This window comes from Microbacterium deminutum, from assembly GCF_039530205.1.
Taxonomy (GTDB): domain Bacteria; phylum Actinomycetota; class Actinomycetes; order Actinomycetales; family Microbacteriaceae; genus Microbacterium; species Microbacterium deminutum.
Genome location: NZ_BAAAOG010000006.1, coordinates 1 through 181,363, shown reverse-complemented (window position 1 = coordinate 181,363; position 181,363 = coordinate 1). Strand labels below are relative to the sequence as shown.

Sequence of the window (181,363 nt, the reverse complement as noted above, 5' to 3'; positions counted from 1 at the left end):
CGCCGGCTCCGTCGGCTCCCTGAACCAATGATGCTCGTGATGACCGACCGTCTTGCTCGCCGACGTCATACCCGACGGCATCCCCGCAGCCGAACCGCTGACTGACGACATACCTGCCTCCTTTGGCGAAGATCCATGGCGATGGGGCGAGACGATCTCCGACCGCCGGCGGTGACCACCCTTGTTCTCGAAAACTTTGCCCTATAAAGTTTCCAGGCACAAGGTCCTGCGCCGCTCGATCGCGAAGACGCGGGCCGTCGGTCTGACGAAGGAGTCGCCCCCATGACCGAAGCTGCCGCCGCAACCGTGAGCGCCACGGATCTCACCCTCGAAGAGAAGGCTTCGCTGGCGAGCGGCGCGGACTTCTGGACCACGAAATCCGTCAACCGTCTCGGCATCCCGTCGATCATGATGACGGACGGCCCGCACGGGCTGCGCAAGCAGAGCGGCGAGACCGACCACCTCGGTCTCGCGGGCAGCGTGCCGGCGACCTGCTTCCCTCCCGCCGTCGGGCTGAGCGCATCTTTCGACCCCGAGCTCGCGGAGCGCGTGGGCGTGGCGCTCGGCGTCGAGTCGGCCATCGAGGACGTCGCCATCATCCTCGGACCGGGAATCAACATCAAGCGGTCGCCGCTGTGCGGCCGCAATTTCGAGTACATGTCCGAAGACCCCATCGTGTCGGGTGTGATGGGGACGGGCCTGGTGCGCGGCATCGAGTCCCAGGGCGTGGGGTCGTCGCTGAAGCACTTCGCCGCGAACAACCAGGAGACCGACCGACTGCGAGTGTCCGCCGACGTCGACCCTCGGCCGCTGCGCGAGATCTATCTGCGTGGTTTTCAGCGTGTCGTCGAGGACGCCCAGCCATGGACAGTGATGTGCTCCTACAACCGGCTGAACGGCATCCACACGTCCGAGGACCCCTGGCTGCTCACGCACGTGCTGCGCGAAGAGTGGGGGTTCGAGGGCATCGTCGTCTCGGACTGGGGCGCTGTGAACAACCGCGTCGCTGGCGTCGCCGCCGGCCTCGACCTCGAGATGCCATCCAGCAGCGGACGCACCGATGCCGAGGTCATCGCCGCAGTGCGCGAGGGGCGCCTCGATGAGGCCGCGCTCGACGTCGTGACCGGGCGCCTGCTGGAACTGGTCCGAAAGGCGCAGGCGCGCCCCGCGGCCGATGGGCCGCTTGACATCGACGCTCACCACGCCCTCGCGCGAGAGGTCGCCGGACGCTCGATCGTGCTCCTGAAGAACGACCGTGCCACCCTGCCGCTCACCGCATCGCAGTCTGTCGCGGTCATCGGCGCCTTCGCAGAGGAGCCGCGCTTCCAGGGGGCCGGCTCCTCGCAGATCAACCCGACGCGGCTCGACAAGGCGCTCGATACGATGGTCGGCTACGGCGGGCAGGACAACGTCTTCTTCGCGCCGGGCTTCACGATCCACGCTTCGGGAGACGCCGAAGCGCTCCGTCAGGATGCCGCAGCGCTCGCGGCGGAGAAGGACGTCGTGGTGGTATTCCTGGGCGTGCCGGCGGCCGAAGAGTCGGAGGGTTTCGACCGGGAGCACATCGACCTGCCCGCCGTGCAGCTGGAGCTCCTCGACGCGGTGCTGAACGCGAATCCGAAGGTCGTCGTGGTGCTCTCGAACGGCGGTGTCGTGGCGCTCCCGTTCGCCGACCGCGTGCCGGCGATCCTCGAGACATGGCTGCTCGGCCAGGCGGGCGGAAGCGCTGTCGCCGACGTGCTCTACGGTGCCGTCAACCCCTCGGGCAAGCTCGCCGAGACGATTCCGCTGCGGCTGGAGGACACCCCGGCGTTCGGCAACTTCCCGGGTGAGTTCGGACACGTCCGCTACGGTGAGGGCCTGCTCGTGGGCTATCGCTGGTATGACGCGAAAGGCCTCGACGTCCGCTACCCGTTCGGGCACGGGCTGTCCTACACGACGTTCGAGATCGGCGATGCCAGAGCATCCGTAGACGCTGTCGGCGACGTCATCGTGACCGTCCCCGTGACGAACACCGGGTCTGTCGCGGGACGAGAGGTCGTGCAGGTGTATACGTCCCTTCCGGGATCGGCGGTGCAGCGGCCGCCGCGTGAGCTGAAGGCGTTCGCAAGCGTGCCTCTGGAGCCCGGCGAGACGACCGAGGTGTCTCTCACCCTTCGTCGCGCAGATCTGGCCTACTGGGATGTGCGCGTGGACGGTTGGGTGGTCGAAGGCGGCCGCTACGTCGTGGAAGTGGGGGCATCGAGCCGCGACCTGCGCGCGTCGACCGTCGTAGACGTCGAGGGCGACGCGGTGTCGTTCCCGATCTCGCTGGAGTCGTCCTTCGAGGAGGTGCTGGCGGATCCGATCGTCGGCCCCGAACTCGCGGCAGTCGTCGAGGCCAAGTACGGCGACCAGGAGGACTTCGTCAAGATGCTCGCGAACTTCCCCGTCGGCCGATTGGACGGTTTCCCCCTCCCCCGCGCCGATATCGTGGCGTTGGTCGAAAAGGCTCGCAAGCACTGAACTATCGCACTGCGGATCCTCCCCGGAAACACGGATGTCGATGCCCTCCCCTGGCAGCAGGGTATCCAGTGTGCGATCCGTGACGGCAGGCGGTGCAATGCGATCCGCCAGCAATGTGAGCTCGCGCACGAGAGTGTCGGCGCATGCCGATACCATCCAGCGGACCAACCGGCACTAAACCGCCACAGCGTAAGCCGTCCCGCAATCGGACTCCGCGGCTCGAGCTCGTTCCGTCAGCTGATGGACGTCGAGAGATCACTGGCGGGTGGGGACGGATGCGCCGAGGCCGCAGAGGTCGGCACCAGCTCGAGGACGCCGAGGCGCCTGGCCTGCTGGTACGTGCTCAGCGCCGCCAGGGTCGACTCCGCGCCGCGGTTCTCGTTGCGCCCGCCGGCCTCGAGCCCGTCGAAGCCGGCGCCCGACTCGGGATCGAACATGGGACTGGAAGCGTCGTTCTCGCCTGTGAACCATGCCCAGGCGGCGGCGACGCCATCGCGCCACGCGGGCTCGGCGGTGATGTCGAACGCGCGCGCGCAGGCATCCGCGATCGCCGCGACTTCGATCGGCTGCTGATCGAACTGGGCCGATCTCTGTGCGGGGCCGCGTCCGTCCGTACCAGTGACGGACAGGTGCCCACGGTTTGTCTCGACATCCAGGAGGAATCGCAGCATTGCAAGTCCGCGGCCGACGATGCCGGGGTTGTCTACGGCTGTCCCACCGGCCAGAAGGGCCTCCGGGAGCGCGGCATTTGCATAGCGCAGGCGCTGTTCCGGCCATTGCCAGTGATCGTCCATCGGTATCGCGATCGATGAGATCCCGTCGAACACCAGGGCGCGAGCGGAGAGATCCTTGGAGTTCCCGCTCAGCACGTCCGCTGCTCCGAGCGTTGCGAACACCATCGCCCTTCCGTGCGGCGATCGCACGGAAGCCGCACGATGGAACGCGGTGAGCGCTCGCGTGCGTGCCTGTTCAGTTCGGGATTTGAGGGCTGCAGCGCCGAGAGCGCGCACCGCTCGTCCCCACCAATCGCCGAGTGCGGGCGCGTCCGTCCAGCCACCGCCGGCTGCCATGCGGTTATGCGTCCGGCCGTCGACGGCGACGGCATCCTCCAGGAATCGGAGGCACGTGTCCGTGAGCCGGCCAAGCTCCGGAGTCGGTTCAGGTTCGTTCAGGAGGACGACGAGCGCACGAGCCACATCGTCGACGCAATAGCCGTGGTCGGTGCGCGGCACATCGAAGAGGGCATGTTCGAAGACTCCGTGGTCGTCGGACATCGCCAGGAGATGAGAGAACGAGAGCCTGTCCGCTGAACGCGGGCGGTTTGCGTGTTCCGTCACGCGGCGACAGCCGTCATGCGATCTGCGATCGCCCGGTATTGGTCGGCAACTGCGGGCCACGACGAATCGTGTGTGTCACGCAGCGCCGCGTCATGCATCTGCCTGGCGGTCGTCTCTGCTCCGACGATCGCACGGATGGCCTCGGCCATCGACTGGGGGTCCTGGTGTCGCGCAATGAGGCCCGCGCCCCGGCCCAGCAACTCGACTGCGTGTGGAAATCCGGTCGCAACCACGGGGATGCCCGCGGCTACAGCCTCGATCAGCACACCGGAGGTCGCTTGATCCCGCGAGTCATACGGCAACAGCACAACGTCCGCATCCGCGACCAGGTCCGCGAGCTGTGCGGCGTCGAGATAGCGGTCATCGAGCGTCACGACGTCGGCGACGTCGAGGTCGACGATGAGCTTCTGCAGCCCGTCCCGGTACTGCTCGCCCTCGTGTGCGAGCACTTTGGGGTGGGTCTCGCCGGCGATGACGTACTCGAGCGAGGGGATGTCCTGACGCAGTTGTGCGATCGCACGGATCCCCCACTCCAGACCCTTCCCCGGCGAGATGAGCCCCCAGGTCAGGATCCGCTTCGAGCCGGTGTGCTTCCCCGTCGAGGCGGTGCGCGGCACCGGCACTCCGTGGGGGATGACGCGCACTTTGGACGTCTTGACGGTGTACGACCGGCTCAGGATGTCGCGAGCGTTGTCGGTCATCACGACCACGGTATCGGCGAGCTTGCACACCGTCTCGAGGACTGCTCGCTGGTGGGGGCTCGGCGCCTTGAGAACAGTGTGGAGCACGACGATCGCCGGAGTCGCCAGCGATCTGAGGAGGGGGATGATTTCGTCGCCGTCCGGCCCGCCGTAGATGCCGTACTCGTGCTGCACGATTGCGACATCGCACCGTTCGAGCGCACGGACGGCCGCACGCAGGCTCACCCGGTTGCCCGCTATGAGCTCCGTGTCGACAGGGATCCGGCCGATCACATGCGGGGTGGGTGCGCCATCGCGGATATCGAGAGCACGCACGATTGTGGGCTCGCGCGCATCGCCGGATGCGAGTGCACCGGCGAGCGACTCCGTGAAGGTGGCGAGCCCGCACCTCGTCGGCGGATAGGTGGACAAAAAGCCGAAGTGGGTCATGGCGACCGATCTCTGTCGGCCCGGAGTCGTGGACGCCGAGTTTCTTCGAGACGTCTGCCAACGGCATCCCTCGTGGAACAACGACAACGCCGCCGCGGTCCGGTTTACGCGTCGGGACGAAGCCGCCGCGCTCTGTTGCGCACACTACACCATGCTCATGCAAGCCTTCCGCGCCGCCCGATCGTCGACCTGTACACCCCGAGACAGCCGTCGGGCATTCGCTCAGCCTCGAAGCGGCACGGTCATAGCGCAGACCGAGATCTGACACTCCCCCGATCACCACTCGACGAGGAGTACGAAATGGCACGAGAAGGACGCGTCGTCGTCATGGGCGCAGGGCGGGCCGGAATGGCGGCCGCGCTGTCGATCGCCCAGATCGAGCACGACGTCATCATGGTCGAGCGGTACCCCGCCGCTCGACCCGCGGGCAACATCCTGAACCTCTGGCCACCGCCCATCAAGGACCTCGGGCTGCTCGGGGTCGACACCGTCGACCTCGGCGCGCCCTGCCAGTCGGAGTTCCGCAGCGCTTCCGGCAAAGTGCGTGCCGTCGTCCACCTTCCGCAGGACGTCGTCGATCAGTACGGCGGCGGATTCATCGGGATGCTGCGCCCCCAGCTCCACAGCCGGATGCTGGCCAGCATCCCCGACGGCATCCCGCGCACCAACACCCGGGTCACCTCCTTCGAACAGGACGAGACCGCAGTGCGCCTCAGCCTTGCGGACGGCAGCACCCTCGACGCCGACCTGCTCGTCGGCGCGGACGGGATCGACTCGCTGGTCCGGCGCACGTTGTGGGGCGACGCTCCCAAGCGCGAGCACAACCTGCACATCATCGGCGGATTCACGTTCGACGACACCCCCGACGCCACGAAGCACCCCGCCGAGCACACACCGCATTACAGGTCGACATCGCCTACAAGCTCGGCAAGATCTTCCATCACATCCCCGCCCCCGTCCGGCCGATCCGAGACCTGTTCTTCGACCACAGCCGATTCCTGCAGAAGATGATCGGCGACGGAACCCCCGGGGAGATCCTGGAACAGCTCGACGAGATCGATGTCGCCGAGTCCTACTTCCGGACGAAACGGGGCGCGTCGACATCCTCCTGATGGTCTGTTCAGTCCGTTCGTTGGTGTTGCGACAACCCGCGCGTCATTCCGACACCCCTAGCCGCCTACGCCGTTCCCGGCACCCACCCAGGGCAGGCGTCTACGATCACGCTGTGATCCCGCGCACCACCCGGCAGACCGAACGCGCGCGCAAAGCCCTTGGCGGCGCTCGCGGCTGGCCCACTGCATCAAAGCCTCATCGCGCCCTGCTCGAGGAGCGCACTCGGTTTTCTCTCGAGAACGGGTATCGCCAGTGTCTCGCCGAGGCGGACTCGCGGCACAGTCGATACGGCAAGGCGCTGTACTCGGGCCGTCCAGCGGCGGGGCGCAACCATCTCATGTGTCGTTCGTGCGGCGTCGCCGTCGAGATCGCGGCGACGGAAGCCGCTCAGTGGATGCGACGCACCGCCTCGCCGCAGCGCTTGGCCGCAACGGAGCACGTGGCGGACCGCTTTAGGCTATCCGCCGCCTGCACCAGTTGGCATGCGGCGGAGGACGAGCTCAGGAGCGGCCTGCGTGGCGACTGAGACTCGCGCGTCCGCGCGTCCCTCGTCGCGTTGGGGGGCCCGCACGAAAGGCGTCGGCGTCGGCGTCGCGGCCGTCGCGGTGCTGTTCGCCGTCGTCGCGGTTGTGCCCGGATGGTTGCCGTCGCTGCCCACCAGGGCGCAGGACGGTCTCACGCTCGCGATCAGCGTGCTCATCGAGTCGCTGCCGTTTGTCGCGCTCGGCGTTGTGCTGTCCATCATCGTGCAGGTCTGGATTCCGCCGGGCGCGATCGAGCGATGGATGCCGCGGCGGGCTTGGGCGCGGCGGGCGGTGATGTCGCTGCTCGGCATGGTGGTCCCGGTCTGCGAGTGCGGCAACGTGCCCTTCGCCCGCGGCCTGCTCATGCGCGGATTCAGCGTGCCGGAGACGTTGACATTCCTGATCGCGGCGCCGATCGTGAATCCGATCGTCATCATCACCACTCACCAGGCGTTCGGTTTCAGCGACGGCATCCTGATCGCGCGTCTGGTGGGCGGGTACGCCATCGCCAACCTGATCGGCTGGCTCTACAGTCGGCATCCCGATCCGGATGGCCTCCTCGCCGACCGCTTCCGGGAGACCTGCGAACTCGTTGTGGATGAGCCGGGCGGGCGCGGGCGCCGCAGCCTCGTGCAGTTCGTCATCGAACTGCGCGCGGTGATGCCGGCTCTCGTGATCGGCTCGGCGCTCGCCGGCGCTGTCCAGGTGCTCGTGCCACGCGACACGCTGCTCGCGATCGGGTCGAGCCCAGTGCTCTCGATCGTCGCCATGATCGCACTCGCGATGATCGTCTCGATCTGCTCGAACGTCGACGCGTTCTTCGCGCTGTCGTTCGCATCGACCTTCACCCCGGGGTCGATCGTGGCGTTCCTGCTCGTCGGCCCGCTCGTGGACGTGAAGATGCTCGCCTTGCTGCGAACGACCTTTACTACCCGGGTGCTCGTAGGGATCGTCGTCACGGTCATCCTTTCCGCCTTCACGATCGGCGTGGGGGTGAATCTCCTTGCGTAGCTCGCTCGCCACACGCTGGCTCGGGGTGGGACTGGCCTCCTGCCTCGCCGTCGTGACCCTTGCCCTGGCGCTGACCGGCCGACTCGCGCTGTACATCGCACCCTCGTCGAACTGGTTCGCGGTCTCGATGGCGGTGCTGCTGCTGGTCGGAGCCGTCGCGAGTTTCGCGCTGCCACTCGGCGCGGAGGAGGACCACGGGCACGACCACGACCACGACCACGAAGACCGTCGGCACCCCGTCGCCGGCGCGGCCTCCGTAGCCGGTGGCGTCATCGCGTCGGGCGTCGCGCTGACGATTCTGCTGGTGCCGCCGGCATCCCTCTCCGCTGAGATCGCCACCACCCGCGACGTGGGCTCGGCTCCGCTGTTCGCCGGAGCCGACCTGGTAAGCCTGGCCACGCACGGCGATACGACGCAGTTCGGCGTGGGCGACTGGGCGAGCGTTTTCGCGACCGCCACCAATCCCGATGCGTTCGAGGGCGACGCCGTGACACTCACCGGGTTCGTCACTCCCGCGAAGAGCTCGGGATCGTTCGAGCTGACCCGGCTCGTCATCACCCACTGCGTGATCGACGCCCAGGTGGCGACCCTGCCGGTGACGACGACGACCGGGTTCCCGGGCAACGGCAGGTGGGTGTCGATCACCGGAACGGTCCGCACCGCATCCGACGGCACGCTGGAGATCGACGCGACCCACGTGAAGGCGATCCCCGAGCCGAGAGACCCGTATGAGTACTGAGCCGACGCGACGCGAGCACGTGCGTCAGCGCCGTACACGAGCATTCGTCGGGGCGTTCGCCGCCGTGCTCGCCGTGCTCGGCGTCACCGGGCTCGCGGGTGCCGCGGCCAGTTCGGCCCAGGGACCACGCGTGACGCACGTGCAAATCGATCCCGGCGCGGGCGTCGCCGTGTCCGGCTCGCGTCTGATCGTCACGACGAACCAGTCGCTCGAGAAAGTCGACCCCGCGCAGGTGCGGGTGACCCCGGCCACCCCCTTCACGATCGACACCTCCGGTCGCAGTGTTGGGCTCCGGTTCACGCTGCCGCTGCGCGACGACGCTCGGTACACCGTGCGCATCACGGACGTTGCCGGACGCGGCGGCGGACCCGCCACGACGATCGCCGAGCACTTCCGCACCCCGCCGCTGTCGGCATTTCTGCTGCGGCGTTCGCCCGCGGGGGACGTCATCGTGCGCACCGGACTGACGACAGGAACCACGACGACGGTCTTTCGTTCCCGGCACATCGAGGATTTCCGCGCCACATCCGGGCACCTCGTCGTCTCGACGCTCGACAACGCCGGACACGCGGTGCTGCTGGTGACCGACCTCGAGGGCCGGCATCAGCGGGAACTGCCAGTGCCAGGACCGGGGACGATCATGTCGCTGCAGGCGGCCGATCGCGGTGAGCTCATCGGGTACACCTTCTTCGACGCCGATCTCGGAAGCGGCGGCACCCGGGAGAGTGCCCTGTATGTCGCTTCGGCGAAGGACGAGGCGGCGACCAAGAAGCCGACCGCCGTCGACGTGCCTGGGAAAGAGAAACGCGTCGCCGACTGGCGGTTCGTACCCGACACCGACAGCATTCTCGTCCTGACCTACAACGGCACGATGCTGCTGAGCGCCGCCGACGGCGCCGGCGCGACCGATCTAGGGAAAGGCCTCGCGATCGACGGCATAGCACGGGGAGCGTCGGTGGCCGTCATCCAGAAGGCTGACGGGATGGCGCAGATCGACCTCACCGACGGCAAGCAACAGCCGCTCGTGGCCGCGAAGGAGGTCGCCGGCGTGAACGGGATCGTCACGCCGCTCCCCGGCGCACACGCCGGCACCGTACGTCCCACCTTCGTCTTCGACGACGCCAACCCGGACGCCGGCGTCACGAACCTCTACCGCGTCGCGGTCGACGGCACAGCGACCAAGCTGTACACAGTCGGCGCCGGCGACGTGCTGATGCATACGTGCCTATCGCCGAGCGGCCGCTACGCCGCGGTACTGGTCGCTCCGCACGTCGTCGACAACCCCTACGACAGGTACCTGTTGCCCATACCGCGCACCGTGGAGACGCGCATCATCGAACTGGCCGACGGCCACGAGGTCACCAATCTCGAAGGCTTCGACCTATCGTGGTGCCAGGTGCCACCCCCGCTCGTGCAGTGAGCCCCACCACCTTCGGAGCCGTCTGATGATGGGTCGATCATCGGGCGTCCCGCACAAGTGACATCGCCGCGTCGCGTCGGTGTCTATCCGGGAGTATCGTCGAACCCTTGCCTTCGGCGGGGACGACGGAGGAGAGATGGCACGGCGACCCGAATTGACAGTGTGGCGGATGCAGTTGCGGCGATGTTCGGCGGCCGGAACAGCGACTTTCGCTGCGCGTGGCTTCCCGGCGTGCTCTGCCACCGGATGCTGACGGCCGGAATGCGCTCCGCCGCGATCGATCTTCTTAGCGCGTCATCGGACGAGATCGACTCGCTCGTCGCTGTGCGAGCGCGTGACCACATCGCACATCAGTGCGAACGATTTGGGTTGGCGGCGACCAGTGTGCGGTCGGCTGTGATTCGGGCAGACCTGGAACAGCGTGAACCCGGCCTGTCGCGGACCGACCAGCACGTCCCGGTCACGTCCGCGCAACCTGCGGCGACCGCATCGGGGCTCCCCGCACTTCGCTTGGTCGCGATTGGCGACTCGATCCCGTACAACTCAACCCGACGATTGTCCGGGATGCACGTGGTTCGTCGATCGGTACGCGGCGGCGCTGAAAGACGCGACCGGCCGTAAAGTCGATGTCGAACTTGTCGCAGCACAACGGGCTGACCCTTCCGATGCTGATGGACGAACTCAGCAGTTTGAGGATGGGGTCACCGTCACGGCTCGGCCGCAGATCCGTGCGGGCGAGGTGGGAAAGATAGCCCCCCACACCCGGCTGCGTACCGGCGAGTACCGGGCCGGGGGTTTCAACGCACGAGCGAACGCAGACGCCTGACCGCCACAGAGAGGGTGGCAAGCCCTGAGCCGTCCTCGGCGTGTGCGGCCTCGAGCGCCTCTTCCAGCGTGCGCCGGGCCAATGGACCGCCCTGGTCGAGCCATGCGTCGATGCGCGCCGCAGCTTCGATCGGTGCGGTCTGCTGGGCGATCGTCGAAGTGAGTTCGATCATCACGGCATAGAGGTCGTCGCGCATGGTCGCACGGGCCATCGACCCCCATCGGTCGCTCTGCGGCAGCGCGGTCGTCTTCGTCAGGATCTGCTCGAGCCGCAGTCGGGCCGACAGCGCGAAGTAGAGGGCGGCCAGTTCCCGCATGTCCCACCCGCGCAGGCGCGCGCACTCGACGACGTCGAGCAGCGAGAACGCGTCGAGCACGCCCGCTCCGTGTCGCGCGAGGTCTGCGGGAACGCGGGCCTCCTGAAGCTCGAGCATCCGCCCCTCGAAGCGTCGCAGATCGCCGCCCTGCAGCAGGTCGCCGAGATCCGCCCAGAGCGACATGATCGGACGTCGGAAGTCCTCGACCTGCCTCCCGATGTCGAACCCGTCGGGGCGGTGCTGGACGAACCAGCGCGTGGCGCGATCGAGCAGCCGCCGGAACGTGAGGTAGAGATCGGTCTGCACCGCGGTGGGCACCGCGTTGTCGGTGGCCTCGACGGCGATGGAGAAACCGCGCAGGTCGAAGATCTCCCGCACCGCAACGTACGCGCGGGCGATCTGCTCGCTCGACGCACCCGTCTCATCCGCTGCCCGGGATGCGAAAGTGATGCCGCCCCGGTTGACCATCGAGTTGACGACCGAGTTCACGATGATCTCGGTGCGCAGCGGATGCGCGGCAAGGTCTCCCGCATACCCGTCCCGGATCGGCTCGGGGAAGTACTCGGCGAGCGTACCCGCGAACCAGCGGTCATCGGCGAGGTCGGTTGCGGTGAGGTCGGTCTTGAGCGCGAGCTTCGCGTAGGCAACGAGCACGGCGAACTCGGGTCGGGTGAGGCCGCGCTCGTCGGCCACGCGCACCTGCACCTCAGCGGGACTCGGAAGGAATTCGAGCTCTCGGTCGAGTTCGTCGCGCTCTTCGAGCACCTCCATCAGGCGTTCATGCACGGGCAGCATCACGGCTGCGCTGGCGCGCGAGTTTCCGAGCAGCACGTTCTGCTCGTAGTTGTCGCGCAGCACCTGCACGGCGACCTCTTCGGTCATGGAGCGGAGGAGTTCGTTGCGGGCGTCCCGGTCGAGCCGTCCGGCGCGTTCGACGGCGCCGAGCAGGATCTTGATATTCACTTCGCGGTCCGATGTGCCCACTCCCGCCGAGTTGTCGATCGCGTCCGTGTTGATGCTGACGCCGGACTGGGCAGCCTCGATGCGACCGCGCTGGCTCACGCCGAGATTGCCGCCCTCGCCGACCACCCGCACCCGCAGCTGGTTGCCCTTCACACGGATCGCGTCGTTGCCGCGGTCGCCGATCTCAGCGTCGGTTTCGTCGCTCGCCTTGATGTACGTGCCGATGCCGCCATTCCAGAAGAGGTCGACGGGGGCCAGCAGGACGGACTTCTTGAGCTCGAGCGGCGTGAGGGTCGTCACCGCGGGGTCGAGGCCGAGCGCCTCGGCCATCTGGGCCGTGACGGCGATCGACTTCAGTGTGAGCGGAAACACCCCGCCACCAGCGGAGATGAGCGCGCGATCGTAGTCGTCCCAGGAGGACCCGGGCAGGTTGAAAAGGCGCTGACGTTCCGCGAAGGATGCCGCGGCATCCGGGTGCGGGTCGACGAACACGTGGCGGTGGTCGAACGCCGCGACCAGTCGGATGTGGGGCGACCGCAGCATCCCGTTGCCGAACACGTCGCCCGACATGTCGCCGACGCCCACGACCGTGAACTCCTCCGTCTGGGTGTCCACACCAAGTTCGCGGAAGTGCCGTTTGACAGACTCCCACGCACCGCGGGCCGTTATCCCCATTGCCTTGTGGTCGTATCCTGCCGATCCGCCGGACGCGAATGCGTCAGCAAGCCAGAAGCCGTATCCCTCTGAGATCGCGTTGGCGATGTCGGAGAAGGAGGCGGTGCCCTTGTCGGCCGCGACCACCAGATAGGAATCGTCGCCGTCATGCCGCACCACGTTTCGGGGCGGCACGATGTCGGTTCCCACGCGGTTGTCCGTGACGTCGAGCAGACCGCGGATGAAGGTGCGGTAGGCGGCCTTGCCGGCTTCGAGCCATGCCGTCCCGCCGCTGGGCGCCGGGAGACGCTTCGCGAAGAACCCGCCCTTGGATCCGGTGGGCACGATGACGGCGTTCTTCACCATCTGCGCCTTGACGAGGCCGAGGACCTCGGTCCGGAAGTCCTCGCGGCGGTCGCTCCACCGTAGCCCGCCCCGCGCGACTTTTCCGAAGCGCAGGTGGACGCCCTCGACCTCGGGCGAGTAGACCCAGATCTCGGCCATCGGGTGCGGCTTCGGCAGGCCCGGAACGCGGGCGCAGTCGAGCTTCATCGACACCCACGGCTTTGGCGAGCCGTCGGATGCCGGCTGGTAGAAGTTCGTGCGCCAGGTCGCGGCGATCACCCCGATGAAGGAACGGAGGATGCGGTCGTCGTCGAGACTCGAGACACCGTCGAGCGCACGCAGCAGCTCGGCCTCCGCCGCATCCGTCTTCGCCGTCCGGTCTCGTTCGAGAGCCGGATCGAAGCGGAGCTCGAACAGACGGACCAAGTCGCCCGCGAGGACGGGGTTCGCGACCAGTGCCTCCTCGATGTATTCGACGGAGAAGGCGGACCCGATCTGCCGCAGGTACATCGCGATTGACCGCAGGATGACGATCCGGCGCCAGTCGAGGCCGGCGAGCAACACGAGGGAATTGAGGCGATCGCTCTCGGCAGCAGCGGTCCAGGACGCGCCGAACGAGTCCTCGAAGTCCCGACCCCATGCCGGGTCGTTCCACCGCTCGGCGCTACCGCCGTCCACACTCGGCGCGGTCAGCCCGAAGTCGGAGATGTGGCGTACGTCGCCGCCGGGGAGGGTAACGACGTACGGGTGCTCGTCGACGACATCGGTGCCGAGGTCGGTGAGGATCGGGAGCACCTGCGTGAGCGGGTACTCACGGTGCGAGACGACGGTGAGCACGCGCTGGCCGGGGTCGTCGTGCTCCGGGACGTTGAGGTGCACCGCGAACTCTGTGGCCTCGAGGCTCTCGAGCAGCGCGATGTCGTCAAGCGCCTCCTCCGGCGTGACGGCCTCCTTGTACGCCAGCGGGAACGCCTCGCCATAGCGGCCAAGCAGGCGGGCCGCCTCATCTTCGCCGTGGGCATGGTGGAGCGCGTCGACGAGCGCCTCATCCCAGCCCCGCACGGCATTCGTCAGGTCCCTCTGCAATGCGGCTTCGTCGACGTCTGGCAGCGACGAGCCGCGCGGCACGCGCACCACGAAGTGCAGCTGCGCCAGTGGAGCATCGCCGACCCACGTGGCGTGATCGACGCTCTCGGCGGCGAACACCGACCGCAGCAATGTTTCGATACGGAGCCGCACGGTGGTGTTGTAACGGTCCTTCGGCAGATACACGAGTGCAGACACGAACCTGCCGAACTCATCGCGGCGCAGGAACGCGCGCGCGCGGCGGCGGTCGCGTAGGCGGCCCACTTCGGTGGCCACCTCGAGCAGGTGCTCCGGAGTGTCCTGGAAGAGTTCGTCACGAGGATACTGCTCGAGGATCTGCAGGAGATCCTTGCCGGAGTGGGACAGGGGCGGGAATCCGGATGCCTCGAGCACCGCCTCCACCTTGGTCGAGGCGATGGGGAGCGTGGACACGGAGGCGGCGTAGGCCGCCGAGGTGAACATGCCGAGGAAGCGCCGCTCGCCCGTGACGTTGCCGACCTCGTCGAATGTGCGCGCGCCGATGTAGTCCAGATAGACGTCGCGGTGCACCGTGGCGCGGGAGTTCGCCTTGGTGATCGTGAGCAGGCGCGGATCGCGCGCGGTCCGCTGCGCCTCGGGCCGCAGGCGCGCGATCGCGGTGGTGGGCTTGCGAAGGACGCCGAGGCCCGTGTCCGACAACGGAACGAGCACGTCCTCACCGTCTTCGCCGGTCTCGAGCCGGTACTCGCGGTAGCCGAGGAACGTGAAATTGTCGTCGGCGAGCCAGCTGAAGAAGTCGATGGCCGGGCGGACCGTGGCGGGGTCGGCCGTCGCCGGCGGCGCGGTGCGCAGGTCGGTGACGACGTCGAGGCAGGCCCGGCGCATCGCCTGCCAGTCGTCGAAGGCCGCGTGCACATCACCCAGTACCGACCGCAGACGTTGTTCCAACTGGTGTCGGCCCTCGCTGGTCGGAACGCGATCGACCTCCAGGTGGATCCACGACTCGAGTTCACCACCGGGGGCACCCATCTCGAGCAGTTCGCCGTTCGCGCTTCGGCGCACCTCGACGATGGGATGCACGAGCAGGTCCACCGCAAGGCCCTGCCGAGCGACCGCCGCGATGACCGAATCCACGAGGAAGGGCGAATCATCGGTGCAAATGTTCACGATCGTGCGCCGCGACGTCCATCCATCCTCGCTGAGCGTCGGTGTGAAGACGGCGATCCGGGTCTGCCCGCGGTCGCGACGCGCGGCGAGGGAGCGCATCGAGAGCGCGGCGCCGACCACGTCACGAGGTTCGCGTTCCGCCAGATCCTCGGGGTGGAGGCCGCCGATGATGCGCGTCAAACCCGACGCGAGCTCTGGGTCGAGAGCGGCGATCGCGTCGTCGATCGCACGGGATCCGGTTGTGCTGCTCATGAACCTCATCGTCCGATCTGGCGATCGCATGTCGCGTCGATCCCCTCACGAAATTTACTCCGGTGCGGCGCCTCGGGTTACGCCTTCACCGTCGGCGCTGACCCGGCTGGCTGCAGATCAGGCGAATAGTTCGTCGAACGCGTCGGTGCGCACGCGCGGCGCCGCGACGGCCCGGTTGACCGCGGGCTCGGGGGAGACGGCGGCGGTGATGACCGACTCCATGAGAGCGCGTGCGGGCTCGGTCAGGAACCTGCTGGGCTTGGCGGTGACGTGCTTGGCGGTGAACGCTGTGGGATGGGTGGGCAGCTGCGAGGGCACGTACACGTCGAGGGTGTCGCGCGCGCGGGTGAGCGCGACGTAGAACAGGCGCTCCTCCTCGGCGAGGCCGACGGGCGAGCTGAGGGCCATGTCGGAAGGCATCGCGCCGTCGTTCGCGCGCAGCAGGTGCACCGTGTCCCATTCCAGGCCCTTCGCGGAGTGGATCGTGGACAGGGTCAGCCAGTCCTCGTCGAGATGTGGTGGCTTCGCCCAGTCACCGGCGACGTTCACCGGGTCGATCGCCTGCTCGCTGACGAACGTGCGGAGATCGGTCTGCCCAGCGGCGGCCTGCGCGATGCCGTCGAGGTCGGTCACCCGACGGTGCCAATCCGGGTAGTTCGCGCGCAGCAGCGGATCCACCGCGTTCCGGCATGCCTCGACCAGCTGCGGAACGGCGGTCGTGGCGTCGACGGCGCCGAGCAGCGACAGGGTCGACGCGAGCCCGGTGCGCGCCTTCGCCGGTGCCGCCGCGACCGCGTCGGTGGTGCGATCGACGCCCCCGTCCGCGAGGATCCTGGCGAGTGCGCGGGCACTCGTTTTGCCGACCGCGCGGTGCCGGGTGAGCAGCCGGTACCAGGACACCTCGTCTGCCGGGTTGAGGATCACTCGGAAGCTCGCCAGCAGGTCGCGGACATGCGACGTCTGCAGGTAGCCGATCCCGCCGAACTTGTGGAACGGGATCCCCCGCACCTTGAGCTCGACCTCCAGCTGCGCGCTGTGGGATCCGGTGCGCATCAGCACGGCCTGCGAGTGCAGGGGCGTGCCATCGACGTGCGCGGCGAGGATGCGGTCCGCGATGGTGCGGGCCTCGTCGTCGGCGTTGCGGCAGCTGACCAGCGTCGGCCGGGCGCCCGGCTGCGGACGGTCGGCGACGAGCCGCAGCCGCAGTGCGCCGGGGCGCACCTGGTTCGCGAGGTCGAGGATCGGCTGCGTGGAACGGAAGTTGCGTTCCAGGCGCACCAGCGTGGCGTCGGGGTACGCGTCGATGAGCTCGAGCAGGTGCCCGGCGCTCGCCCCCCGGAACGCGTAGATCGCCTGCGCGTCGTCGCCGACGACCGTGAGCCCGCGGCCGTCGGGACTGAGACCCCGCACGATGTCGACCTGAAGCTGGTTTACGTCCTGATACTCGTCGACGAGCACCCAGTCCCAACGCGCCCGCAGCCGGGCTCCGACATCGGGGTCAGCGACCAGCGCCCGGCACGCGATGAGCAGATCATCCAGGTCCAGCAGGCCGCGCTCGCGCTTGCGGTCGCGGTAATGGCGCAACAGGCCGGCGACCTGGTCGGCCTGCTCCAGCGCCCAGGGAAACTGCTCTTCGATAACGACGCGGGCCGGCGTCACGGTGTTGATCGCGCGGGAGGCGATCTCGGCGATGGTGCGTGTCGTGGGCAGCCGCACCTCGGTGCCATCGAGCCCGTGCTCTCCGCGCAGCAGGTCGATCAGGTCGATCACGTCATCGGGATCGATGACCGTCACATCCGCCAGCCCCAGATGCTGCGCGTGCTCCGCGACGATGCGGTGCGCGACGGCATGGAACGTGCCGCCGGCGATGCGCTGCGCCGCCCGCGCGTCGCCGCACATCACCGCAGCGCGAGAGAGCATCGCGGATGCCGCGCGCCGAGTGAACGTCAACAGCAGGATCCGTTCCGGCATCACCCCCGCCTCCAGCAGCCGCGCAACCCGCGCGGTCAGCACACGCGTCTTCCCGGTGCCCGCCCCCGCCGCGACCACCAGCGGTCCATCACCGTGCTCCACCGCCTCAAGCTGCGCCGGATCCAGCCCGGCCAGCGCATCACAAACTGCCACGCACGTGACGGTAACGAGACCCCCGGACACTCAGCCATCACGGCGAGATCGCGGAGATGCCAACGCGGGCCCGTATGACCGGGCTCGAGCGGTATGCGACGTGCGGCGGCACCCGCCCCCGAGGGTCCCTCTGCGAACGCCGGCCGCCGATGGTTCGAGTGCGACCCGGGAGCGGTGTTCTGAGCGCGGCAGGCGATACTCACGCGTGAGAACATGTCGACGACCCAGACCTCCCATGTCCGATCGGGGGTTGCCCGGATCGCTCGGGTCGGCGATGCGGTGCTGCTGGATGATGGTGCCGAGGCTGAGGATGTCGACGCGCGGGGTTCTGAACTGCTCCTGGTTCGACGCGTAGGTGAAGCGACATCCGCTGGTCAGGATCGACTGCGCCAGCCGGCGAATCTCCTCAAGCGTCACTGCGTTGATGGGGGCGCTGCGCATGCAGATATCGCTGGCGGCTCCGCTGGCCACTGTCGAGGTCAGTGGCCGACCGAGGGCGCTCTGCACGTCGGTGGTGAAATCGGCGAAGCGGAGATAGTCGGTTTCACCTTCGCCGAGGATGTTGATCCGCATCGCATTGCCGATCGGATTGATCGGGGTGGCGGCGTGCTGGGCGCGCGTGTCCGCTCGCGGTCCGGAGACCCGCGGTGGGGAGGGGCCCTGGGAGTGATCATGCGGGCTTCCTGCCTCACTAGGCGAGACCAGGCCGACGCTCGGCGGCGTCGAATTCTCGAATGCGAGGACCTCGCCGTAAAGGCTCCCGTTCGTGAGTTTGCCACGATGCGGTCGGCAGTCACCTGGCCCGGACCCGGAAGCTGTTGCGCTTGGTTTTGAAGAATCGACGTCCCAGTGAACGTGTCGCCGTTCGACTACTCGCCACCGTTGATTACCGAACGCTGCCGCAGGCGTGCGTATTCAGGCTCGATCGCGAGGCCGAAAGCCGGAACAGAGCAGATGCGCGCGTTCAATGACGCCGCCGGCAAGGATGCAGAAGAGGTGCTGCTCGACGACGTAGGGCTCCTGATCTTCGACGCCTTCGAACCTGTACGCGATGTGGAGCCGGTCGCTGACTTCCTCTGTCCTCGACTCGACGAGGTGAAGCTCCGTCGAGTCCGCGAACCAGCCGGCGACCAGCGCCGCTGCCTCTTCGGCTCCCGTGCGCTCGCGGGGGCCGGGCGGGATGAGCGCCTGAAACGTGACACCAGGGGTGAAACAAGACGCGACCGCCGATGCGTCCTGAGCGGCAACCTGTCGCTCGCTACAAGCGTCGTATTGGCGGTAGCGGCAATGGGGAGCTCGGTCCCGACGAAGGAGCTTCGTCACGATCTCACCGCGGTGTGGACGACGGTGTTCGAAACACCGAGCGCCGAGAACCCGTTCGGCAGCGGTGGCCCCGCGTTCGCGTGCATAGAACTTCGCGGAGCTGTTGCGCCGTTCGCACCCGACGGTGTCGAGTCCTGCACCGTGAAGCCGGGGACGAAGATCTTCGTGATGGCGTCATCGTTCGAGTGCAGCACGTTCGAAGCAAACGGGACGACGGAATCCGAACTCCGGGCGTGCGCGAGGGCGGGCGACCCGGCTGTCGCCCCCACGGTGACCGTCGATGGGAAGCGAGTGCGAGTTGTCGATTCCGAAACCCCGCTTCTCAATGTCGTGCTGCCCGATGACAACATTTTCGGGCTGCCGGGCGGATCGGAAGGACTGTCTGTCGCGCATGGCTGGGTCGCGCTCCTGCACCCGTTCACGCCGGGAAGGCACACGATTCTGATCGGCGACTCGATCAGCACCACCATCATCGTTCGTCACAGGTGATCCGGCGGCGGCACGCGACTCTCTCAGCTTCCGCCCGGGTAGGCGCCGGCACGTCGCGGACCGTAGCGCCGCGGAGTGTCGGAGTCACGCGATCGGCTTATGCGCGCGCATCTGGACCAGGTGCTGCGCGACTGATGTGATGCCAGTCGAGGCGGCGCCGGCCGCCCCACCCGCTGGTCCGATACGTCGCGGCCGACGATGCGTGACAACCACGGCGCCTTTGCGGTCGTCGTAAGCCGCCCGATCGCGGGTCCGCGTGCGGGCGCACCGGAACGCAAGAGGATGATGGATCCATGCCCGCCGCCCACCGTCCCGGTCTTCGGGTCAACTCGGGAATCACGATCCCCGACTCCGAGCTGTCCTGGCGGTTCTCGCGCTCTTCCGGCGCCGGCGGGCAAGGCGTGAACACCGCCGACTCTCGGGCGGAACTGGTATGGGACGCGGCAGGCTCGGCAGTCCTCTCGCCGCTCCAGCGAGAGCGACTCCTCGAGCGTCTGCGCGGCCGCCTCGTCGACGGAGTGCTGACGATCAGCGCGTCCGAGCACCGCGCACAGCTGCGCAACAGGAACGCGGCGCGCGTTCGACTGGCCGCCCTAGTGGCCGACGCCCTGCGGCCGCCCGCCCCGTCGCGACGACCGACTACTGCGGGTCGGGGCGCCAAGGAACGGCGACTGAAAGCGAAGAAGCGGCGCACGGACGTCAAACGGCTGCGTCGACCACCCCACGACTGAGCACGCGAGGCGAACCCTCGGACGGCGGGACACTGAACACGGCGTTCCTCCGATACGCACGAGGAACGCCGTCCCCGCGCACACCCGAGCCCCTGTGTTCGCTGGGGGGATCCCTATGAGGAAAGGCCGGAATGGATCGTTCTGTGCGCGGGAACCGCATCATGAAGATCGAGTGGATAACGTGACGCGCACACACCCAAACGAGCGTCGTCCAGATCGTCTTGAGGTCGATCCCGATCACCCGGGAACCTCGCTCGACGCACGGAGGACGGGACGACCTGCCGGGAATTTCCGGCGAGTGAACTAGGTTGAAGCCTCGTTCAACACCTCGCGGAGTTTGGCGGCGAAGGCCTCGGGCTGGCCGGCGTAGCCGAACTCGCCACCCATGAAGCCGCCATGGTGGCTGGGGAAGACCGTCGCCTGCTGGCCGAGCCGTTCGGCCAATGCGATCGCGGTCCGACCGGTGTAGACCTTCATCGACTCCTCCCCGACCGCGACCACGATCCGGGTCGGCGCTGCCTTCAGGGCCTCGAGATCTGGCTGGTAGTGGACAACCGCCCAGGATCGGTCTGACAGCAGGGGGTCCTCCCGCGTGCCGTCGTCCGCGGTCGGCATCCCGAACGCGGCCGGGTCCGGCGCCGGCTGGGAGAGGTACTCATCGGTGACCTCGCCCTCCCACGAGGTCATCGCGATGAACGCGGCCATGCCGGCACCCCAGCCCTTGTCCTGGTACACCTGGGTGTAGGCCGCCCGGGCCCGCTGGACAGCCTCCGCATCCGGCAGCACGCAGTCGATGGGCGGCTCATGTGCGACCAGGGTCGACACGTCGTCCGGGTATGCGGTGACCAACGCGAGCGCGGTCACCGCGCCGCCGCTGCTGGCGAGCATTTCCACCGGGCCGGCCTCGAGCGCCACGATGATCGCGTGGACGTCGTCAGCCTGGGTCTCGGGCTCGTTCGTGACGCCGCCGTCCTTGCGTTTGCTCCGGCCGAGGCCGCGCGGGTCGTAGGTCACGACGGTGCGGTCCTCGAACAGCTTCACCTGCGCCTGGAACCCGCTGGCGTCCATCGGCTGGCCGATCATGACCAGCGGCGGCTGGCCATCCGCTGGCGGCAAAGGACCGTGGACGTCGAAGACCAGGTCGACCTCGGGTAGCTCGAGGGTGTGTTGCGTCACTGACGGGCCTCCTCCATGGCAAACAACTCACCGGATGCTACGACGCGGAATCTGCACTACGCCAGAGGGTCTCTGACCGAAACGCTCGGGGGCGGCGGACTGGCCCGATTTCGGAGTGGTGGGGCGGACGCTCGCGAGATAGGTTGCGGTCGTGGCGAGACAAACGAGCCATCGACGATCGCGCACGCTCCGGGCGAGCCGTCGCGGCGGTCGTCGCTCTCCTGGGCCTCGTCGTTTCGCTGGTGTTCGTGAAGCTCGCTCTCGACGGTCGGACTCTCTTCCGACGACGGCGCCGCGACCGAGGCGCGCTACATCCTCTTCATGCTTGTAGCGGCGGCACTTCGTCGCCGCGGGCGTGGTAACGGGTGTCATGCTTCGGATCCGCGCGGGGCGTCGCTGGAGGGTCCCCCCGCGCACATCTCGAATGGTGCGGCCACCGGTCAGCGGGAAGCTCGTCCATGGTGGCAGCAGAGACCGGCGTCGGAGTCAGTCGTTGAATGGCCCGCCGATGAGCGGGCCGAGATCCAGTTCGAACGCGAGGGGGTCCGCGGCCGCGCGTTCCCGGATGGCTTCTCGGCGGTCCGGGTCGGCATCGGCGATCACGGCGGGCAGTGCACGGACGGTTTCGGCGATCTCGTGGGCGGGGACGAGCGTGTGTCGGTTGAGCTGGTGTTTCGTGGTGGCGAGCGCGACCCGGTCGAACCTGGCGAGGCGGTGCGCGAGCTGGTCGACGAATCGGTCGAGCTCGTCGTCTGGAAGGGCACGGTTCACCCACCCATATCGTTCCGCGGTGGGCCCGTCGTAGTCGTTGCCGGAGGCGATCACTTCGAGGGCGCGTGATCGTCCGATGAGCCGGCCGAGCCGTTCGATGCCGCCGCCGGCAGGGATCAGCCCTAAGGGGACCTCGGGCTGGGCGAGGATCGTGTTTTCGAGGGAGCCGTAGCGGAGGTCGCAGGCCAGGGCGACCTCGTTTCCGCCGCCCCGTGCCCGCCCCCGGATTGTGGCGATCGAGATGACAGGCGCCCGGGCGAGGCGGTCGGTGATGTCGGCGAAGCGGTGCAGCCGTGCCAGCGGGTCCCCCGCCGCTGCACTACCCACGTCGTAGCGGGCCATGAAGAAGTGCGGGTTCGCGCTCCGGATGACGACGACGCGTAGGTGGGCATCCTGTTCGAGGATGCTCACCAGCTCGTCGAGCTCCGCGACGGTGTCGTCGTCGAGGAGGTTCACCGGCGGATTGTCGTACTCGGCGTACAGCAGTCCTGGGTCCGGCCGGTTCAGGATGAAGCGGCTCACGTGGAGTCCTCAGACTTGAGCGGCCTGGCGGCGGGCGACTTCGGCGCGTGCGGAGATCCAGAGGGTGTGGTTCTGGTCGCGTTCGCCGTGGAGTTCCAGCATCCCGTTGACGAGATCCTCGACGCTGCCGCCGCGGCGGGCGACCGTGCTGAAGTCGCGGATGTACTGCCGGGACTTGGCGAGGTTGTCCGGTGCATCGGCGGCGCCGACGGACTTGTGTCCGGCGACGACGATCTTCGGGTTCAGGGCGACGATCTTGTCGATTGATTCGATCCAGGCGTCGCGCCCGGGCTCGTCGGCTTCGAAGAACATCATGTGCACGTTGTTGTAGACGACGTCTCCGGCGACGATCGCATCGATCGACGGCACGGAGAAGGCGACCGACCCGTCGATGTCGCCCTGCCCGATGTGGACGATGTTCACCGGCTTCCCGTCGACGAGGATCTCGTTGCTCGGATACACCGTGGGTACGACCAGGGGGTCTGTCAGCTGACCCGGGAATCGAGAGCTCCAGTACCTGGACTTCTTGTTCGCGTCAGCCTCCCACGCGGCGCGGGCTGCGACCTCCGGAGCCGCGTACAGCCTGGCGTCGGGGAAGTGGGTGAGCAGTCGGCCGCCGCCTCCCCAGTGGTCGGTGTGCCCGTGGGTGATGTAGATGCCGGTGATCTTCTTGTCGAAGGTCTTCGCCCAGGCGGCGATCGCATCGGCGTGGTGGGTGGTGAGCATCGCGTCGATGAGGATCGCTTCGGTCGGTCCGGAGATCAGGGTGGAGCTCATCGGCGCCCAGGTCACGATCTCACCGGCGCCCGAGGCATCGGGGCTGTTGTAGGGCTCCATCGGGTAGACGAAGACGTCCACGTTCAGGGAAGTCACTGCTCTTGCTCTTAGTTTCCGTGGGCTGCGGCCTTGGCCTGCAGCTCGGCGATCTCCGCACGCGCCGCGGTGACGAGCTCCTCGTTGGTCTGCGCGTGACCCCACAGTCCCCACCCGCCCGGGACGGCCTGGGTCAGCAGCACCCAGGTGCGGTCACGGAGGCCCTCGTTTCCCGAAGCGGTGACGATGAGGTCGGTGAGCTGAGCGACGACGGCGAGCTGCTTGTCCCGGTCGAGCGCGCCGTCATTGGTGAGCACCTGCACCCGGACGTGGTCACCGGCGCCGTCCGCGTCGGAGATCGCCCCGGCCGGGAGCTCGTGCACGAACCCCGCGGTGTTCTGCCGGAACATCGGGATGTCGGGCACGGCCTCGACGGTCTTCACGATGGTGGCCGCGTCCTGGGCGACCTGGTGCGGGTCGGCGAACGTGCCGGCAACTGCGTAGATGTCGATCATCGGCATGGCAAAGCTCCTCCGGTCTCGGGGCCGAGCTGACCCCCACGGGACAGTATGCGCTATGCCAATCCTCATATTCAAGGCACTGTCGTTCGCCATCGGCGCATTGGATAGGGGACCCATCATACCAAGGGAAGCGAAGACGCAACGGGATGGCGGCCTTCTCGAGGTCAGCAGGAGCGGACATCTATGGTGGATCGGGTGACAAACCGCACTGCACGTCATATTTGTTATGATGTAGATCATAGGAGGACCTGCGGCTTGAGAGGAGCTGATGTATGGCCGGCAAGACGCGCGAGCAGATGATCGAGGGTGCGATGGACCTTCTCGCAACGAGTGGCCTGCAGGGTACGTCGCTGTCGGAGGTCATCGAGGCCACTGGCGCGCCGCGCGGCTCGATCTACCACCACTTCCCGGGTGGCAAAGATGAACTGATCGTCGCAGCGGTGGACCTGACGGGCCAGCGGTACACGGAGTGGATGGACCGGTTCTTGGGATCGTCGCCGGAGATGATCGTCGGCGGCTTCATTCAGATCTGGCGGTACACGCTGCTCCGCTCGGAGATGAAGGCCGGATGCCCCGTGCTCGCGGTGACGGTCTCGACGAACGTCGAGGCGATCGTCGACCACGCCCGGGACGTGTTCCGCTCATCCCGCCGACAGCTGTCCATGATGCTCGCCGACGCCGGGATCCGGGCCGATGCAGCGGCGGCCTTCGCCACGATCGCCGTCGCTTCTGCCGAGGGCGCGGTCGTGCTGGCGCGTGCGGAACGTGACATCGAGCCGTTCGAGACGGTCGCGGCCAACCTCGTCGCTCAGGCCGCCGAGCTGCCGGCAGCGTAGTCAGCTCGGGGCTCGGAAGCACCCTGCGAGGTGGTCGTTGACGACCCCGACGTTCTGCATGAACGCGTAGACGCTCGTGGGCCCGACGAAGCGGAACGCCCGGGACTTCAATTCCCGCGTCAGCCGCTCGGCCGCCGGCGTCGAGGTCGGGATGTCGGCGAGCGTCTGCGGTGCGGCATGGTCGGTGCGTGCATTGTCGAGCAGGTCGAGGAAGCCGGGCCATGCACCATGCAGCGCGTGCGCGTTGGCGATCGTGGCGGTGATCTTGGCGCGGTTGCGGATGATCGCCGGATCGCGCATCAGCTCATCGATCTCGGCGTCCGTCATGGCTGTCGTCGTCACTACATCGAAACCATGGAAGGCACGGCGGAAGCCGTCACGCTTGCCGAACACGATCGACCAGCTGAGCCCTGCTTGGAAGACGCCAAGAGTGAGGGACTCGAAGATCGCGCTCTGGTCGATCGTCCGAGTACCCCAGACGTCGTCGTGATAGTCGCGGATGCCGGACTGACCCGTCTCGGCCCACGTGCAGCGTCCGCGCCCGTCAGCTCCGACGATGACATCCGCACCCATGACTGGTGTCCTGCGCTCACGACTCCGCAGCCACGCGGATGATCGCGGCTGCGCGGTCGAAACGCGGGATGAACGCGGTGTGTGATCCGTCGACGTGCTCGACGGTCGCGCCCATCCGCTCGGCCATGAACTGCTCGGCCTCGGGTGCGATTGCGTTGTCCTGATCGGACACGAGGAACCAGCTCGGGATGCCGTGCCACCCCGCCGCGGTCGCGTTCTCCGTCAATGCCGCCGCGGCGAGGGGGCGCTGTGTGGCGTACATCACGGCCGCGGCTTCGGGAGAGGAGTCGCCGCAGAAGACCTCACGGAAACGCGCCTTCTTGACGTAGAGGTCGGGGCCGCCCGGGCCTCCGGGAGCGTCGTACGGCGTGGGTGTGTTCTCGGTTGCCAGCAGCGGGGCAGGGAACGGGCCCTGCACGCTCGCGCAGCTCTCGCCGACGTCGATCCCAAAGGCGGCGAGATAGACCAGGGCGTCGACGTTGCTCAGGCTCGCCGAGGCCTGGGTGATGACGGCTCCGCCGTAGGAGTGACCGACCAGGACCACCGGCCCGTCGATGGCGCCGACGACGTCGGCGACCGCGGCGGCATCCGTCGCGAGGCTCCGCAGCGGGTTCGGCGGTGCCACCACCCCGTAACCCGATGACTCCAGTTCACCGATGACCCCGGCGAACCCGGACGCATCAGCGAAAGCACCATGGACGAGCACGATCGTGCGCTCAGCGGACATGACATAGACCTCCTCACGAATCATTTCGAATGAATATGACGATTGCCCTTGTGGCTAGGTCAATCGGCATACCCAGTGATCATGGAACCAACAAGCCCTTGCGTCAAGGGCCCTTCTGATCCGCTGCGGCCTGCTCGCAGCTGCCGCTGGTGCTTCCCGCAGCGACGGACCCGCGCACAACTGCGACTCTTCCAAGCTACGAGCCTGGCAGACCTAGTCCGCGCCGCCCGGCGCCGGCTCGACGTCGACCGAGGACTGAAGAGCCAGTGCCGCGCCGCGCGCTCGGCGTCGAGAGTTCATTGAGTCGGCCTTCTCCGCCCGACAGCCGGTCGCTCAACGTCCGTGTTCGGCGAGGATCTGGTCTACGTCGATCCGACTCAGCAGGTCGTCCCAATCGATCGCCCGCGCGGCATCCGCTGCGTCTTCGTTCGCGTACACCGTCCCGTTTCGATGCACGGTTACCCCCGCCGGCACCACCTCATTGAGGCGTGCGAGGATGGCGTCGTCGGCTGCTTCGACATCGAAGTCGGCGCCGACGGTCGCGAGATAGTCGGCCGAAAGCGTGTAGGAGACGACAGCGATCTCGACTTGGCTCATGACCGACAGCATAGGTCGGCACGTTCTCGACGCGCAGTTGAGTGCGGTGGGGGTTGCGGTGCGCGACAGGGCACGACGTCCCTGAGGGCTGCTTTTTGTCTTCCGACTAGACATTCGGGCTGCGCCGACCCCTCGATGGTCTTGCCGCATTCGGTGACGATTGCGCAGTGGCGCTGTCCACCCCGGATGCTGGTTCCAGATGGCCCGTGCTCACGCTCGCTTGTGACGGCCCTGGTCGCGGGAGACGAACCCGGCCCTCAACGTTCAGCCGAATGCGATCCCCTTCCTGGAAGCGGGAGCGACCACGAGCAACGCATAGCAACCGCCATCTGGTTAGGAACCCGTCCGCTCTCGAAGCGTACCGATGAGCGGGGCGCGGCCGGCCAACGCGGCTGCCCTTCGAAGGCCGCGTTGCGAGGTGGCGAACCGGTCGATCATGCCACGCAGCTCGCGGGCATCGACATCAGCGCCGAAGGCTTCCGTACCGGGTTCCAGCTTGATTCCGTCGGCGAGCGATCCGACGATGACGGGGTCGAAGCCGAGATCATCCACCAGACCGACGACGAGATCGAGATCGCCCGCGTCGTCGCCCGCGATGCCGACAGCTTTGCGTCCGGTGAGGCCGGCGGCTCGTGCCTCGTCCTCGAGATCGTGGTAGCCCATGTGGTTGAAGGCCTTCACCACACGGGATGTCGGGAGGAAGTCCCGCACCAGCTCACTGCTCGAGGTCAGTGGGTCGGTGAGTTCGTCGGGGAATCCGTCGACTTCCCACCAGTAGTTCATGGCGTCGATCACCAGCTTGTCAGCGAGGGCGCCCGCCGCAATCGTGCGGTACTTGCCGAGTGGGAGAGCCAGGATGACGATGTCGGCCCGCTCCGCGGCATCCGCCGCTCTCACAGCTGTCGCCCCCGGCGCGAAGACGTCGATCGTCAATGCGATCCGCTTCGGATCACCGGATCCCGCAATGAGGACCTGATAGCCAGCCCTCGCGGCAAGCCGCGCGAGGACCGTGCCGAGCTTGCCGGCACCGAGGATCCCGATCACCGGCTTGATACCCGTCATGCGTGCACGGCCTTCCCATCCGCGGTGATACGTGCGGGCGCCATCCCGCTCGGGATCCACTCATCATGGTCTTCGGCGAGCAGTTCGCGAACGCGAGGAGCGACCTCTTCGCCGAGCAGACGGATGCTGCGTTCTCGCACAGCGCGAGGGAGGTTCATCAGGTCGTACTTCAGGTCGAAGCGGCTGAGGTGGTTGGCGCGCGCGACGAATGCTATCTTGCGGGCGACCGTCTCGGGCGAGCCGACGAACAGCGAGCCGGTCTCGACCTCTAGCCTGTAGCGCTCGGGTGTGGGCGGATAGAACCCGCGCTCGACGCTAGCCTGCTCGATGACCGGCTGCCAGTAGTTCCAGTACAGCTCGATGGCATCGTCGTCGGAGTCGGCGACCATGCCGATCGAGTGCTGGCCGATCGGCACCTCGGGCTGGCCGAACTGCTGCAGTGCCCGCAGGTACAGCTCCGCGTGTCCCGCGAAACGCTCGGGACGCCCGCCGATGATCGCCATCATGAGCGGCAGCCCGTAGCGGGCCGCGCGGATGACGGAGTCCGGGCTTCCGCCGATGCCGATCCAAGTGGGGATGCCGCCCTCCGGCATCCGCGGATGAAGCCTCTGGTCTGTCAGCGGGCTGCGGAAGCGGCCCGACCAGGTCACGGCTTCCTCGCGCTGCAGCCTCATGAACAGGTCGAGCTTCTCGTCGAACAGGTCCTCGTACTCGGCGATGTCGTACCCGAACAATGGGAACGACTCGATCGCCGACGCCCGGCCCAGCACGAGTTGGGCGCGCCCGTTGGACAGCGCGTCGACTGTCGCGAACTCCTGGTAAAGGCGCACCGGGTCCTGCGTCGACAGCACGGTCACCGAGGTGCCGAGCCCGATCGTGGTGGTCGCCTGCGCGGCAGCCGCCAGGACGACGGGAGTGGCCGAGTCGTTGTGGCCCTCGCGGTAGTGCTCGCCGACGCTGAACACGTCGAGCCCGACCGCTTCGGCCAGCTGCGCCTCTTGAACGAGCAGACGGATGGTCTCGGCATCCGTCATCACACGGTGTCCGTCGGTGGCATTCTCACCGAAAGAGTTCAGGCCGAACTCGAAACGCTCAGGGTCCAGCTGGTCGCGGTCAAGCGGGGTTGTCATCATCTCTCCTGTCATCGGTGCACTTCGGTCACGGCCTGGCCGTCGTCTGCGGGGGTGTCGGCTCCAGCATCAGCCGGCACAGGTCGCGCAGCTGCTGCAGCTGTTGGCTGTCGAGCCGGCAGGTCATCTCAGCGGTCACGTGCCGCGCGTGCGCTGCGCCCACTCGTCGTTGAAGCCCCGCACCCTTGTCGGTGAGCCGGATGCGGCACGCTCGGCCGTCGTCCGGGTCGTCCTCCCGCATGACAAGGCCCCGCTCCTCCATGCGTCCGATGAGGCGCGACAGGCCTGGCTGAGAGATCAGCACGTCGCCCGCCAGGTCAACCAACCGCAATCCCGCAGGTGCAGTCGACATCGCGTACAGGACGCCGTACTCGCTCTCCAGCAGGTCTTCCCAGACGTCGCCGGCCTTGAGTTCGCGCGCAATCGTCATCATCGAGCGGTACAACGCCTCCCACGCCTCGTTCGCGAGACGGACGTCCTTGGTCGTCATCGGTCGCCCCCACTTTCCCGTCGACTGCGCGCACGAATACCTGAACATACATGCGTACGCAACTATTCCGGCACGCCTGCACACACGCACCGACGGGATGCGCGGCAGGCGAGGACTCTCGTGAGCAGCCGTCTCGTGACTCGCTGTCCTGTCGGTCGTGGAATCTCACGCCGGGCGGAGGATGAGCGTGTAAGTGCCGTGAAGCGTGTGCCGCCATCCACGTCGCAGCGCCCAAACGATCGGCGAACTCTGGCGAACTCGCAACAAGGACCTCATCCGGGCCATGTCCGAATGCGGCGCCCTTGCGGGCATGATCGTCTGATGACGCGCTTCATGCCCTACGAGGGCTTAGAGGTTGCGCTCGGGCGATGCGCGACCGAGAGTGAGGATTCCTCCTACGCCAATGTGCGATTCGGCTCATCGAGCAGAGCCTCCGAGTCCCCGGCTCGCAATACCGGCCCGCCATCGGTTGTGAAGACCGGAATGCGGTTGAGCGGCGCGTCGATGCTGACGACTTGTCCGCCGTCCATCGCCTGCCCCGTCCATGCGTCCGTCCACGTTCTACCCGCAGGCAGATAGACAGGACGTGCCCGCTGACCGGGGTGAAGCACCGGAGCAACCAGGATGTCGGGGCCGAACATGAACTGATCGTCCACGTCCCACGTTGCCGCGTCGTCGGGGAAGTCGACGAAGAGAGGGCGCATTGGCGGAAGCCCGGTCTGCGAGGCGATTGCCATCTGCCGGTGGATGTAGGGCCGCAGCCGTTCACGGAGCCGGATCGTGGCGGCGATGATCTCGTAGGCATGGTCGCCGAAGGACCATGGCTCGTTCGGGCCGCCGCTGGCGGCGTAGCCATCCGAGTTACGTGGATCGCGGTCACCGTGGAGGCGGAAGATCGGACAGAACACGCCGAACTGGAACCAGCGCACCATCAGCTCCTGGTAGGCGGGGTCCGACGCATCACCACCGTGGAAGCCGCCGATATCCGTGGTCCACCACGGGATCCCGGAGATGGCGATATTCAGACCCGCGCGGACCTGTGTCGCGAGCGATTCCCATGTCGCCGGAATGTCGCCTGACCAGACCGCGGTGCCGTACTTCTGAGCCCCCGCCCAAGCGGAGCGCGAGAACAGCACTGTTTGCGGCAGCCCGTCGGCGGCCATACCCTCGGCGAAGAGCCGCGCGTTCTCCCGCGGGTAGATGTTGGCGACTTGCGCGCCTGGCCCAGCGTAGAACGTCAGGTTCTCCGGGTGGGCGGGGTTCAGTTCGGGCTCCGACGCATCGAGCCACCAGATCCCGATGCCGTGCGACACGTAGTTCCGTCGGATCAGATCCCATACGAATTCGCGTGTCCGGGGGTTGGTCGGGTCATAGAGGCTGACCGGCATCGCCAACGGCATTCCCTTGTCGCGAGCCGACTGGTGCACCTCGAGGCCCTGGTCGGTGGCCACAAGTAGGCCCTCGTCGCGGAACCGCGGATAGTTCTCCGACAGCGGCGATACGGTTGGCCAGACCGAGACCATGAGTTCCACACCGTGCTCGCGGAGCTCTTCGACCATGGCGGAGGGGTCCGGCCATTCCTCCGCGTCGAAGCGGTAGTCGCCCATTGCGGACCAGTGGAAGTAGTCGGCGACGATCACCGAGAGTGGAAGGTCGCGGCGTGCGAACTCGCGGGCGACCTCGAGCAACTCGTCTTGGGTGCGGTAGCGCAGTTTCGACTGCCAGAACCCGCTCGCCCACCTCGGGAACTCGGGGACATGACCGGTCGCATCGGCGTATGCGGCGAGGATCTCGGCGGGCGAACCCCCGGCTGTGATCCAGTAGTCGATCTGGCGTGCCTGCGCAACCTGCCAGCGGGTCGCGTTATCGGCGAATTCGACCCGGCCGACCGCGGGATTGTTCCACAGCAAGCCGTAGCCCCGATCGGACAGCACGAACGGTATGTTGACCTCCCCGTTGCGCTGTACCAGATCGAGCGCGAGTCCCTTCACGTTCAGTCGGCCGTGCGTGCGCTGCCCCATCCCGTACAGCCGCTCGCCGTCGTAGGCGGTGAACTCCTGCTGCAGTTCGAACGCCCCGGATCGGTTCCCGAGGTAGACGCGAGGCCCGGGCGTCCAGAAGTGTTCGCGCTGTTCGCTGAGCAACTCGCGTCCGCTGACGGTGTCCGAAAACGCGAGGTGCACCTCGGGAATCGCCTCTGAGCGATCGAGAAACGCCGTGACACGGATCCGCCCACGCACGACTTCCGCGCGGTCCCCTTCGATCACGATGATGGGCTCGCCCGCTTCCATCGCATCGCCAAGGGCCCCATGATCATTCACGTCGATGGAGTGCAGAGACGCCCGTACACGGAGGCTGTGGCTCCCCCAGGCCTGGATGCGGATGACTTCGTGGCGATTGCGGATCTCGAGTCCGTCGGGGAGGCGCTGGAACAGCGTCATAGCGTGGGTGTCCTTCGAGGGGTTGATGTGCATGTTGTGTCTGCGGATGTATCCGTCATTTGAGCGCCCCGCCCAGGGCTCCGGCTGAGATGTACCGCTGGGCGAAGACGAGGAAGATGATCGCTGGGATGGATGCGAGCGTCGCGGTCGCCATGACGGGTGCCCAGCTCTGCACGTTGGCGGCGAGATAGTTGTAGATGCCGAGCGTGACGGGCCGCACGGTGTCGGACGTCGTCAGTGTCAGCGCGAACACGAAGTCGCTCCATGCGAAGAGGAAACTGAACAGCCCCGCGGTGATGATCGCATTCCTGCTGAGCGGGACGACGATGGACCAGAAGGCGCGCCACGGCCCAGCGCCGTCGACCCGGGCGGCTTCGACCAGCGAGGGTGGGATGGCTTCCATGAACGCGCGCAGAATGAGGATCGCGAACGGGATGGATGTAGTGGAGTCCGCGAGGATCAGTCCGGGAATGGTGTTGAGCAGACCGATGTCGTTGTAGATCGTGTACAGCGCGTTCGCGATGACAATGCCCGGGATCATCTGCGAGATCAGGAGCGCAAGCAGGACGGTGCCGGCCCACGGCAGCCGAAACTTGGCCATCGCGTACGCCGCAGGTGTGGCCACCAGCAGCGTGAAGATCACGGTCCCGACGGCGATCATGAGGCTCGTCCCCATGTTCGCGAGCTGTTCACTGATCGCCTGTTGGTATGCGGCGAAGGTCGGATGCGTCGGGAAGAAGGTCGCGTTCACTGCCGCCGCCCCAGACTGCAGTGACGTGTTCGCCATCCAGTAGACCGGAAACAGCATGATGGCCAAGAAGACGATCGCGAGGATCGTGTATGGAAGTCTCCGAGGAGATCTGCGCTCCATGGCAGGGCCCTATTCGTCGATCGGGCGCCGGTTCAGGCGCAGATAGATGGCCGTGAAGATCAGCGATATGACGATCAGAATGTTGCTGATCGCGGCTCCGATCCCGAACTGGAAGAGGACGAATGACGCGTGGTAGGAGTTCGTCGCCAGCGTCTGCGTGGCATTCGCCGGTCCACCGCCGGTCAGGCCCAGGATCACGTCCAGAACCTTGAGGGTGTAGACAACCCCGAGCACCAACACGACGGTCACGACGGGGCGCAGGTTCGGCCAGGTGATGAACCGGAATGCTTTCCAGCCGGTGGCGCCATCCAGCGAAGCCGCCTCATACAGCTCGCCAGGGATGCCCTGCAGGCCTCCGTAGAGGATGGTGACGTTGAACGGGATCCCGAGCCAGACGTTGACCATGATCACGGAGACCAGCGCGACGTCGGGACTGCTCAACCACGGGATGGGGTGTGAGGTGACGTGAAGGAACAGCAAGGTCTGGTTGAGCACCCCACTGTCCTGATCGAGAATCCACTTCCACACCGCGGTGGATGCTATGAGAGGCAGCAGCCACGGCAGCAGGAGAAGTGCGCGCAGCACCCCGCTCAGCGGAAACCGATGGTTGAAGAAGACCGCCAGCGCCATCCCGATCACGAACTGACCGATGATCGATCCGATCGTGAACAGCACGGTGTTGATCATCGTCGTCGAGAAGAGCGGACTCGTCACAACGGTGACGTAGTTCGCCAGGCCCACCCAGGGCGCCTCCCCGGTGTAGAACGTCTTGGTCGTGTACTCCTGGAAGCTCATGACCACGTTCTGGACGATCGGATAGCCGAAGAAGAGCGCGATGTATGCCACCGCCGGGAGAATGAACATCCACTGAGCCACTCGCTCCGCCCCGAATCGGCGGCGGCGTGTCTGCGGCGGTCGGCCGTTTGACGGGGTCGGCGGCGGCGCGGACGTCTCGACGTGAGCCAACGTCATGTCCTCTGTCCTTTCGTGCCGCCTCGTGGCGCCCTAGGAGGGGCGTCACGAGGCGGCCTTTCGGAGCCTGAGCCCGGGTGGCGGGCCCTCCCGTGTTGCTACTTGCCAGCCGTCGCCTGGGCGAGGGCGTCCTGAGGCGTCGCCTTGCCGGTGAGCACGAGCTGCTCGGCGGTGTAGATCTGCGTCGCGATGTCGGGCCATGTCACGCCCAGCTCTGCGGTGCGTGAGCGGGCGTCCGCGACGATCTGCACGAAGCCGGAGAGGTCGGCGTTGCTCTCACCGAACTTCTTCGCAGCCTCGACGTTCGATGGCACGTAGTTGTTCTGGTCGGCGATCAGGGCCTCATTCTCGGCGGTGTTCAGGCAGCCGACGAACTTGCCGGCGGCCGCCATCTTCGCGTTGTCACCCGTATTCGGCACGGTGAACGTCTCGCCGCCGAGCGGGGTCTGGGACTTCTTCCCCTCAGCCTGGGGCGGAATCGGCACGTACCCGAAGTTGATCTTCGCCTGCTTGAGCGCGGGGATCTGCCAGGGGCCGTTCTCCATCATGGCCGCCTTTCCTGCGATGAACTGGTTGTTCACGTCGCCCTGCGACCAGTTCACGACGCTCTGCGACACCGAGCCGTCCTTGATGAGGTCGGCGAGGAACTGCAGCGCCTGGGCATTCTCCGGCGACTTCAGGTCCTTCTCGTCGCCCCCATTGCTCCACATCCACGGCATGAACTGCCACGTGCCTTCATAATTGTTCACGCCGCTGAACGCGAACCCGTAGCGGCCGGAGGCGGTGAGCTTCTTCGCAGCTGCGCGCAGCTCGTCCCACGTGGTCGGCGGCTGGATGCCGGCTGCCGTGAGCATGTCCTTGTTGTAGAACAGGCCGAGGGAGTTCACCCCCGGCGCGAGCCCGTAGAGCTCGCCCTTGTACGTGCCTGCGTCCACCACGCCTTGGGTCATCCCGTCGGAGCTGAGGCCGTAGTCCTTCAGCGGGGTCAGCGCACCGGAGTCCGCGATCTGCTGCACATCCGGGTTGTCGAGCATGAGGACATCGGGCAGGGTCTTGGATGAGATCTGCTGCAGGACCTTCGGAATCAGACCGCCGTTCGGAACGTGGTTCGCCGTGACCGTATTGCCGGCCTTCGCCGCGCACGACTGGTAGATCTTGTCGTAGTTCGCGGCCTGCGGCCCGGCGTAGTAGTCCTCGACGAGCAGCTTCTGTCCTCCGGCGGCCGTGGATGACACGCCGCCGGAGCCGCCCGCGCATCCGGCCAGCGCCGTCGACAGGCCGACGACGATCACCGCGGCTGCGACAAGCCCCTTTTTGTTCATGATTAGCTCCCTTGCTGATGCGATTGTTTGGATTCTTGATTGGCAGTCCGTGGATCCCGGTGTGGATCCGCGGACAATACCTCTTGTGATCGCCGAAGGCGATCTGGCTCTGGAAAGTTAGTCAAACCGGTTTGATAGTGTCCCAAAAAAAATACCGCCCCGCCTTCGTCAGACTTCACGAGTGCTCCCCCTGTCCACCATCAGCGGCGCGAGCAGTTCCTGGACCACCGGGCGGGATGGGTCTTCGATCCGCTCCGCGACCAAGTGCACCGCACGGGAGACAACCACCTCCGGAGATGGCTCGACGGCGGTGTACGGGAGTGCGAACATTGCGCCGAACTCATCCCCGAACAGACCCACCACGGACAAGTCGCGCGGAACGGAGATGCGACGCTGGCTGAGAAGCACGGGCAGGTCTATGAGGGCACCTACGCTGTGCACCAGGAGCGCCGTCGCATCGGGAGTCGCGTCCAGCGCCCCGGCGAGAACGCGCATGCGGTCCTTGGGGTCCGCCGCATCGTGGACGACAGTCAGCGCCAGGCCCGCAGTCTGTGCCTCGTCGATCACACTTTCGTGCAGCCGCCACACGTACCCGAGATCCTGCAGGAACATCTCAGTCGGGAGCGTGACGAAGATCACCCGACGATGACCCCGCTCGGCGAGGTGTCGCACCATGCTTCGTCCGGCAGCTGCGAAATCGAGGTCGACACTGTCCAGTGCCGCGTTGTCGTCTGCGAGACCGATCAGAACACCCGGCTTCGCAGCAGCCAGAACACTTCCGATGCGCTCATCGTGACGCGTGACGTTGAGCAAGATCACGCCGTCCACGCGACTGCTATCGGTCACGCGCTTGATGCCCGCCCTCCCATCGAAGTCCGTCACCATAAGGACGTCGAAGCCGAGCTCGCGCGCCGTTTCGGAGACGATCATCACGTACTGCATTCGCGCCGGAGCGAACTCAGCGGGCGTATACGGAACGATGAGACCCAGCGTCGAGGTCTTCGAGGTTGCCAGCGCCTTGGCGCCAGCGTTCGCGGTGTACTGCAGGGCAACGATCGCCTCGCTGATCCGCTGACGGGTCTCTAACGAGATCGGCCGCTTGCCCGACAGCGCGTGCGAAACGGTGCTTCGAGACACGCCGGCGTACTTCGCCACGTCCCCGATCGTCGCCATCGCACGCTCCATCACTCCGAGACCGGTGAATCAAACCGGTTTGACGACTGTACCAGGCCACGTGCACAAACGGAAGATCCATGACTTGGATCACCGGCGATGTCGACCCGAGTACTCAGAACGTTAGCAATCCGACGTGTCGATGTGATCGACTCCGGACTCCACCGCATCCCGCGGCAGCCGCACTGCGCCCGCAGCGTCTGTCGGCGGGCCGAACACACCCGGCCCGGCCAGCTGCATCGCTCCGTATCCCGTGCGGCTCATGAGGTGATTGCCAAGAGTGGACGTTGGGACCGTTCATGCGCTCATCCGTTCGTCCAGGCAGGGATCAGTCGAAGCGGTCCTGTGAGCGGAGGATCTCGGCGAAGTCGCTCAGCAGGCGCCCGAGCTGGTCGACCTCGCCCGGCGTCAGCTGATCAAAGAGGGTCCGCCGCGCGCCTTCGGCCTGCACCTCGTACGCCTTGTCCGCCTGGTCGAGGCCGCTCGCGGTCAGGATCACCGCCGTGACGCGCCGGCCCGAGGGTCCTGGATCTTCTCAACCCACCCGTGCATGCGCACGGCCTCGACGACGCGCGTCGCGGCTCGGCGAGATCGGACATCCGGAGAGTGCCGCGCGCGGACTCGGCGAGGTGCAGGAGAAGACCGAACTCGGAGAGCGAGACGTGCCGGGCATCCATCAGCTGATCGTTCAAGTGGCGGGGCAGGATCGTCGCGATGCGGCCGATGGCACGCCAGGCGCGGGTCTCCGCCGCATTCGGGCGCTCCACGCCGGCCATGTCAATCGAATCGGTCTTCGCGGGAGAGCGTGATCGAGAGTCGACGGAGGATGCGGGCGAGCTGTTCGGCATCCTCGCGTGTGATGTGGTCGAAAAGGATGCGCCGGGCGCCCCTGACCTGAACGTCGTACGCGGGCCCGACCTGTTCGCGGCCCTTGTCGGTGATCGCGACGGTCGTGGCGCGACCGTCCGTTGCATCCGGTGTCTTCTCCACCCAGCCGCGCCGCCGCAAGGTCTCGACGACGCGCGTCGTGCGGCTCGGCGAGAGGCCAGTGTCCGCGGCGAGGGTGCTCATCCGAAGGGTGGCATCGTCGGACTCGGAGAGGTGCAGCAAGATGGCGAACTCCTTGACGGAGATGCGTCGCGCGTCCTCCATCTCGTTCTCGAGATGGCGCGGGAGCAGGTCGGCCACGTGGACGAGCGCGCGCCACGCGCGATCTTCAACGCCATCGAAAGGCCTGACACCCACCATCGTCCCCACTCTATCGCCGGGTTTCCGCAGTACCTGGTTCCCCGGGGTATATAGTTGCACGCGCGAGCAAATAATTCTACGCTGACCGCACCGCGACCGTCATCGAGGAGGACCCCATGACCAGCGAACCCCGTCGCGACCCGCTAACCGATCCGCTGCTTACGCCGGAGAACTCGGCGCTCGTGGTGATCGACTTCCAGCCGACGCAGGTGGCGGCCGTCCACTCGATGGACGCCGCGCTGATGACCAAGAACGTCGTGACGCTCGCCAGGATTGCCACGACGTTCGGGCTTCCGATCGTGTTGTCCACGGTCAACGTCGCGAAGGGGCAGCCGCCGACTGTGGCCGAGTTGAAGGCGGTGCTCGCGGAGAGCGCGGAGATCGACCGGACGCAGATCAACGCCTGGGAGGACATCGAGTTCCGCGCAGCGGTCGAGGCGACCGGGCGCCGCCAGCTGGTCATCTCGGCGCTTTGGACCGAAGCGTGCCTCGCCTACCCGACGCTCGACGCGTTGCGCGAGGGTTACGAGGTGTTCCCGGTCGTGGATGCTATCGGCGGGACGTCCGAGGAGGCGCATCGCGCCGGGCTGCGGCGCGTTGAAGCCGCCGGCGCCCAGCCCGTCAGCTGGGTGTCGGTAGCCACGGAGCTGCAACGGGACTGGGCGAGACGGGATACCGCCGTGCCGATCCGGGAGATCGTCGTGGTCGACCGGCTGATGAAGGAATAGGGAAGGATCCGAGATGGGACAGGAACAGGTCGTCCTCGACTTCATGGACGACGTGCTGAACAACCACAATGCTGAGAACGCCGGGAAGTACCTGACCGACGGCATGGCCTGGCACGGCGGGACTGTCGGCACGGTCGCGGGGCGGGACAACGTCGCGGGACTCATGGGAGCCGTCGTCGGCGCCATCCCGGACCTACACGCCGACCTGCAGGACATCGCTGTGCAGGACGAAAAGGTCGTCGTGCGGCTCATCGTCACCGGCACGCTGCGCGGCGACCTGCTCGGCATCGCCGGAAGCGGCCAAGACGTGCGCTGGGATGCGATCGACTTCTACCGTCTCGAGGACGGCCTGATTGCGGAAGAGTGGGCGGCAGAGGACTTCACAGCGTTCTTGAACACCACGGGCACGTACCGCGCGCCTTGGGTGCTGTAGCCTGCGCGCGCCGTCCAGGCATCGAACTGTGTCGTCGGCTCGCGGGCCGTCGACTTCTCGAGGCAGTCGGGTCAGCCTCTTGGGTTCGCGGCGCGGTTAGCAGGTTCACACCGACCCAAAGCCGGAGTTCACGCCGGCTTGATGTTGTTGTTGACCCGGAAGAGGTTGCCGGGATCGTACTGCGACTTGATCGCTCTCAATCTGTCGAGATTGCCGCCGTACTGCTGTTGCAGTACCCGCTCGTCCGTTCCGGCATCACCGGAAAAGGCCAGGTAGGCGCCGCCGGCACCGTCGAGACGACGTGCCGCCTCGATCGAGGCGCGGACCCAGTCGCGCACTTCATCGAAGGTGGCGGGGTCGGGGGTTCCTCCGTCGATGCTCAACATGAACGCGGCACTGCGGTCGCCGAATGCGGTTTGGTCGGCTGCCACGGCCGCGGTGGCACCGCCGATGATCGGCACGTGGATGAGCGTGCTGGGATCGGGTCTGGACATCGCGAGTTGATGGATGAACGCCATCGCGTCGTCGGTCAAATCGTGGAGATACATCGACTTCCAGTAGGAGTGGAGGTTCTCCACCAACGGATCGAACCCTGCCTGGAAAGCCCGGAAGGTCGGGATGTAGTCGGTCATGTCGAACAGCGGGCTCCCCAGGCTTCGGAATTCGTCAATGATCCCCTGCCCCTCCTCCTTGTCGCCGGCATAGAGGGCGGCCACAATGAATACCTCCTTGCCCTGCACCGGCGGCGGCAGCGCGTCGCTGGCTGGCAATGACCAATACATGGCTCGAGTGGTGACCTCGTCACCTGCACGAAGGGCGAGGTCGCGCCACTGCGGCATCAGCTCGGCACCGGAGGCTGCGTCGTGGAATACCACGGTGAGGGCGACCTCCGGTCCGATCTCGCGGGCCCGGAGGGTGAAGTCCACCACGACGCCGAAATTCCCCCCACCACCGCGGATCGCCCAGAACAGGTCCGTGTTCTCGTCGTCGCTGGCGGTGACGAGTTCGCCCGAGGCCAACACGATTCGAGCGGCCAGGAGGTTGTCGCAACTCAAGCCCCACTTTCGGTGCAGCCAGCCGATGCCACCGCCCAGCGTCAGACCGCCCACACCGGTTGTCGAGACCACGCCCCCCGGGACGGCCAGACCGAAGATCTGGGCTTCCCGGTCGACTTGCCCCCACGTCGCGCCGCCCTGAGCACGCACCGTCCGGTTGGCCGAAGCGACCCAGACTCCGTTCATGTCCCGCAGGTCGAGAACGAGACCACCGTCGACTGTTCCATGACCCGCGACATGGTGACCACCACCCCGAACCGCGAGTTGCAACCCGTGCTCTCGAGCCAGGTTGACGCCGTCGATGACGTCGGCGATGCCCGAGCACCTGATGATCAGGCCCGGCCGGCGATCGATCGCGAGGTTCTCGACCACCCGGATCTCGTCGTAGCTGGCGTCACCGGGCCCAATGAGCGGACCGCGGAACAGCATCCGGAGATCGGCGAGCTGCTCGTCGCTGAAATCCACGGTTCCGGCGGCGACAGTTGACAGTGAAGCGGTCATGAAGACTCCCGATTCCTCGCAGGGTGTGCCAGACCGAGGCTACGGATTGGACACCCACCGCCACATGACTAGAAATGCCCATTCCTCAGGGAATGCCCTCCCGACGATGCCGAAGGGTCGACGCGATCCGAGGGGCGCAATAGGTTTGCGGCATGGGGGCGTGGAGAGTTCCACCGTTGCCGACCGGATGGCGGACCGCCGACCAACCGCCCTTTGTGGGGCGTACCCGAGAGTTGGATGTGATCCTGTCGGTGTGGCCCGACGTCATCGCCGGGTCGGTTCACGCCTTGTTTGTGACCGGCGAACCGGGAATCGGCAAGACAAGACTCATGGCCGAAGCGACGACGCGTCTTGCCGGTCGAGGCTCGGCGGCCTTTGTCGGTTCGTGCGTCCCCGAGTTCGGGGCGCCCTTCGAGCCTCTGGACGTCCCTCTCCGGGCCTTGCTCGACCTGGTCAGGGGGCCGACTGCCGCCGACTCAGCCAGCCAACTGATCCGGCAGACGGTCAGTGCAAGCGGTCTTCACCCAGATGACCGCGAAGGACTCGTCTCGCAGACGCACCGCCAGGTGCATCCACTCCGGCTGGCATCCGCGATCGTGGATCTCATCCGGGAAGCCGCCGATAGTCATCCGATCGTGATCGTGCTGGACGATCTACAGTGGGCGGACGCGACGGCACTCCGGCTTCTTCCCCGGCTGATCGAGGGGCTCGCGGCCAGTCGAGTGATGTTGCTCGGTGGCGTGCGCTCGACGGAACCGGATCGTTCGGGAGTCGCAGAAGAGGTGCTCGCGTCGCTGCACTCGTTCGAAGGAGTCCGCCGAATACCGTTGTCGCCGCTGACAGTGGAGGAAGTCGCCGAGTATGCGCGCCGACGGCAGGTCGGTCCGAAGGGGGACGCTCAGGATTCAGCCGCCCGCCTGAGCTACTTGACCGGTGGAAATCCTTTCCTCCTCCGTGAGGCATGGCGCTTTTCCGAGGACGTCGCGGCGCACTCGGTCGGCATCACCCTGCCGGAGTCGGTCAACGACCTCTTGCGCGCGAGGCTGCACTCCATCGATGCCGGGCAGCGACGGCTCCTTCAGCGGGCCGCGGTGCTGGGCATGGACGTGGTCCCCGATGAGATCGTCGGGATGACGGATGAACCAGTCGGCGCCGTCCTCGAGGCGCTCGATCAAGCCTCGGCCGCAGGGTTGCTGGAATCCGCGGACGGATCCACCGATGACCTGCGGTTCCCGCACGCAATCGCCCGGCAAGCATTCCTGGACAGCATCCCGTCCCGCGAGCGGCCGACCCTTCACGCTCGCGCTGCCGGGATGCTGGGGCGGAGGTCGCCACCCCCGCCTCGGCTGACGCAGCGGCTCGCCTATCACTACTCTCACGCGATCTCACTCGGATACCGCGACCAGGCGATAGAGCACACAGTAGCGGCGGCAGGGCTCGCGGCATCGAGATTCGCCTATGAGGAGGCTGCACGGCAATTCGAGCGAGCGGCCGACATGTGCGACAGGACGACTCGACGCGATGAACTTCTGCTTTCGGCGGCTGCCTATTGGCGGCTGGCGGTCGACCTATCGAGGGCACGCTCGCTGGCGGAGCGAGTCTGCGCATCCGGGGGTCCTCGTGAACGCCTCCTAGGTGCCATTGAGTACGAGTCATCGACGATGGTACAGCCTGGCCTTCACGGTGAGCGCGCAGTCCAGCTCTTGTTGCAATCACTCGATTGGGAACACACGGAGGCGACAGAGCCCGAGCGGATCGAAGCGCTGGCCGCTTTGGCACGGGCCACGTCGCTGTCGGGACGTCCTGATGAAGCTCGGAGCTTTGCGGCTGCGGCAACCGAACAGGCGCGGACGACGGGCGACGAGAACCTGTTGCTGCTGGTGATGCTCAAGGGCTACCTGCATAGCTTCAGGCCGCAGGGGCTGCGCGACGTATACGAACGAGCGGGCGAGATCTGGAGTCGCGCCAACGCGAGTTCGCAGACGCGCGACGGTATCGACGATCGGCTATACGTAGCTCTCTATTACAGGGCGGCCGCGGCCTACCTGGTGGGTGACCGGTCAGGACTGGAAGGTGCTGAGACGGAGCTGACCATGGTTGCGGAACGAATTGGCAGCTACTGGAAGTACTGGCGCGACTGCTTGATCTACGGCGGACACTTCGTCGCAGGGCGGCTCGACCAAGCCCGCCAAGCCTACCGACGGGCAGCACAGGCCGAAGCCTTTTTCTCGGACACCGGGTCGAACGTCGCGGCGCAGCAGCTATACATGATCAAACGTGAGCTCGCGGACCTGGGCTCCGTCCGGGGGGTGATTTCAGGCGACGAATCGCCCCACCAGCACTGGGCGCCCGGGCTGCTCAGCATCTACACGGAACTCGGGATGGCGCGGCCCGCGGGCCGGATGCTCACCTGGCTGCGTGAACACGACACCGCCGCAGCGCACGAGTCCGCCGAATGGCCCGGTGTTCTGGCATTCATGACGGAAGCGGCGATTTTCCTTCGAGATCACGACGCCGCGGCGCAGCTCCGTCCGCTGATGGCCGAGTACAGCGGGCTCAACCTGATGTCCGGCGTCTTCGTGTCGTGCTTCGGAGCCGCCGACCGCTACCTCGGCCAGCTCGATGCGCTCGTCGAGACGGGCGACCCTGGGGCATCCTTCGAAGCTGCCCTCGAGTTGGATGAAAGAGTGCACGCCCATCTTCACGCCGCCTATACGCGGGCAGCGACCGCGCATTGGCTTGCTTCGCGCGGTGCCCGGTCACGGGAGGCTCTCGCACTTGCGGATCGTGTCCGCGTCGACGCCTCGACGGCCGGATGGCTGCGAGTTCTGCAGCTCGTCGATGGCGATCCGAGACTGCGCGGGCGCGTCGACGGGCTCACGGCCCGAGAGATCGAGATCCTCCGCCTGATCGACCGGGGAATGTCGAACCGCGAAATCTCGGTGAAGCTGTTCATCAGTGAGCACACCGTCGCCAATCACATCCGAAGCACCCTCACCAAAACCGCGAGTTCCAACCGCTCCCAGGCGGTTCGATACGCCCGAGACCAGGGCCTGGTGTAGGAACACAGACTATTCGGTTCCGACCAGCTCTCCGGATGGCAGGACGCGGCCGGCCAGTTCGATGACGGCATCGGCGGGAATTCCCGCTCTCGCGGCGGCAGCCCGGATCGCGTCAGCCGACTGCGCCTCGTACAGGCAATACGGCCCACACGCGTGGCAGCAGGGGACCTTGCCCGACTGGACGGCACACTGGTCCACATCGCTCGGGGTCCAATTGGCTGGCGCCGCACAGATTCATCCCGCGAGAGCGACCGATGACCGCACTCCATAAGCGGCGCCGACTCGCGCGGTTACCTCCAGGGTTGTCCCCGGCGTGGGACATCACGATTATGAGTTGGTTTGCCCGGGCTGGTGAGTGCCAGTTGGTCGCAGTTACTTGCAAGAATTCGCGGGCGCAGCGCTCGTTGGTCGCAGTTGGTCCTAGTCGGTTGCAACAGAGCAACCGGCACAAAACCGGCACAACAATCGGCCGCTGGGCAACCGGACAAGCACGACTGCGACCGCGCGCCTACGGTGAGATTTGAACCGGCATTTACAACGGCGCGGATTCCGTACCTGGGGACGGGCCGGCTCGCCATGGAGATGGTCCTCGGCGACGCGATCCTTCAATCGACGCTCGTGCCGATGCCCTCGAGACCCGAGCATCCTCCTGGCGAGTGCGCGCGAGCGACCACTGATCCCGCCCTGCCGTCGACCGCAGGCCGCGGACCTCATTCGTGGGAGGTCGCGCAAGCCGTAACGCGAGCGCGGGCACGCTCTTACAAGCGAGTCGGGCGCCTGAGCTCGGTGCCGAGAAATGCGATCGACCGATCGAGGATCGGATCTATGTCGACCGTGACGAAGCCGTGGTCGGCGCCGTCGATCTCGACGAGCTCCGCTGGTGCACCGATCTCGTGTGCACGAGCGACGAAATCGTCGACTCTGGTCGATGTCGATCGCACCGTCGTCCGTCCCGTGGAAAGCGAGCATCGGTGGCGCGTCCGGATGCAGATGAGTGATCGGGCTGGCCTCGCGGGCGAGGTCTGCCCGTTCTGCTACTGGGCCGCCCAGCAACCTGGACAGCACGCCGTCCTCGCCCCGCTCGGTGTCGGGCATGGCGAGGATGTCGGTGAGACCGAAGTAGTCCACGACAGCGCTGACCGGTTCATCCGCCGCGTCGAACCCGATCTTCACCGAGATCGCGGCCGGGGGTCAGCGCGACCAGCAGCGCGAGGTGCGCGCCGGCTGAGCCGCCCCACAGCGCCACTCGATCCGAGTCCAACCCAAGGTCTGCACCGAAATGGCGGACGTATCGCAGGCCCGCCTTGGCGTCGACGAGCTGAGCAGGGAAGGGCGCCTCCGAGCTGAACCGGTACGTGAGCGACGCGAACGCGAACCTCGCGGCGAGGATCTTCTCCTGCATGATGTGAAACCACGGTGACCATACTTCTTCGCTAGCCCCCATGATGAACGCGCCGCCATGGATGAACACCACTACCGGAACACGCTCGCTCGTATCCCGCGGGGGAACGATGATGTCGACCAGCAGATTGCGGTACCCCTCGATCAGCGCAGCCGTCTCTCCCCGGTATGTGACGCGTCCGTCCTGTCCACGCACGCCGTGGGTCGGAGGAAAGTATGTCGGAAGCGTGACCGCCGGAGCCTCCCTGAGGCCCGAGAGCGTGAAATCCGTGTCAGTCATGAAGTCCCCGAGGGCTACTGCTCGGATGCGGCAGGCGCGAGAAGCCGCTCGAGCCAGTTGGCGCGCGCACGAACTGCCGCCTTGGAGAGCGCCGCGTGAGGAGCGATGGCCTCGAAGCCATGGAAACCCCCGGGCCAGACGTGCAGCTCAGCGACCCCACCTGCCGCCCAGATCCGGCTCGCGAAGGCGACATCCTCGTCCCGGAAGCTGTCTGCCGAGCCCACATCGATGAACGTGGGCGGAAGTCCCGACAGGTCTGTCGCGCGGGCCGGTGCCGCATATGGCGAGACATCTGGACCACCGCGATCGGAGCCGAGGAGCGCGCTCCATCCGATCTCGTTGTCGGATCGATTCCACATCCACAGCGACGCCATCTGCTGCACTGACAGGCTGTTGTTCCGATCGTCGAGCATCGGGCACATCAGTAGCTGGCCGAACAGTGCCGGACCCCTTCTGTCACGCGCGAGGAGTGCAACTGCTGCCGCCAGCCCACCGCCGGCACTGCCCCCGATCAGGACAATGCGCGCAGGATCGACGCCGATCTCCTCTGCGTGAGCGGCCGCCCAGGCGACTCCGGCGTAGCCGTCCTCGACGGGTCCGGGATGCCGCGTCTCCGGCGCCAGTCTGTACTCGACAGAGATGACAGCCGCGCCCAGCGGGGCCGCAAGGGCCACGATGTCACTGAGCGTGTCACGGGCGGAACCGCCGAACATCCCGCCCCCGTGCAGGTAGTAGAGCGCAGGGGCGGCGGCGGATGTCGAGGTCGGCCGACAGATGATCAAGGGCACGTCTGGAGCACCGCTCGCCCCCGGAACCAATCGCTCCTCGACCGCGTACCGACCATCCCGCTCGAGATCTTCGTTGCTCGGGCGGGGCATGAACGTGTCCGCACCCGCCCGCATGTCCGGAATCGTCTCCATCGTCAACGGGGGGAACGGCGGCAGTCCGGCGACCACGGCACCGCACTCAGCGTCATAGGGCGGTGGCGGGCCGAACTCTGCGACGACTTCCGTTCCGGTGAGGGTCATTTCTGGGCTCCGTTCGTAGGGGCGGTGGTCAAAGCTGGTTCGACTGACGGCCTTTCCTCGGGGTCCAAGGCCGCGACGATGGTTGAGACGACCGCTGTTCGGGCCTGCGTCGAGGGCAGGCCAGGGTGACCGGATGATGGATCCCAGCCGTGGCACGCCACCTCGGTCTGGCCGACCCGGCTCAGCGCCGGGCGAGTGGTAACGCAGACGTCTGCGGCGAACGGGCAGCGAGCCGCGAATGGGCAACCAGCGTTGGTCGCGCTGACAGCCGCGGCCGTCCCCACCGTGAGCTCTGCTCGACCTTTTCGACGCTGCGCCTGCTCCGCGGGCCGCGGCACGGGGGAAGCAGCGATCAGGGCGCGAGTGAATGGGTGCAACGGTGCGACAGTGACGTCGCTGGATGGCCCGGTCTCCATCACGGCGCCGCGGTACAGCACCACCACCCGTTGCGCGAGGAATCCGACGACCGAGATGTCGTGTGCGATGAAGAGGTAGCTGAGGTCCGAATCGCGCCGCAAGTCGGCGAGCTGGTTCAGAATGTGCGCCTGCGTCGACAGGTCGAGCGCGCTCACCGGTTCGTCGCAGATCACCAGCGACGGGTTCGTGATCAGAGCGCGCGCGATCGAGATCCGCTGACGCTGACCGCCAGAGAACTGACGGGGGTACCGCTGCGCGGATTCGGCCGGCAGCCGCACGCGCTGCAAAACGTCATCGACACGCCGTTCGGCTTCGGTCGCGGAGACTCTGCCAATGCGCAGAGGTTCCGCGAGTGAAGCGCCGATCGTGCGACGTGGATCGAGCGACGAGAACGGGTCCTGAAAGATGGCCCGGAGATCACCGCCATGCGCGCGGCGCTCCTTCCGACTCGCATGGGTGACATCTACCCCGTTGAAGACGATCGATCCTTCGGTGACGGCCTGCAGACCGAGGATGGCCTTGCCGATCGTGGTCTTACCTGAGCCGGACTCCCCCACGAGACCGACGGTCTCGCCCCGCTCGATGCGGAAGCTCACGTGGTCGACCGCGGGTGGGGCCGTGTTGTGCTTGCCTGCCTTGCCGTAGCGGACAGTGAGGTCGGTGACCTCGAGGATCGTCTGAGTCATGACATCTCCTTGAGGAATTCGGGCGCCGACGTGATGAGTTCGTCCTCGGTTGCCCAGGTCGTGCCGCTGAGCACGAGTTCTTTCGCTCGCACGCATCGCACCTCGCCCGTCGTGGAGGCACGCGGGGACAGCGGCACCGGCAATGCGCAGGCGGCGGTGCTGAATAGGCAGCGCGGGGCGAATCGACATCCGCTCGGCCAGTCCTGGGGCGGTGGCACGAGCCCGGGGATCGATGCGAGGCGTTCACGGTCGACCACACCCTCGACGGTGTGCGGATCGGCTGCCAGAAGAGCCATCGTGTACGGATGCTCAGGTGAGTCTAGGACAGCAGTGACGGATCCGGTCTCCACGATCTGCCCGGCGTACATCACCGCGACTTCGTCGCAGATGTCGGCGACGACGCCGAGGTCGTGGGTGACGATGACCATCGACATCCCGCGCTCCGCGATCAACGTGCGAAGCACATCCAAAATCTCGGCCTGAACGGTGACGTCGAGTGCCGTGGTGGGTTCGTCGGCGACGAGCAGCTCCGGCTTGCCGGCAAGTGCCAATGCGATGGCGACTCGTTGTGCCATCCCGCCCGAGATCTGATGCGGGTACGCACGCAGAATACGCGGCACGTCCACGATTCCGACGCTGTTGAGCAACGCGGTCGCCTCCGCCTTCGCGGCGGCCCTGCTGCATTGCTGCAGCCGAGAAATCGTGGAGACGAGCTGGTTGCCGATGGTGAACATCGGGTCAAGGGCGCGCATCGGCTCCTGGGAAATGAACGCGACTCTTCTTCCACGGACACCCGCCAGCTCTCGCTCGCTGACGCCGGAAATCTGAATGTTCTTCCACGCGATCGTCCCGCCACTGGGGGCGATCCCACTGGGGACAAGGCCCATCAGAGAGAGCGCCGTCAGTGTCTTGCCGCATCCGGATTCGCCGACAAGTCCGAGAACTCGGCCGGCTGCGACATTGAAGGACACGTTGCTGACCAGAGTGGTTCCGTCTTCGAGCGCCAGGGACAGATTGGAGACGATGAGCCCGGATGCCGCATCCGCGACGGGCATGGCCGCCAACACTTCAGGAACGCCAACACCGGACTTCTTGGCCCCGCGTGCCGCGGGTCCGAGGACGATCTGCAGCTTCGGAGCGTCGGGTGATTGTGAGAGCACATCACCTACCGCGTTCGCGGCGAGGACGGTGAAGACGAGGATGAGGCCGGTCGGCACCATCAGCCATGGTGCGTCGTAGACGTGCTGCGATGCGGTCTGGATCATGCCACCCCAGCTTGGCGCGGGGATCTTCGGTCCGAAGCCGAGGAACGCCAGTCCGGCCTGGACGAGCAGGCTGACGGCGAACAGCAGCGCGAATTGCACGCCGATCGTGTTGGTCAGACCGGGAAGGACGTGGCGGAGACTGGTGCCGACCGGGGAGCTGCCGTCGACCTGCGCGGCGTCTACGTAGAGCTGCGACTGCAGCGACTTGGCCTGGCCGAGGAACACCCGATACAGGCCGGCGGCGACCAGAATGCCGAAGATCGCCATCACCAGCATCAGGTTCGGGCCGAGCACACCGACCAGCGCGAGGATGAGGATGACGCCGGGGATCGCCATGACCGCTTCGGTGATCCGGTTGATGACCGTCTCCTGTCGGCGGCCGGCAGATGCCGACCACAGCGCGAGGGGGACCGCGATGATCAAGGGGACGGCCGCGGCCACGGCGGCAACCGTGAGCGCATCGGCGCCCGCGGTGAAGAGTCTGCTCAGGATGTCGCGGCCCAGTTCGTCGGTGCCCAGCCAGTGCGCCAGGCTCGGGGTGGTGAGGATGACGGTGAAGTCCTGCTCGTTCGGGGGGTAGGGCGTCCACAGCGGCGCGGTGAGCGAGGCGACCACGACGAACAGCAGCCACGCCGCACCGACCAGCGCTGCGGGCGAGTGCAGCAGACGGTGCAGCGGGTGCGAGTTGGACGGCGCTTTGACCGATCGGATGAGTGGAGTGGTCATTGTGCACGCAGCCTCGGGTCCAGTAGGAGGGTGACGAACTCGAGGAGAAGGTTCACGAGGATCACCACCAGGGTGGCGACGACCACTACGGCCAGCACGGAGGGACTGTCGTTGGTCCCGACGGCCTTCTGGATCGCGTTGCCGAGCCCCGGCAGTGCGAACAGCTGCTCCGCGACGACGGAGCCGCCGAACAGGGCGATGAACTGCAGCGCCACGCTGGCGACGATCGGCAGGCTCGCGTACCGCAGCGCGTGCACATAGAGGATGCGGTTCGTGGGAGTTGCGGTGGCGCGCAGCGTGCGGATGTGCTCCTGCGAGAGCGCGTCGATCATCGACGCCCGGGTCTGGCGGGCGATGAAGGCGGCCCCGCCGATAGCCAGCGTGAGCACGGGAAGGAACAGCGAGGACGCCCACAGCGACGGTGATTGAGTGATCGGCACGTAGCCGGACGCGGGGAAGATGGGGAATTGCACGGCGAGGAAGAACACGAGGATGATGCCGAGCCAGAAGGCGGGCAGCGCGACCGAGATGCCGGCGAACGTGTTCACCGTTTTGCTGGTCGCGCCGCCTCGCACGGCAGCCGCGACTCCCAGTGTGATGCCCAGGATCGCACTGACGAGCGTTCCCCCGGCGGCGAGCGAGACGGTCACCGGCAAACGGGCCAGCAGGTCCCCGCCGATGTCATGCCCGTCGATGAGGGATGTGCCGAAATCGCCGCGAACCGCGCCGGCAGCCCACCGCAGGTACTGAACCACGAGCGGGTCGTTCCAGCCCAGCGTCTGATTCTCCGCGGCGATCTCGTCCGGCGTTGCTCCCAGACCGAGAAGGATCTGACCCGGGCTTCCGGGCATCGCGTGAACAAGAAGGAAGGCCAGGATCGAGACGCCGAGAAGCGTCGCGGCGGCAAGTCCCGCGCGTTTGGTGATGTAGCCGACCATCGTGACGACCTCTGTGTCGGGCCTTCCGGCCGATCGCAGCGGATCGGCCGGGAGGCGAGTCGAGCGGGAGTTGGGACTATTTCGCGGGCACGTACATCGACAGCAGGTCACTGCCTGCCGGTGCCACGGCCGACAACTTGGCGCCGTTGTACGCCGTGGGCTGCGTCACGAGCTCGTAGAGCGGAATGTCCCAGCCGGATTCGACGAGCCGCGCGTTGAGCGCCTTGAGGGACTTCTTGTCCTTCGAGCCGTTCTCGTCGAGCGCCTTCGTGGCGGCCTCGAGTTCAGCGTCTTTCGCGCCCCACGGGTTCGCGAAGCCGAGGAAGACGTCGCTCATCACACCGGCCGGGGTCGACCAGTCCAGCGGCGCCATGCCCAGCGGCGTGGTGGTCACCGCATCGAAGCCCTCCGAGGTGGACGCCGGTGCCTTGATGTCCATCGTGATTCCCACATCGGCAAGGTTCTTCTGGACGGCCGCGGTATCCGTCGCGAACTCGGGACCGGCGATGATCGTGAACTTGAACCCGTCCGCGTAGCCGGCTTCCTTGAGCAGCTGCTTCGCCTTGGCGGGGTCGTAGGCCCACTTCTTGTCGAGCGCCTTGTCGAAACCGGCTGACTCCCTCGGAAGCGCATTGAACGCGGCGACATCATCCGGGTGGAGCGCCTTGACGAGGCTCTTCCGGTCGATGGCGTACTGGATGGCCTGACGCACCTTCTCCTCGCCGAATGCGGGGACGACATGGCCCACCTTGTCGAACGCGAACAGGCTCATCACCGCGCCGCCGGTGGTGGCGAGGTCCAGTCCCTTGGAGGTTGCCAGGTCGGAGTTGGTGGGGCTGATCGGGGCGGCGTCGATCTGGCCCGAGATCAGCGCGTTCAGCCGGGCTTGGGGTTCGCCGATCGGCTTGAACACGATGGTCTTGAACGGGTAGCTGGCGGCGACGTCGCTCTCGTCGTTCTTGACGAGCGTGTAGGAGTTTCCGACGACCGTGGCACCCTTGTCGAGGGTGTAGGGCCCCGAACCAACCGGAGCCGCCGACAGGATCGACGGGTCCTCGATCGCGGACTTGCCGACGATGGTGCCGGCCGCCCCCGTCAACTCGCTGTCGAACGTCGGATTCGGGTTCACCAACGTCAGCGCCACCGTGTCGGGTGCCACTACGTCGACGGACTTGATCTCGTCACCGCCACCCGGACCCACCAGCAGATAGCCGACGAGCGACGGGTCGCTGCGCCGATTCAGGTTCGCCTTCACCAGCGCGGCGTCCAGCACGCTGCCGTCGCTGAAGGTGACACCGGGCTTCAGCTTCAGTGTCATCACCGAGAAGTCTTTGTTGTAGCTGGACTCCGCCACCAGGCCCGGGGTGGGAGGGCCGGCGGGGTTGCGGACGAACAGGGTCTCGTAGAACCCGTCGAAGAACTGCGCCTGGGCGCCCCCGCTGTACTTCGCCGGGTCGAATCCCACCGCGGCAGGATCGGAGGAATAGCCGATGTTCAGCGTTGACGGGTCGCCGACGGGGATGGTCGGCTTACCGCCCGCACCTCCGGCCGCGCAGGCCGTGAGCGCTGCAACCGCGAGCGCTGCTGCTGTCAGCAGGGCGGCTCGACGGGCGCGCTGGAATGTGATTGTCATTCAGAACCTCCTTGTTCGGAGGAGGTGGAAACCCGCGCAGTGCGGGACCGGGTTGCCATGTGGGGGTGAGCCTTTGGCATTCCAACCTCCTCGTTGAATCGATGCAATGAAAGTATGCCACATTGGAACAGGTATTTGTCAAGGGACGTATGCCACATTGGAACAGGTATTTGTCACGCGACGCGTTTCCGGTGCGTCTCGGAACGACGATCGAGCTGCGACCGTGTGGCCGCGTGGCCGTCGAAGAGCTCCGTAGAGGCAGCACACCGTGGGGAGGCCCGCATTGCGACTCGGTCGCGCGGGCGAGGGTGCTCCTTGGACGCCAAGTACCCAACCGTGACGTTCAGAACAGCCGCCGGCCGGGGCCACCTGGCCAGCAGGCTCGCATCCTTGCGGGTGCGTAGCTGGGAGCCCGACTCAGGGAGTCGGTGCTTGTTGGCCCGGGTTGCGGATGAGATCCATGAACGCGGCGAGATGCTCAGCCGTATCGATCGATTCGTCGTAGAGCCACGATTCCTCGATTCCGCGGATGAGGGAGATGACCATCCTGGCGATGAGCGCGGGATCAATGCCGGGCTTGAGCCGCCCGAGCTCCTGCTCACGTTGCAGCTCTTCGAGTACGGAAGTGTAGAACGCCTCGTCGCGGCGCTTGATGAAGGCATGCGCCGGATGGTCGGGGCGAACTGCTTCCGCCCGCAGCGTCACATCCAGCTGGATGACCCCGCGCATGCGTGCGTTATAACGCATGACCTCAGGGACGGTCTCGAGGATGCCTCGCTCTTCCAGGACGGTCTCCCGCCACGCGCCCTGCGCTTCCTCGCTGCGCTCGAGGACCGCTTCCAGAAGTGCATCCTTCGATCCGAAGTGATGCAGCAACGCGGTGTGGCTCGTGCCGATCTCCTCGGCAATCTGCCGGACCGACAGTCGCTGAAAACCCTTCTCCGCGAACACCGCGAACGCGGCCCCGATCAACTCGGCGCGTTTGCGCTCGCCGTTGGCATAGGGCGCGCGCTGCCCCGTTCGAGCCGGCGATCGCGTGCTTGCGGTATCCACCATCGCGCGTCTCCTCAAGCGTTCAGTCGGGTCCGGCGTCGTTTTCGCCCCGACCCTATTGTCCAACAACGGCCGAGCGAGGGCAGCGCCGCCTCGACGGAACCGGCAACTCGACATCCACCAATATTTGTTCCATTATGGTACAGGTTAGCCTGAACGTTCGACGATGGAGTCCCATGACCGCCTTCCACGCACGCATGATCGCACCCGATGCCGAGTTCGACGGAGCGCCCCTGCTGCGCGGCGAATTCCGACTGGACGAGGGCCATGGCGCGGTCGAATCCGCGACGATACTTCTCTCTGCGCTCGGCGTGGTCGAAGCCTGGATCAATGGCCGGAGGGCGTCGGACGACCTCCTCACCCCCGGGTGGTCGAGTTTCGAGTGGCGTCTGCGGTACGACGAACTCGATGTAACCGAGCTCGTCGGCCCGACAACGGTCATCGGCCTGGCACTCGGCAACGGCTGGTACCGGGGACGCCTCACCTGGAGTGGGGGTTCGAAGTTCTACGGCGAGGAGCTCGCGGGGTTTGCCGAGGTGCGAGTTCGATTCGCGGACGGACATGAACAGATCCTGGCGACAGACCAATCATGGACAGCGGGGCCCTCCGCAACGACCGCTAATGATCTCTACGACGGTCAAGACATCGACGCTCGCCGTTTCGACGACGCGTGGCTGGCACCTGGATTCGTCTCGGAGCAGTGGAGTGGTGTTCACGATGTCGGCGATGACCTCTCGCGCTTCGAGCCCTACATCGGCCCGACGGTTCGACGGCAGAGTGTACTTCCGCCAACCCGCGTATGGACCTCACCCGCAGGCCGCGTGCTGGTGGACTTCGGTCAGAATCTCGTGGGGTGGGTCCGCGCGGAAGTCTCGGGCACCTCCGGCGATGTCGTGACGTTGCGGCACGCCGAAGTCCTCGAGGACGGCGAGCTCGGCACACGACCGCTGCGCAGTGCGAAGGCCACCGACCGGTTCACACTGTCCGGCCGGGCTGACGTGTTCGAGCCGACCCTCACGTTCCATGGCTTCCGATACGTGGAGGTGGACGGTTGGCCCGGCGGTGCCGAGGCGCTTCGCGAAGCCGGCGGACTCACGGCAGTCGTCATCAGTTCGGACATGCGACGGATCGGACGTTTCGAGACCTCCAACGCGATGGTCAGCCGCCTCCACGAGAACGCGGTCTGGGGCATGCTCGGGAACTTCGTCGACGTCCCGACGGACTGCCCGCAACGCGACGAGCGGCTGGGGTGGACCGGCGACATCGCGGCCTTCGCACCCAGCGCGGCTTACCTCTTCGATTGCAACGACTTCCTGCGGGACTGGCTGCGAGACCTTGCCCTGGAGCAGACCCATCGCGACGGTCTGGTTCCGGTGGTCATTCCTGACGTCCTCAAGTACATCGACTCTCCGGAAGGCCTCCCCGAACCCGACACTTCCGCGATCTGGAGCGATGCGGCGGTGTGGGTGCCCTGGGCGCTCTGGACCGCTTACGGCGATGTTCGGGTCCTCAAGGAGTCCTACGCGTCGATGACCTCGCATGCTCGCCGCGTGCGCAGCAAGCTCTCACCGAATGGGCTGTGGGACACCGGAATGCAGTTCGGCGACTGGCTCGACCCCGACGCGCCGGCGGATCAGCCATGGGCGGCGAAGGCGGATCCGCATGTCGTGGCGACCTTGTGCGCGTACCGCACGGCGACGCTGGTTCAGGCGGCCGCAGAGATCCTGGGGAGCGACGCGGATGCCGCCGAGTTCCGTGCCATGGCAGACGGCCTACGGTCGGCCTTCGTCGCGAACTATGTAGCGAAGGGCGTCATCACGAGCGACGCTACGACGGTCTACGCACTGGGGATCTGCTTCGGCATCCTGGGCGAGGAGGACCGGGAATCCGCCGGTCACCGCCTCGCCGAATTGGTGGAGCAGTCGGGGTTCCATATCTCGACAGGCTTCGCGGGCACTCCTTTCGTCACCGACGCTCTGACCGACACCGGGCACCTCGATCACGCCTACCGGCTGCTGCTGCAGACCGAGAACCCCTCGTGGCTGTACCCCGTGAGCATGGGGGCGACGACGATCTGGGAGCGTTGGGACTCGATGCTTCCCGACGGCACCATCAACGGCGGCGAGATGACGAGTTTCAACCATTACGCGCTCGGCGCCGTCGTCGACTGGCTGCACCGCACGGTCGGTGGACTCGCTCCACTCGAGCCGGGCTACCGCCGCATCCTGATCGCGCCGCAACCCGGTGGGGACATCGAATGGGCGCGAACAAGCCTCGAGACGCCATATGGCGAGGCCCGCGTCCAGTGGGAGATCAGTGATGGTGATCTCATCCTCACTGCCACAGTCCCGGAAGGGTGTACGGCGGTGCTGCGGCTACCGGGTGAGAGTGATGAGCAGGTTGGACCCGGGGAGTACTCGCGCAACGTCCAGCGCAACGCGCTGAGGGTTGTTTCCGCTTAGTTCGATAAGCGACAGAGGGACATGCATACACGTTGAGTTCCGAAGCCGTGCCACCTTCGCGAACCCGTTCGGTGATGCATCGCGGGCGAGAGTCTTCATCTGTTCTCGGAAACCCCGTGCGATTGCCGGGTCCTCGGATGCCGCGGCCGAAGCCGCTCTGATCAGCGAAACGGCTTGGGGATGCTTGGTGGACTCACGAAGTCGCGCATCCAGTGGAGGACGTCGTCCCCTGCACTGCTCCCCAGCTGCGGTTCCACGGCGGGCGTGAGGCCGGGCACCGCTGAGTGCGACGTCGACAAGAGGTCCCTGTCAGTCTGTGAGTCGTACAGGATGTGGGCGTAACGTCCGATGATGAGTACACAGACACAGGCGACTGGCAGCGACGGCGCGCTGCTGGGGCTCGGATCGGTGCTCGTCGCCTCCCTGCCAGCGACGCTGATGTCAGATGGGGCCCCAGACAGGTACACGGTCGAGGCGGTCTTCACACGACGACCCGACGCCGAAGAGGTCAAGCAGATCCTCGATGGCGACATGCGTCGGTTCCTCACCCAGGTCGGCTATCCCACGGTCGAGGTGACGGTCTCAGATCGCAGGCTCGAGATCGCGAACACCAACCTGGAGGAACTGCGCGACGGCCTGGCCGGACTCCTCTCCGAGAGGCTCGCCGCCATCAGTCACAGCATGCACGCCCGACGGGACGCCGCTGCGGCCAAGTTCGAGGAGGCTGCCGAACACGAGCACGAGCGGGCGGCCGCCGTCGCGGATCTGGCGGAGTCGGTCGTCTTCGAGCCGGCGCATCCCGGCGCCCTGCGAGACTGAGGCGAACCGGCGCGCCCTCGGGTGAAGGTCGCGATGCTCGGGGCGCATCGCCTGGCGAACGCCGCCAATGAGCTAAGCGCCGTCGTCAGTCCATCCGCCTGTCGGTCTTCGGTGAGCGAGTCTTCCAAGTGCTCACGCGCTATCGCCTTGATCGCTTGACCGTACGCGTTGCTGTGCAGTGTCGTGCCGCCCCATGAGACGCTCTGCCTCGTCAAGCGCACGGTCAAGCGATCAAGCCGGCGCACTCGTTGTCGCTCGCGGGGTCGCGCAAGTCCAGTGGACGCCCACCCCGCCATGTATCCCGGCGTGTCGGTAGCGAATCGCTGACCGGATAACAGAAACCATATTTCACCTGGGGTTTATCTGTAGCAGGAGCAGGGCTTGAACCCGCGACCCACGATCATGAGCTGAGCCCAGTGCGCTGGGTGGTCGACGGCGAGGTGATGAGAGTCGGTGAGATTGAAACCACGGTACGCGGCGTGCGGCGCTGAGCCGGGACCTCACGATTGTGGTCATCCGCTCTCGCTCCCACGACCAGTCCGAAGTGCTCGTCAGTCGCAGTTAGTCGCAGCTAGTCTCACGATCAGGTCCGATTTCCGCTGCTTACAGCCCAGTAACCGGCACAAACCGGCACAACAATCGGCCGCTCGGCAACCGGACAATGCCTCACCCGATGGCGGACCTACCGTGGGGATTGAACCCATCTGCAGATGCCTTTCGTAGTTTCCCACTCGGGGGGCCCAACCGCTCGAGGGCCGCGGTTCACCTGCCGCGTTCCGCGCAGCTCAAGACGTAACCGTGTCGAAGGCGTTCGTGCGTAGGCGACGATGGCGACCTCACCCTCGAGCCCGGAGTCCCCCACATCGCTCGACCCATCGCGAATCCTCTACCGACAGGTCGACGGTGCGCTCACCTTCCCCACAGGAGCGTGCCGTAATCGTTGCCGTTCGGGAGCCGCAACGTCGTGTGCGTGTGGAACCGCGCCGGCTCTTCGTTGGTGAGCCACATGCCCTGGTGGTGATCGAACTCCGCAACAATCACGGGCGATTGGACGCGGTAGTAGAAGGCGTCGTCGTCGCCCGTCCCACCGATCCAGGTGAGGTAGGTGTCGTCGATCCAGCGTTCGACCTCACGCCGCCGAGCCGCACGAGGTCCGTCCGGCAGGAGGCTGGAGTACTCGATGCAGATGGCCACCAGCCGGGCCTTCTGATCTTCGTCCAGCTCGGCTCCCGAAATGCCCTGCAATGGGATGACGCCGTTGTCGGCGAAAGCACCAGCCAGGTGCCGTCCATCGGCAGGGTTCCACCGTTCAGCAGGGATGTCGGGGTGCAAGATGCGGTCGAACTCCTGAGCCACCTCCAGCTGCTGCGGGGTGAGGCTTCGAATGAACTCGAGCCCCAGCCGCTCGCGTGGCTCGAGGACGCGGGTGCCGGCATCCGCCCCATTCGCTTTCGAGTCGGGTTCTGCGCCCAGGAACACTGGGCCGATCGTCATGCGATCATTCGCGACGAGCACGTTGACGGCAACGTGGTGGCCGAACAGCTGCCATCCCCACGCGTCACCGCCGAACGGGTCACCGTAGATCGCGAATTGATAGCTGCCTTCGTTCATGATCGCGGGGAGCCCGACGAGCTCACCGAGGTACGCGTTGAGAGCCATGAGGCTGCGAACGACTGTGTAGCCACGCTCGCTCAACGACGACTCGACAAGGGTCAGGATGGCGCGGCGAATCTCCGGGCCGTGCTCCTCGAGCCGCAGGCCGTTGTCGAAGATGAGGAATTCCGGGTTGCTCCATCCTCGCCACCGCGGCGAGTCCAGCGGATAGGTGAGGGTCTCCCAGGTGTCCGCGGTCATGTTGTCCCGAAGCGCGTGCGCGGCGGAGCGCATAGCCTCGACAGGCGCCATCTCACCGTCTGGGACGACTGCGAGATCGTAGACGTCAGAACGGATGCTGCCATCCGTCGTCACCCCGACGTACGGCTCTTCGAACGCCTTCTTCCAGCCCGCGATGACCGGCACCAGCATCGGGACCGCCGCGCGCACCGCGGCGAAGTCGCGGGCGTTGTAAACCCCCAGTCCTGCCACTCGGGGATCGTCCGACGCGGGGACGTACTGCAGGTGATCTGACCGCTGGCGCGCTGACGGCTCTGTGGTCACGACCGGTTGTCCTTTCCGGGGGCGGGGGCGAAGCGGTCGAGGCCGGTGATGCCCGACACCTGGTGCGCCCCAACCCCCGCCATCAGCCGCCCGTAGTTCTCCTGGAGCGCCTCGAGGTTCAACGCACCGTGCAGGGTGATCACGCGGGCGTCGCGCCACGCGCGCTGGATCGGCTCGAAGTCCATGATCGCGGTCGACCCGGAGTTGCGCTGCAGAAGCTCGATCGCCTCCGCGCACCACTTCGCGGCGTAGGCGGTCTCGACAAGCACCCGGGCGCTGAACCGCTGCATGTAGTCGGGGTCTGCGGGAGTGCCCGATGCTGCGAGCTCGCCGAGGCGGTCGGTCTCGTCGGCGTTGGCGCGAGTCATCAGAACAGCGGACTGGATCTTGGAATGCACCTCGGCGAGCATGAGGTGCGTCAGCGGGGCCTCGAGCTGGTTCTTGTAGGTCGTGCCCCGGATCGGCCTGCCGGCGGATCGTTCCAGGAATCGCTCGAGCACGCCCTGGGCGATTCCGATCGACATGCCGGCCATGGTGCTGAACGCCCAGCCGAGCGTGGGTGCTTTCCACAGCGATCCCTGCAGCCCGGTATCGATGGACTGCCGCGCGATCTCATCGAAGACGACGCCCCGATAGTCGGGCACGAACAGCTCGTCGCCGTCGAACGTGGCCGAGACACTGCCGGTTGCTCGCATGCCGGCGACGTTCCAGTCGTCGAGGAATCGGAGCTGGTCGATCGGAACCTGCAGCGCGACGAGAGATCGCTCGCCGTCTTCCTCGGCGATGCACCCGAGGTTGGTGAAGGGGGCCCAGAGGGCGTCGCTCGCGAAGCCCCACGGCCCGCCGGAGACGATCCAGCCGCCGCCGACCTTCCTTGCCCGGCCCCGTGAGGCCGGGAAGTGGCTCGACCCAGCGACCCGCGGCCCGCTCCAGTCGGCGCCGTAGACCTCTTCGATGACCCGAGGTCCCATGCCGACCGGCAGCCAGTTGGTCGATGCCCCCGCCCAAACCGTCCAGCCGGCCGAGCCGTCCCACTTGGAGACTTCGGCGACGACATCCAGCTGCTGGCGCACGGACAGCTCGTCGCCGCCGTACTCGGCGGGGCTGCCGATGTCGAACACACCCGCCGCATGGAGGTCGGCGATCGTCTTGTCGGAGTGACGACCGGCACGCTCCGCCTCGGGCGCTCGCTCTCGCAGAGTGGGTCCGAGCTCTCGCACGTTCTCGAGAATCGTCGCGAGCCTCTCGGCACGGTCAGTGGAAAGCATCGTCATCTCCTGCGTCACTTCTTACTCGGAACGATCGGGAGCTGAACATAGCTCGGGTGATCGGCGCCGGTGTAGACGGTGTTCGTCGCGCCGAAGTGGTAGCTCTCGTCATAGGCGCGCGCGAGGTGAGACCGGCGGGCGAGTAGGGCTGCACGTCGATCCGCAGCCGACTGCCCTTGCGGATCAGTGCGCTGCTCGGGTTCAGGCCGAGTTCGATCGCGACGACTTCGCCGCTCTCTAGTGGGGCGTGGTCCGCTTCGGTGTGCGTGTGGACCGGCCAGTAGTCGGTGGAGCGATGTTCATCGATCTTGCGGTGCGACACCTTCAGCAGTCCGTGTCCGGCGGGGTGGATGCTGGTCGGATCCACGGGCGGCACGAGTGACTCGTATCGGATCTCGCGGTCGTTCTCGTCCAGGACCCGGAGTGAGACGAAGACGTCCATGTCGGCGCTCGTCGACGACACCCAGAGGCCGACTTTCATGTAACCCGCGAGCACCATGTCCTCGTCGACCGGCTCGCTGATGAACGAGACCCCCGTCGACCAGCGTGGTGTGCCGCCGACGTATCCGATCGGTGCGGGGATCCGCATGCCAAGTTCGAGGTGCGCGTCATAGCTGGCCGACGACTCGGCAGCCGGGACATCTTCGATGATGCGCAGGAAGTCGCTGCGGCGGCCATCCCCCTCCCAGTCGGACGGCGTGGCGTCGAGATACCAGCGACGGTAGATCGTGCGGGCGATGGGCCACTCCGCCTCTTCCGACACGTAGTGTCCACCGTTGCCCGTGCGCACCTGCACCCGGACGGGTGCGGCATCCATCACCCCGTTGTCCGCGCCCTTCAGCCAGCGGTCGAAGAACGCCTCGTGCTCGGCGATGGTGGATTCCTTGTAGCTGTGCGGGAACCACGCATCGACGAAATCGAACCTCTTGCCCTTGACGCCGGTCGAGTGCAGATAGGTCTCGCTGCTGCCTGCCTGGTGGATGACGACGCCGGTCTGCGGACCCACGATCCACACGGGTGCGGTGGCCTTCTCGATCTCGGGACGCATGAAGATCGACCCGCGCGCACCGTACGCCTCGGGGTCGTTGAACGGCGTGGCGAGCATCCGCTCCAGCCAGTCGGTCTCGTTCCGCTCGCCGATGTAGTTGTGGCCGGCCATGGCTCCACGCCACCAGGTCCAGAAGCCTTCCCCGAACAGACCGCCGCCGTAGATGGCCTCGTTGTAGAGGTCCGCGTCCGTGCCGAGCGCGATCATCGCCTTCAGGTGTGGTGGCTGCAGGCTCGCGACGGTGTGCTGGGTGATCGCGAGATACGACATCCCCCAGAGGCCCACGTTGCCGTTGGACCACGGCTGCGTCCCCGCCCACTCGATGGCGTCGTAGTAGTCCTCAGCCTGCTGCACGCTGAACGGCGCTTGGAGACCCGGGCTGCTGCCGACACCGCGCGAGTCGACGCGAATGCAGACATAGCCTTTCGGCACCCAGACCGCGGAGTCCACGCTCTCGTGGTTCTCGTACTGCAGGCCATCGGGGTTGCCCGAGAAGTAGCGGTCCTCCTGCTCCTCCTTGTGCGCCGCTTCCGCGTCGCTGCCGATCACGCCATGCTCGAACGCCTTGCCGTAGAACCCCTTGTTCATGATGATCGGATGCTGTCCGCCATCAGCCGGACGGAACACGTCGGCGCAGACGTACGACCCGTCTCGCAGGGTGATCCTGACGTCGGTCTCCTTGATGATGCCCCGGATGTTGCGGCGCAGCTCGTTGCGCGCGGCCGCGGCGCTACGGAGCGTGCGCGGCGTGCTCGCGGTGAACACGCCGGGAGTCGTGTTGAGGGTCTCGAGGATGCCGGTGACCATGGGATCGGTGGCGAACGTGGCGGTCTGGTCGCCGGCGAACGCGACCATGGTCTTGTTCGCGTGGTCCTCGGACTGTGTGTCCGCGACCTCCGCCGCGTCCGTGTCGGCCTGGTTGAAGTTCATCACCATCGGTCCGATGAGGTCGTGCACGACCGGTGCGATCGTGACACCGTTCTCGCCGTCGCCGTCCTGGTCCAGCGTCTGCACGAATCGCGCGAGGTTGGTCACGATCGGGTCGCCCAGCCGGTCGATCTTGCCGTCGGCGCGATTGACCAGCTGTGCGAGATTCACGCGGGGAGCGGCATCCACCGATCCGAGGACCACTCCCCCGACGAGGAAGACGACCGTTTCGCCTTGTCGGTAGGAGAATTCGCCACGTTCGTTCGTGAGCCCGGCGAAGCTGGGGGTCTCGTACTTCAGGCCGCGGATCGGGCCGGCGATGACACCGGTGGAGACGTCCGTTGTCTCGTCGGTGATGTCGGGTGTGCTCATCGCACTCTCATTCCGTTGTTGCGGGTAGGTCGGTGGAGGAGGTACCTGCGGGCAGGATGACGCATTTGGCGTGCGGCGATGTGGCTTGCGCCTGCCAGGCCGCGGGAAGCTCATCCAGCGGGAACGTGCGGACCGCGAGGCTCAGCTCGCCGTTGCCGACAGCCGCCCACAGCCAGCTGAGAGCGGCCACCTTCTCACGCAGTGGCGTGTGGAGTCCGGCGAAGCCGGTGAGGCTGATCTGCCTGCCGCGGAGCAGGCCCGCGGGCACCTCGGCGGTAGCGCCGGCAAGGTTGCCGATGTTCACGACCCTCGCCTTCGGGGCGCACACACGCAGCGCGGCTTCCAGCGGCGCACCGTACAGGCCGTCCAGGATGACATCGACCGCGCCGGCCGTCGCCCGCATCCGGTCCGCGAGATCGTCGACGCTCTCGTCCGGGAGCAGCTCGATCACAGCATCCGCACCGATGGTGAGGAGGCGATCGAGCGCGTCGCGGGTCCGCGCGACGCCGATGACCCGGCCCGCACCGAGTCGACGGGCGATCTGGATCGCGAGCTGCCCGACGGCGCCGGTCGCGCCCAGGACCATGACCGTTTCACCGGGTTCAAGCCGAGCGGACTCGACCAGCGGCATGTAAGCGGCAGTGCCGGAGTTGCCCACCGCCGCAGCCATCACGGGGTCGACACCCGTGGGCAGGGGGAGCACGTCCGCGTCGGCGACGATGACCCGTGCTGCAAAAGCGCCTGGTGCGCCGGGTGCCGCATGGCACTCGGCGTAGACCATCGTGCCGCCCTCGAAGGTCTCGGACTCCACCACGACACCCACGCATTCGCTGCCGGGAACGTACGGCTCGTCGTGGCGCGCGGAGTGGAAGGCGCCCGAGGCGATGAGCAGATCCAGCGGGTTCATGGGCGCCGCGACCATCTGGATGAGGGTGGAGCCCGGCATCCGCACCGGCAGTGCGACGGAGCCGATCCGGGGTTCTCTACCCGGCGCATCGACCACCGCTGCGACGACCTCATCGGCGACGATCGCCTCGGTGGGGCCCCGCCGTTGGGGTCGCGTCTCGCTCACGCGAGCTCCTTACCATCGATATGGTTAGTATGTTTTAATGAGTATGAGCGTGCCTCGCATCGCTGTCAAGAAGAATATAAACAACCGTGTAGTTGATCATTCCCACCTCCTCGCCTCCGAGAGTTTCAATGACGAACCCCGATGACCGTGCCACCACAGCCATGAAAACGCGGCGACGGTCTACCAGCTCTCGCTGGGTCTTCAATGGAGGTAATCGTTCCGATGCTTGTTGTTAGGCTTCGCGCATGAGCTCCTACGTGACACAGACGCGCGCGCAGGTTCTCGCAGGCGAGATCGAGAAGCAGATCCTCGACCGCGAATTCAAACCGGGCGAGCTGATCGGTACGATCGACGCGCTCAAGGCTCGAACGGGGTTCGCACGGTCGACCGTGGCCGAGGCCATCCGGATCCTGACCGATCGCGGGCTCGCCGAAATCCGACCCGGACGCAGCGGCGGCCTGTACGCGACCGCGTCGGGCCCGGTGGTGCGGATCCGCCACACCCTGCTGGCAGTCACCGACGCCCCGGCATCCGTCGCCGAGGCCGTCGCCGTCCGAGAGGCGCTCGAAGTGCTGATCGACGTGGATGCCGCCCAGCACCGCACCCCCGCCGACATCGCCGACATCAAGAAGCTGCTCACGAAGCTGAAGGCCGCCGCCGGCAAGGGCAGAACGCAGTTCCTGCTCGCGAACTGGGACCTGCACGAGCGGATCGCGCTCATCTCCCCCAACCAGACCGGTTCCGCGCTGTATCTCTCGATGACACGGTTCGTGCGCGAACATGCGGTGGCGGCGACCCACGACGAGGATCCGGCATCCGCCGCGGCATGGCTGCAGCTGAGGCTGGAAACCCACGAGGAGCTCGTGGCCGCGATCATCGCCGGGGACGTCTCCCGCACAAAGGCGGCCATTGACAAGCACGCGGGGCTGCTCGCCACCGACTGAGCGCACCCACAGCCGAACCGAAGTGCTGGGGCGCCGGCACCCCAGCACTGCTATTCAGTCGGCCGTGCGACTCGGCACGATCGGCAGCTGCACGTAGCCGACGTGCGCCGGCCCGGTGTGCACGGTATTGGTCGCGCCGTCGTGGTAGCTCGGGTCGTATCCGTGGTGCATGCCGTGCGCCACACCGTCATACGGCTGGATGTCGACGCGGATGCGCTGGCCTCTGCGGATGTAACCGGTGTTCGGCACGAGTTCGATCTCGATCGGCACGAGTTCGCCGGCATCCAAAGGCGAATAGTCAGCCCTGCGATGCGTGTGCTTGGGCGAGTAGTCCGTGGTGCGCTCGGGGTCGAGCGCGCGGTGCGACACCTTCAGCCACCCCTTCATGAGGGGCGTGATCCGGTCGGTGAACGACATGGTCGTGAATCCGGTGAAGTCGACCTGCTCGTCGTCCTCGTCGAGGATGCGCACCGAGACGTAGACGTCCATATCCCTGCTCGACGACGAGACCCAGAGCTGCACCTTGCCGAACCCGGCCACGACGGCATCCTCGTCGACCGGCTCGCTGATGTACGAGATCCCCGTGGTGTGCGGGTCCGACGCGGGGTCGGTCGGGTCGATCCGGGGGCTGCCGACCGGTGCCGGTGGAGTGAGCTGGATCTGCGCGGAGTAGCTCGCGCTCCGCTCATCGGTCGGCTCCGAGGTCGACAGCCGCAGGAAGTCCGAGCGGATGCCGTCGCCGGGCCAGTCCGCGGCGCTCGCGTCGAAGTACCACCTCGGGTACATGGTCCGCGCGATCGGCCACTCGTTCTCCTCCTGGATGAAGGAGGAGCCGTTGCCCGTCCGGATCTCGAGACGCACCGGGGGCGCGTCCATGATTCCGTTCTCGATGCCCTTGAGCCAGTGGTCGAAGAAGGCCTTGTGCTGGGCGACCGACTCGGTGGAGTAGGACTTCTGGAACCAATCCTCCCAGAAGTCGAGCTTCTTGTTCGGAGTCGGGGTGGCGAGGTACGCGCCGCTGCCGCCGAGCTGATGGATGTTCGAGACATGCGTGGTCGAGGCCACGGCCCAGAGCGGCACGTCAACCCCGGTGAGGTCGGGGCTCATGAAGACCTCGGCGCGCGGTCCGAAGATCGCCTCGGGGTCGGAGTCGCGGAACGGGCTGTCCTTCATGGTCTGGATGAAGTCCGCGACATCCTTCTCACCGATGATCGGCGGCAGGAGGCCGGAAACGCGCCAGATCGGCCAGAACTGCGCGTTCAGGATGCCGCCGTTGTACGCGACCTCCTCATAGAGGTCGACATCCGTCCCGATCGCGATCATCGCCTTCAGGTGCTGGGGGTGCAGGCTCGCGGCCTGGTGCTGGCTCATCGCGAGATACGACATGCCCCACGTGCCGACGTTGCCGTTGGACCATGGCTGCTCTCCCGCCCATTCGATGGCGTCGCGGAACGCCTCGGCGCCGGCGATCCCCCACGGCGCGAGCTGGCCGGGACTCTTTCCGGCACCCGGCATGTCGACGCGCACGACGGCGTAGCCGTCGGGCACCCAGATGGCGGTGTTGACGGACTCATGGTTCTCGAACTGCAAGCCCTCGCTGTTGCCGAAGAAGTACTCCTCCTCCATCTGCTCGTGCTTCTCGAGGTCGTCGTCGGTGTCGATCGAGTGGTGGTTGAAGGCCTTGCCGTACGGGCCGCAGTTCACGATGACGGGGTAGTTGCCGGGCTCGGCGGGCCGGAACACGTCCGCGAACACGAACGAGCCGTTCTGCAGGTCGATCTTCACGTCGCGGAACCGGAGGATCCCCATCGCATTGCGCCGCAGCTCGTTGCGCGCATTCGCCGCCGACACGAGCCGCTTCGGGGCCTCATCATCGTAGATCCCAGCCGCGTGGAGGTCCTGGAGCAATTCGATGACGACCGGATCCTCGGTGAACTGCTGCACCTTGTCGGTCACGGCGGTGGCCGAGTAGTCGGCATCGTGGCGGAAGTTGATGCGCCGCGCGCCGATGACGTCGTGCACCTGCGGAGGGATGTCGGTCCCGTTGTCGCGGATCGTCTCGCGCCCGAGTGTGAAGACCAGTCGCGCGATGTTGGTGACGCCGGAGTCCTTGAGCTTGTCGAGGTTGCCGTCCACACGCGCGACGAGTTGGGCGAGGTGCAGCCGCGGTGCCGCGGTGACGTTTCCGATCGAATTGCCGCCGAGCAGGAACGCGATCCGCTCGCCCTCCTCGTACTCGAACTCGCCTCGCTCGTTCGTGAGGCCACGATGCGTGGGGGTCTCGTACTTGAGCCCGGCGATGGGTCCCGCGAGGATGCCGGTCAGTGCCATGGTCAGTCTCCTGGTCTTCTTCGACTGGTTCGGGTGGTGGTATTGCTGCTACTTGCGCTCGAGGACGCTCATGGATGAGGGACCCGCTTCGGCACCGGTCAACGCCCGCCCGAGGTTCTCGAGCCATGTGTCGAGGTTGTTGGCGGCGTGAAGGCTCCCGGCGCGGCAGTTGCGGGCGATCAGCTGCAGCGGCATCCGCTTGCTGATCGCCGAGGCGCCGGAGGCGCGGAAGAGCGTCTCGATGGCCGAGGCACAGGCATCCCACACGTACGCCGTGTCGGTGTGGAACTGCAGCGTCTCGCGTTCGGAGGGGTCGGCGCCGGCCGCGTCCAGCCGGTCGAGTGCAGCGACCGCGTCGCCGGCCACGAGACTCGCCGCACGGATCTGCTGATACGCGCGGCCGACGGTGTGGTGGGCGATCGGGGCATCGACCTGTTTCGCGTAAGGAGAGTAGGGAATGCTGCGCCGCCCGATACCTGCGAGGAACACCTCCAACGCCTGGTCGGCCATGCCCAGCGCGATCCCCGTGCTCGACACGAGCGACCGAGGCAGTCCGCCGCGGCGGGGGCCGCGGCCCTGCTTCGTCGCCTCGGCGATCCGCGCGCCGAGCAGTTCCGGGGTGCTGAAGTGGTCGTCGGGAACGAACAGCTCCCCGTCGGTGGCGACTGTCTGGCTGCCGGTCGCGGCCATCCCCATCGCGTCCCAGTCATCGCGTTCGATGAGGGAGTCCTTCGGGATCAGGGCCATGCCGACCTTGGAGTCGTCGGTGTCGTCCAAGAACGCGGCGAGGTAGCCATGCGATGCGTGGACGCTGCCGGTCGAGAAGGGCCACGCGCCTTTCACCATCCAGCCGCCGTCAACCTTCCGAGCGGTGCCGGACATGAACCGGCTGGTGCCGCCGACGGCGAACGTTCGGTTTCCCACCCAGGGCGACTCGTACACCGGCGCGATCACCGCGTCATCGAATGCGAAGCTCCACAGATTGCCACCGGCTGTCGCCCAGACCACCCAGGCCGTCGCGCCGCAGCCCGCGCCCAGTGCCCGGTAGATGTCGTGGATCTCGCGCGTGGTGAAGTCCGCACCGCCGAACCGACGCGGGGTGGCGAGCGTGAAGACCCCGGCCGCATCCAGCCTTTCGATCGTCTCCTGCGGAATGCGCCGCTGCACCTCGGCGACGGCCTGCTGCTCGCGCAGCCAGCCCCTCATCTCGGTGACGCGCTCGAGGATGTCCGCGGCCTGCGAGCGCTCGACTGTCGCCTGTGCTGCCATGGCCCTACAGCTTTCCATTCCGGAGGGGTGCGCCATCGAATCCGCCGACCGGTCGAATGACAGGATCGGATCCGTCTCGGGGACTTCCGGATGCATCCGGGTGATCGTCGAACCAGCCCTCTTTGGGATACCGGAACATCCAGTCGACGACGAGCTTGCGCTCCGCGATCAGCCAGACCCCCTCGCGCTGCTCGAAGCGGTCGAGGTAACGGCCCCAGAGTTTGACGGTCTCGTTCTTCCAGTGATGGCGCTCGGAGCCCTGATGGTCCGCGTTGAGGTAGGTCTCGACGTACGCCATGCTCGGGCCGTCGAACTCGATGAGGCTGTTGCCGAGGAAGTGCATCGTCCGCTCGAACCGCGGCATCTCGGCCGTGAGGAAGTCGAAGAAGCCCTCGACACCGCCGACATGCAGGCTCTCGGGGAAGTGGATGTAGGCGTCCGGGTGGAACGCACCGCGCACGAGAGACATGTCGACCCGGTCGAGCCCGCGGCAGTATCGCAGCAGGACGTCGTGGATCTCCATCCTGGCGGTCAGCTCTTCGATGTTCACTGGATCTCCTGGTTCTCGATGCGGGCCGCGTCGACGGGTGGATGGCGGTGGGTGTTGTCGACGATGTGATTGGTCAGGATGCCGAGCCGCTCGATCTCGACTTCGACCACGTCGCCCGGCTGCAGCAGCCACGGCGGTGTGCGAGCGTACCCGACTCCGGACGGCGTGCCCGTGGCGAGGAGATCCCCGCGGTTGATCGTGAACGTCTTCGAGATGTGGGCAAGCGTCTCTCCGACCCCGTAGATCATCTCCGCTGTGCTGCTGTGCTGCACGACCTCGCCGTTCACGCGCGTCTCGAGCCGCAGCCCGTAGCGGAGATCGCCGACCTCGGTGGCGGGCACCATGGGGCCGACCGGGCCCGAGTGGTCGCCGTTCTTGCCGATGATCCACTGCGACGTGAGCTTCTGCGCGCGGCGGGAGGTGATGTCGTTGAAAGTCGAGTAGCCCACCACCGCGGCGAGCGCCTCCTCGGGCGTGGCGTCGACGAGTGTCGCGCCGACCCAGGCCATCACCTCGCCCTCCCAGTCGAGTCCATCCTCGCCCGAAGGGATGGGGATCTCCGCTCCGCCGACACTCAGCGACGTCGGCCAGCGGGCGAAGAGGGTGGGGAATTCGGGCAGCGTCTCGTCGCGGAAGGATCCCTCGTTGACGTGATCCTGGTAATTGAGACCGACGCACACCACACGCGCGCTCGGCAGCACGGGGGGCACCAGTTCTACGGCCGCCGTGGCGAGGGTCGGTCCTGCGGGTTCGGACGCGAGGTGCGCATCCGGCGCGGACCAGAACGTGTCCAGATCCGTGATGACGGTGATCTCGGTGCCGTCGTCGTTCAGTGCTCCGACGAGCACCGCGCCGTCGCTCTGCTTCAGTCCGACGATTCGCATGCGCAACCCGCCTAACTCTTCGCCCGGATGACGAGCATGCTGGCAGGGAGGGTCGTGCGATTGACGACTTCACGCGTGGTCCCCGTCGTGAAGTGGGCGGAATCGAGAGGGCGGAGGACCTCTTCGACCCCCTCGGCGATCATCACGAGTTGGCCCGACAGGATGACGTACACGGTCTCGGCGTCTTGGGGCGCGAGCTCGGCCGCGCCGCCGGGCAGGTAGTGCGAGAGCGCCACGGTGAAGTCGGAGGTCGGAGTGGACGCGCCGCCCTGAAGGCGAACGGGGCCGACGCCGCTGTGACCGACCGGCTGGAACGGTTCCGCGTCGACGATCCTGGTGACTCGCATGGTCATGACCGGGCCTCTTCCTCGATGGGTTCGTGCGTGACGGTGGTTCCGCCCTCGCGGGTGCAGCTCCGCAGCTGCGCGCGGAGCGCCTGGAGCAGGTGTGGAACGTCGTGTCCGGCATCCGTGCCGAAGATGTAGAAGTCGGGACGTGACAGCACGATCCGGCATCCGTGCGCCTGGAACCACGCGCGATACGTGCCATCGACGTCACGGATGTCGCCGTCATCCGACAGTCGCGCCGATGTGCCGCCGATTCGGGAGAACCATTCCCGGAGCTCCTGCGGGACCTCGTCCAGCGGGTCGACAGCCATTCCGATCAGCTGCCAGCTGCCGCCCACCAGATCGTCGAACAGCCCGGTTGCGCCGTTCACCTCGATGCGTCCCTGGATGGACAGGGTTCCGGCGTGCGGGTCGTCGTCAGCGGTGATCGACGGCGTGCCCAGCCGAGGCTGCGGAGGTTCGACGGTGGCCGCCGCGGGATCCCGCAATTCCGCCAGCATCCGGGCGTCTCGCTCCGCAGCACGAATGGGATCGAGCTCGCAGATCACCTCTCCGAGCGCGATCGCCTCGTCGATGATCACCCGCACATGGGCGCTGCGCTCCGGACCGTACGTCTCGAGGATGGACTTCCCCGCCAGGCCGGCCGCGACCAGGTCGAGTCGCCAGGTCAGCGCCCGAGCGTCCCGCAGGCCGGCGCACAGTCCCTGGCCGAGGAAGGGCGGCATCAGATGAGCGGCGTCCCCCGCGAGGAAGATCCTGCCCTGCTGCCACTGCTTCGCCCATCGCCCGCGGAAGGTGTACACCGCATGGCGCTCGAGTCGCGCGTTGTCGGGCGTGACATCCCAGGGTGCCATCAGCCGCCAGGCCGCCTCGGGTCGGTTGAGCTCTTCCGTCGTGACGTCCGCGCGCCGCATGAACTCGAATCGTCGCCGTCCCGGTCCGCTGTTGACCGCGGTGGCGGGCTGTTCCGGGTCGCAGTACTGGGTGACGAATGCCTCCCACCGGCGGTCCACGAGGGGCTCGTAGTCGACGACGAGCCAGTCCGCTTCGAACTCGGAATCGGCGCTTTCGATGCCGACGAGGGTGCGGATGGTGCTGTTCGCACCGTCCGCCGCCACCAGCCGGCTCGCTCGCAGGTCCTGCGGGTGCGACGCCACGTCGGAATGGTTCACCACCGTGAGTGTGACGCCGGCGTCATCCTGCGTGACGGCGGTGGCGGCAAATCCCCGCAGGATCTGGACGGTCGGCATGCCCCCAGCGACCTGTTCGAGCACCTCTTCGAGGTCGGGCTGATAGAAGCCGTTGGTGTTGGCCCAGCCGGACTCGCCGGGTCGATTCCAGTTGATCGCGCGCAGCAGCACGCCGTCGCCGTTGCGGATCTGATACCCGCCGCGTTCGCCGCGGGACGGCTCGAACAGGTCCGCATGCTCGTCCATGACCCCCGCGGACTGGAGGATGCGCAGCGCCTCGTGGTCGATCGTGCACGCGCGCGGCATCGGGTATCTCGCCGGCCACCTCTCGACGACCGTCACCCGCCGTCCCTCACGCCCGAGGAGGATCGCGGTGAGTAGACCCACGGGTCCGGCACCCACTACGAGGAAATCGACCGGCACGGAGGACTCACTCGCCTTGACCGCATCCATCCGACTGCCGCTCCCGGCTAGTTGATCGCCGAGAGGAACCCGAGCCGCCCGTCGCCCGCGAACACATGCAGCTTGTTGAGGTTCATGTCGGGGTTCTGGCTGCCGTTGGGCTCGGGCACGAGCGGGTTGCCGCTCCAGCCCTGGAGTTTGCAGACGCGATGGGTGATCCGCCAACCATCGGGAGTGCGGGCGAGTTCGTCGTCGTACCACCCGGTGCCGGTCCACGTGGGTCCGCCTTCGGCGGCCTCGCGGATGAGCAGCCAATTGCCGTAGCTGAACGCGTGGGCGGTGTCGCCGTCCACATGCACCAGCTGCCCCATCATGGTGTGCTGATGGCTGTCGAGCGTCGCGTGGAAGGCCTCGAAGCCCTTCTTGAATTCGGTGAGATCCGTCCAGGCGGTTCCCGCGGGACCGAACTCGGCCACCACGTCTTTCGCGAAGATGCGCTCGAACAGATCCCACTGCCGGGCATCGAGCGCGAAGGCGTAGAGATTCAGGATCTCGACGATGGCTGCTTTGTCGTTCTCGACCATGGTGTGTTCCTCATCGAACGGGACGGTGTCGTACCTTGACCAGATAAACCATCTGAACCTTTAGACTAATTGCCGATTCTGCTTGCTCGGCCCGCATCTGTCAAGACGGCTATTCTATACTAACCATTGACATCTTTACGTGCACCTGGTTTGATTCAGAACGGTCCGAGCCGAAGGAGGCTGCATGTCCACGGACATCGACCCGGGATTGTTCCGAGAAGCACTCGGGCACTACCCGACCGGCGTCGCCGTCGTCACAGCGGTGGTGGGCGGGGCTCCCGCAGGCATGGTCGTGGGGACGTTCTCGTCCGTCTCCCTGGATCCCCCGCTGGTGGCGTTCTTCCCCATGAAGGGCTCCGGCAGCTTCGCGGTGATCCGCAACGCGGCGAGCTTCTGCATCAATGTGCTGGCGTCGGATCAAGAGGCGCTCTGCCGCACGCTCGCCACGGGCGGGGCAACGAAGTTCGACGGCGTCTCCTGGCGACCCGCGCCGCTGGGTTCGCCGATCCTCGACGACGCGGTCACCTGGGTCGAGTGCACATTCGAAGAGACGCGCGAGGCCGGCGACCACTACATCGTGCTCGGTCGGGTGCGCGAGTTCGCGGTGGAGCGATCGACGCTTCCGCTGCTGTTCTTCCAGGGTGGGTACGGGCGGTTCACGCCCGGATCCTTCGTCGCCGCACCCGATCCGGAGCTCATCCAGGCGGCTCAGTTCGCGCAGTCCATCCGGCGGCGGGTCGAGAAGCTCAGCATCGAGTTCGATGTCAATTGCAGTGTGCTCGCGAAGATCGGCTGGGACGCGGTGCAGGTGCTCGCCGCGAACCGCAGCCCTCATGCCGAGCCGTTCCCGCTTGGTCACCGTCAGCCTCTCGTTCCGCCCTTCGGTGCGGTGTTCATGGCGCACGCGTCGGATGACGACGTCGACGCGTGGATCCGGCGAGCGCCGGATGACAGCCCGGAGCGGCGCGCTCTGAACGAGGCGATTCTCGAGAAGGTGCGCGAGCGGGGGTATTCGCTGCTCACCGCGAGCCCCCAGGTGATGCAGCGCCATGACGCGCTGCTGGCGGCCTTCGAGCAGTCCGAGCGACTGCCCCGGCAGGAGCGGGTCGTGCGGCAGGCGACATCCGATCTGACCGAGCATTTCACCCCGGACCTCGTCCGCGGCGAGACCTACGACATCGCGACGATCGTCGTGCTGCTTCCTCTCGTGGAGGGTCTGCCGCCGATGGCGATCCGGATGACGGGTCTTCCGCAGAACGCATCGACGGAGCGGATCGAGTCATGGATCGGCGGGCTCAAGCGCGTCGCCGAAGCCACCCCCGTCGGCGGGAAGGCGCGCGCATGATCCAGCCGCTGCAGGGGATCCGGGTCGTGGACCTCAGCCGGGCGATCGCCGGCCCGTACTGCACGGCGCTGCTCGCCGACATGGGGGCGGAGATAATCAAGGTGGAGAGCATCAACGGCGGCGATTCCGCTCGCGCCTGGCCGCCGTTCGAGAACGAGCACAGCCTGTACTTCGAGTCGCTGAACCGCAGCAAGAGGTCTATCTGCATCGACTTCTACTCCCCCGAGGGACGCGACATCCTCGACCGGCTGATCGAAGGCGCCGACGTGCTCGTCGAGAACTTCAAGCTCGGCACCCTCGACAAACTCGGCTTGACCACCGAGCACCTCGCCGAACTCAACCCCGACCTCATCGTCGCGTCGGTGACCGGCTTCGGTTCGACGGGTCCGCTGAAGGACGATCCTGGGCTGGATCAGGTCGTGCAGGGGATGTCGGGGCTGATGTCCGTGACCGGCCCGCCTGGCGGTTCCTTCCGCGTCGGAGTGTCGATCGTGGACATCACCTCCGGGATGGTCAGCGCCTTCGGCATCGTCTCAGCGCTGCTGGGCCGGGCGCGCGGCGGCGCGATCAGCCGCGTGTCGACGTCACTTCTCGAGACAGGGATGAACCTGTCGGTGTTCCAAGGTCAACGGGCGCTCAGCCTGGGCGTGGCCCCCACTGCGCAGGGCAACAACCACCCGACGATCACCCCGTACGGAACGTTCCGCACCGCGACGGAGCCGATCAACATCGCTGTCGGCAACGAGAAGCAGTGGCGCGCCTTCTGCGCGCTGCTCGGGATGCCCGACACCGCCGACGATCCCCGCTTCCGCACCGGCCCGCTGCGCACCGCCAACCGAGGCGAGCTCACCGGCATCCTCGAATCGGTGCTGTCGACCAAGCCCGCCGCCGAGTGGGTGCCGCTGATCACCGAGGCCGACATCCCGTGCGGACCGATCTACGACTACACCCAGGCGTTCGAATCCGAGCAGATCGCCGCACTCGGACTCGTCCAGGAGGTGCAGCGGCAAGACGGCAGCCGGCTGCCCCTTGTTCGCGGCCCGCTCAGTGTCAACGGACTGGCCAGCGAGATCCACTCCCCTCCCCCTCTCCTCGGCGAGCACACCGCGCAGATCCTCCGCGAGCTCGGCATCACCGGGGAAGCCATCGAACGCCTCGAAGCAGCCGGCCGGGTGAAGGTTGACGAGAGAACGACCGCGGCCCGGCGATGACCATGACCGACGTGAGCACAGGCATCCGAGTCGGCATCGTCGACGGCATCGCCTCGGTGGAGATCGACAACCCTGCTCGCCGAAATGCGCTGACGAAGTCGATGTGCCTCGAACTCCAGCACGTGATGCTCCGGCTGGATGCCGACCCCGACGTCGTCGTCATCACCCTGAGTGGTCGTGGCATCACGTTCTGCGCCGGCGCCGCGCTCGATGAGATCACCTCCGTGCTGCTGGACCCTCAAGACGACGGGACCTTCGTCGACCACCTCAGCGCCGCAGACCACGCGATCTCCTCCGCCGCGAAACCCACCGTGGCGATCGTCGACGGACCCTGCATGGGGGGCGGCTGGCAGATCGCGGCAGCCTGCGACTTCATCGTGGCAAGCGAGCGCTCCATCTTCGCCATCACCCCCGCGAAGCTCGGCATCATCTATCCGCGCAGCGGCATCGAAAGACTGATCAGGCTGGTGGGGCCGGCCACGGCGAAGTTCCTGCTGTTCACGGGAAGGTCGCTGACCGCCACGCAGGCATTCGATGTGGGCCTGGTGGCACACGTCATCCCCGATGACGACTTCGCAGAGGACAGCGACGCGCTCGTGTCATCGCTTCGCGACAACTCTCAGTTCTCGATCCACACCCTGAAGCACCTCGTGGACCGCACGACGGCCGACGATCCCCACCTGGCTGACGAGTGGGTACGAGCCTGGCAGGCGGCGGCCGAAGGTCCCGACATGGCCATCGGCATCGACGCGTTCGTCGGCCGGGAGAGGCCGAAGTTCGCCTGGGGGCCGGCGTGAATGCCCCCCGGCTATGCTGGCGGGATGTCGACGGATGCTGGCGAAGTCTCGCCGCTCCGCCGCCCCGGCCGACGTCCCGGCCCCAATCAGACCCGCCAGCTGATCCTCGACACCGCGCGCATCCGATTCGCCGAGGACGGCTTCAAAGGCACGACGATCCGCAGGATCGCGACGGATGCCGGAGTCGATCCCTCGCTGATCATGCAGTTCTTCGGCACGAAGGACACGCTCTTCGGCGAGGTAATGTCGATCTCCCCGAAGGCGCTCTCCCAGTTCGCCGAAGCCTTCGAGGGACCCCGCGAAGCGATCGGCGAGCGCGTCGCCCGCGCCTTCTTCGCCATCTGGGAGGGCGACCCGCAGGACTCCGAGCCCCTGCTGGCGATGCTGCGCGGGGCGATCGGCAACGAGCGGGCCACGGCGCAGCTGGGCGCCTTCCTGCAGGCGCGCCTGAAGCACACGCTCGGCCCCGACCAGGCTGTCCGGGTGGGAATCGCCTCAGCGATGCTCGTGGGCATCGTCGTCGGACGCCGCATCGTGCAGATCCCCGCGCTGGCGAAACAGGATGCCGAGACCCTCATCGCGGTGATCGCACCCGCGCTCCAGGTGGTCCTGACCGGCGACGACCGCTAGCGCGAATCGTGAGCGTGACCCATCCGCATCCGACCGGAAGCGGGCAGACTCCGCGAGCCCGCTTCACGAACCGTGAGAATATATAAACGCATGTTGAGTTTGTGCGTCGATGCACATACGCTCGCAAGCGAATCACCGTCCGGCACAGGACAAGAGAGATGAGGAGTTCGCTTTGAGCGACGACCAGAAGATTTACATCCCGTCCACACCGCTGCCGGCTCCGCGGACCGGTCTGCTGACCGCATTCGATCCGGGCACTCGTGCTCTCGAGGCAGGATTCCAGATCGCGCCGCAGTTCAAGCCCCTGCCCGTCGACGTGGTGTTCGAGAAGGATGTCGCCGTCACCCTCCGCGACGGCGTGACCATCTATGTCGATGTCTTCCGCCCCGCAGGCGCTGACAAAGTACCCGTCATAGTGGCGTACAGCCCCTACGGCAAGGGGCAGGGCACCTCCGTCAGCGTGATGGGCGTATTCGGACTGGTGGGTCTCGACAACAGCATCGTCTCCGGACTGGAGAAGTTCGAAGGACCCGACCCGGCATACTGGTGCGCCCAGGGCTACGCGATCTGCAATCCCGACATCCGCGGCATCGTCGACTCCGACGGCGACAGCGTGCTGTGGGACCGCCAGGACGGCCGCGACTGCTACGACATCATCGAATGGCTGGCCGAACAGGACTGGTGCAACGGTCACGTCGGAATGAGTGGGACGTCTTATCTCGCCGCGTCGCAGTGGTTCACTGCCGCCGAGCGGCCTCCCCACCTGGCAGCGATCAACCCGTGGGAGGGGGTGAGCGACGTCTACCGCGACCTCGTCATGCGCGGCGGCATGCCTGACACCGGATTCGCGGGCCTGCTTCAGGGCGGCAGCTTCTTCGGCAAGAGCCAGAAGGAGGACATCCTCGCCGAAGCCGCGCAGTACCCGCTGATGACCGAGCTGTGGGAGAACAAGATTCCCGCCTTCGGCCAGATAAGCGTGCCGGCGTATGTGGTGGCCAGCTACTCCAACACCCTGCACACGGCAGGGACCTTCCGAGGCTGGCGTCGGATCGCCTCCGACCAGAAATGGCTGCGCATCCACAACACCCAGGAATGGCCCGACTATTACGACGAGGACAACGTCGAAGACCTGCGACGTTTCTTCGACCGCTACCTCAAGGGTGAGGACAACGGCTGGGAGCAGACTCCCCGGGTCCGCTACGCCGTGCACGATCTGCAAGGCGGCGACAAGGTCAACGTCGCTGCCGACCAGTTCCCGCCTGCCGGGGTGACCTCGACGAAGTTCTATCTCGACGGTCGCCGGCGAGTGCTCACAACCGACCAGCCCGTCGAGGACGTGGCGGCGATGTACACCGTCGCGGCGAACCCGAACGCCGTGTCGTTCCTCGTCCGCTTCGACGAGGAGACCCAACTGGTGGGGTACCCGAAGGCTCACCTGTGGGTCGAAGCACGAGACTCCGATGACATGGACCTGTTCCTCCTCATCCAAAAGCTCGACGCGCATGGCACACCGCTCGCACAGTTCACAGTGCCGAACCAGACCGCAATGGTTCACGACGTCACCGACCACGGCGCCACGATCCTCAAGTACAAAGGCTCCGACGGCAGGCTGCGGGCATCCCTACGCCACCTCGACGACGCCCTCGCGACCGATGAGATCCCCGCCCACACGTTCGACCGTGTCGAGAAGCTCTCACCCGGCGAGATCGTCGAGCTCGACATCGAACTGCTCCCGATCGGACTCGCGTTCCATCCCGGCGAACAGCTGCGATTCGTCGTCAGCTCACGCAACCTTCTCGGGACCATGATGCCCGGCATCCAGGAGTACGTCGGCGCGAACAAGGGACAGCACGTCATCCACACCGGCGGACAGCACGCCTCGTACCTGCAGCTTCCCCTTCTCACTGTCTGAATCACCTCAGCTCTGTGCGCCGTCATCTCGAATCGGGATGACGGCGCGCGTAGCCTTGCCGACGCCCCAGACCTGGTGATCGGCTGCGAGCATCCCGCGCGCGGGCTGCCCAGTAGCGACTGGGCATCTCAACGAGCAACCCGCGAGGCGCGTCGATACCCCCAACGCAGCACGTTCTATGCCGCGATCACCGAGGCAATTGCGGACGCGGCCGGCCGCCATGGGTATGCCGTTGCCCTCTGCGTGAGTCACGACGACACCGCACTGGACCGCGCCCGACTGGAGATGCTCGCCGAACATCGAGTCGCCGGAGTGCTGCTCGTTCCGGGAGTCGCAACCGGGACGCAGCTGCGTCAACTGCGGATGGTCGGTGCGCGGCTGGTGCTCGTCGACCGAGTCGTCGATGACGAAGCCGGCTGTTCGGTCGTGATGGACGATATCGCCGGCGGACGGCTCGCGACCGAGCAGCTGCTCAGGTCATCGCCGAAGGGGACATTGTCCTGGTGAATGGTCCAGACTCCATCCCGCAGTGCGTTGCCGACGCGACGGAGATTTCGCCGCGCTCGAGGCACGAGGGCAGAGCCGCGCCCAAGTGGTGGAAGTCGAGTCGGCCGCGATGCCGTCGAAGACGGAGTGCGGATCGGCCGCCTCCAAGCGGCATCCCCCGAACTGCGCCGGATCTTCTGCACGACGACCAACTGGCCGTCGGCGTGATCCGCGGGCTTCGCGCCGAAGGACGGCAGGTAGCCGAGGACGCTCGGGTGGTCGGCTACGGCGACCTCGAACTTGCGACCGAAGGCGACGTGCCGCTGACCACGATCGCCCAGCCCCAACGCGACGTGGGACAACTCGCAGTCGAGAGGATGCTCGCCGAGATCACCGAAGGGCCCACACGCCATCATTCGGTCACCGTGCTGGAACCCATGCTGGTTGCCGAGGCTCAGCGCCGTAGCTCGCGTGACACTCACCCCCCGTCCCGCTTGCGCGTGCGACGATGACCAGGATTCGACGGAAGGGCTCAAGCTGTGGCGTCTGGGGTGCCGCACGTGGGGTCGTGGGCTGCCGAGCTGTCTCGCGAAGGTCTTCGGGTGCAACGTATGCGGCTTCCGTGGGGAATCCGTATTCAGGCGGCCAGCGATCGTGCGGCGACGGATGCCTCGTCCGGCCAGTCGATGGACATTCCGCCGGCGGAGTTGGCCGCGTTGGCGAGGGCGTGGAGGTAGTCCGGGTCGAGCGTGACGGGTTCCGGAGAGTCGAATTCGAACAGCAACGGGATGGAGGGCTGCATCCACAGCGTGGATCGGCCGCCTGCGGTGTGATCAGGGTGACGCCAGCTCACCGTGAACGATTCGTTGCGCCGCAGCTTTGTCGTGGCGACCACTTTCAGGTGCGCCAGCACCCAGTCCGGGATGGAGGCGGACAGCATCCCGTTCCCGTAGTGAAGCGTGCCCATCCCAGTTCGTCCCTTCTCTGCGACCTCTGGCCGACCCGCGATGCGGGGGTCATCAACGACTTTGTACACGGTCCGACATAATCTGTCAATACCAGTTTGTGTGTGATTCATGTATTGTGTAATTGTCTGGACTTGTCAGGACGGGATGCGTAGTGTGGAGCGCCATGATGGTGGACAGCTCGAGGACCACGGTGGCCGTCAGGCACGGCGACGCGTCGCTGTGGCATGAGGTCGAAGCGGGGTTCTGGGTCGGCAGCAGGACCGGGCAGTTCCTCGGGACGATCGAACGCCACCGTGATCGATTCTTCGCTCGTGACTGCGTGGGCGCGTCGCTTGGCGTGTATCCGTCGGTCGAGGCGGCGTGCTGCGTGCTCGACTCCGACCGCAAGCCGAAGGAGCAGTCGTGCCGCAAACAGTGATGCGCCATGAGGGCGAACACCTCTACGCCGACCAGCCCGCAACGCCGGAGGGCCGGCGATTGAGCGACGCGATCCTGCGGTGGCGTCGCGCCGAGCGCATTCAGGCGGAACGGGCGCGTCACGCCTCAGGGCTTTCCGTCCTCGACCTCACCGCGCTGCGATACCTGGTGCAAGGCGCCCGCGACGGACGTGATCTCAGTCCCAAAGACGTGATCGTGATGCTGGACACCTCCAGCGCAAACGTCACCAACATCATCGAGCGGCTCGTCACCCACTCCTACCTCACCCGGGACCAGCATCCGACAGACCGGCGCGCGCACTTCCTCAGACCCACGCCCGAGGCGATCCGCCTGGTCGACGACTCCTACGCCCCGCACCATTCGGCCATCGTTGCCGTCATCAATTCGCTGGACATAGGCGACACGGAAGCCGCCACCAAAGTCATCCAGCAACTCGTCGACGCACTCGACGCCCTCGACCATGCCGTCGACCGGTGAGCAATCGGACGGGGGTATCTAGCCAGCCGGCGTTTCCTCAGGCAGCACGCCGCGACGACCGGCGGGAGGTTGGGAAATGGCGTAGGCGCTCGCCACACGTAGTGGACCCGCAATGACCCGCTGCGCCCGCGGCGGTCAAGGACGGGGTGGTTCTGCAGGTTCCGGGAGAATCGTGAGTCCGCTGGGACTGCTCGCTTCGTTGATCAAGTCCTCCACCCACCTGCGATTGATGTGGGGACTGCAGCCGCCGTAGAAATGAAACTGGACCGGAATCGACTCGTGGATCCAGAAACTGCGATGCCCACTGCCGTCAGCCATCTGCAGCTCGAACATGAAGGATTCCCCGCGCCGCAGCTTGTGCATCACGACGATCCGAAGGTGGGCGAGGGTGCGGTCGTCGATCTCGACGGCGTTGCGGACCGAGTCGTAGACGAACCTGCCCATGACGCGATCGTAGGCCGAGCAGCCTTCCGCGGACCAGTAGTGGCCCGCGGCAACCGGTCGCCACCACCCGTTGACTCGCCAGGTGCCTCACTCGCGAACCTTCCCGATCAGGGGTCGCAGGGCGCTGCTGCTCATGCCGGGATGGGTGCAGGCAGCACGAGGTCGACCCGGAACCCGTCGGCCACTCGACACGCCTCGACGTTCCCGCCGTGCGCCTCGACGATGCCACGCACGATCGCGAGGCCGAGCCCCGCGCCGGGCGCATGCGCGGCCTGCGCATCCGTGGTGCGCGCGGTGTCGGCGCGCCAGCCGACATCGAAGATGCGACCGAGATCCTCAGAGGCGACGCCGCTGCCGTGGTCCAGCACGCTCACGACGAGATGACCATCCTCTCTGGTGACCACGGAGACAATGATCTCGGAGCCGTCGGGAGCATGTCGGATGCTGTTCGCGAGCAGATTTCCGATCGCGCGGGTGAGCTCCCGCGGGTCGGCCCACAGCAGATGTCCGGCGACGCCGGCATCGACGATCTGGATGCCGCGCCGCGCCGCGACAGGCTGCACATCGGAGACGGCATCGGATATCAGGTCGAGGAGCACCACGATCTCCGGGTGGAGCGGAAGAGTTCCGCTCTGCAGTTGGGACAACCGGAAAAGGTCGTCAACCATCCGGTTCAGGGTCTCGACCTTCGCACCGATGAGGTGAATGTACTCGTCAGGATCATCAACCACGTGGGCCTCGAGCGCCTCCGTCATCGCCGCGAGCCCCGCGAGCGGGGTGCGCAAGTCGTGGGATATCCACGCGAAGAACTGACGACGCGCAGCATCCAGCGTCTCGATCTCGGCGCGCGCCCGCTCCAGCCGGATCGAGGCGTCGGCGAGCTCGGCCTCGAGCTCTGCGAACTCTCGCCACGCGCTCGATCCCGCAACGACCGCGGCGCCATCGCCGATCCGTTGTGCGGCCGCCGTGAGCCGCTCCAGTGTGGGCCGCACGAACTGGATCGTGACGAGCGCCGCCGCCGCGAGACTCATGAGACCCGACACCCCGACGACCCACGAGAGCACCACCAGATCGTGGGCCGAGAAGTACATTTCCACGAGCACCGCGATCGTCGAGCAGACGATCGCGACGACGGTCGCGATGATCACGATCGAGAACTGTGATGTGATCGGGCCGCGCCGATTCGCGCGCAGCACCAGCCACGCGAGCGTTGTCACGATACCCGTGCAGACGACCGTCGTGACGACGATCAGCACGAAGTCGGCGAGACTCAGCATCGGGGTTCCACCGTGAACCGGTAGCCCGCTCCCCACTCGGTATGCAGGTGGCACGGGAACCGCGGGTCGTCCTCGATCTTCTCGCGCAGGCGCCGAACATGCACGGTCACTGTCGAGGCGTCGCCGAAACCCCAGCCCCACACCTCCCGCAGCAGCTCATCGCGGCTGAGCGCGCGATCCGGGTGGCGGCTCAGATAGAACAGCAGTTCGTATTCGCGTGCCGTGAGAGCGACTTCGCGGCCCCGCGCCCATACCCGTCGGTGCCCGGGGTCGATACGAAACGGTCCGACAGCGAACTCGATCGGCGCGGCAGTGGGCGCGGCACGTCGCCGAAGCTGCGCCTGCACCCGCAGCTGCAACTCACGCAGGGCGAACGGCTTGGTGATGTAATCGTCGGCGCCGGTCTCGAGGCCCCGGATGCGCTCATCGACCGCGTCGAGCGCCGTGAGCATGATGATCGGAATGTCGGAGCGTTCGCGCACTTCGCGGCAGAGCTCGTCGCCGCTCAGGCCCGGCAGCATGCGATCCACGATGAGCACATCAGGGAGGCCCTTGTTCAGTGCGCGCTGAGCCGTCACACCGTCGGCGTACTGGTCGACGGCATAGCCCGCAGCCCGGAGGTAGTCGCCTACCACCGTGCGCACGGTGGGGTCGTCCTCGACGAGAGTGACGCGAGCGGCGTCGTCCATGGAATCGAGGGTAGACGGATGCCGCGCCCGCCGGTGCTCGCGGGTCGCGGATCTTACGGGTCTGAAAGGTCTCTTACGCCTGCGAAAGGTGCTGCCTCGTCACCTCTCGGGATTGCTTCACTGGCACCCGATGCGGTCGGCGTCCCAGTCCGGCCCGTGATTCAGGAGGCCACACCATGAGAACCATGACTCGTGCCGTCATCGCCGCCGCTGCCGCGGCGACCCTGGTCGGTTTCGGCGCGGGCGCGGCGAACGCCGCGCCGCCGACCGTTCAGACCGGTCGCCCATCCGTCGGGACGGTCTTCGTGCAGACCGATGCCGTCGCGGGCAACAGCATCGTGAGCTACGACCGACTCGCGGATGGCAGTCTTCGTCAGGCGGGCGTCTACCCCACGGGCGGCCTCGGCGTGTCGCTCGCTGGTGCCGTCGTCGATCGACTCGCATCGCAGAGCTCGCTCGTCCGCTCGGGGCCGTCGCTGTTCGCCGTCAACGGCGGCAGCAACACGATCACGTCGTTCCTGGTCGTCGGAGACCGGCTCGTTCGGCATCAGGTGATCGGCTCAGACGGGCAGGCCCCGGTGAGTCTCGCCGCGCATGACAACCGTGTGTTCGTCCTCAACGCCCGAGCCGGCGGGTCGATCCAGGGATACGTCAACCTGTTGGGGCACCTCGTGAAGATCCCCGCCTGGCATCGCGAGCTGGGACTCGACCCGACGGCAGTGCCGGAGTTCACACACACGCCGGCGCAGATCGCGTTCACCCCCGACGGGTCGAAGCTCGTCGTGACGACCAAGGCCAACACGAGCGCGTTCGACGTGTTCAGCTGGAGGCGCGGCGGCCTCTCGGCGCAGCCCGTCGTGACGGCCGTCCCTGGGGCGGTCCCGTTCGGGTTCCAGTTCGACCCCGCGGGCCACCTCATCGCGAGCGAGGCGGGTACAAACTCGATCGCAAGCTTCACGGTGAACCCCAACGGCACCGTGACCCAGATCGCAGCCGTGGCGACCGGCCAAGCGGCCACCTGCTGGACCGTCGTGACCGGCGGGTATGCCTTCGTCTCCAATGCGGGCAGTGCGACGCTCAGCGGCTACCGTATCGGTCCGGGCGGCTCGCTCACCGCGGTGAGCGTGACGCCCACGGATGCCGGCACCGTGGACGCCGCCGTATCCGCCGACGGCCGGTTCCTCTATGTGCAGACAGGCGCAGCGGGGCTCGTCGACGAGTTCGCGATCAATTCCGACGGCACGCTGACTCGAATCGGATCCGTCAGCGTTCCCAACGCGGTCGGTGGCGAAGGGATCGTGGCGCAATAGCACTGCGTCGATCAGGCGGGATCGGGCCTCGCCCGCTCCCGCCTGCCTGGTGGATGGCAGCTCCGATCGGTCTCGACCTTGCCTCATCCATCTCAAATGTGGCGCCGAGTGCGGTCGGGAGCCCCGTCCAGCGCAAGCAGAAGCCCCCGAGTTCCCGGTGTTTCAAGGTCTCTCGGGGCTTCGATCTCGAACCCGACTCGCCCGCAATCATCGGACGTCGAGTTCTCAACAGTGCGCTCGGCTGTCCTCGATCTGGTCATTCGATCACACCGGTGTTCATACCTCGCGCTCATTCTCCTTCTACCTTCCCGCGGCCCTCAGTTGTCGCACCAGGGGCCTCGAGGACCCTACTCCCTGGGCTCTCACCAGTTTCGGTGTCCGCGATCGGCACCACAGTTGAGACTCATTGTCGGGTGTCGAAGGCGGGGACGATCCGACCTAACGTCCGAATTGCGGTGTTTCTGATCGAGATCCCGCGGCTGGTTGTGGGCACGAGGAAACGGGCCAGGAGGGGGGCGCCCGCACCGGAGCGGGCAGTTCGTCGTCGGTGGGTGCGCTCGTACGCGGCGAAGGCGGCGGCCGGGTCGGTCGGGGACGCGCAGATCGCGTCCGCGAGGGTTCGTGCACCGACGATCGCGTTGCTGGATCCTTCGCCGAAGACCGATACGCAACTGGCGGCGTCTCCGACCAGAGCGATGCGCCCGGTGCTCCAGCTGGGCACAGTGATGCGCGTGACCTGATCGAAATAGACGTCGGATGCGGTGTGCCAAGCTGCGAGTGCGCGCTCGGTCAGCGATCCTCGGTCGCGGTATGCGTCTTCGATGAGCACAGTTGCGCGATGGGGATCGTGGTGGTCGTACGCCGGTCGACTGCGGAAGATGAACGCCGCCCCCGGGTTGCCGCCCGCGGGATGGATGGCAAGGGCCGTCCCGGGGTTGTTGAGGAGGATCACCTCACGCGGGTCTGTGTCGACGGCGTCGGTGCGGACGGTTCCGATGAACAGCCCCATCGGACGTGAGAAGCGCTGCTCCGCCCCGAAAGTCAGGCGCCGTACTGCTGAGTGAAGTCCGTCCGCGCCGATCGCGAGATCGAAGCGGTCTTCACCGCCGCGAGAGAACCGAGCATCGACACCTGCGTCGTCCGAGGCGAGGACCGCGACGGAGTCCCCGGTGATGATCTCGGCCGAGTCGTCGACGGCATCCAGCAGCGCGGTGGCGAGTTCGACACGTGCTATCTCGACCTCGTCGTCGGGGTTGCTGCTGCGGCGGGTGCGGATCACTGCTCGCCGGTTCCCATCCGGGTCGACGAACACGAGTCGTTCGACCCCGGTGGCCGCCGCAGCGAGTCGCGGCCAGATGCCCATCGCGCGGGCGGTCGCCGCTGCGGGACCCCGCACATCGACGGGGCTGCCGCTGGAGCGCACTCGATCAGCCGACTCGACGATCGTGACGCGATGGCCGCCGGCTGCGAGCCAGTAGGCGAGAGTTGCGCCGGCTATCCCGCCACCCGATATGAGAACCCGCAGACAGGCCACTCGCCCATTCCACCATCCTTGCGTGCCATGCACAGGGCATTTCTGGATGCGGGCACTCACGGGACCAAGTCATCGCCTCAGGAACACGTCGTGCGTCGCCGCCGCGGAATCGGTGCTTTCCCTGCCCGAGTCGCGAAAATCGAAGGCGACGGAGTCGCCCGAGCACTAGATTTGGAGTCACGGAGTGCCGGGAAGTCTGGTCGGCGATCACAATCGCTGACCCCGCCCGGAGGGTGCCGTGTCCGACGAGTTCCTCTTCTCGATCATCGTCCTCGTGGTAGCCGCTGTGCTCCTCGCGGGCACATTCTCCAACCGGCTGACAGCGTGGTTGCGGATCCCGGCGCCGGCGCTGTTCCTGATTGCCGCCGCTGTGGTCGCGCTGTTCCTTCCCGCATTGGGACCAGCAGCCCGTCAGATCGACGAGCGGATCGTTTCGGTGGCGCTGGTGCTCATCCTCTTCGACGGCGGTATGCACATCGGCTGGCGACGCTTTCGCGCATCGGCCGGTGCCGTCGCTTGGATCGGCGTCGCGGGCACCGCGGTCACCGCAGCGGCGGTCGCTGCTGCCGCCCATCTGATCCTCGGGTTCGACGGGCAGGTGTCACTGCTCCTCGGGGCGGCGCTGTCGCCGACCGATCCCGCCGTGGTGTTCTCGGTGCTGGGCCGACGCGAGATCGCCGGCCGTTCAGGCACGATCCTGGAGGGCGAATCCGGCGCGAACGACCCCGTCGGGATCGCATTGCTCGTCAGTCTGTTGACCGCCGGAACCGCCGTCGGATCTCCACTGCTAGCAGCAGTTCAGGAGTTCGCGATCCAGATGGTGGTCGGCGCGGTCGTCGGCATCGCCGGGGGGCTGGCGCTTGGTTTGCTCATGCGTCGTGTGCACCTGCCCAGCGGAGCGCTCACCGCGGTGTTCGTCGCCGCCGCGGCCGTGCTCATCTACGCCGGCGGCTCCGCGCTGCAGGGATCCGGCTTCCTCGCCGTGTTCATCGCCGGCATTCTCGTTGGCGACGTTCGCGCCCGGTTCCGGCACGAAGTCGACACCTTCTCGGCCGGCCTGGCGAGTCTTGCCGAGATCGTCGTCTTTGTGCTCCTCGGCCTGAGCGTACAACTGCAAGACGTGTTCCAGCCGACGACGCTGCTCGCGGGGGTGACGATCGCAGCTCTACTGATCCTCGTCATCCGGCCTCTGCTCGTCGGAGTCATCACACTCCCGATCCGATTGACTCCCGGCGAGCGGGCATTCGTGCTGTGGGCCGGGCTGAAGGGAGCGGTTCCGATTCTGCTCGGCATGTTCATCCTCAGCGCCGCCATCCCCGGCGGCGAGAGGCTCTACGCGATCATCTTCATCGTGGTGCTGATCTCCGTCGTCGTTCAGGGAGGACTCATCCCCGTCGCCGCCCGACTACTGCGTGTTCCGATGCGTCTCGTCCACCCGGGGCCCTGGAGCGTCGACGTCCGTTTCTCGGAAGAGCCGGACGGTCTGCAACGACATGCAGTCGAGACGGGGTCTCCCGCCGATGGGAGCACGATCGCTGATCTCCCCGTCGGAGAACGTGCGTGGATCAGCGTGATTACCAGGGAGGGACGAAACCTCCCGGTCCGCAACACCACGCGCCTCCGGGCAGGCGACGTCGTACTCACTCAAGTCGACCCCGATCACCGGATCGATGAATGGTTCACCGCGCGCGGCACTTGACAATCGGCGGTAGGAGCGGAGCTGGCAGTTGGTCTCTCGAACTTCCGGAGTCCGGATGTTCGAACCTGTCGCAACCTCACCCACCGTGGGGAAACTGTCATGTCTGGCACATCGGTGACCGTTCTGAATCAGGACCTCGGTAACAGTTCCGGGCTGGTTGGTGGTGACACTTCTTTCTCTATCTGCGAAGAATGAGTCATGTTGAGCCTGTTGATCCCCGTGTCCGTTTCGCGATCGCACTGTGGCCGCCGGACGCGGCTCGCGCGGCGGTGACCACGTCCTGCGCCGAGCATGAGATTTCGAGGAAGAACGTTCTACGCGATCCGCAACCGAGCCGTTGTGGAGGGGCAGCCTGCCGCGCTCGAGCCGCGCTCTCGCCGACCGAAGAGCACGGCTTGGATCACCGACGAGGTGAAGCACAGGCTGTCGGGGTGCGGGCCGCATTGGAGTCAGGCACCGCATGGAGAGGTGCTATCCCGTGATCGAAGATCCGCCGACGCGCGCTCCAGGAATCGTGCGCATGTCGTCCCGCGCTCGTGCGAGTGGATCTCGACGTAGGCGAGTCTGGAGTGGTCATCGATCGCGGCGTGCACGTAGCGCAGCCGATTCCTCGTCCACGGACCTTCTCACTGCGGCCGTGGGTGCACCATCCACCGCCGTCGGGGATCCGGCCGAGATTCCTCGCGTCGATGTGGATCCGTGACCCGGGATAGGCGTGCTCGTACCGGTTCGCGGACCGCCGTGACGCCTTCATCAGCGCGCCGGTGACGGGGTTGAGCTCACATAGCAGCGGAACATGACAGCGACGCAGTACTCGTCCGACACAGACGCGTGCATCCCGAGGCGGGCGCCGATGAAGACCGGGCCACGGCGGGTCAGCTAACGCAGGATTCGGACCCTCTTGGCACGGGCCAGTGCTGTGCGGATGCGCGTGGGCGACGCTGGAGCGATCATGCAGGCGGCGATGCTTGCCTAACGGAACGGACGCCTTCATCGCCACGCCGTCGTGCGAGAGATACCCATCTCCGCGGCGACGTGCGCGACCGCACGCCGCGACTGGATGCGCTGCACCATGATCAACCTGCGGGCCGGAGTCAGCCGGGCGTCAGCGTGAGACAGGAGAGACCTCCGTGGGTTCGAGCTGAAGAACTAGACAGCTCCGACTCGACCCCGGAGGTCTCTCCTACGTCAACAACGATCTGGGTCAGTACCGCAAGGCAGCAGCACCGCCCGGCTCCGCCATCACGTATCAGATGAACCTCAAGCGTCCTCAAAGGGGGTGAGAACCGGTTTCGAGCACGATTGGCGGCCGCGAGCGGTCTGGTTCACAACGAGGCATCTGATCGGATGTCGAAGGCAGAGCGCGAGGGCAGCCATGGACGCAAACGAAGTCGCTATTCGTCGAGAACGCTGGCGTCAGTACTTCGCCGGATCGCTCGGCGGCTCCCCCCATCAGATCGACGCGGCCGCCGACGCGGCGATGTACATCGTGGTGAACCGCGGCGATCAGGATGCCGCCATCGCGGCCGGGCGCACAGCGCACAAGGGAGGTTCGGTGCAGGCATCTCGATCGCCGGCACCGGCGTCGGGGGCTCGAACAGCCTCGACTATTGCCGACGGACGCCGAACCAGTCCGAATAATGTCTCCTACGCCGGTTCCGCCGGAGTCGTGACGGACCTGCAGCAGCGGCAGGAGATGATCGGGCGCACGTACTTCACGGTCTGGAGCTTTCGTATCAACAGACCAGACGGATCGCTCGCGACGCCGGTGCCGGTCGAGATGCGTGGCCGATACTTTCGCGGCGCCATCCAGAACGGCGATGTCGTCGACATCGGTCGTGCGCTGCGACCGGGCAGCCTCTTGCGACCTCGCCACGTCAGGAATCTGTCGACCGCGAGCGAGGTGAAAGCCGTCGGCCGAACGCATCGCGTTGCCCGGGGTGTGTTTGCAACGATCTTCCTCCTGGTGTTCCTGGCGATCTTCCTCACTGCTGCGGCCGCGATGCTGCCGCAGTTCTTCAACATGCCACCGTCCTTCCCGTTCGGACCATGACAGATCCCATGGGCGGACTGCCGCCGCAGCCACCTCCGCAACCGCCTCCACTCCCCGCCGACATGCCGCCTGCCGTGTTCCCGCAGGGTCCATCGATGGATGCGCTGCAGAACAATCAGTTCGCCTGGTCGAATCCGGCTCCTCCGTTTTCGCCCCAAATCCCCGATCCGGCGACGTATCCGCCGGTGTTCGACGCTGCCTCTCAGCCGCCGACGCCGTTCGACGCCGCACCGCAGGTGCCGGGCTGGCAGCCGGCGGATGCGCCGGGAGTCGACCCGACGTGGCAGGTTCCTCCGACGTTCGACCCTGCTTCGCCGGGGCCGAGCTGGCAGCCCGCCGAGCCGCCCGTGATCGACATCGGGTCCTTCGTGCCAGCCTTCGATCCCTCAACCCAAGATCCTGGCGGGCAGCCGGCAGAACCGCCTGGGGCCGACACGAACTGGCAACCGGCAGAACCGCCTGGGGCCGACACGAACTGGCAACCGGCAGAACCGCCCGGGTCCGACCCGAACTGGCAACCGGCAGAACCGCCCGAGTTCGACACGAACTGGCAACCCGCAGAACCGCCCGAGTTCGACACGAACTGGCAACCCGCAGAACCGCCCGGTTACGAGGCCCTGCCGTTCTCGACGGCGCCCGACCCGACGTACTCGCGCGAAGACGCCGCGATGTCGTCCGGCGTGCTAGGCGCTTCGACCTTCGCGACACCGGCATCCGATGCACAAGACTTATCGAACTCGGCCGCACAAGCCCTAAGCCCGGAACCGATCTTCGACAAGTTGGTCCCGGGCGAGACACGGTGGCTCGACAACGGCAATGAACAACCGTCGCTGCCTGGCCTCGACAGAGTGCCCGACGCGCGTCTCGCGCAGGATCCGGACAACCCTGACAAGTGGTACGTCGTGATAACCGACCCCAACCCCCCTGACGCGCATCTGTACGACCACGGCAAGGACCTGGGTACGGCGGATATGGGGAAAGCCGAGAGCTCGCGCGAGATCGTGATTGCGACGATCGAGACGCCGGGCGGTGCGCCGTCGGCGGGGATGCTGGTAGGCGTCGACGGTCATCTCGCCATCGTCGTCTCCGTTCCCGACGGTGGGCACATCGAGGAGGGGACGACTCCTGAGAACTCCGTCATCAACATCTATGGACTCACCGCTCCCCACGAGGGGGGCGGCGCGGCGCCACCCGGATCACCGGACGCGACGTCGCTTCGATCCGGATCTACGGATGGTGCCCCTCTGCCTGCCGCGCTGGTTGATCCATCAGAGGCAGCATCGAGACATCCCGACGCAGCGGCTGATCGCAGGGAGGCTGCCGCCTTGCCCGACGACCAGCGTTCGGGTGCGGTGTGGACACCGTCGATTCCGTCGGCGGATGGCGGAGTACCAGATCTGAGTCCCCGCGTGCCCTTCTTCGGCGCTCCAGTGGGCAAGCGTGGAGCCGGTGAGCGGCCGCGGCCTGCCGCCGAGATGTTCGACCGGGGCGAGCGCCGAAACGCGCAACCCGATGGGGCTGTGCGTGCGAGCGCGAAAGCGAAGAATCCGGAAACGCCTGAGTCCGCGTTGCTCACTCGACCTCCGACGGGACACCCCGACCCCGACGGGGTCGTGCGCACTCCCGGTGCGACCTCGGTGACGGTCGTGCAGACCCCGGAGGGCGTGCGAGTGCTGCGCAACGCCGAAACGACCCTCGAGAGCGATCCCGCCTTTCGCAGCTTCGCGCGCGAGGCACAGGCCGGAACGACTCCGGGAGACTACGACGGTCTGCGGCAGAAGACGAACGAGTCGATCAAGGGGGTGCTGAAGGACAAGACCTCGACGCATCCGATCAAGAAGCTGCTGGAAGAGGGGACCGACGGTCGATTGTGGTGGCGCGACGGGACCGCCTATGCCGGCGAGCCGCTCGAGTATGCGCACACGCTGTCGCAGCAGTCGATCAAGAACATCTGGGCGAATCCCGGGGCCACCACCGCTCTGGAGAACCTGGAGCCCATGGGAGGCGTCTACCACCGCCGCATCTACGGTCACCTGTGGGAGCAGCTCACCAAACACCTTTCGCTGTCCCCGCCTGAAGCGCAGGCGGCAGCTCGACGCATAGCAGAGGAGATGTCGATCGCTCGAGCATCCGAGGCACGCCTGCGCGCCGGCCGCCGGGTACGCAGTGGCGGCTTCGTTTCCATCGGTGGGCTCGTCTTCATCGCCGTGGCGATCGGAAGCGCCGTCATGATCTTCGAGACAAGTCGATCTGGGTCCGAAGCGGTCGCCGAGATCGGTCGACAGGCAGCGGGCCTGGCCGTCGAAGCCATCGTACTGAGGCTGCTGGGTGTCGGGGCCGGTGCAGCCTTCGCCATCGGGATGGTCGGCTTCGCGTACAGCGACGATCCCGTGTTGAACCGCCAGCACACGGTGGAAGAGGCGCAGCTGGAGGCAGCCAAGGGGTTCATGGACAAGAACCTGCCCGCCTTCGTCGAGCACAGGTGGTACTGGTCCGACTCCTACGACGCGACGATCCTGACACAAGTCCGAGAGCTGCTCTTCGACACTCCTCCGACCAGGCTGGAGCCGGTGCAGTAGGGCGTCACAGCGTTCAACGGTAAACGGTTGGTGGTTCAGCGCGCGGTGTATCCGCCGTCCACTGGGAGGGCGACTCGGATGACGAAGCTGGATCCGGGGCTGCATAGCCAGAGCACGGCTGCAGCGATCTCGTCGGCGCGGCCGAGTCTGGTCGTTGCTGATATAGGACCGCGACTTCGTGAGACGTTGCCATTCGCCTTCACCTCCTGAATAGCCATGGAGAGGCTGTGGCTGCGATCAGCGGGGCCGCGCGGGGGCATCCTAGGGTGACTGGGAGGGCTCGCGGACTGGTCCCGCCGGGCCGCGCCCGGTCTCAACGTCTGCCACTGTCGGACCGTCGGGTGCTTCGCCATGGGCTGAGGGCTCGTCGAAAAGAGCTTGTCGGATGATGTGCCGTGGGTCGTACTGGCGCGGGTCGAGCTTCTTCCAGTCGACGTCATCGAAGTCGGGACCCACTTCGTCTCGCATCCGCTCCTTGGCACCATCGGTCATGCGTCGCAGGGCGGTCACGAGTGTGGCGAGCTTGGCCGCGTAAGCCGGAAGTCTTTCGGGGCCGAGGATCAGGATCGCGAACACAGCAATCACGAGGAACTTTTCGAACGAGAAGCCGAACATTCTCACACTCCGGTCTTCAGGCGCCCAGCGCGGTGTCGAGCGCGGCGGCCGTTCGCGCGACGCGTCGGTCATGGATTCGGGCGATTCCGGCAGCGGCGAGATAGAGCACCACCATCGGGATCGCCAGCAGGAACATCGAGATGACATCCGCCGAGGGTGTTGCGATGCCCGCGAACACGACGATGGTCAGCAGCGCGATCCGCCAGGAGCGGATGATCGTGCGCCCGCTGAGTACGCCGACGAAATTCAGGAGCACGAGGAAGACGGGCAGCACAAAGGCGATGCCGATCGCGAGGACGAGCTTCAGAACGAAATCGAAGTATTGGGATGCCTCGATGAGCGAGCTTGATTCGCTGGGCGCGAAGCTCGTCAGCAGCTCGACGACGTGGGGCACGACCAGCGCCCCGGCGGCACATCCGGCCAGGAACAGCGGCACGGCTGAGAGGAAGAATCCCAGACCGTATCTGAGCTCCTTGCGATTCAATGCGGGTACCAGGAAGGCCCAGATCTGATATAGCCAGACCGGGCTCGACAGCACGATGCCGATCGTCAGCGCGATCCGGATCCTGAGGTCGAAAGCGCCGGTGATGTTGTCGTAGTTCAGCTCCGCGAGTCGGTGCTGCTGTTCAGCGAGCGCGGCGATCGGAGCTCGCATCGCTTCAAGGATGAATCCGGAGAGAAACCAGCCGGCAACCGATCCGATGAGCAGACCGACGACAGCCCAGATCATGCGGCGCCTGAACTCACGCAGATGCTGTCCCAGCGTCATCCGACTCTGGTGGCCAGCGCGCGTCGCGGCGGTCACGGACGCCACGGGAGTTACGGCCCGTCGATTGCGCCGGTCGGCGTGTTCGACTGTGGCGCTGGAATTGCCGTCGATGCCGGCACGGCGACAGTCGGGAGCGGGACGTCGGCTGCCGAGGCTGACACGGCGGTGTCTGCCGTCGTGTCGGCCTTGCCCGCGGCGATCTCCGACTTGAGGATTCGCGCCGACTGACCCATGGACTTGGCGAGCGCGGGGAGCTTTGCGGCGCCGAAGATGAGGAGGACGACGGCGAGGATGATCAGCAGGTGCCATCCGGTGAGATTGCCCAACATGGTGGAGTCCTTTGTTCGTCGAGCGATTCGCTCGCAGGCTTAGGGGTGGTGCGCGCCGCCCGTCCGCTCGCGGTGGATCGGGCGGCGCCTGGATTGATACCCGGGGCGAGGCGCATCGCTGGTGACGAGCCTCGCCCCAGGCGAAGGGTTGCGCGTATCGCGCGCCGTATCAGGCGCTGGTGTTGATCGAGCCGTTCACACCCGCGGGGAAGAATCCGCCGGAGCGGACGGGCGCGGGGTTGAGGTAGACGATGTTCAGCACCTGCCCGGTCGTGCGGCTGTACGCCAGCGAGTTGGCGTCCGTCGGCACCAGGTTGGCCACGGCGTGGTTGCCGATGCCCTGGTCGTCGTCGGTCGGGCCGTCGAGGCTGTCGCGGGCGTTGGACAGCTTGTCCACGCTCGCGTAGACGTTGGGAGCGAAGATGCCCTCTGCGTACAGCGTCGTGCGGATGATTCCGGCGTGGTACGCCTCGACTGCCAGCAGGCCTGCTGCGGCATCCAGATATGTCTTGTTCTGGATGAACGGCGCGGCGCCCTTGTACGCGGTGACACCGACATCCTCGAAGAGGAAGGCGGCGAAGAGGAAGTTCAGCTCGTTCGCGTACGGATCGAACTTCTGCCCCGGCATGATCAGACCGGCCGCCGTGGCTGCTGCGGTGAAACTCGCGTCCAGCGAGATGGCCGGCCGCGAGACCGCGGCCGAGCCGAGGGCGCCCCGCAGGAATGCGACGTGGTTCTTCTCGTCCGAGGCGATCTCCTGCGCGTACTTGCGGATGACGGGTGTCTTGAACGGCACCTTGCGCCCGCCCGTCACCGGGCCGCGTGTCCCCGTTCCGGTCGTCATGTTGTCGGGAAGGCCCTCGCCCGTGACGGCGCGCAGGTAGAACTCGGCCTCGAGGTACTCGAGATTCAGCGCGAAGTTCAGGATCGAAGCATCGCTGGGTGCTCCGGAAGGAGAGGAGCCGGTCGTAGCGGGCGTCGCCGCCGTCGCGGGCTCTGCAGCTACGAGCAACGAGGCAGCGCCGACGCCGGCGATGCCCGCCATCGTGAGAAGTCGACGCCGGTCGAGCGCGGTCTCTCCGCTGCGCTTGATGGCGTTGGTGATGAATTTGTCGTCGAACATCTGCGATCTCCAGTCATTGTCATCAATGACGTGAACGTGCCCTGCCCGCCAGTCCTCGTCGACGCGGAGTTCTCCGCGCCCGCCGTCCTCGGATCCCCCGACCTCCCCACACCCGGCCGGCGTGTGGCAGGACACGTCGTTGGCGGAGAGAACTCGAGGCTGAGACCAGAAGGTCAGCTTGAATGAGGTTCGGAGCGGCGTGGTGGGCGGATTGGATTGCTGGTACCTGGGCTTCGTGACGACCCTGCTCTTACAGACGCGCTGGACACCGACAGCGAGGGGCGCCAGGACCCCTCCCCTCGCGCCCCTCGATTGCGTTAGCCCTTGACTGCTCCTGCGAGTGCACCCTGAATGAAGCGAAGGCCGCTGTGATCCAGACCTCTCACGACCTCGGCATCCATCTGGCGAAGGCTGGCATCCGCGTCAACTCGCTGAGCATCGGACCGGTCGGGACTCCGCAGAGCAAGGCCATGTTCGAGAAGGTCGGACCCGAAGGTCTCAGAGAGCGCTCGGTCATGTGCCGATGGGACGCTTCGCGACGCCGGCCGAGATCGCAGGGATCGCGGCCTTCCTCGCCAGCGACGACAGCGGCTACCTCACCGCCACAGACATCTCTGCTGAAGGCGGAATCCGCGGGGCATATACGATCCCTGACTGACCTCGCACGATGACCCACGGTGACCGGGCCGACCGGCGGTATGGACAACGTGCGTCATCGGGCGGAGCATGAAGCGGGGGCCCACGCCCGACGGCAGACGTGACCATCCCGCAAACACCTTGTCCGAAAGGGGGACGCCATCGCTCGATACCTTGTGCTTTACCACGCACAAACGAGCGCAGCCGCGCAGATGCAACAGTCGGAAGACGAAGGCCAGGCAGAGATGCAGGCCTGGATGGATTGGGCGCAGGGCGTCGGGGCCGCGCTCGTCGACATGGGCACGCCGCTCGGTGGGTCAACCGTGGTCTCGGCCGACGGTCGGGCAGACGTGGCATCGACAGCGGTCGGATACTCCATCCTCGAAGCACACGATCTCGACGCGGCCGCCGCCATGATGGAGGGGCACCCGCATCTCGGGGTCGGAACCATCCACATCCACGAGACGCTCGCCGTTCCCGGGATGTGAAGGCGACGCCGCGACAAGGTTCTTCGCCCTTAGGTTCTCTCATGGGAAATCGAAATCCTGATGTCGACGCGTGGTTCGCGACCTATGAGAACCCGCAGCGCGAGTTGGTCGCGAAGGTCAGGGAGTTCGTCCTCTCCGTCGATCCGCGCGTGACGGAAGCCATCAAGTGGCAGGCGCCGACGTTCATCTATATGGGCAACATCGCGTCGTTCTTCCCCAAGTCGAAGAAGAACGTCTCGCTGATGTTCCATCAGGGTGCGTCGATCAGAGATGAACTGGGACTGTTGGAGGGCGAGGGCCAGGTCTCCCGCGTTGCCAGGTTCTTCGACGATGCAGACTTCGAATCAAAGAAGCCGGCCCTCGAGGCCGTGATCCGTGAATGGATCCTCACCAAGGGGTGACATGCAGATACCCAAACCGACCGACGAGATCAAAGAGCTGTTTCGCTCCGTCGTCCCGGACGCGCCAGCCATCGAGGTCAAGCCGATGTTCGGCAACCTGGGGGCGTTTGTGAACGGAAACATGTTCGCTGGACTGTTCGGTTCGGCGATCGGCGTCCGCCTACTTGACGATGCGACCATCGCGGAACTCCAGACGATCGAGGGCACTGGTCCCTTCGGCCCGCAAGAGCGCCCGATGGGCGGTTACACCGCACTCCCATCCGCCTGGGAATCAACGCCCGAACGCATGACCGAATGGATCCAGACCGCGCTCGACCAAGTCAGCCGACTCCCAACGAAACAACCGAAGCCCCGAAAGAAGCAGTAGCCCAGGAGTCGTGGCATCGGAAAAGTCAGGAAGCGAGACGAGGAAGCACCTTACCCGCGGTGTGGTCACGCTCACCGAGATCCTCACCGACGGTATGGAGCCCGCCGATGGGATACAGGTCGGCAGGGAACTGGCGTTTCGCCCGACTGCGGTTCGTCTTGACCACATCCTCGCGATCACAGATGGGCTGGCGATGGCGATCATCAACGAGTTCACCGCGGCCGGCATCGCGGTCCCCGACGATGTCGCGGTGACGGGTGCTGATCACAACTCGGCCGCCTGGGGCGGCGCGAACTCTTCGTCAGATGCCTTTCCTGGCTTTCCCGAGGTTGCTCCGCCTTGAGTTTCCGCGCATCTCCCTCTTTCGTTGATGTCACCCTCATCGCGAGACTTGCGAGGTTTCTCACGTTTTACTCGAAGGCGACCAGACCGCGAGCCTGGCAGTGCCAACGTGGAGACTGCCGTCGAGCACGTCGTCGACCGTCTCACCACTCCGTTCGTCACGTTCGTTCTGCGTCGTGATGGACACCGTGATCGGGCTCCACGGATCGTTCGATGACGCGTCGGTTCGCGACTTCGTCCCGTTGCTCATCGAGCGCGAAGCCAGCGCACGCGTTCAGCATCCGATCTAGTTCACCCGGTCGAACGGCCTCCCGGGTGGCGCTGGGGGTCACCACGCCGAGGGGCCTGGCCCTCAGACGGCAACGATCACGGTCGCCCGGTCGCCCCAGTTCTCGGGTTGTCTCGAAGGATAGAGCCGCAGCTCACGGAGCGGAAGGGTGCGCGACGACGTTTCCGCAGCGTCAGCGTTGCCTCCCGTGGATGACTCTTTCGGTGGTGTCGTGAGGGGGAGATGAAGCAGCAAAGAGCGCGTGCTGCGCAATTTGAGATCAACTTCGGGTTCGGGCCCAGTTGCGCACTCTGCTCGAGGGGGCTCGGCGGTCGGTGTGCTCCAAGACCGGGAAGGAGCTCGCCAGTGCGCTGATGGCGGATGTCCGGGCGGCGAGTCGGCCCGTTTCGATCCGCCGGATCTGCCTCGAGCAAACTTGTGTTGTCGCCACTGCGTTGCCACGTCGATAGATGCCGGCGATGAACATGACCCCGCGCCTCTTCCGTCCCGTCAAGTAGCCCACCCGGCGAATGTGTCACCGAGGTCGGCGCCCGCACGACGCCACGGGAAGCGATCAAGGGGCGGAGTCATAGGCGCGTCGGCGGTGTCAGTCGACGTGGAACACTTCGGGGATGGTGTGCCACCACTCCCCCTCAGTACGTTCGGCAACAGGACGCTGCATAGGCCCGCACACCGCCCACCATCGTTGGGTGGTCACGTCGGCGGCCATGGCTGCCATGTCGGCGTCGAAGTCGTTGCCGACGTAGTCGAAGGTCGCGATCAGGAGCGTTTCGTAGCGGTAGATGGTGTAGTTGCGTATGCCGCTCGCCGCGATCCGGGTGAGCACGCCGGGCCAGACCGCGGTGTGGAGCTGCTCGTATTCCTCGATCGACTCCGGGTCGAGTCGGATCACCTGTGCGACCCGCATCATCCGGCCAGAGGTCGGACGCGCAGGTGGGTGGCGCCTCCGTCGACGTCGAGGGCGCTGCCCGTGGTCGAGCCGGACAGCGGGCTGGCGAGGTAGCAGATCGCGTGTGCCACCTCCTCGGCGGTGACGAGCCGGCCGATCGCCTGCCGGGCATTCAGAGCGGCGAGCTGCGCGGTCAGGTCTTCGGCGGCAGCGAGCAGCCGCTCCACCCAGGGAGTCGCCGCCGTGCCGGGACACACGCAGTTCACCCGGATGCCCTCCGGGACGTGGTCCGTCGCCATCGCGCGTGTGAGGGAGAGCACGGCGCCCTTCGAGGCGGAGTAGAGCGCGCGGAGGGGCAGCCCGCTCTGGGCCGCGATCGAGCTGGTGTTCACGATCGCAGCGGCCGGGCTGTTTCGAAGCCATGCTGAGACGCGAGCCATGCCGGTCACGTTGATGTCGAAGACCCGCGCCCATCCGTCGTCTCCGTTGTCGGCGACGGTGCCGGCGGCTCCGATGCCGGCATTGTTGATCACGATGTCGATGTGCCCGAAGCGCTCTCCCACCGCCGCGATCGCCTCCACGGAAGGGCGATCGGAGACATCCGCTGTGAACCCTTCGAGCGGCTCGGGCACGTCGGGGCGGAGGTCGAGCACCGCGACGTTCGCACCTCGACCCGACAGTTCGAGCGCGGTCGCGAGTCCGATCCCGGATGCGCCGCCGGTGACGACGGCGACCAGTCCGTCGAAGTCCTGTGCGTTCATACCTGCTTCATCTCCTGTAGGGCTCGTCCGAGCCCATCGATCTCGAGTCGGTACCACTCCGCTGCGGTACCGGAGTGAATGCGGGCGAGTTCGGGCTGTGAGACGTCGAGTACCGCGTGAAGTCCCTCGAAGGCGCGGGTGTAGCCGCCGGCGATCAGGCACACCGGCCAGTCCCCCCCGTACATCAGCCGCTCGGGCCCGAACGCTTCGACCGCTGCCGCAACAACGGGGCGCACGTCCGCCTCCGTCCAAGAGTCCGGTGCGCCGACGGCGCTCGCTAATCCCGAGAGCTTGGCGGCGACGTTCGGCGACGCTGCCGCAGACTTGAGCAGTGATCGCCACCGCGCGAGGGCGGCGGCATCCCTCTTGACCGGCGGCTTACCGAGGTGGTCGATCACGATCCGCAGCGAGGGATGACGAGCAGCAAGCGTCGGGACGAGCTCGAGTGCTGCAGGGCCGGACGTGACGAAATCGAACGCGAGTCCGGCTTCGGCGAGCCGGTCCAGACCCGCGGCGACGTCGCTACGGAGCACCCACCGGGTGTCGGCCATGTTGTGGATGAGGGCGCGCACGCCGACGACTTTGCCGGTCGCGAGTCGCTCCTCCAGCGCTTCGGAAAGGCCCGGTCCGGCGAGCGGGAACCACGCCACGACCCCTGCTACCTCGGGGTGGTTCGCCGCTTCGGCGAGCATGCGATCGGTGTCGCCGGCGGTGTCCGCGGCCTGTACGAGTATGAAGCGGTCCACGCCCACAGAGGCGGCCTCCACGCTGACGTCATCCAGCCCGTAGTCGTCGTCGAGGGCGGCGAGGTCGGGGGTGATCCAGCCGTATTCGCCGGACTCCCGGTTCCAGATGTGGGTGTGCGCGTCGACGATGCCGGTCATGCCACGACCTGTCGCCAGTAGCCGCCATCCGGGAACTCGAACTCCGCGATCGAGCCCTCGATGATCTCTGCGCTGTAGCCCGGCCGGGTCGGCACGACGTAGCGGGCGTCCGCGACGATGCACGGATCGGCGAAGTGCTCGTGGAGGTGATCGACGTACTCGGTGACCCGGTCCTCGGTGGTTCCGGTGAGGGCGATGTAGTCGAAGATCGACAGGTGCTGCACCAGTTCGCACAGCCCGACGCCGCCGGCGTGCGGGCAGACCGGCACGCCTCGCTTGGCCGCCATCAGGTACACCGCGACGATCTCGTTCACGCTCGCCATCCGCGCCGAGTCGATCTGGCAGTAGTCGATCGCCTCCGCCTGCAGCAGCTGCTTGAACAGCACCCGGTTCATGCCGTGCTCACCCGTCGCGACGCCGATCGGCGCGACCGCGGCACGGATGGCCGCATGGCCGAGGATGTCATCGGGGCTGGTCGGCTCCTCGATCCAGTGCAGGTCGTACTCGGCGAGCGCGTTCACCCACTCGATCGCCTGGGGCACGTCCCACATCTGGTTCGCGTCGATCATCAGCTTTATGTCCGGACCGATGATGGCGCGGGCAAGTGCGACACGGCGACGGTCCTCGTGGAGATCGCGGCCGACCTTGAGCTTGACGTGGGAGTATCCCTCGGCGACGGCCTCGCGCAGCAGCCGCACCATCTTGTCGTCGTCGTAGCCGAGCCACCCGGCACTCGTGGTGTAGCACGGGTAGCCTCCCGCGGCCTCAAGCTCCGCCGTCCGCGCCGCACGCAGCGGCGCGGTGGCACGGAGCATCGCGATCGCCTCGTCTCGGGTGAGCTCGTCCGACAGGTATCGCAGGTCGAGCGCGTCGACGAGGGTCTCCGCGGGCAGTTCGACGAGGTACCGCCAGAGGGGCTTGCCGGCGCGCCGCGCGGCGAGGTCCCATGCGGCGTTCATGACCGCGGCCAGTGCGAGGTGCACGACACCCTTCTCGGGGCCGAGCCAGCGCAGCTGCGAGTCCGACGCGAGCAACCGATACGTCCCGCCGAGGTCGCCGACGACATCGTCGAGGTCCTGGCCGACAAGATGGTTGGCGTAGCTGCGCGCAGCGGCGGCGCACAGCTCGTTGCCTCGACCGATCGTAAAGGTGAAGCCGTGCCCCCGCAACGGCTCTCCGTCGACGGTCTCGTCGGTGAGCAGGACGACATAGGCCGCCGAGTAGTCGGCATCCTGATTCATCGCATCGGACCCGTCGGCGGTGACGGAGGTCGGGAACCGCAGATCGTGGATCTCCACGCTGGTGATGGTGCTCATGCTGCCTCCTTGATGTAGCCGGCGGCGGCGAGCGCACGCCAGAGTTCGTCGGAGAGTGGCGCAGTGAGCCGCTCGACCGTCTCGCGGGCCCTGGTCGGCGCCGCGCATGCCGGCGACCACCGACACCACCTGCGGATACCGCAACGGGAACTGGACGGCCGCCGCGGGAAGCGACGCATTGTGCTCGCGACAGATGCGTTCGATGTCGCGAGCCCGCGCGAGGATGCCTGCGGGCGCCTGCGTGTAGTTGAACGTGGCGTCCTCCGCCACGCTCTCGCGGCTGAGCAGTCCGGAGTTGTAGACCGCGGCCGCGACGACAGCGACGTCGCGTTCGGCGGCGAGGCGCAGCATCCGCTCCGCATGATCCTGCTCGAGCAACGTGAGCCGGCCCGCGCACATCACGATGTCGACATCCGTCTGCTCGATCAGGTCGGCGAGCATCTCGCCCTGGTTCATGCCCGCGCCGAAGCCGCCGATGACGCCCTCGTCGCGCAGCTGCACGAGAGTCTCGGCGCCCGTCGTCGACGCCGCCTCCCAGTGGTCGTCGGGGTCGTGCATGTAGACGACGTCGATGCGGTCGACGCCGAGCCTTTCCAGGCTGTCCTCGATCGAGCGCAGCACACCGTCGCGACTCAGGTCGTAGACGCGACGGCTGTCGGCCGGTACATCGAAGCCGTTCGCGAGGTCACGCTCCCCCGCGGTCTCGGGACTCGGCACGAGGACTCGCCCGACTTTTGTGGACAGGACGTATTCATCGCGCGGGTATGCCGCGAGCGCCCGCCCGAGGCGGCGCTCGGACAGCCCGAGTCCGTAGTGCGGGGCGGTGTCGAAGTAGCGGATGCCGCGCTCCCACGCTGCGCGGACGGTGGCCTCGGCCTCTTCGTCGGAGATCGCCCGGTAGAGGTTGCCGAGCTGGGCGCACCCGGCGCCGAGCGTGGTGAACGCCAGTCCGCGATGGGATCGGGTGGGGAGTGTCATGCCACGATGATCTGCGCGAGTCGCTCGAGTTGACGGGAATCCTCGAGCGCTGATCCGACGGCGACGACGCGGACCCCCGCGTCGAGGTAGGGCACGGCATTCGAAGCGTCGAGGCCTCCGGTGGCGACGAACCGCACTTGCGGGAACGGACCTCGGATATGGCGGAACCACTCGACGCCCAGCCAGGTCGCAGGGAACGCTTTGAGCCATGTGAGTCCGAGCGCGACCGCGCGCTGCACATCCGTGGGCGTCGCGACCCCAGGAAGCGAGGGGATGCCGGCGGCGACTGCGGCAAGGACGATGTCAGGGTCCAAGCCAGGCGACACCAGATAACGCGCCCCTGCCGCTCGAGCGACGGGGATCTGGTCGGCGGACACGATGGTCCCGGCGCCGACGATCTTGCCTCGCTCTCGGGCGAGCGCGGCGATCTCGCGAAGCGCCCGCTCGTCCTCGTCAGTCTGAAGCGGCACCTCGACAGCGTCGATGCCGAGGTCCCACGCCGTCGTTGCGAGCCTGACGGAGCGTTCCACGCCCATCCCTCGCAGGATCGCCATGATCGGTGCGCGCGCGAAGATCTCGTCGAAGCCGGTGGGTTCGGTCATGGCCTGTTCCTCTCGTCGACCGAGTCGCTCGTCGTCTGCAGCGTAAGTGCCGCCCGGTCGTGCCCTCGGCGCAGCCGCTCGCCGATCGGTGCACCTTCGAGCCGGGCAGCCAGGTAGCCTCCGGCGAACGCATCGCCAGCCCCGACCGCCTCGATGACGTCGACCCGGAGGGCAGGCTCGAAGAAGGTGCCGGACGCCGCGAACCCCGTGGCGCTGTGCTCGCCGTCCTTGACGATCAGCTCGCAGACCTCTGGGAACAGTGCGCGCACGGCCGCGGAATCAGCCGTCCCCCACAGCATCTCTGCCTCGTCGCGGCCCACGAAGACGATGTCGGCGAGACCCGCGAGCCGCGCGAGAGGCTCAGCGGCGGTCGCGGCATCCCAGAGCCTCGCCCGGTGGTTCACATCAAAGCTCACCGTCACGCCCGCGCTGCGCGCGCGCTCGATTACGGTGTCGAGGAAGTCCGCCGCGGATCGCGAAAGCGCCGCTGTGATCCCCGAGACGTGGACGATCGCGACATCGTCGAGGGCGATCGCGTCCACGTCGCCGGGTCCCAGGTGCGCGGCCGCCGATCCCGCACGGTAGTAGCGCACGCCGTGACCCGGGTCCTTGAAGTAGACGCCGGTAGGATGCCGCGGGTCAAACACGACCCTCGACACATCCACGCCGCGCATCGCCAGCTGTCGAGCGATCCGATGGCCGAGCGGGTCGTCACCGAGCCGGCTGAACCATCGTGCGGAGTGTCCCGACGATGCGACGTGGGCCGCCACGTTCGACTCCGCGCCCCCGGCATCGACCCGGAAGTCCGCCGCGAGCACCAGCGGCTCGGGCCGGACCGGTGCGACCATCGCCATGGTCTCGCCGATTGCGAGCAGCGCCCCGCCAACAGGTGCTGAGTGAGGCATCACTGCGTTGTAGCGAGGGTCGTCGTCCCGGCGACGTCGACCCGGCCTCGAGGGCTCACGTACAGCGAGTGGATGCCGGCATCCACCGACAGCGCCACACCGTTCGTCGATCCGGCAAGCGGGTTGGCCAGATACGTGATCGCATCTGCGACTTCCTCCGCGGAGACGAGCCGGCCGTGCGGCTGGCGCGCCTCCAGCGCGGCGCGCTCGGCGACGGTGTCCTCCGCAGCACCCAGCAGACGCCCGATCCACGGCGTCTCGGTCGTGCCGGGGCATACCGCGTTGAAGCGGACACCGTCGGCGAGATGGTCAGACGCGAGTGCGCGGGTGAGGGCCACAACCGCGCCTTTGGATGCCGTGTAGAGAGACCGGTTGGGGAATCCCGTCGTGGCCACCGCCGAGGCGACGTTCACCACGCACGAGGGCCTTGCGGCGATCAGGTGCGGCAGCGCGGCGCGGATCGTCCGCACCGTGCCGAGCAGGTTGACATCGAGGACATGCCGCCACTCGTCGTCGTCGTTGTCGACAAGGCGTCCAGCGGCACCGATGCCGACGGAGTTGATGAGGATGTCGATCCTTCCCCATTCCTCGGCGACGGCATCGATCGCCGCCTCGACGGCGGTCCGGTCGGTCACGTCGGCGCGGTACGAACGATGATCCGGCGAGTCGGTCGGGATGATGTCACGGTCCAGCACAGCCACCCGGGCGCCGTCGCGGAGCAGCCGCCGCACCGTCGCCGCACCGATTCCGGACGCTCCCCCGGCGATGACCGCCACCCGACCGTCGAAGACGGAACCGCCGTTCACGCGGCCACCTCGGCGGCCACAAACTGGCGCTGACGGCCGAGGTGCTCGATCTCGATCTCCACGATGTCGCCCGCGGACAGGTAGGGGAATCGACCCGAGAAGGCGACCCCTTCCGGGGTTCCAGTGAGGATGACATCGCCCGGATCGAGGACGGTGAACTGGCTCAGGTCGGCGACGATGCGGCCGACATCGAAGATCATGTCGGACGTGCGCGAATCCTGACGCGGCTCGTCGTTTACGAAGCTGCGCACTCGCAGATCGTCGGCGTCGACGCTGTCGGCGGTGACCAGCCACGGCCCGAGCGGGCAGAAGCCCGGCCCGCCCTTGCCCTTGGACCATTGGCCGCCCGACAGCTCCATCTGCCACGCGCGCTCGGAGAGGTCGTTGGCGACGGTGTAGCCGGCGACGTGGGTAAGCCCCGCCTCGGCATCGGCGACCCGCCAGGCGCGCGTGCCGATCACCACGGCAAGCTCGGCCTCCCAGTCCGCCTTGTGCGCACCGATGGGCAGCACGAAGTCGTCATAGGGGCCTACGACAGTGTTCGAGGGCTTCAGGAACACGACAATCCGCTCCGGCGGCTCCTGCCCGCCTTCGCGTGCGTGCGCCGCGTAGTTCATTCCGATGCAGTACACCGCGCCGGGGCGCGCGATCGGAGCGCCGATTCGCAGGGTGTCGGCATCCGGCACCTCGGGCAGGTCTGCGAGCCGGGCCGTGACAGTCCCGACGGGGTCGGCGGCCAGGAACGCGCCGTCGATGTCGGGGGTGATCCCCCGCAGGTCGTAGACACGCCCATCGTGAGCCACGACGGGCAACTCCGCGCCGAGGGCCCCGATTCGTCCGAATCTCATGTGTTCTCTCCTCGCTGTCAGCGCGCGTCCGGCAGCGGCTGTCGGCTCAATCTTGTAGTGGTGGTGATGTGCTCGCCCGGTTCGAGCCGCACGCCGTCGCCTCCGCGCTGGCGGCCGGCCGTTTCGCCGTCGCCGGGCAGGACGTTCGCCGGCTCCACCGCGATCGCGTACAGCCGGCGGAACCACGGCCATCCCGATCCCGCATTCGCCTCGATCCAGAACCAGGCGTGCGGGAACACTGCGCCATCCCACTCGAGCCGCATCGCGAAGCCGCTGTTGGGGCTGCAGAATGTCGCGTGCGGCGCTGATCCGACGTCGCTGAATGCCGCGAAGAGCGATTCGCGCGCACCGGGGCCGGGTAGCGCGATGCTGCCGGGCACGGGGCCCTCGGCCAGAAGCGTGGCGGGAGCGTCGACGAGGTCGGCTCCTGCAAGGCTCCCGGGCGCCTCGGCATCGGTGATGAGCGCGCCGGCCGGGACGAGGACATAGCTGTCGGCATCCAGGAACGGCGCGCCGAAGGCGGGATGCTGAACCAGGCGCGTGCTCACCGGATCACGCGAGAGGTTCTCTACCGTGTCGGTGACGACCAGAGCGGTTCCCTCGACGGTCACCACACGATGCAGTCGCAGCGGTGCCGAGGCGAGGAACGTCTCGAGCTCGCATGAGCCCTCGTCGGCGGTGAGCACGCTCCAGCGCGCCAGCCCGGCCTCGCCGTGGAAGCCCTGCCGGACGCCGTCGTGGGTGCGCTCGGGGCCGGCATTGGGTGCGAGCAGCTGCCAGCCGCCCGGATACGCGTGCAGCCATTGCGCCATCGAGTCGGCCACGCTCATCGTGGAAGACTGCCGGCCCGTCGGCGAGACGGCGAGCACGGGCGTGCCCGTCCGGAGGTCGACGACCTGGACGATGTCCGCCCCGCGTTCCGGCGTGACCACGACCTCGAGGTCGGAGCTGCGAAGGGTGATCGCCATGTCAGCCCCGGAACGGCGGGGTCGGAAGGCCGGTCGCACCCAGTCCCGTTACACGGAAGGTCGAGCCTGCCTCGGGGTCGTCCTCGGGCGAGAGCTGCCACCCCGCGCTCGTGACCCACAGCTCATCGCGCTGGGGACCGACGAACATGCACGACGTGGTCTGCAGCGTGGGGATCGCAACCGAGCGGACGAGTTCGCCTTCCGGCGTGAACTCGTGCACGGCGGAGCCGGCGAACATCGCTATCCAGAGGTGGCCGTCCTCATCGACGGCGAGGCCGTCGGGCAGCCCCTCGGGGAAACCATCCGAGTCGATCAGCAGGGTCGGCGTCGGGTCGAGCTCACTCGTGGCGAGGTCGAACGCGAAGCGGTACAGCCGCCGCGCCTGAGTCTCGACGAGGTAGAAGACATCACCGGCGGGGCTCCACCCCATCCCGTTGGGCTGGGTGAGGCCCGGCAGCACGAGGCTCGCCTGCCAGTTCTCGTCGAGGCGCCAGAGCCCGCCCTTGCCGTCGGCGAAGTCCCCGGCGCAGCTGCCGGCCCAGAACACGCCGTTCGGGTCGGTCTTGGCGTCGTTCATGCGGACGCCGTCGGGGAGGCAGTCGTCGCGCTGGTCGACCGTTCCGTCCGCCGCGATCCCCACGAAGCCGGTCGTCACCGCGGCGACGAACCCACCACCCACGCGAGGCGCAGCCGCCCCGACCATCGAAGGGTAGGCGAGGACCTTCGTCGCACCGGTCGCGAAGGCGGTCGTGAGGATCTCGCCCTTGATGATGTCCACCCAGTGGACAGCGCCAGCCGCGGCATCCCACAGCGGACCCTCGCCGCACTCGGTGCGCCGGCTCACGGCGACGTCGATCTGGATCTGTTCGAGCATCGTTGCTCCCTTTCGTGCTGCTTTCTGACAGGCGGCGTTACGCCACGAAGAAGTCCGGATACTCTTCGCGCAGTTTGGTCGTGTCGGTGAGGATGCGATGGGAGTGACGGTGGATCATCCGGGCTCCGGCGATCGCATCACGCGCGTCGAGCGCGTCGACGATCCCCTGGTGCTCGTCGAGAACTTCGGCGTTGGTCAGCGCCCCACTGAGGTTGAGCCGGCGGAGCCGGTCCAGCTGGACCTTCGTCCCGCGCACGACCTGCCACATCCGCGGAACGCCCGCGAGCGCGAACACCAGTTGGTGAAGCTGCTCGTCCGACTCGAAGAAGTCCTCCGCGTCACCGCGCATAGCGGCTTCCCGGTTGCGATCGACGAGGGAGTGGAGCTCCGTCGTGTCCAGATCGTCGAACGTGATCGCCTGTTCGAACGCGGACTTCTCCAGCGCGTTCCGGATGAACACGGCGTCCTCGACCCCGCTCATGGATATGGGCGCCACCCGGCTCCCGACCTGCGGGGCGATCGTGATGAGCTTCTGGTCCGCGAGCCGCGTGAACGCCTCGCGGACGGGCGCGCGACTCACCTCGAGCCACGCCGCCACCGCCGGCTCCGACAACGGGGCTCCTGGAGGCAGCCGAAGGCTGCGGATCGCTTCGCTGAGCTCTTCGTACACGAGATCAGAGATCCGGGTGCGTGCAGGACTCGGGAGGGACGCGGAGCGCTCCGCGCCCTCGAAAGTCTCGAATGGACGCCCCCGGGCCTGTCCGCGGAACCCGAATCCCTCGGACGACGGCTCACTCGCCATGACTGTCTCCTCATTCGTACCGCGTGGCTCAAGCCCGGGGATTCGGACTTGCACACAAGTATACAAGTAATTGCCTCGGATTGCCAGGAATGTCGATCGACACCGGATCGGATCGCGCACGCATCGACAAACTCATCGTGTCCGACGCAATCACCGAGACGACATCGTCCCATACGACACCGTGCAGAGCGCGTGCGTCGCAGATGCATGTGCCGAGGTCGCCTCCCTGAAGCGGCAGCGAAGGACTTCTTGACACGCCCGGCTGGAAGGACTCGACAACGTGCCGATCCGGTGCCCGGGTCGGCACGGATTGGGTGCCATCTCTCATCAGCCCCGCCACGCCCTCTGCGTCGGGTCTGGCAATGCGATCTCGAAGTCGAAGCTGAGGTCGCCGTCGACCCAGAGCCGGTAGTTCGTGCTCCAGACATTGTTCGCGAGAACGAAGTGCAGGCCGTTGTGCGTGTCGACCGGCGCCGCGCTGCCCCGGAGCAGGCCGGGGGTCCCGGGGGCGGCGAGGTTCGCGTCGAACGGAGTGACCTCGATCGTGCCAGCCGCGGAATGGGTCGCGAGAGCCCGCTCCACGGCATGGAGGTGTCGGTTCCCGCCGGCCACGACCTTCTCGGGATCTACGAGTGTTCCGAGCTTCTCGAAGCGCCAGTGGCCCGACCTCTCCGGATCGATGCGCACCCACGTCGCGTGCGGCATCCGGCAGGCGCGGGCGCCGGTCAGCGTGACATGGAGATTGATGCGATCCCGCTCGAGGCGGTAGGTGATGACCACGCGGGCAGCAGCGCCGTACTCGGCGACAGCCTGGGGCGGCATGACACATCGGGCCTGTACGAACGCGGCGTCCGCGTCGTGCCACGTCGCGACGGACTCCAGCCGAGGAAGCGCGGTCGCGTGCTCGGTCGACTGCTCCGCTTCAGCCAGTCCCAACCTCCCCAGGTCAGCGACCGCCCACGCGCGCGTCCGGTCAAGATCACGCACGTACTCCTCGAGGTACCTGTCGTAGTCGGCCGCGACGAAGCACTCGTGTCCGACGAGGCCGAGCTGATGATCCGGCGAGGCGACCCGAACCCCGTCGCGTGCCAGATGGATGAGCGCACCGGTCTCGCCGAGTTCATAGTGGAAGCCACCCGCAGTACCGCTTCTCGACCTAGCCGCCGCGGGAGCGACGAGGGCACGCTCGGGAGCCTCGACGGGCGAAGGCTCCTGTACGTCCAGCCCGAACGCGTGCGCCTCGCGAAGTGCGCTGGCCGTGTAGTCGCGCTGCTCCGCCCACGACCGTTCGAGAGTGGAGTAGTGATACGGGCCGTCGCCGTGCACGTGGAAGGCGAGCTGTCGGGGGTTGGCTTCGGGGTTGAACTCGTCCGCCGCGCGAGCCGTCTCGAAGCGCTCCTGCCGATGGTTGACGAAATCCGGCAGGAACGTCTTGTGGTCCAGTCCCCAGGTGTGCTCGGTAACCAGCAGCATGGATTCCGCGATCGCCTCGTCGGCCTCCGGGGGCACAGCGCTGCCTGCCGCTGCACGCGCCCGCTTCAGCCGGTTCAGCCGGGACAGCTGGATCGGGTCCGCCGCCGCACCGTGGATCCAGCTGTCGCCGATCTCGTCCGTCACGACAGGAAGTCCATCGCGGACGGGACGGATCGCGTCCCAGAAGTCCTGCAGGGATGACGCGCGCACCTGAGCGCCGGGGTGCTTGCGTTCGAGCAGCTGGTAGAGGGCAAGGACCTCTTCGGTGCTGTGCGGACCGATGTTGTCGTTGGTGAATGCGAAGAACAGACCCTGGTCGGTCCCGAGCGGGACGAATGCGCCCGCGTCCTCCGTGGATCCGTAGTCGCGGTCGTAGTTGACGACGATCTCGCTGCCGTCCGGGGCCCGCCAGATGAAGCACGGCGGCAGCTCCGGCACCTCCGAGGCCGGGTTGACCCCGATGTGCAGGAACTCCACACCCGCGTGGGCCAGGAGCGGCACCATCCCTACCGTGTGACCGGGCACATCCGTCATCTTCGCCACCCGCGTGGTCCGCCCGAACTGGGCGTCCAAGCGTCGGCCGAACCGCAACCCGTCTTGGAACAGACGCGCGTCCTGCAGCTCGGTCTGCGTCGTGAACGGGAGCGCATGCCACTGCAGCATCCCTTCAGCCAGAGCCGCTTCGACCCGGCGCCGCTGCGCCGGGGATCCGTTATGGAGCGCATGGGTGAGGATCCAGCTGCCCGCCGTCCAGCGGAACCCGCGCGGATCGTGGCGCAGCTCCTCCGCGACATCCAGCGCGCGCGGAATGAATTCGTCACGGTAGCGGGCGACGACGCGGTGCGCGAAGTCGGTGAAGCCCACATCGAGGTGGGTCTTGAAGATGACGTGGACGGTGGAGATCACCATGGAAGTTCCGTTCGGCGGAGTCGGGTTGTCTGATCGGGTCGGGGCGCCCCTCACGGGGTCAGTCGTGGATGCCGAGCCGTGCGGCGAGCTCGGCATCGAATTCCCAGCCGATCCCGGGGCGATCGATCGCGTGGACGAGGCCGTTCGCATCGACCTCGTCGGGACGTCGCACGGGATTCGAATAGATCAATGCTTCGTAGTACGTCGTGTTGCTGATCGCCATGCACAAGTGCGTGTTCGGGAGACTCCCCGCGTGCACCTCGGCTCGGAGCAGGTATGAGTCGGCGAGGTGCGCGATGCGCATGGATCCCGTGATCCCGCCGCGGAGAGTCCAGCCGGTTCGGACGGCCGTCGCTGCACCGGTGGCGATGAAGTCGGCGGTGTTCATGTGCGCTCCCGCCGCCACTTCTCCGACCAGGAGCGGCACCGCGACACGTTCGCCCAGCCGCTTGTACGCGGTGACGCTGGACTCGCGCATCGGTTCCTCGTACCAGAGGTACCCGGCGTCGGCGAGGGCATCACCGAGGTAGATCGCGTCGGCGAGATCGAAGCCGGCGGATCCGTCGTACATGAGCGGGATGTCGTCCCCGACGTGTTCGCGCAGGGCCCGGCTGAGGCGAGCATCCGCGCGCACATCACCCCACGCGTGCAGCTTGATGGCCCTGAAGCCGAGCTCCAGACATTGGTCGGCGACGTCGAGATACTCGCTGATGCCGCCGAACGTGACCGTCGACGCATATGCGGGGATCGCGTCGCGGAACGAGCCGAGCAGCTGATGCACCGGCATCCCCGCCGCCTTTCCCGCGATGTCCCAGAGGGCGACGTCGACGACCCCGTTGATGTAGACGGGGAAGTACTCGATCCGGTCCAGCTCCCAGAGCCGATTCCACAGGAACTCCCTCGCCAGCGGATCGGCGCCGACGAGCTCCTTTCGCAGGCGACGCTCGACGATGTCGTTGAGGATGATCCCCGAATGACAGAACCCGAAACCTGTCACTCCGCCATCGGTGCGGATGACAAGCCACGCGCCGGTCGTCGGCCCGTCCGAGCCGGGGAGCCCTTCACGCCATCGGAACTCCGGGACACGCGCAGGGACTTGTATGAGCTCGACATCTACTGAGGTGATCCGCACGGGTGATCTCCATTCCTTGGCCGCGCCGGGCCACTCCAGTGGCGCATCTGGGATTGCGCGAGGGAACCTCTCGTGAGCGTTCCGCGTCACGTGAGGAAGAAGTCCGGGTACTCCTCGCGGAGCTTGGTGGTGTCGGTGAGGACGCGGTGGGAGTGCTTGTGGATGATCTGGGCGCCGGCGACGGCATCCTGCGCGTCCAGGGCGTCCACGATGCCCTGGTGCTCCGCGAGCACTTCGGCATTGGCCATCGCGGCGCCGAGGTTGAGCTGTCGGAGCCTGTCGAGCTGAACCTTGGTGCTCCGGACGATCTGCCACATGCGCGGCACGCCCGCTAGGGCGAATATCAGCTGATGCAGCTGCTCGTCGGATGCGAAGAAGTCCTCGGCATCGCCGCGCAGGGCGGCCGCTCCGTTGCGGTCGACCAGGGCCTGGAGTTCGGTGGTGTCGAGGTGTTCGAGCGCGATGGCCTGCTCGAATGCGGACTTCTCCAGCGCATTCCGGATGAAGACGGCGTCCTGCACTCCGCTCATCGAGATGGCCGCGACTCGGCTGCCTACCTGCGGGACGATCGTGATGAGCTTCTGATCGGCCAGCCGCGTGAAGGCCTCACGCACCGGCGCGCGGCTCACCTCGAGCCACGCGGCGACGGCAGGCTCGGAAAGCGGCGCACCAGGCGGCAGCCGAAGACTGCGGATCGCCTCGCGGAGCTCCTCGTAGACGACGTCGGAGATGCGCGTACGGGTCGGGGTCGGGATCGCGGTGACCGGAGCGGCTGCCTCCAAGGCGTGCGCCGGCCTACCCCGGGACGGGATGCGCGGCCCGGGAAACGGACGATCGGTGCTCATCGGGACTTGTTCCCTTCATTGCGGACAAACGTGTAGGAAGTGCGGGATCTCGGCAGTCCACGGGTCGCGTCGCCTGCACTGTGGACGACCGGTCGGGTCGTATCTCAAGATGTGCGAAAATCCTCTTGCCCTATTCTGGTCTACTTGTATACTTGCACGCAAGCATTCAAGTATCGTACGGTGGAACAGCTCACCGGACGACACAATCCGGATGCGAACCCATCAATCGCGGCCGCAACACGCGGCACGAAAGACGCCCCGCACGGGCTCCCACGCTTGGCCGACGAAGCCGTCACCAACGACGGCACTCGCTCAGCCGGGCCTGATCACGAAGAGGTGAACGAAATGATTGGCAGAAGGCGCGCCGCAGCAACGGCGACCACGGGCATCGTCCTCACTGCACTGCTGCTTGCCGGGTGCAGTTCGGCAGGCGGGCACGCAGCCGCAGGGGGAACCCAGAAGGGTGGTGAAGTCACCCTTGCCAATGACAACCCGAACTGGGAACAGGGCTTCATCGACATGGGCAAGATCACGTCCAAGACGACGGGCTACACGATCAAGCCTCTCTCACTCCCCGACACGGTGAGCTACACGCAGTCAGTGCTGCAGTCGCTGCCGACCAACAAGGCGCCCGACATCATCAAGTGGTGGAGCGGCAAGATGCTCGAGGCCCTCGCGGCCTCGGGTGGAGCGGCGGACCTGACCGACGTGTGGGATGCTGCCGTCGCCGCGGGCGACCTCGACGATGCGATCCGCCCCTACTACTCGTATAAGGGCAAGGTGTACGGCATCCCTCTCGGCGTATCGCAGTCGGTGCACTACTACTCGAAGGCCGCGTTCAAGGCCGCGGGCATCACGGGGGTTCCGCAGACCTTCGACGAGCTCGAGGCCGATATGGCGAAGCTGAAGGATGCCGGATACACGGCTCTCTGCCTGCCGGCGGGTGACGCCTGGCCGGTCATCATGCCGTACCAGACGATCGCAGCCGCGATCGACCCGCAGTTCTACCAGGACCTGACCGAAAACAAGGCCAAGTGGAACGACCCGAGCGGCGTGAAGGTGCTCGAGACGATCTCGGACTGGATCAAGAAGGGTTACACCACTTCCACCGACGTCAAGGGCGCGGACTGCGCCGGGCTCATGAAGAGCGGCAAGGTCGCGATGACGAACTTCGGCACGTGGGCGAACGGCATGATGACCGCAGCGGGCATGACGGATGCCGACTACGGCGCATTCATCGCCCCGTCTCAGGCCGGCCCGGGTGCGGCGAACTACTTCATCGAGGCGACTTCGCTCGCAGTGTCGGAGAAAGCCCCGAACAAGCAGGCGGCGAAGGACACGCTCCTCGCCTGGATGAAGCAGGACGCGCAGGAGGCGTGGCTGGCAACCACCCTCGACCTGCCGGTGAACCCGAAGGTGACGACCGACGACCCGGTGCTGAAGCAGATCCTGGCGCAGCAGGAAGCTGAGAAGCCGGCTCCGCTGAACCGCTACTACGAGTCGTTCCCGCCGAAGCTCGTGCAGTCGACCATCGCGACCCTCCAGGCCTTCATGGTCACGGGAGACAACCCGAAGGCTGTCGCCGACGACCTTCAGAAGCAGGCGGAAACCGAATGGGCCGCCTGGGCGAAGAACCCCTCCCTGGGTTGACTCCGTCGGTGGTGCCCAGTCCTCGACTGGGCACCACCGCACCCTCCCAATCGACTTCGATCTGCTGAGCGGAGTGCTGCCCCGGGTGTCCGCGCAGACCCGCTTGTTTCAGTGAGGAAAACCATGTCGGCGCTACTTACCAGACCCACGACAGAGGCCGTCATCGTGCCTCCCAAGGCCAAGAAGCCTGCGACCCATCGCTGGCAGGACCGGCTGCAGGCCGTGCCCTTCCTCGCACTCGCCGTCGGGTTCGTCGGCGTCGTCCTGATCGTCCCGTGGATCATGACGTTAATTCGCTCGTTCTACGGGAACAATGACGTCGGATTCGTCGGACTCGACAACTACATGACGATGTTCACCGATCCGGCATTGCTCGGATCGCTCGTGAACACCCTCATCTGGGTTGCCGGATCGCTGCTGCTCCCAGTCGTGCTCGGCCTGGCTATAGCCGTCGGAACGAGCTCGCTCAGACTCGGCGGGGTGGCCCGCATGTGCATCGTCGTCCCGTACGCGCTGTCCGGAACTGCCGTCGGCGTCGTCGGCTACATGATGTTCCAGTCGGGCGGCTCACTGTCGCAGGCCCTGCAGGCGTTCGGGCTTCAGACGCTGGACCAGCAGTGGCTTCTCGTCTGGCCCTACAACGTGATCGCTGGGATCCTCATCGCCACGTGGAACGGAACCGGCGTCAATGTCGTGCTGTTCATGGTCGGATTGCAGACGATCCCCCGCGAGACGATCGAGGCCGCCGCGCTCGACGGCGCTCAGGGAATGCGACGGTTCGTGTCTATCATCTTCCCGCAGCTGCGAGCAGTCACCGCGGTAGTGGTCGGCCTCACGATCACGAACGCCCTGCGAACGTTCGACGTCGTCTACGTCCTGACGCGCGGTGGCCCCGGGCGTTCGTCCGAGACCCTGGGCCTGTCGATGTACCGGCAGACATTCCTGCTGTTCGACCCGGCCGTCGGCTCCGCTCTCGCCATCTTCCTCACCGCGATCGTCCTGGTCGCATCCTGGCTGTACCTCCGCCGTCAGATTGGCAATGAATCATGACCACGATCACAGTTCGCCGCGGGCGGCAGCTCCGACCCGGGGCGATCATCGTTGGAGTCCTCATCACCGCGATGTCGATCCTCTGGCTCGTGCCGGTCTATCTCGCGTTCGTGAACGCGTCGATTCCGCTGCAGAGCTACACCGGCAAGCCGCAGTGGACCACGACCGAGTTCGGCTTCTTCGACAACGTCGTACGGGGCTGGGAGGCCGGCAACTTCACGGCGACCGGATACAACAGCATCGTCTACTCCCTGGTGTCGGCGACGGCCTCGGTGGCGATCTCGACGATCGCGGCGTTCGCGCTCGTTGTGATGCCGGTGAAGCGTCCCAAGATGTGGTTCTGGATCATCTACGCGGGAACGCTTCTACCGCTGCAGGCCTTCGCGATCCCGATGTACCAGGCCTCGATCGCCTTGAACCTCTACGACACCCAGCCCGCGCTGATCATCGTCTACACCGCGATCTGCATCCCGTTCGGGTTCTTCCTCGTGCGCAACTTCATGGCGACGCTGCCACCGGAGCTCTCGCAGGCGGCGAAGCTCGACGGCGCCGGCTGGTGGCGGATGTTCTGGAGCATCTATGTGCCCCTCGTACGTCCGGCGATGGCCGCAGCGTTCGTCTTCCAGTTCATCGCGATCTGGAACGAGCTGTTCTTCGCCGTCACGCTCGCCATCAGCTCGGAGACCCAGCCCGTCATGGCAGCGCTGGCGGGGATGCAGGCAAAAGGCTCGCTGGTCGGGCAGCCGGCGACCCTCGCCATGGCCATCGTGATCTCGCTCCCCACCGTCGCCGTGTTCTTCATCTTCCAGCGCTACTTCAAGAGCGGACTGACCGCCAATCTCTAGCGCCCGCACGACAACCCTCGCAAGATCCGCGAGGGGCCGATTCCGACAGGAGCAATTCAATGGGACAGTGGAGTTCTCCCTACTCCAAAGCACCTTCCTTCGCACCGAAGGGGGCGTTCGACAGCCTTCGCGACCGGATGCTGAGCCGGCACGCGGCGGGCGGCCGCGAAGTTCGACTGATCTCAGAGCCGATGCTCGCTCGGCCCGGCAGCTACCCCCGGGTCGACAACGCCGATACCGGACTGGTGCACACGGGATCGGCGCGGCCGATTCGCATTCAGGCGAGCTTTCCGATCACCCACGCTCGGATCTGCCTGGATGGCACGTGGTTCCGTTCCGAGGCTGAGGTTCATTCGCAGGGCGTACGCGTCTACTTCCCCGAAGTGTGCCAGCCGACTTCGGTGTGCGTGCTGCTTCCGGAGGCGCCGGACTTCGGCGAAATGGTCCTGGCAGTGCGGCCGGCGCGGGAATGGGAGGTGCATCTCGTGCACCACTCGCACCTGGACATCGGGTACACCGATCCGCAGCCGCGGGTTCTGCGCGAACAGGTGTCGTTCCTGGACACGGCGCTCGAGCACGTGGAGCACTCCGCGGCGGGCCCCGCGGAGCGCCAGTTCAAGTGGGTGGTCGAGTCGATGCACACGTTCCGGTTGTGGGAGAAGCATCGCTCGCAGCGCACGATCGACCGCTTCATGGAGCAGGTGCACCAGGGAAACATCGAACTCACCGCCGCCCCGTACAACATGGCGACCGAGGCGGCATCCACTTCTGAACTGCACGAGCTGTTCCGGCACACCCGTGATGTGCGCCGTCGCTACGGCCTGGAGATCCCGGTCGCGATGCAGACGGATGTCCCCGGTGTCGTATCCGGCTTCGTCGACGCGCTCGCTGACAACAAGGTGAGGTACCTGTCCGTGGCGCACAACTGGGCGGGCCGGTCCGCGCCGCACCTCCGAGACGGCGAGGACATGCCTCAGCTGTTCTGGCTGCGAGCAAACAGCGGCGAGCGGGTGCTCACCTGGATGACCGACTCCGGTCACGGCCTGGCATACCAGGAGGGCACCTTCATCGGCTTCTCCCAGTCGTACGACATGGTCGACGACCTGTTTCCGCTTTACATGAGTTCGCTCGAGACGAACCCGTGGCCCTTCGACGAGAAGGCGTTCGGGTTCGGGCTGAGCAAGGCGACGTGGAGTCGGGAGCCGTACCCCCACGACATCGTGCACTTCCGCGTCCAGGGGCGCCTGGCGGACAACGCGCCGGCGAACCGTCGCATCGCCGAGGTGATCGCCGACTGGAACGACAAGTGGGCGTTCCCACGCCTCGCGATGAGCACGAACGAGGCGTTCTTCACACAGGCCGAAGGCAAGCTCGGAGACCAGCTGCCCACATTCCGCGGCGACTGGCACAACTGGTGGGCAGACGGTGCCGGATCCAGCGCCCGCGGCATGCAGCTGGTGCGCGAAGCACAGAACCGGCTCTCGCAGGTCGAGACGCTTTCGACGCTCCTTCCCGAGGCGCCCGGCACCGTGGTCGAGGAGTCGACGCGGGCAGCGTGGGCGGGAATCGCGCTGTTCGATGAGCACACGTGGGGCGCAGCCGATCCCTGGACATGGGGTGACACCGGCATGATGTCCCAGGAGGACCAGTGGCATTGGAAGTTCTCCAAGGTCCAGCAGGCCCAGGACGAAGTGCTGCTCCTGGAGGATGACATCGCCATCCGGCTCGCGGAGCAGCTGGGCCATCCCGGGGACGCCGAGGCGAGCATCTGGGTGGTGAACACACACGCGCATGCCCGTGCCGGTGAGGTCACCGTGTTCATGCCCGAATCGGTCCTCGCCAATGAAGCGGTCATCGCCCTCAAGGATGCCCGAACGGGTGAACCGCTGCCGCATCGGGAGGTGCCGCAGACCAACCCGTACCACCGTGAGGCCGGCCGCTGGCTGGTCTTCCAGGCGCCGGAGGTCCCGGGCCTCGGGCACGGGCGGATTCGGGTGCACGCGACAGGCCGGCTCGACACCCGGCCGGCGTACAACGCGTGGAATCCCGACTTCGATGTCCCGGTGACGCCGGGGGTGGTCGGCGGCGCTCCGATCGGGACGGGGGAACTGTCAGAGGACGGACGCTGCGCGGTCCTCGAGAACGAGCATCTGAAGGTGAGCGTCGACATCGCACGCGGCACGATCTGCGAGATCCTGCTCAAGTCCGAAGGCCGCGACCTCGTCAACAGCAACTCGGTGTTCGGCTTCAACGCCTACGTCTACGACATCTACGGCACCGCGCCGAAGGTCAACCACATGTCCGGCCACAGTCTCGTGCTCGACGATGAGATCACCCTCCTGACGAGCCGAGTGGTGAACACCGGCGCTTACGCCGCCGAGTACGGCTCGGACGGTCTTGGGCAGTGGCTGACGTATCGCACCCGGTGCGGCGAGCAGGAGATCATCACCCGGCTCGACCTCCACGCCGGCAGCGACGTCCTCAGGATCTCGAATCGGATCAAGAAGGCCGCGACCCTGACGAAGGAAGCCGGCTTCTTCGCGTTCCCCTTCGACATCCACGACCCGACGGTGCGAAGCGAAGTCTCGGGCTCCGTGATCGGCACAGACATCGAGCACGTGCCAGGCGCAGCGCACTACATGCATGCGGTGAGGCACTGGGCATCGCTCAGCTCAGGCGACGGATCGGCGAGCCTCGCAATCGTCGATGCACCCCTCGTCCAGGTCGCCGACATCGCGCTGCCGTACCTCCCGTTCCCCGCGACCCTGCCGAAGGCCGAGCCGGCCACGGTGTTCTCCTGGGTCCACAACAACCAGTGGGACACCAACTACCCGGTGCAGCAGGGACTCGACATGGAGTTCCGGTACGCCGTCAGCGGATCCGCTGCGTCGTCGGCGAACGAAGCCTCGGCGCGAGCTGCGGAGGTCGCCGGCTCAGTCGTGCAGCCCCTCCGAGGGGTTCTCGCCAGCCCGATCGCCGCCGGCGCAGGGACGGGGTCGGTGCCCGCGGGGGAGCTCTCGATCCAGCATCCGGGCGTCCGCCTGATCGACCGGCGCTGGACGGAAGATGGGCGGCTGCTCTGCCGTTTCCAGTCGATCGTCGATCACGACGTCGAGGCGAGGATCGTGCACGAGGGAGTCCGAAGTGCGCGCACGTCGTCCATGCTCGGCGACGTTCGCTCAGAGCTCGTCGTGAGCGACAGCGGCTTCGATGTCGCCGTTCCCGCGTTCGGGACGACCGCGGTCATCGTCGACATGAACCCTTCCCACTGAGTGAACCCGGAGGCTCTTCGATGCGCACCGCAACCCGTACCGATGCCGAGCTCTTCGAGCTCGTCAATACCCGCCTGTACACCGCCGTGATCGGCGACATCCTCGACCAGCTGGGGCGCCCGACGCAGTTCCTGCCGCCGCAGATCCGGCCGCTCGTTCCGACGATGCGCCTGGCCGGGCGGGCGATGCCGGCGCTGGTCGCCGACGTGCACGGACCGCAGGCCAAGCCGTTCGGGCTGCTCACGGAAGCCCTCGACCAGCTCGAGCCCGGCGAAGTGTGGCTCGCGCCCCGCACGAGCAATCTCGCCGCGATGTGGGGCGAGATCCTGACGGCGACGGCGCAGTCTCGCGGCGCGGTCGGGGCGGTCGTGGACGGTTACCACCGCGACACGGTGAAGGTCCTCGGGCAGAACTTTCCGGTCTTCAGCCACGGGAACTACGCTCAGGACTCCTCGATCCGGACGATCGTGCACGACTACCGGACCCCCGTGACGATGGGGGGCGTCCGCGTCGCACCCGGCGACCTCGTCGTCGGCGACATCGACGGGGTTCTCGTGATCCCCCGCGACGTCGAGGACGAGGTCATCGAACGAGCGCTGGCCAAGGCGTCGACCGAGAACGTCGTCCGCCAAGCGATCGAAGCCGGCATGAGCGCGACTGACGCGTTCGCGGCCTACGGTGTGCTCTGACGCCGGCAGAACCACGAGTGGAGAACCAAGACAATGACTGACCCTTCCCGTCCTCTCGACGGCACAGTCGCCCTGATCACCGGCGGATCGCAGGGCATCGGACGCGGCATTGCCGAGGTCTTCGCGGCCCACGGTGCGGCCGTCGTCGTGCACGGCCTGACCGAGGACTACGTGGATGAGGCGGTCGGCCTTATCCGCGCCGCCGGCGGAGCGGCGATCGGCGTGCATGGCCCGATCCAGGACGAGCAGACGAGCATTGACGCGGTGGATGCCGCACTCGCCGCCTTCGGCCGGCTCGACCACCTCGTCACGGCAGCGGGCATTCAGCGCTACGGCGACGCGGTGTCGACGCCCGTCGAGACGTGGGACGAGGTCTTCGGCGTCAACGTGCGCGGCGTGTACCTCGCCGCCCACGCGGCGCTGCCCACCATCCGCAAGCAGGGCGGAAGCGTCACCCTCATCTCGTCCGTGCAGGGCGTCGCGACCCAGAACCAGGTCGCCGCCTACACCGCGAGCAAAGGCGCGCTCAACGCCTTTGCGCGTGCGATGGCGGTCGACGAGGCCGAGTACGGCGTGCGCGTGAACGCCGTACTCCCCGGTTCGGTGGACACCCCGATGCTCCGTGGTGCGGCGGCGCTGTGGTCCGACGGCACGCCCGAAGGAATCGAGGCGACCATCGCGAAGTGGGGCACCATGCACGCCCTCGGACGCGTCGCCCAGCCGAGCGAGATCGGCGCCGTGGCAGCCTTCCTCGCAAGCGGCGCCGCCAGCTTCGTCACAGGAGCCGAGCTCCGCGTCGACGGTGGTCTGCTCGCCCGCATCGCGGCCGCGCTCCCCGCCAGGAACTGACTCCCCCACCGATAGGAACCACCCCATGATCAAGCTCAGCGAATTCCTCCCGCCCCGCCCAGAGCAGTCTTGGAGGCTCATCCGGCAAGTCGGCGTCGACAACGTCGTGGGCGTCCTCAACGGCGCCGAGCAGGACCAGCGCATGTTCGCATCGGTCGGCGCTGCCGGCTGGAAGGCCGACGACCGCACCGAGGTGCCGTGGGGGGAAGCCGCCCTGAAGCACAACATCGACGTCTACGACCAGTACGGGTTCACCCTCGTCGCGACCGAGGACACCGCGCCGATCGATAAGGCTCGGATGGGCCTTGAGGGTCGCGACGAACAGATCGACAACGTCATCACACAGGTGCGGGCGATGGGGCGCCTGGGCATTCCCACGCTCGCTTACAACTGGATGGCGCTATCCAGCTGGGGCCGCACCGACATCGCCATCCAGGACCGCGGCGGCGCCCTCGTGACCGGCTACTCCCAGGCCGTCGGTCAGTCCGGCGACCAGCTCGTCGAGCCCGGGCAGGTCACAGCCGAGCAGATGTGGTCGGCGCTCGAGTACTTCCTGAAGGCCGTCGTCCCCGAAGCCGAGGCCGCGGGCGTGCGCCTCGCGATGCACCCGGACGACCCGCCCCAGTCCGTCGACCGTGGCGTCCCGCGGATCATGAGCTCGGTCGCAGGCTTCCGGCGCCTCCTCGAGCTCGCCCCATCTGAGGCGAACGGCATCACGTTCTGCCAGGGGAACTTCGCCCTCATGGCCGAGGTGATCGACGGCGAGACGTCGCTGCCCACGCTCATCCGCGAGTTCGGCACCGAGAAGATCCCGTTCGTCCACTTCCGCGATGTGCGCGGCACGGTCGAGAAGTTCCAGGAGACGTTCCACGACGACGGCCAGACCGACCTTCCGTCGTGCATGGAGGCCTACCACGAGATCGGCTTCGAGGGCGCGATGCGGCCCGATCACGTGCCGACGCTCGAGGGCGAGTCCAACACGCGACCAGGCTACGAGACTCTAGGCCGTCTGTTCGCGATCGGCTACATCCGCGGCCTCGAGCAGTCCGCGTACGGCCACCCGTCGACACGGTCATGAGTATCGACCCGGTCTCTGTGCTCGAAGGACTGGATGATGACGCTCTCGGCAACGCGCGGATCCGGGATCTGCTGGATCGGCTGGGCCTGCTCGCCGAGCCGTTCCAGGCGAACCGGCTGTCGGGCGGCGTCTCGTCGGATATCTGGCTCATCGAGGGCGCCGAAGGCCCGTTCGTGTTAAAGCGCCCGCTGGAGAAGCTGCGGGTCGCCGCTGACTGGACGGCGTCTTTGGACCGCGGCGATTCCGAGGCCGCGTGGCTCGCATTCGTTTCGGAGGCTCTTCCTGGCGTGTGCCCGCGGGTGCTCGGGTTCGACGCAGACGCCCACGCGATCGCGCTCGAGTACGTCGATCCGGCCGCGCATGCGAACTGGAAGTCCGAGCTCATGGCCGGGCGCGTCGACGTCGACTTCGCCGGCGAAGTCGGACGCGACCTCGGGCGGATCCACGCCGAGTCGGCGCGCACCCCAGGCCTCGCCGAGAAATTCGACCATCACGAGCTGTTCGAATCCCTCCGGGTAGAGCCGTACCTGCTGCGCACAGCAACCGTGGTACCGGGGGCGGCCGAGCCCCTCCTCGAGATCGTGGAGAGCCTCCGCTACACCCGTCGCGCACTCGTGCACGGCGACGTGAGCCCAAAGAACATCCTCACGGGACAGCGCCCGATCTTCCTCGATGCCGAGTGCGCGACCTGGAGCGACCCCGCGTTCGACCTCGCCTTCTGCCGCACGCACCTGACGCTCAAGGAGATCCACGTGCCCGGTCGGGCCGCCGCACTGCGCAGCGCGTCGCACGCCCTTGAGGACGCCTACCTCGGTCAGGTCGACTGGGAGGACCCGCTCGCGGTGCAGGCACGCACCGCCAGGCTCATCCCCGCCCTGATGCTGGCCCGAGTCGCCGGCGCTTCCCCCGTCGAATACCTGACGCACGCCGACCGCGTCCGCGTCGGCGAGCTCGCCCGCACCGCGCTGCGCGAACGAGCTCCGATCGAACACCTCCTCGGAGAGCCGCCCCGTGCGGGCGGATCCAGCGACACGCTCGACGAAGAAGGAGTTCCCCATGGGTGACGCGATCGCGTCGGTCAAGGCACGCCGCGTGTGGGACAGCCGCGGCCTCCCCACCATCGAGGTAGAGGTCCGGACGGAACGCGGCGCGACCGGCCGCGGCATCGCGCCCGCAGGAGCCTCCACCGGACGCCGCGAGGCGATCGAACTGCGCGACGGTGGCACGGTCCTCGGCGGCAAGGACGTCCTGCAGGCCGTGGCTGGTGCGAACAAGCGCGTCGCCCCCGCGCTCGTTGGCCGCGACGTCACCGACCAGGAGGGCATCGACGCGGCCCTCGACGGGCTCGACCCGGACCCGATGCGCGCGGCGATCGGCGGCAACACGACGACGGCGACCTCCCTCGCGGTGCTCCATACCGCCGCGAGCAGCCTGGGGATCGAAACGTGGCGGATGCTGAACCCGCGACCGAACGTGCTCCCCCGGCCGCAGATCCAGATCATCGGAGGGGGCGCGCACGCCGCCCACCGCACCGCGGTGCAGGACTTCATGATCGTGCCACTCTCCGCGTCGACGATCGACGACGCGTTCCTTCACGTCGCCGAGGTCTACCGCGCGGTGGGCGCGGTGTTCGCCACTCGCGGACCGAAGCGTGGGGTCGCCGACGAAGGCGGCCACTGGCCGGAGGTGGCCGACACGAACGACGCGCTCGAGGTCCTTGTCGACGGCATCGAGCAGGCCGGCTTCGTACCGGGCGTGGACATCGGGATCTCGCTGGACATCGCCGCGAGCCAGTTCCAACGGGACGGGCGCTACCGCGTGGGCGAACGGGACTACACGACGTCGGAGTGGATCGAGCTGCTCGCGGGCATCTGCCGCGACTTCCCAATCGTGACGCTCGAAGATCCCGCCGGCGAGGACGACACAGAAGGCATGCGCCTCGCAGTCGCCCGCACCGAGGGCCGCACAGTCGTGGTGGGCGATGACTACCTCGTCACGAACGCCGACCGCATCCATGGGGCCGCCGCCGACCGAGCAGTGGAGTCGGCTCTCATCAAGGTCAATCAGGTGGGCACCGTCTCCGCCGCCGCGCGCGCCGTGCGCGCCGCACGCGAGCACGGCCTGGGCGTTATCGTCTCGGCACGCTCGGGCGAGACCGAGGACGTGTCGGTCGCGCACCTCGCGACCGGATGGAACGCCGACTTCGTAAAGGTCGGCTCGATCACGCGCGGCGAACGAACCGCGAAATGGAACGAACTGATCCGAATCAACGAAGAACTGGGGGGAGTTCCCCTCGCGACGGCGTCAATCTAGGATGACCGATTCCCGCCAGAATCGAGAACCTATTCCCATTTCCGTTCAGCGGAGCCAAGAAATCCCACTTTACCAGGGTTTTTTGGCCGTGATGATCTGGGGTAAATTTGTAGCAGGAGCGGGGCTTGAACCCGCGACCTCACGATTATGACTTGGTTTGCCCGGGCTAGTGAGTGCTAGTTGGTCGCAGTTGGTCGCAAGAATCCGCGGACGCGGTGCTTGTTAGTCGCAGTTAGTTCTGGTTGGTGGCAACAGAGCAACCGGCACAAAACCGGCACAAGACTCGCCGGCGCGTGAACCGGACCGCGTGGGGCACTACCGGACGGCTTGGCGATTCGACCCATCCCAATCGGACAATCGTCGAGCATTCGGTTGGACGTGAGCGGATCCCCTTGCGCGCGAGTGGAGGGTCCCGCCGCCGAAGAGTCAGCTGCAAGCTGCCTCGTGACCAGATTGCGTGGCTACTTGACGGCGGTAATCAGCTACGAGCCCGCGGTGACCTTCACGCGGTGGCGTGCAGGGATCTGGATCTCCGCGCGAGCAGGCGGTGGGGATGGATCTCTCCAAACGTGACGGGAAGGTCGCGATCCGGGTGCCGGATAAGCGCGGGGACGTTCACGACGAGCGTGTCGACGTGGGGTGCGACCCTGCCGCAGATTCTCGAGCTGGTCGAGTTCCTGCATACGGTCGCGCGAGCGCTTGGATTGGCGATGTTGGCGCACGGCCGGGCGTAGCTGGAGAAGCCGTCTGGCCGTGTCAGCTGTCGGGATGCAGGATGACACTGTGGGTATGAACCCGGCCGTCGGCATCCGATTTGACTGCGATCGGGCTGATGTTGGCGGTCACATCATCGCGGGCACCGGGCGGTCGGGATACAGCTCCTGCATCGCGTGCTCGTATCGTCGCTTCATCAGCAGAAGGTAGAGCAGTCGAATCGGTGCAGGAACGTTCGTGTGAAACCACTCCTCGCGCTCGGCCTCGGGCACGCTCGCGAGCAGCAGGCCGAGCTGCAACGACAGCACGTCCCTCGGATATTCCTTGCGGTGCGCAGTCAATGTGGCGCGTGTGTGCTTTTCCAGCTCGTCCCACTCCCGCTGAGAGAGGACCGCTTCGGCAACCGGAATCATGTCGTCCTCCTCTTGACCGAGATGCGCGAAGAGGGTGTCGCGGAGGACTTCGATTTCGCCGGCGAGCGCATCGCGTAGTCCCGCATCGGCCGTGTCTACCCACGGGGCGAGCTGCGGCTCGATGCTCGACAGCTGGGACGCGACCTGCGCGTGCTGCGCCCGCATTTGATCGACGTGTGCGACGCAACTGGGATCACGTGTGGTCAATCGATCCCAGAGCAGCAGGTCCTCGGTCTCGTGATGCAGGTGGAGAGCGTAGAAGTAGAGCTTGGCGTAGACCCCGATGACCCCGGCGCGGTCGAGGTCGCCGGCGTCGACCGCGCGGATGAGCTTCGGCAGCTCGCTGTAGAGCCAACGGAAGATGCGATGTACGAGGATGAGGCCAGACGCGTCGCAACCGGGGATCTGTCCATCAGGCACTGACCCGGACGACGGCAGCTTCGTAGCCATTCGAATCCCCCGATCTCGCACGGATCATCGACAAATGACGCCCCACGTGCGGCGAACGGACGAATAGTACACCTGTGGTGCAATCGCCACATCAGCCCCGAACCACATGAACGCCCCCGTAACCGTTGAGTCCCACCTTGTCCGCATGCGGCGGCGGCGTTACGCTCTCGACCGTGGACAGCCACGTCCTGGGGGGGCGAGACCTGCATCGACGATCGACGACGGTCGGATCACGCACGCGTGTGATCGCGCGCGGTTGGGAGCGTCGCATTGTCGTTGATGCGACCGTGAGTCACCGCATCGGTGCAGTGTTCCCTTACCTGTCCGACCCGACGCAGTGGCATGACTTCGCGCCAGCGGTCGAGTTCCGCGAGCAGATCGACGTCGGGCCGCCCCGCGTCGGAACGAGGTGGATGGCGACCGACCGGATTGGCCCGTTTCGAATCCATTTCACCGACCAGCTCGAACTTCTTGACGAGAACCGCCGCGTGGTCTGGCTGTCATCGGCGCCCTGGAACGCGCGCGTCGAGTACGCGTGCGTCGAGGCCGCCGAGGGGACGCACATCCGGGCGGACTACCTGGGGGTGCTTGACGGCTCCTTACGCTGGCAGGTCGGGTGGCTCCCCGGGTGGGCATGGCACTGGATCCTCGCCCAAGACTTCCGTCGACTGGATCGGCTGCTGACCCTCAAGGCTCGCCAAGCCGGGCGATAACAGCTGCAACACCCGCGGTCAGTGCGCACTCCGAAGGTGACTCCGTCGCAGGCCCCTCCGGAGCTTCCGGCAACTGGGTGTTGGTGGGGTGCCGCGTTCGTCGCCGGCGCGGAAGAGTCCGGGCGGCTCGAGCTGACCTTGGCGCACGGCGTTGGGCGCGTTCAATACGCACTCGAAAGCGCCGCCGCGTTGACAGCAAAACTCCTCACGCTCGGGCTGATCGGATGGATCCTTATCTGGACGCTCAATTGCCCGGCCGGGCTCGACCTGACCACCGTGAACCTGCTTGCGGCCACCACGGCATGGGTCGGGGTCGGCCTGTCCTCCGCCAGCGCCGCGCTCGCTGCCGGGGCACTGACAGGGCGTCGCATCGGGGGCATCGGCGTCGGCGCCGGGGTCGCCGTCACCGGATACGTGCTGCAGGCGATTGCGAACAACAGCAAGGACCTCGACGGGCTGAGGGTCCTGTCACCGTACGACTGGGCATTCGGCCAGGCGCCGCTTGCGAACGGCATGGACTGGATCGGGCTCGGCCTGCTGTGGGGCGGCTCGGCGCTGCTGATCGCGTTGGCGACCGCGGGACTCGCCCGACGGGACGTGCTCGGCTGACGACGGACGACCACACGAACTCGTCGTCGCCTTCTCCTGGGGACGTCCCCTGCTCACTCGCGCCCGTCCTGGCCAAGGGTGGCTTCGACGCGTTCGATCAGCGCCTTGACGATTTCCGCCGCCGAACTGATAGCCATGGCCTTCTCTTTGAGACCGATCGCGATCCACCAGCGAGAGTTCAGGACGCAGGCGAAGTCGGCCCGGACTGCAGCGAGACCACCGACTTCGAGCGCTCCGTCGCCTCCGCATCAGGAACCGACGGGGCGCCGCCCGCGAAGTAGGCGATCCCTCGGCTGCCAGATTCGACGCGCGCCCGTTAGCGGTAGGAGGCCTCTTGACTTGGGATTACCCTGCTGACCGTGCGCCAGATCCACCACCGAACTCGCCTCAGCTCCGCGTCGAACATCGGATCTCCCGATCGCCCGCGAAGCATCGCGGTCCGCGCACATGACGTGGCCAGTCGGCCGATCGGGTTCATCGTAACGGGTGTTACTTTTCGATCGTGACAAAACGTCAGGTTGCGTGGGGGTGTCCGTACCGGTGGGGGTCGGCGTCGAAGGTGTCGGCGCAGCTGGTGGAGCAGAAGTAGAACGTCGTGCCGTCGTGTTCACGGGTCGCGACGGCGGTCTTCGGGTCGATGTTCATGCCGCAGACGGGGTCGGTGACGAGTTTCGTGCTGTCGACGGTGTTCTCGCTGGGGTGCGTTGTTGGAGTGTGGCTGCCTTCGTGCTGATTGCCGACCTCGACCACTGGCTCGAGGGTCGAGACCGTGGCAGGGATGGCGGCGGGCTTGGGGGTGAACCGGCGCAGCCGGCTCGAGTTGGTGACGACGGAAAGGGACGACAGTGCCATCGCCAACGCGGCGATCATGGGGCTGAGGAGCACCCCGAACGCGGGGTAGAGCACGCCTGCTGCGACAGGGATGCCGATGATGTTGTACCCGAACGCGAACCACAGGTTCTGCCGGATGTTGCGCATGGTGGCGTGAGACAGGTCGATGGCGGTGACCAGCCCGGACAGATTCCCGGAGATGAGAGTGATGTCGGACGCTTCGATCGCGACGTCGGTTCCGGTGCCGATCGCTGATCCGACATCGGCCTGTGCAAGTGCGGGGGCGTCGTTGATGCCGTCTCCGACCATTCCGACGACCCGGCCTTCGGCCTGCAGGCGCCGGACCTCGCGCGCCTTGTGTTCGGGCATGACCTCGGCCACGACGCGGCCGATACCAACCTGACGGGCGATCGCGGCGGCGGTGGCACGGTCGTCGCCGGTCATCATCACAACGTCGATCCCGCGGGATGCCAGGTCGGCGATCGCGGCAATCGAGCCGTTCTTGATCGTGTCCGCCACACCCACCACGCCGGCTGGGTGGCCGTCGACCGCGGCGAGCATGGGCGTCTTGCCGTTCGCGGCCAGGACCTCCAGATCCGCGGACAAGATCGAGCTGTCGATCCCTGCTACTGTCAGCATTCGCGCGTTGCCGACGAGCACCGTCTTGCCGCCGACCACGGCGCGTACTCCTTGCCCGGTGACGGACTCGAAGGTGGTGGAGCGGGGGATGTCGAGGCGCCGATCCTCCGCGCCGGCGACGATGGCCGCCGCCAGCGGGTGTTCGGAGTCCCGTTCTGCCGAAGCGATGAGCGCAAGCAGCTCGTCCGCGTCGAACCCGTCGGCAGGCAGCAGGTCGGTGAGCGTCGGGGTTCCGTTGGTGATCGTCCCGGTCTTGTCCAGCACGACAGTGTTCATCTTGTGGGCGGTCTCGAGCGTCTCGGCCGAGCGGATCAGGATGCCGTTGCCGGCGGCCTTGCCGGTGGCGACGGTGATGGACAGGGGGGTGGCGAGCCCGAGCGCACAGGGGCAGGCGATGATGAGCACGGAGACCGCAGCGACCAGGGCGAACACGCCGGCTGGTGGAGGGCCGAACACCCACCAGGCGGCGAACGTCCAGATGGCGATGGCGATGACAGCGGGCACGAAATAGCCGGAGACCGTGTCGGCCAGACGTTGGATCGGTGCTTTGGAGCCTTGGGCCTCCCGGACCAGCCGGATGATCTGTGCCAGCATCGTGTTCGCGCCGACTTTGGTCGCGGCGTAGCGGAACGATCCGGTCTGGTTGATCGTCGCGCCGATCACCGTGTCGCCGGCGGACTTGACCACCGGGATCGGCTCGCCGGTGATCATGGACTCGTCGACCGCCGAGGTTCCTTCGCTTACCCGCCCGTCGACCGGAAGTCTCTCGCCGGGTCGGATCACCACGATGTCGCCGAGCACGACGTCGCCGACCGGGACCTCCAACTCGCTGTCGCCGCGGACCACCCGGGCCGTGTGCGGCTGAAGACCGATCAGGGCTCGGATCGCCTCACCCGTGCCGGCCTTGGCCCTGGCCTCCAGAAGGCGGCCGAGCAGGATCAGGGTGAGGATGACGCCGACGGCCTCGAAATACACCCCACGAGCATCTGCGGGCAGTACCCAGGGGATGAACGTGGCCACCACGCTGAACCCGTACGCGGCGATCGTGCCGATTGTGATGAGCGAATTCATCTCGGCCGTGCGGTGGGACAGCGCCAGCCAACCCGTCCGGTGGATGGGCCACCCCGTGTAAAACATGACAGGGGTCACCAGCAGGAACTGGAACCACGGCGCGAGCAGCAGAAGCGGCACCCACATCGCCCCGAACAGGTCATGGGCCATCACTGAGAGGAACACCGGCAGAGTCAGGACAGCGCCGACGATCACCCGCCGCCGCAGGTCGGCGGTCTCTTTGGCGTACTCGGCCGCCTCCTGGTCGCCCTGCTCAGGCGCGGAGGCGGCGCCGCCCGGGCCACCCGCCTCCAATAGGGGGCGTCCCTCGACGGTGGCTGCACGCTCGAGTAGCGCGGTCGTCGTGCCCGACCCCTCGGCTGAAGCAGCGACGACCTTCACCGTGCCGTGCAGCATGTTCATGCCGCAGGCGAACTCGAAGTCTCCAAGCTCGCTCGGGACGAACTCCACCGCGGTGGTCGCGTACGCAGGCAAGAGCTGGTTCACCCTGTACTCGGGGAAGACGACTCGGGAGGAGCAGTCGCCCGTCTCCTGCCGGTCGAACAGCAACCTTGTCCGCACCCCTTGCACCAACTCAACGACGCTGGGTGAGTAGCCGCCCTTCACAGTGATCCTCTGGACCTGCAGATCCCCCTCAACGGACGCGCGCTTGGAGGCGCGCGGGGCGAAGAAGTACCAAGCCAGAAGACCCGTCAGCACCACGGCAATCACCAGGACGAAGACATTCACTGGGGCACTCCTCACGAAAGCGAGCTGGGGTCGTTGATGCACATCATACCCCGCGGGGGTATAAGCGGCCCTCGACAGGAACTATTCCTGCGCCACTGTGGTGGAACTCCAGGGTGCTCTCGCCGATACGAAGCACTGAGTGCAACCAACGTCAGCCGGATCACAATTCGAGCTCAAGTTCGTGCGGGCTGCACCCGGGCGCGGAGCTCGTGTCGTCGATCGATACTCGCTGGGATGAGCTACAACCTCGCCGGCTCCCCCGCCGCCCTCGCCGACCCGCACGCGTTCGCCGGGCTCGCCGACCCGACCGGGTTGCCGCCCACTCTGATCATCAACTCCGAACGCGACACGCTCCGCGCGTCCGGTGAACGTTACGCCCAGCAACTGTCCGAGGCGGGCGTCTCGGTGACCTGCGTCACCGAGCCCGGATCCTTCCACGGCCAGCTCAACACCCCACACGAAGCGACCGGCATCCGTTCGATGCGGCGAGTGCTCGACTGGCTCAACCAGCCAGCCGAGTAGGTCGGGGCCGGCGGGGAGGCGCCGTCAGTGCCGCGCACGGCGCACGAGGCCTCCGGGTCTCTTCAGAGCGGCGATATCTTGCCGCTGTCAGCGCTGTCGCAGTAGCGTGTGCATCACGGTTGCCCCTGGACCCCGGTCGACTCAGATCTTGTCGGCGTGTGAGATGCATCTACGGGAGCACCGATGGTCGATGCGCGTAGTCGATACGTCGATCCTCGCGCGTTCAGACGCTCCGGTCTCAGTGCGGCGACGTGTCGCTCGGTTCGCATCACAGTGGCCGCCACACGGTGCCTGGGGGCGGGGGGATGAGCGCCTTCCAGTTCGACCGGGGGTCGGATTTCGCCGGGCTCTGTCCGGTGTGTGGTGAAGAACTCGAGTGGGCGCCCGCCTGGGGGCAGGGCCACATCGCCATTGTGGCAGTCTGCCGCGACCACGGGATCGTCGACCAGTACGATGCGCTCGACTAGCAGAGCTCCGGATCAGCGCTTTCCCGGGGCAGTAGGAGCGTAGTTGCCTCGATTCTCGACCGAGACCCTTTTCTGATGCGGCCGGGTGGGGCTTCCGTGCGGTCGAGGTGTGCTGGTGGGAACCCAAGGGACGGGATTCGTCGCGCTTCTTCTCGGGTCCTAAACGGCCGCAACACAGTTATCCAGCAACTCATTGACGGACTCGACGCGCTCGACACCGGTCGGCCGGTGAACATTCGACCGGCGGACCTAGCCGGTGGGCGTTTTCCTGGTGCAGCAGGGATCGTCACGCCGCGACCGGCGGGAATCGGGGCACACGGCACCGCGAGGAGAAGAGAATCAGTCACATGTTGGATCACCTCAGCGGCGCTTCGCGCCTGATTCCGATCATCGGAGACCCCATCAGGTACGCGCGGTCACCGGTGTGGCTGACCCGCACACTCGGCTCACGCGGGCACAACGGCATCTGCGTGCCTCTGGAAGTACCGGTCGACAAACTCGGCGTTGTCATGGCCGGCTTGTCGGCGTCGGGCAATGTGGACGGCATCCTGGTGACCATGCCGCACAAGTTCGCCGCGTTCGGATACTGCGCCACGAGCTCCCCTCGCGCCAGCCTGTTCGGGGTGGTGAGCGTGATGCGTCGGAACCCGGATGGCACCTGGCACGGCGACATGCTCGACGGGCTCGCGTTCGTGAAAGCGCAACAGGACCACGGCGCACAGATCGAGCGGGCTCGCGCGCTGCTGGTCGGGGCGGGCGGGGCGGGAAGCGCAATCGCGTACGCACTTCTCGACGCCGGCGTCGAGCATCTCGTCGTCCATGACGCCGACCCAGCGAGGGCCACGACCCTCGCCGATCAGCTGACCGCTGTCGGCGTGGGTCGGCTGAGTTACGGCAGCGCCGACCCGACCGGGTTCGATCTGGTGTTCAACGCGACGCCGCTGGGTCTGGAGGAGGATGATCCGCTCCCCCTCGACACCGCCCTGCTGTCGCCCTCGATGTTCGTCGGTGATGTGATCGCGGGACACGGTGTGACGCCGCTTCTCGCCGCAGCGCAGCGCATCGGCTGCAGCACCGCGGACGGCGATCACATGGTCGAAGCCGTGCAGGACCTCATGGCCGACTTCCTTCTGCAGACGTAACCCGACTGATCTCCTCGCACACGGCGAGGCGCCGCGTCGGGGTTAGCGTCGAGGGCGGCTCCCATCTGCCGTGTAGATGGCGTCGGCGTTTCAACCTGTGCAGCGGTTTCGGTCGCCCTGGTCCGCCCGGCCGATCCGCACATCATGCATCCCGCAGTGCGTCGAGTTGGATGCCCGAGCGGACGGCCGCCCCTTCACTCCGTTCAGCGGAACAGAGCGCCGAGGAAGTCGTTGGCAAAGGCTCCACCCGGGTCTAGCCGGTTGCGGAGTTCAACGAATTGCTGCCAGTGCGGGTAAAGGTCGGACATACGGTCGTCGGCGGCCGCTGAGTACACCTTTCCCCAATGCGGGCGGGCACCGAATGGTGCCAGGGCGGCTTCGAGAGCGGGCAGCACCGCCGCGACGCCGGGTTCGTCAAGAATCCATGTGAAGTGGATGCCGATGGAGTCGCGGCCGTAGGCCGGGGAGAGCCACAAATCGTCACCGGCGATGGTACGGATCTCGCACACCTGGAGCATCGGAGAGAGCTGGGCGGATAGGGCGCGAACGGCGCCGAGGGCCTCGCCTGCACGATCTCGGGGAAGGATGTATTCGCTTTGGAGTTCATGGCCGTTGGAGGGTGTGAACTCCAGCACGAAATGCGGGAGACGGTCCAACCAGCGGCCCGCGACGCCGCCCTGAGTGGTGCGGGACTTCGCGGAGACTCCAGGGAGCGGGTGCCTGGGCCCGGAGGCCTCTCGACCGGCAAGGAGGGGGAGCTCGCGGGTCGCCCGGTCTGGCCGCCCCTTTCGCCAGACTTGGTCCACGAGATCCGGGGAGCGGAAGGTGGTGAACAGCGACACACTGTACGCGGACGAGGTGACCTCGTCGAGCTGAGCCAGCACGTCATCGAACGGGACGGCCTCGTAGACGGTTTGCGCGACCGTGAACGCGGGTTCGACCTCCAGTTCCACGGCGGTCAGGACGCCCAGCGCCCCGAGCGCAACCACTGCGCCGGGAAACTCGGCGTCTCCTCGTTCGAAACGCAGGAGGTCGCCCGAAGCTGTCACGAACTCGACCGCGGCGACGGCGGCCGCCAGAGACTTGTTGCTGTTGCCTGAGCCGTGCGTCCCCGTGCTTATGGCACCGCCCACCGAGATGTGCGGAAGGGACGCGAGATTGCTCAGAGCCCATCCGCGGGCATCCAACCAGCGACCGAGGTCTCCATAGCGAATCCCCGCGCCGGTGCGGACGCGACCGCGATCTGTGTCCAGCTCGATCGGGATGTCGAGCGCCTCGGTCGGGATGAGGACACCGTCGGTGTCAGCGATCCGGTTGAAGGAGTGCCGTGAACCCAGGGCCTTGACGTGCTTCGCCCTCGACACGACGGTGCGGAGCTCGTCAATGCTGCTCGGGCGAACGAGCTGGTGGGCGGCGTAGCGGATATTCCCGGACCAGTTGACTTCGGTAAGCATGAGGTTCTCCTAGGGGACAGCATCGCGGGCCGGGACCGCTGGGTTTGCAGACTGCTCGGCGCCGAGCGCGCGGCGTCCGCCGCGCATGCTTGCGGCATCCGAACCCCGCCGGTGCGGGTGTGCCTCGAGCACCGTGTATTCGATGACGGTCAATTGTTCGCGATCCAGCCGGTACCGATGACGCCGCGATTCAGGGCGGGACCCGAGCCGGGATCGGTGAAGCGGGCGGCGGGAGGGCTGATCAATGCGGTCCTTATCTCGGCCAGTGGGGATCACCACACCCGGGTGCGGGAAGCTCCGGAGGGAAGTTGACTCACTGGGCCGGCGGAATAGCGCTGATTGGCGTTCTTTCTCGCTCCGGTCAGGTCGACGTTGAGCGTGACGGGTGTGCCGTCCCGGTTCTCGAAGTGGGCGTCGACAAACCTGACCGGAGGCAGGTCCGTGCCGCAGGTCACACCCAGCGAGGCCTCGTTGAACGCCGAGGGCAAGTCGGTCTCGAGGTAGACCGCTTCGCCGTCTTCGGCGAGGCGTGCCGCCGCGTGCTCGGTAAGCAGCACGGCACCGTCCTCGTTGCGGTACGCGGCGGCTCCGGGTGCGTAGACGTTCTGGCGGATGTACACGGGTTGGTTGACGTCTGCGAACCGCTCGTGGTCCCCCTTTGTGGGGTCCGCGACCAGGTCCAGGTACTCCGAGAGGGTGGCAGGGTGCCCATCGTAAGCAGCCGTGCCGTAGCCGGCGCTCTGGCTCCGCCGCTTCGTCGCACCGTACGCTGCGTCGGCGTCACCGGAGAGGAAGACGTTGCCGATGAATCGGTCATCCCCGGCGTAGATGGCGGCGTATCCGGCCACCTGCGTGGAATGCGGACGATGGTAGGGCGTGGGACGGTCCACGACCGGCTCCACCGACAGCGTGCCGCAGACCAGGTTGTTCACGAACGCGCCGCCCTGGCTGAATACCTCCAGCGATGCTCGTGAGCCGAAGATGTTGTGTTCCACCAGGTAGGGGCCGTGACTGACCTCCACGAACAGGTCGCGGCTGTTGGCGTACAGCAGGTTCCGGCCGATCCGGGTGCCCTGGGTCTGCCAATCCAGCCAGATCGCCAGTGAGCAGTCGTGGATGCGGTTGTGGACGATCTCCACGTCGATCGCGGCGTGCAGCTTGATGCCGGCGATCTCGTACCCGTAGAACTCGCGCTTGATCGCGATGTTGTAGATGTGGTTGTCCTCGATGGTGGAGAACACGCAGCCGAGGTGTCCGACGATGCCGGTCTGCCCGCAGTCGAAGATCGTGTTGCGGCGGATGATGTGGGAGCCGACGTGTTCCTCGTCCCAACCGATCTGGCGGGCGGAGAACACCGACTCGAGCTGGTACTGGTAGCCGGGCTTATCTCGACGGTCAGCGGCGAAGTTGTGCCCGGTGGACGCTTCTTTGCCGAGCGAGATCGCGGAGCATCTGGCATCGTGGATGATGTTGTCCTCGATGATCCACCCCTTCGCCCAGTTCGGGCCGATCAGTCCGGGCTGGTCGGCGGTCGGCGGCGCCCACGGTGTGGCAGCGTGGGCGAGCTCGAACCCGCGTACGGTGATGTAGTCGATGTGGTGCTCGGTGGGGAAGAACACCGACCGGCGCACGTTGATCTCCACCAGCTGCATGTTCGGGTCCCACGCCTGAAAGTTGGCGGTGATGGTCGTCTCAGTCGCTCCGACCTCAGCGAACCATACATGCAGGGTCTGGTCGGGATTGCGAACGTGATCGGCGGATCCGGTCCAATCGTCCGTGGTCGTTATGGTGCGCGACGGCGAGAACACGTCCTGCAGCGTCTCGGACTCGTAGAAGCTGAGTCCGTTCAGATAGACGTCGCCGAGGTGCTTCTTCGGCGTGTGCAGGTCGGCGTAGACGATCCAGTCGCCATCGATCTCCGCGGCGAACGGATTGAAATCGCCGAACAATGAGTTCGGCACGGCAGCCCGCCATACCGTCCCCGACACCAGCTCCCAGCCGGTCACCACCTCCGAGCCCTTGATCGCGACGTGCTCTCCGGGCGCGGCTTCGAAGGTGATGCGCCGCTGTTCGCCGCGCCCCCCGCGTGCGGGACGAACCCACTCCCGGTAGGTTCCGTCGTGCACGCGAACCGTGTCGCCCGGCATCGCTCGCTGCGCCGCGTGGTCGATCGTCCGATAGGGCCGGTCGGCGGTGCCATCGGACAGGTCGGAGCCGGAGGTGGCGACGTGAATCACGGAGGTCATAACACTCATTCGTTTCTTTTCAGCGGGGCGGTTGAGTCGCGGATCACAAGGTGGGTGGCCAGTTCCACTCGTTTCGACGGGAGGACCTCACCGCGAGCGAGTGTGTGCACGGTCTGGACCGCCGTCTGTCCGATCTCCTCGACGGGTTGGTGAATGGTGGTCAGTCGCGGTGACGAGGTGTGCGCGAGCATGGTGTTGTCGAAACCCACGATGCTCAATTGCCCGGGGATGCTGATTCCGAGGGTGCGGGCGGCTTCCATCACTCCCATTGCGGTGACGTCGCTGGCGGCGAAGATCGCCGTGGGCGGAGTCGGCCTGCTCAGGACCTGCAGGCCCGCGGTCAGGCCGTGTTCGAACGTGAACGGACCGTGGATGACCTCGGTGAGGTCGATGTGCAACGAGGCCTGCTGCATGGCCGCCTGATAGCCGTGGGTGCGGGCGACATCGCAGGCCGCGCCCCGCGGTCCGCCGATGTACGCGATGTTCGAGTGGCCGAGCTCGATCAGATGCTGGGTCGCCTCGAGGCCGCCCGCCCAGTTGGTGGCGCCGACGCTGACCAGGCTCATCCGGGGCACTTCGATCGGGTCCACCAGCACGACCGGAAGCCCGACCTTGCGCAGCGCGCGCTCTCTCTCCGCTGAGAACTGCGAAGTGACCTCGATGACGCCGATCCGGCCGCCGAGCGCGAGGCGCTGCGCCCACTTCAACGGGGTCTGTCGCGCGATCGCGCTGAGCTGTCGAGTGACGATCGCGCTTTCGGCGTTCTCAGCCGCTGTAACGGCCCCGGAGAGGAGCAAGAGCGTGTAGGGGTTGAGGAACGTATCACTGACGAGTTCGATCAGCGGTTCCCGTTTTCCGCGAACCGGACGTTCGCGTTCGCCGACGCTGACATAGCCGAGTCGGTCGGCGATCTCCTCGATGAGCCGGCGCGTCTCTTCGCCGACGCCGCCACGTCCGTTGATGACCTTGGAGGCCGTGGCGACCGAGACGCCGGCCTCGTCGGCGACGCGGGAAAGGGTTATCCGCCTCGGTCGGGCGCCTTCCGCGGTCTGAGCAGTTGTGGTCATCATCGACTTCCGTTTCGGTCGTTGTCCATTGTCCACCGTAGAGGTTCACGCCGGTCAACTACATGATAACGAAATTTTTTCGTGGCAGATAGCCTTGACGACGCTGACTTTCATGGACGACGGTTAGGCAACGAAAGAAACGTGCGAAACTTTTCAACGATAATCGCACGCCCTACACCAACGAAGGAAAGGAAGAGCGATGAAGCTCACACAGAAGGCATCCCGCCTCACTGGTGCTGTTGCTCTCGCCGGCGCAGCTGCGCTGGTACTGGCCGGATGCGGTTCCTCGGGGCCGTCGGCCTCGGGCGGCGCGACGGCCTGGGCGCTCACCGGACAGCAGACAACGATCGATAACGCGTTCAACGCGTGGAACAAGGACAACGCCAAGGAGCAGGTCAAGGTCCAGTTCTTCGAGAACGACGCGTTCAAGCAGAAGATCCGCACCGCGATCGGCTCCGGCAACTCCCCGACGCTGATCTGGTCGTGGGGAGGCGCGGGCAACTTCAAGACGTATGTCGACAGCAAGAAGGTGATCGAACTCGACGAGTCGCTCACCACGAAGTACTTCCCGTCGATCGTCGACAACGGCAAGATCGACGGCAAGCTGTACGCCATCCCGAACAACACGGTGCAGCCGGTCCTCCTGTATTACAACAAGGAACTCTTCAACAAGGCCGGCATCAGTGGTGTCCCGACCACGTGGAGCGAACTACTCGATGACGTCTCCACCCTGAAGAAGGCCGGCATCGCGCCGATCTCGATGGGCGGAGCGAGCAAATGGCCGCAGCTGATGTGGCTGGAGTACCTCACGGATCGCATCGGCGGCCCTGAGGTGTTCAAGGCGATCCAGCAGAACAAGGCGAACTCGTGGTCCGACCCGGCGATCATCGAAGCGCTCCAGAAGATCCAGGACCTCGTCAAAGCAGGCGGGTTCATCGACGGCTACCAGTCGGTCGCAACCGACAACAGCGCCGACACCGCCCTGCTGTACACCGGCAAGGCAGCCATGATCCTTCAGGGCGCATGGGCGTACGCGGACATGAAGACGTCGGACCCGAAGTTCGTGAGCTCCTCGCTCGGCTGGGCCAACTTCCCCGCCGTCGACGGCGGCTCAGGCGACCCCGCGAACGTCGTGGGCAACGCGTCGAATTACTGGTCGATCTCCTCGGATGCCTCGAAGGATCAGCAGAAGACGGCCGCCGCCTTCCTCGCCGGCGGCAACATGACGGACGCGTACATCGACGACCTGCTCAAGGGCGGCGGTGTGCCCCCGGTGCTCGGCATCGAGGACAAGATCAAGGCGAGCGACAACCCGGACTTCCTGCTGGATGTCTACAACATGTCGAAGGACGCGCCCGCGTTCACGCTGTCGTGGGACCAGGCGATCGCACCGGCCGCGGCCGATGCGCTGCTCACCAACCTCGACAAGGTGTTCCTGGGTCAGCTCACGCCGCAGCAGTTCGCGGATGCCATGAACGCGACGATCAAGTAGCGAGCGACTCCTCATGTCAACGACTGCTGTACGCACCCCGGCGCCGACCAAGAAGTCGGTCGGCGCCGGCCGCGCCTCCACACATGCCAGAGGTCGCACCCTCACCTCGGGGCCGAGCTTCTGGTACACCACACCGGCGCTGCTCTTCTTCGTCGGCTTTGCGATCATCCCGCTGATCATCGTCCTGGGACTCAGCTTCACCAACTGGGACGGCCTGTCGGCAATCACTCCGGCAGGGCTCGACAACTGGGTCGCCGCATTCACCGATCCACAGACCTACCAATCGCTGGGCATCACCCTGGAGATGATGGTCCTCGGCTGGATCATTCAGACTCCGATAGCGATCCTCATCGGGGTGTTCACAGCCGGCCGTCAGAAGTACCGAGCCGTCTACGCCGTGCTGTTCTTCGTGCCGCTGTTGATCTCCGCCGCCGCCATCGCCATCGCATGGAAGGCCCTGCTCGACCCGAACTTCGGGCTGGGCGCCTCGACGGGTATCCCCTGGCTGTCGCAGGACTACCTGGGCAATCCGGACACCGCGCTGTACGTGGTGGTCGTGATCATCGCGTGGCAGTTCATCCCGTTCCACGCACTCCTCTACCAAGGCGGAGTGCAGCAGATCCCCGCGTCGATGTATGAAGCGGCGACGCTGGACGGTGCCGGACGGGTGCAGCAGTTCTTCCACATCACGCTCCCGCAGCTGAAGAACACCTTCATCACATCGACGACGCTGATGCTGGTGGGATCACTCACCTACTTCGACATCGTCTTCGTGCTGACCCAAGGCGGCCCCGGAACGTCGACGCGTACGCTCCCGCTGCAGATGTACTTCACCGGGTTCTCCAGCTACAACATGGGGGTCGCGAGTGTACTCGCGGTCATCCTGGTCGCGTTGGGGCTGGCCCTCTCGCTTGGCCTGACCAAGCTCTCCGGATTCTCGAAGATGTCCAGTGATTTGGAAGGTGCATGATGGCCACCGAAGCAATCGTCCTCGGACGCCGCCCGTCGCGACGCCGAACCCCGTCCAAGGGACGGCAGCGCCCCAACATCGGAGCAGGCATCGCCGCAACGCTCTGGCTGATCTTCGCCATGATCCCCATCTACTACGTGGTGATCACCAGCTTCAAAAGCCAGCAAGGGTTCTTCAAGGAGAACGCGCTGCTGCCGTCGGCGTCGCCGACGCTGGACAACTACGTACTCGTCCTGCAGAACAACTTCTTCGTGTACTTCGCGAACAGCGTGATCGTGACGCTGGCCACGGTCCTGCTGTCGACCGTCTGCGCGCTGATGGCGGCATACGCGATCGTGCGAGGCACTCGGTCCCGATGGCTCGGGCGAACCTTCTCGCTGTTTCTCCTGGGGCTCGCCATTCCGCTCCAAGCGGTGATCATCCCGGTGTATCTGATGATCACCCGCGCAGGACTCTATGACAGCCTGATCGCGCTGATCCTTCCGTCGGTCGCGTTCGCGCTGCCACTGTCGATCATCATTCTCGCCAACTTCCTCCGTGACATTCCGGCGGAGCTCTACGAGGCGATGCGTGTCGACGGCGCCAGCGATTGGCGCACCCTGACCACCCTGGTCTACCCGATGGCTCGACCAGCACTGTCGACGGTGGCGATCTACAACGGGTTGAACGTGTGGAACGGCTTCATCTTCGCTCTGGTACTCACTCAGAGTCCCGACAAGCGGGTGCTGCCGCTGGCGTTGTGGACCTTCCAGGGGGAGTTCACCGCGAACATCCCCGCCGTGCTCGCCGCTGTGGTGCTGTCCACCCTCCCGATCGTGCTGCTGTACATCCTCGGCCGCCGGCAGTTGATCGCGGGCCTCACCGCCGGCGTCGGAAAATGACCGCCGCCGTCGTCTTCCCCGAGCCGCGTCGCATCATCGTGATGGGCGTGTCGGGCTCGGGGAAGACGACGGTCGGTGCTGCTCTCGCGGAGGAACTCGGCGCGGGCTTCGTAGACGGTGACGATCTGCACGCCGGAGCTGCACTGGCAAAGATGTCCGCTGGACTGCCGCTCACGGACGCGGACCGTGAGCCCTGGTTACGACGCGTCGGCGAGACGCTCCGCGACGCATCAACTGCCGGTTCGTCGATCGTCATCGCGTGCTCCGCACTGCGGCGAAGATATCGGGACACGATTCGCTCGACCGGCGGTGAACCGGTCTATTTCATCCACCTGGTCGCCGACGAAGCAGTCTTGCGGGATCGCGTGACCACCCGCGCAGACCACTTCATGCCACCCGCCTTGCTGACCTCTCAACTGGCGACATTAGAGCCCCTCGAACTGGATGAGGAGGGCGGGACGTACGACGCCACTGCGTCCTGGAACCGTATCGCGGAACAACTCGGCATCCCATCGCCATCCGGACGTCACACCAAGGACTCCCCATGAACGACGATTCCCGAGTGGAACCCAGTGGGCTGGATGGTTCTGGTTGACGCTCGCTGGTCGCATGAATTCGCGGGTGCGGTGCTCGTTGGTCGCAGTTGGTGCTCGTTCGTCGGAGTGGTTCAACCGGCCCAAAACCGGCCCGTGACCAAGCGGCAACTGTGCCCGTATCTGGATCGCGTTAGCCGCTCGGGTAGGTCACGCTGAAGGCGTCGCGACCTCGGTGTGGGCCTGTGTTGTTTCCCATTGGTCTCTGGTGACCGCGTATTCGACGGCGCCGAGTTCGCTGCCCTCGCGATCGTCGTCGTCTTCGTAGAAGGTTCGGACGTAGTGAAGGCCGGCGGAGGACATGGTTGCCTGGGATCGTTCGTTCACCGTCATGGTGAGGGCGAAAACGCGTTCCATGTTGAGGTCCTGGAAAGCATGGCGCACCAACTCGCGTGCACCCTCGGTGGCCAGCCCCCTCCCCCAGTGACGCCGCAGCAGCCGATAACCCAGCTCGGCCTGCCCCGGGACGAGAGCTTCCTCTCCCCAGCCGGCGGGCTGCAACAGCCACCAGCCCACGAACTCGTCTTCAACGAAGCCGACCCAGAAGCCGAGCCCCGCCACGGGCTGTGCGGTCGCGAGCCGGAGTCCGTGGGCCTTTTCGACCTGGGCGCGGGTGCGGCCGTCGCCGGTCAAGTAGCGCATCACCTCGGGGTCGGAGTCCAACTCCACCTCGAATTCCAGATGCTCATCGCCCAAGGGCATCAGTCGGATCCGGTCGGTCTGCAACGTCGCCTGAGACACAGAGCAATACTGCACCAGCCAGGGAAGGTATCCCGACACGACCGCGAATCAGCGTCGCGGTCTCCACCATCGTCCCCAATCACACCCGGCGGACACAGCAGGATCGCCGCGCGCACGCTCTCACCCTTCTTGCGCCCCGGCCCTGACGGGGTCCGGCGGGGCGACACTTCCCCGTGCGGGTCAACGGTGAGGCGATGAGTGACGGTGGGATGTGAACTCTCGTTCAGATTCCTTTCATGGCTTTCCCGAGATTGCTCTGCCTTGAATTTCCGCGGGTTTCAGTCTTTGCGTGAATGTCACCGTCGTCGCTAGCCTCGCCAATCTTTTGCACACGCTTTACTGACAGGGCGGCGAACCATTCGGGAACTGAAGGAGGTTGCGGGATTGCGCCGCCGCACCGGCGTGGCAGCCCAGTCCGAACAATGTCTCGAAGTGCTGCGGCCATTAGCCCCGCCCGCGCGGCTATCTGTTGAGGGCATGACCGGCGATCTCCGAATTGCTTCCGCGCATGGTCAAGCCGGCGCCTTGAGGGGTGATTGGAGCGGCGAATAAGCCCCCAGCGCTGGCGATCTCGAGCACGGGACCGTCGAGGATGATCCGGACGTCACTGGAAAAGGGAAGTGTCCATGTCTTGTCGCCCGCCGCGGCCGTTAGTTCGTCGTTCTTGCGGACCAACGCGACGACGGTTACCCCGGCGGATTCGATGGTCAGCCCGGATTCGTCAGGGGTCCATGTAATGTCCGCGGCAAGCCCGGCGATGTCGCGGGTCGGAGTGCCCGTCCGGTACTTGTCCAGGTCAGGGTGCGGCACAGCGATGAGGGTGTCGCCCTCGAGAGTAAGTAGGTACGGCACGCTGTGGGCGCTTGCCCAGCCCGCCGATTCGTCGCCGATGCCGCGCATCCAGAAGCTCAGACACGCTCGCCCCTCGGCGTCATGGAACAGGGATGGTGCGTAGTAGCTGTCGCCATATGTCAGCCGCCCCCAGCGGGTCGCGGTGAACTTGCCGTGCGTGTAGGTGCCGACGGCGTATCCCGCGTAGTGGAGCACGTCGTTGTCCCAGACGGAAGAGACCATCACCGCCCGACCGTTGATGTCGAAGATCTGCGGGCATTCCCATAGCGCCCCCATCCACACGTCGGTGGTCTCGGCTGTCGACCGTGACAATGCGACGCCTTCATACTCCCAGGCCTCCAGGTCGTCGGATCGATAGCTCAACGCCATCGCGGTGCCGTCGACGCCGCCGGCGCCGACGAACATCCGCCACCCGTCGGGGTCCTCCCGCAGGAACGGGTCCCGGTACGCGATGAGATCCAGGTCGGTGGGCGCGTCGACGACGAACGAGCCCTTCGTCCACAAGATCCACTCGTCGTCGTCGGGTGTAGCCACCCGGATGCGACCGATGCCGATGTCAGGCTCGGATGTCGAGGTGTAGAAGATCCGGGTACCCCCATCGCTGCCGGTGACGAGCGACCCCGTCCAGATCCCGCCATCCCCCTCGCCGGGTGCGATCGCGACCGGCAGCTCGTGAAGTGACAGCAGATCCACCCCGTGTGCGTGTCCCCAGTGGCAGTTCGGCGCCCAGTCCGTTCGGTCGGGGACGTACTGGAAGAACGCGTCGTACTTCCCGTCTCGGTGGGTGATGCCGTGCGGGTCGTTGATCCACCCGGATGCCGCGGTGAAGTGAAACTCAGGTCGCATGGTCACGCCTCCTCGGGGCGGTCGTTGTGTTGATGTCGTCGGCCGGTTTGGCCAGGTCCTGGAATGGGGCGGAGAAGCCTGAGCCGCGAGTCTGCGGTTTACGACCCAGGCCCTCCGCCTTCTCGGCGGTGTTCGCCCCCGAGCTAATGGCGCGTGACGGGTCGCGTGACCCGCGCGGCGCGGTCAATGTGTAGAGGCCCTCGGGTGCTTGTCGGGGGACGGGGCAGCTACAGAGTCGCGGTGGACGATAGGGCAGGCGAGCAGGGTGGGGTGCCCAGGGAGTAGCCCATGTTCGGGGCGACTTTCGATGATTCCCATCAGCTCGGCGACAGCACGTGCACCCATTTCGTAGTGCGGTAGCGCAACGGTCGTGAGCGGCGGAAAGAGGCTCGCGGCGATGGGGTCCTGATCGTCGAACCCGACTACAGACATGTCAGCTGGGATCGTCAGGCCGCGCTCGGCGATCGCACGATACGCGCCCATGGCCATTCGATCGTTGTAACAGAACAGCGCGGTGGGCCGTTCGTCGGCGCCTACGGCGACGTCGAGCAGGCGCGCGGCGGCTTCGTACCCGCCTTTCGCCTCCCCCTCGGCTGCCGCGACGAACTGATCGGGGTCGAGTCCCGCCGCGAGCATCCCATCGCGGTAGCCGAGCAGGCGGCCGCGCGTAGCGGGGACGTCGACAGAACTCGCGGCGAAGGCGATCCGCCGGTGTCCCGCGGCGACGAGCATGTCGACGATGGATGCCGCGCCGGCACGTTCATCCGGCATGAACGAGGGGATCTCCCCGCGCGCATCCCGGGCGCCGATCAGCACGGCAGGTATGCCGAGCATCTCTTCGGGTGGGTTCACCTCGTCGTGGTAGACCGTGGCGTAGATCACTCCGTCGGCTTGCCGGTCGAGGAACGCGCGCACCCCGGCCGGGTCGATCTCGACGGCAGGGTTCAGGCTCGAGTTGATGATCGCCAGCATGAGATTCTGGCGGGTCGCCTCCTCCTGCGCGCCGAGGATGATCTTGCCGGCGTGCGGGGTGGTCGCGATCTCCTCGGTGATCAGGCCAACCATGCCTGACGCCTGGATTCGCAAGCCGCGCGCAAGCCGATTCGGCTGATAGCCCAGCTCTTCCGCCGCAGCCTTGACACGATTCCGGGTATCGTCGCTGGTTCGGGTGTGAGGCGTGTCGTTGAGCACGTGGGACACGGTCGTAACCGACACCCCGGCCGCCGCCGCGACATCGCGTATGCCGACGTGTTTCCGAGCAACCCGGTTCCCGGTCTTCATCTCACCGCCTCACCTTTCGTATCCGCAACCATTGTGTCGCCTGCTCGCCACACCGACGGGGTAGCCCTAAGGGCGTTCATGGTCTCGTCCACGACGACTTGATCGCCCCGACCAGAATCCAGGATCGTGTTCCGAGTCGCTGCAGCATCAACCATGACAGCCGTAACCGTAAGACGGTGCGAATCGTCGGTTGCCAGGAGAGCATCCACCTGTGCTTCGAAGGCTGAGTCACTTGACTTCGCATCGACATCCATCGCTACGACGTAGTTGCTGGAGAGGAAGTTGCCCCTGCCCGCGATCAGCCGGATGATCACGGGGGTCGCGCCTGTCGGCCGGACACTCTGCGCGTCGAGAATCTCGGAGAAATGATTCGCGATGACGGAATTGTTGCTGCCGCTGATGCTGAGAAGTCCGAAGAGGTCGTCGAGCCCATTGTCGACCCCCAAAAACGGGGTCCAGGGCTCAAGGTCGCGGAGGAAGTGATTGGAGGCCACGAGGTTCTCTGAACTGTTCGCTGTGAGAACAACCATGCCGGGGTAGAAGGAGTGCAGGCGATTGTTCGTCACGCTGGATCGGGTGACACCGTGCAGGTGCACGCTGCTCGCGCCTCTGGGGAAGACGTTGTTGGCCGTGATCAGCAGCCCGCCGTGGTTCTCGGCGTAGATCGAGTGACCTCTGGGGCCTGCTCCTATCAAGTTGTCGGTGATCTTCGATGCCTGACCCCAGCCGCGTAGCTCGATGCAGCTTCCGCATTCGGCGATGAAGTTGTCGTGGACGGAAAGTGCGTCGGCGTTGTAGATCGTGAGTGCGTGCCCCAGGTAGACGAATCCCATGCCGGTGATCCTGAAGGAGTCATTGGCGTCTGCAACATAGATGCCCGTCTTGCCGTTGGCATAGGAGTTTTCGGGATTGTTCCCCGCACCCTCGCCGGTGAAATGCAGGCCATCGATGCAGAAGTTGGAGAACTCGACCGAACTGATCCTCGGGCTTCCGCTTCGCGCAACGAGGAACGCGGCACTCGTCGGCTGGTCATCGCCGGCCGGGGTCACGACGAGAATGCGGCTGCCTCCGGGCCATAGCTCGTGCAGCCCGGACCACTCTTCTTCCGGAACGTTGAACCGGATGCTCGACGACGTGAAGCCGTGTCCCGAGCCTTCGATCCTCAGGAAGCTGATGTCGATGAGCACCTGAGTGCGCAGCCGGTAGTCCCCCGGTGGAATGTAGATCACGGCGCCCGGTTTACCACCGTCGCTCACGTCCGAAACCGCTTGGCGTGCCTTGACGTCCGCAATGATGCTGTTGATCACCTCGCCGATGTCCTCAAAGGGATCGCCGTGCGGCCACTCCGTGACGTCGTATCGGTTGCTGCTCGGCATAGGTTTTCCGTTCATGTCGCCGCCACTCAGCCCTTGACGGCGCCCAGAGTCAGGCCGGCAACGATGTGACGCTGCAGGAAGAGGGTGAGCAGGATGACAGGAACCGAGAACACAGCCGCGAGCGCCGTCATCCCGCCCCAGTCGAGTCCGAACTGGCTCTGGAAGTTCGCGATCACGACAGGTGTGGTTTGCGCGCGCACCGATGTGAGCAGCAGTGCGAAGAGGAACTCGTTCCACGAGGCGAGGAAGGCGAAGATCGCCGTCACCGCCAGCCCGCCCGATACGACGGGCAGGACGACGCGCCGCAGCGCCTGAAGACGGGTGCATCCGTCGACCTTCGCCGCCTCGTCCAGCTCATCCGGTACGGCTTCGAAGAAGCTTGCCATCAGCCAGATCGAGAGCGGCAGCGAGATGGTGGTATGCGCGAGAGCTAACCCGAACGACGTGTCGGTGAGGCCGAGGGTGTGCATCACCGTCACCAGGGGCGCGCCCACCGCGATGGTCGGCACCATGCGTGTCACCAGTGCGGCGACGATGAACACTCGCCCGCTCGGTGTCCGGAATCGGGTGATCGCGTAGGCCGCGGGAACTGCGAGCACGAGCGAGAGCACGGTCGAGATGCTTGCCGTGACGACGCTGTTGATCAGCGAGGCGACGACTCCCTCACGGCTGAGCGCGGAGACATAGTTCTCGAGCGTCCATGTCTCGGGCCACACCGTGGGAGGCACGGCGATGGCATCGAGCGGGGTCTTGAACGACGTCAACAATAGGTAGATGAAGGGGAAGCCGTACAGGATGAGCGCCGAGGCCAGCAGTGCCCAGAGCAGCATGCGGCTCTTGCCCCGGGTTTCGAGCGGATTCATCGCGGGCTGCTTCCTGGTCGCCAGATGAGCATGATGGCTGTGATTGCAACGGCGAGCATGACGATGAGATAGACGGTGCCCATCGCGCTGGCGAGGCCAGGCTCCCCGAATCGGGTCATCGTGCGGTAGATGAGGAGGCTCAGCGTGGTCGTGCTGCCCTGCGGTCCGCCGTCGGTCTGGATGAGGATGATGTCGAACGCTCGTGCAGCGTCGATGCCGCGGATGATCAGCGCGACGGCGATCACGGGTCGCAGCAACGGGATGATGATGCTGAACAGGAGCCGGGGATACCGGGCGCCGTCGATGCGGGCGGCTTCGATGACCTCACCAGGGATGTTCTGTAGCCCGGCGAAGAGGATCAGCGTGATGAACGATGTCGTCAGCCAGATGTCGGGGAACGACACCGACAGCAGGGCGATGTTGGGATCGCTCAGCCATTGGATCTGGTCCGGACTCGACAGGATGTGCGCGCGGTAGAGGAGTTCGTTAACGATGCCGAAGTTGTCGATGAGCAGGAACCGCCAGAGCAGACCGGCGACGACCGGGGCGATCATCAGCGGGTACATGAACACGGTCCGGAACACCGCGGAGCGCTGACCGAGCGCGGTGAAGAGGAGGGCGACCATGAGCCCGAGGATGAACTCCGAGATCACGACGATGAGTGTGTAGGCGATCGTGCGGACTGCGGCGTTCTGGAACGCGTCGGACGCGAATGCCGTGAGGTAGTTGGCAAAGCCGACGAAAACACGCGGCCCGCCGGCGAACGGGGAGATCTCGAAGAAGCTGTCGTAGACGAACCGGATCAGCGGCCACAGCACGAATGCTGCGAGAAATGCGGCGGCGGGGAGCATCATCAGCAGGGCGAAGGCGGCGTCGCTGAGCTGCCGGCGACGCGGCCGAGGTGGGGCTGGGATGGGGGCGTGGATCGGCCCCGCGGTTGGGGCGACGGCTACCGCCGCCCCAACCTGGGGTTGTGGAGTGACCACGAGGGTGCTCTCTATCTCTAGCTCGTCGTGCTACTTGGTGATCGACTCGATCTGAGTCTTCGCATCGGAGAGCAGCTGGCCGGTGGCGGCGCCCGGCACGACTGCTTTCTGCAGCATCGGAATCAGGACGGAGTCCACGATTTCCTGCCATTTCGCTGTGGCGGGTCGCGGCAGTGTCTGCGGCGCCTGGAGAGTGTCGAGCAGTGCGGGGTAGTTCTCGAACCCGGACGCGCTTGCCTTGCTCTCGAACGCCGACTTGCGGGCAACAAGACCGAGCGACGTGTCCGCGGAGAGGTCGTTGTGCTTGTAGGCGAACGCGATGAAGTCCTTGGCAGCCTGAGTCTTGGAGCCAGATGACGGAACCGAGAGGTACCACGCTCCGGGCACCCCGGCGACACCGCCGGGCCCCCCGATCATGGGCGCCACACCGATGCTGTCCTTGACCGGCGAATCAGCCGGCGTGGCCCGATACGCGTGTCCCCAGAATCGCATCATGGCGAGCTTGCCCTGATAGAAGAGGTTCTGCGCGCCCGCCCAGTCCAGCTGCGCCGCACCCGAGGGAGCGTACGGGAGGAGGCTCACATAGTAGTCGAGCGCCTTCTTGTGCGCGGCGTCGTCGATCGTCACGTCACCGGAGCCTGCATCGAGCACCATGTTCTTCTCGCCGGCCTGTGACACCGTCGCGAGCCACTCGGTCTCGACAGCGCCCTTGACGTCGGTGCCGTACAGATCGATTGCACCGTCGCCGTCCGTGTCGCGGGTGAAGAACTCTGCGATGTCCTTGTACTGCTCCCAGGTCGTGGGCGGCGCCAGCGGGTAGCCGTACTTCGCCTCGAAGTCAGCCTTGTTCTTCGCGTCCTCGAAGAGATCAGTGCGATAGAACAGGATCTCTGAATTGGTCCAGACCGGCATTCCCACGAAGTGCCCGTCGACCTGTGCCTCAGTCACCAGGCCGCCGAACAGGTCGGACTTGACGTCGTCCGTGAACAGGTCGTCCAGCGGTGCGACCCCGGGCGCGAATGCCGTCAACCAGATCGCGTCGAGGGCTGCGACATCGAACGACGGGGTGCCCGCCTTCAGCTCGGTGGAGATCCGGTCGTAGAGGCCGGCGTATGGGAGTTCGACGAGGGTGACCTCGGTGCCGGTTTCCTTCTTGTAGAGGTCGGCAATCGGCTGGAGCTCGGCCTTCCCGCCGCCTTCCACGACCACCGTGAGGGTCTTGTCTCCGGAGGCGGAGCTTCCGCCGCCCCCCGCACCGCAGGCGCTCAGCGCCAGGGCGCCGACTGTCAGCGCCGCGATACCGACGACTGCTCGCCGCATCCGCGGCATGACGCTGCCGCTCGCGTGTGTCCGAAGCTTCATCACTTCGACTCCGATCTTGGTTGTAGGGATGTGAGTTGCAGACTCGGTGCCAAGACGTTTTGGCAAAACGTCTTGGCACGAGACTAGGGCATCATCACGAGGTCGTCAACCCTTCCGCTTCGCCAAGGCTGAGGTCACGCCCGCTGCAGGGGGACGGAATCACTGATGCCAGCTGTCTTGGGCCGGTTTCCTGCTCGGGACGGCGTCGACGCGGTGCGGTGTGGCCGGCGCGACGTCGTCCGGATGCGGGCCCACGAACTTGGCACCGCACGCAGTTGAAGGGTCAGGCATGGAGTGAGTGATGCCGAATTGCCGGGGCCCGGTCAGGCGTCGGTCGCGGGTTCTTGCTGCTGGCGAGAGCTGCTGCCGGCGTCGAGTGAGTAGAAGGTGACGTGGGTTATGCCGGTGCCGCCCACGGAGGCGGGAATGGGGAAGTTCCCGTTGTTGGTATGCCCGAGGGGCTGGTGCACGATGCCGGACCCCGACTGGGTCTCGTCGCCGTTGAGGATCCTCGTCACTGCCAGATCAGTGGCAGACAGTTCGGTTGCGGTGTCGATTCCGACGAAGCCGGCGCCTGCGGCGGTGACTTTGAATCCGCGGCCGGCGACGATGAACGATCCGTCGAGCTGTCGGATGATGATGCCGTAGCCGGGTCGATCGCCCCTGTTGCCGGTGAAGTCGGTGAACAGTGTCGCGGTGAGGGTGATCTCATCGAAGGTGATCTCCCGGGTGGGCTCAGCGGTGGTGAGGCGGAAACCGCGCGTTGCGGAGCGGCTGCGACCGTCGTGGATACGTGCGTGCGTGGCGTCGATGATGCGGTAGGCGTCCGTGATCTCGGCGCCCTCGTCGTCGCGGAGGGAGTCCATGCCGAACGGGGCGACACCTAGGGCGCCGTGCTCACCAATTGCTTCGAAGGCGAGCGAGGCGCCCGCGGCGTCGCTGCGCATCTCTGGGATGAACAGTCCCCCGCTGGCTGAAGCGAACGAGCCGCAGATGGCTGCGGGGTCACCGAAGTAGATGTCGGGCACGAGCAGGTCGAGCGCGGGCGCTTTTGCACGCCAGAGCCCCGCGACGTGGGGCAGCGGCCCGCCGCTGGGATAGAACCCGGGTTGCATTCCGCCGGCGAGCGGGAAGCCGGGAATGTCGATGTCACTGTCCAGCCATGCGTTGACGAACAACGGGATGTCATATATGGCGCGGCCGCGCGCGCTGACTTCGCCGATGTAGTCCGCGTACGCGGTGGCCATGAACGCCTCGTCCGTGGTCGCCGACTCACCGAACACCTCCGTCCAGGTGCCGTCCGTTCGCGATGCTCGCGACTCCCACTCTCTGTGCACACGCAACATGGGGTCCGCACGGACGGTCTGGAGAACGTCGGCGGTGACCGGACTGTGGAACGCCGCTTCGGCGGCCGGGCTGCGGTCGCGACTGTCGCCCAGCAGGCCCACCTCGTTCTCGACCTGGACCATGATCACGGTGCCGTGGAGCGCATCGGCGTCGCGCAGATGTGTCATGAGCTGGGTGAAGGCGGCAGCATCCGCGGCTCGTGAGTCTGGTCCAAATGGAGAGAGGTGTTCGACCAGTTGGAGGGCACCGTCGACGGTGATGAGTGCGCGCGGGAACCGAGCGGCATCTTTCTTCACCCAGGACGGGGCGTAGCTGGACATGCCGTTCTTCCAGGACCCGAACCACAGCAGCACCAAGCGGTATCCATGGCTCCGGGCACACTCGAGAAGCTGATCAACGATGGAGAAGTCGAATACACCTTCCTCTGGCTCGACGATGTGCCACGACACCGGCGCCAGAACGGTGTTGACATGGCGGCCGTCGAGCGCGTTGAGCGCGGTACGGATCGAGTCGGGGGTGCCCGCGCTGGAGTTGTGCAGCTCCGCTCCCCGGATGAGGAAGGGTTCCCCGTCTACGATGAGCTGCGCGGGCTGATCGTCTCGCCGGAGCAGCCTGCTCGGTGATGTGCGGCGCGTCATGGTGTCGCTCACGGGAAGGTCGTCCTGTTCTTCTGGTTCGGCTCGATGGAATCGGTGGTCGGGAGTTGTCTTCGAATGCTCGCCAGGAGGTCGAGCACCTCGGCGAGTGCGCCGGAGTGTGCAGCGGATGCTCGGTCTTTGAGTGATGCAAGCACCTCCCGCGTGGGGAGCCAAGAGGAACATAACACAAAACCGAACACTTGCTACATTTTTTTATGGTGATCGTTTACGCTGGGAGCATGTCCACCAGCACCGTCCCCCAACCACGTCGCCAGTACGCGAAGACCGCTCAGCGCCGTGCGGACATCATCGAGGCGGCGACGACCGTGTTCTCCTCTCGCGGCTACCACGGAGGATCACTCCGTGACATCGCTCGCGAACTCGACCTGAGCCTCACCAGCCTCGTGCACCACTTCCCCACCAAGAGTGAGCTCCTCGTCGCCGTCCTCGAACACGCGGACAGCCAAGCGACGTGGTTTCCTGAGTACGCCGAAGATCACGGCCTGCAAGCGGCAACTCTCAAGCTGTGGGGGCAGAACTACGACCACCCAGAACTCCTGCGGCTCCTCGCCATCGTTGCGGCGGAGGCCTCGGCTCCCGAGCATCCCGCACACACGTGGTTCGTTCACCGATACCAGCGAACTGTCGAGGGATTCGCGGAAGCGATCCGCAATGACCAGTCACGCGGCCGCATCTCCTCCAGCACGGACCCAACATCTGCTGCGCGTCTGGTCGCCGCAACCTGGGATGGGCTGCAACTGCAGTGGCTACTGGACCCGTCACGGGATCTCACGTCCGACTTCCGAAATCACCTGAGCCAACTCCTGGCGCCGTGAACTGTGACGCCCTGGCGCCGCAAAGGGCCAGTGGGCCTCACTCAGCTCGCATGTCTCGAAGCCCGTGAACTCGCCGACAAGGCAGCCCCGTCAATGGGGCGACGGCGCCGGCCCGCCGACATGGTCCGCAATCCGCTAGGTGCGCAACGGCCGCGGCGACCTCTTCTTCCTTCGAGCGGTAATGACGGCCACCGAGCGCACGACCGATAATCGGGAGGTCACCCCGGTTTCGATTGCGCATCTTGCGCACGAAAGAGTCGAAGCTCGTGGCGCTCGAGTCCAGTGTGCCATTTGCTGTGAGCAATCTGCACAACGAGGAGGTGTTCTACGGACGGGCCGTGCCAAACTTGGCCGGTTTTCAACCGCACAATCACAGCGTGTCGGTTAGCTACCGCTAACCGAGCGACAAAAAACCCCAGTTCACCTGGGGTTTATTCGTAGCAGGAGCGGGGCTTGAACCCGCGACCTCACGATTATGAATTGAACTCAGTGGGCTGGATGGTGCTAGTTGACGCTCGCTGGTCGCATGAATTCGCGGGTGCGGTGCTCGTTGGTCGCAGTTGGTGCTCGTTCGCCGGAGTGGTTCAACCGGCCCAAAACCGGCCCAGCCCGCAGGTCGGCGCCACTGAGCGGCCGACAGCCAGACGACCTGCCCACGCTCGTCGCGTGCATGTAAATGTTCAGGTTCAAGCCGACTTGTCGACGGCGGTTGAATTCTGAACGCTTTCGGCGCTCGAAAAGTGAACGGTTGCGGGCAGTCTAGCCAGCGGTTTCGTCGGTGGTGGTGCGGATGCTGGGGAGGCTGTCGATGCCTCTGCCGCGGAGTCGGTAGCTGGCGCCTTTGAGAGTGATGACGTCGGCGTGGTGCACGATGCGGTCGATCATCGCGGCGGCGACGGCTTGGTCTCCGAAGACGCCGCCCCAACTGGAGAACGGCAGGTTCGAGGTGAGGATCAGCGAGGCGTGTTCGTAGCGAGATGAGACGAGCTGGAAGAACAGATTCGCGGCGTCTTGCTCGAAGGGCAGGTAGCCGACTTCGTCGACGATGATCAGCCCGTAACGACGCAGTCGGGTGAGCTCGTTGGGGAGTCGTCCTTGCCGGTGCGCGTCGGTGAGGCGGGTGACCCAGTCCGTCGCGGTGGCGAACAGCACTCGGTGCCCGTGCTGCGCTGCGACGATCCCGAGAGCGGTGGCCAAATGCGTCTTCCCGGTTCCGGGCGGGCCGAGCAGGACCACGTTGCGAGCCTCGAGCAGAAACCCGCCGGACGCCAGCGCGGCGACTTGCTGCCGTGCGGTGGGTTGAGCGTCCCAGTCGAAGTCCTCGAGTGTCTTCGGGGCGGGGAACCCGGCTGCTTTGATCCGCAGTTGCGCGCCGGAGGCGTTGCGTGCGCTGACTTCGCGTTCCAGGACGGCGGCGAGGTAGTCCTCGAACGACCAGCCGGCATCCCTTGCCTGCTCGGCCAGGCGGGTGGCGGCTTCGTTGATCCGAGGTGCTTTCAGCGCCCCGGCGAGATAGGTGATCTGCTTCACGGACTCGGCTGGCTTCGTCACGGCCATCAGTCGAGCTCCCCGTCGATGAGACCGAATGCACGGTCGTAGTCCGCGAGGTCCCTGGCCAGATCGTCACCGGCGATCGCGGCGCGGGGCTGCTGGAACTGTTTCCGCAGCCGTGCCGCGGTCTCCACGTGCGCCTGATCAGTCACGGTCATCCCACGCGCCCAGACCCGGGCGTGGTCGGCGACGGTCCTCCCCTCGCAGCGCACCCGCACTCGCTCCAAGTCCGCGGTCACGTCCACCAACCGACCGATCACCCGCGGGTCGACCGAGTAGTCGTTGGTGTCGAGACGGACGTAGTAGTCGCGTCCCAGGCGAACCCGGTTCCGCCAGCCCAGGTGCAACGGGATCGGGGGCAGCGGCAGCATCGCCGTCCGATCCGCATCCAGTCTCTCCGTCGGTGCAGCCTTCGTGGTCCGCACGATCCTGCCGTTCACTCGCCGCAACCAGTTGCTGAACTGATCGTCGAAGTCCGCAGGCGAGGTGAACGAGCGGCCGGGCATGAACGAGGTCTCGAACCAGCCGTTGCGGCGTTCCACGACCCCTTTGGACTCCGGATCCTTCGGTGGCAGCAGCACCAGCCTCGTCGCGAGGGTGCCCATGAACGCGGCCACCCCTTCGGCACGACGTTTGCCGCGACCGATGCCGGGCTCGTTGTCCCAGATCAGCCTGCGTGGCACCCGACCCAGCTGCTGAATCAACTCCCAGGACCCCAGCAGCAGATCCTCCGTCCTCCGCGTCGGGATCATCCTGGCGAGCATGAACCGAGAGTGCGCCGCAGTAATCACCAGCACCGGCAACAGCTTCGCCGTTCCGTCCTCGAGCGGGATCTTCTTCGGCGGGAACCAGAGATCACACTGAGCGGCATCGCCCGGTTCCCAGGTCAGCCGGTCGGCGGGATCGATCCTGCGATGCTCGGGTCGCAGCCGCTTCACGTTCTCCCGGAACCATGTGATCGACCCGGACCACTCCACGCGCTCCGCGATCACCGTCGCCGGAATCTCCGGATCATCCTCGAGCAGCACCCGCACCCGGGCCTCGAACGGAGTAAACGACGTCGATGCCGCACGCCGCTCATATCTCGGCGGGGCCTCCGACTTCACCGCCTTCACGACCGTCGTCCGCGAGATCCCCAACCGCTCCGCGATCCTCGCCTTCGGCACACCCTCCGCAGCGAGCCTCCTGATCAGCGCCCAGTCCTCCAAAGTGATCACTCTCCAATCGTTGAGTGTTCACTTTTCGAGCCTCGCTACTGTCCAGCTTTCGACCGTCGCCGACACCGACTGGTGTTTCTTGACCTTGAGGCCGAGGGGCACGGCGGATCGGGTCAGGCTCCAGCCCCGTTTGAACAGTCTCTACTCAGCCCCACGGGTGAGATGTCGCGACCGAGCCAGGGCCGATCCACCGACCTCGCGCGACGCATTCACGTCACGATCGGGGATGGCAACGAGAGTCCATGGCGCTGCGGCGTCGGTGACCTGCAGGTCGAGCTCGAACCTCTGCGTCGCTCCGCGTGCGAGCTCCACGTCTATGACGTCGGGGACCAGTGCGTCGAGGTTGCGGGTCCTCAACGCGATCGAGTGCGAGCCCTCACCGGATACGTCGAGGGTGACGCGGACGCGTTCGGTCGAGCTCGCCTCCGCCCGCAATTCGATCATCAACCACTGCGACTCATCCAGTCGGAGTGTCAGACGCGCCCCGTCGACCACAACCAGAGAGGTTCGTGTTCCCCCGAACTGCACGTCGTACTCGCCGGCCGGAATCATCAGGTCGAAGCTGCCGGGAGCGACAACCCCTTCGTCGCCGGTCGCGCGCATTGTGAAAGTCGCGCCTGCAGGAGCCTCCCCACGTACTCGCGCGGGTGTCCCCACCCGGGCCAGGACCATCGCCATGCGGCTCGACGAGTAGACCCACTGCTCCTTGTACGGGAAGACCGCGTTGTTCCCCCACGCGGGGGTGTCTCCGGTGTATGAGTTGAAGCCCAGCGACAGGCCTCCAACGAGATTGGGAAGCTCGGCGGAGAAGTTCTGCCACCAGTCAAAGCCGACGCCGTACACGAGTGACCGCGAGAACGGGTTCGCACCCACGACCCATTCGAGCTGGCGCGACGCGAGATTCATGTCTGCCGCGCTTCCCCGTGCGATCGCGGCCTGCGCAAGCCCGATCGTCTTGCCGAGGTGCACCGTCGTCGCGCCATGGCGCACGTGGTCGCACCACAGCGGGAACCGGCGCAGCCGATAATCGCCGCCGAGGTCCATGCCGTCTTCGAACATCCGCTGCATCTGCTCCCGCACCATGCCCCGCGTCGGCGGCGTCGGGAAGAGGGGCGTGGGCGGCAGGAGGTGGATGAAGTCGACAACCGGGTCGGGCGGAAGCGGCGCGTCGAGGTCCACCGCGCGCCACACCGCCGCCGGAATCATCCCGAATGGCGCGGATGCCTCACTGCCGAGGTGGCAGAAGTAGTCAGCGTACAGTGCAAGGCCGGTGTGCCAGTCGATCCAGTCCTCGCTGTCGACGAACTCCTCGCGCAGCGCGGCGAGGGCCAGAAGCCCGGAGTCCTCGAACCCGTCGTGGTACTCGTGCACGATCCGCGTGCGCGCCGCATCCTCGTAGAAGAACCCTGTGACCGGCGCCTCGGCGACGAACCGCGTCTCCTGCAGGTCCAGGACCCATCGGCCGAGTCTGATCGCGGCATCCCGGTACTGCAGGTCGCCGGTCGAGCGGTACAGCTCGACCGCTGCCAGACACAGGTAGCCCACCCGGTCGCGCCATGAGCTCGCGTTGATCGCCACCGGCTCGGCAGTCACGGGCGAGACGAGCCCCTCGTACGTGACCGCGAAGTCCTCGGCGGCCGCGACGATCAGTCGTTCCGTGGTTCCCGCGTCGTGGTCGCCCATGGTGCGCGCCGCCCGCGCCATCGCGAGAACGCCGAGGATGTTCTGGAACTCGTCGTACGCGACCCCGCCGCGCCCCTCTTGGACCATGTCGTCGTCCGTGCCGACGACGCCGTCCGTGTAGTACGACGCATCGTTGTAGAGGGCCCGGAGTCCCGGACCGAATCGCGTGCCCAGCGACCAGGCGATCCCCCAGCACACCTCCTCTCGCGCACGATCCGCGAGCGCTGTCGCCCCTCGCGCGTACAGCGAGTCGGCGAGGTCGCTCAGTGCGTAGATCGACAGGTGAGTCCGCCCGGGTCCTTGCGTGAGGTTGGCGGCATCGTGCCAGCCGCCGGCCACGCTCCGCCGATCTCCTTCGTGTTCCGAGAACACGTCGCTGTGACACACACCGTGGACGCCTGGCACGGCCCATCCGCAGCGCAGTCCGTAAAAGGCGTTCAGTGTCGCTTCGACCAGCGGCAGATGCGCGTCGTCGGAGATCGGGAAGACCTCGGTCTCGACACCGTCGTAGCGGAGGCGCCACTCCCCTTCGCGGGTGAACGTCGAGAAATCGAGCCTCGTCCACGAGCCGCGCTCATTCGTGATCGGTGCCGCAGGCAGCGATGCGGCGACCTGACCATCACGCGAAAGCACCTCGAACTCCGTGGCTTCCCCTGCAGGGGCCGTCGCGAGCTTATGCCCTCCACGGGTGTATCCGAAGTGGCTGTAGGAGATCTTGTCCTCCGGCACGCTCCAGCCTTCCGGCACTTCCGCGTCGACCAATTCGACCTGCAGCGCGTCGAGGTCGTACGTGATCCGAGGCTCAGACCCCGTCACCCCGAACGTGGGCTGGAAGACCGTGACCTCGGTGACGGCATCCCGTCGTATCTCCGGAATCTCCCACGCGAGTTGGTTCCAGGCACCCGCTTTCAGGTCGCTGAAGTAGTGGATCGCGATGGGGTCTTCAGGACCGGCAGCCGACCCCTCGCTGAGGAACGCGAGAGCGAACGCGATCGTGGTGTGGTCGGTGGGATGCACGTAGACCCACAGCGACAGCCGGTTGTACTCCGACCAGTCCTGCGGTGCATCGAAGTGCTTGGCGATAACGGCGGAGAACGGCGTCCCCTCGAAGAGCACCGCCTGCCCCGAGAACGTCCCGTTGGGTTCACGACTGGCCCGGATATAGTCGGGATTGCGCAGCAGCGTCGACATCCGCAGCGATCGGGTTCCCACCACAGCGCGGTCGGTGGTGTAGCCGAGCTCGACAACCGGGCTGGGCCGCCAGTCCGGGTCCGTCTCCATGTCATCGATCCACTGTCGCCTCAGCACCGGCTTCCCGAGACTCTTGCGGTCCAGGGATGCCGTCATGTCGGCGTGCAGCAGGGGCCAATCCGTCCATGCGGTCCCGTTGTCGTTGTGCCGGTGCGCCATGTCGTCTATTCCTTTACGCCTAGGTAGTTGCGGGCCCATGTTCGCCATCGGGCGACCATGTCCACGGTGCGATCCCGCAGCCAGAAGATCTGAAGACCGTCGAGTTCGCAGTTCACCTGCAGGGCCAGTTCGTCGGGGTCGTCGTACCACGTGCGAGCGAGGTCGCGCAGTTCGCGAAGCGAGGTGGCTTGACGCTCGCGGAAGTACCCATGAGCAGGATGACTGGGGTGAAGCGACTCCGCCGACAGCACGGCGTAGAGGCGGATGAGTTCGGGCCGCTCGGCGTTGCGGGCGATGAGCCGAGCGATGATGTCGGTGAACTCCACGGCGTCGTGGACCGGATGATCGTCGGGTGCGACTGATCGGATGTCGACCTCGTCTCTGCGCGACAGGACGCCGCGCATGAGATCGTCCTTGGTCGGGAAGTAGTGCAGCACAGCCTGGAAAGTGACGCCCGCCCCCTTTGCCACATCTGCGAACGTCAGACCCCAGTACCCCTTCTCCGCAAGGAGGGCGAGCGTGACGTCGAGGATCTCCGCTTTGCGCGCCTCGGGTGTCAGGCGCCGCCGGCGGGGTTTCGTTTCGGACGGGACCTCAGTCATCGTTCGGCCACACGGCGATTGCGGATGACGTCGGCATACCAGCGCGCAGAATCCTTCATGGTCCGAGCTTGGGTGGAGTGGTCGACGTGGACGAGCCCGTACCGCTCGCTGAGACTCGCCGACCACTCGTAGTTGTCGAGCAGCGACCACACATAGAACCCGCGGATATCAGCCCCGGCCGCGACCGCTCGCCCGGCCTCCGCCAGGAAGCCCGCGAGGTACTCGATGCGCTCCGGGTCATGGACCGCGCCATCGACCACCTCGTCGCCGGGGAGCGAGATGCCGTTCTCGGTGATGAACAGCGGGAGCGTGACGCCGTAGTCCTCCTTGACCATCGTGACGGCATCCGTCAGCGCCCTCGGATAGAACTCCATGCCGTTCGTCAGATAGTTGCCGCCGGGGTGGGAGCCGGCAGCCTCCCACCAACGGGGGTTGTAATCTTCGGCGCTGACGACCACGCGGGAGTAGACGTTTAGCCCGAGGAAGTCGATCGGCGCTTGAACGATCCGCTCGTCCACTGGGAGCAATTCGGGCATGATCCCGGACGCGGTCAGCCGCTCGACGATCCGCCCGCTCGGCCGGCCGGTGAACAGCTCATCGAGGAAGAAGCGGAATCCGTCGTCCTCATCGCGCAGGGCAAGGTCTCGATCGGCCTGAGAGTCCGTCGCGGGATGCCGGGCCCAGATGTCGAGCACGATGCCGATCTCACCGATGGCAGATGACTCCCGGAACGCTTCGACGGCGCGGCCATGCGCCAGCATCGCGTTGTGCATCGCCTGCTTGCCGACCCGTTCGTCGGCGATTCCCGGGGCGAAGATCCCCAGCCCGTATCCCACCCAGAGCGCGATGGGCTCGTTGATCGTCACCCAGCGAGGCACCCGATCCCCGAACCGCTCGAACACCAGTGCTGCGTACTCCGCGAACCAGTCGACGATGTCGCGGTTCGCCCATCCGCCCTTGTCCTGCAGCGCCTGCGGAAGGTCCCAGTGGTACAGCGTGATGCTCGGCGATATGCCGGCCTCGAGCAGCCCGTCTATCAGCCGGCTGTAGAACTCGACACCCGCTTCGTTCACGCGTCCGGTTCCATCAGGAAGCAGTCGCGACCAGCTCAGCGAGAACCGATAGGAATCGAGGCCGATCTCCTTCATCAGGGCGATGTCCTCCGCCCAGCGGTGGTAGTGATCGACAGCGACATCGCCAGGGATGTCGTTCCACACGTTGCCCGGAGTTTGCGAGAACGTGTCCCAGATCGATCGGCCCTTGCCGGCCTCGTTCCAGGCTCCTTCGATCTGGTAGGCGCTGGTTGCCGCCCCGAACACGAAGCCCGCAGGGAATCGGACCTCGGATGCGGGCGTCGCCTCGCTCACACTCGAAACCTCCTGGCTCATCACGAGATCGACTCACGCCCCAGCGGCGGTCCAAGCCGTGTCGCGCTTGATCGGGTCTCTGCCACAGCTGCGTTCTCCCTCGGATCGACGTCGGTCCTCGCATTCGTCGTCCGAGGACGACTGAGACGACCATAGCGCTATTTCAATAAACATAGGTAACGCGAGAGTGGGCGCGGATGTTCTACGGGTGCGCCAAGGGAGCTGGCCGCGATCCAATCGGTCACATCTCGGGTCGAATGCCCAGGGAGCTTCAACCGAGCAGATACCTGGCGCCCGAGACCAGAGCCCCACCGATCGGTTTGCACACTTCCTCAGGCCGACAGCAGAAGCGAGCCGGCCGGTCGCCGAGTCGTACGCTCCACATCACGCGGCCATCGTCAAGGTCATCGACTCGTTGGAGGCAGGTGACGCGCAGGTCGCCACGAGAGTCATCGAGCAGCTGGTGGACGGACTCGACGCACTCGATCCCTCAGGCGATAGACCTTTGCCGTGCAGTGAGCGAATACGCCGACCGCAGCGATTCGCGCAAGGGGGATTAATCGCACGCCACACAACCCCCGATCGGCGGCGTGCGTGTGCGCTCAGGACACCGCGCGGTGTAGGCGGCATCGGTGACCTCCTGTCGCGGACGTGTCACAACGGGACGACGCCGCCGTGACCTCACGATGGTGAAATCCGTAATCGTGAGGTCACACCGCGCGCCGGCGTCCGGGGCGGGTGCCAGTTGGTCGCAGTTGGTCGCAGTTGATTGGCCAGAAACCGGCCCAAGACCGTCCCAAATACGGCGTGTCGGTTAGCGACCGTTAACCAGGCAACAAACAATCCCATTTGATCTGGGATATTTTGTAGCAGGAGCGGGGCTTGAACCCGCGACCTCACGATTATAAGTTGGTTACCCGGGCTGGCTGATGCCGGTTGGTCGCAGTTGGTCGCAAGAATCCGCGGGCGCAGTGCTCGTTAGTCGCAGTTGGTCATAGTTGGTTGCAACAGAGCAACCGGCACAAAACCGGCACAACAACCAGTCGCTTGGCAACCGGACAAGGACGACGGCAACCGCGCACCTTCACACTCTCGGCGCTGCCAGAATCCGCATCCTGACGATGCTCGGGGACCACCGAGGACACTTCGTCCGTCGTGCGAGGAGTCGCTGATCAGACATGGTTCGTGGCCAGTGGGAAGGCTTCCCCGGGGGCGAGGACTCGGATCCGATCGGGGTTCACGATCACATCGAACAGATCCTGGGGATTGCCGTTGAAGGGTGCGAAGTCCGGCGAGTCGACCGATCCCCAGTGGTGGAGCAGGAGCTGGGTGTCGGGGTAGGCGTTGGCCATCTCGACGGCACCGTCGAATCCGAAGTGCCACTCGCTGTCGGAGAAGTCGAACAGCATCGCCGTCGGGGACGGCATGGTGAGGTGATGTTCACGGATGAGCCGGGAGTCGCCCGGCGCCCAGATCGTGCCGTCCGGCGTGGTGATCCAGAATCCGCAGGAGTCCTCGTCACGGAAGGTGCGCTGCCCGGGTTCCGGGTTCTCGTTCTGCCAGGCGTGGTCTGCCGGCAGCACCTCCACGGTGAGTTGCCCGACGGAGAAGCGATCGCCGATGCCGTGGCCGGTGCCGGGGATGCCGTGCTCAGTCATCATCTCGGCGACGTAGGACGTGGAGTGGAACTCGCCGGTGACGGCGACGAGCTCACGGCAGGTCGGGATGCTGAAGTGATCGTTGTCGGCGTGGGTGACCAGGATCGCGTCCAGGCGCGGGACGTCGGGGGTGTCCGCGGGAAGGTCGATGAGCAGCGGCATGTCGAAATCCCGCAACACCGGGTCGACCATCACCAGGGTTCCTCGCGAATTGATCAGGAAGCCCGCCATCCCGAGCCAATACAGGGCCGTCCCGGCAGCGGAGCTGTCGAACGCGTCGCCGCCCAACACCTCGGTTGGTGGCGCGACAGCCTGGCCCTGCTCCGAGACACGAATCGATCGGGGATTCGACATGTTCAACCGGGCCCTTCGTTCAGCCCAGTCTGCCGCGAGGACCCCGCCAGCGACAGGGCCCGCCTGCGATGGCGAAGGTGTCGTCGGCGAGAGGGAGGCAGCCAGGAGGCGGCGAGACGGGACGCGCCGGAGAGCAGGGCAGCGCCGGTGACGACCGCGCCGCAGGGCGATTCTGAGGTGCTCGGCAGTGCCGTCCGGCAGGGTGGTGATCCCGCCCAGCCCGACGATCAGTCGATGCGGATGGCGACCCTTCCTGAACCCCTGCTGAGTCAGCTTTCGTTCGCTGAAGCGCCGAAAACGTCCCGGGCGATACCGACCGCAGCCATCGCGTTGGGCTATCCGGCGTAGAACGCCAGGTGCGTCAGCACTTCGATCAGTTCGGCCTCGGTGACCTTAGCGTCGTGCGACCTCCGGATCCCATGACGAGGACAGAGCCGTCACGGACGGAATACTCGGCGACGGAGACCGCTCGTCCCGCGTCTCGCCGCGGACTCCGCTGGGCCCGTCCGACACGAGTATCCGCCGCAGTCCGATCTTCTCAATGGGCCACGTCGTCCAGAAGTCGCGTCCGGTCGCAAGCCGCACCTTCTCTTCGACACTCAACACCGCGAGCGCCGAGTGCGCTTGCCTTCGTTGGATTCACTCGGGTTCTCAGTACCCGGGGGATCAGGCCGCCGGCGCGACTCGGGTCAGTTCGCGGCGCGTGCCCGCTGGACGTATTCCTGAAGCTGGTCGAAGATCTCGACGTCGTAGGGTCCCCATTCGGGGCGCGGCGTGTCCGGCCCGACATAGGGTTCGTCGCCGTATCGCGCCTGATATTCGGCGAGCTTTCCGGCGAGCGCCTCCCTGACGTCGGCGTAGTCGGGATCGTCGGCGATGTTGCGCATCTCGGTCGGGTCCTGGTGGAGGTCGTACAGCTCCCACTCGGGCTCGAAGATGCGGTCGGAGGCGCCGGGCACGCCCAGCCCCGCACCGTAGTAGTAGATGAGCTTGTAGTCGGCGGTGCGGATTCCGTAGTGCGCGGGAGCCGCATGGATGGGGTCGTCGTGCTCCCAATAGCGGTAGTACGCGGCGTCTGCCCAGTCCTCGATCTGCTCGCCGCGCAGCAGCGGACGGAAGCTCCGGCCTTGGGAGGTGGGGAGTTCCACCGTCGCATCGATTCCGCAGACGTCGAGGAAGGTCGCGGCGAAGTCGACGTTCGTGATGATCGCCTCGCTGCGAGTGCCGGCTTCGATCTCGGCGGGCCAGCGCATGAGCATCGGCATCTGCAAGGACTGGTCGAACATGAGGCGCTTGTCGAACCAGCCGTGATCGCCGAGGAAGAATCCTTGGTCAGACGTGTACACGACGAGGGTGTTCTCGGCGAGGCCCCTCTCCTCGAGGTGGTCGAGCAGGCGGCCGACGTTGTCGTCGATCGATTGGATGCACTGCAGGTAGTCGCGCATGTAGATCTGGTACTTCCAGCTCATGCGTGCGTGCCGTTTCTCGGGACCACGCAGGTGCTCGGGCACCTCGGTCTTCAGGTCGTCGGCTCCCATGTCGTCGGCGATCGTCATGTGCACGCCGCGGACCGCCTTGCTGCGGGTGGCGTAGTCGTCGAAGAAGGTGTCGGGCTCGGGGATCGTCCCGTCGGCGTAAAGGTGCTTGTGCTTCACGTCGGGCACCCACGGACGGTGTGGTGCCTTGTGGTGCACCATCATGGCGAACGGCTGGTCGGCGCCGAGCTCGTCGATCCAGTCCAACGCGAGGTCGGTGATGATGTCTGTGGCGTATCCGGTGACCACGGAGGCCCCCTTCGGGTCGATCATCTCGGGATCGACGTAGTCCCCCTGGCCGGGGAAGATCTTCCATGCATCGAACCCCCGCGGAAGTGATTTCCCGCGTTCCCCGAGGTGCCACTTGCCGAACATGGCGGTCTTGTATCCGTTGTCGTGCAGGACGTCGACAAAGGTGGGGACGCGGTAATCCATCTCGGTCCAGATCGATGCGACCCCGTTGATGTGGCTGTACGTCCCGGTCAGGATGGTTGCCCGCGACGGGCTGCAGATCGAGTTGGTGCAGAACACCGCATCCATCCGCATGCCGTCGCGAGCGATACGGTCGAGGTTCGGCGTCTGATTCACGCGGCTGCCGTATGCCGAGATCGCGTGTGCCGCGTGGTCGTCCGACATGATGAAGATGAGATTGGTACGTGGCACGTGTGGCCTCCGTCTCGTTGTGCATGGTCGGGTTTCAGGGGTGGGCGTCGCCGCGTCGGGTGGGCGCATCGACCGCTCGACCGCGAGCTGTATGTCCGAGAGCATGACATGTCGATGCGCGATGCGCAAGATCTGACTAGTTTTACTGTGGAATAGTTATATGCTTCTTCCTACCGGAATTACCCAAACTGATTACTCCATGCATGGAGTAGTACGCGAACCTTCAGTCTTGCTTCCTCTTGCCGCTCCGAAGGGGGATCGGTGACCCCGGGCTCGTCCCGACCGGCATGACGGTGCGCCACTTCAGCGAATCAATACGCCGGTATCCTCACAACGAAGGACCTAGGAAGGGAGACTCGGTGCCGCTGGCTCGCCTCGACGTGATCATCCTCAGCCTGCTCACCGCCAATGACCGGACCGGCTACGACATCCACAAATGGCTGGAGCGCAACGGCACGGCGGTCGGCTACAACACCCAGCCGAGTCAGATCTACCGGCAGCTGACGCGGATGGAGTCCGTCGGATGGGCGGTATCCAGTGTGGAGGAGCGCGACCGCGGACCCGATGCCAAGGTGTTTCGCATCACCGAGGCGGGCACGGCGAAGCTCGAGTCCTGGATCGACTCCCCCTACGTCCCGGCCCCACGCCCGCTCGACTCAGACTTCCAGGTCCGTCTCATGTTCAGCTCCCCTCGCGGACCCGCCAAGATGCTCGAGCTCGTGCGCACGGAGCTCGCCTATCGCCGCGAGCACGAGGAATACCGCAAGGATCTGGATGTGGACCTGGTGCCACGCGACGCCACACCGCAGCTCCGCGCCTGGTTCAAGGAGTCGGCTCTGGTGCAGAGCGAGCGCGGACACTACATGGTTCAAACCCTGATCGCATGGCTGGAGTCAGCCGAAGTGAGGCTGAAGAATCTTGTCGATTCGCAATGAGACCTGGCCGATCAAGTCTCGGAGTCATTCGATGCACAGGCATCTCTCCGCAAACAGTCGGCCACGACGAGGCCCCTGCACGCTATGCAATGAGTAGATTATCCAAGCACATGTCCGTGGGATGAGTCAGCATTATCGTGCGAATTCTGCGACTCGTATCTAATCAACTTGTGGGATAGCATTGGACTTGTCGACCGATATTGGGGTGACCCGGATGTTCGACAAGGTCGACCGGGGCCCAGACGATGAGAGGCGCGACGATGCATAGAGCGAGGTCCACTCCGACCGCAGCCGCCAGCGACTCTGGCCATCGCGACTGCATGGCGGCAGAATCGTCCCATTCCAGCGCTTCCCGGATGGAAGACGCCGGAGTCCTCATGGCCGCGCCGTGAGCGCAGGGCGCAGGTTCCCCGAGTCCGTCTACTCGGTCGGAAGCGAACCGGATGCGCGCTTCTCGCTCGCGAACGAACGCACCTTCCTCGCCTGGATCCGCACCGCCCTCGCGCTGATTGCCGGCGGCGTGGCGCTCGAAGTGCTCGGACTCGACCTGCATCCAACATTCCGTCTCTGCGCATCGGTGCTGCTCGTCGTCAGTGGGTGCGCGACACCCGTGCTCGCGTGGGTCGACTGGATGCGCACTGAACGCGCCCTCCGACTTTCGCAGCCGCTCTCGTCGTCGATGCTGGGACCTATCCTCACTGTCGCGGTCGCCGCCACGGGCGCGCTCGTTCTCATGGCGATCTTGATCCGCTGATGGCCCTGTTCGACCCCGGCCTCCAGCCAGAGCGCACCGAACTGGCATGGAGGCGCACCGTACTCGCACTCGCCGTGGGATCGCTCGTCGCCCTGCGACTCCTGCCTGCCGCGTTCGGCAGCCCGTGGTGGGTCCTCGCCGGCGTCGTCGGGCTGATCGGCGCCGGGGGGCTTTGGCAGTGGAGCCGCGTCCGCATCCGGGTCGTGAACGAAATGCTCACCCGCGCCGGCGACCGGATTGCGCTTCCGGGCGGGATGATCATGCTGGCCCTTAGCGCGTTCGTGCTCGCCATCGCACTGACGGGCCTGCTCATCGTCCTCGCAGCAGCCAGGACCGCTTCCTGAAAGCGCCCACCGAACTCGCCGCTGGATATGGGTCATGCGTGGGCGATCACGCTCGAACCTCAGATGCGATCGCTAATCGCGTGCGAGGAGATCGTTCGCTGAACGCAGGATGGCGGAGTCTGCGATCAGCGCCGGTGCGGCACCACCCACGCCGGAGACGCGGACTTCGATGCTCTCCCCCGGCAGCAGCGTGTCGAGTGCCCGCTCCATGACGGCATCCGGTGCGATTCGATCTGCGAGCACAGTCAAGTCGCGCACAAGGTTCCCGGCGGCGATCGTCACGACTCACTCGTCGCGGTCCACACGGACGGTCACGTCAAGCTCCGCGGACTCGAGTCGGCTCCCCCGGTAGTCCGCGAAGAACCAGAGCGCACGTTTATCGCCGATGCGTGCCAGGACGAACTCCTCGGCCGCTTCGTCCGGAATGGAGATCACAGTACCCGGAGCAACGTTCTCAACGCTGCGGGCGCCGACCGCCAACTCCACAGATGCGCTGTGTCGTAACTGCCCTGACAAGGTGTGATCAAGCCGGCGGTGCAGGAACTCCTGCACGGTCTCGTCGATCTCCGCGCAGATGCGGGAGACCGTGGACCGGCTGATGCCGGTGTCGTTGCCCAGCGCCCGCACCAGCTGGTCGACCTTTCGCGTGGAGACCCCGTCGATCCAGGCTTGGCAGATCACCGCGTAGAGGGCCTTGTCGACCCGGCGGCGCGGGGTGAGCAGGCTCGGGAAGAACGACCCCTCCCGCAGCTTCGGGATCTGCAGGTTGACTTCCCCGGCCGGAGTGGCGAGGGTCTTCGGCCGGGCGCCGTTGCGGCGGGTGGTGCGCTCCGTGGTGCGCTGGTGCGGTGCGGCGCCGATCATCTCACCGGCACAAAACCGGCACAACGGCTCCAAACGTCCAGCTTTTCGGCAGGCCGCAAACAGAAGAGCCCCGGAATTCCGGGGCTCTGAAGCTGTAGCAGGAGCGGGGCTTGAACCCGCGACCTCACGATTATGAGTTGAACCCGGTGGACCGGGTGGTGACAGTTGGTGCTGGTTGGCCTCATGAATTCGCGGGTACGGTGCTCGTTGGTCGCAGTTAGTGCTCGTTCGTCGGAATGGCCCAACCGGCCCAAAACCGGCCCAGCGGACAGGTCGGCGGAGGCGGGACTGAGTGGCGGAGATGTCGTCGTCGTCGCCGGATTGGCGACGATCCTTCTCACGCCTTGCTCACGCGAGGGAGCGATCCACGAGGCGTAGCCGAGGACATGACATCACAAGCTTTGGAAGCACCAACGGCGAACTATCCGTCGTTCAGCGTCGGTGAATCCGCCATCCACGGGCAGTGCGACACCGATGTTGAAGCTTGATCCGGGACTGCAGCGCCAGAGAACCGCTGAGGCGATCTCGTCGGCGAGGCCGAGTCTGGCTACGGGTTGATTCGCCATGGCCGCGGCCATGTCCAGCGTGACGCGCCTCGCGATTCAGTCCAGACGGATGCCGGTGCGTCGGGCGAGTGCGGCGAGAAGTCGGTTCTGGAAATCGACGTCGGTGGCCGAGGGGTGCGGGGACTGCGTTCGTCGGTGGTGCCAGTACCCGCCGGTGGCGGGAACGACATCGGGATCGGTCGCCAGCCACGTCTGAGTCAGATGCCCTTCGCGGAGATCATTGGGCGCACTCGCGCCGCCCATCCGAGTGGGCACCCAGCCCGGATCGACCGCGTGGCTGGTGGTGTCGGGCCAACGATGAGCGACGGCCTGGCTGAGCGCGGTCACCCACAGCTTCGTGTCGCTGTACGTCGCCGTCACGGACACCAGCCGATCGAGGTCTACCGAGCCGCCGTGGTGCATCGAACTGCTGAGATAGATCAAACGCCCCGGCTTGCGCATCAGAGCCGTCAGCACGTAGGGCGCGACGATGTTGACCGGTACCGCATCGGGTGAGCGAATCGCCCCGGCGTTGTGGATCACGGCGTCGAATCGGCCGAACTCGTTCGCCTGTCGCGCGACATCGCGGGTCGCTTCCAGATCGCTGAGGTCACCGAACACCGAACCCTTCCAGCGAGCCGCGTCGTCGCCCGCGAGTCGATCGGGAGTGCGGGCGTGCACCACGACTTCGTGACCGTCGGCGGTGAGCTCGATTGCCGCGGCGAGCCCCAGGCCGGTCGACGCCCCGGTGACAAGAATCAGCGCCATCCCACTCCTCCTCCTCCTCGCAGGGCTTCTCTCAATGTCAGCCTTCGTTCCCTGAAGCGCCGAAAACGTCTCTGGCGACGCCCACCGCGGCCATGGCCTTGGGCCACCCGGCGTAGAACGCCAGGTGGGTCAGCGCTTCCATCAGCTCGGTCTCGGTGACGCCGTTCTGACGTGCGAAATCCAGGTGGAACCGCAGCTGGTCGGTGTTTCCCATCACCGTCAGCGCGGCCACCGTCACCAGACTGCGATCGCGTTTGGACAATTCAGGTCGCTCCCACACATCGTCGAACAGCACCTTGTCGGTGTAGTGAGCCAGAGCCGGCGCGATATCGCCGACCGCCTTCTGCCCGCCGGTCCAGCCCGTTCCCGCGCTATCGGTCATCGTCAATCCCTTCCGTCGGATCCATGCAACCACCGAACTGTTCGTGCGCGGGAGGTAGTGCCGGAAGGTGTACTGGCAGAGCATTCCTCGTCATCCGCCCTCGGCGTAGTGTCCGTCGTGGGCCGGTCAGATCAGTGGGGTCGCACCTCGGGCCCGCGAGGAATGAGAAGCGTCATGAACATCGAACCCGTGATCCCGACGATCAAGAACTCGCCCGAGCAGTTCACCGGAGACGTCTGGGTTGATCCGATCGTCGCCCCTCATGACGCCGATCAGCGGATGACGGTCGCCACCGTCCGCTTCGCACCCGGCGCTCGCACCGCCTGGCACTCCCACGCCCGTGGCCAGTACCTGCGGGTCATGCAGGGCACCGCGTTGTGCGGCACCCGCGACGGGCACGTCGTCGCAGCCCACCCGGGACAGACGATCTACACCCCGCCAGGCGAGGAGCATTGGCACGGCGCCACTCCGGACTGCTGGATGGAGCACCTGGCAATGCTCGAAGCCGGCGACGACCCCGCGACCACCACGACCTGGCTCGAACACGTCACGGACCAGGACTACACCACCGCCAGGCAAGCGGGAGGATGACCGGAGGCAGGAAATGACTGACAGCAAGGTTTGGCTGATCACCGGCGCGGGCCGCGGCATGGGCGTGGACGTCGCGCAGGCCGCGCTCGCGGCCGGCAACCGTGTGGTGGCCACTGCACGCGACGCGGCGAACGTCACCGCGGCAATCGGCGAGCACGACGACCTGCTCGCCGTCTCGCTCGACATCACCGACACCGACTCGATCGACGCGGCCGCGAAAGCGGCGATCGATCGGTTCGGTCGTATCGACGTGCTGGTCAACAACGCCGGCAACTTCCAGGCCGGCTACTTCGAGGAGATGAGCCCCGAGCAGTTCCGGGCCCAGATGGAGACGAACTTCTTCGGACCGCTCAACGTCACCCGTGCGGTGCTGCCGGTGATGCGTCGGCAGCGCTCAGGTCACATCGTCACCATCACTTCCACGGCCGGCATCGTCTCAGGAGGATTCGGCAGCGCTTACGGGGCGTCGAAGTTCGCGCTGGAGGGATGGATGGAATCGCTGCGGGAAGAGGTCGCGCAGTTCGGCATCCGGGTCACCGCCGTCGAACCAGGCTTCTTCCGCACCGAGCTGCTCGTCGAGGGATCATCAACACTCTGGCCCGCGCTGTCGATCGACGACTACGCAGACACGGCGGCCACGATCGACGGGTGGAAGTCGATGAATGGCAAGCAGAGCGGCGACCCTGCGAAGCTCGCTGCCAGCCTCGTGAAGGTTGTCGAACTGGCCGAGGCACCCGCGCGGTGGGTTGCCGGGGCCGACGCGGTCCAAGCCGTGAAGCACAAGGGCCAGACTCTCATCGACCAGGCCAACGCGCACCTCGACCTCTCCACAGCGCTGGACCACGACGACGACGCCGACGTTGACTAAGAACCCTGCCAAGCGGTCACTCAGCGGCGACGCAACGAGCCGACATCCTCCGGGGATCATGAGATCGGGACGCGCTGCGCGACGCGACGATGGACCACGTCAAGATCCACTCTCGCGCTGGGCGACTAAGCCCGGAAGGATCACACCATGGAACACACCCGCCTCGGCCGCACCGACCTCGAGGTCAGCCGCATCGCGCTGGGCTGCATGAGCTACGGCAACCCCGTCACCGGGCTGCACCAGTGGACCCTGGACGAGGGCGCATCCCAGCCGTTCTTCCGCCAGGCCGTCGAACTCGGTGTGACGTTCTGGGATACCGCCAACACCTATCAGGCTGGCAGCAGCGAGGAGTTCGTCGGCCGCGCCATCCGGAAGTACGCCCGCCGAGAAGACATCACCCTCGCCACCAAAGTCTTCGGAAAGATGCACGACGGCCCTACCGGACAGGGTCTCTCGCGAGCGGCGATCCTCGAACAGGTGGACGCCTCACTGCAGCGGCTGGGCACCGACTACATCGACATCTACTACATCCACCGGTTCGACCCGGACGTCCCTGTCGAAGAGACCATGGAAGCGCTCCACGACACCGTCGAAGCAGGGAAGGTCCGCTGCCTCGGGGCGTCATCGATGTACGCGTGGCAGTTCGCCAAGCTGCAGACCGCGGCTGCGGTGGGCGGGTGGACGCCGTTCACCGCGATGGAGGACCAGTACAACCTGCTCAAACGCGAAGAAGAGCGCGAGATGATCCCGATGTGCCTCGACCAGGGCGTCGGGCTGACCCCATACTCCCCCCTCGGAAAGGGATGCCTCACCAGACCGTGGGGCGTCCACACACAACGGGCTGAAACGGACGCGGTCGCCAAGACGTTCGACTCACCCGCCGACGAACCCATCGTCGACGTGGTGCAGCAGATCGCCGAGGACCGCGACGTCCCGATGGCGCAGATCGCGCTCGCCTGGGTTCTGCGCAACCCCGTCGTCGCAGCACCGATCGTCGGTGCCACCAAGGAGAAACACCTCGCCGACGCGGTCGCCGCCCTCGACATCGTCCTCACCGAGGAAGAGGTCACCCGTCTCGAAGAGCCATACATCCCCCAAGACCCCTACTGGTACTGAGTTCCATCGAGCACGCCACGGCGATCAGCAACGGCGCTATCCCCGCTCTACCGTGGGACCGGATCCTGTCCGAGGTGCCGCGATCGTGAAGAGTAGGGCGGCAAAGCCATGGCGCGATGCCCGAGTTGCTGAGGTGCGCACCGGACAGGATCGAGTTGACGAGCGCCCACACCGTCTGGCACCGAACCTAGCCATACCCGGCGAGGTGTCGGTCAGTCCCGGGTCGACCACGTATACGCCGATCCCCTCCGGAGCCAGTTCGACGTGGGCTTTGACGGCCAACGCGTGCACTGCCGCCTTGGAAACTGCGTACGAGGCTGCGCCCGCATTCACGGGGATCCCGAACTGCGGATCGCCGTGCGATCCGCCGCCGCTGCCCACGATGATGACGACCGCGGCGTCGGCGCGCCGTAAGGCGGGCAGGAAGGTCTGAAGAGTGCGCCACGTCCCGATCACGTTGACAGCCAGCAGATGGTCAACCGAGTCGAGGTCGGCGTGCGAGGCCACCTCGTCCCATGGCGCGAACTCGGCGGCGTTCGCGACAAGCAGATCAAGCGCCGTGGTCGAGTACTCCGCGGCTACCCGCCGCATGTCCGCGCTCGACGAGATGTCCGCGGTCAGGAAGCGGCTTGCGTCGCCTTCCATGCGTACCCAGTCCGTGGGTGGCTGACGACCTAGAGAGTCCACCAGCCACCCTTCCCTAAGAAGCCGCTCCGCGGTCGCGGCTCCAATACCTCGCCGCGCCCCCGTGACGACGGCGCGGAGCCGCGCATCCTGCATCGTCCCCATGGTGATCCCTTGCGGCCGGGTTGCGTGCTATGAGTCGGAAGCCGCGGCGTCCGCGACCGGATGCTCGATCTCGGTATGGCGCGACCGGTCGGTCGGAGAATCAGCCCGTAGCTTGATTGTGCTCAAAAGCCCGGCGGCCAGGAAACCTGCGGCCGCATAGGCGGTCCATGAGGTTGCCAGGGCCAGGGCTGCACGGGCCTCGTCCGCCGCATCAGGGAATCGGATGGAGAGTTCGGGCATTGCGGTGCCGGCCGACCCGACGACGGCGGAGACGATCGCGTCCGACCCGGGGACGCCGTCCAGGCGGCGTTCCAGATCTAGCTGCAGCACCGTGAACAGCAGCGTGCCCAGCAGCGCGATGCCGAGGGCCGAGCCGAATTGCCGTGCGGTGCTCTGCGTTCCGGAGGCCTGGCCGGAGCGTCCGACGGGCACTCCAGCCAGTGCGACGTTGGTGATCTGTGCGGTAGCAAGCCCAATGCCGAATCCGTAGACGGCAAGCGGGATCACGATCGCCCACCATGGCGTGTCGGTTGAGATCACAAGACCCAGCGCACCCAATCCGATGATCTCCAGGACGATTCCCATCCGAACGGACGTGATGGGGGTGATACGGTCCACTGTCGCACTCGCGAGTCCGCTGGCTCCGAAGGACCCGAGCGCGAGTGCGAGAAGCACCACTCCGGTCTCGAGTGCGGTGTAGCCCAGAACGTTCTGCAGCCACAGCGGGAGGGCCAGAATGATCCCGAACTCGCCCAGCGACACGATCGCCGCCACGGTCGTCCCGTTGCGGAAGGACGGAATGCGAAACAGCTCGGGCGCGATCAGGGTGGGCTTGGATGCTGCGGCGCGGCGGATCGTACGGATCACGAACCCCGCGATAGTCGAGGCCGAGATCAGCAACGCGAAGACGATGGGTGACAGAATGAACGGCCACTCCAAGGCCCCGATGCTCGGAGCATCCTTAGCGAACCACCACCCGTCGGTGCGACCTTCGATGAGCGCGAACACCAGCGTGCCCGCAGCGATCACGGACAGCACCGCACCCCCACCGTCGATCCGGGTGGGCAGCGCAGACTTCGACTCGCGGACGAACACGGCAACCCCGACCACGATGACGATCGCGATCGGAATGTTGATCCCGAACGCCCACCGCCAGGAGAACGAGGTGGTCAGCCATCCCCCGAGCAAAGGCCCCACCGCGGCCATTCCCCCGATAGTGGAGCCCCAGATCGCGAAAGCGATCCCCCGCTCGCGACCGGTGAAAGTCGAGTTGATCAGCGACAGGCTCGCGGGCAGGATGGCGGCGCCGCCGAGTCCTTGGATGAGTCGCGCGCCGATGAGCCACGCACCGGAGTCGGCGAACGCCGCGGCAACACTGGCCACCGCGAACACCACCACGCCGAGAATAAGCAACCGCCTGCGTCCAATGTTGTCGGCCACTGCACCGAAAACGAGGAGGAAGGACGCGAAGACGAGGGTGTAGCTCTCCTGGATCCACTGGACTTCCGTGGAGGTTATCCCGAGGTCTTTGACGATGGAGGGGATCGCGACGTTGACGATGGTGGAATCGACGATGATCATCGCCACCGAGAGGCTGATCGCCACCAGACCCATCCAGCGCCGTGAGTTCGAGTCCGAGCGAATCGCTAGTTTATCTAGCTTTGTCACGAGGGTGACAGTAGCCCATCGCGACTCCATTAGCTAGTTTATCTAGCGATATCTGCCTTCACCTGGGAGCTGGGCCGATCGCGGTGCTGCTGTCGAAGTCGCTCGCGATGGCGAACTGCGGAATCGTCCGACCCCGCGGCATCACTCTCCGGGACGAGACTCCCGCTCGCTCACCCGCGCCTGGTGCTGAGGAAGATCAACATCCAAGCCTCCAACGGCGTCATCCACACCATCGACCGCGTCCTCTCAAGCCGACGCGCCAAGCGCCCCACCGCCGTGACACTCCCCAGCATCGCAGCGGTCGCCCTCCTGCGCGCGGGGACCACTCGCCTATCGTCAGCAGGCCGACTGACGTTCTGACGATCCGGCTGCACTCAGCCCGACCCGCAAAGCGATGACCAACAGGACACAACCCGACTGTCGCTCTTACCCGGTGGCGGCCAGTGACGAGTCGCCTGAAACGCGCAAATATGCGAGCTCTGCTCGGCACTTCTTCGACGTCCCACAAGGGCGCCGCCCACATCGACTGTTGTCCCGACGTGAAGTTGTTGCGGTGATTCCAACGAAGGTCGCCAACGCCGATGTCGTTGTCGTGCGTGGCGGTCTCAGGGGTTCAGGACGACCTTGATGCAGCCATCCGTCTTGTTCTGGAACGTGTCGTACAGGTTCGGGGCGTCCTGCAGCGGCGTGTGGTGGGTGACCAGATCCATGACCCCGAGTGGACCGGCGGCGTCCTCGACCAGGGGGCAGCAGGTCGTCGATCCACGGCTTCACGGTGCACTGTCCCATCCGCAGCGTCAGCTGCTCGTCGAACATCGTCTTCATCGGCAGGATGTCGGCGTCGCCTGCGTACGCGCCGCTGAGCGAGACGGCGCCGCCGCGTCGCACCAGGTCGATCGATGCATACACCGCGGCGAGCCGGTCCATGCCCGCGCGGTCCATCAGCTTCTGCGAGATCGGGTCGGGCAGCAGTCCGACGACGGACTGCGCGAGCTTCACCCCCGGGTTGCCGTGCGCCCTCCGGGCCCACTGCGTCGATCACCGAGTCGGCTCCGCGTCCATCGGTGAGATCGCGCAGCTCGTCCACGACGGTCTCGGTCAGATCGTAGGTGAGCGCGCCGTATGTTCGGCCATCTCGCGGCGCTCTGGTTCCGGGTGCATTTTGCGTGGTCGGCGTGGCAATGTTCTGTAGCCTCCTCGGTGGCGGTTTCGGCGTCGACATACTGCTCGCAGCTGATCGAGGAAAGCGCTGATGCTCGGAGGCTCACGCTGGCAGTCGTGGACGAGACGGGAATCCTGGGTCTGCTGCTGGGCTCCGTGAACGCGACGTGTGCTGAACACGCCCGCCGTCCGGTGCTCGTCCTTCACTTATCCGCGACCGAGCCACCCCATTCCCGCTGACTCTGACCGGTGCCCAGACCACCGCAAGTTGCCGTCACGGGACCTTCGTCCTCACTTACGGCGACTGGTCGGAGCTTCACTGGAACCACAGCCGTGATACGGCGCAAGGAGAAGATGGAGATGATGTCATGAACAAGACCGACGACGCGGTCGTCTCAGCGCTCAGCGAAGAGGAATGCTGGAACCTGCTGGCGCGCCGGCAGTTGGGTCGCATTGCTGTGGCCGTTGACGGAGAGCCTGACATCTTCCCCGTGAACTACGTGATCGACGGCCCGCGAGTGTTGTTCCGCACGGCGCCCGGCTCAAAACTCGCAGAGCTCACGATCAACCCGCAGGTCGCCTTCGAAGTCGACGAATACGACGACACGTCCGCCGCGAGCGTGGTGCTGAAGGGGATCGCCAGCCGTCTCGAACTGCAGCGTGAGATCGACGCTGCCGATGCGCTTCCACTCTCTCCGTGGATTCCGACTCTCAAATACCGCTGGGTGCGGATCGCCCCGGTCTCGATCACGGGCGTCCGGTTCGAACGCGGCCCAGAACCTGACCGCTACGTCGCCTCGGCGAATGACGCGTGGACCTGACGCGGTTCGGCCACCTGATCACCGTCACCTGTCTGGGGTCCGCCGCGGTTATGGCGCTGTCCGTCCGTTCAGGGTGCCCAGGATCTCGGCGGCTTCGGTCGGGTAGAAAGCGTGAGTCGCCCTGTTGATCGGCACCCAGCGAATGGGGCTCCCTTCGTGACGCCAGGTTCCTCTCGGAATTCTCGTCGCAGGGCGGCCTCGGCTGTTTGCCGAACTCAATGCCGGAGGTGTGCGGTTCGGATGATGAGCGAGCGCCGAAAGAGTCGCAGCCGGTCGGCCGCGAAGAGCGAGGACCCGACCGGTGGGCTTGTCGGTCAGGACGTGCGTCGTAGATTCGAACAAGGTTGCCCCAGACCCCGGTGGACTCCACTCGAATTCGCGGATGCGCAAGGCTGGAGCAGCGGTGGCAAAGTTGAGATTCGGCTCTCCGGAGCACTGTTGTGAACTCGACGATCGCACCCTCGCGCATCTGGCGGTCGTCATCGTGGACGAGTTGCGCCGGAACGACGGATTCCCGTTCACGTTTCAGGACGATGTCGGCGCCACCACGGTGTGGCTTTTCTCTCAACGTCCCACTGGAGTTCGATTTCGATGACCCCGCGGCGATGGGTGTCTCCATCAACCGGGACTGGGTGGACGCGCTGCAGCGTGCCGCGCGCACCGCCCACGGTCTCCGCCTCGTGGCCGAGCCCGTCAGCTCCCCCGTCACCGCCGGGTCCCCCACGCGATAACACGCCAGCACGACGGCGTGACGACCCTGACACCCTCTCCCGAGGTTGCGAACGCGACGTGCGCCCGACAGCGGCCCGGGGTTCGACCAGGCGTCTCATACGAGGGTGTCGTTGAAGTTGGAAGGACTGACACTTCAGCCTCGCCGCGACTCCAGGTGATGCCTCCCCTCGTCGTCGCGCGTTAGCGGGAGTCCCAGCGGAACCAGCGGATTCCGATGAAAGTGAACACCAGGACATACCCCGCGCAGGCCAGCAGCGCGTACGTTTGTTGGTCGCTCCACGGCGTTGCGCTGAGCACGCCGGCGAGGAGCGTCAGGAGAGCTCCGACGCGTGACCATGCCGTGATGGATTGCATGACGTCGCGGAGGATCCCGGTTGTCCCGAGCAGACCGAGGAGCACGAGGATGGTGAACAGGATCCGGCCGATCGCGTTGACGGCGTTGGTGGAAGGCACCAACGCCACGAGAGCTTGTCCGATCGACAGGAAGACCGCGGCGCCGAGGACGGCGATCGCGGGCACGAGCCCGTATTGGGCGGCATTGATGGTCAGACCGTGGAGGATGGCCCCGACGACGACCACGATCGCGGAGGCCACCAGGGCAGCGGCCAGTTGGACGCAGAGCCGGCTCATCATGATCGTCCAGGTCGGGGCGGGGCTGACACGCAGCCTCTGCAGCACGCCGGCGTCGCGATCGTGCGCGAGCGCGAGGGAGTAGCCGAGCAGGGCGGACAGCAGCAGTCCGAGCGTCAGAGCCAGGGCCACGATCCCTGCCGCCCCGCCGAGTCGCGGCGCATTTCCGAATGTCGTGGCCACGAGGATCACGATCGGCAGGAGGATGCTCAGCACCGTCGAAACCCTGTTGCGGAGAAGCACAACCGTGGCAGGCCACGCTGCCGGAGATCGTCCCCGGAAAGAGCTCGGCTCGGCCACCCGGCTCGAGATGGTCGGGGCCAACTTCGGTCGCTCGGTCGGACCCGCCCTCGCCGGCCGACGCGACTTTGGTGAACTTGGGGTTGACTTAACCTGCGCTGAATCGCGGTTTCGTTGGGTGCGGGTTGTCGTTGATCAGTCGGCCCAGTCGGGAGTCTCGGCTGTGGTTCGGCTGGCGCCTCTCCAGATGGTGTGCATCTCGGAGCCGTCGACGTTGGCGACCCGCAGCTCGTTGTGGTCCCATCCGCCCTGGTACCACTCGAATACCAGCTGTGAACCATCGGGTGACCAGTCGGCGTTGAATGCGTTGGCGTCGGGAGGCACCCCGAACAACTCGCGGGGTTCGCCACCACGGGCCGGCACGACCCAAAGGGACTGGTTCGACCCGCCCGAGACCGCGCGGTGGAAGAGGATCTGATCGCCGTCGGGCGAGAACCGTGCGGGACCCGGCAATGGGATGTCACCACTGATGCGCACAGCAGTGCCGCCTTTGACACTCGTGACGAACAGGTCGCCGGTCATCGGATCGCCCTGATCGGAGGCGCTGGTGACACGCATGTAGACGATCTGCCGTCCGTCCCCCGAGAAGGATGGGTAGTCGTCGTAAGGGAGGAGAGCCTTTTCGGCGTTCGGCGGTGTGATCGTCGTGGCCGCACCGCCACTTACCGGCGACACCGAGAGGCCGACAGCGTGACCGTCGAGTGGCATCGACGCGGCGTACGCCACCAACGCCCCGTCGGGTGAGACAGCCGCGTCGGCGCTGCCGGCAACGGCATCCGGTGCCACCGGATCGGCGGCAGCGTTGTGATAGTCCGCACGCCAGAGCACCCGGCGGCCCGGCGTGGGCTCACTGTCGTAGACGAACGCGTCACCACCCGCGCAGGGTGGACGCGACTTCATTTCGTCGCGGCAATAGAACGTGACCACCGATCACCTCACCGTCGACCGTGAACCGAACCACCCAGCAACTGAAAGGACGCTCGACAGAGGGCGGGAACACCGCCGCACTCGCACGCCATCTGGCATACTAATGTCCGCTCCGGGCTAAGTGGTTCATGGTTCACCTGATCTTGTCCAGCGATGCTCTCGCTATTGGATCTGGGGACGGACGCCGGCCTGTATGCGTGTCGCTCAGTTGTCGTGGTTCACGATGTTGAAGACATTGCCGTCGGGGGCACGGACGAAGAATCGATGCACGCCCCAGGGTTCATGGGTCAGCGGGTACACGATCTCGTATCCGCGCTGCTTGACCTCCTCGTAGGCCGCGGTGACGTCCGGCGTCAAGATCGACGCGACCGGATCCACCTGTGCGGATGCGTCCCGCGTGACGAGTTGGATCCGCACCGTCTGGTCGTAGGCGCTGGGCTCGGAGGCGGAGAATTGTGCGACCCACCCCAGATTGAAGTCGTCCGTGCTCAGTCCGAGGAATTCCGTGTAGAACCCTCGCGCAGCAGGAATATCAGCGACATGCAGATCGGCGAGAACGCGAATGACTTCCATGCGGCCATGCTCGTCGCCGGTGGAATGTCTGTCGAGTCCACAAGCAGGACGGTCACACCGGGACCGCTCGGAAGGCAGTCCTCCAGAGGGCACCGTGCGTGACGCATCGTTCACGTCGTGTGGCGCATGGATCACCTCGACTGATTGAGTCAGCGACGATCCCTCTGGGTGCGAATCGACTTGTGTTCGCGCTCGGCAGCCAAGGTGAACGCAGGCGGGTAGATTCGCCTTGTGTCGCAGCGGATCGACCCGACCTGGCGCGTACTCGAGAGTTACTCAACGCACGACGGTTTGCGCTGTGTCGATCTGTTCGAGCGCCCAGACGCAACCTTCGGCTTCGAGCGCTTTCGTCGTGATCCGGAAGATCTCGGGATATGGACCGCGCTCGGAAACGACTCGGCCATCATATTCAGCGACGTCGAGTCTGCACGGAGGGAAGCCGCACGACTCTCGCCAGACATCTTCGATCGCTGACCGTCCTTCCGCATTCGCGGATCCCTCTGCGGGCATCGTGCGCTTGAGTGCGTTGTGCTCTGTCGCAGGCGAGATCCACTCGGCCGATGGGGTCGTTGACCGTCGACTCTGGGGCGGTTCGCCGTTGGGTCACCTTGGGATCTTCAGCGGGTGAGTGCCGTCGAGCGTGTGGAACGCCCGGTTCCCGACCCTCACTCGCGAGATGGTTGCAGGGAACCGGGCGTTCACGGCGGCGATAGGGCAGCCGCTGACTACTGTTCGATCGGCTGGGGTTCGGTTGATTCGTGTGCCTGGATGGTGGACTTCGACGCGCTGCCGGCGACTTCGATGCGGCGCGGGCGGGCCTTCTCGCTGACGGGGATGGTCACCGAGAGGACGCCGCTGTCGTAGGACGCGCTGATCATGTCTGTGTCGATCCCCTGGCCGAGGTTCAGCTGCCGCACGAATGTGGCTGCTTCCCGTTCGCGGGTGATCCACTTGACGCCCTCGCCGGAGGTGAGGGTGCGTTCGGCACGGATCGTGAGCAACTGGCCGTCGACGTCGATATCCACGGAGCCCGGGTCAACACCCGGCAGGTCCGCGGTCAGGACGTAATGGTCGCCGTCACGATACAGGTCCATCGGCATCCGGCGCGGGCCGCGGCGTGCGTCGAAGAGCGTCGACGCAAGGCGGTCCAGGTCACGGAACGGGTCGTAACTTGCCATGAGCTTTTCTCCTAACGTGTTCGCCCCGGGGGTTCCGGGATCCAAATCGATAGTTGAGCCAGCACGACTCAACCATCTCCAAGATTAGCACTCACCCCATGAGAGTGCCAACGGTGCGCCGTCATCGATCCGGGTAGTGGCGTTGGCCGGCGGTGGTCCCTGCGTGATCGTGAAGAGCCGGCCGGACCACGTCTGCCAGGGTCAGGCGGCGGGCAGGTGCGTCGTGATCTGCCGTGCGGAGCGAGTCAGTCGTGCCCAGGCGTGGAGGCTATCTCCAAAGGGCGACATTTAGGGCGGGCGTGTAGCCGGCGCCCTTGAACACTGCCCGATCGCCTCCTAGAATCCCGCAACGAAGGGAGCGATCTGACATGGATGGACCAGATCTTCTCGCGGCACGACTTCTCCGCGCGATGGTCGCAGACGATGTCGATGCCGTCAGTCACCTCGTCGTCGAAATCGAAGACAGCAACTACGCCGGTCTCGTCGCCACAGGACTCGCACAGTCCTACATCAGCGAAGTGCTGAAGACAGCCAGACGCGAACCGCTCCTGCGTGCGCTCGAAGCGCGGATCCTCGAACTGACAGACGGCGCCGAGGAAACAAACGACAACTCGGCCTGATCACCCCTCGACCATCCCGTCCCGCCGAGTTGCGCCTTGTGTGGTGGAATGCGGTTGAATCCGCGGGCCAAGTGGGCAGCGATGCCGCGCGGAACCGAGGAAGGCCGAGTGATGGACGAGGTGCTGTCTTGGCTGTTGCAGAGCGAGGAGCCTTCCGTCCGGTGGAGGGTGCGCACCGGCGTTCTGGGCGAGGCGGACGACACGCGATCGGTACGTGCGTTGCGGGACGAGGTTCGCCGGTCGCCGCGGGTGCGCGCGATCGTCAAGGGGGCAGAGGGCATGCGCCCCTACGCGAAGTGGAAGGGTCCTCATTGGGCCCTGCTGTCGCTGGCCGGATTGGGGTACCCCGCGGGTGATTCCGAGCTCTCCTCGCTGCGGGATGCGGTGCTCGACCACTGGCTGGCCCCGCGCTACATGAAAGACGTCGATGTCTCGCGCGCGACCAAGGCGGCGGCGCAGGCGGGGGTGGTCCGGATTGCGGGTCGGGCGCGTCGGTGCGGGTCACAGCAGGGTGGAGCCTTGCTGGCAATCGTGCGGCTGGGGATCGATGATGGCCGGGGTGCAACGCTCGCCGGGCGCCTGCGCGAATGGCAGTGGCCCGACGGTGGGTGGAATTGTGACGTTAGCCCGTCTGCGGCCATGTCGTCGGTGAACGAGACGCTCCTGCCGATGCGTGGATTGAAGTCGTACGCGGACGCTTCGGGTGACACGTCCGCGGCGGACACGGCCCGGGGTGCGGCAGAGGTGCTGTTGGAGCGTCGCGTCGCATGGCGGCGGTCGTCGGCTGAACCCATTGCACCGGACGTGATGAAGACTCACCACCCGGTCTACTGGCACTACGACTTTCTCGCGGGTTTGATCGGCCTCATGGAGCTCGGACTGCTCGCTGACCCTCGCTGCGGCGACGCCCTGGACTACCTCCAGTCACAGCGCCGACCGGACGGAGGCTGGGGCGCGGATGTGAAGTACTGGCGGGTCAGTGACGACGGGTCGAACATCGAGTCAGTGTCGTGGGGACCAGTCTCACGGCAAGTATCGAATGAGTGGGTCACCTGTGAGGCGCTCACGGTGCTGGCGGCCGCCGGAAGACTCTGACCCAAAGCCGGTCGCTCTATCTTCAGTCGGGAGTTCCCGGGGCCGACCCGTACGCGGCATCCCGGCCGACGAGGTCGGCCTCCCGCCGCTGAGCGAGGCCGAGCAGGAGGCCGTGGCGCGCGAGGCAGACCGGCTCGCAGACGACCCGGACGCACGCCGTAACCTCTGAGACGCCGTCCCGGACGCCCGTTCGCTAGCCGGTCCTGTTGCGGGCGCGCGTCCCGGGCTGCTCGCCGTGGCCGTTGATCGGGTTCCGTGGGGCAGCGCCGCTGACCTCAAACCCACCACTCCACGCGACGTTCCTGCCGGTTCCTCAGCCCGGGCCGTTGGGATGGGTGAGATCGTAAGCGCGAGAAACCTTGTGGGGGACGACCATGCGCCAAGCGTCGACAACGAGCTCGCGAGCCTCGGTCGGGTCCAGTGACGCAAGATCTGCGTGGACCCAGTTGAAGCGCAAGTCAGACGCCGACGGCA

160 protein-coding genes and 5 pseudogenes are annotated in these 181,363 nt (G+C 66.2%); 66 read left to right on the top strand and 99 right to left on the bottom strand.

Annotated features, from left to right (window positions below):
- The first annotated feature begins 282 nt into the window (after positions 1 to 282).
- Positions 283 to 2,505: a glycoside hydrolase family 3 C-terminal domain-containing protein gene (locus ABD212_RS14705; RefSeq protein WP_344095930.1), complete on the top strand. Its 2,223-nt coding sequence runs from the start codon at positions 283 to 285 to the stop codon at positions 2,503 to 2,505.
- A gap of 233 nt (positions 2,506 to 2,738) precedes the next feature.
- Here ABD212_RS14705 and ABD212_RS14700 read toward each other — a convergent pair whose 3' ends face one another.
- Complete coding sequence (locus ABD212_RS14700; protein ID WP_344095928.1) at positions 2,739 to 3,779, bottom strand: glycosyltransferase; 1,041 nt, start codon at positions 3,777 to 3,779, stop codon at positions 2,739 to 2,741.
- Positions 3,780 to 3,838: 59 nt separating this feature from the next.
- Positions 3,839 to 4,972, bottom strand: coding sequence for a glycosyltransferase (locus ABD212_RS14695; RefSeq protein ID WP_344095926.1), 1,134 nt, complete (start codon positions 4,970 to 4,972; stop codon positions 3,839 to 3,841).
- A gap of 300 nt (positions 4,973 to 5,272) precedes the next feature.
- On the opposite strand from ABD212_RS14695, the gene ABD212_RS14690 reads away from it, so the two are divergent.
- From ABD212_RS14690 to ABD212_RS14670, 5 genes are all read left to right on the top strand, one after another.
- On the top strand, positions 5,273 to 5,983 hold the full coding sequence (locus ABD212_RS14690; RefSeq protein ID WP_344095924.1) for an FAD-dependent oxidoreductase: 711 nt from the start codon (positions 5,273 to 5,275) through the stop codon (positions 5,981 to 5,983).
- Positions 5,984 to 6,197: 214 nt separating this feature from the next.
- Positions 6,198 to 6,611: a transcriptional repressor gene (locus ABD212_RS14685; protein WP_344095922.1), complete on the top strand. Its 414-nt coding sequence runs from the start codon at positions 6,198 to 6,200 to the stop codon at positions 6,609 to 6,611.
- Complete coding sequence (locus ABD212_RS14680) at positions 6,568 to 7,620, top strand: permease (RefSeq protein ID WP_425561281.1); 1,053 nt, start codon at positions 6,568 to 6,570, stop codon at positions 7,618 to 7,620. The genes ABD212_RS14685 and ABD212_RS14680 overlap by 44 nt, the downstream gene beginning before the upstream one ends.
- Positions 7,621 to 7,645: 25 nt before the next feature.
- The gene (locus ABD212_RS14675) at positions 7,646 to 8,359 is read left to right on the top strand and encodes a TIGR03943 family putative permease subunit (protein WP_344095918.1); all 714 of its coding nucleotides are present in this window, start codon (positions 7,646 to 7,648) and stop codon (positions 8,357 to 8,359) included.
- The gene (locus ABD212_RS14670; protein WP_344095916.1) at positions 8,349 to 9,779 is read left to right on the top strand and encodes a hypothetical protein; all 1,431 of its coding nucleotides are present in this window, start codon (positions 8,349 to 8,351) and stop codon (positions 9,777 to 9,779) included. The genes ABD212_RS14675 and ABD212_RS14670 overlap by 11 nt, the downstream gene beginning before the upstream one ends.
- Before the next feature lie 797 nt (positions 9,780 to 10,576).
- On the opposite strand, the gene ABD212_RS14665 is transcribed toward ABD212_RS14670, so the two are convergent.
- The 3 genes from ABD212_RS14665 to ABD212_RS14655 form a co-directional block, all read right to left on the bottom strand.
- Positions 10,577 to 15,376 carry an NAD-glutamate dehydrogenase gene (locus tag ABD212_RS14665; protein ID WP_425561284.1) on the bottom strand — a complete coding sequence of 1,600 codons (4,800 nt, stop codon included), beginning with the start codon at positions 15,374 to 15,376 and terminating at the stop codon, positions 10,577 to 10,579.
- A gap of 108 nt (positions 15,377 to 15,484) precedes the next feature.
- A complete protein-coding gene (locus ABD212_RS14660; RefSeq protein WP_344095912.1) occupies positions 15,485 to 17,491 on the bottom strand; it encodes an ATP-dependent helicase in 2,007 nt (668 codons plus the stop codon).
- Positions 17,492 to 17,521: 30 nt separating this feature from the next.
- Entirely contained in the window at positions 17,522 to 18,064 is a 543-nt protein-coding gene (locus ABD212_RS14655) for a hypothetical protein (protein ID WP_344095910.1), read from the bottom strand.
- 381 nt (positions 18,065 to 18,445) lie between these two features.
- On the opposite strand from ABD212_RS14655, the gene ABD212_RS14650 reads away from it, so the two are divergent.
- Both ABD212_RS14650 and arfB read left to right on the top strand, forming a co-directional pair.
- Positions 18,446 to 19,303 (top strand): hypothetical protein, encoded by an 858-nt coding sequence (locus ABD212_RS14650; RefSeq protein ID WP_344095908.1) that lies wholly within the window; start codon positions 18,446 to 18,448, stop codon positions 19,301 to 19,303.
- A gap of 293 nt (positions 19,304 to 19,596) precedes the next feature.
- Positions 19,597 to 20,034, top strand: coding sequence for an alternative ribosome rescue aminoacyl-tRNA hydrolase ArfB (arfB, locus tag ABD212_RS14645; RefSeq protein ID WP_344095906.1), 438 nt, complete (start codon positions 19,597 to 19,599; stop codon positions 20,032 to 20,034).
- Between the two features lie 303 nt (positions 20,035 to 20,337).
- Here arfB and ABD212_RS14640 read toward each other — a convergent pair whose 3' ends face one another.
- From ABD212_RS14640 to ABD212_RS14625, 4 genes are all read right to left on the bottom strand, one after another.
- Positions 20,338 to 21,210, bottom strand: coding sequence for an alpha/beta fold hydrolase (locus ABD212_RS14640; protein ID WP_344095904.1), 873 nt, complete (start codon positions 21,208 to 21,210; stop codon positions 20,338 to 20,340).
- Positions 21,211 to 21,696: 486 nt separating this feature from the next.
- Complete coding sequence (locus tag ABD212_RS14635; protein WP_344095902.1) at positions 21,697 to 22,503, bottom strand: enoyl-CoA hydratase/isomerase family protein; 807 nt, start codon at positions 22,501 to 22,503, stop codon at positions 21,697 to 21,699.
- Between the two features lie 9 nt (positions 22,504 to 22,512).
- A complete protein-coding gene (locus ABD212_RS14630; RefSeq protein WP_344095900.1) occupies positions 22,513 to 23,376 on the bottom strand; it encodes an MBL fold metallo-hydrolase in 864 nt (287 codons plus the stop codon).
- A gap of 11 nt (positions 23,377 to 23,387) precedes the next feature.
- A complete protein-coding gene (locus tag ABD212_RS14625) occupies positions 23,388 to 23,837 on the bottom strand; it encodes a hypothetical protein (RefSeq protein ID WP_344095898.1) in 450 nt (149 codons plus the stop codon).
- A 272-nt stretch (positions 23,838 to 24,109) separates the two neighbouring features.
- On the opposite strand from ABD212_RS14625, the gene ABD212_RS14620 reads away from it, so the two are divergent.
- Entirely contained in the window at positions 24,110 to 24,673 is a 564-nt protein-coding gene (locus ABD212_RS14620) for a TetR/AcrR family transcriptional regulator (RefSeq protein WP_344095896.1), read from the top strand.
- Here the strand turns inward: ABD212_RS14620 and ABD212_RS14615 are convergent, their stop codons facing one another.
- The 13 genes from ABD212_RS14615 to ABD212_RS14555 form a co-directional block, all read right to left on the bottom strand.
- Complete coding sequence (locus ABD212_RS14615) at positions 24,674 to 25,246, bottom strand: DNA-3-methyladenine glycosylase I (protein ID WP_344095894.1); 573 nt, start codon at positions 25,244 to 25,246, stop codon at positions 24,674 to 24,676. It abuts the gene before it with no gap.
- Positions 25,247 to 25,262: 16 nt separating this feature from the next.
- Entirely contained in the window at positions 25,263 to 25,973 is a 711-nt protein-coding gene (locus ABD212_RS14610; protein ID WP_344095893.1) for an alpha/beta hydrolase, read from the bottom strand.
- A 333-nt stretch (positions 25,974 to 26,306) separates the two neighbouring features.
- On the bottom strand, positions 26,307 to 26,570 hold the full coding sequence (locus ABD212_RS14605) for a hypothetical protein (RefSeq protein ID WP_344095891.1): 264 nt from the start codon (positions 26,568 to 26,570) through the stop codon (positions 26,307 to 26,309).
- Positions 26,571 to 26,903: 333 nt separating this feature from the next.
- The gene (locus ABD212_RS14600; RefSeq protein ID WP_344095889.1) at positions 26,904 to 27,632 is read right to left on the bottom strand and encodes an NADPH-dependent F420 reductase; all 729 of its coding nucleotides are present in this window, start codon (positions 27,630 to 27,632) and stop codon (positions 26,904 to 26,906) included.
- Positions 27,629 to 28,762, bottom strand: a complete 1,134-nt coding sequence (locus tag ABD212_RS14595; protein WP_344095887.1) for an LLM class flavin-dependent oxidoreductase — start codon at positions 28,760 to 28,762, stop codon at positions 27,629 to 27,631. The genes ABD212_RS14600 and ABD212_RS14595 overlap by 4 nt, the downstream gene beginning before the upstream one ends.
- A 28-nt stretch (positions 28,763 to 28,790) precedes the next feature.
- Complete coding sequence (locus ABD212_RS14590; RefSeq protein ID WP_344095885.1) at positions 28,791 to 29,252, bottom strand: MarR family winged helix-turn-helix transcriptional regulator; 462 nt, start codon at positions 29,250 to 29,252, stop codon at positions 28,791 to 28,793.
- A 395-nt stretch (positions 29,253 to 29,647) separates the two neighbouring features.
- A complete protein-coding gene (locus ABD212_RS14585; protein WP_344095883.1) occupies positions 29,648 to 31,693 on the bottom strand; it encodes a glycoside hydrolase family 31 protein in 2,046 nt (681 codons plus the stop codon).
- 55 nt (positions 31,694 to 31,748) lie between these two features.
- A complete protein-coding gene (locus tag ABD212_RS14580) occupies positions 31,749 to 32,564 on the bottom strand; it encodes a carbohydrate ABC transporter permease (protein WP_344095881.1) in 816 nt (271 codons plus the stop codon).
- A 9-nt stretch (positions 32,565 to 32,573) separates the two neighbouring features.
- Positions 32,574 to 33,536 (bottom strand): carbohydrate ABC transporter permease, encoded by a 963-nt coding sequence (locus ABD212_RS14575; RefSeq protein ID WP_425561280.1) that lies wholly within the window; start codon positions 33,534 to 33,536, stop codon positions 32,574 to 32,576.
- A 98-nt stretch (positions 33,537 to 33,634) separates the two neighbouring features.
- Positions 33,635 to 34,858 carry a sugar ABC transporter substrate-binding protein gene (locus ABD212_RS14570; RefSeq protein ID WP_344095877.1) on the bottom strand — a complete coding sequence of 408 codons (1,224 nt, stop codon included), beginning with the start codon at positions 34,856 to 34,858 and terminating at the stop codon, positions 33,635 to 33,637.
- A 168-nt stretch (positions 34,859 to 35,026) separates the two neighbouring features.
- Positions 35,027 to 36,031 (bottom strand): LacI family DNA-binding transcriptional regulator, encoded by a 1,005-nt coding sequence (locus tag ABD212_RS14565; protein WP_344095875.1) that lies wholly within the window; start codon positions 36,029 to 36,031, stop codon positions 35,027 to 35,029.
- A 328-nt stretch (positions 36,032 to 36,359) separates the two neighbouring features.
- Positions 36,360 to 36,530, bottom strand: coding sequence for a hypothetical protein (locus tag ABD212_RS14560; RefSeq protein ID WP_344095873.1), 171 nt, complete (start codon positions 36,528 to 36,530; stop codon positions 36,360 to 36,362).
- A gap of 278 nt (positions 36,531 to 36,808) precedes the next feature.
- On the bottom strand, positions 36,809 to 37,279 hold the full coding sequence (locus tag ABD212_RS14555) for a MarR family winged helix-turn-helix transcriptional regulator (protein ID WP_344095871.1): 471 nt from the start codon (positions 37,277 to 37,279) through the stop codon (positions 36,809 to 36,811).
- A gap of 182 nt (positions 37,280 to 37,461) precedes the next feature.
- On the opposite strand from ABD212_RS14555, the gene ABD212_RS14550 reads away from it, so the two are divergent.
- Together ABD212_RS14550 and ABD212_RS14545 are read left to right on the top strand one after the other, a co-directional pair.
- Positions 37,462 to 38,007 (top strand): isochorismatase family protein, encoded by a 546-nt coding sequence (locus ABD212_RS14550; protein WP_344095869.1) that lies wholly within the window; start codon positions 37,462 to 37,464, stop codon positions 38,005 to 38,007.
- A 13-nt stretch (positions 38,008 to 38,020) separates the two neighbouring features.
- The gene (locus ABD212_RS14545; RefSeq protein ID WP_344095867.1) at positions 38,021 to 38,440 is read left to right on the top strand and encodes an ester cyclase; all 420 of its coding nucleotides are present in this window, start codon (positions 38,021 to 38,023) and stop codon (positions 38,438 to 38,440) included.
- 128 nt (positions 38,441 to 38,568) lie between these two features.
- Here ABD212_RS14545 and ABD212_RS14540 read toward each other — a convergent pair whose 3' ends face one another.
- Positions 38,569 to 39,996, bottom strand: a complete 1,428-nt coding sequence (locus ABD212_RS14540; RefSeq protein WP_344095865.1) for an FAD-binding oxidoreductase — start codon at positions 39,994 to 39,996, stop codon at positions 38,569 to 38,571.
- 152 nt (positions 39,997 to 40,148) lie between these two features.
- Between ABD212_RS14540 and ABD212_RS14535 the strand changes: the two genes are divergently transcribed.
- Complete coding sequence (locus ABD212_RS14535; RefSeq protein WP_344095863.1) at positions 40,149 to 43,058, top strand: helix-turn-helix transcriptional regulator; 2,910 nt, start codon at positions 40,149 to 40,151, stop codon at positions 43,056 to 43,058.
- Positions 43,059 to 43,067: 9 nt separating this feature from the next.
- Here the strand turns inward: ABD212_RS14535 and ABD212_RS14530 are convergent, their stop codons facing one another.
- The 9 genes from ABD212_RS14530 to ABD212_RS14495 form a co-directional block, all read right to left on the bottom strand.
- A complete protein-coding gene (locus ABD212_RS14530; RefSeq protein WP_344095861.1) occupies positions 43,068 to 43,256 on the bottom strand; it encodes a nickel-binding protein in 189 nt (62 codons plus the stop codon).
- Positions 43,257 to 43,478: 222 nt separating this feature from the next.
- Positions 43,479 to 44,231, bottom strand: coding sequence for a hypothetical protein (locus ABD212_RS19025; protein ID WP_425561279.1), 753 nt, complete (start codon positions 44,229 to 44,231; stop codon positions 43,479 to 43,481).
- The gene (locus ABD212_RS14525; RefSeq protein ID WP_344095859.1) at positions 44,203 to 44,739 is read right to left on the bottom strand and encodes an alpha/beta hydrolase fold domain-containing protein; all 537 of its coding nucleotides are present in this window, start codon (positions 44,737 to 44,739) and stop codon (positions 44,203 to 44,205) included. Before ABD212_RS14525 ends, ABD212_RS19025 begins: the two co-directional genes overlap by 29 nt.
- Before the next feature lie 14 nt (positions 44,740 to 44,753).
- A complete protein-coding gene (locus tag ABD212_RS14520) occupies positions 44,754 to 45,767 on the bottom strand; it encodes an alpha/beta hydrolase (protein ID WP_344095857.1) in 1,014 nt (337 codons plus the stop codon).
- Positions 45,764 to 46,870 carry an oligopeptide/dipeptide ABC transporter ATP-binding protein gene (locus ABD212_RS14515; protein WP_344095855.1) on the bottom strand — a complete coding sequence of 369 codons (1,107 nt, stop codon included), beginning with the start codon at positions 46,868 to 46,870 and terminating at the stop codon, positions 45,764 to 45,766. Before ABD212_RS14515 ends, ABD212_RS14520 begins: the two co-directional genes overlap by 4 nt.
- On the bottom strand, positions 46,867 to 48,861 hold the full coding sequence (locus tag ABD212_RS14510; RefSeq protein ID WP_344095853.1) for a dipeptide/oligopeptide/nickel ABC transporter permease/ATP-binding protein: 1,995 nt from the start codon (positions 48,859 to 48,861) through the stop codon (positions 46,867 to 46,869). The genes ABD212_RS14515 and ABD212_RS14510 overlap by 4 nt, the downstream gene beginning before the upstream one ends.
- Positions 48,858 to 49,799, bottom strand: coding sequence for an ABC transporter permease (locus tag ABD212_RS14505; protein WP_344095851.1), 942 nt, complete (start codon positions 49,797 to 49,799; stop codon positions 48,858 to 48,860). Before ABD212_RS14505 ends, ABD212_RS14510 begins: the two co-directional genes overlap by 4 nt.
- 76 nt (positions 49,800 to 49,875) lie before the next feature.
- On the bottom strand, positions 49,876 to 51,432 hold the full coding sequence (locus tag ABD212_RS14500) for an ABC transporter substrate-binding protein (protein WP_344095849.1): 1,557 nt from the start codon (positions 51,430 to 51,432) through the stop codon (positions 49,876 to 49,878).
- Between the two features lie 417 nt (positions 51,433 to 51,849).
- A complete protein-coding gene (locus tag ABD212_RS14495; RefSeq protein ID WP_344095847.1) occupies positions 51,850 to 52,488 on the bottom strand; it encodes a TetR/AcrR family transcriptional regulator in 639 nt (212 codons plus the stop codon).
- 173 nt (positions 52,489 to 52,661) lie between these two features.
- Here ABD212_RS14495 and ABD212_RS14490 point away from each other — a divergent pair, with 173 nt between their 5' ends.
- Together ABD212_RS14490 and ABD212_RS14485 are read left to right on the top strand one after the other, a co-directional pair.
- On the top strand, positions 52,662 to 54,947 hold the full coding sequence (locus tag ABD212_RS14490) for a family 78 glycoside hydrolase catalytic domain (RefSeq protein WP_344095845.1): 2,286 nt from the start codon (positions 52,662 to 52,664) through the stop codon (positions 54,945 to 54,947).
- 351 nt (positions 54,948 to 55,298) lie between these two features.
- Positions 55,299 to 55,766: a hypothetical protein gene (locus ABD212_RS14485; RefSeq protein WP_344095844.1), complete on the top strand. Its 468-nt coding sequence runs from the start codon at positions 55,299 to 55,301 to the stop codon at positions 55,764 to 55,766.
- Positions 55,767 to 56,675: 909 nt separating this feature from the next.
- Here ABD212_RS14485 and ABD212_RS14480 read toward each other — a convergent pair.
- The 4 genes from ABD212_RS14480 to ABD212_RS14465 are packed head-to-tail and all read right to left on the bottom strand — an operon-like array spanning position 56,676 to position 62,610.
- Positions 56,676 to 57,923 (bottom strand): DUF3500 domain-containing protein, encoded by a 1,248-nt coding sequence (locus ABD212_RS14480; RefSeq protein ID WP_344095842.1) that lies wholly within the window; start codon positions 57,921 to 57,923, stop codon positions 56,676 to 56,678.
- Positions 57,920 to 59,191, bottom strand: coding sequence for an acyl-CoA dehydrogenase family protein (locus ABD212_RS14475; RefSeq protein WP_344095840.1), 1,272 nt, complete (start codon positions 59,189 to 59,191; stop codon positions 57,920 to 57,922). The genes ABD212_RS14480 and ABD212_RS14475 overlap by 4 nt, the downstream gene beginning before the upstream one ends.
- Positions 59,178 to 61,538 (bottom strand): CocE/NonD family hydrolase, encoded by a 2,361-nt coding sequence (locus ABD212_RS14470; RefSeq protein ID WP_344095838.1) that lies wholly within the window; start codon positions 61,536 to 61,538, stop codon positions 59,178 to 59,180. Before ABD212_RS14470 ends, ABD212_RS14475 begins: the two co-directional genes overlap by 14 nt.
- Positions 61,539 to 61,545: 7 nt before the next feature.
- A complete protein-coding gene (locus tag ABD212_RS14465; RefSeq protein WP_344095836.1) occupies positions 61,546 to 62,610 on the bottom strand; it encodes a quinone oxidoreductase family protein in 1,065 nt (354 codons plus the stop codon).
- A gap of 245 nt (positions 62,611 to 62,855) precedes the next feature.
- Between ABD212_RS14465 and ABD212_RS14460 the strand changes: the two genes are divergently transcribed.
- Positions 62,856 to 63,554, top strand: a complete 699-nt coding sequence (locus ABD212_RS14460; protein ID WP_344095834.1) for a FadR/GntR family transcriptional regulator — start codon at positions 62,856 to 62,858, stop codon at positions 63,552 to 63,554.
- Positions 63,555 to 63,608: 54 nt separating this feature from the next.
- Here the strand turns inward: ABD212_RS14460 and ABD212_RS14455 are convergent, their stop codons facing one another.
- Genes ABD212_RS14455 through ABD212_RS14425 form a run of 7 tightly spaced genes read right to left on the bottom strand, consistent with a single transcriptional unit; the run spans position 63,609 to position 71,111 of the window.
- Positions 63,609 to 65,885, bottom strand: coding sequence for a CocE/NonD family hydrolase (locus tag ABD212_RS14455; RefSeq protein WP_344095831.1), 2,277 nt, complete (start codon positions 65,883 to 65,885; stop codon positions 63,609 to 63,611).
- A 48-nt stretch (positions 65,886 to 65,933) separates the two neighbouring features.
- A complete protein-coding gene (locus ABD212_RS14450; protein WP_344095829.1) occupies positions 65,934 to 67,154 on the bottom strand; it encodes an acyl-CoA dehydrogenase family protein in 1,221 nt (406 codons plus the stop codon).
- Between the two features lie 4 nt (positions 67,155 to 67,158).
- Positions 67,159 to 67,704 (bottom strand): nuclear transport factor 2 family protein, encoded by a 546-nt coding sequence (locus tag ABD212_RS14445; RefSeq protein WP_344095827.1) that lies wholly within the window; start codon positions 67,702 to 67,704, stop codon positions 67,159 to 67,161.
- The gene (locus tag ABD212_RS14440) at positions 67,701 to 68,588 is read right to left on the bottom strand and encodes a fumarylacetoacetate hydrolase family protein (protein ID WP_344095825.1); all 888 of its coding nucleotides are present in this window, start codon (positions 68,586 to 68,588) and stop codon (positions 67,701 to 67,703) included. The genes ABD212_RS14445 and ABD212_RS14440 overlap by 4 nt, the downstream gene beginning before the upstream one ends.
- A gap of 11 nt (positions 68,589 to 68,599) precedes the next feature.
- Positions 68,600 to 68,941 carry a cupin domain-containing protein gene (locus tag ABD212_RS14435; RefSeq protein ID WP_344095823.1) on the bottom strand — a complete coding sequence of 114 codons (342 nt, stop codon included), beginning with the start codon at positions 68,939 to 68,941 and terminating at the stop codon, positions 68,600 to 68,602.
- Positions 68,938 to 70,548 (bottom strand): bifunctional 3-(3-hydroxy-phenyl)propionate/3-hydroxycinnamic acid hydroxylase MhpA, encoded by a 1,611-nt coding sequence (mhpA, locus tag ABD212_RS14430; protein ID WP_344095821.1) that lies wholly within the window; start codon positions 70,546 to 70,548, stop codon positions 68,938 to 68,940. Before mhpA ends, ABD212_RS14435 begins: the two co-directional genes overlap by 4 nt.
- Positions 70,549 to 70,595: 47 nt before the next feature.
- Positions 70,596 to 71,111 (bottom strand): nuclear transport factor 2 family protein, encoded by a 516-nt coding sequence (locus tag ABD212_RS14425; protein ID WP_344095819.1) that lies wholly within the window; start codon positions 71,109 to 71,111, stop codon positions 70,596 to 70,598.
- Between the two features lie 184 nt (positions 71,112 to 71,295).
- Here ABD212_RS14425 and ABD212_RS14420 point away from each other — a divergent pair, with 184 nt between their 5' ends.
- From ABD212_RS14420 to ABD212_RS14390, 7 genes are all read left to right on the top strand, one after another.
- On the top strand, positions 71,296 to 72,456 hold the full coding sequence (locus ABD212_RS14420; protein WP_344095817.1) for a flavin reductase: 1,161 nt from the start codon (positions 71,296 to 71,298) through the stop codon (positions 72,454 to 72,456).
- Positions 72,453 to 73,667, top strand: a complete 1,215-nt coding sequence (locus ABD212_RS14415) for a CaiB/BaiF CoA transferase family protein (RefSeq protein ID WP_344095815.1) — start codon at positions 72,453 to 72,455, stop codon at positions 73,665 to 73,667. The genes ABD212_RS14420 and ABD212_RS14415 overlap by 4 nt, the downstream gene beginning before the upstream one ends.
- Positions 73,668 to 73,669: 2 nt before the next feature.
- Positions 73,670 to 74,464 (top strand): enoyl-CoA hydratase/isomerase family protein, encoded by a 795-nt coding sequence (locus ABD212_RS14410; RefSeq protein ID WP_344095813.1) that lies wholly within the window; start codon positions 73,670 to 73,672, stop codon positions 74,462 to 74,464.
- A gap of 24 nt (positions 74,465 to 74,488) precedes the next feature.
- The gene (locus ABD212_RS14405) at positions 74,489 to 75,094 is read left to right on the top strand and encodes a TetR/AcrR family transcriptional regulator (protein WP_344095811.1); all 606 of its coding nucleotides are present in this window, start codon (positions 74,489 to 74,491) and stop codon (positions 75,092 to 75,094) included.
- 172 nt (positions 75,095 to 75,266) lie between these two features.
- Positions 75,267 to 77,006: a CocE/NonD family hydrolase gene (locus ABD212_RS14400; protein ID WP_344095809.1), complete on the top strand. Its 1,740-nt coding sequence runs from the start codon at positions 75,267 to 75,269 to the stop codon at positions 77,004 to 77,006.
- A 75-nt stretch (positions 77,007 to 77,081) separates the two neighbouring features.
- On the top strand, positions 77,082 to 77,513 hold the full coding sequence (locus ABD212_RS14395; protein ID WP_344095807.1) for a substrate-binding domain-containing protein: 432 nt from the start codon (positions 77,082 to 77,084) through the stop codon (positions 77,511 to 77,513).
- Positions 77,510 to 78,004: a substrate-binding domain-containing protein gene (locus ABD212_RS14390; RefSeq protein ID WP_344095805.1), complete on the top strand. Its 495-nt coding sequence runs from the start codon at positions 77,510 to 77,512 to the stop codon at positions 78,002 to 78,004. The genes ABD212_RS14395 and ABD212_RS14390 overlap by 4 nt, the downstream gene beginning before the upstream one ends.
- A 125-nt stretch (positions 78,005 to 78,129) precedes the next feature.
- Here the strand turns inward: ABD212_RS14390 and ABD212_RS14385 are convergent, their stop codons facing one another.
- Positions 78,130 to 78,459 (bottom strand): DUF7882 family protein, encoded by a 330-nt coding sequence (locus tag ABD212_RS14385; protein ID WP_344095803.1) that lies wholly within the window; start codon positions 78,457 to 78,459, stop codon positions 78,130 to 78,132.
- Positions 78,460 to 78,623: 164 nt separating this feature from the next.
- Between ABD212_RS14385 and ABD212_RS14380 the strand changes: the two genes are divergently transcribed.
- A complete protein-coding gene (locus ABD212_RS14380) occupies positions 78,624 to 78,878 on the top strand; it encodes a hypothetical protein (RefSeq protein ID WP_344095802.1) in 255 nt (84 codons plus the stop codon).
- Positions 78,863 to 79,375 (top strand): MarR family winged helix-turn-helix transcriptional regulator, encoded by a 513-nt coding sequence (locus tag ABD212_RS14375; protein ID WP_344095800.1) that lies wholly within the window; start codon positions 78,863 to 78,865, stop codon positions 79,373 to 79,375. Before ABD212_RS14380 ends, ABD212_RS14375 begins: the two co-directional genes overlap by 16 nt.
- A gap of 135 nt (positions 79,376 to 79,510) precedes the next feature.
- Here ABD212_RS14375 and ABD212_RS14370 read toward each other — a convergent pair whose 3' ends face one another.
- The 3 genes from ABD212_RS14370 to ABD212_RS14360 all read right to left on the bottom strand — a co-directional run bounded on the left by ABD212_RS14370 (position 79,511) and on the right by ABD212_RS14360 (position 81,785).
- A complete protein-coding gene (locus ABD212_RS14370; protein WP_344095798.1) occupies positions 79,511 to 79,819 on the bottom strand; it encodes a DUF7882 family protein in 309 nt (102 codons plus the stop codon).
- Positions 79,820 to 79,950: 131 nt separating this feature from the next.
- Positions 79,951 to 81,096 (bottom strand): sensor histidine kinase, encoded by a 1,146-nt coding sequence (locus ABD212_RS14365; protein ID WP_344095796.1) that lies wholly within the window; start codon positions 81,094 to 81,096, stop codon positions 79,951 to 79,953.
- The gene (locus ABD212_RS14360; RefSeq protein WP_344095794.1) at positions 81,090 to 81,785 is read right to left on the bottom strand and encodes a response regulator transcription factor; all 696 of its coding nucleotides are present in this window, start codon (positions 81,783 to 81,785) and stop codon (positions 81,090 to 81,092) included. Before ABD212_RS14360 ends, ABD212_RS14365 begins: the two co-directional genes overlap by 7 nt.
- A gap of 176 nt (positions 81,786 to 81,961) precedes the next feature.
- On the opposite strand from ABD212_RS14360, the gene ABD212_RS14355 reads away from it, so the two are divergent.
- Positions 81,962 to 83,095 (top strand): lactonase family protein, encoded by a 1,134-nt coding sequence (locus tag ABD212_RS14355; protein WP_344095792.1) that lies wholly within the window; start codon positions 81,962 to 81,964, stop codon positions 83,093 to 83,095.
- Positions 83,096 to 83,498: 403 nt separating this feature from the next.
- On the opposite strand, the gene ABD212_RS14350 is transcribed toward ABD212_RS14355, so the two are convergent.
- Positions 83,499 to 84,629, bottom strand: a complete 1,131-nt coding sequence (locus ABD212_RS14350; RefSeq protein ID WP_344095790.1) for an FAD-dependent monooxygenase — start codon at positions 84,627 to 84,629, stop codon at positions 83,499 to 83,501.
- Between the two features lie 238 nt (positions 84,630 to 84,867).
- Between ABD212_RS14350 and ABD212_RS14345 the strand changes: the two genes are divergently transcribed.
- From ABD212_RS14345 to ABD212_RS14330, 4 genes and pseudogenes are all read left to right on the top strand, one after another.
- Entirely contained in the window at positions 84,868 to 86,328 is a 1,461-nt protein-coding gene (locus ABD212_RS14345; RefSeq protein ID WP_344095788.1) for a cation:proton antiporter domain-containing protein, read from the top strand.
- Between the two features lie 191 nt (positions 86,329 to 86,519).
- A pseudogene (locus tag ABD212_RS14340) lies at positions 86,520 to 86,780 on the top strand (IS481 family transposase); the annotation flags it as partial.
- A gap of 923 nt (positions 86,781 to 87,703) precedes the next feature.
- Entirely contained in the window at positions 87,704 to 88,381 is a 678-nt protein-coding gene (locus ABD212_RS14335) for a hypothetical protein (protein WP_344095786.1), read from the top strand.
- Entirely contained in the window at positions 88,378 to 90,960 is a 2,583-nt protein-coding gene (locus ABD212_RS14330) for a hypothetical protein (RefSeq protein WP_344095785.1), read from the top strand. The genes ABD212_RS14335 and ABD212_RS14330 overlap by 4 nt, the downstream gene beginning before the upstream one ends.
- A 35-nt stretch (positions 90,961 to 90,995) precedes the next feature.
- On the opposite strand, the gene ABD212_RS14325 is transcribed toward ABD212_RS14330, so the two are convergent.
- The 5 genes from ABD212_RS14325 to ABD212_RS14305 all read right to left on the bottom strand — a co-directional run bounded on the left by ABD212_RS14325 (position 90,996) and on the right by ABD212_RS14305 (position 93,796).
- Positions 90,996 to 91,178 carry an SDR family oxidoreductase gene (locus tag ABD212_RS14325; RefSeq protein ID WP_344095783.1) on the bottom strand — a complete coding sequence of 61 codons (183 nt, stop codon included), beginning with the start codon at positions 91,176 to 91,178 and terminating at the stop codon, positions 90,996 to 90,998.
- 43 nt (positions 91,179 to 91,221) lie between these two features.
- A complete protein-coding gene (locus ABD212_RS14320) occupies positions 91,222 to 91,575 on the bottom strand; it encodes a twin-arginine translocase TatA/TatE family subunit (protein ID WP_344095946.1) in 354 nt (117 codons plus the stop codon).
- Positions 91,576 to 91,591: 16 nt separating this feature from the next.
- On the bottom strand, positions 91,592 to 92,344 hold the full coding sequence (gene tatC / locus ABD212_RS14315) for a twin-arginine translocase subunit TatC (RefSeq protein WP_344095781.1): 753 nt from the start codon (positions 92,342 to 92,344) through the stop codon (positions 91,592 to 91,594).
- 50 nt (positions 92,345 to 92,394) lie between these two features.
- Complete coding sequence (locus tag ABD212_RS14310; RefSeq protein WP_344095779.1) at positions 92,395 to 92,673, bottom strand: twin-arginine translocase TatA/TatE family subunit; 279 nt, start codon at positions 92,671 to 92,673, stop codon at positions 92,395 to 92,397.
- 169 nt (positions 92,674 to 92,842) lie between these two features.
- On the bottom strand, positions 92,843 to 93,796 hold the full coding sequence (locus ABD212_RS14305) for a ferritin-like domain-containing protein (RefSeq protein ID WP_344095777.1): 954 nt from the start codon (positions 93,794 to 93,796) through the stop codon (positions 92,843 to 92,845).
- A 311-nt stretch (positions 93,797 to 94,107) separates the two neighbouring features.
- On the opposite strand from ABD212_RS14305, the pseudogene ABD212_RS19020 reads away from it, so the two are divergent.
- The 7 genes and pseudogenes from ABD212_RS19020 to ABD212_RS19015 all read left to right on the top strand — a co-directional run.
- Positions 94,108 to 94,260 (top strand): annotated as a pseudogene (locus tag ABD212_RS19020) (SDR family oxidoreductase); the annotation flags it as partial.
- Positions 94,261 to 94,304: 44 nt separating this feature from the next.
- Positions 94,305 to 94,454, top strand: a pseudogene (locus tag ABD212_RS14300) (SDR family oxidoreductase); the annotation flags it as partial.
- Between the two features lie 154 nt (positions 94,455 to 94,608).
- Positions 94,609 to 94,920, top strand: a complete 312-nt coding sequence (locus ABD212_RS14295) for a YciI family protein (RefSeq protein WP_344095775.1) — start codon at positions 94,609 to 94,611, stop codon at positions 94,918 to 94,920.
- A gap of 41 nt (positions 94,921 to 94,961) precedes the next feature.
- Positions 94,962 to 95,321, top strand: coding sequence for a DUF1801 domain-containing protein (locus tag ABD212_RS14290; RefSeq protein ID WP_344095773.1), 360 nt, complete (start codon positions 94,962 to 94,964; stop codon positions 95,319 to 95,321).
- Between the two features lies 1 nt (position 95,322).
- A complete protein-coding gene (locus ABD212_RS14285) occupies positions 95,323 to 95,688 on the top strand; it encodes a TfoX/Sxy family protein (protein ID WP_344095771.1) in 366 nt (121 codons plus the stop codon).
- 61 nt (positions 95,689 to 95,749) lie between these two features.
- Complete coding sequence (locus ABD212_RS14280; protein WP_344095769.1) at positions 95,750 to 96,031, top strand: substrate-binding domain-containing protein; 282 nt, start codon at positions 95,750 to 95,752, stop codon at positions 96,029 to 96,031.
- Positions 96,032 to 96,209: 178 nt separating this feature from the next.
- Complete coding sequence (locus ABD212_RS19015; RefSeq protein ID WP_425561283.1) at positions 96,210 to 96,320, top strand: three-helix bundle dimerization domain-containing protein; 111 nt, start codon at positions 96,210 to 96,212, stop codon at positions 96,318 to 96,320.
- Positions 96,321 to 96,905: 585 nt separating this feature from the next.
- Here ABD212_RS19015 and ABD212_RS14275 read toward each other — a convergent pair.
- The 15 genes and pseudogenes from ABD212_RS14275 to ABD212_RS14205 all read right to left on the bottom strand — a co-directional run bounded on the left by ABD212_RS14275 (position 96,906) and on the right by ABD212_RS14205 (position 111,311).
- Positions 96,906 to 97,229, bottom strand: coding sequence for an L-rhamnose mutarotase (locus ABD212_RS14275; protein ID WP_344095767.1), 324 nt, complete (start codon positions 97,227 to 97,229; stop codon positions 96,906 to 96,908).
- Positions 97,226 to 97,969: an SDR family NAD(P)-dependent oxidoreductase gene (locus ABD212_RS14270; RefSeq protein ID WP_344095765.1), complete on the bottom strand. Its 744-nt coding sequence runs from the start codon at positions 97,967 to 97,969 to the stop codon at positions 97,226 to 97,228. The genes ABD212_RS14275 and ABD212_RS14270 overlap by 4 nt, the downstream gene beginning before the upstream one ends.
- Entirely contained in the window at positions 97,966 to 98,853 is an 888-nt protein-coding gene (locus tag ABD212_RS14265) for an amidohydrolase family protein (RefSeq protein ID WP_344095763.1), read from the bottom strand. The genes ABD212_RS14270 and ABD212_RS14265 overlap by 4 nt, the downstream gene beginning before the upstream one ends.
- Positions 98,850 to 100,169, bottom strand: coding sequence for an enolase C-terminal domain-like protein (locus tag ABD212_RS14260; RefSeq protein WP_344095944.1), 1,320 nt, complete (start codon positions 100,167 to 100,169; stop codon positions 98,850 to 98,852). Before ABD212_RS14260 ends, ABD212_RS14265 begins: the two co-directional genes overlap by 4 nt.
- Positions 100,170 to 100,319: 150 nt before the next feature.
- A pseudogene (locus tag ABD212_RS14255) lies at positions 100,320 to 101,147 on the bottom strand (aldo/keto reductase); the annotation flags it as partial.
- A complete protein-coding gene (locus tag ABD212_RS14250; protein WP_344095761.1) occupies positions 101,144 to 101,749 on the bottom strand; it encodes a bifunctional 4-hydroxy-2-oxoglutarate aldolase/2-dehydro-3-deoxy-phosphogluconate aldolase in 606 nt (201 codons plus the stop codon). The pseudogene ABD212_RS14255 and the gene ABD212_RS14250, both read right to left, overlap by 4 nt.
- On the bottom strand, positions 101,746 to 102,654 hold the full coding sequence (locus ABD212_RS14245; protein ID WP_344095759.1) for a sugar kinase: 909 nt from the start codon (positions 102,652 to 102,654) through the stop codon (positions 101,746 to 101,748). Before ABD212_RS14245 ends, ABD212_RS14250 begins: the two co-directional genes overlap by 4 nt.
- On the bottom strand, positions 102,654 to 103,460 hold the full coding sequence (locus ABD212_RS14240) for an SDR family NAD(P)-dependent oxidoreductase (RefSeq protein WP_344095757.1): 807 nt from the start codon (positions 103,458 to 103,460) through the stop codon (positions 102,654 to 102,656). The genes ABD212_RS14245 and ABD212_RS14240 overlap by 1 nt, the downstream gene beginning before the upstream one ends.
- Complete coding sequence (locus tag ABD212_RS14235; RefSeq protein WP_344095755.1) at positions 103,457 to 104,308, bottom strand: fumarylacetoacetate hydrolase family protein; 852 nt, start codon at positions 104,306 to 104,308, stop codon at positions 103,457 to 103,459. Before ABD212_RS14235 ends, ABD212_RS14240 begins: the two co-directional genes overlap by 4 nt.
- 17 nt (positions 104,309 to 104,325) lie before the next feature.
- A complete protein-coding gene (locus ABD212_RS14230; RefSeq protein ID WP_344095753.1) occupies positions 104,326 to 105,276 on the bottom strand; it encodes a DUF4432 family protein in 951 nt (316 codons plus the stop codon).
- A 1-nt stretch (position 105,277) separates the two neighbouring features.
- Positions 105,278 to 106,150, bottom strand: a complete 873-nt coding sequence (locus ABD212_RS14225) for an SMP-30/gluconolactonase/LRE family protein (RefSeq protein ID WP_344095751.1) — start codon at positions 106,148 to 106,150, stop codon at positions 105,278 to 105,280.
- A 37-nt stretch (positions 106,151 to 106,187) separates the two neighbouring features.
- A complete protein-coding gene (locus ABD212_RS14220) occupies positions 106,188 to 106,952 on the bottom strand; it encodes a GntR family transcriptional regulator (RefSeq protein ID WP_344095749.1) in 765 nt (254 codons plus the stop codon).
- A gap of 327 nt (positions 106,953 to 107,279) precedes the next feature.
- Entirely contained in the window at positions 107,280 to 109,334 is a 2,055-nt protein-coding gene (locus ABD212_RS14215; protein ID WP_344095747.1) for a DUF5054 domain-containing protein, read from the bottom strand.
- 58 nt (positions 109,335 to 109,392) lie between these two features.
- Positions 109,393 to 110,466, bottom strand: a complete 1,074-nt coding sequence (locus ABD212_RS14210; RefSeq protein WP_344095745.1) for an enolase C-terminal domain-like protein — start codon at positions 110,464 to 110,466, stop codon at positions 109,393 to 109,395.
- A gap of 86 nt (positions 110,467 to 110,552) precedes the next feature.
- Positions 110,553 to 111,311, bottom strand: a complete 759-nt coding sequence (locus ABD212_RS14205; protein WP_344095743.1) for a GntR family transcriptional regulator — start codon at positions 111,309 to 111,311, stop codon at positions 110,553 to 110,555.
- 345 nt (positions 111,312 to 111,656) lie between these two features.
- On the opposite strand from ABD212_RS14205, the gene ABD212_RS14200 reads away from it, so the two are divergent.
- The 9 genes from ABD212_RS14200 to eno all read left to right on the top strand — a co-directional run bounded on the left by ABD212_RS14200 (position 111,657) and on the right by eno (position 123,057).
- Positions 111,657 to 112,961 carry an ABC transporter substrate-binding protein gene (locus ABD212_RS14200; protein WP_344095741.1) on the top strand — a complete coding sequence of 435 codons (1,305 nt, stop codon included), beginning with the start codon at positions 111,657 to 111,659 and terminating at the stop codon, positions 112,959 to 112,961.
- A 123-nt stretch (positions 112,962 to 113,084) separates the two neighbouring features.
- Positions 113,085 to 114,011, top strand: a complete 927-nt coding sequence (locus ABD212_RS14195; protein WP_344095739.1) for a carbohydrate ABC transporter permease — start codon at positions 113,085 to 113,087, stop codon at positions 114,009 to 114,011.
- Entirely contained in the window at positions 114,008 to 114,856 is an 849-nt protein-coding gene (locus ABD212_RS14190) for a carbohydrate ABC transporter permease (protein WP_344095737.1), read from the top strand. The genes ABD212_RS14195 and ABD212_RS14190 overlap by 4 nt, the downstream gene beginning before the upstream one ends.
- 59 nt (positions 114,857 to 114,915) lie before the next feature.
- A complete protein-coding gene (locus tag ABD212_RS14185; RefSeq protein WP_344095735.1) occupies positions 114,916 to 118,128 on the top strand; it encodes a glycoside hydrolase family 38 N-terminal domain-containing protein in 3,213 nt (1,070 codons plus the stop codon).
- Positions 118,129 to 118,148: 20 nt separating this feature from the next.
- Positions 118,149 to 118,817 carry an RraA family protein gene (locus ABD212_RS14180; RefSeq protein ID WP_344095733.1) on the top strand — a complete coding sequence of 223 codons (669 nt, stop codon included), beginning with the start codon at positions 118,149 to 118,151 and terminating at the stop codon, positions 118,815 to 118,817.
- A gap of 33 nt (positions 118,818 to 118,850) precedes the next feature.
- On the top strand, positions 118,851 to 119,666 hold the full coding sequence (locus ABD212_RS14175) for an SDR family NAD(P)-dependent oxidoreductase (RefSeq protein WP_344095731.1): 816 nt from the start codon (positions 118,851 to 118,853) through the stop codon (positions 119,664 to 119,666).
- Positions 119,667 to 119,691: 25 nt separating this feature from the next.
- Positions 119,692 to 120,744, top strand: a complete 1,053-nt coding sequence (locus ABD212_RS14170) for a mannonate dehydratase (protein WP_344095730.1) — start codon at positions 119,692 to 119,694, stop codon at positions 120,742 to 120,744.
- Positions 120,741 to 121,808, top strand: coding sequence for a phosphotransferase family protein (locus ABD212_RS14165; RefSeq protein WP_344095729.1), 1,068 nt, complete (start codon positions 120,741 to 120,743; stop codon positions 121,806 to 121,808). The genes ABD212_RS14170 and ABD212_RS14165 overlap by 4 nt, the downstream gene beginning before the upstream one ends.
- Positions 121,801 to 123,057 carry a phosphopyruvate hydratase gene (eno, locus tag ABD212_RS14160; protein WP_344095728.1) on the top strand — a complete coding sequence of 419 codons (1,257 nt, stop codon included), beginning with the start codon at positions 121,801 to 121,803 and terminating at the stop codon, positions 123,055 to 123,057. Before ABD212_RS14165 ends, eno begins: the two co-directional genes overlap by 8 nt.
- Positions 123,058 to 123,899: 842 nt before the next feature.
- Here eno and ABD212_RS14155 read toward each other — a convergent pair.
- Positions 123,900 to 124,634, bottom strand: coding sequence for a hemerythrin domain-containing protein (locus ABD212_RS14155; RefSeq protein WP_344095727.1), 735 nt, complete (start codon positions 124,632 to 124,634; stop codon positions 123,900 to 123,902).
- Positions 124,635 to 124,921: 287 nt separating this feature from the next.
- Between ABD212_RS14155 and ABD212_RS14150 the strand changes: the two genes are divergently transcribed.
- Together ABD212_RS14150 and ABD212_RS14145 are read left to right on the top strand one after the other, a co-directional pair.
- The gene (locus ABD212_RS14150) at positions 124,922 to 125,347 is read left to right on the top strand and encodes an SRPBCC family protein (protein ID WP_344095725.1); all 426 of its coding nucleotides are present in this window, start codon (positions 124,922 to 124,924) and stop codon (positions 125,345 to 125,347) included.
- Between the two features lie 189 nt (positions 125,348 to 125,536).
- The gene (locus ABD212_RS14145) at positions 125,537 to 125,956 is read left to right on the top strand and encodes a hypothetical protein (RefSeq protein ID WP_344095723.1); all 420 of its coding nucleotides are present in this window, start codon (positions 125,537 to 125,539) and stop codon (positions 125,954 to 125,956) included.
- Positions 125,957 to 126,469: 513 nt separating this feature from the next.
- On the opposite strand, the gene ABD212_RS14140 is transcribed toward ABD212_RS14145, so the two are convergent.
- A complete protein-coding gene (locus ABD212_RS14140) occupies positions 126,470 to 129,226 on the bottom strand; it encodes a heavy metal translocating P-type ATPase (protein ID WP_344095721.1) in 2,757 nt (918 codons plus the stop codon).
- A 234-nt stretch (positions 129,227 to 129,460) separates the two neighbouring features.
- On the opposite strand from ABD212_RS14140, the gene ABD212_RS14135 reads away from it, so the two are divergent.
- The 3 genes from ABD212_RS14135 (at position 129,461) to ABD212_RS14125 (ending at position 131,357) form a co-directional block, all read left to right on the top strand.
- Positions 129,461 to 129,748, top strand: coding sequence for an alpha/beta hydrolase (locus tag ABD212_RS14135; RefSeq protein ID WP_344095719.1), 288 nt, complete (start codon positions 129,461 to 129,463; stop codon positions 129,746 to 129,748).
- Positions 129,749 to 130,053: 305 nt separating this feature from the next.
- Entirely contained in the window at positions 130,054 to 130,215 is a 162-nt protein-coding gene (locus ABD212_RS14130; RefSeq protein WP_344095717.1) for a hypothetical protein, read from the top strand.
- Positions 130,216 to 130,562: 347 nt separating this feature from the next.
- Entirely contained in the window at positions 130,563 to 131,357 is a 795-nt protein-coding gene (locus tag ABD212_RS14125; RefSeq protein ID WP_344095715.1) for a shikimate dehydrogenase family protein, read from the top strand.
- Positions 131,358 to 131,560: 203 nt separating this feature from the next.
- On the opposite strand, the gene ABD212_RS14120 is transcribed toward ABD212_RS14125, so the two are convergent.
- From ABD212_RS14120 to ABD212_RS14110, 3 genes are all read right to left on the bottom strand, one after another.
- Positions 131,561 to 132,811, bottom strand: a complete 1,251-nt coding sequence (locus tag ABD212_RS14120) for a D-arabinono-1,4-lactone oxidase (RefSeq protein WP_344095713.1) — start codon at positions 132,809 to 132,811, stop codon at positions 131,561 to 131,563.
- A gap of 272 nt (positions 132,812 to 133,083) precedes the next feature.
- A complete protein-coding gene (locus ABD212_RS14115; RefSeq protein ID WP_344095711.1) occupies positions 133,084 to 135,057 on the bottom strand; it encodes a right-handed parallel beta-helix repeat-containing protein in 1,974 nt (657 codons plus the stop codon).
- Between the two features lie 5 nt (positions 135,058 to 135,062).
- Positions 135,063 to 136,124, bottom strand: a complete 1,062-nt coding sequence (locus ABD212_RS14110; protein WP_344095709.1) for a LacI family DNA-binding transcriptional regulator — start codon at positions 136,122 to 136,124, stop codon at positions 135,063 to 135,065.
- Between the two features lie 199 nt (positions 136,125 to 136,323).
- Between ABD212_RS14110 and ABD212_RS14105 the strand changes: the two genes are divergently transcribed.
- Genes ABD212_RS14105 through ABD212_RS14090 form a run of 4 tightly spaced genes read left to right on the top strand, consistent with a single transcriptional unit; the run spans position 136,324 to position 140,015 of the window.
- Positions 136,324 to 137,616, top strand: coding sequence for an extracellular solute-binding protein (locus tag ABD212_RS14105; protein ID WP_344095707.1), 1,293 nt, complete (start codon positions 136,324 to 136,326; stop codon positions 137,614 to 137,616).
- A 13-nt stretch (positions 137,617 to 137,629) separates the two neighbouring features.
- Positions 137,630 to 138,586, top strand: a complete 957-nt coding sequence (locus ABD212_RS14100; protein WP_344095705.1) for a carbohydrate ABC transporter permease — start codon at positions 137,630 to 137,632, stop codon at positions 138,584 to 138,586.
- Positions 138,586 to 139,467 carry a carbohydrate ABC transporter permease gene (locus tag ABD212_RS14095; protein ID WP_344095703.1) on the top strand — a complete coding sequence of 294 codons (882 nt, stop codon included), beginning with the start codon at positions 138,586 to 138,588 and terminating at the stop codon, positions 139,465 to 139,467. Before ABD212_RS14100 ends, ABD212_RS14095 begins: the two co-directional genes overlap by 1 nt.
- A gap of 41 nt (positions 139,468 to 139,508) precedes the next feature.
- Positions 139,509 to 140,015 (top strand): gluconokinase, encoded by a 507-nt coding sequence (locus ABD212_RS14090; protein ID WP_344095701.1) that lies wholly within the window; start codon positions 139,509 to 139,511, stop codon positions 140,013 to 140,015.
- Between the two features lie 195 nt (positions 140,016 to 140,210).
- Here ABD212_RS14090 and ABD212_RS14085 read toward each other — a convergent pair whose 3' ends face one another.
- From ABD212_RS14085 to ABD212_RS14050, 8 genes are all read right to left on the bottom strand, one after another.
- Positions 140,211 to 140,801, bottom strand: a complete 591-nt coding sequence (locus ABD212_RS14085) for a GNAT family N-acetyltransferase (protein WP_344095699.1) — start codon at positions 140,799 to 140,801, stop codon at positions 140,211 to 140,213.
- A 462-nt stretch (positions 140,802 to 141,263) separates the two neighbouring features.
- A complete protein-coding gene (locus tag ABD212_RS14080; RefSeq protein WP_344095697.1) occupies positions 141,264 to 142,499 on the bottom strand; it encodes a glycoside hydrolase family 32 protein in 1,236 nt (411 codons plus the stop codon).
- Between the two features lie 183 nt (positions 142,500 to 142,682).
- Positions 142,683 to 143,780 (bottom strand): LacI family DNA-binding transcriptional regulator, encoded by a 1,098-nt coding sequence (locus ABD212_RS14075; protein WP_344095695.1) that lies wholly within the window; start codon positions 143,778 to 143,780, stop codon positions 142,683 to 142,685.
- A complete protein-coding gene (locus ABD212_RS14070) occupies positions 143,777 to 145,156 on the bottom strand; it encodes a right-handed parallel beta-helix repeat-containing protein (protein ID WP_344095693.1) in 1,380 nt (459 codons plus the stop codon). The genes ABD212_RS14075 and ABD212_RS14070 overlap by 4 nt, the downstream gene beginning before the upstream one ends.
- A 26-nt stretch (positions 145,157 to 145,182) precedes the next feature.
- Positions 145,183 to 146,019, bottom strand: coding sequence for a carbohydrate ABC transporter permease (locus ABD212_RS14065; protein ID WP_344095691.1), 837 nt, complete (start codon positions 146,017 to 146,019; stop codon positions 145,183 to 145,185).
- Entirely contained in the window at positions 146,016 to 146,873 is an 858-nt protein-coding gene (locus ABD212_RS14060; RefSeq protein WP_344095942.1) for a carbohydrate ABC transporter permease, read from the bottom strand. Before ABD212_RS14060 ends, ABD212_RS14065 begins: the two co-directional genes overlap by 4 nt.
- 162 nt (positions 146,874 to 147,035) lie before the next feature.
- The gene (locus tag ABD212_RS14055) at positions 147,036 to 148,367 is read right to left on the bottom strand and encodes an extracellular solute-binding protein (protein ID WP_425561276.1); all 1,332 of its coding nucleotides are present in this window, start codon (positions 148,365 to 148,367) and stop codon (positions 147,036 to 147,038) included.
- Positions 148,368 to 148,690: 323 nt separating this feature from the next.
- Positions 148,691 to 150,364, bottom strand: coding sequence for a GH35 family beta-galactosidase (locus tag ABD212_RS14050; RefSeq protein WP_344095689.1), 1,674 nt, complete (start codon positions 150,362 to 150,364; stop codon positions 148,691 to 148,693).
- A gap of 227 nt (positions 150,365 to 150,591) precedes the next feature.
- Here ABD212_RS14050 and ABD212_RS14045 point away from each other — a divergent pair, with 227 nt between their 5' ends.
- Positions 150,592 to 151,188, top strand: coding sequence for a TetR/AcrR family transcriptional regulator (locus ABD212_RS14045; RefSeq protein ID WP_344095687.1), 597 nt, complete (start codon positions 150,592 to 150,594; stop codon positions 151,186 to 151,188).
- 759 nt (positions 151,189 to 151,947) lie between these two features.
- On the opposite strand, the gene istB is transcribed toward ABD212_RS14045, so the two are convergent.
- The 7 genes from istB to ABD212_RS14010 all read right to left on the bottom strand — a co-directional run bounded on the left by istB (position 151,948) and on the right by ABD212_RS14010 (position 163,228).
- Complete coding sequence (istB, locus tag ABD212_RS14040; protein ID WP_344095685.1) at positions 151,948 to 152,739, bottom strand: IS21-like element helper ATPase IstB; 792 nt, start codon at positions 152,737 to 152,739, stop codon at positions 151,948 to 151,950.
- A gap of 5 nt (positions 152,740 to 152,744) precedes the next feature.
- Positions 152,745 to 153,956 (bottom strand): IS21 family transposase, encoded by a 1,212-nt coding sequence (istA, locus tag ABD212_RS14035; RefSeq protein WP_344095683.1) that lies wholly within the window; start codon positions 153,954 to 153,956, stop codon positions 152,745 to 152,747.
- Between the two features lie 141 nt (positions 153,957 to 154,097).
- Positions 154,098 to 157,049 carry a glycoside hydrolase family 9 protein gene (locus tag ABD212_RS14030; protein ID WP_344095681.1) on the bottom strand — a complete coding sequence of 984 codons (2,952 nt, stop codon included), beginning with the start codon at positions 157,047 to 157,049 and terminating at the stop codon, positions 154,098 to 154,100.
- 5 nt (positions 157,050 to 157,054) lie between these two features.
- Positions 157,055 to 157,651 (bottom strand): TetR/AcrR family transcriptional regulator, encoded by a 597-nt coding sequence (locus tag ABD212_RS14025; RefSeq protein ID WP_344095679.1) that lies wholly within the window; start codon positions 157,649 to 157,651, stop codon positions 157,055 to 157,057.
- Positions 157,648 to 159,018: a GH1 family beta-glucosidase gene (locus ABD212_RS14020; RefSeq protein ID WP_344095677.1), complete on the bottom strand. Its 1,371-nt coding sequence runs from the start codon at positions 159,016 to 159,018 to the stop codon at positions 157,648 to 157,650. Before ABD212_RS14020 ends, ABD212_RS14025 begins: the two co-directional genes overlap by 4 nt.
- Before the next feature lie 1,172 nt (positions 159,019 to 160,190).
- The gene (locus ABD212_RS14015; protein WP_344095675.1) at positions 160,191 to 161,030 is read right to left on the bottom strand and encodes an MBL fold metallo-hydrolase; all 840 of its coding nucleotides are present in this window, start codon (positions 161,028 to 161,030) and stop codon (positions 160,191 to 160,193) included.
- A gap of 689 nt (positions 161,031 to 161,719) precedes the next feature.
- Entirely contained in the window at positions 161,720 to 163,228 is a 1,509-nt protein-coding gene (locus tag ABD212_RS14010) for a sulfatase family protein (protein ID WP_344095673.1), read from the bottom strand.
- Between the two features lie 359 nt (positions 163,229 to 163,587).
- Between ABD212_RS14010 and ABD212_RS14005 the strand changes: the two genes are divergently transcribed.
- The 3 genes from ABD212_RS14005 (at position 163,588) to ABD212_RS13995 (ending at position 165,261) form a co-directional block, all read left to right on the top strand.
- Entirely contained in the window at positions 163,588 to 164,163 is a 576-nt protein-coding gene (locus ABD212_RS14005; RefSeq protein ID WP_344095671.1) for a PadR family transcriptional regulator, read from the top strand.
- Positions 164,164 to 164,551: 388 nt separating this feature from the next.
- Positions 164,552 to 164,917 (top strand): YidH family protein, encoded by a 366-nt coding sequence (locus tag ABD212_RS14000; protein WP_344095669.1) that lies wholly within the window; start codon positions 164,552 to 164,554, stop codon positions 164,915 to 164,917.
- The gene (locus tag ABD212_RS13995; protein ID WP_344095667.1) at positions 164,917 to 165,261 is read left to right on the top strand and encodes a DUF202 domain-containing protein; all 345 of its coding nucleotides are present in this window, start codon (positions 164,917 to 164,919) and stop codon (positions 165,259 to 165,261) included. Before ABD212_RS14000 ends, ABD212_RS13995 begins: the two co-directional genes overlap by 1 nt.
- A gap of 72 nt (positions 165,262 to 165,333) precedes the next feature.
- Here the strand turns inward: ABD212_RS13995 and ABD212_RS13990 are convergent, their stop codons facing one another.
- The 5 genes and pseudogenes from ABD212_RS13990 to ABD212_RS13975 all read right to left on the bottom strand — a co-directional run bounded on the left by ABD212_RS13990 (position 165,334) and on the right by ABD212_RS13975 (position 167,904).
- Positions 165,334 to 165,543, bottom strand: a complete 210-nt coding sequence (locus tag ABD212_RS13990) for a hypothetical protein (RefSeq protein WP_344095665.1) — start codon at positions 165,541 to 165,543, stop codon at positions 165,334 to 165,336.
- A 227-nt stretch (positions 165,544 to 165,770) separates the two neighbouring features.
- Positions 165,771 to 166,128, bottom strand: a pseudogene (locus ABD212_RS13985) (transposase); the annotation flags it as partial.
- Between the two features lie 389 nt (positions 166,129 to 166,517).
- Positions 166,518 to 166,691, bottom strand: a complete 174-nt coding sequence (locus tag ABD212_RS19010; protein WP_425561282.1) for a hypothetical protein — start codon at positions 166,689 to 166,691, stop codon at positions 166,518 to 166,520.
- A gap of 36 nt (positions 166,692 to 166,727) precedes the next feature.
- Complete coding sequence (locus tag ABD212_RS13980) at positions 166,728 to 167,438, bottom strand: SDR family NAD(P)-dependent oxidoreductase (protein ID WP_344095663.1); 711 nt, start codon at positions 167,436 to 167,438, stop codon at positions 166,728 to 166,730.
- Positions 167,439 to 167,475: 37 nt separating this feature from the next.
- Positions 167,476 to 167,904 (bottom strand): carboxymuconolactone decarboxylase family protein, encoded by a 429-nt coding sequence (locus ABD212_RS13975; RefSeq protein WP_425561275.1) that lies wholly within the window; start codon positions 167,902 to 167,904, stop codon positions 167,476 to 167,478.
- 90 nt (positions 167,905 to 167,994) lie between these two features.
- Here ABD212_RS13975 and ABD212_RS13970 point away from each other — a divergent pair, with 90 nt between their 5' ends.
- From ABD212_RS13970 to ABD212_RS13960, 3 genes are all read left to right on the top strand, one after another.
- A complete protein-coding gene (locus tag ABD212_RS13970; RefSeq protein ID WP_344095661.1) occupies positions 167,995 to 168,411 on the top strand; it encodes a (R)-mandelonitrile lyase in 417 nt (138 codons plus the stop codon).
- 13 nt (positions 168,412 to 168,424) lie between these two features.
- Positions 168,425 to 169,279, top strand: a complete 855-nt coding sequence (locus tag ABD212_RS13965) for an SDR family NAD(P)-dependent oxidoreductase (RefSeq protein ID WP_344095659.1) — start codon at positions 168,425 to 168,427, stop codon at positions 169,277 to 169,279.
- Between the two features lie 147 nt (positions 169,280 to 169,426).
- A complete protein-coding gene (locus tag ABD212_RS13960; RefSeq protein WP_344095656.1) occupies positions 169,427 to 170,395 on the top strand; it encodes an aldo/keto reductase in 969 nt (322 codons plus the stop codon).
- A 36-nt stretch (positions 170,396 to 170,431) separates the two neighbouring features.
- Here the strand turns inward: ABD212_RS13960 and ABD212_RS13955 are convergent, their stop codons facing one another.
- Positions 170,432 to 171,175, bottom strand: coding sequence for an SDR family oxidoreductase (locus ABD212_RS13955; protein ID WP_344095936.1), 744 nt, complete (start codon positions 171,173 to 171,175; stop codon positions 170,432 to 170,434).
- 36 nt (positions 171,176 to 171,211) lie between these two features.
- Positions 171,212 to 172,798: a DHA2 family efflux MFS transporter permease subunit gene (locus tag ABD212_RS13950; RefSeq protein WP_344095934.1), complete on the bottom strand. Its 1,587-nt coding sequence runs from the start codon at positions 172,796 to 172,798 to the stop codon at positions 171,212 to 171,214.
- Between the two features lie 1,583 nt (positions 172,799 to 174,381).
- On the opposite strand from ABD212_RS13950, the gene ABD212_RS13945 reads away from it, so the two are divergent.
- Both ABD212_RS13945 and ABD212_RS13940 read left to right on the top strand, forming a co-directional pair.
- Positions 174,382 to 174,834, top strand: a complete 453-nt coding sequence (locus ABD212_RS13945; RefSeq protein ID WP_344095654.1) for a pyridoxamine 5'-phosphate oxidase family protein — start codon at positions 174,382 to 174,384, stop codon at positions 174,832 to 174,834.
- 382 nt (positions 174,835 to 175,216) lie between these two features.
- On the top strand, positions 175,217 to 175,429 hold the full coding sequence (locus tag ABD212_RS13940; protein ID WP_344095652.1) for a DUF7882 family protein: 213 nt from the start codon (positions 175,217 to 175,219) through the stop codon (positions 175,427 to 175,429).
- Positions 175,430 to 175,746: 317 nt separating this feature from the next.
- Here the strand turns inward: ABD212_RS13940 and ABD212_RS13935 are convergent, their stop codons facing one another.
- The 3 genes from ABD212_RS13935 to ABD212_RS13925 form a co-directional block, all read right to left on the bottom strand.
- Positions 175,747 to 176,439 carry an ABC transporter permease gene (locus tag ABD212_RS13935; RefSeq protein ID WP_344095650.1) on the bottom strand — a complete coding sequence of 231 codons (693 nt, stop codon included), beginning with the start codon at positions 176,437 to 176,439 and terminating at the stop codon, positions 175,747 to 175,749.
- A gap of 192 nt (positions 176,440 to 176,631) precedes the next feature.
- Complete coding sequence (locus ABD212_RS13930; RefSeq protein WP_344095648.1) at positions 176,632 to 177,423, bottom strand: TolB family protein; 792 nt, start codon at positions 177,421 to 177,423, stop codon at positions 176,632 to 176,634.
- A 204-nt stretch (positions 177,424 to 177,627) separates the two neighbouring features.
- Complete coding sequence (locus tag ABD212_RS13925; RefSeq protein ID WP_344095646.1) at positions 177,628 to 177,996, bottom strand: VOC family protein; 369 nt, start codon at positions 177,994 to 177,996, stop codon at positions 177,628 to 177,630.
- Between the two features lie 231 nt (positions 177,997 to 178,227).
- On the opposite strand from ABD212_RS13925, the gene ABD212_RS13920 reads away from it, so the two are divergent.
- The gene (locus ABD212_RS13920) at positions 178,228 to 178,470 is read left to right on the top strand and encodes a hypothetical protein (protein WP_344095644.1); all 243 of its coding nucleotides are present in this window, start codon (positions 178,228 to 178,230) and stop codon (positions 178,468 to 178,470) included.
- A 251-nt stretch (positions 178,471 to 178,721) separates the two neighbouring features.
- Here ABD212_RS13920 and ABD212_RS13915 read toward each other — a convergent pair whose 3' ends face one another.
- The gene (locus ABD212_RS13915; protein WP_344095932.1) at positions 178,722 to 179,174 is read right to left on the bottom strand and encodes an Hsp20/alpha crystallin family protein; all 453 of its coding nucleotides are present in this window, start codon (positions 179,172 to 179,174) and stop codon (positions 178,722 to 178,724) included.
- Between the two features lie 368 nt (positions 179,175 to 179,542).
- Between ABD212_RS13915 and ABD212_RS13910 the strand changes: the two genes are divergently transcribed.
- Positions 179,543 to 179,794, top strand: a complete 252-nt coding sequence (locus ABD212_RS13910) for a hypothetical protein (protein ID WP_344095642.1) — start codon at positions 179,543 to 179,545, stop codon at positions 179,792 to 179,794.
- Positions 179,795 to 179,875: 81 nt separating this feature from the next.
- A complete protein-coding gene (locus ABD212_RS13905) occupies positions 179,876 to 180,889 on the top strand; it encodes a hypothetical protein (protein WP_344095641.1) in 1,014 nt (337 codons plus the stop codon).
- Positions 180,890 to 181,363: the final 474 nt, after the last annotated feature.

What these genes read in the sequence shown, in the direction of transcription:
- ABD212_RS14705 (WP_344095930.1), top strand. Translation starts at nt 283, where the DNA reads ATGACCGAAGCTGCCGCCGCAACCGTGAGCGCCACGGATCTCACCCTC.
- ABD212_RS14700 (WP_344095928.1), bottom strand. Translation starts at nt 3,779, where the DNA reads ATGTCCGACGACCACGGAGTCTTCGAACATGCCCTCTTCGATGTGCCG.
- ABD212_RS14695 (WP_344095926.1), bottom strand. Translation starts at nt 4,972, where the DNA reads ATGACCCACTTCGGCTTTTTGTCCACCTATCCGCCGACGAGGTGCGGG.
- ABD212_RS14690 (WP_344095924.1), top strand. Translation starts at nt 5,273, where the DNA reads ATGGCACGAGAAGGACGCGTCGTCGTCATGGGCGCAGGGCGGGCCGGA.
- ABD212_RS14680 (WP_425561281.1), top strand. Translation starts at nt 6,568, where the DNA reads ATGCGGCGGAGGACGAGCTCAGGAGCGGCCTGCGTGGCGACTGAGACT.
- ABD212_RS14670 (WP_344095916.1), top strand. Translation starts at nt 8,349, where the DNA reads ATGAGTACTGAGCCGACGCGACGCGAGCACGTGCGTCAGCGCCGTACA.
- ABD212_RS14665 (WP_425561284.1), bottom strand. Translation starts at nt 15,376, where the DNA reads ATGAGGTTCATGAGCAGCACAACCGGATCCCGTGCGATCGACGACGCG.
- ABD212_RS14655 (WP_344095910.1), bottom strand. Translation starts at nt 18,064, where the DNA reads ATGCGGATCAACATCCTCGGCGAAGGTGAAACCGACTATCTCCGCTTC.
- ABD212_RS14650 (WP_344095908.1), top strand. Translation starts at nt 18,446, where the DNA reads ATGCGCGCGTTCAATGACGCCGCCGGCAAGGATGCAGAAGAGGTGCTG.
- arfB (WP_344095906.1), top strand. Translation starts at nt 19,597, where the DNA reads ATGCCCGCCGCCCACCGTCCCGGTCTTCGGGTCAACTCGGGAATCACG.
- ABD212_RS14625 (WP_344095898.1), bottom strand. Translation starts at nt 23,837, where the DNA reads ATGCCGATGATCGACATCTACGCAGTTGCCGGCACGTTCGCCGACCCG.
- ABD212_RS14620 (WP_344095896.1), top strand. Translation starts at nt 24,110, where the DNA reads ATGGCCGGCAAGACGCGCGAGCAGATGATCGAGGGTGCGATGGACCTT.
- ABD212_RS14615 (WP_344095894.1), bottom strand. Translation starts at nt 25,246, where the DNA reads ATGGGTGCGGATGTCATCGTCGGAGCTGACGGGCGCGGACGCTGCACG.
- ABD212_RS14610 (WP_344095893.1), bottom strand. Translation starts at nt 25,973, where the DNA reads ATGTCCGCTGAGCGCACGATCGTGCTCGTCCATGGTGCTTTCGCTGAT.
- ABD212_RS14605 (WP_344095891.1), bottom strand. Translation starts at nt 26,570, where the DNA reads ATGAGCCAAGTCGAGATCGCTGTCGTCTCCTACACGCTTTCGGCCGAC.
- ABD212_RS14600 (WP_344095889.1), bottom strand. Translation starts at nt 27,632, where the DNA reads ATGACGGGTATCAAGCCGGTGATCGGGATCCTCGGTGCCGGCAAGCTC.
- ABD212_RS14595 (WP_344095887.1), bottom strand. Translation starts at nt 28,762, where the DNA reads ATGACAACCCCGCTTGACCGCGACCAGCTGGACCCTGAGCGTTTCGAG.
- ABD212_RS14590 (WP_344095885.1), bottom strand. Translation starts at nt 29,252, where the DNA reads ATGACGACCAAGGACGTCCGTCTCGCGAACGAGGCGTGGGAGGCGTTG.
- ABD212_RS14585 (WP_344095883.1), bottom strand. Translation starts at nt 31,693, where the DNA reads ATGACGCTGTTCCAGCGCCTCCCCGACGGACTCGAGATCCGCAATCGC.
- ABD212_RS14580 (WP_344095881.1), bottom strand. Translation starts at nt 32,564, where the DNA reads ATGGAGCGCAGATCTCCTCGGAGACTTCCATACACGATCCTCGCGATC.
- ABD212_RS14575 (WP_425561280.1), bottom strand. Translation starts at nt 33,536, where the DNA reads ATGACGTTGGCTCACGTCGAGACGTCCGCGCCGCCGCCGACCCCGTCA.
- ABD212_RS14570 (WP_344095877.1), bottom strand. Translation starts at nt 34,858, where the DNA reads ATGAACAAAAAGGGGCTTGTCGCAGCCGCGGTGATCGTCGTCGGCCTG.
- ABD212_RS14565 (WP_344095875.1), bottom strand. Translation starts at nt 36,031, where the DNA reads ATGGCGACGATCGGGGACGTGGCGAAGTACGCCGGCGTGTCTCGAAGC.
- ABD212_RS14555 (WP_344095871.1), bottom strand. Translation starts at nt 37,279, where the DNA reads ATGGTGGGTGTCAGGCCTTTCGATGGCGTTGAAGATCGCGCGTGGCGC.
- ABD212_RS14545 (WP_344095867.1), top strand. Translation starts at nt 38,021, where the DNA reads ATGGGACAGGAACAGGTCGTCCTCGACTTCATGGACGACGTGCTGAAC.
- ABD212_RS14540 (WP_344095865.1), bottom strand. Translation starts at nt 39,996, where the DNA reads ATGACCGCTTCACTGTCAACTGTCGCCGCCGGAACCGTGGATTTCAGC.
- ABD212_RS14535 (WP_344095863.1), top strand. Translation starts at nt 40,149, where the DNA reads ATGGGGGCGTGGAGAGTTCCACCGTTGCCGACCGGATGGCGGACCGCC.
- ABD212_RS14525 (WP_344095859.1), bottom strand. Translation starts at nt 44,739, where the DNA reads ATGACTGACACGGATTTCACGCTCTCGGGCCTCAGGGAGGCTCCGGCG.
- ABD212_RS14520 (WP_344095857.1), bottom strand. Translation starts at nt 45,767, where the DNA reads ATGACCCTCACCGGAACGGAAGTCGTCGCAGAGTTCGGCCCGCCACCG.
- ABD212_RS14515 (WP_344095855.1), bottom strand. Translation starts at nt 46,870, where the DNA reads ATGACTCAGACGATCCTCGAGGTCACCGACCTCACTGTCCGCTACGGC.
- ABD212_RS14510 (WP_344095853.1), bottom strand. Translation starts at nt 48,861, where the DNA reads ATGACCACTCCACTCATCCGATCGGTCAAAGCGCCGTCCAACTCGCAC.
- ABD212_RS14505 (WP_344095851.1), bottom strand. Translation starts at nt 49,799, where the DNA reads ATGGTCGGCTACATCACCAAACGCGCGGGACTTGCCGCCGCGACGCTT.
- ABD212_RS14500 (WP_344095849.1), bottom strand. Translation starts at nt 51,432, where the DNA reads ATGACAATCACATTCCAGCGCGCCCGTCGAGCCGCCCTGCTGACAGCA.
- ABD212_RS14495 (WP_344095847.1), bottom strand. Translation starts at nt 52,488, where the DNA reads ATGGTGGATACCGCAAGCACGCGATCGCCGGCTCGAACGGGGCAGCGC.
- ABD212_RS14490 (WP_344095845.1), top strand. Translation starts at nt 52,662, where the DNA reads ATGACCGCCTTCCACGCACGCATGATCGCACCCGATGCCGAGTTCGAC.
- ABD212_RS14485 (WP_344095844.1), top strand. Translation starts at nt 55,299, where the DNA reads ATGAGTACACAGACACAGGCGACTGGCAGCGACGGCGCGCTGCTGGGG.
- ABD212_RS14475 (WP_344095840.1), bottom strand. Translation starts at nt 59,191, where the DNA reads ATGCTTTCCACTGACCGTGCCGAGAGGCTCGCGACGATTCTCGAGAAC.
- ABD212_RS14470 (WP_344095838.1), bottom strand. Translation starts at nt 61,538, where the DNA reads ATGAGCACACCCGACATCACCGACGAGACAACGGACGTCTCCACCGGT.
- ABD212_RS14460 (WP_344095834.1), top strand. Translation starts at nt 62,856, where the DNA reads ATGAGCTCCTACGTGACACAGACGCGCGCGCAGGTTCTCGCAGGCGAG.
- ABD212_RS14455 (WP_344095831.1), bottom strand. Translation starts at nt 65,885, where the DNA reads ATGGCACTGACCGGCATCCTCGCGGGACCCATCGCCGGGCTCAAGTAC.
- ABD212_RS14450 (WP_344095829.1), bottom strand. Translation starts at nt 67,154, where the DNA reads ATGGCAGCACAGGCGACAGTCGAGCGCTCGCAGGCCGCGGACATCCTC.
- ABD212_RS14440 (WP_344095825.1), bottom strand. Translation starts at nt 68,588, where the DNA reads ATGCGAATCGTCGGACTGAAGCAGAGCGACGGCGCGGTGCTCGTCGGA.
- ABD212_RS14435 (WP_344095823.1), bottom strand. Translation starts at nt 68,941, where the DNA reads ATGACCATGCGAGTCACCAGGATCGTCGACGCGGAACCGTTCCAGCCG.
- ABD212_RS14425 (WP_344095819.1), bottom strand. Translation starts at nt 71,111, where the DNA reads ATGGTCGAGAACGACAAAGCAGCCATCGTCGAGATCCTGAATCTCTAC.
- ABD212_RS14420 (WP_344095817.1), top strand. Translation starts at nt 71,296, where the DNA reads ATGTCCACGGACATCGACCCGGGATTGTTCCGAGAAGCACTCGGGCAC.
- ABD212_RS14415 (WP_344095815.1), top strand. Translation starts at nt 72,453, where the DNA reads ATGATCCAGCCGCTGCAGGGGATCCGGGTCGTGGACCTCAGCCGGGCG.
- ABD212_RS14410 (WP_344095813.1), top strand. Translation starts at nt 73,670, where the DNA reads ATGACCGACGTGAGCACAGGCATCCGAGTCGGCATCGTCGACGGCATC.
- ABD212_RS14405 (WP_344095811.1), top strand. Translation starts at nt 74,489, where the DNA reads ATGTCGACGGATGCTGGCGAAGTCTCGCCGCTCCGCCGCCCCGGCCGA.
- ABD212_RS14385 (WP_344095803.1), bottom strand. Translation starts at nt 78,459, where the DNA reads ATGGGCACGCTTCACTACGGGAACGGGATGCTGTCCGCCTCCATCCCG.
- ABD212_RS14380 (WP_344095802.1), top strand. Translation starts at nt 78,624, where the DNA reads ATGATGGTGGACAGCTCGAGGACCACGGTGGCCGTCAGGCACGGCGAC.
- ABD212_RS14370 (WP_344095798.1), bottom strand. Translation starts at nt 79,819, where the DNA reads ATGGGCAGGTTCGTCTACGACTCGGTCCGCAACGCCGTCGAGATCGAC.
- ABD212_RS14365 (WP_344095796.1), bottom strand. Translation starts at nt 81,096, where the DNA reads ATGCTGAGTCTCGCCGACTTCGTGCTGATCGTCGTCACGACGGTCGTC.
- ABD212_RS14360 (WP_344095794.1), bottom strand. Translation starts at nt 81,785, where the DNA reads ATGGACGACGCCGCTCGCGTCACTCTCGTCGAGGACGACCCCACCGTG.
- ABD212_RS14355 (WP_344095792.1), top strand. Translation starts at nt 81,962, where the DNA reads ATGAGAACCATGACTCGTGCCGTCATCGCCGCCGCTGCCGCGGCGACC.
- ABD212_RS14335 (WP_344095786.1), top strand. Translation starts at nt 87,704, where the DNA reads ATGGACGCAAACGAAGTCGCTATTCGTCGAGAACGCTGGCGTCAGTAC.
- ABD212_RS14330 (WP_344095785.1), top strand. Translation starts at nt 88,378, where the DNA reads ATGACAGATCCCATGGGCGGACTGCCGCCGCAGCCACCTCCGCAACCG.
- ABD212_RS14325 (WP_344095783.1), bottom strand. Translation starts at nt 91,178, where the DNA reads ATGGCTATTCAGGAGGTGAAGGCGAATGGCAACGTCTCACGAAGTCGC.
- ABD212_RS14320 (WP_344095946.1), bottom strand. Translation starts at nt 91,575, where the DNA reads ATGTTCGGCTTCTCGTTCGAAAAGTTCCTCGTGATTGCTGTGTTCGCG.
- tatC (WP_344095781.1), bottom strand. Translation starts at nt 92,344, where the DNA reads ATGACGCTGGGACAGCATCTGCGTGAGTTCAGGCGCCGCATGATCTGG.
- ABD212_RS14310 (WP_344095779.1), bottom strand. Translation starts at nt 92,673, where the DNA reads ATGTTGGGCAATCTCACCGGATGGCACCTGCTGATCATCCTCGCCGTC.
- ABD212_RS14305 (WP_344095777.1), bottom strand. Translation starts at nt 93,796, where the DNA reads ATGTTCGACGACAAATTCATCACCAACGCCATCAAGCGCAGCGGAGAG.
- ABD212_RS14290 (WP_344095773.1), top strand. Translation starts at nt 94,962, where the DNA reads ATGGGAAATCGAAATCCTGATGTCGACGCGTGGTTCGCGACCTATGAG.
- ABD212_RS14285 (WP_344095771.1), top strand. Translation starts at nt 95,323, where the DNA reads ATGCAGATACCCAAACCGACCGACGAGATCAAAGAGCTGTTTCGCTCC.
- ABD212_RS19015 (WP_425561283.1), top strand. Translation starts at nt 96,210, where the DNA reads ATGGACACCGTGATCGGGCTCCACGGATCGTTCGATGACGCGTCGGTT.
- ABD212_RS14275 (WP_344095767.1), bottom strand. Translation starts at nt 97,229, where the DNA reads ATGATGCGGGTCGCACAGGTGATCCGACTCGACCCGGAGTCGATCGAG.
- ABD212_RS14270 (WP_344095765.1), bottom strand. Translation starts at nt 97,969, where the DNA reads ATGAACGCACAGGACTTCGACGGACTGGTCGCCGTCGTCACCGGCGGC.
- ABD212_RS14265 (WP_344095763.1), bottom strand. Translation starts at nt 98,853, where the DNA reads ATGACCGGCATCGTCGACGCGCACACCCACATCTGGAACCGGGAGTCC.
- ABD212_RS14260 (WP_344095944.1), bottom strand. Translation starts at nt 100,169, where the DNA reads ATGAGCACCATCACCAGCGTGGAGATCCACGATCTGCGGTTCCCGACC.
- ABD212_RS14250 (WP_344095761.1), bottom strand. Translation starts at nt 101,749, where the DNA reads ATGACCGAACCCACCGGCTTCGACGAGATCTTCGCGCGCGCACCGATC.
- ABD212_RS14245 (WP_344095759.1), bottom strand. Translation starts at nt 102,654, where the DNA reads ATGCCTCACTCAGCACCTGTTGGCGGGGCGCTGCTCGCAATCGGCGAG.
- ABD212_RS14235 (WP_344095755.1), bottom strand. Translation starts at nt 104,308, where the DNA reads ATGAGATTCGGACGAATCGGGGCCCTCGGCGCGGAGTTGCCCGTCGTG.
- ABD212_RS14230 (WP_344095753.1), bottom strand. Translation starts at nt 105,276, where the DNA reads ATGGCGATCACCCTTCGCAGCTCCGACCTCGAGGTCGTGGTCACGCCG.
- ABD212_RS14225 (WP_344095751.1), bottom strand. Translation starts at nt 106,150, where the DNA reads ATGCTCGAACAGATCCAGATCGACGTCGCCGTGAGCCGGCGCACCGAG.
- ABD212_RS14220 (WP_344095749.1), bottom strand. Translation starts at nt 106,952, where the DNA reads ATGGCGAGTGAGCCGTCGTCCGAGGGATTCGGGTTCCGCGGACAGGCC.
- ABD212_RS14215 (WP_344095747.1), bottom strand. Translation starts at nt 109,334, where the DNA reads ATGGTGATCTCCACCGTCCACGTCATCTTCAAGACCCACCTCGATGTG.
- ABD212_RS14205 (WP_344095743.1), bottom strand. Translation starts at nt 111,311, where the DNA reads ATGAGCACCGATCGTCCGTTTCCCGGGCCGCGCATCCCGTCCCGGGGT.
- ABD212_RS14200 (WP_344095741.1), top strand. Translation starts at nt 111,657, where the DNA reads ATGATTGGCAGAAGGCGCGCCGCAGCAACGGCGACCACGGGCATCGTC.
- ABD212_RS14195 (WP_344095739.1), top strand. Translation starts at nt 113,085, where the DNA reads ATGTCGGCGCTACTTACCAGACCCACGACAGAGGCCGTCATCGTGCCT.
- ABD212_RS14190 (WP_344095737.1), top strand. Translation starts at nt 114,008, where the DNA reads ATGACCACGATCACAGTTCGCCGCGGGCGGCAGCTCCGACCCGGGGCG.
- ABD212_RS14185 (WP_344095735.1), top strand. Translation starts at nt 114,916, where the DNA reads ATGGGACAGTGGAGTTCTCCCTACTCCAAAGCACCTTCCTTCGCACCG.
- ABD212_RS14180 (WP_344095733.1), top strand. Translation starts at nt 118,149, where the DNA reads ATGCGCACCGCAACCCGTACCGATGCCGAGCTCTTCGAGCTCGTCAAT.
- ABD212_RS14175 (WP_344095731.1), top strand. Translation starts at nt 118,851, where the DNA reads ATGACTGACCCTTCCCGTCCTCTCGACGGCACAGTCGCCCTGATCACC.
- ABD212_RS14170 (WP_344095730.1), top strand. Translation starts at nt 119,692, where the DNA reads ATGATCAAGCTCAGCGAATTCCTCCCGCCCCGCCCAGAGCAGTCTTGG.
- ABD212_RS14165 (WP_344095729.1), top strand. Translation starts at nt 120,741, where the DNA reads ATGAGTATCGACCCGGTCTCTGTGCTCGAAGGACTGGATGATGACGCT.
- eno (WP_344095728.1), top strand. Translation starts at nt 121,801, where the DNA reads ATGGGTGACGCGATCGCGTCGGTCAAGGCACGCCGCGTGTGGGACAGC.
- ABD212_RS14155 (WP_344095727.1), bottom strand. Translation starts at nt 124,634, where the DNA reads ATGGCTACGAAGCTGCCGTCGTCCGGGTCAGTGCCTGATGGACAGATC.
- ABD212_RS14135 (WP_344095719.1), top strand. Translation starts at nt 129,461, where the DNA reads ATGAGCTACAACCTCGCCGGCTCCCCCGCCGCCCTCGCCGACCCGCAC.
- ABD212_RS14130 (WP_344095717.1), top strand. Translation starts at nt 130,054, where the DNA reads ATGAGCGCCTTCCAGTTCGACCGGGGGTCGGATTTCGCCGGGCTCTGT.
- ABD212_RS14125 (WP_344095715.1), top strand. Translation starts at nt 130,563, where the DNA reads ATGTTGGATCACCTCAGCGGCGCTTCGCGCCTGATTCCGATCATCGGA.
- ABD212_RS14120 (WP_344095713.1), bottom strand. Translation starts at nt 132,811, where the DNA reads ATGCTTACCGAAGTCAACTGGTCCGGGAATATCCGCTACGCCGCCCAC.
- ABD212_RS14115 (WP_344095711.1), bottom strand. Translation starts at nt 135,057, where the DNA reads ATGACCTCCGTGATTCACGTCGCCACCTCCGGCTCCGACCTGTCCGAT.
- ABD212_RS14110 (WP_344095709.1), bottom strand. Translation starts at nt 136,124, where the DNA reads ATGACCACAACTGCTCAGACCGCGGAAGGCGCCCGACCGAGGCGGATA.
- ABD212_RS14105 (WP_344095707.1), top strand. Translation starts at nt 136,324, where the DNA reads ATGAAGCTCACACAGAAGGCATCCCGCCTCACTGGTGCTGTTGCTCTC.
- ABD212_RS14100 (WP_344095705.1), top strand. Translation starts at nt 137,630, where the DNA reads ATGTCAACGACTGCTGTACGCACCCCGGCGCCGACCAAGAAGTCGGTC.
- ABD212_RS14095 (WP_344095703.1), top strand. Translation starts at nt 138,586, where the DNA reads ATGGCCACCGAAGCAATCGTCCTCGGACGCCGCCCGTCGCGACGCCGA.
- ABD212_RS14090 (WP_344095701.1), top strand. Translation starts at nt 139,509, where the DNA reads ATGGGCGTGTCGGGCTCGGGGAAGACGACGGTCGGTGCTGCTCTCGCG.
- ABD212_RS14080 (WP_344095697.1), bottom strand. Translation starts at nt 142,499, where the DNA reads ATGCGACCTGAGTTTCACTTCACCGCGGCATCCGGGTGGATCAACGAC.
- ABD212_RS14075 (WP_344095695.1), bottom strand. Translation starts at nt 143,780, where the DNA reads ATGAAGACCGGGAACCGGGTTGCTCGGAAACACGTCGGCATACGCGAT.
- ABD212_RS14070 (WP_344095693.1), bottom strand. Translation starts at nt 145,156, where the DNA reads ATGCCGAGCAGCAACCGATACGACGTCACGGAGTGGCCGCACGGCGAT.
- ABD212_RS14065 (WP_344095691.1), bottom strand. Translation starts at nt 146,019, where the DNA reads ATGAATCCGCTCGAAACCCGGGGCAAGAGCCGCATGCTGCTCTGGGCA.
- ABD212_RS14060 (WP_344095942.1), bottom strand. Translation starts at nt 146,873, where the DNA reads ATGATGCTCCCCGCCGCCGCATTTCTCGCAGCATTCGTGCTGTGGCCG.
- ABD212_RS14055 (WP_425561276.1), bottom strand. Translation starts at nt 148,367, where the DNA reads ATGAAGCTTCGGACACACGCGAGCGGCAGCGTCATGCCGCGGATGCGG.
- ABD212_RS14045 (WP_344095687.1), top strand. Translation starts at nt 150,592, where the DNA reads ATGTCCACCAGCACCGTCCCCCAACCACGTCGCCAGTACGCGAAGACC.
- ABD212_RS14030 (WP_344095681.1), bottom strand. Translation starts at nt 157,049, where the DNA reads ATGGCGCACCGGCACAACGACAACGGGACCGCATGGACGGATTGGCCC.
- ABD212_RS14025 (WP_344095679.1), bottom strand. Translation starts at nt 157,651, where the DNA reads ATGACTGAGGTCCCGTCCGAAACGAAACCCCGCCGGCGGCGCCTGACA.
- ABD212_RS14015 (WP_344095675.1), bottom strand. Translation starts at nt 161,030, where the DNA reads ATGTCGAATCCCCGATCGATTCGTGTCTCGGAGCAGGGCCAGGCTGTC.
- ABD212_RS13995 (WP_344095667.1), top strand. Translation starts at nt 164,917, where the DNA reads ATGGCCCTGTTCGACCCCGGCCTCCAGCCAGAGCGCACCGAACTGGCA.
- ABD212_RS19010 (WP_425561282.1), bottom strand. Translation starts at nt 166,691, where the DNA reads ATGGCGAATCAACCCGTAGCCAGACTCGGCCTCGCCGACGAGATCGCC.
- ABD212_RS13980 (WP_344095663.1), bottom strand. Translation starts at nt 167,438, where the DNA reads ATGGCGCTGATTCTTGTCACCGGGGCGTCGACCGGCCTGGGGCTCGCC.
- ABD212_RS13975 (WP_425561275.1), bottom strand. Translation starts at nt 167,904, where the DNA reads ATGCTCTGCCAGTACACCTTCCGGCACTACCTCCCGCGCACGAACAGT.
- ABD212_RS13970 (WP_344095661.1), top strand. Translation starts at nt 167,995, where the DNA reads ATGAACATCGAACCCGTGATCCCGACGATCAAGAACTCGCCCGAGCAG.
- ABD212_RS13965 (WP_344095659.1), top strand. Translation starts at nt 168,425, where the DNA reads ATGACTGACAGCAAGGTTTGGCTGATCACCGGCGCGGGCCGCGGCATG.
- ABD212_RS13960 (WP_344095656.1), top strand. Translation starts at nt 169,427, where the DNA reads ATGGAACACACCCGCCTCGGCCGCACCGACCTCGAGGTCAGCCGCATC.
- ABD212_RS13955 (WP_344095936.1), bottom strand. Translation starts at nt 171,175, where the DNA reads ATGCAGGATGCGCGGCTCCGCGCCGTCGTCACGGGGGCGCGGCGAGGT.
- ABD212_RS13950 (WP_344095934.1), bottom strand. Translation starts at nt 172,798, where the DNA reads ATGGGTCTGGTGGCGATCAGCCTCTCGGTGGCGATGATCATCGTCGAT.
- ABD212_RS13945 (WP_344095654.1), top strand. Translation starts at nt 174,382, where the DNA reads ATGAACAAGACCGACGACGCGGTCGTCTCAGCGCTCAGCGAAGAGGAA.
- ABD212_RS13940 (WP_344095652.1), top strand. Translation starts at nt 175,217, where the DNA reads ATGCGCAAGGCTGGAGCAGCGGTGGCAAAGTTGAGATTCGGCTCTCCG.
- ABD212_RS13925 (WP_344095646.1), bottom strand. Translation starts at nt 177,996, where the DNA reads ATGGAAGTCATTCGCGTTCTCGCCGATCTGCATGTCGCTGATATTCCT.
- ABD212_RS13915 (WP_344095932.1), bottom strand. Translation starts at nt 179,174, where the DNA reads ATGGCAAGTTACGACCCGTTCCGTGACCTGGACCGCCTTGCGTCGACG.
- ABD212_RS13910 (WP_344095642.1), top strand. Translation starts at nt 179,543, where the DNA reads ATGGATGGACCAGATCTTCTCGCGGCACGACTTCTCCGCGCGATGGTC.
- ABD212_RS13905 (WP_344095641.1), top strand. Translation starts at nt 179,876, where the DNA reads ATGCCGCGCGGAACCGAGGAAGGCCGAGTGATGGACGAGGTGCTGTCT.